This window comes from Flavobacterium ammonificans, from assembly GCF_020885975.1.
In the GTDB taxonomy this organism is placed as follows: domain Bacteria; phylum Bacteroidota; class Bacteroidia; order Flavobacteriales; family Flavobacteriaceae; genus Flavobacterium; species Flavobacterium ammonificans.
Genome location: NZ_AP025183.1, coordinates 1,499,457 through 1,730,142, shown reverse-complemented (window position 1 = coordinate 1,730,142; position 230,686 = coordinate 1,499,457). Strand labels below are relative to the sequence as shown.

At 33.5% G+C, this 230,686-nt stretch carries 213 protein-coding genes, 2 tRNA genes, 1 other RNA gene and 1 riboswitch (2 of these 217 only partly in view); of the genes, 126 read left to right on the top strand and 90 right to left on the bottom strand.

Translation table 11 applies throughout. The features are described from left to right. Positions 1–1,355, bottom strand: partial view of a 2-succinyl-5-enolpyruvyl-6-hydroxy-3-cyclohexene-1-carboxylic-acid synthase gene (menD, locus tag LPC23_RS07825; protein WP_229329352.1) — the 5' portion only. It extends 301 nt beyond the left edge of the window; 1,355 of the gene's 1,656 nt are visible here — the first part of the coding sequence; its start codon is at positions 1,353–1,355; its stop codon lies beyond the left edge, outside the window. A 135-nt stretch (positions 1,356–1,490) separates the two neighbouring features. On the opposite strand from menD, the gene LPC23_RS07820 reads away from it, so the two are divergent. From LPC23_RS07820 to LPC23_RS07810, 3 genes are read left to right on the top strand one after another with little or no spacing between them, the layout of a single operon-like run. Then, the gene (locus LPC23_RS07820; protein ID WP_229329351.1) at positions 1,491–2,717 is read left to right on the top strand and encodes a thioredoxin family protein; all 1,227 of its coding nucleotides are present in this window, start codon (positions 1,491–1,493) and stop codon (positions 2,715–2,717) included. Then, entirely contained in the window at positions 2,717–3,214 is a 498-nt protein-coding gene (locus LPC23_RS07815; RefSeq protein ID WP_229329350.1) for a GNAT family N-acetyltransferase, read from the top strand. Before LPC23_RS07820 ends, LPC23_RS07815 begins: the two co-directional genes overlap by 1 nt. A 33-nt stretch (positions 3,215–3,247) precedes the next feature. Beyond that, complete coding sequence (locus tag LPC23_RS07810) at positions 3,248–4,192, top strand: tRNA dihydrouridine synthase (RefSeq protein ID WP_229329349.1); 945 nt, start codon at positions 3,248–3,250, stop codon at positions 4,190–4,192. A 59-nt stretch (positions 4,193–4,251) separates the two neighbouring features. Here LPC23_RS07810 and LPC23_RS07805 read toward each other — a convergent pair whose 3' ends face one another. The 4 genes from LPC23_RS07805 to LPC23_RS07790 all read right to left on the bottom strand — a co-directional run bounded on the left by LPC23_RS07805 (position 4,252) and on the right by LPC23_RS07790 (position 8,318). Next, the gene (locus LPC23_RS07805; RefSeq protein ID WP_420842305.1) at positions 4,252–4,836 is read right to left on the bottom strand and encodes a glutathione peroxidase; all 585 of its coding nucleotides are present in this window, start codon (positions 4,834–4,836) and stop codon (positions 4,252–4,254) included. Positions 4,837–4,914: 78 nt separating this feature from the next. Next, complete coding sequence (locus LPC23_RS07800) at positions 4,915–7,218, bottom strand: hypothetical protein (RefSeq protein ID WP_229329348.1); 2,304 nt, start codon at positions 7,216–7,218, stop codon at positions 4,915–4,917. Positions 7,219–7,224: 6 nt separating this feature from the next. Beyond that, positions 7,225–7,842, bottom strand: a complete 618-nt coding sequence (locus LPC23_RS07795) for an outer membrane beta-barrel protein (protein ID WP_229329347.1) — start codon at positions 7,840–7,842, stop codon at positions 7,225–7,227. Continuing rightward, positions 7,839–8,318: a T9SS type A sorting domain-containing protein gene (locus tag LPC23_RS07790; protein WP_229329346.1), complete on the bottom strand. Its 480-nt coding sequence runs from the start codon at positions 8,316–8,318 to the stop codon at positions 7,839–7,841. Before LPC23_RS07790 ends, LPC23_RS07795 begins: the two co-directional genes overlap by 4 nt. A 298-nt stretch (positions 8,319–8,616) precedes the next feature. Here LPC23_RS07790 and LPC23_RS07785 point away from each other — a divergent pair, with 298 nt between their 5' ends. Then, entirely contained in the window at positions 8,617–9,792 is a 1,176-nt protein-coding gene (locus LPC23_RS07785; RefSeq protein ID WP_229329344.1) for a helix-turn-helix domain-containing protein, read from the top strand. A 45-nt stretch (positions 9,793–9,837) separates the two neighbouring features. On the opposite strand, the gene LPC23_RS07780 is transcribed toward LPC23_RS07785, so the two are convergent. Then, positions 9,838–13,035 carry a cytochrome c biogenesis protein CcsA gene (locus LPC23_RS07780; RefSeq protein ID WP_229329343.1) on the bottom strand — a complete coding sequence of 1,066 codons (3,198 nt, stop codon included), beginning with the start codon at positions 13,033–13,035 and terminating at the stop codon, positions 9,838–9,840. A gap of 156 nt (positions 13,036–13,191) precedes the next feature. Here LPC23_RS07780 and LPC23_RS07775 point away from each other — a divergent pair, with 156 nt between their 5' ends. From LPC23_RS07775 to LPC23_RS07755, 5 genes are all read left to right on the top strand, one after another. Then, on the top strand, positions 13,192–13,953 hold the full coding sequence (locus LPC23_RS07775; RefSeq protein WP_229329342.1) for a Rossmann-like and DUF2520 domain-containing protein: 762 nt from the start codon (positions 13,192–13,194) through the stop codon (positions 13,951–13,953). Beyond that, the gene (locus LPC23_RS07770; RefSeq protein WP_229329341.1) at positions 13,937–14,464 is read left to right on the top strand and encodes a KdsC family phosphatase; all 528 of its coding nucleotides are present in this window, start codon (positions 13,937–13,939) and stop codon (positions 14,462–14,464) included. The genes LPC23_RS07775 and LPC23_RS07770 overlap by 17 nt, the downstream gene beginning before the upstream one ends. Positions 14,465–14,473: 9 nt before the next feature. After that, a complete protein-coding gene (locus tag LPC23_RS07765) occupies positions 14,474–15,061 on the top strand; it encodes a Maf-like protein (protein WP_229329340.1) in 588 nt (195 codons plus the stop codon). Position 15,062: 1 nt separating this feature from the next. Beyond that, entirely contained in the window at positions 15,063–15,602 is a 540-nt protein-coding gene (locus tag LPC23_RS07760; protein WP_229329339.1) for a mechanosensitive ion channel domain-containing protein, read from the top strand. A 132-nt stretch (positions 15,603–15,734) separates the two neighbouring features. Continuing rightward, positions 15,735–17,459 (top strand): sodium:solute symporter family protein, encoded by a 1,725-nt coding sequence (locus LPC23_RS07755; protein ID WP_229329338.1) that lies wholly within the window; start codon positions 15,735–15,737, stop codon positions 17,457–17,459. Positions 17,460–17,510: 51 nt separating this feature from the next. On the opposite strand, the gene LPC23_RS07750 is transcribed toward LPC23_RS07755, so the two are convergent. From LPC23_RS07750 to LPC23_RS07730, 5 genes are read right to left on the bottom strand one after another with little or no spacing between them, the layout of a single operon-like run. Beyond that, the gene (locus LPC23_RS07750) at positions 17,511–18,356 is read right to left on the bottom strand and encodes a DUF2911 domain-containing protein (protein WP_229329336.1); all 846 of its coding nucleotides are present in this window, start codon (positions 18,354–18,356) and stop codon (positions 17,511–17,513) included. Positions 18,357–18,414: 58 nt separating this feature from the next. Next, positions 18,415–19,071, bottom strand: a complete 657-nt coding sequence (locus tag LPC23_RS07745) for an HAD family hydrolase (RefSeq protein WP_229329334.1) — start codon at positions 19,069–19,071, stop codon at positions 18,415–18,417. 21 nt (positions 19,072–19,092) lie between these two features. Further along, positions 19,093–19,812, bottom strand: coding sequence for a tRNA threonylcarbamoyladenosine dehydratase (locus LPC23_RS07740; RefSeq protein WP_229329332.1), 720 nt, complete (start codon positions 19,810–19,812; stop codon positions 19,093–19,095). Positions 19,813–19,832: 20 nt separating this feature from the next. After that, positions 19,833–20,507 (bottom strand): TatD family hydrolase, encoded by a 675-nt coding sequence (locus LPC23_RS07735; protein ID WP_229329330.1) that lies wholly within the window; start codon positions 20,505–20,507, stop codon positions 19,833–19,835. After that, positions 20,507–21,109 carry a DUF1684 domain-containing protein gene (locus tag LPC23_RS07730; protein ID WP_229329328.1) on the bottom strand — a complete coding sequence of 201 codons (603 nt, stop codon included), beginning with the start codon at positions 21,107–21,109 and terminating at the stop codon, positions 20,507–20,509. Before LPC23_RS07730 ends, LPC23_RS07735 begins: the two co-directional genes overlap by 1 nt. Before the next feature lie 141 nt (positions 21,110–21,250). Between LPC23_RS07730 and LPC23_RS07725 the strand changes: the two genes are divergently transcribed. From LPC23_RS07725 to LPC23_RS07690, 8 genes are all read left to right on the top strand, one after another. Next, complete coding sequence (locus tag LPC23_RS07725) at positions 21,251–22,465, top strand: MDR family MFS transporter (RefSeq protein ID WP_229329326.1); 1,215 nt, start codon at positions 21,251–21,253, stop codon at positions 22,463–22,465. Between the two features lie 95 nt (positions 22,466–22,560). Beyond that, on the top strand, positions 22,561–22,920 hold the full coding sequence (locus LPC23_RS07720) for a BlaI/MecI/CopY family transcriptional regulator (protein ID WP_229329324.1): 360 nt from the start codon (positions 22,561–22,563) through the stop codon (positions 22,918–22,920). A 1-nt stretch (position 22,921) separates the two neighbouring features. After that, positions 22,922–24,964 carry a M56 family metallopeptidase gene (locus LPC23_RS07715; RefSeq protein ID WP_229329322.1) on the top strand — a complete coding sequence of 681 codons (2,043 nt, stop codon included), beginning with the start codon at positions 22,922–22,924 and terminating at the stop codon, positions 24,962–24,964. 17 nt (positions 24,965–24,981) lie between these two features. Continuing rightward, positions 24,982–25,707: a GLPGLI family protein gene (locus LPC23_RS07710; RefSeq protein ID WP_229329320.1), complete on the top strand. Its 726-nt coding sequence runs from the start codon at positions 24,982–24,984 to the stop codon at positions 25,705–25,707. A gap of 2 nt (positions 25,708–25,709) precedes the next feature. Further along, positions 25,710–28,319, top strand: a complete 2,610-nt coding sequence (locus tag LPC23_RS07705) for a carboxypeptidase-like regulatory domain-containing protein (protein WP_229329318.1) — start codon at positions 25,710–25,712, stop codon at positions 28,317–28,319. 358 nt (positions 28,320–28,677) lie between these two features. Beyond that, positions 28,678–29,580: a hypothetical protein gene (locus LPC23_RS07700; protein WP_229329316.1), complete on the top strand. Its 903-nt coding sequence runs from the start codon at positions 28,678–28,680 to the stop codon at positions 29,578–29,580. A gap of 55 nt (positions 29,581–29,635) precedes the next feature. Beyond that, positions 29,636–29,779: an SsrA-binding protein gene (locus LPC23_RS07695; protein ID WP_229329314.1), complete on the top strand. Its 144-nt coding sequence runs from the start codon at positions 29,636–29,638 to the stop codon at positions 29,777–29,779. A gap of 95 nt (positions 29,780–29,874) precedes the next feature. Further along, positions 29,875–29,948: transfer RNA gene (locus tag LPC23_RS07690), tRNA-Arg, on the top strand. On the opposite strand, the gene LPC23_RS07685 is transcribed toward LPC23_RS07690, so the two are convergent. Further along, positions 29,914–30,222: a hypothetical protein gene (locus LPC23_RS07685; protein ID WP_229329312.1), complete on the bottom strand. Its 309-nt coding sequence runs from the start codon at positions 30,220–30,222 to the stop codon at positions 29,914–29,916. The two genes, LPC23_RS07690 and LPC23_RS07685, sit on opposite strands and share 35 nt — an antisense overlap. A gap of 3 nt (positions 30,223–30,225) precedes the next feature. On the opposite strand from LPC23_RS07685, the gene LPC23_RS07680 reads away from it, so the two are divergent. Then, entirely contained in the window at positions 30,226–30,795 is a 570-nt protein-coding gene (locus LPC23_RS07680) for a pentapeptide repeat-containing protein (RefSeq protein ID WP_229329310.1), read from the top strand. Positions 30,796–30,861: 66 nt separating this feature from the next. On the opposite strand, the gene LPC23_RS07675 is transcribed toward LPC23_RS07680, so the two are convergent. Together LPC23_RS07675 and glyA are read right to left on the bottom strand one after the other, a co-directional pair. Continuing rightward, the gene (locus tag LPC23_RS07675) at positions 30,862–31,449 is read right to left on the bottom strand and encodes a MiaE family protein (protein WP_272490533.1); all 588 of its coding nucleotides are present in this window, start codon (positions 31,447–31,449) and stop codon (positions 30,862–30,864) included. 118 nt (positions 31,450–31,567) lie between these two features. Then, positions 31,568–32,842 (bottom strand): serine hydroxymethyltransferase, encoded by a 1,275-nt coding sequence (gene glyA / locus LPC23_RS07670; RefSeq protein ID WP_229329308.1) that lies wholly within the window; start codon positions 32,840–32,842, stop codon positions 31,568–31,570. Positions 32,843–33,015: 173 nt separating this feature from the next. On the opposite strand from glyA, the gene LPC23_RS07665 reads away from it, so the two are divergent. From LPC23_RS07665 to argH, 9 genes are all read left to right on the top strand, one after another. Next, entirely contained in the window at positions 33,016–34,200 is a 1,185-nt protein-coding gene (locus LPC23_RS07665; protein ID WP_229329307.1) for a hypothetical protein, read from the top strand. Between the two features lie 398 nt (positions 34,201–34,598). Then, the gene (locus LPC23_RS07660; RefSeq protein WP_229329305.1) at positions 34,599–35,216 is read left to right on the top strand and encodes a GNAT family N-acetyltransferase; all 618 of its coding nucleotides are present in this window, start codon (positions 34,599–34,601) and stop codon (positions 35,214–35,216) included. Positions 35,217–35,220: 4 nt separating this feature from the next. Continuing rightward, on the top strand, positions 35,221–36,414 hold the full coding sequence (locus LPC23_RS07655; protein ID WP_229329303.1) for an argininosuccinate synthase: 1,194 nt from the start codon (positions 35,221–35,223) through the stop codon (positions 36,412–36,414). Continuing rightward, complete coding sequence (gene argC, locus LPC23_RS07650; RefSeq protein ID WP_229329301.1) at positions 36,407–37,384, top strand: N-acetyl-gamma-glutamyl-phosphate reductase; 978 nt, start codon at positions 36,407–36,409, stop codon at positions 37,382–37,384. The genes LPC23_RS07655 and argC overlap by 8 nt, the downstream gene beginning before the upstream one ends. A gap of 86 nt (positions 37,385–37,470) precedes the next feature. Further along, positions 37,471–38,604 (top strand): aspartate aminotransferase family protein, encoded by a 1,134-nt coding sequence (locus LPC23_RS07645; RefSeq protein WP_229329299.1) that lies wholly within the window; start codon positions 37,471–37,473, stop codon positions 38,602–38,604. A gap of 32 nt (positions 38,605–38,636) precedes the next feature. Beyond that, the gene (locus LPC23_RS07640) at positions 38,637–39,587 is read left to right on the top strand and encodes an N-acetylornithine carbamoyltransferase (protein WP_229329297.1); all 951 of its coding nucleotides are present in this window, start codon (positions 38,637–38,639) and stop codon (positions 39,585–39,587) included. Between the two features lie 282 nt (positions 39,588–39,869). Beyond that, the gene (argB, locus tag LPC23_RS07635; RefSeq protein WP_229329294.1) at positions 39,870–40,667 is read left to right on the top strand and encodes an acetylglutamate kinase; all 798 of its coding nucleotides are present in this window, start codon (positions 39,870–39,872) and stop codon (positions 40,665–40,667) included. Next, positions 40,664–41,734, top strand: coding sequence for a M20 family metallo-hydrolase (locus LPC23_RS07630; protein ID WP_229329293.1), 1,071 nt, complete (start codon positions 40,664–40,666; stop codon positions 41,732–41,734). The genes argB and LPC23_RS07630 overlap by 4 nt, the downstream gene beginning before the upstream one ends. Positions 41,735–41,745: 11 nt before the next feature. Next, positions 41,746–43,026 carry an argininosuccinate lyase gene (gene argH, locus LPC23_RS07625; RefSeq protein ID WP_229329292.1) on the top strand — a complete coding sequence of 427 codons (1,281 nt, stop codon included), beginning with the start codon at positions 41,746–41,748 and terminating at the stop codon, positions 43,024–43,026. 63 nt (positions 43,027–43,089) lie between these two features. Here argH and LPC23_RS07620 read toward each other — a convergent pair whose 3' ends face one another. The 4 genes from LPC23_RS07620 to LPC23_RS07605 form a co-directional block, all read right to left on the bottom strand. Continuing rightward, positions 43,090–43,791 carry a response regulator transcription factor gene (locus tag LPC23_RS07620; RefSeq protein WP_229329291.1) on the bottom strand — a complete coding sequence of 234 codons (702 nt, stop codon included), beginning with the start codon at positions 43,789–43,791 and terminating at the stop codon, positions 43,090–43,092. A gap of 3 nt (positions 43,792–43,794) precedes the next feature. After that, positions 43,795–45,378, bottom strand: coding sequence for a sensor histidine kinase (locus LPC23_RS07615; RefSeq protein WP_229329290.1), 1,584 nt, complete (start codon positions 45,376–45,378; stop codon positions 43,795–43,797). A gap of 74 nt (positions 45,379–45,452) precedes the next feature. Beyond that, a complete protein-coding gene (gene coaE / locus LPC23_RS07610) occupies positions 45,453–46,034 on the bottom strand; it encodes a dephospho-CoA kinase (RefSeq protein ID WP_229329289.1) in 582 nt (193 codons plus the stop codon). A gap of 2 nt (positions 46,035–46,036) precedes the next feature. Beyond that, on the bottom strand, positions 46,037–47,035 hold the full coding sequence (locus LPC23_RS07605; protein ID WP_229329288.1) for a glycosyltransferase family 2 protein: 999 nt from the start codon (positions 47,033–47,035) through the stop codon (positions 46,037–46,039). A gap of 260 nt (positions 47,036–47,295) precedes the next feature. Between LPC23_RS07605 and LPC23_RS07600 the strand changes: the two genes are divergently transcribed. The 7 genes from LPC23_RS07600 to LPC23_RS07570 all read left to right on the top strand — a co-directional run bounded on the left by LPC23_RS07600 (position 47,296) and on the right by LPC23_RS07570 (position 53,608). Continuing rightward, entirely contained in the window at positions 47,296–48,066 is a 771-nt protein-coding gene (locus LPC23_RS07600) for a DUF2490 domain-containing protein (RefSeq protein ID WP_229329287.1), read from the top strand. Positions 48,067–48,627: 561 nt separating this feature from the next. Then, positions 48,628–49,089, top strand: a complete 462-nt coding sequence (gene tnpA / locus LPC23_RS07595) for an IS200/IS605 family transposase (RefSeq protein WP_229329286.1) — start codon at positions 48,628–48,630, stop codon at positions 49,087–49,089. Positions 49,090–49,129: 40 nt separating this feature from the next. Then, a complete protein-coding gene (locus LPC23_RS07590; protein WP_229329284.1) occupies positions 49,130–49,390 on the top strand; it encodes a hypothetical protein in 261 nt (86 codons plus the stop codon). Between the two features lie 102 nt (positions 49,391–49,492). Continuing rightward, the gene (locus tag LPC23_RS07585) at positions 49,493–49,906 is read left to right on the top strand and encodes a hypothetical protein (RefSeq protein WP_229329282.1); all 414 of its coding nucleotides are present in this window, start codon (positions 49,493–49,495) and stop codon (positions 49,904–49,906) included. A gap of 63 nt (positions 49,907–49,969) precedes the next feature. Next, positions 49,970–50,395 carry a hypothetical protein gene (locus LPC23_RS07580; RefSeq protein WP_229329280.1) on the top strand — a complete coding sequence of 142 codons (426 nt, stop codon included), beginning with the start codon at positions 49,970–49,972 and terminating at the stop codon, positions 50,393–50,395. A 55-nt stretch (positions 50,396–50,450) separates the two neighbouring features. After that, complete coding sequence (locus LPC23_RS07575; protein WP_229329278.1) at positions 50,451–52,970, top strand: hypothetical protein; 2,520 nt, start codon at positions 50,451–50,453, stop codon at positions 52,968–52,970. Positions 52,971–53,314: 344 nt separating this feature from the next. Then, positions 53,315–53,608, top strand: coding sequence for a GIY-YIG nuclease family protein (locus LPC23_RS07570; RefSeq protein WP_229329276.1), 294 nt, complete (start codon positions 53,315–53,317; stop codon positions 53,606–53,608). A gap of 186 nt (positions 53,609–53,794) precedes the next feature. On the opposite strand, the gene fabV is transcribed toward LPC23_RS07570, so the two are convergent. The 8 genes from fabV to LPC23_RS07530 form a co-directional block, all read right to left on the bottom strand. Next, positions 53,795–54,985 carry an enoyl-ACP reductase FabV gene (gene fabV / locus LPC23_RS07565; protein ID WP_229329274.1) on the bottom strand — a complete coding sequence of 397 codons (1,191 nt, stop codon included), beginning with the start codon at positions 54,983–54,985 and terminating at the stop codon, positions 53,795–53,797. A gap of 56 nt (positions 54,986–55,041) precedes the next feature. Next, positions 55,042–56,694, bottom strand: a complete 1,653-nt coding sequence (gene recN / locus LPC23_RS07560) for a DNA repair protein RecN (protein ID WP_229329272.1) — start codon at positions 56,692–56,694, stop codon at positions 55,042–55,044. Positions 56,695–56,720: 26 nt separating this feature from the next. Then, a complete protein-coding gene (porD, locus tag LPC23_RS07555) occupies positions 56,721–57,605 on the bottom strand; it encodes a type IX secretion system protein PorD (protein WP_229329270.1) in 885 nt (294 codons plus the stop codon). Continuing rightward, the gene (coaBC, locus tag LPC23_RS07550; RefSeq protein ID WP_229329268.1) at positions 57,598–58,839 is read right to left on the bottom strand and encodes a bifunctional phosphopantothenoylcysteine decarboxylase/phosphopantothenate--cysteine ligase CoaBC; all 1,242 of its coding nucleotides are present in this window, start codon (positions 58,837–58,839) and stop codon (positions 57,598–57,600) included. Before coaBC ends, porD begins: the two co-directional genes overlap by 8 nt. A gap of 10 nt (positions 58,840–58,849) precedes the next feature. Beyond that, entirely contained in the window at positions 58,850–59,167 is a 318-nt protein-coding gene (locus tag LPC23_RS07545; protein WP_229324260.1) for a DNA-directed RNA polymerase subunit omega, read from the bottom strand. A 4-nt stretch (positions 59,168–59,171) separates the two neighbouring features. After that, positions 59,172–59,969 carry an outer membrane protein assembly factor BamD gene (locus LPC23_RS07540; protein ID WP_229329266.1) on the bottom strand — a complete coding sequence of 266 codons (798 nt, stop codon included), beginning with the start codon at positions 59,967–59,969 and terminating at the stop codon, positions 59,172–59,174. A gap of 138 nt (positions 59,970–60,107) precedes the next feature. Beyond that, positions 60,108–60,989: a 4-hydroxy-tetrahydrodipicolinate synthase gene (dapA, locus tag LPC23_RS07535; protein WP_229329264.1), complete on the bottom strand. Its 882-nt coding sequence runs from the start codon at positions 60,987–60,989 to the stop codon at positions 60,108–60,110. A gap of 4 nt (positions 60,990–60,993) precedes the next feature. Continuing rightward, positions 60,994–61,515: a DUF6913 domain-containing protein gene (locus LPC23_RS07530; RefSeq protein WP_229329262.1), complete on the bottom strand. Its 522-nt coding sequence runs from the start codon at positions 61,513–61,515 to the stop codon at positions 60,994–60,996. Between the two features lie 47 nt (positions 61,516–61,562). On the opposite strand from LPC23_RS07530, the gene LPC23_RS07525 reads away from it, so the two are divergent. Further along, a complete protein-coding gene (locus LPC23_RS07525; protein ID WP_229329259.1) occupies positions 61,563–62,342 on the top strand; it encodes a 5'-nucleotidase C-terminal domain-containing protein in 780 nt (259 codons plus the stop codon). An 18-nt stretch (positions 62,343–62,360) separates the two neighbouring features. Further along, on the top strand, positions 62,361–63,275 hold the full coding sequence (locus tag LPC23_RS07520) for a bifunctional metallophosphatase/5'-nucleotidase (protein ID WP_229324250.1): 915 nt from the start codon (positions 62,361–62,363) through the stop codon (positions 63,273–63,275). Between the two features lie 3 nt (positions 63,276–63,278). Here the strand turns inward: LPC23_RS07520 and ligA are convergent, their stop codons facing one another. The 6 genes from ligA to rpsF form a co-directional block, all read right to left on the bottom strand. After that, positions 63,279–65,276: an NAD-dependent DNA ligase LigA gene (gene ligA, locus LPC23_RS07515; protein ID WP_229329257.1), complete on the bottom strand. Its 1,998-nt coding sequence runs from the start codon at positions 65,274–65,276 to the stop codon at positions 63,279–63,281. A gap of 71 nt (positions 65,277–65,347) precedes the next feature. Next, positions 65,348–65,824 carry a DUF6495 family protein gene (locus LPC23_RS07510; protein ID WP_229324247.1) on the bottom strand — a complete coding sequence of 159 codons (477 nt, stop codon included), beginning with the start codon at positions 65,822–65,824 and terminating at the stop codon, positions 65,348–65,350. Positions 65,825–65,905: 81 nt separating this feature from the next. Then, the gene (locus tag LPC23_RS07505; protein WP_229329255.1) at positions 65,906–69,061 is read right to left on the bottom strand and encodes a TonB-dependent receptor; all 3,156 of its coding nucleotides are present in this window, start codon (positions 69,059–69,061) and stop codon (positions 65,906–65,908) included. 110 nt (positions 69,062–69,171) lie between these two features. Next, positions 69,172–69,615 (bottom strand): 50S ribosomal protein L9, encoded by a 444-nt coding sequence (gene rplI / locus LPC23_RS07500; protein WP_229324243.1) that lies wholly within the window; start codon positions 69,613–69,615, stop codon positions 69,172–69,174. 62 nt (positions 69,616–69,677) lie between these two features. After that, positions 69,678–69,974, bottom strand: coding sequence for a 30S ribosomal protein S18 (gene rpsR, locus LPC23_RS07495; RefSeq protein ID WP_007138295.1), 297 nt, complete (start codon positions 69,972–69,974; stop codon positions 69,678–69,680). Between the two features lie 5 nt (positions 69,975–69,979). After that, positions 69,980–70,321 (bottom strand): 30S ribosomal protein S6, encoded by a 342-nt coding sequence (gene rpsF / locus LPC23_RS07490; RefSeq protein ID WP_229324241.1) that lies wholly within the window; start codon positions 70,319–70,321, stop codon positions 69,980–69,982. Between the two features lie 164 nt (positions 70,322–70,485). On the opposite strand from rpsF, the gene LPC23_RS07485 reads away from it, so the two are divergent. Further along, on the top strand, positions 70,486–71,181 hold the full coding sequence (locus tag LPC23_RS07485; protein WP_229329254.1) for a LytR/AlgR family response regulator transcription factor: 696 nt from the start codon (positions 70,486–70,488) through the stop codon (positions 71,179–71,181). On the opposite strand, the gene priA is transcribed toward LPC23_RS07485, so the two are convergent. Genes priA through nadC form a run of 4 tightly spaced genes read right to left on the bottom strand, consistent with a single transcriptional unit; the run spans position 71,182 to position 75,862 of the window. Next, entirely contained in the window at positions 71,182–73,632 is a 2,451-nt protein-coding gene (gene priA / locus LPC23_RS07480; RefSeq protein ID WP_229329251.1) for a replication restart helicase PriA, read from the bottom strand. A gap of 13 nt (positions 73,633–73,645) precedes the next feature. Next, positions 73,646–74,071, bottom strand: coding sequence for a DUF2147 domain-containing protein (locus LPC23_RS07475; protein WP_229329249.1), 426 nt, complete (start codon positions 74,069–74,071; stop codon positions 73,646–73,648). Continuing rightward, positions 74,068–75,003 carry a YihY/virulence factor BrkB family protein gene (locus tag LPC23_RS07470; protein WP_229329247.1) on the bottom strand — a complete coding sequence of 312 codons (936 nt, stop codon included), beginning with the start codon at positions 75,001–75,003 and terminating at the stop codon, positions 74,068–74,070. Before LPC23_RS07470 ends, LPC23_RS07475 begins: the two co-directional genes overlap by 4 nt. 1 nt (position 75,004) lies before the next feature. Further along, positions 75,005–75,862, bottom strand: coding sequence for a carboxylating nicotinate-nucleotide diphosphorylase (gene nadC / locus LPC23_RS07465; RefSeq protein ID WP_229329245.1), 858 nt, complete (start codon positions 75,860–75,862; stop codon positions 75,005–75,007). 160 nt (positions 75,863–76,022) lie between these two features. Here nadC and LPC23_RS07460 point away from each other — a divergent pair, with 160 nt between their 5' ends. Next, the gene (locus LPC23_RS07460) at positions 76,023–76,490 is read left to right on the top strand and encodes a hypothetical protein (protein WP_229329243.1); all 468 of its coding nucleotides are present in this window, start codon (positions 76,023–76,025) and stop codon (positions 76,488–76,490) included. Between the two features lie 36 nt (positions 76,491–76,526). Next, positions 76,527–77,000, top strand: coding sequence for a 23S rRNA (pseudouridine(1915)-N(3))-methyltransferase RlmH (gene rlmH, locus LPC23_RS07455; protein WP_229329242.1), 474 nt, complete (start codon positions 76,527–76,529; stop codon positions 76,998–77,000). Between the two features lie 123 nt (positions 77,001–77,123). Here rlmH and LPC23_RS07450 read toward each other — a convergent pair whose 3' ends face one another. Then, positions 77,124–77,693 carry a hypothetical protein gene (locus LPC23_RS07450; RefSeq protein WP_229329241.1) on the bottom strand — a complete coding sequence of 190 codons (570 nt, stop codon included), beginning with the start codon at positions 77,691–77,693 and terminating at the stop codon, positions 77,124–77,126. Further along, the gene (folP, locus tag LPC23_RS07445; RefSeq protein WP_229329240.1) at positions 77,690–78,514 is read right to left on the bottom strand and encodes a dihydropteroate synthase; all 825 of its coding nucleotides are present in this window, start codon (positions 78,512–78,514) and stop codon (positions 77,690–77,692) included. Before folP ends, LPC23_RS07450 begins: the two co-directional genes overlap by 4 nt. A gap of 89 nt (positions 78,515–78,603) precedes the next feature. On the opposite strand from folP, the gene LPC23_RS07440 reads away from it, so the two are divergent. The 8 genes from LPC23_RS07440 (at position 78,604) to LPC23_RS07405 (ending at position 84,951) form a co-directional block, all read left to right on the top strand. Then, complete coding sequence (locus tag LPC23_RS07440; RefSeq protein WP_229324219.1) at positions 78,604–79,137, top strand: DUF1599 domain-containing protein; 534 nt, start codon at positions 78,604–78,606, stop codon at positions 79,135–79,137. A 27-nt stretch (positions 79,138–79,164) separates the two neighbouring features. Beyond that, positions 79,165–80,274: a BT_3928 family protein gene (locus tag LPC23_RS07435; RefSeq protein ID WP_229329239.1), complete on the top strand. Its 1,110-nt coding sequence runs from the start codon at positions 79,165–79,167 to the stop codon at positions 80,272–80,274. A gap of 120 nt (positions 80,275–80,394) precedes the next feature. After that, complete coding sequence (locus tag LPC23_RS07430) at positions 80,395–80,892, top strand: TlpA family protein disulfide reductase (protein ID WP_229329238.1); 498 nt, start codon at positions 80,395–80,397, stop codon at positions 80,890–80,892. 29 nt (positions 80,893–80,921) lie between these two features. After that, positions 80,922–81,674: a triose-phosphate isomerase gene (tpiA, locus tag LPC23_RS07425; protein ID WP_229329237.1), complete on the top strand. Its 753-nt coding sequence runs from the start codon at positions 80,922–80,924 to the stop codon at positions 81,672–81,674. 111 nt (positions 81,675–81,785) lie between these two features. Then, positions 81,786–82,619, top strand: coding sequence for a 50S ribosomal protein L11 methyltransferase (gene prmA, locus LPC23_RS07420; RefSeq protein ID WP_229329236.1), 834 nt, complete (start codon positions 81,786–81,788; stop codon positions 82,617–82,619). A gap of 36 nt (positions 82,620–82,655) precedes the next feature. Next, positions 82,656–82,931: an ATP-dependent Clp protease adaptor ClpS gene (locus tag LPC23_RS07415; protein WP_229329234.1), complete on the top strand. Its 276-nt coding sequence runs from the start codon at positions 82,656–82,658 to the stop codon at positions 82,929–82,931. A 71-nt stretch (positions 82,932–83,002) separates the two neighbouring features. Further along, positions 83,003–84,268 (top strand): sterol desaturase family protein, encoded by a 1,266-nt coding sequence (locus LPC23_RS07410; protein ID WP_229329232.1) that lies wholly within the window; start codon positions 83,003–83,005, stop codon positions 84,266–84,268. Positions 84,269–84,279: 11 nt separating this feature from the next. Continuing rightward, positions 84,280–84,951, top strand: a complete 672-nt coding sequence (locus tag LPC23_RS07405; protein ID WP_229329230.1) for a lysoplasmalogenase — start codon at positions 84,280–84,282, stop codon at positions 84,949–84,951. Between the two features lie 48 nt (positions 84,952–84,999). Here LPC23_RS07405 and LPC23_RS07400 read toward each other — a convergent pair whose 3' ends face one another. Continuing rightward, a complete protein-coding gene (locus tag LPC23_RS07400) occupies positions 85,000–85,413 on the bottom strand; it encodes a DUF6691 family protein (protein WP_229329228.1) in 414 nt (137 codons plus the stop codon). A gap of 2 nt (positions 85,414–85,415) precedes the next feature. Then, complete coding sequence (locus LPC23_RS07395; RefSeq protein WP_229329226.1) at positions 85,416–85,973, bottom strand: YeeE/YedE family protein; 558 nt, start codon at positions 85,971–85,973, stop codon at positions 85,416–85,418. A 157-nt stretch (positions 85,974–86,130) separates the two neighbouring features. On the opposite strand from LPC23_RS07395, the gene LPC23_RS07390 reads away from it, so the two are divergent. Then, a complete protein-coding gene (locus tag LPC23_RS07390) occupies positions 86,131–86,580 on the top strand; it encodes a 2-dehydro-3-deoxyphosphooctonate aldolase (protein ID WP_229329224.1) in 450 nt (149 codons plus the stop codon). Positions 86,581–86,701: 121 nt separating this feature from the next. On the opposite strand, the gene LPC23_RS07385 is transcribed toward LPC23_RS07390, so the two are convergent. Beyond that, positions 86,702–89,152, bottom strand: a complete 2,451-nt coding sequence (locus tag LPC23_RS07385) for a M14 family zinc carboxypeptidase (protein ID WP_229329222.1) — start codon at positions 89,150–89,152, stop codon at positions 86,702–86,704. A 177-nt stretch (positions 89,153–89,329) separates the two neighbouring features. Between LPC23_RS07385 and LPC23_RS07380 the strand changes: the two genes are divergently transcribed. Beyond that, the gene (locus LPC23_RS07380) at positions 89,330–90,757 is read left to right on the top strand and encodes an L-serine ammonia-lyase (protein ID WP_229329220.1); all 1,428 of its coding nucleotides are present in this window, start codon (positions 89,330–89,332) and stop codon (positions 90,755–90,757) included. Here the strand turns inward: LPC23_RS07380 and LPC23_RS07375 are convergent. The 5 genes from LPC23_RS07375 to LPC23_RS07355 form a co-directional block, all read right to left on the bottom strand. Then, complete coding sequence (locus LPC23_RS07375; RefSeq protein ID WP_229329218.1) at positions 90,754–91,812, bottom strand: outer membrane beta-barrel protein; 1,059 nt, start codon at positions 91,810–91,812, stop codon at positions 90,754–90,756. The two genes, LPC23_RS07380 and LPC23_RS07375, sit on opposite strands and share 4 nt — an antisense overlap. 7 nt (positions 91,813–91,819) lie before the next feature. Then, entirely contained in the window at positions 91,820–93,754 is a 1,935-nt protein-coding gene (locus LPC23_RS07370; RefSeq protein ID WP_229329216.1) for a KUP/HAK/KT family potassium transporter, read from the bottom strand. Between the two features lie 104 nt (positions 93,755–93,858). Beyond that, positions 93,859–94,545: a response regulator gene (locus tag LPC23_RS07365; protein ID WP_229329214.1), complete on the bottom strand. Its 687-nt coding sequence runs from the start codon at positions 94,543–94,545 to the stop codon at positions 93,859–93,861. Further along, complete coding sequence (locus LPC23_RS07360) at positions 94,538–95,641, bottom strand: sensor histidine kinase (protein WP_229329212.1); 1,104 nt, start codon at positions 95,639–95,641, stop codon at positions 94,538–94,540. Before LPC23_RS07360 ends, LPC23_RS07365 begins: the two co-directional genes overlap by 8 nt. Positions 95,642–95,717: 76 nt before the next feature. Beyond that, positions 95,718–96,152 carry a nuclear transport factor 2 family protein gene (locus tag LPC23_RS07355; RefSeq protein ID WP_229329211.1) on the bottom strand — a complete coding sequence of 145 codons (435 nt, stop codon included), beginning with the start codon at positions 96,150–96,152 and terminating at the stop codon, positions 95,718–95,720. Positions 96,153–96,254: 102 nt separating this feature from the next. On the opposite strand from LPC23_RS07355, the gene panB reads away from it, so the two are divergent. From panB to LPC23_RS07330, 5 genes are all read left to right on the top strand, one after another. Beyond that, the gene (panB, locus tag LPC23_RS07350; protein WP_229324186.1) at positions 96,255–97,073 is read left to right on the top strand and encodes a 3-methyl-2-oxobutanoate hydroxymethyltransferase; all 819 of its coding nucleotides are present in this window, start codon (positions 96,255–96,257) and stop codon (positions 97,071–97,073) included. A gap of 66 nt (positions 97,074–97,139) precedes the next feature. Beyond that, the gene (locus LPC23_RS07345) at positions 97,140–97,493 is read left to right on the top strand and encodes a four helix bundle protein (protein WP_229329210.1); all 354 of its coding nucleotides are present in this window, start codon (positions 97,140–97,142) and stop codon (positions 97,491–97,493) included. Positions 97,494–97,518: 25 nt separating this feature from the next. Next, entirely contained in the window at positions 97,519–98,208 is a 690-nt protein-coding gene (locus LPC23_RS07340) for an RluA family pseudouridine synthase (protein WP_229329209.1), read from the top strand. 73 nt (positions 98,209–98,281) lie between these two features. After that, entirely contained in the window at positions 98,282–99,610 is a 1,329-nt protein-coding gene (locus LPC23_RS07335) for an aldehyde dehydrogenase (RefSeq protein WP_229329208.1), read from the top strand. A 36-nt stretch (positions 99,611–99,646) separates the two neighbouring features. After that, positions 99,647–100,426: a hypothetical protein gene (locus tag LPC23_RS07330; protein ID WP_229329207.1), complete on the top strand. Its 780-nt coding sequence runs from the start codon at positions 99,647–99,649 to the stop codon at positions 100,424–100,426. Here the strand turns inward: LPC23_RS07330 and LPC23_RS07325 are convergent. Continuing rightward, a complete protein-coding gene (locus LPC23_RS07325) occupies positions 100,423–101,958 on the bottom strand; it encodes a YifB family Mg chelatase-like AAA ATPase (RefSeq protein WP_229329206.1) in 1,536 nt (511 codons plus the stop codon). The two genes, LPC23_RS07330 and LPC23_RS07325, sit on opposite strands and share 4 nt — an antisense overlap. A 195-nt stretch (positions 101,959–102,153) precedes the next feature. Here LPC23_RS07325 and LPC23_RS07320 point away from each other — a divergent pair, with 195 nt between their 5' ends. The 3 genes from LPC23_RS07320 (at position 102,154) to LPC23_RS07310 (ending at position 108,061) form a co-directional block, all read left to right on the top strand. Beyond that, complete coding sequence (locus LPC23_RS07320) at positions 102,154–105,141, top strand: amidohydrolase family protein (protein WP_229329205.1); 2,988 nt, start codon at positions 102,154–102,156, stop codon at positions 105,139–105,141. A gap of 35 nt (positions 105,142–105,176) precedes the next feature. Next, a complete protein-coding gene (locus tag LPC23_RS07315) occupies positions 105,177–106,478 on the top strand; it encodes an amidohydrolase family protein (RefSeq protein ID WP_229329204.1) in 1,302 nt (433 codons plus the stop codon). A 257-nt stretch (positions 106,479–106,735) separates the two neighbouring features. Continuing rightward, entirely contained in the window at positions 106,736–108,061 is a 1,326-nt protein-coding gene (locus LPC23_RS07310) for an ammonium transporter (protein WP_229329202.1), read from the top strand. 69 nt (positions 108,062–108,130) lie between these two features. Here the strand turns inward: LPC23_RS07310 and LPC23_RS07305 are convergent, their stop codons facing one another. The 3 genes from LPC23_RS07305 to LPC23_RS07295 are packed head-to-tail and all read right to left on the bottom strand — an operon-like array spanning position 108,131 to position 112,764. Further along, positions 108,131–110,140 (bottom strand): protein-disulfide reductase DsbD family protein, encoded by a 2,010-nt coding sequence (locus LPC23_RS07305; protein WP_229329200.1) that lies wholly within the window; start codon positions 110,138–110,140, stop codon positions 108,131–108,133. Then, positions 110,137–111,450 carry a tRNA lysidine(34) synthetase TilS gene (gene tilS, locus LPC23_RS07300; protein ID WP_229329198.1) on the bottom strand — a complete coding sequence of 438 codons (1,314 nt, stop codon included), beginning with the start codon at positions 111,448–111,450 and terminating at the stop codon, positions 110,137–110,139. The genes LPC23_RS07305 and tilS overlap by 4 nt, the downstream gene beginning before the upstream one ends. Positions 111,451–111,477: 27 nt before the next feature. Next, the gene (locus LPC23_RS07295; protein WP_229329196.1) at positions 111,478–112,764 is read right to left on the bottom strand and encodes an anthranilate synthase component I family protein; all 1,287 of its coding nucleotides are present in this window, start codon (positions 112,762–112,764) and stop codon (positions 111,478–111,480) included. Between the two features lie 158 nt (positions 112,765–112,922). Between LPC23_RS07295 and LPC23_RS07290 the strand changes: the two genes are divergently transcribed. Beyond that, positions 112,923–113,297 carry a DoxX family protein gene (locus LPC23_RS07290; RefSeq protein WP_229329194.1) on the top strand — a complete coding sequence of 125 codons (375 nt, stop codon included), beginning with the start codon at positions 112,923–112,925 and terminating at the stop codon, positions 113,295–113,297. 62 nt (positions 113,298–113,359) lie between these two features. Here the strand turns inward: LPC23_RS07290 and lpdA are convergent, their stop codons facing one another. Together lpdA and LPC23_RS07280 are read right to left on the bottom strand one after the other, a co-directional pair. Then, a complete protein-coding gene (gene lpdA / locus LPC23_RS07285; protein WP_229329192.1) occupies positions 113,360–114,763 on the bottom strand; it encodes a dihydrolipoyl dehydrogenase in 1,404 nt (467 codons plus the stop codon). A 101-nt stretch (positions 114,764–114,864) separates the two neighbouring features. Further along, a complete protein-coding gene (locus LPC23_RS07280) occupies positions 114,865–115,317 on the bottom strand; it encodes an Lrp/AsnC family transcriptional regulator (RefSeq protein WP_229329190.1) in 453 nt (150 codons plus the stop codon). Positions 115,318–115,506: 189 nt separating this feature from the next. Here LPC23_RS07280 and LPC23_RS07275 point away from each other — a divergent pair, with 189 nt between their 5' ends. Further along, entirely contained in the window at positions 115,507–116,709 is a 1,203-nt protein-coding gene (locus tag LPC23_RS07275) for an aminotransferase class I/II-fold pyridoxal phosphate-dependent enzyme (RefSeq protein WP_229329188.1), read from the top strand. 71 nt (positions 116,710–116,780) lie between these two features. On the opposite strand, the gene LPC23_RS07270 is transcribed toward LPC23_RS07275, so the two are convergent. From LPC23_RS07270 to nagB, 3 genes are all read right to left on the bottom strand, one after another. After that, complete coding sequence (locus LPC23_RS07270; RefSeq protein ID WP_229329186.1) at positions 116,781–118,706, bottom strand: amino acid permease; 1,926 nt, start codon at positions 118,704–118,706, stop codon at positions 116,781–116,783. A gap of 76 nt (positions 118,707–118,782) precedes the next feature. After that, positions 118,783–121,695, bottom strand: coding sequence for an FAD-binding and (Fe-S)-binding domain-containing protein (locus tag LPC23_RS07265; protein WP_229329184.1), 2,913 nt, complete (start codon positions 121,693–121,695; stop codon positions 118,783–118,785). A 147-nt stretch (positions 121,696–121,842) separates the two neighbouring features. After that, positions 121,843–123,759, bottom strand: coding sequence for a glucosamine-6-phosphate deaminase (nagB, locus tag LPC23_RS07260; RefSeq protein ID WP_229329182.1), 1,917 nt, complete (start codon positions 123,757–123,759; stop codon positions 121,843–121,845). A gap of 114 nt (positions 123,760–123,873) precedes the next feature. Here nagB and LPC23_RS07255 point away from each other — a divergent pair, with 114 nt between their 5' ends. The 20 genes from LPC23_RS07255 (at position 123,874) to LPC23_RS07160 (ending at position 142,940) form a co-directional block, all read left to right on the top strand. After that, positions 123,874–125,382 carry a sodium:solute symporter gene (locus LPC23_RS07255; protein WP_229329180.1) on the top strand — a complete coding sequence of 503 codons (1,509 nt, stop codon included), beginning with the start codon at positions 123,874–123,876 and terminating at the stop codon, positions 125,380–125,382. Between the two features lie 9 nt (positions 125,383–125,391). Further along, the gene (locus LPC23_RS07250) at positions 125,392–126,600 is read left to right on the top strand and encodes an anhydro-N-acetylmuramic acid kinase (RefSeq protein ID WP_229329178.1); all 1,209 of its coding nucleotides are present in this window, start codon (positions 125,392–125,394) and stop codon (positions 126,598–126,600) included. A gap of 77 nt (positions 126,601–126,677) precedes the next feature. Further along, positions 126,678–128,225 carry a glycoside hydrolase family 10-like protein gene (locus LPC23_RS07245; RefSeq protein ID WP_229329176.1) on the top strand — a complete coding sequence of 516 codons (1,548 nt, stop codon included), beginning with the start codon at positions 126,678–126,680 and terminating at the stop codon, positions 128,223–128,225. A 10-nt stretch (positions 128,226–128,235) separates the two neighbouring features. Further along, on the top strand, positions 128,236–129,504 hold the full coding sequence (locus tag LPC23_RS07240; RefSeq protein WP_229329174.1) for an MFS transporter: 1,269 nt from the start codon (positions 128,236–128,238) through the stop codon (positions 129,502–129,504). Positions 129,505–129,509: 5 nt separating this feature from the next. Continuing rightward, the gene (locus LPC23_RS07235; protein ID WP_229329172.1) at positions 129,510–131,102 is read left to right on the top strand and encodes a glycoside hydrolase family 3 protein; all 1,593 of its coding nucleotides are present in this window, start codon (positions 129,510–129,512) and stop codon (positions 131,100–131,102) included. 140 nt (positions 131,103–131,242) lie between these two features. Then, on the top strand, positions 131,243–131,881 hold the full coding sequence (locus LPC23_RS07230; protein WP_229324127.1) for a peroxiredoxin: 639 nt from the start codon (positions 131,243–131,245) through the stop codon (positions 131,879–131,881). Between the two features lie 71 nt (positions 131,882–131,952). Then, positions 131,953–132,261, top strand: coding sequence for a thioredoxin family protein (locus LPC23_RS07225; protein ID WP_229324125.1), 309 nt, complete (start codon positions 131,953–131,955; stop codon positions 132,259–132,261). A 25-nt stretch (positions 132,262–132,286) separates the two neighbouring features. Beyond that, on the top strand, positions 132,287–132,544 hold the full coding sequence (locus tag LPC23_RS07220) for a DUF6952 family protein (RefSeq protein ID WP_229324123.1): 258 nt from the start codon (positions 132,287–132,289) through the stop codon (positions 132,542–132,544). Between the two features lie 167 nt (positions 132,545–132,711). Further along, positions 132,712–133,209: a thiol peroxidase gene (gene tpx / locus LPC23_RS07215; protein ID WP_229329170.1), complete on the top strand. Its 498-nt coding sequence runs from the start codon at positions 132,712–132,714 to the stop codon at positions 133,207–133,209. 10 nt (positions 133,210–133,219) lie between these two features. Next, entirely contained in the window at positions 133,220–133,591 is a 372-nt protein-coding gene (locus LPC23_RS07210; RefSeq protein WP_229329168.1) for a diacylglycerol kinase, read from the top strand. Between the two features lie 21 nt (positions 133,592–133,612). Continuing rightward, on the top strand, positions 133,613–136,069 hold the full coding sequence (locus LPC23_RS07205; protein WP_229329167.1) for a DNA translocase FtsK: 2,457 nt from the start codon (positions 133,613–133,615) through the stop codon (positions 136,067–136,069). A gap of 7 nt (positions 136,070–136,076) precedes the next feature. Beyond that, positions 136,077–136,745 (top strand): outer membrane lipoprotein periplasmic chaperone LolA1, encoded by a 669-nt coding sequence (gene lolA1 / locus LPC23_RS07200; RefSeq protein WP_229329166.1) that lies wholly within the window; start codon positions 136,077–136,079, stop codon positions 136,743–136,745. Between the two features lie 7 nt (positions 136,746–136,752). Next, entirely contained in the window at positions 136,753–138,189 is a 1,437-nt protein-coding gene (locus LPC23_RS07195; RefSeq protein WP_229329165.1) for an LptF/LptG family permease, read from the top strand. Between the two features lie 5 nt (positions 138,190–138,194). After that, positions 138,195–139,328, top strand: a complete 1,134-nt coding sequence (gene ribB, locus LPC23_RS07190; RefSeq protein WP_229329164.1) for a 3,4-dihydroxy-2-butanone-4-phosphate synthase — start codon at positions 138,195–138,197, stop codon at positions 139,326–139,328. A gap of 165 nt (positions 139,329–139,493) precedes the next feature. Further along, positions 139,494–139,578 (top strand) — tRNA-Ser (locus LPC23_RS07185). A 258-nt stretch (positions 139,579–139,836) separates the two neighbouring features. Next, positions 139,837–141,060 (top strand): site-specific integrase, encoded by a 1,224-nt coding sequence (locus LPC23_RS07180; RefSeq protein ID WP_229329163.1) that lies wholly within the window; start codon positions 139,837–139,839, stop codon positions 141,058–141,060. Between the two features lie 27 nt (positions 141,061–141,087). Next, on the top strand, positions 141,088–141,999 hold the full coding sequence (locus LPC23_RS07175) for a hypothetical protein (RefSeq protein WP_229329162.1): 912 nt from the start codon (positions 141,088–141,090) through the stop codon (positions 141,997–141,999). Between the two features lie 92 nt (positions 142,000–142,091). Beyond that, positions 142,092–142,385 carry a helix-turn-helix domain-containing protein gene (locus tag LPC23_RS07170; RefSeq protein WP_229329161.1) on the top strand — a complete coding sequence of 98 codons (294 nt, stop codon included), beginning with the start codon at positions 142,092–142,094 and terminating at the stop codon, positions 142,383–142,385. 1 nt (position 142,386) lies between these two features. After that, complete coding sequence (locus LPC23_RS07165; RefSeq protein ID WP_229329160.1) at positions 142,387–142,746, top strand: hypothetical protein; 360 nt, start codon at positions 142,387–142,389, stop codon at positions 142,744–142,746. Continuing rightward, positions 142,743–142,940, top strand: a complete 198-nt coding sequence (locus LPC23_RS07160; RefSeq protein WP_229329159.1) for a hypothetical protein — start codon at positions 142,743–142,745, stop codon at positions 142,938–142,940. The genes LPC23_RS07165 and LPC23_RS07160 overlap by 4 nt, the downstream gene beginning before the upstream one ends. A gap of 34 nt (positions 142,941–142,974) precedes the next feature. Here LPC23_RS07160 and LPC23_RS07155 read toward each other — a convergent pair whose 3' ends face one another. Genes LPC23_RS07155 through LPC23_RS07145 form a run of 3 tightly spaced genes read right to left on the bottom strand, consistent with a single transcriptional unit; the run spans position 142,975 to position 144,476 of the window. Further along, on the bottom strand, positions 142,975–143,544 hold the full coding sequence (locus tag LPC23_RS07155; RefSeq protein ID WP_229329158.1) for a hypothetical protein: 570 nt from the start codon (positions 143,542–143,544) through the stop codon (positions 142,975–142,977). 17 nt (positions 143,545–143,561) lie between these two features. Next, on the bottom strand, positions 143,562–144,032 hold the full coding sequence (locus LPC23_RS07150) for a hypothetical protein (RefSeq protein WP_229329157.1): 471 nt from the start codon (positions 144,030–144,032) through the stop codon (positions 143,562–143,564). 12 nt (positions 144,033–144,044) lie between these two features. Beyond that, positions 144,045–144,476 (bottom strand): hypothetical protein, encoded by a 432-nt coding sequence (locus LPC23_RS07145; RefSeq protein ID WP_229329156.1) that lies wholly within the window; start codon positions 144,474–144,476, stop codon positions 144,045–144,047. A gap of 1,099 nt (positions 144,477–145,575) precedes the next feature. Between LPC23_RS07145 and LPC23_RS07140 the strand changes: the two genes are divergently transcribed. The 9 genes from LPC23_RS07140 to LPC23_RS07100 all read left to right on the top strand — a co-directional run bounded on the left by LPC23_RS07140 (position 145,576) and on the right by LPC23_RS07100 (position 154,834). Further along, on the top strand, positions 145,576–146,820 hold the full coding sequence (locus tag LPC23_RS07140) for a DUF4407 domain-containing protein (protein WP_229329155.1): 1,245 nt from the start codon (positions 145,576–145,578) through the stop codon (positions 146,818–146,820). Then, on the top strand, positions 146,813–147,703 hold the full coding sequence (locus tag LPC23_RS07135) for a DUF4407 domain-containing protein (RefSeq protein ID WP_229329154.1): 891 nt from the start codon (positions 146,813–146,815) through the stop codon (positions 147,701–147,703). Before LPC23_RS07140 ends, LPC23_RS07135 begins: the two co-directional genes overlap by 8 nt. Positions 147,704–147,714: 11 nt before the next feature. Beyond that, positions 147,715–149,439 (top strand): TMEM120 family protein, encoded by a 1,725-nt coding sequence (locus LPC23_RS07130; RefSeq protein ID WP_229329153.1) that lies wholly within the window; start codon positions 147,715–147,717, stop codon positions 149,437–149,439. Between the two features lies 1 nt (position 149,440). After that, positions 149,441–149,950: a hypothetical protein gene (locus tag LPC23_RS07125; protein ID WP_229329151.1), complete on the top strand. Its 510-nt coding sequence runs from the start codon at positions 149,441–149,443 to the stop codon at positions 149,948–149,950. Between the two features lie 12 nt (positions 149,951–149,962). Beyond that, positions 149,963–150,925, top strand: a complete 963-nt coding sequence (locus tag LPC23_RS07120; protein ID WP_229329150.1) for a ligand-gated ion channel — start codon at positions 149,963–149,965, stop codon at positions 150,923–150,925. 10 nt (positions 150,926–150,935) lie between these two features. Then, the gene (locus tag LPC23_RS07115; protein WP_229329147.1) at positions 150,936–151,217 is read left to right on the top strand and encodes a DUF6804 family protein; all 282 of its coding nucleotides are present in this window, start codon (positions 150,936–150,938) and stop codon (positions 151,215–151,217) included. Between the two features lie 165 nt (positions 151,218–151,382). After that, positions 151,383–152,972 carry a type I restriction-modification system subunit M gene (locus tag LPC23_RS07110; RefSeq protein ID WP_229329145.1) on the top strand — a complete coding sequence of 530 codons (1,590 nt, stop codon included), beginning with the start codon at positions 151,383–151,385 and terminating at the stop codon, positions 152,970–152,972. Positions 152,973–152,975: 3 nt separating this feature from the next. Next, entirely contained in the window at positions 152,976–153,566 is a 591-nt protein-coding gene (locus tag LPC23_RS07105; protein WP_229329143.1) for a hypothetical protein, read from the top strand. A gap of 5 nt (positions 153,567–153,571) precedes the next feature. Further along, complete coding sequence (locus LPC23_RS07100; protein WP_229329140.1) at positions 153,572–154,834, top strand: restriction endonuclease subunit S; 1,263 nt, start codon at positions 153,572–153,574, stop codon at positions 154,832–154,834. A gap of 90 nt (positions 154,835–154,924) precedes the next feature. Here LPC23_RS07100 and LPC23_RS07095 read toward each other — a convergent pair whose 3' ends face one another. Together LPC23_RS07095 and LPC23_RS07090 are read right to left on the bottom strand one after the other, a co-directional pair. Continuing rightward, on the bottom strand, positions 154,925–155,809 hold the full coding sequence (locus LPC23_RS07095) for a hypothetical protein (protein ID WP_229329138.1): 885 nt from the start codon (positions 155,807–155,809) through the stop codon (positions 154,925–154,927). 1 nt (position 155,810) lies between these two features. Next, the gene (locus LPC23_RS07090) at positions 155,811–156,653 is read right to left on the bottom strand and encodes a HipA family kinase (RefSeq protein WP_229329136.1); all 843 of its coding nucleotides are present in this window, start codon (positions 156,651–156,653) and stop codon (positions 155,811–155,813) included. Between the two features lie 75 nt (positions 156,654–156,728). On the opposite strand from LPC23_RS07090, the gene LPC23_RS07085 reads away from it, so the two are divergent. Genes LPC23_RS07085 through LPC23_RS07075 form a run of 3 tightly spaced genes read left to right on the top strand, consistent with a single transcriptional unit; the run spans position 156,729 to position 163,676 of the window. Then, positions 156,729–159,728 (top strand): type I restriction endonuclease subunit R, encoded by a 3,000-nt coding sequence (locus LPC23_RS07085; RefSeq protein WP_229329134.1) that lies wholly within the window; start codon positions 156,729–156,731, stop codon positions 159,726–159,728. A gap of 14 nt (positions 159,729–159,742) precedes the next feature. Further along, positions 159,743–162,418, top strand: coding sequence for an AAA family ATPase (locus tag LPC23_RS07080; RefSeq protein WP_229329132.1), 2,676 nt, complete (start codon positions 159,743–159,745; stop codon positions 162,416–162,418). Between the two features lies 1 nt (position 162,419). Continuing rightward, positions 162,420–163,676, top strand: coding sequence for an McrC family protein (locus LPC23_RS07075; RefSeq protein WP_229329130.1), 1,257 nt, complete (start codon positions 162,420–162,422; stop codon positions 163,674–163,676). Between the two features lie 24 nt (positions 163,677–163,700). Here LPC23_RS07075 and LPC23_RS07070 read toward each other — a convergent pair whose 3' ends face one another. From LPC23_RS07070 to LPC23_RS07030, 9 genes are all read right to left on the bottom strand, one after another. Next, complete coding sequence (locus tag LPC23_RS07070) at positions 163,701–164,657, bottom strand: HEAT repeat domain-containing protein (RefSeq protein ID WP_229329128.1); 957 nt, start codon at positions 164,655–164,657, stop codon at positions 163,701–163,703. Between the two features lie 141 nt (positions 164,658–164,798). Next, the gene (locus LPC23_RS07065) at positions 164,799–165,371 is read right to left on the bottom strand and encodes a hypothetical protein (RefSeq protein WP_229329126.1); all 573 of its coding nucleotides are present in this window, start codon (positions 165,369–165,371) and stop codon (positions 164,799–164,801) included. A 58-nt stretch (positions 165,372–165,429) separates the two neighbouring features. Beyond that, positions 165,430–165,942, bottom strand: coding sequence for a tellurite resistance TerB family protein (locus LPC23_RS07060; RefSeq protein ID WP_229329124.1), 513 nt, complete (start codon positions 165,940–165,942; stop codon positions 165,430–165,432). 20 nt (positions 165,943–165,962) lie between these two features. Further along, positions 165,963–167,765 carry a protein kinase domain-containing protein gene (locus LPC23_RS07055; protein WP_229329121.1) on the bottom strand — a complete coding sequence of 601 codons (1,803 nt, stop codon included), beginning with the start codon at positions 167,763–167,765 and terminating at the stop codon, positions 165,963–165,965. A gap of 15 nt (positions 167,766–167,780) precedes the next feature. Then, positions 167,781–170,312 carry an Hsp70 family protein gene (locus LPC23_RS07050; RefSeq protein ID WP_229329120.1) on the bottom strand — a complete coding sequence of 844 codons (2,532 nt, stop codon included), beginning with the start codon at positions 170,310–170,312 and terminating at the stop codon, positions 167,781–167,783. Between the two features lie 21 nt (positions 170,313–170,333). After that, complete coding sequence (locus tag LPC23_RS07045; RefSeq protein WP_229329118.1) at positions 170,334–171,239, bottom strand: hypothetical protein; 906 nt, start codon at positions 171,237–171,239, stop codon at positions 170,334–170,336. Continuing rightward, positions 171,239–172,951 carry a CFI-box-CTERM domain-containing protein gene (locus LPC23_RS07040; protein WP_229329116.1) on the bottom strand — a complete coding sequence of 571 codons (1,713 nt, stop codon included), beginning with the start codon at positions 172,949–172,951 and terminating at the stop codon, positions 171,239–171,241. Before LPC23_RS07040 ends, LPC23_RS07045 begins: the two co-directional genes overlap by 1 nt. Before the next feature lie 2 nt (positions 172,952–172,953). After that, the gene (locus tag LPC23_RS07035; protein ID WP_229329114.1) at positions 172,954–173,346 is read right to left on the bottom strand and encodes a hypothetical protein; all 393 of its coding nucleotides are present in this window, start codon (positions 173,344–173,346) and stop codon (positions 172,954–172,956) included. Next, positions 173,346–173,888, bottom strand: coding sequence for an SH3 domain-containing protein (locus LPC23_RS07030; RefSeq protein WP_229329112.1), 543 nt, complete (start codon positions 173,886–173,888; stop codon positions 173,346–173,348). Before LPC23_RS07030 ends, LPC23_RS07035 begins: the two co-directional genes overlap by 1 nt. 228 nt (positions 173,889–174,116) lie before the next feature. Continuing rightward, a riboswitch (SAM-I-IV-variant riboswitch) is annotated at positions 174,117–174,210 on the top strand. Positions 174,211–174,269: 59 nt separating this feature from the next. On the opposite strand from LPC23_RS07030, the gene LPC23_RS07025 reads away from it, so the two are divergent. The 5 genes from LPC23_RS07025 to LPC23_RS07005 all read left to right on the top strand — a co-directional run bounded on the left by LPC23_RS07025 (position 174,270) and on the right by LPC23_RS07005 (position 179,734). Further along, positions 174,270–175,010, top strand: coding sequence for an N-formylglutamate amidohydrolase (locus LPC23_RS07025; protein WP_229329110.1), 741 nt, complete (start codon positions 174,270–174,272; stop codon positions 175,008–175,010). A gap of 63 nt (positions 175,011–175,073) precedes the next feature. Next, positions 175,074–176,705 (top strand): tetratricopeptide repeat protein, encoded by a 1,632-nt coding sequence (locus LPC23_RS07020; RefSeq protein WP_229329108.1) that lies wholly within the window; start codon positions 175,074–175,076, stop codon positions 176,703–176,705. Between the two features lie 481 nt (positions 176,706–177,186). Continuing rightward, positions 177,187–177,531 carry a helix-turn-helix domain-containing protein gene (locus tag LPC23_RS07015; protein ID WP_229329106.1) on the top strand — a complete coding sequence of 115 codons (345 nt, stop codon included), beginning with the start codon at positions 177,187–177,189 and terminating at the stop codon, positions 177,529–177,531. Further along, complete coding sequence (locus tag LPC23_RS07010) at positions 177,531–178,823, top strand: type II toxin-antitoxin system HipA family toxin (protein WP_229316476.1); 1,293 nt, start codon at positions 177,531–177,533, stop codon at positions 178,821–178,823. Before LPC23_RS07015 ends, LPC23_RS07010 begins: the two co-directional genes overlap by 1 nt. A 425-nt stretch (positions 178,824–179,248) precedes the next feature. Further along, complete coding sequence (locus tag LPC23_RS07005) at positions 179,249–179,734, top strand: DUF2147 domain-containing protein (RefSeq protein ID WP_229323980.1); 486 nt, start codon at positions 179,249–179,251, stop codon at positions 179,732–179,734. Here LPC23_RS07005 and LPC23_RS07000 read toward each other — a convergent pair. Continuing rightward, positions 179,731–180,747, bottom strand: coding sequence for a DUF6268 family outer membrane beta-barrel protein (locus LPC23_RS07000; protein WP_229329104.1), 1,017 nt, complete (start codon positions 180,745–180,747; stop codon positions 179,731–179,733). The genes LPC23_RS07005 and LPC23_RS07000 overlap by 4 nt on opposite strands. Positions 180,748–180,944: 197 nt before the next feature. Between LPC23_RS07000 and LPC23_RS06995 the strand changes: the two genes are divergently transcribed. Further along, a complete protein-coding gene (locus LPC23_RS06995; RefSeq protein WP_229329102.1) occupies positions 180,945–181,394 on the top strand; it encodes a LexA family protein in 450 nt (149 codons plus the stop codon). Continuing rightward, positions 181,394–182,653 carry a Y-family DNA polymerase gene (locus tag LPC23_RS06990; RefSeq protein WP_229329100.1) on the top strand — a complete coding sequence of 420 codons (1,260 nt, stop codon included), beginning with the start codon at positions 181,394–181,396 and terminating at the stop codon, positions 182,651–182,653. Before LPC23_RS06995 ends, LPC23_RS06990 begins: the two co-directional genes overlap by 1 nt. A 19-nt stretch (positions 182,654–182,672) precedes the next feature. Here LPC23_RS06990 and LPC23_RS06985 read toward each other — a convergent pair whose 3' ends face one another. Next, entirely contained in the window at positions 182,673–183,011 is a 339-nt protein-coding gene (locus tag LPC23_RS06985; RefSeq protein WP_229323972.1) for a 7(1) septoil knot domain-containing protein, read from the bottom strand. A 127-nt stretch (positions 183,012–183,138) separates the two neighbouring features. Here LPC23_RS06985 and gcvT point away from each other — a divergent pair, with 127 nt between their 5' ends. Continuing rightward, positions 183,139–184,221: a glycine cleavage system aminomethyltransferase GcvT gene (gene gcvT, locus LPC23_RS06980; RefSeq protein ID WP_229329098.1), complete on the top strand. Its 1,083-nt coding sequence runs from the start codon at positions 183,139–183,141 to the stop codon at positions 184,219–184,221. 57 nt (positions 184,222–184,278) lie between these two features. Further along, on the top strand, positions 184,279–184,989 hold the full coding sequence (locus tag LPC23_RS06975; protein ID WP_229323968.1) for a YebC/PmpR family DNA-binding transcriptional regulator: 711 nt from the start codon (positions 184,279–184,281) through the stop codon (positions 184,987–184,989). 135 nt (positions 184,990–185,124) lie between these two features. Here LPC23_RS06975 and capA read toward each other — a convergent pair whose 3' ends face one another. Together capA and LPC23_RS06965 are read right to left on the bottom strand one after the other, a co-directional pair. Then, positions 185,125–186,165, bottom strand: a complete 1,041-nt coding sequence (capA, locus tag LPC23_RS06970) for a cysteate synthase (RefSeq protein WP_229323966.1) — start codon at positions 186,163–186,165, stop codon at positions 185,125–185,127. A gap of 72 nt (positions 186,166–186,237) precedes the next feature. Beyond that, entirely contained in the window at positions 186,238–188,373 is a 2,136-nt protein-coding gene (locus LPC23_RS06965; protein WP_229329097.1) for a S9 family peptidase, read from the bottom strand. Positions 188,374–188,444: 71 nt separating this feature from the next. Between LPC23_RS06965 and LPC23_RS06960 the strand changes: the two genes are divergently transcribed. Next, a complete protein-coding gene (locus LPC23_RS06960) occupies positions 188,445–188,765 on the top strand; it encodes a YbaB/EbfC family nucleoid-associated protein (RefSeq protein ID WP_229323962.1) in 321 nt (106 codons plus the stop codon). A gap of 1 nt (position 188,766) precedes the next feature. Here the strand turns inward: LPC23_RS06960 and LPC23_RS06955 are convergent, their stop codons facing one another. Next, positions 188,767–189,447: a VOC family protein gene (locus LPC23_RS06955; protein WP_229329096.1), complete on the bottom strand. Its 681-nt coding sequence runs from the start codon at positions 189,445–189,447 to the stop codon at positions 188,767–188,769. 2 nt (positions 189,448–189,449) lie between these two features. After that, on the bottom strand, positions 189,450–190,475 hold the full coding sequence (locus LPC23_RS06950) for a threonine aldolase family protein (RefSeq protein WP_229329095.1): 1,026 nt from the start codon (positions 190,473–190,475) through the stop codon (positions 189,450–189,452). A gap of 89 nt (positions 190,476–190,564) precedes the next feature. Between LPC23_RS06950 and prfB the strand changes: the two genes are divergently transcribed. The 3 genes from prfB to LPC23_RS06935 all read left to right on the top strand — a co-directional run bounded on the left by prfB (position 190,565) and on the right by LPC23_RS06935 (position 194,529). Continuing rightward, a protein-coding gene (gene prfB / locus LPC23_RS06945) for a peptide chain release factor 2 (RefSeq protein WP_229323956.1) occupies positions 190,565–191,663 on the top strand; the annotation gives its coding sequence in 2 pieces (ribosomal slippage) (positions 190,565–190,627 and positions 190,629–191,663; 1,098 coding nt in all). A 142-nt stretch (positions 191,664–191,805) separates the two neighbouring features. Continuing rightward, positions 191,806–192,804, top strand: coding sequence for a UDP-3-O-(3-hydroxymyristoyl)glucosamine N-acyltransferase (gene lpxD, locus LPC23_RS06940; RefSeq protein ID WP_229323954.1), 999 nt, complete (start codon positions 191,806–191,808; stop codon positions 192,802–192,804). Between the two features lie 96 nt (positions 192,805–192,900). Further along, the gene (locus LPC23_RS06935; protein ID WP_229329094.1) at positions 192,901–194,529 is read left to right on the top strand and encodes an acyl-CoA carboxylase subunit beta; all 1,629 of its coding nucleotides are present in this window, start codon (positions 192,901–192,903) and stop codon (positions 194,527–194,529) included. Positions 194,530–194,576: 47 nt separating this feature from the next. Here the strand turns inward: LPC23_RS06935 and LPC23_RS06930 are convergent, their stop codons facing one another. Together LPC23_RS06930 and LPC23_RS06925 are read right to left on the bottom strand one after the other, a co-directional pair. Continuing rightward, positions 194,577–195,617, bottom strand: coding sequence for an AMP-binding protein (locus LPC23_RS06930; protein WP_229329093.1), 1,041 nt, complete (start codon positions 195,615–195,617; stop codon positions 194,577–194,579). Positions 195,618–195,638: 21 nt separating this feature from the next. Then, positions 195,639–196,550, bottom strand: a complete 912-nt coding sequence (locus LPC23_RS06925; protein WP_229329092.1) for a CPBP family intramembrane glutamic endopeptidase — start codon at positions 196,548–196,550, stop codon at positions 195,639–195,641. Positions 196,551–196,626: 76 nt separating this feature from the next. Here LPC23_RS06925 and arsC point away from each other — a divergent pair, with 76 nt between their 5' ends. Together arsC and LPC23_RS06915 are read left to right on the top strand one after the other, a co-directional pair. After that, positions 196,627–196,971 (top strand): arsenate reductase (glutaredoxin), encoded by a 345-nt coding sequence (gene arsC, locus LPC23_RS06920; protein WP_229329090.1) that lies wholly within the window; start codon positions 196,627–196,629, stop codon positions 196,969–196,971. 89 nt (positions 196,972–197,060) lie between these two features. Then, positions 197,061–199,520, top strand: coding sequence for a TonB-dependent receptor (locus LPC23_RS06915; protein ID WP_229329089.1), 2,460 nt, complete (start codon positions 197,061–197,063; stop codon positions 199,518–199,520). Positions 199,521–199,589: 69 nt separating this feature from the next. Here LPC23_RS06915 and LPC23_RS06910 read toward each other — a convergent pair whose 3' ends face one another. Together LPC23_RS06910 and LPC23_RS06905 are read right to left on the bottom strand one after the other, a co-directional pair. Beyond that, the gene (locus tag LPC23_RS06910; protein ID WP_229329087.1) at positions 199,590–199,760 is read right to left on the bottom strand and encodes a hypothetical protein; all 171 of its coding nucleotides are present in this window, start codon (positions 199,758–199,760) and stop codon (positions 199,590–199,592) included. A 111-nt stretch (positions 199,761–199,871) separates the two neighbouring features. Next, positions 199,872–201,089 (bottom strand): NAD(P)-dependent oxidoreductase, encoded by a 1,218-nt coding sequence (locus LPC23_RS06905; protein ID WP_229329086.1) that lies wholly within the window; start codon positions 201,087–201,089, stop codon positions 199,872–199,874. 224 nt (positions 201,090–201,313) lie between these two features. Here LPC23_RS06905 and LPC23_RS06900 point away from each other — a divergent pair, with 224 nt between their 5' ends. Together LPC23_RS06900 and ssrA are read left to right on the top strand one after the other, a co-directional pair. Then, a complete protein-coding gene (locus tag LPC23_RS06900) occupies positions 201,314–202,513 on the top strand; it encodes a serine hydrolase domain-containing protein (RefSeq protein ID WP_229329085.1) in 1,200 nt (399 codons plus the stop codon). Positions 202,514–202,709: 196 nt separating this feature from the next. Then, positions 202,710–203,106: a transfer-messenger RNA gene (gene ssrA / locus LPC23_RS06895) on the top strand. A 68-nt stretch (positions 203,107–203,174) separates the two neighbouring features. Here ssrA and LPC23_RS06890 read toward each other — a convergent pair. From LPC23_RS06890 to LPC23_RS06855, 8 genes are all read right to left on the bottom strand, one after another. After that, on the bottom strand, positions 203,175–206,600 hold the full coding sequence (locus LPC23_RS06890) for a methylmalonyl-CoA mutase family protein (RefSeq protein WP_229329084.1): 3,426 nt from the start codon (positions 206,598–206,600) through the stop codon (positions 203,175–203,177). A 112-nt stretch (positions 206,601–206,712) separates the two neighbouring features. Then, positions 206,713–207,768 (bottom strand): o-succinylbenzoate synthase, encoded by a 1,056-nt coding sequence (locus LPC23_RS06885; RefSeq protein ID WP_229329083.1) that lies wholly within the window; start codon positions 207,766–207,768, stop codon positions 206,713–206,715. Positions 207,769–207,774: 6 nt separating this feature from the next. Then, positions 207,775–208,974: a tetratricopeptide repeat protein gene (locus LPC23_RS06880; RefSeq protein ID WP_229329082.1), complete on the bottom strand. Its 1,200-nt coding sequence runs from the start codon at positions 208,972–208,974 to the stop codon at positions 207,775–207,777. A 64-nt stretch (positions 208,975–209,038) separates the two neighbouring features. Further along, positions 209,039–209,989 carry a 1,4-dihydroxy-2-naphthoate octaprenyltransferase gene (menA, locus tag LPC23_RS06875; protein WP_229329081.1) on the bottom strand — a complete coding sequence of 317 codons (951 nt, stop codon included), beginning with the start codon at positions 209,987–209,989 and terminating at the stop codon, positions 209,039–209,041. Positions 209,990–210,058: 69 nt separating this feature from the next. Then, positions 210,059–210,898 carry a 1,4-dihydroxy-2-naphthoyl-CoA synthase gene (locus LPC23_RS06870; protein ID WP_229329080.1) on the bottom strand — a complete coding sequence of 280 codons (840 nt, stop codon included), beginning with the start codon at positions 210,896–210,898 and terminating at the stop codon, positions 210,059–210,061. A 137-nt stretch (positions 210,899–211,035) separates the two neighbouring features. Continuing rightward, the gene (locus LPC23_RS06865; protein ID WP_229327142.1) at positions 211,036–211,890 is read right to left on the bottom strand and encodes a CvfB family protein; all 855 of its coding nucleotides are present in this window, start codon (positions 211,888–211,890) and stop codon (positions 211,036–211,038) included. Between the two features lie 81 nt (positions 211,891–211,971). Then, positions 211,972–212,316, bottom strand: a complete 345-nt coding sequence (locus LPC23_RS06860; RefSeq protein ID WP_229329079.1) for a HepT-like ribonuclease domain-containing protein — start codon at positions 212,314–212,316, stop codon at positions 211,972–211,974. Continuing rightward, positions 212,306–212,593 (bottom strand): nucleotidyltransferase family protein, encoded by a 288-nt coding sequence (locus tag LPC23_RS06855; protein WP_229329077.1) that lies wholly within the window; start codon positions 212,591–212,593, stop codon positions 212,306–212,308. Before LPC23_RS06855 ends, LPC23_RS06860 begins: the two co-directional genes overlap by 11 nt. Before the next feature lie 134 nt (positions 212,594–212,727). On the opposite strand from LPC23_RS06855, the gene LPC23_RS06850 reads away from it, so the two are divergent. After that, positions 212,728–213,615: a carbon-nitrogen hydrolase gene (locus LPC23_RS06850; protein WP_229329075.1), complete on the top strand. Its 888-nt coding sequence runs from the start codon at positions 212,728–212,730 to the stop codon at positions 213,613–213,615. A 2-nt stretch (positions 213,616–213,617) separates the two neighbouring features. After that, positions 213,618–214,658, top strand: a complete 1,041-nt coding sequence (locus LPC23_RS06845; protein WP_229329073.1) for an agmatine deiminase family protein — start codon at positions 213,618–213,620, stop codon at positions 214,656–214,658. A 69-nt stretch (positions 214,659–214,727) separates the two neighbouring features. Here the strand turns inward: LPC23_RS06845 and LPC23_RS06840 are convergent, their stop codons facing one another. After that, complete coding sequence (locus LPC23_RS06840; protein ID WP_229329071.1) at positions 214,728–216,983, bottom strand: M1 family metallopeptidase; 2,256 nt, start codon at positions 216,981–216,983, stop codon at positions 214,728–214,730. 138 nt (positions 216,984–217,121) lie between these two features. On the opposite strand from LPC23_RS06840, the gene LPC23_RS06835 reads away from it, so the two are divergent. Both LPC23_RS06835 and LPC23_RS06830 read left to right on the top strand, forming a co-directional pair. Then, positions 217,122–217,976, top strand: coding sequence for an aldose 1-epimerase family protein (locus LPC23_RS06835; protein WP_229329069.1), 855 nt, complete (start codon positions 217,122–217,124; stop codon positions 217,974–217,976). Between the two features lie 8 nt (positions 217,977–217,984). After that, a complete protein-coding gene (locus LPC23_RS06830; protein ID WP_229329067.1) occupies positions 217,985–218,548 on the top strand; it encodes a GNAT family N-acetyltransferase in 564 nt (187 codons plus the stop codon). Here the strand turns inward: LPC23_RS06830 and LPC23_RS06825 are convergent. Beyond that, positions 218,523–218,768 carry a VF530 family protein gene (locus tag LPC23_RS06825; protein WP_229329065.1) on the bottom strand — a complete coding sequence of 82 codons (246 nt, stop codon included), beginning with the start codon at positions 218,766–218,768 and terminating at the stop codon, positions 218,523–218,525. The genes LPC23_RS06830 and LPC23_RS06825 overlap by 26 nt on opposite strands. A gap of 46 nt (positions 218,769–218,814) precedes the next feature. Between LPC23_RS06825 and LPC23_RS06820 the strand changes: the two genes are divergently transcribed. The 3 genes from LPC23_RS06820 (at position 218,815) to LPC23_RS06810 (ending at position 220,923) form a co-directional block, all read left to right on the top strand. Continuing rightward, positions 218,815–219,300, top strand: coding sequence for a phosphoglycerate mutase family protein (locus tag LPC23_RS06820; RefSeq protein WP_229329064.1), 486 nt, complete (start codon positions 218,815–218,817; stop codon positions 219,298–219,300). Positions 219,301–219,353: 53 nt separating this feature from the next. Further along, positions 219,354–219,806 (top strand): SsrA-binding protein SmpB, encoded by a 453-nt coding sequence (gene smpB, locus LPC23_RS06815; RefSeq protein WP_229323916.1) that lies wholly within the window; start codon positions 219,354–219,356, stop codon positions 219,804–219,806. Positions 219,807–219,873: 67 nt separating this feature from the next. Further along, complete coding sequence (locus LPC23_RS06810) at positions 219,874–220,923, top strand: Fic family protein (RefSeq protein WP_229329063.1); 1,050 nt, start codon at positions 219,874–219,876, stop codon at positions 220,921–220,923. Between the two features lie 27 nt (positions 220,924–220,950). Here the strand turns inward: LPC23_RS06810 and LPC23_RS06805 are convergent, their stop codons facing one another. Further along, positions 220,951–221,592 carry a protein-L-isoaspartate(D-aspartate) O-methyltransferase gene (locus LPC23_RS06805; RefSeq protein ID WP_229323912.1) on the bottom strand — a complete coding sequence of 214 codons (642 nt, stop codon included), beginning with the start codon at positions 221,590–221,592 and terminating at the stop codon, positions 220,951–220,953. A gap of 143 nt (positions 221,593–221,735) precedes the next feature. On the opposite strand from LPC23_RS06805, the gene LPC23_RS06800 reads away from it, so the two are divergent. The 11 genes from LPC23_RS06800 to LPC23_RS06750 form a co-directional block, all read left to right on the top strand. After that, on the top strand, positions 221,736–222,701 hold the full coding sequence (locus LPC23_RS06800) for a Gfo/Idh/MocA family protein (RefSeq protein ID WP_229323910.1): 966 nt from the start codon (positions 221,736–221,738) through the stop codon (positions 222,699–222,701). 11 nt (positions 222,702–222,712) lie between these two features. Continuing rightward, entirely contained in the window at positions 222,713–223,600 is an 888-nt protein-coding gene (locus LPC23_RS06795; RefSeq protein WP_229329062.1) for a 3-hydroxyacyl-CoA dehydrogenase family protein, read from the top strand. Between the two features lie 14 nt (positions 223,601–223,614). Then, on the top strand, positions 223,615–224,280 hold the full coding sequence (locus LPC23_RS06790; RefSeq protein ID WP_229329061.1) for a YggS family pyridoxal phosphate-dependent enzyme: 666 nt from the start codon (positions 223,615–223,617) through the stop codon (positions 224,278–224,280). A gap of 65 nt (positions 224,281–224,345) precedes the next feature. After that, positions 224,346–225,707 carry an exonuclease domain-containing protein gene (locus tag LPC23_RS06785; RefSeq protein ID WP_229329060.1) on the top strand — a complete coding sequence of 454 codons (1,362 nt, stop codon included), beginning with the start codon at positions 224,346–224,348 and terminating at the stop codon, positions 225,705–225,707. Positions 225,708–225,752: 45 nt separating this feature from the next. Further along, complete coding sequence (gene miaA, locus LPC23_RS06780; RefSeq protein WP_229329059.1) at positions 225,753–226,682, top strand: tRNA (adenosine(37)-N6)-dimethylallyltransferase MiaA; 930 nt, start codon at positions 225,753–225,755, stop codon at positions 226,680–226,682. A gap of 8 nt (positions 226,683–226,690) precedes the next feature. After that, the gene (locus LPC23_RS06775; RefSeq protein WP_229329058.1) at positions 226,691–227,431 is read left to right on the top strand and encodes an acyl-[acyl-carrier-protein] thioesterase; all 741 of its coding nucleotides are present in this window, start codon (positions 226,691–226,693) and stop codon (positions 227,429–227,431) included. A 100-nt stretch (positions 227,432–227,531) separates the two neighbouring features. After that, positions 227,532–227,984: a MarR family winged helix-turn-helix transcriptional regulator gene (locus LPC23_RS06770; protein ID WP_229329057.1), complete on the top strand. Its 453-nt coding sequence runs from the start codon at positions 227,532–227,534 to the stop codon at positions 227,982–227,984. Positions 227,985–227,997: 13 nt separating this feature from the next. Next, positions 227,998–228,630, top strand: a complete 633-nt coding sequence (locus tag LPC23_RS06765; RefSeq protein ID WP_229329055.1) for an NAD(P)H-dependent oxidoreductase — start codon at positions 227,998–228,000, stop codon at positions 228,628–228,630. Positions 228,631–228,658: 28 nt separating this feature from the next. After that, the gene (locus tag LPC23_RS06760) at positions 228,659–229,225 is read left to right on the top strand and encodes a YceI family protein (RefSeq protein ID WP_229329053.1); all 567 of its coding nucleotides are present in this window, start codon (positions 228,659–228,661) and stop codon (positions 229,223–229,225) included. Between the two features lie 134 nt (positions 229,226–229,359). After that, the gene (gene kdsA, locus LPC23_RS06755) at positions 229,360–230,178 is read left to right on the top strand and encodes a 3-deoxy-8-phosphooctulonate synthase (RefSeq protein ID WP_229329052.1); all 819 of its coding nucleotides are present in this window, start codon (positions 229,360–229,362) and stop codon (positions 230,176–230,178) included. A 13-nt stretch (positions 230,179–230,191) separates the two neighbouring features. Further along, a protein-coding gene (locus LPC23_RS06750; protein WP_229329050.1) for a hypothetical protein crosses the window boundary here: on the top strand, positions 230,192–230,686 show its 5' portion. Its footprint extends 345 nt past the window's final position; 495 of the gene's 840 nt are visible here — the first part of the coding sequence; it begins with the start codon at positions 230,192–230,194; its stop codon lies beyond the right edge, outside the window.

Genomic DNA, 230,686 nt, shown 5'->3' with positions numbered 1-230,686 from the left:
ATGTAATCGTTCCACAGCGCGTTAGTATCGTATAAAAAACCAATATCTCCTGTAATTAGAATCGTTGGTTTATTATTGGCTACAGCAGCACCAATAGCTGTTGACGTACAACCGTCAATTCCACTCGTACCTCTGTTGCAATACACTTCTATGGAAGGATCAATAGGAATCAATTGCGCGTAGCGAATGGCAGAACTATTTCCAATTTGTAATTGACTATTGTTAGGTAGTCTTGGAATAATTGATTCAAATACTGTAAAATCAGAAAAGGGAATGGAAGCCAAATACGCTTCGTGTTTGGATTTTCTAACAGATTGAATTGCAGCCAAACTTCTGGAATAATCACTTTCGACACCCTTTGTTAATGGAATAAACTGATTAAAAAATACTTGTGGATCGACTTCAAAATGCTGTGATAACGCCCCAAATGTATCATAAGCTCTATGGCAATCAATATGCCAATGGTGTTTCGGTTTGTACTTTCGCAAAAAAGCTTTGATGCGTTTGGATACCACCATTCCGCCAAAAGTGATGAGTATTTCAGGCTGGAAATTTTCGTAATCTTCAGTTGTAAAAGGCGTAATTATAGTATCAATGTTAGTGATAAAACTAGTATGATGCAGATTCGAAGTAGTTTCTGTCCAAACCGTTACCGACTCGTCATTAGCTAAAAAATCAATTGTAGCAGCATCAATAGCATGGGGATCATTCACCCCTACAAGAATCATTTTTTTACTGGATTGGTTCCAAATATCAGCAAATGGAGTTAAGTCCAGTGTTTTTGCAGCATCAACTTTTAAAGTGGAAATATACGATTGTACCTCAAGTTGCGAGACAGTTTCGTACAAGGGTTCTTCAAAAGGTGCGTTGATATGGACTGGCCCTTTTTGGGCGAAAGCCGTATCCAAGGCTTCATTAATTTTTAGATCGTTTTCTCTACTTACTGCTTCATTTAAATTAGCATTGTACAAGGAATGATTGGCAAACACATTTTCCTGACGAATCGTTTGTCCGTCACCAATATCAATTTTGCTTTGTGGACGATCGGCAGAGAGAACGATTAACGGAATTTGGCTATAAAAGGCTTCCGCAAAAGCAGGATAGTAATTCAATAAAGCAGATCCAGATGTACAAACTAGAGCCACCGGTTTTTTTGTTTGTTGGGCAATTCCAAGTGCAAAAAAAGCAGCAGAACGCTCATCAGCAATACTGTAACATTGGAAAGCAGGATTAGAAGCAAAACCGATAGTCAAAGGCGCATTTCTTGAACCTGGAGAAATAATTATGTTAGTAATTCCTTTGGCTAAAAAAATCTCAAGGATACTTTGTGCTAAAGGTATTTTGGGGTAGATCATAACGAATGGTAATTCAATTAGAATAAGTAACAAATTTACGATTGTAATTCTAATCTGTTAGTAAATTCTGGTATATTTTTCTAGATGGTTTTAAAAAAGAAAATATATTTGTTATCTAATAAAAAATTATTCTAAATGAAGCCCCACTCAAAGTATTTATTTATTTGTATTCTTTTTTTTAGTGTATTCATATCACAAGCTCAAGACTCCATTCGTTTTGATGAAACTGGATTAGAGTCAGTAATTCAGCGTTCCAAAGTTGAAAAAAAACCTGTTTTTTATATGATATACGCCAATTGGTGCGTGTATTGTAACAACATCAAGAAAAATGTATTGAAGGATCCTGAGGTAATTAATTATATGAATGCAAATTATATTTTTGCTGGATTGGATTTTGAAAAACCAGGTTCGGAAGATTTTAAAACAAAATACAAAGTTAAAACCTTTCCAACTTTTATTGTGTTAGATGAAAATGGAATTGAATTAGCTCGTTTAACGGGAGAATTAAAGAAAGAAAAATTTCTTTCGGAAGCAAAACTAGCTTTAAATCCAAAGCAACAATTGCCTTTTCTAAAAGCTGAGTATGAAAAAGACAAAACCAACGGAATCGCTTTGATGCGTTATTTAATAGCTTTGAAGAAAGGAAACGAACGTAAAGAATTGAATCCAATTGCTCATGATTACTTTGAAAAAGTTGCTGACGATAAAATGGTGAATGAAGTCAATTGGAAAATCTTTACCAATGGTGTTACTGATATCGAATCGAGAGAATATAAATTTGTTATTACCAATCAACAAGCCTTTGCGGCTATTACTTCCCAAAAAAGAGTGAATGATAAATTTGTCAATAGCGTTGTTGAACTGCTAAAACCAATTGTAAAAACGAACGATACTGCCAATTATACTAAGCAACGTGCAATTGCAAAAATGATTACAGCGCCAGTAATTGATTCGTTAGTTTTTCAATATGATTTAAATCATTATGAAACTAATAAAGATTGGACAAAGTACAAAAAAGTAGCATCCCAAAACATCAAAAAACATGCTTGGAATACTCCTAAAGTAATCAAAGAGATAGTGTTGAATGTAATGCGTAATTCATCTGATGCACCGAGTTTGAATCAATCGTTAAGTTGGATTAAACATTCTAATGAATTGGAAGAGTCGTATGATGGACTATTGCTTGAAGCTCGTGTGCAACGAAAACTAAATAATATTCCCGTTGCCATTACAATGACCAAAAAAGCAAAAGCATATAGTGATTCAATGGGATGGGACGGTAAAGAAGCCGACAAATTACTAGCTGATCTTATGATTCGAAAAAAAGCCGCTGCTAAACCTATTGCTAAACCAAAAGAATAATGGGAATTACCCTTAGGAAATACCAAAAATCAGATGCTTTAGCTATACTTGATATTATTAATTATAATATTTTGAATGCTACAGCTTTATACGATTATACTATTCGAACTTTAGAGCAACAAGAAGCTATTTTAGAAGCCAAATTACAAAGCGGTTTTCCCGTTATTGTTGCCGAAACTAATGGTGAAGTTGTGGGTTTCGGAATGTATGCTGAATTTCGCTTTAGAGAAGCGTATAAATTTACGGTAGAGCATTCGATTTATGTAAGCCATAACCATCAAGGATTAGGCATTGGAAAACTATTGTTAACCGAATTAATTCAGTTGGCAAAACAACAAGGATTACATACCATGATTGGCGTGATTGATGCCGAGAACCAAAATAGTATTGATTTTCATCATCAATTTGGATTTAAAACCGTGGGTATAATTAAGGAATCTGGATTCAAATTCAATCGCTGGTTGGATTCCGTTTTTGTTCAACTGATTTTAGACTAAAAACAATCGTATCTTTGTAGTCTAACTACAATTATGGATTTTACCCTACTCTCTTCTCCGCTACAAGGATTTACTGATTTTCGCTTTAGAAATGCTATTAATACCTATTTTGGAGGCATTGATACCTATTACTCTCCTTATATTCGATTGAATGGTAAAATGATTATCAAATCGTCTTACGAACGGGATTTATTACCCGAAAATAATTCAGGCTTAGAAGTGATTCCACAAGTTATCACCAATGATGCCGATGAATTCTTATTTGTTGCCAAATATGTTAGAGAATTAGGGTATAAAGAACTGAATTGGAATTTGGGTTGTCCTTATCCTATGGTAACTAAATCCGGGATGGGATCCGGTTTAATTAGTAATACCGAAAAAATTAATACGATTTTAGAAAGAGCGCATGCTGAATCGGATATTCTGGTTTCTATGAAAATGCGTTTGGGATACGAAACAACTCAAGAAATTTTAGATGTTTTTCCTATTTTAGATAAGTTTCCCCTAAAAAACATTGCTATTCATGCTCGTCTTGGTAAGCAATTGTACAAAGGAGGTGTGCATTTAGATGCTTTTCAGGAATGCATTAATTCAACCAAGCACAAGTTGTATTATAATGGAGATATCACATCTGTAAACAAATTTAGAGAAATGCAAGAGCGTTTTCCAAGTATAGATCATTGGATGATTGGTAGAGGGTTAATAGCTGACCCATTCTTACCTAATATGATAAAAAATGACACAACAGAGTACCCAACAAATAAAATGGCTTTATTCAGTGACTTCCATGAAACTTTATACCAAGGGTATAGCGAAACGCTTTCGGGACCATCGCATATTTTATTGAAGATGCACCATTTATGGGACTACTTTTCGGTAATCTTCTCCAATCCACATAAGGTGTTGAAGAAAATCAACAAGACTAAAAACATTCGAAATTACGAATTGGCTGTGAAAGAAATTATAGCTGCCGAATAAAAAAAAGAGATTTTCAGTTAATGAAAATCTCTTTTTTTACAATGTTATAATTGAAAAACTTATCCTTTTACCCAATTGACAATTTCTTCGTCTAGCGGTTTAGTTCTTGGCGAAATCACTTTCTCTAACTCCCCGTTTTCATTCAATAAATATTTTTGGAAATTCCATTCTACATCAGAATCTTCCACTCCATTTTTAGCTTGTTGCGTCAAAAACTGATATACCTCACACATGTCTTTTCCTTTTACAGAAACCTTTGCCATCATCGGAAAAGTAACTCCATAATTCAATTGGCAAAACTGTGCGATTTCTTCATTGGTTCCAGGTTCTTGAGAAAAAAAGTTGTTTGCAGGAAAACCTACAATTACAAGTCCTTTGTCTTTGTAAGTAGTATACAAAGTCTCTAAATCTTTATACTGAGGTGTCAAACCACATTTAGAAGCGGTGTTTACCACTAGTATTTTTTTACCTTTAAGGGTAGCAAAATCAAAAGTGTTTCCTGATAAATCAGTCACTTTAAATTGGTGAATAGATTTTTTAGTCATTGGTACAGAAGAATTAGTAGTGGTTGACATAGCAGTTTGTGCCTTGTTTTGGCAACTAAACAACAATGCAATACAACAGGTTAATGCAGCTAGTTTCATTAGTATTCGTTTTAAATGAATTGTAAATGTAAAATTTATAAATGAAACCCAACGTTAAACAATTGATAAATAGTAGTATTAAAAATACATAACTGCTCTTACGCTTAGTAAACTCCCTCTAAAACTTCTAGAATTATTTGCATTGCTAGAATTTACATCTGTAGCTCTATCTTGAAAGACATCGCCTGATGATGTCCAATACCAATTACTTTTACTAGAAGCGTTAGTTGAATCATAAAAAAGTCCGCCGATCAAATTTTTATTTTGATACAACTTTAACATTTCATCTTTACTTGGTAAAAACCAATCATTATAAGTTACTCCATTTGACACTACACTATAGTTAGAGCATATTAATGCTGCGTAATCAGTCGGTGAACTTTCAGTATTCGAAGCAATAATTAGACTAGTATTTGATCTTCCTGCTCCTATTGCACATGGTAATGCAAATCCAGAAGCACTATGTCTATTTACACAATCATATGTTGTTGACAAACCATCATTACCTTGGCCCCATCTTATTCCATTACTTAAATCTGAATTTGAAGCTATAATTCCATGAAATTCACCTGCTACATATCCAGGGTCTCCTGATTGAAAGATATATGCGATTTTACCCCCTTTGTAACTAGATCCAACAACCAAAGGTTCTGATGTTGCACCTCCAATAAAATTAGTCCAATTAGTACCGTTATATACTTGCAATTCTCCATTTTCTCCACAGTTTTTACACCAAACAATTAGGCCAGCTAATGGATTATTTATTCCATTTCTTTGATCTTTATTCATTCTAGGAGGCAAAAAACCTTGCGTTGTAGAAGCTACATTTAATACCGCAGAAGACTCTGGAGAATTAGTTCCAATTGATAATTGGCCTGTCATATTTCCACCACTTAAAGGTAAGTAATTTGATAAAGTTGAACTTGACACAGATCCATCAGCCATTAAATATTGTGTAGAAGTACCTGTAGGAGTTTTAAATCCAAAAGCTAATACAGATCCACTAGTCTTTACAGATGTAATCGAAGAATTACCTAATTGAATTGTATTGTTTTCGGTAACAACTGCACCATATCCCAAAGCAGTTGCATTAGTAATAGTAGCGCCTGCACTAGTAGTTCTTGCTTGTGTTCCAATAAAAGTGTTATTAGTTCCAGTAGTCAGTCCATCTCCAGATCGAGCACCAACCCCTACGTTATTATCTCCAGCTGCATTAATCAAAGATTGATTTCCTATACCTGTATTATTCGAGGCGGTACCTACATTAAACATAGTTTCTGCACCAATAGAGGTATTTCCATAACCCGTTGTTAAACCTATCATATTGAAATAACCCACACCAGTATTATTATCGAATGTAGTTCCTGCATATTGAGTTAGTGCTAAATACCCAATAGCAGTATTTCTTGTTCCGTTGGCATTACTCGAATTTAAAGCACCTGCACCAAAGACAGTATTGTAATTATTTTGACCTTTTCCTTTACCAATAATTAAGCCGTTTGCAATTATATCAGAGTTAAAAGTTTTATTCCCTCCAATAGTTTGATTGGTATTCAAATCCACAAAACTTCCACCAACTGAATTATTCAAAGCATTTGCAACAAAAGCTGTAGTTGCAAGTTGGGTAGAATTAGTTCCAAACGTAGCTGTAGGAGCCGTTGGAATTCCCGATAATGACGGAGATAAAAGTGGAGCAAATAAGCTTAAATCTTGAGCACCTCCAAGAGAAGCCAACTTAGTTTTCTCAGCTGTAGTAAAATCTTCTGTTGATAAATTTTTACCTACGACTTTATCTACTTTAGAATCTAAAGCAAGTTGAGTCAATGTAGAAATGGGTTTATTTAAATCAGCTGTATTATCTACATTTTGCAATTGCAAGTTGGTTTTTGCGCCTAAAACTGTTGAAGCATTAGTACCACCATTAGCGATCCCTACAATCCCGGAAACAGAAGTTGCACTATTAGCTGCCAGAGCAAAAGGGACATAACTTAAAACCTGATTGCTAATTTCATCAAATGAATTACAGTTTCCTGATTGATCTAAACTTACTTTTAGATATTTCTTTGCTGAATTCCAAACGATGGATTCAAAAGAATTAGCATAACCACCAGTTTGAATTCCGGTGCCAATAATTAAATTCACCATACCATAATCGTCAGTGGTTACTATGACTTTCTCTTGGTATTCAGTTTGTGAAAAATCATCAACAATACTAAATTGTAAACAAATTTTTCTGTTGGCAAGAGGAGCATTCGCATTATTAATCCCCGGAACTGATTCACCATTAGCGCTATAGATAACAGCTTGATAGGTAATTCCATTAGTTTGAGCAAAGCTAAAAGTCGAAAGTATAAAAGCTAAAAAGAGTAGTGTTTTTTTCATAGCAGATTATTTTGTTAAGTTAAATTGTAAACCAAAAACAATTTGGTTGGTTACTATAGTCAAATGTTCTTTATAAGATAAATTGGGTTTAAAAGTGGTCGAATGATTGTAGCTTAATGAAGCATAACCCAATTCATTAATTTTATATTTAACTTTCAATCCCAAGTAGGGAATCAATTTGATTCCTGTAAACTCTTTATTGGACTTAATGTCATATACAACACCATTGGTTTCTTGTTTACCATATATAATTGTAGAGAAATTAATCCCAAACAAGGGTACAATTTGCAGTTTGTTTATGTCTAAAAAATCATATTCAAATCCTGTTCGGAGCCCTAAATACTTGGTGTTCCAACGGTACGAATTAGCAGAAGTCCCCGCTAATGCATTGAACTCATTTATTCCTAAACCGAAAATATAGTTCAGTTTTTCTTTTTTGGAAGGTAACAAGTATCCAATTTCGATAAAGGAACCAGTACCTGTTTGAACATCAGTATTGGTATAACTTTCAGGATTTTTTAAATTAAACTGAGAAAAGTTAGTCCCAATATTAAATGATAATTCTTGTGAACTAATTGTGTTTGCTACAAACAAACTGATAATTAATAGTAATTTTAATTTCATTTGGTTTTGATTATTTGTGTACTGTATTTATAATTTTGAGAAACTAATGTTATGATGTATTGGTTTTGAGCAAAGCCAAGGTTTTCAAGTAGTAACTGATTATTACTAGTTTCTTTTTTAACAGAGTAGACTAACCGTCCTAACATATCAAAAATGGAAACTGAGATGAAACCAGAAACAGGTTGAGAGAATTCAAATTGAATTTGATCCACAAATGGATTGGGATACACTTTAGTTAGTACATTGTTAGTTTCAAAACTCTTTTTTGAATTCATAACCAAACTTTGTATGAACCCCTGACCAAGAAAAGCTTTAGGAGTGGAGTAGTTTCCAAAAACCGACTGCTGTCCAATGGATTGATGTATTATTACACCTTTATGGAATAAATTGGAGCCTCCTTGTGCAGCTATCATTTGGTGATGAAGTTGCTGTCCATGTCCGCAAAAAGATAGTAGTAAAAGATAAAAATATTTCATTCATTTGAGTTTAATTGAAACAATAGTACAACTCGAGTTGGTGGTATACAATAGACAACAGTGGTAGTCAGATTAATTTCAATAAATAAGTAAAAGCTTTTCGGTTTTTAGTAACTCCTATTTTTAATAAGAAAGGACAATTTGAACAAATTCTTTTAATTTAGCTTTACAAATTAAACGTGAGCATTTAATAGTTTATAAGTATCACCAATACCTGAACTCGAAATGATTTAATCGTATATTTGTATGTATCTCAAAAGTTTCTTCCCCCACATTACCTCATAACAAATAGCACTTAATGATTGAAAATTTAATTGTTGCTTTTTCGGGATTAATGGGTTTTTTAACCATATTTATTATTCTTGTTCGCTACCAAACCAATCGAATTACCAACATTTATTTGGTGATTATCTATAGTATTGTTTCCACTCGAATGTTATTGATTGGTGCTTTTAATTTAGAAAACAATGACTTTATCACTTCATTATTAGACAAATACAACAATCTTTTAATTGTAGTAATACCTTGTAGTTATTTGTATTTTCTAAATCTAGTTAAGGATCGTAAAATGATGGATTTAGATAATGTAAAACATTTTATTATTCCTTTACTTTTTAATGGAATTGATTTCGTTTTAGATAAAAAGTATATTGATATTATGCGATCTGATTTTTACTATTATACATTTTTTACGCTGTATACCATAACCTATCTGGCACTTAATTTTAATTTATTGAATAAAAATATTTGGAATAGAAAAGGAGATATTGGAATAGTTGTGAAGCAAAATCAACTCATAAAAAAATGGAGTATTTTCTTGTTTTCAATGTTTGTAATCAATGCAATTCGAATTATCATTGTTTTATATTGGGAAATTAATAATGACAACTATTCTTTTGGAGCTAGTTTCTTGTGGATATCTGGATTATTCTGGTTGGTATTGTACTTTAAAATAATTATTTCTCCTGAAATACTCTATGGATTTACTTATTTGAATACTGCAATAAGTGAAAAGAAAAAAGGGGACAAAACAACAATCTCCTTTTGGAATACTAATTCGAACATTGTTATTGCTAACATTCAAGACAAACAATTAAAAGCAAAAATTAAAGACAGTATTTCTAATTATATGGAGCTAGTTGATCAATTTTCGTTTCACAACAATTTTTACAGAAGTATGGGATTCTCCATAACCGATTTGTCCAATAAACTTAATATTCCCAAAAGTCATCTTCATTATATATTTAAATACCATTCTAAAATTTCTTTTTCAGAATACAAGAAAATCGTTCGTATTCATGATAGTTTAGCGCTAATTAGTGAAGGTTACTTAGCAACAAATACCTTTGATTCCTTAGCCAAAGAAGTGGGTTTTAAATCCTATAATACTTTTTTTGTCAGCTTCAAGGATTTTACTGGGGTCACCCCTCATGAATATTTAATTAATTTATTAAAAAATAAAGGGGCAAATTAAACAGCATAAAAAAAGGTTCCACTAGGAACCTTTTTTTATGCAATATTATTTCTTGTAGTATTTACGATACTTAGGATAAGTAATAGCAGCCAGCAATACAATTGCTCCAATGGATTGCCAAATCCAACTTAACGATTTAGCCTCTCCACTAGCATACGAGTGTAAGCCAACCAAATGGAAATTCACTCCATAATAAGTAAACAAAATAGATATGAAAGCGAGCATGCTCAACACATTAAATACCCATTTACCTCTTAAAACAGGAACAAATCGCGCATGAATTACAAAAGCATAAACAAAAATACTGATTAAAGCCCAAGTCTCTTTTGGGTCCCAGCCCCAGTAACGTCCCCAACTTTCGTTAGCCCATTGTCCACCAAGGAAATTTCCAATGGTTAACATAATCAAACCTACTGTTAATGCTAGTTCATTGATATATGTCAACTCCTGAACATTCAATTCCATTCTTGCTTTGTTCTTCTCATTAGTAAAGAAAATCAACACCAATGAAACTAATCCTAATATCATTCCTAAAGCAAATGGTCCATAACTCGCCACAATTACTGCCACGTGAATCATCAACCAATACGAATTCAAAACGGGCATTAAATTCGCAATTTCTGGATCAATCCAATTCATATAAGCTGCCATCAAAATCATCGCCGTAACAAAAGCCGAAGAAGCTACTGTTAACTTTGATTTTCTGTCAAAGGCTAATCCAAAGAACATGGTTGCCCAAGCTACATAAATGATAGATTCGTAGGCATTACTCCATGGCGCATGACCTGAAATTAACCAACGTGCAACTAATCCTAAAGTGTGTAGCAAAAATAATAGCCCAATACTAATGTGCATTACATTAATTGCAATACGTAGTGATTTTCTAGATTTAAAAATGTCAACTATACACAACAACAACATTATTATTGATGCTGTGATAAACCAATACGGAAGTTTCTTGAAAACATCATATTTATTATAAGCAATCTCTAAATCAATTTTATCGTCAGTTGGCATGACACTACTTCCAAATTTCTTTTGAAAACCATTCAAACTAGCCAATAACTCGTTGGCTGATTTATAGTCATTTGTAGTAACTGCATTACTCAGTGTGCCAAAATAAAGTGGTAAAATACTTTTAGTGTAGGTAGCATCCATCCCTTTCATTCCCGATTCATTCAATTCTAAATAGGAAATCCATTTATTATTTGGATCATTTGGAATAGGAAATATTTTTAAGATTCGGCCACTCAAGGCAGATTCCAAAAGATTTACTTTCTTATCCGTCTCGATAAAATCTTTCTCAAATTGGTTCGGATTAGCAGTTTTAAATGCTTCTTCTAAATAAGGAGTTAATTTGTAATTGCCTTTGGCATCAAAAAAGGAAACAAAAGGAGCAAACTCTGCTTTAGAATCGATACCAATTATTTTACGAATACTATCATTACTAGCTTTTATATAGATTATTGGAATTTGAATCCAAGCACTAGCATATTGCGTCATTGATAAAAAGGCTTGATCCGAATTCATTCCTTTAAAAGTCTCAGAATGACTAACTTTTCGTAACAATTCAGATGAAAACGTATTGATAGGTTTCATTCGACCGCCTGCATCCTGAATAATCAAACGTCCAAATTTTGCAGCATGTTCTTTGTCAACAGTAAATTTTGATATTAATTTTTCTGTTTCTTGTAATGACATCATTTTGTTAGAATGAGCCGGTGCTTTTTCCTCTTTGGAAGCATGTTGATGCCCTTCGTGGTCATGATCGTGATCGTGCTCTTGCGCGAATACTGTCCCAGAAAAAAGGAAAAAGAGAATTGTAAGTAATTTAGCTTTCTTCAACTTTACAACTTCTAACTTACGTTTGATATCAGCAAATCGAGAATGTTTGGTAAATAAAATCGCCATCATAGCTATGTATAAAAGGAAATAGCCCAAGTAAGTAATATTGGTTCCCCAAAAATCATGGTTCACAGACAATATTGTTCCTTTCTCATCCGGATCAAATCCAGATTGAAAGAAACGATAGCCATCATAATCTAAAACATGATTCATATAAATTTGAGCATCAAAGGTTTCAACCGAATCTTTAACGGTTACTTGGCTTTCAAAAGCAGAATAACTTTTTTCGGTTCCGGGATATTTGGTAGCAATAAAATCATTCAACTTAATTGTAAAGGGAAGTTCGTAGGTTTTACTTCCAAAAAAGAACGAGTAGTCTTTATCTCCGATTTTAACCGTTTGTGGTTCGCCTGTTTTTCCTTTTGAACCCAAAAGCGTTACTTCTTTTTCTTGACCTGCTGCTTGAATCTTCAATACTAATGCATCGTCATGATTTTTTGCTTTAAAATCATTATTGGATTCGTAAGCAATTACACCTTTAATAGGCATGTCAGGAAAAACAAAGCGCTTTTCGCCAATAGAATATAACGATCGCATCATCAAAGGCTGAACGATATCTTTTGCAACTGTCCCCTGTAATTTATCTGCCATTCGCATAAAATTCCCCTCAAAAGGAGTCTGAATGGTTGGCGTAGCTCCCGTAGTATTGATATTAATTGCACCTTCCGTAGGTTTATTTAATGCAAATAATACATTATGAATGTTTTGCACTTCTCCTTCTTTTAAGAAATGTTCCTCTCTTCCACCCTCGCCTGCTTCAACTAATTTTAGGTACAATTCACCCTTGTTATCTGGATTGATTTTTTGTTTGGCACCCATAATATAATTGACATAACTCACTTTAAAAGGACTGTCGGCAAATTCACCCGAAAGTGTAAAATCATTATCAGTAACCGGTGAAAGCAGTAATGGTTTTTCAAAAACTCTACGTCTTGGTTCTCCTTTGTATTCTCCATCCACAAATACAGTCAAAAAAGTTTTATCTGAGTATATTTTATTCTCAGTAGCTCCTTCACGAATAGGCATTACTCCTTCATAACTAATGTATCGTGTAATAAAAGCACCCAAAAGAATCAAGATAAATGATAAATGCACTAATAAAGTAGCCCATTTTTCTTTCTTTAACAATTGGTATCGTTTAATGTTGCCAAAGAAATTAATCATAAAAAAGACCATAATCACTTCAAACCACCAAGCGTTATAAATCCATATACGAGCCGTATCGGTATTGTATTTACTTTCTATAAATGTTCCTGCACCCATTGCTACAGCAAAAACTATAAATAAAACCGCCATTAAGCGGGTAGAAAACAAAATTGAGCTTACTTTTTTATCCATTTCTAAGGAGTTGTATTTTAGTATATGTGGCACAAAAGTACTTAAAAATGTTGACTTCCATAATCCTACAGTTGTTAATTAAATCCAAAATTAAATCCATTTACGAATTCCCGATATAGCAGTTGCACTCTCCATTTTTTTGTTAAATTTGTGGCTATGACTAAAGTTAGTATAATCGGTTCTGGAAATGTAGCACAACATTTAATTCAGGCTTTTCAATTGGATAATTCAATTGAAATAGTTCAGGTATTTGCGCGAACTAAAAAGAATTTGGCACACCTACTCCATACAGATCGTATTATTTCCGACTATTCGCAATTACAAGCTGCGGATGTTTACATCATAGCCGTTTCAGATGATGCCATTGCTGAGGTTTCTTCGGCTTTACCTTTTAATAACCAATTGGTAGTTCATACCTCAGGAACAGTTGCTTTAACATCGATTGCAATTACAAATCGCCGTGGTGTTTTTTATCCTTTACAAACATTTTCTAAAGACAAAGCAGTGAATTTTAAAACAATTCCTATTTGCTTGGAAGCCGAGAATGAAAAGGATTTCGAAACTCTAAGCTCAATAGCCTCTACTATTTCTGATGCTGTGTACAAAATTAATTCTGAACAGCGAAAAGCCTTGCATATAGCAGCCGTATTTGTAAACAATTTTGTGAATCATTTGTACCAAATGGGCAACGAAATTTGTGAAAACAACCAAGTCCCTTTTGAAATTTTGAAACCATTAATTCAAGAAACAGCACATAAAATTATAACGCTTTCGCCAAAAGATGCGCAAACAGGTCCAGCAAAGCGAAACGACTTAAAAACAATTGAAGCACATCAACAATTTTTAACTGACGAAAATCAAGCTAATGTGTATAAAATATTAACTCAATCCATACTAAATAATGGCAAAAAGCTATAAAGAAATAATGAACGACATCACGACTTTTGTTTTTGATGTGGACGGTGTTCTTACTGACGGTTCCGTTTTTGTTTCAAACGAAGGAGAAATGTTACGAACTATGAACATTCGAGATGGATATGCTTTAAAATCAGCCATAGATTGCGGATATAATGTATGTATCATTTCGGGCGGAAGCAACGAGGGAGTTCGTGTTCGTTTACGCAATTTAGGAATTACGGATATTCATTTAGGAACCCCTGATAAAGTTGCAACTTTTGATGAATACACCGATATTTATAACATTAAACCGGAACAAGTGCTCTATATGGGCGATGATATCCCTGATTATCACGTAATGAAATTAGTAGGTTTACCAACTTGCCCTCAGGATGCTTGTCCAGAAATAAAATCCATTTCAAAATACATTTCACATAAAAAAGGCGGAAAAGGAGCTGTTCGAGATGTAATTGAACAAGTGATGAAAGTGCAAGGAAAATGGATGGAAAATTTTGACGGAAAACACGATTAAAACCAACAAATGCTTAAACACAAATTAGCCAACTATTCCATAATTTTAGCTTCGGGTTCACCGAGACGCCAACAGTTTTTCAAAGATTTGGATTTGGATTTTGAAATTCGTCTTAAAGAAATTGAAGAAATCTATCCACCGGAATTGAAGGCAGGTGAAATTACCAATTATTTAGCCGAGCTAAAAGCCAATGCTTTTGAAGGGGAATTAAACGATAACGAAATCCTAATCACAAGTGATACTATTGTTTGGCACAACGATAAAGCTTTGGGTAAACCCAGAGATAATGAGGATGCTTTTGCAATATTAAAATCACTTTCAAATGCAACGCACGAAGTGATTACTTCGGTTTGTTTTAAAACAAAAACCAACACAGAACTGATTTCTGAAATTACAAAAGTGACATTTAACCCACTAACCGATGCGGTGATTGACTACTATTTGGAGCATTATAAACCTTTTGATAAAGCGGGTGCTTACGGTATTCAGGAATGGATTGGTTTTATTGGCGTTGCTAAAGTAGAAGGTTCCTATACCAATGTAATGGGAATGCCTACGGATAAAGTTTTTGAGTATTTAAACAATTTAGATAAATAATATGATGACTACTACATTATTTGATGATTATGCCCGAGAAGCCATAGCTACTGGAATTGTGTTGATTTTATTGGTCGTTTTACGTGTCATTACAACAAAATTAGTTCGCCGATACGCTCGTTTAAGCCAAACTGTCGAACGTAGAACTAATTTAGTTATCAAATACCTCCATTTGCTAATTAATATATTTCTAATTATTGCTCTTACCATAATTTGGGGAGTTGATGCAAAAGATATTATTATTGCAGTTTCCTCATTGGCAACAGTTGTGGGTGTCGCTATGGTTGCCCAATGGTCTATCTTGAGTAACATTACCTCAGGAATAATATTGTTTTTTTCGTATCCTTTCAAAATTGGAGATACAATTCAAATTCACGATAAAGATTTTTCAATTATAGCTGAAATTGATGATATTGGTGCTTTTTATATAAGTATGATTACAAAGGAAGGTGAGTTAGTAATATACCCCAACTCTTTAGTATTACAAAAAGGAATTTCTATTGTTAAAACCGAATTTCTATCCTCTGAATTCACAGACTAAAGAGAACACTCAAACGCATAGAGTATGAATTTAAAAAATACCGTTTGGAAAAAAAGATATACTTGGGTACTCCTAATTAATGCGGTGTATATTCTATTTTTTTATTTCATAATGCAATTATACGCTTAAGCAATGCAATTATTTGACTGGATAATATTAATTGTTACCTTACTATTTATAGTAATATATGGCGTTTGGAAAACCAATGGAAGTAAAAATGTCCAAGATTATATTTTAGGTAGTAATGAAACACCTTGGCATATCATAGGTCTATCCGTTATGGCGACTCAAGCAAGTGCTATCACATTTTTATCTACTCCAGGTCAAGCCTATCATGACGGAATGGGTTTTGTACAGTTTTATTTTGGTTTACCCATAGCCATGGTGATTGTTTCCTTAACATTTATTCCAATTTATCATAAATACAAAGTCTATACCGCTTACGAATATTTAGGAAAACGTTTCGATACTCGAACACGTTCATTAGCGGCCTTTCTATTTTTGTTCCAAAGAGGATTAGGTACTGGATTAACTATTTACGCTCCAGCAATTATTTTATCTGGTTTATTAGGTTGGAATATTAACTACCTTAATATCATTATCGGCCTATTGGTAATTGTTTACACTGTAACTGGCGGAACTAAATCGGTGAACGTAACCCAAAAGCAACAAATGTTTATCATCTTGTTAGGAATGCTTATCACCTTTTTTTGGATACTGTATTACTTGCCAAATGATATGAGTTTTAGTAATGCCATGCATATTGCTGGCGCCAATGATAAAATGAATATTGTCAATTTTTCTTTTGATCCAGAAGAAAAATATACTTTTTGGAGTGGAATTACAGGAGGTTTTTTCTTGGCTTTGGCTTATTTTGGTACAGATCAATCTCAAGTAGGACGTTATTTATCTGGGAAAACGGTAAAAGAAAGTCAGATGGGTTTAATAATGAACGGCATACTCAAAGTTCCTATGCAATTCTTTATTTTGTTAACAGGTGTACTTGTTTTTGTCTTTTTCCAATTTAACCCAGTACCTTTAAATTTTAATCCGAATAACAAAATTAGTGTTGAAAATTCACCCTATAAAAGTGAATACAATCTACTCGAAAAAAAATTAGAGCTAATATCGGAAGACAAGAAAGTAATCAACCTCTTGTACATGGAACAGTTGAATCAGGATTATGACAATCCTATTCTGCGTAAAGAAATGATATCTTTATCAGATAAAGAAAAAGATTTACGCGATCGTGCTAAAGAATTGATCTCTAAAGCCAATAAAAACAATGAAACGAATGATAAAGATTATGTCTTTTTTCATTTTATCTTAAATTACTTACCCAAAGGACTCATTGGATTGTTATTAGCTGTAATCATTTCAGCAGCCATGTCATCCACAGCTTCCGGTTTGAATGCATTGGCTTCGACCACAACCATTGATATTTATAAACGTAATTTAGTAGAAGAAAAATCAGACCAACATTATCTTAGAGCCAGTAAAATTTTCACACTTTTTTGGGGAATTGTGGCGATTCTATTTGCTTGTATTGGCACTTTATTCGAAAACTTAATCCAATTGGTTAACATTATTGGCTCCATTTTTTACGGAACTGTTTTGGGAATATTCTTAGTAGGTGTTTACTCTAAACGAATTCAATCGGATGCCATTTTTTACAGTGCTGTTTTTAGCCAAATTACTATATTCATCATCTATTACTTTGCTATTTATATTTATCCAAGTGGCGAAGAAAAACTAGGCTATTTATGGCTTAATTTCATAGGTGCACTATTAACAATGATCTTGTCTTGGTTATTAGAACGATTGGTATTCAAAAATCAGAAAGCTTTTATAGACTAAAAAAAATCCCGTTTCAATTGAAACGGGATTTTTAATGAAATGAATTTCTAATTATTTTTTGCTCCATTCAGCAATACTATCTTTATTCATCTTAACGTAATCTTGATTCTTAGCTTCTTCAGCAGCTTCAAGCGATAGTTTAGCAGTTTCAATTGCTCCTGATTTATCTCCCATTTTAGCTTGAATTACAGATTTAAGGCGTAAATACCAAAATGGTTTAACTTTACTCATCTCCAACGATTTATTAACGTAATCTAAGGATTTACCCATATCAGAATTAGACTGGAACAAATAATTGGCAGCCGAATAATAATCATTAGCGGTTGGTCCAGCTAAAACTTTATCTATACTAGCCATAGCCGTTTTTTGAGTTGGAACCTCAAATTTCAAACTTACAAAAGAGTTCTCCCAAGAGATTTCTAATTTAGCCGAATTATTGTCCAGATTAGAAATGGCAATAGTTAAGTTCTCAACTGGTTTTGATAAAGCTTCTTCCTTAACAGTAGTTTTCAAGGCAACATTGGCTTCATTGAATTCTTGAGGTAACCCCCAATTGTCAGTTGTTGTATAAAAAATAACATCCCAACTTTCAATTCTTGGCACTGTATACAAGGCATATTTTCCTTTTTTTAAGGTTTTGCCATCAATAACTACATCATCACTGAATGAGATTGTTGTATTTTCATTGGCACCCGTTCTCCAAAGTTTACCAAAAGGAACCAAATTTCCAAAAACAGGTCTTCCTTTTGCTCCTGGACGCGAATAATTTAAATCAACTTCTGTTAATCCAACCATTTGACTAACTATAGCTCTAGGGCTAGACTGTGGTGTTTTGATTTGTGCTTGTGCAACAAATTGAGAAATTAATACGGCTAATGCAAAAATTATTTTTTTCATAGTTTTATTTTTAATTGATTCCAAATTTACAAATTCAAATGAATGCGAAGTGTTAATTTTAATTTAATATCTTGACAGCTTGAGCATTTAGCTCATTAAAATGATTAATGATACAATCTGCTGCATCAAGATTTTGATCTTTTGAATGTGCACTTACATATCCCACACAAAAAATTCCGGCGGCTTTGGCTGCTTTTACGCCATTCGTACTATCTTCAATCACAATACAATTTTCTTTTGGCGCAATTGATAAAGAAGCCGCATGTTCAAAAATTGCTGGATGTGGTTTGGATTTTGGAAAATCTTCTCCACTGACAATATGAGTAAAATAGTCATGTAAGCCAAAACGAGTAAAAACGCGATCAATCGTCACTTTCGAAGCCGAAGAAGCTAAAATCAATTGAATTCCGTTTTGATGTAAATCTTCTATTAAAGCTCTTACACCTTCAAGCAATTCCAAATCTTCTTTGGTATCAAAAGCATCATTAAAGATACTTCTCTTTCGCTGAATCAAGTCTTCTACCTCCTGCTCTAATTGAAATTGTTCTTTTAAAGTTTGAAACGTATTTCGAGTCGAAAATCCAGTAAACGAAGTATACATTGCCTCGGTTACTTCAATATTCAGTTCCTCAAATTGTTTGAAATAGGCATAGCGATGAACCGGTTCGGTATCCACAATTACTCCATCCATGTCAAAAATCACCGTCTGTATCATAGTTGATTTATCTAAAACTAATTAGTCTCTGTTTAATAAATAGCGAATCACGGTTTCTGCTGCATACAAGCCAAACAATCCAGGCATATAACTGTTAGTGCCGTAAAATGATTTCTTGAAATTCTTTCCGTCAGTTGTTTTTAAACTTGTTTCGTCCTGAATTTCTGAAGAGAAAACTACTTTCACTCCTTTGTCAATTTTTACTTCTTTCAAACGGCGTTTGATGGTTCGCGCTAAAAAGCAATTTTCTGTTTTACTAATATCAGAAACTTTTACTTTAGCCGCTTCCATTTTACCTCCAGCGCCCATACTGCTGATTACTTTTACCCCTTTTCTTTTGGCAGCGATAATTAAATTCAATTTGGGTGTAACGCTATCGATACAATCCAAAACATAATCAAATTCTGTTGAAACCAATTCAAACGCACGCTCTGGCGATAAAAATTCTTGGATTCGAGTCAATTGTAATTCGGGATTAATGTCCATTAAACGATCACCCACAATGGAAATTTTAGGTTGACCAACGGTAGAATGTAAAGCAGGTAATTGTCTGTTAATATTGGTAATATCCACTACATCTCCATCAACGATAGTCATAGTGCCAACTCCTGCTCTTGCTAAAAATTCAGCCGCAAAAGAACCCACACCTCCTAAGCCAACGACTAATACTTTAGCGTTTTGTAATTTTTCTAATCCTTCTTTTTTAAATAATAATTCGGCTCTTTCTGTCCACTCTGCCATACTATTGATTGTTTATTAGTTTATAAGTTTATTTGGTTATTTGTTAAATGGGTAGCAAAAATGGTATTAAAATTAGTATTCACTATTTCTTGCATTTGAGCAACTGAAAGCCCTTTATATTGTGCAGCTAAATCATACACTTCTTGAATCGTTTGTTCGTCTGTATCGGTTTCCAAAAAAAATCGGTCGTTAGGCATGGCACAAAAAACAGATTCTAATTGGGGCATTCGCAATAAATATTTTCCAAATGAAATACAACAACCATTTGCTACTAATTCCTTGGCTACGGATTCATTTTTAGAAAATCCATGTATGAGAAAAGGAACCGAAATTTTCAATCGCTTTTTAATCGCAATCAACTCCTGAAAAGCCGCTACACAATGAATTACAACTGGTTTTTGGTATTGTTCTGCCAAAAGCAATTGACGTTCAAAAACGGCTTGCTGTAATTGAACCGGAATTTCAATTCGCTTGTCCAAACCGCACTCGCCTACTGCCAAACAATTTTTTTCTTTTAATTTACTTTCAATAATAGCCAAATCACTTTCGATACGATCTTCCACAATAAACCAAGGGTGAATTCCAATAGAATAATTCGGAATTTCATCATTAAATTCTTGAGGATATTGATTGACTAATTCAATCACATCTGATTGATTGCTATACGAATGCGTATGTAAATTAAAGTACTGCATTAATCATGAAACTTTTTTACCCCCGCTCGAATTTCAATTTTTAAATCGTTTTCCAAAGGCACTTTCGGACATGAATATTTAGGATTATAAGCACAATACGGATTGTATGATCTATTGAAATCAATCACAATAGTATCAGCTTGAGGGATTTCCAAATCAAGGTATCTTCCCCCAATATAACTTTCGTTCCCACAAGTCAAATCCGAAAAAGGCAAAAACAAATAGTCTTTGTATTGCTCTTTTTTAGACAATTCTATATTTCTGTAGATATTCAACTTAAAATCTTGACCGTAAATACTAAAATGCGCTTCTCCGTATTTTACATAAACGGGTTTTCTAGCCGTAGTAGTCTTCATTTCAAAAGGTTGCTCGTTCTCAGTGCGAATGAATTTAGCCACTACAAAAAATTGGGCATTAGCAGGATAAAAATCCAAGCTTTGGAAATCTTTTAAATCTTCGGGTAAAAGCGGACTCGTTTTAGCATCGGCATATTCGGCATTCAATTCCTTTTGGAATTTTTCTACACTAGCCAAATCAAATTGGGCTTGGGCAAAGCCAAAACCAAATTGCATCATCATTAATAAAGCAACTACCTTCTTCATCTGAAAATTATTTCAGCAAAAATACTACAATCCAATAGAAAACAAAGCAATTTAAAAGCAAATGAAATTAATTTAAAACATCCTAAATTCAAGACTAAATCCTTAGCTAAAAGTTGGTACCTTTGCCACACAATTTTTACTATGATTCAGTCAGGACTGCAACGATACATCAATAATTTTAGAGGCTTTCGAAGAGAGGTTTGGATTTTGGCGTTGATTACTTTTATCAATCGCGCCGGAACAATGGTCTTGCCATTTCTATCCAAATACCTCAAAGAAGACTTGCATCTTTCCTATTCTCAAGTAGGATGGATTATGGTGTGTTTTGGTTTTGGCTCGATGCTTGGCTCCTGGTTAGGCGGAAAATTATCTGACAAAATTGGGTTTTACAAAATCATGATTTTCAGTTTATTTACTAGTGGTGTGATGTTCTTTTTCTTGCAATACATTACATCTTTTTGGGCCTTATGCGTCAGTATGTTTACCATTATGGTGATTGCCGATATGTTTCGTCCCGCCATGTTTGTGTCATTAGGCACCTATGCCAAACCCGAAAATCGTACGCGCGCTTTGACCTTAGTTCGTTTAGCTGTCAATCTAGGTTTTGCAGCTGGACCCGCCTTAGGTGGTTTGATTATATTAAGCCAAGGCTACCAAGCTTTATTTTGGGTAGATGGAAGTTCTTGTATTATAGCGATTGTTCTTTTTGCAGTATTGGTAAAAGAAAAGAAAGTCCCTGAAGATTTAATTGCCAAAAAAGAAGCTGAAGCCAAAAGAGAATCCGTTTTTAAAGACAAAATATTTTGGATTTTCTTATTCGTTTGTTTCATAACAGCGGTTTTATTCTTTCAATTATTTACTACGCTACCGCTCTATCACAGCGAACATTTTGGCTTAACCGAGTTTCAAAGCGGACTGATTTTGTCTTTCAACGGAATTCTTATTTTCTTTCTAGAAATGCCCATCGTTAGCTATTGCCAACGCAAAGAGATTAGTAAACTCAAGATTATTTTGTGGGGAAGCATACTAATGTCAATTAGTTTTTATGTATTGCTATTGAATGCCTGGGCAGGGATCTTAATTGTGAGTTTACTCTTCATTACTTTTGGCGAAATGTTTATTTTCCCCTTCTCCAATTCTTTTGCATTGAGTCGTGCTCCCAAAGGCCACGAAGGCCGTTATATGGCTTTATTTACCATGAGTTTCAGTTTGGCGCACATTGCCAGTTCCAAAATGGGGTTAGAAATTATTAGCCACTTCAACTACCAAGCTAACTGGTTTGTAATGGGAACATTGGGAGTTATTGCTGTATTGTGTTGTATTTGGTTGCAACGTTTACTTAAACAAGCCCAATAAATTAGCTTAAAAACTAAAAAATTAGTTAAATAACTATAAAAATAGTTGTATAACTAAAATAATAGTTTTACGTTTGGTCTATAAAATTTATAGCCATGCAAAAACTGACCAACAAAGAAGAAGAAATAATGCACATTTTATGGAAGCTGAAAAGAGCTTTTGTAAAAGACATTATGGAAGAAATTGTAGAGGATAAACCACACTACAATACACTCTCAACTATTGTTCGAAATTTAGAAGAGAAAGGATATGTAGGTTACAATGCCTACGGTAAAACCCACCAGTACTTCCCTATTGTTCCAATTGAGGAGTATCGAAAAGTATTTATGAATACCGCTATTACTAATTACTTTAATAGTTCGTACAAAAATCTAGTTTCCTGTTTTGCTGAAGAAGAAAAAATTTCAGCTGAAGAGCTACGTGAAATTTTAGCTTTAATCGAAAAAAAGGACTAGTATGGAAAACTTCCTACTCTATTTTGCTAAAGTAAATGGACTCATCATAGCGTTCTATTTATTGTATTGGGTATTCCTACGTAAAGAAACTTTTTACGTTGGCAATCGTTGGTATTTGTTAGCAGGACTCGTAACGTCAATTATTTTACCTTTAATTACTTTTACTAAATTCGTCTGGGTTGACCCAGAACCGATTTCTAAATACATCGAAGTGGTTCCACTAGTTGACGATACAACAATTAGAACTGTTTCAGAAGAACCTATAGATTGGTCGCTAATTTTGAGCTCAGCTTATGTGTTGGTTTCCCTAATTATTATACTAAAAGTAGGAATCGAAATTGCTTCTTTTTTTAATAAGATTATCAAATTGAACAAACAGAAAGACACCAATTTCACTTTGATTTATTCTAACTCGACAGAAAATCCATTTTCTTTCTTTAAGTACATAGTTATTAATCCTACTCTTTTTTCTAAAGAGGAATACGAACACATTATAACGCACGAACGTATTCACGTCAAACAGTTCCATTCCATTGATGTATTAATCTCAAAAGTTTTCTGCGCATTGTTTTGGATTAATCCGATCATTTGGTTGTACCGAAAAGCGATGTTGCAAAATTTAGAATTCATTGCCGACAATCACTCTTTGGAACAAATTGAAAGTAAATACGAATATCAAAAAACACTTCTAAAGGTAGTCGCTAATCAACAATCATTAAGTATTACCAATCCCTTTTATCAATCATTAATAAAAAAAAGAATTATTATGCTACACACAAATCAATCTCACAAAAGAAATGCTTGGAAGTACGCCACCATTATTCCAGTATTAGTTGGCTTTATGTTATTATTTCAAATTGAAACTATTGCTCAAGTAAAAGATAATTCAAAAATTGTTAGTTACTCTGTCGAGGTTGAATTAGATAATTTAATCACTTCTAAAACAACAGATGATAAAATTAAAGCAATTCAGAAAAGTTTTGATACAGAGGATTACAATTTAAAAATAAATAATATTAAACGTAATAAAGTCGGAGAAATCATAGCCATACGTTTAGAGTTTTCTTCAAAAAAGAATTCCAAAAGAAAAATTATCAAAGAAGTTAGAGGAGACAAACCTATTAAGACTATAGAAATTTTAATTAGTGAAAATGAAGACAATTCTTTTTATTGCAGATTTGTAGAGAATAGCAATGGTGCAGTTGTTGATAGTTTTGAAATTAAAAAAGATAACAATAATCCAACTGAAAATTATTGGAGTTTGGATAATATGGTAAAAAATGGAAAAGAGGTTGTATTAATAATAAATGGAAAAATAAAAGGTTCTACACAAAAGTTCAAAATGTCATTGGATCAGGATTTAGGTGATATGGTAGAGATTACACCTCAGGAGTTTGAAAAAAAATACAATCAAAAAGCAGATAAAAATAAATATTACCTCGAGGTTGAAACTGTCAAGTCAAATGAGAAAAGTAATATTGCTATTGCAAAATACTTAGATTCTAAAGATGATGAAAAAAATGATATAAAAATTACCGCTATTAAAAGTAATTCACCGTCTACAATTAATCCTGAAACAATAATTTACCTTAATGATAAGGAGATTTCTAAAATCGAAATGGATAAAATTAATCCTAAAACAATAAAATCGGTTGATGTCAAGAAAGAAAAATCAAATGGAGAAATTAGGATAGTAACTAGTTATAATGATCTAAATAAAGATACTGAAATCCTACTCGATGACAAAGTAATTTCTTACGAAGAGTTAAAGAAATTAGATAAAAATGAAATTGAATCTATTCAAATCAAAAATAATAATGGTAAAAAATCCATTGAAATACTGAATAAAAACGCTAAAGCGATTAATGATAATTCCTTAAAAGAAGTAAGATATGTTTCAGGAACAGAAGAAGCAAAAATCGAATTAATCAAAGCAAAAATCGAATTAGAAAAAGCAAAAACTGAAATTGAAAAGGCCAAAATAGAATTGGAAAAAGCCAAACTTGAAATAGCTAAATCAAAATCTAAAAACAAAAAGAAATAAATCAATAAACAGTAACTATGAAGAACCTTTTCAACCTACTCAGCATTATGATGATTTCTAATTTCACCATTGCACAATCGTATAAAATAGAATATGAAGAACGTGCCAACATCAACAACCAACTCAAGAATGTAACCGATCCTGAAACTAGAAAAAGAGTAAGCGCCTATCTATCTAAAGCCACAACTTTCTATTTATACTACAAAAATGGGGAATCATTATACATTGAAGAGAAAGAAAAAATTGCTCAAAATGAAGACTTAAATATTCAAAATCAAAGTTCAAAAAAAATTGAAATTGGTAAAAATGGTGGTGGGATTTATAAAAACTTCAAAACTAAAGAATACCTTCATGAAGCAGATGTTTTAGGCAAAGAATTACTGGTAGTCGATAAGTTAAATAAAATACAATGGAAGCTGCTTGGCGAGGAAAAAACAATTGGAAACTACAAATGCAAGAATGCAGTAGCGACAATTAACAATGAAGAAATTACAGCTTGGTTCACAGATGAAGTAGCATTACAAGACGGTCCTAAAGACTTTTATGGCTTACCAGGTCTTATTATGGAATTAATTGCCGAAAAAAAGACATACCATGCAATCAAAATTACCGAAACAAACTCTAATCTTGATATTAAAAAACCAACAGAGGGAACCAAAGTATCCAAATCAGAATATCTAAAAATTGTAGAAGAAAAAATCAATGAATTAAAAAGAGGTGTAGGCAATTCATTGCGTAATTAAACATGAAGATCCTTATCTCCTTCCTTTTCATTGCTAACTTTTGTTTCTGTCAAAAAACAATCATCGGTAAAGTAGTCAATACTACTGGAGGCGAAGTTCCTTTTGCAACTGTCCAAATGATTCTAAAGGATAAAGTTATCGAATACACTGCTACCGATGAAAATGGATATTTTGAAATAAACTACAACCCAACTACTAGTGCAAATGGTCTTTTGAAAGTAACTCACATGAGTTTTGTATCCAAAAATTGGGAACTGAATTCTTTAGATCTAAAAGATAAAATAGTACTTAGTCTAGTAGAAAAAACAGAAACCCTCAATGAGGTTACGGTTCAAAACAAACTGAGTTACGCCAAAGTAAAAGGAGACACCCTAAGCTATAACCTCAAGGCACTTACTACCGGTAATGAAGAAAAATTAGTTGATGTTCTAAAAAAACTTCCTGGTATTGATATTAATCCGGACGGTAAGATAATTTCACAAGGTAAAGTAATCAATGACTTATTGGTGAACGGTAAAAAAATGTTTGGTGACAATCATAAAATAGCAACCGAAAATATTAATGCTGAGATGCTAAAAGGGATTGATTTACTAAGTAATTTCGAAAGTTTTGCTGCCATTAAAGACGTGGAAGGCAGTAATAAAACAGCTTTAAACATCAATATCAAAGAAGAATATTTAGGCAAAATTACCGGAAACCTAGAAGTATTTGGAGCCCATGATAAGCGCTATCAAGCCAATAGTAATTTATTCAAATTCAATCAAAAGCTTAATCTATCAGCTATACTAAATGTTAATAATACAGGATACCAGCCGATTTCAATGAAGGAATATTTTTCAATGAATAGAAGTGTCAGACAAGAACTTAGAAATAATGATGGACAATCCAATTCTTTGGATACCAATGAAATACCAAAATTTTTATTATCCGACAATAATGTAAATAGTAAATCGAATGAGTTCTTAGCCCTAGATTTTGCATTCCAGTCCTCTAACAAACTGTCAATGAATGGCTTTTCGATAGTCTCAAGGCTGAAAACCAATGAAATTTCAAGAACCTTCAAGACTTTCTTTGATAGTAATTCTACAAACAATGTTGTAGAATTTTTTTCAAGCAACAACGATTTATTGTATAACCAAACTAAACTGAATATTGATTACAAAAGTAACGACAACTCCCTTGTCAATTACACCCTGCTTTTTGACCCAAATACCATCAATACCTATACTAATTTAGAAAACAATATAAGTAATAATCAAAATAGTATAAACGAATACTTTGATAAAGTAAATTTCAAATTTGGACACCAACTCAGTTGGATAAATAAAATTGCTAAAAATAAATTACTGTCATTTAATCTATTTCAAGAATTCAATAAAAATCAAAATGACATAAGACTCGATGCTAATTATGATCTGTTCAACACCGGAAACAAGATCTCCCAAGACATAATAGAAAAAAATAATGATTATGGATTCTACACAAAACTAACAGTAAAGCATCATAATCATATTTTCAAATGGAACATAGGGTATATTGTTGAAAATTCAACTTTCAATACTAGGAATACTATAAGTTCAAATCAAATCAATTTTGATTCAAATTATGCTACCTCTGATGTAGTTATCCAAAAAAATCAAGGAAAATTAAATTACAAGGTCAAATCAGAATGGCGTAACTACTTCCTTAAATTCAAGACAGAAGCTGAAAATACTTCCTTCATTTTGCCAACGCTGCAGTTGAAATACAATTTCAGTGAAATCCACCATATAATGGCTAATTTTTCAAAAACAATCGACTTTTACTCATCGAGTAATTTAAATGAGAATCCATTTTTTGAAAACTTCAGAAATTATTATACTCGATCTACTATTAATTTTTCAAAACCAGTGGTTCAAAACATTTATGCTGTAAATTATTTCAAATTTGATTTATACAATGGAGTTGTAATTATGGCCAATTCATCGTACACCCAATTTGGCAATCGTCTATCAAACAATACTACAAACGCTGGAAACTATATTCAAATACAACAAATCAATACTGAAAATCAGTATTCTTGGAATAATGTATTCTCTTTCGAAACCCGTATTTCAAAGATTAAAAACAAATTCAAATTGACACTAAATCATATCAATTCAAATTTTAATAATCAAATAAACTCCCAATTTAATATTCAAAAAACAGAATTCACAAGTCTAAGAACATCATTGATAAGTATCTTTAAAAATGAATTGTTCAATTATGAATTCGGTTTGAACTACAGCCAACAAAACAACAATTTGACCTTGTTTAACAATCATGATAAAATCGTTCAAGTAAATCCATTTCTATCATTCAACGGGAATCTAAAAAATAAATTCAATTATTTTATAGATCATTCGTTTGAAAAATTTATCTCAAAAATTGAAACTACCAATTTTTATAATCTAAGTTTTAAATTGAATTATAAAACCAATAAAATGAAATTTTGGATTGAAGGAAACAATATTCTCAACATCAATAATGCTCAGGTACTAAAATTCACTTCTAAAAACAACTTCACTTCAACAGAAGTAATAAATAGGTTAGCTGGTTATATTGGACTTGGGGTTGGCTTTAATATAAAATAACCCTTTGGGTGTAATTGTTAATAACGTCTCCCTACGCATAGAGACGAGAGTTTTTTTTGTTTAATAAATGGAACAAAAAATATATCGAGAGCCAATATTAATGAAATTTAACTTGTTCTATCATCCTGTACAAAGAAGAAGGACATTTTTTTTTGAAAATCACACGAACTGACGTGAAATTATCATAAAAAATTTATTATACCCAACGAGTTTAATTAAAGGTTCTAAATTTAGAATGTTTTCTTATCAAAAAGTTAATTACGTTAAATTTTTGTAAAGGTGTTTTTGAGTGTAGAAATCAATTAATAGGTTTGCTTGTTTAATAACATAAATCACAACTTTTAATTTATTTTTTACTATGAATTTCCAAAAACAGTACTTAACATTAGCTATATCTTTTAGCTTAATCATTGGTGGTTCTATTTCTATTTTGGCACAAAATCAGAAAAAAAGAGAACTCATCGAAATCAACAATGAAAATAACGATGTGGTGATGACTTGGAACAAAACCACGCCTGAATCAGAAATGAATGACGATGTAAAAGCGCTTAAAGAATATGGCGTTACCATAAACTATTCGGATGTAAAACGCAATGATAAAAACGAAATTACGAGTTTAAAAGTAAGTTACGAAGATAAAAAGGGAAACAAAGGCGAATTGAAACTCAACCAACAATCTCCTATTTCGACCATCAACTTTTACAAATCAGGTAATGAAATTGGTTTTGGGACACCTACCAATTCTAATGGAATGAATAATTTTTTCTTTAATGGGGTGCCAAATGGAAAAGTATTGAAACAATTTGGATTCCATGATGAAGAAGGAAATCCATCAAACGAGAACTTCCGATTTAATTTCTCAGACAAAAACGATTCGCCAAAATCTATTAAAAAGTCCAAAATAGTTATTAAAAAACCCAACAAAAAAGATTTGATTATCGAAGATGGAATTGTTATCTCTGGTGCTGAAGATTATTCTGAAGAAGAAATAAAAAATTTTAAAAAAGATGCTCCAAAAAATCCCAATATATTTGATAATTCCGACCTGAGTGAATTAGGGGAATTTGATTTACGAAACGAAAATGGAGTTAAAGAGTTCAAAAAGAAAATCAAAAAAATGATTAATTCTGAAGATTCCGATGCTGACGAAAAATCAGAATTAGCTAAAGCCAAAGACGAAATGATCAAAGCAAAAGAAGAATTGGAAAAAGCCCGTATCGCTTTAGAGAAAGCTACCCAATCGAAATCAAAAAAGAAATAAATTAAAAAAGACCATTATATTGATGGTCTTTTTTATTTTTACCAAAAAAAAAGCAATGTTCAAAGTCTTAGCTAAAATTAATAAAGTGCTGTTACCAAGTTTAACCAAACAACGCTTGGATGTGACCAAAGCAAAGAAGTGGCAGATGGCATTGTTAGGATACCGTTATTATGTAACTTGTAGAGCCTTAGATAAATAAATACCAAAAAGCAGTAGTAGTCCAAAAAAAGCCGTTATTTTTTAATTTTCGATTTGGATATCTATCAATTTTAGCTATATTTGCACCCGCAACAAGGCCTCGTGGCGCAACTGAATAGCGCATCTGATTACGGCTCAGAAGGTTACTGGTTTGAATCCAGTCGAGGTCACGAATAAAAACAAAACAATCCAAAAATAATCAAGCTTGCTTGAAATTGTTTTTGGATTTTTTGTTTTTTCAAAGCGGAGCTTTGCTGGATATGTAATCCAGAAACAGCTTGAGCGTTTTTTTATTTTAATTGTATTTTCAAAGCGGAGCTTTGCTGAAAATATAATCCAGTCTATAAAATAATCAAGCTTGCTTGAAATTGTTTTTGGATTTTTTGTTTTTTCAAAGCGGAGCTTTGCTGGAAATATAATCCAGTAAAATATAAATCCCTTCATATTATGACAGCCTATTTCTTTGATATCACTTACCAAGACACCACTTATGGTGAGGAAGAAATGCATCTCAAAGAATTTGAATCCTGTCAGTTTATCAATTGTGATTTTACCGCTTGTAATTTCATTGGGGTTACCTTTATTGACTGCACGTTTACCAATTGCAATTTTAATAGCACCAAACTCAATCATACTGCTTTACGAACCGTACAGTTCAATAACTGCAAAATGCAAGACATTAATTTTGCCATGTGCGACAAATTGATTTTTGAAATAGCGTTTAGCCGTTGCAACTTGGATTTCTCTAAATTTTATACACTAAAACTAAAAGAAACACTGTTTAAAAACTGTAGTTTGATTGCCGTTGATTTTATGGCAACCGATTTATGTGAAGTAGTATTTGATAACTGTGATTTGTATCGCGCAGAGTTTGACAAAGCGAACGCCACAAAAGCCGATTTTAGAACCAGCTACAATTACACCATTGACCCAGAAAAGACCAAAATAAAAAAAGCCACTTTCGCTTTAGAAGGTTTAAAAGGATTGCTGTATAAACACAATATCATTGTGGAGTAATTGTGTTTTTAAATTTGAAATTGAAATTGATTTTTGATATTGAAGAACTTTGATATTGATATTGATTTATCCGTGAATAGTCTCGTTTTTACCATAGTTGGAAATAATAGAGGCTTCAAAATCCAACCATTCTCTCCAGCGTTTTTCTACATCGATTCCTTCTCCGTATTTTCGAGCATAACCAATAAAAGTAGTGTAATGACCCGCTTCACTTTCCATCAAATTTCTATAAAAAGTAGCTAATTCTTCGTCTTCAATATTTTCAGAAAGTACTTTAAAACGCTCACAACTTCTCGCCTCTATCATAGCAGAGAACAACAAACGTTCTACCAATCCCGAAACCCTACTCCCAGTATTGCTGCGTTTCATGTACAAATACAACTCATTCACATAATCGTCTTTGCGTTCGCGACCTAATTTAAGTCCGCGTTTGATAATGATATTGTGTACTTGTTCAAAATGGTCGATTTCTTCTTTGGCCAAAGCCAATAAATCCTGAACTAAATCTTGATGCTCCGAATTGTGTGTAATTATTGTAATCGCATTGGTAGCTGCTTTCTGTTCGCACCAAGCGTGATCTGTCAGAATTTCTTCAATATTTGTTTCTACAATATTTACCCATCTTGGGTCGGTTGGCAATTTCAATCTCAGTATGGACATAAAAAATTTTGTTTCAAGTTTAGGGTTTCAAGTTCAGTTTAGGAGTAAAAAAATAAGGTTTTGCAATTACTTTCCGTAAAAACAAAACCTTATCATTTAACTTAAAAAAAATTTAGAAAACGAAAATAGGTCTTTCGATCATCATTTCATTTACTTCAGCAGCAACTTCTTCGATTACATCTTCGTCAGTATGATTCATCAAGACTTTATCAATAAGTGCTACAATAGTTTCCATATCTTCTTCTACTAAACCACGAGTAGTGATAGCAGCAGTTCCAACACGAATTCCTGAAGTAACAAATGGCGATTTGTCATCAAATGGAACCATATTTTTATTTACAGTAATTTCGGCTTTTACCAACGCATTTTCAGCGTCTTTACCTGAAATATTTTTGTTTCTTAAGTCAATCAACATCATGTGATTATCTGTACCACCAGAAATGATTTCGTATCCTCTTTTCACAAAAGCGTCAGCCATTGCTTTCGCATTTTTTTGCAATTGCATCGCATATGTAAAAAACTCATCTTGTAATGCTTCACCAAAAGCAACTGCTTTAGCAGCAATGATGTGCATTAATGGTCCACCTTGATTTCCTGGAAAAACAGCCAAGTCTAATAAATTAGACATCATTCTGATTTCTCCTTTTGGAGTAGTTAGTCCAAATGGATTTTCAAAATCTTTACCCATCAAGATCAAACCGCCACGTGGCCCACGTAATGTTTTGTGAGTTGTAGTTGTAACAATATGACAGTGAGGCAATGGATCGTTCATCAATCCTTTAGCAATCAAACCTGCAGGATGCGAAATATCAGCTAATAAAATAGCGCCAACGCTATCTGCAATTTGTCTGAAACGAGCAAAATCCATATCACGAGAATAAGCCGAAGCTCCAGCGATAATTAATTTTGGTTGTGATTGAGTCGCGATTTCTTGAATTTTATCGTAATCCAATCGTCCTGTTTCCTTGTCAACACCGTAAAAAACAGGGTTATACAAACGTCCAGAAAAATTTACTGGCGAACCGTGAGTCAAGTGACCACCGTGTGCCAAATCAAATCCTAAAATAGTATCGCCTGGTTTAATACAAGCGTGATATACTGCTGTATTGGCTTGAGATCCAGAGTGAGGTTGCACGTTAGCATATTCAGCTCCAAATAATTCTTTAGCTCTGTCAATAGCAATTTGTTCTACAACATCCACTACTTCACAACCGCCGTAGTATCTTTTTCCAGGGTATCCTTCAGCATATTTATTGGTTAAAACAGAACCAGCAGCTTCCATTACTTCGTCACTTACAAAGTTTTCTGATGCAATTAGTTCTATTCCGTGAATTTGTCTTTCTTGTTCTTCTAAAATAAGGTCAAAAATTTGTTCGTCGCGTTGCATGTGTGTAGTTTTTGTTATTGAACTGCAAAATTACAAAAAAAGCTTGTCTAAATAATGTGGTAAGTCTATATTTGGCAGAGTACTTTTTAACAAACTAATTAACAACAGACATCTTGCCATTCGCTAGTATCGTTTTCGAAAAAATAAAGTATCCCAAATTTAAACCAAGCCCAATGAAAAAAATTATTACCATACTCATCATCAGTTTACTAGTTAGTAATTGCGCTGTCAAACACACCCAAAAATTAGTCTATTCTGGCGACTATGATAATGCCATCACAATAGCCGTTTCAAGTTTAGCATCAAATAAAGATAAGAAGAGTAAGCAAGAATACGTTTTGCTTTTAGAAGAAGCTTTCGCAAAAGCGAAAGAAAGAGATTTAAATTCCATTTCACTACTCGAAAAAGAAGCTAACCCAACACAAATAGAACGCTTATATGAAATCTATGTTGGGTTAAACAATCGCCAAGAAAAGATAAAACCTTTGCTTCCACTTCAAATAATCAACCAAAACCGAGAGGCAGTATTCCAATTTGACGATTACAATGAAAAATTAGTAGGTACTAAAAATGCACTTTCAAATTATTTGTTAGATAATGCGAAAGCGTTACTTAAGAAAAATAACAAAAAGGATTATCGCAAAGCATTTGATGACTTATACTATTTAAATCGAATCAATCCTAATTTTAAAGAGGTCAACGAACTCCTTAATGAAGCTAAATTCAAAGGCTCAGATTATGTTGTAGTTAGCACTAAAAATGAAACCAATATGATTATTCCTGCCCGATTGCAAAGCGATCTATTGGATTTCAACACCTATGGGTTAAACGATAAATGGACTGTATACCACAATTTGGAACAAAATGGCATTACTTATGATTATGGAATTTCTATTCGTTTTAGAGATGTGTTCATTTCGCCAGAACAAATCAAAGAAAGAGAATTTATCAAAGAACGTAGAATCAAAGACGGTCAAAAGAAATTGATTGACGCGAATGGAAAAGAGGTTATAGACGAAAAAGGAAAAGTAGTTTTTGTAGATAATTTAAAAGACATTACGGTACGAATTAATGAATTTAGACAATTCAAATCCTGTCAGATTGAGGCGAAAGTAGAATATTCGAATTGGAAAACGAATGAATTGTTGCAAAGTTTTCCGTTGCGTAGCGAATTTATTTTTGAACATGTTTATGCCAATTATAAAGGAGATCGAAGAGCTGCAGAAGATAATTACTACTCCGTTTTTGATAAAAGAAGCATTCCATTCCCTACAAATGAACAAATGATTTATGATACAGGAGAAGATTTAAAACAAAAACTTAAATCCATTTTATCTCGAAATAATTTTGATAAATAATTTCAAGAGATCTATTTAAATCATAACAAAGGCTTATAAATATGTTAGATATTTAAAAGTGTTACGTTTAATCGTAAAAAAGTAGTACTATTGCATTTCAAATGAATAACAAGAGTCTACATACTACTTCATTGTCACGGACAATTTTATTTTCTGCCTCTCCCGAGGTACGGACACTATAATCATAGTTTCCTCAGAAATAAATTATTTATTCATACAATCCTTTTTTTATTTTGAAAATTTTACCAATTCATTTGGAGTTAGTTATTACTAATTCTAAATCACTAAGAATTATCTTTTTGCAACAATTGTTTCCCTTTTGGGTAGTCTATTTTATTGATCAGTTGCATTCAAAACAAATAATTATCAATCATTAAATTTAAATTCAAACGCTTAAAATGGATATCAAAATAGTTGTAACCCAAGAAGAGCATTATCAATACGCTGAAACAATTTGCAATACAATTGAAATTTCTGCGAAATTAAGAGGTACTGGAATAGCCAAAAGAACACCCGACTATATTTTACAAAAAATGCAAGCCAAAGATGCTATCATTGCTTTGGTCAATAACGAATTTGCAGGTTTTTGTTATATCGAAAGTTGGGAGCACGCCAAGTTTGTGGCACATTCAGGTTTAATTGTTCATCCTAAATACAGAAATTTAGGCCTTGCTAAAAAAATCAAATCCAAAGTTTTTGATTACTCACTTAGAAAATACCCTAATGCCAAAGTCTTTGGAATCACTACTGGTTTACCCGTAATGAAAATTAATTCAGATTTAGGATACAAACCTGTTCCATTTTCAGAGTTAACAACTGATCCAAGCTTTTGGAAAGGATGTAAAACCTGTACTAATTATGAAATATTAAAGAGTAAAGACAATAAAATGTGCCTGTGCACTGGAATGTTGTACGATCCAAAAGAGAAACAAAAAATTCCACCTAAACATCCATTTAACCTAAAAGTTCTCAATAGATTAAAGAAAATAAAAGAAGCCTTATTCTTAAAAAAATAAAACTATGAAAAAAGTTGTATTAGCCTATAGCGGAGGATTAGATACCTCATATTGCCTGAAATATTTAAAAAATGAAAAAGGATATGAAGTGCATACTGTATTAATCAATACAGGTGGTTTTGACGAAGCGGAATTGAAAGCTATCGAAGAGAGAGCTTACGAATTAGGAAGTGCGCAACACGCAAACCTTACTATTCTGGACAAATACTACGATAAAGCCATTAAATATTTGATTTATGGCAACGTATTGAAAAACAACACCTACCCACTTTCTGTAAGTGCAGAACGTGTTTTTCAAGCTATTGAAGCGATTAAATATGCAACGTCAGTTGGCGCAAGCGCTATTGCTCACGGAAGTACGGGTGCTGGAAACGACCAAATTCGTTTTGATTTGATTTTCCAAACCATCGCTCCTGAAATTGAGATTATCACTCCTATTCGTGATTTAAAATTATCACGTCAGGAAGAAGTCGATTATTTGGCTAAAAACGGCGTACACTATTCTTGGGAAAAAGCACAATATTCGATCAACAAAGGACTATGGGGAACAAGTGTAGGTGGAAAAGAGACCTTAACATCACACCAAGCTTTACCAAGTGAAGCCTACCCTTCTCAATTGCAAAAACAAGGAGAGGAAATAGTAACTTTAGAATTTCACGAAGGACAATTGGTTGCTGTGAATGGTAAAAAAAACACGCCTCCAAACAACATTGTGATTTTAGAAAAATTGGCAAATGCCTATGCTATTGGTCGAGACATTCATGTGGGTGATACTATTATCGGAATCAAAGGAAGAGTTGGTTTTGAAGCCGCTGCACCATTAATTATCATCAAAGCACACCATTTACTGGAGAAACATACTTTAGGAAAATGGCAACAATATTGGAAAGAACAATTAGGTAACTGGTACGGCATGTTATTCCACGAAGGACAATTTCTAGATCCAGTCATGCGTAATATCGAAACCTTCTTAGAAGACACTCAAAAAACTGTCAACGGAACCGTAACGGTAACTTTAAAACCTTATCATTTCTCATTGGACGGAATCGAATCTAAAAACGATTTAATGAATACAGGATTTGGACAATATGGCGAAATGAACAATGCTTGGACATCCGATGATGCCAAAGGATTCATTAAGATTTTAGGAAATGCACAAAATATATTTTCATCTGTAAACCAATTGAGTCATGATTAAAGTTGGAATAATTGGAGGTTCTGGATACACAGCTGGCGAACTCATTAGGATTTTGATGTTTCATCCCAATGCGACTCTAGATTTTGTTTACAGCACGACTAATGCTGGCAAACCCTTATCTATAGCACATCACGATTTGATGGGCGATATTGAAATGAATTTCACCGACCAAGTAAATCCTAATGTCAATGTGGTTTTCTTGTGTTTGGGTCACGGAAAATCAAAAGCGTTTTTAGAACAAAACCAATTTTCAAATCACACTAAAATCATTGACTTAGGAAACGATTTTAGATTGACAAAAGACGCTGAATTCGACGGAAAGCAATTTGTGTATGGTTTACCAGAATTGAACAAAACAGCAATCCAATCCGCTAATTATATTGCCAATCCGGGTTGTTTTGCTACGGCAATTCAATTGGCTTTATTGCCATTGGCAAAAAGTGGATTGTTAAACGAAGATGTGCATATTAACGCTACCACTGGGAGTACAGGAGCTGGAGTGAGTCCTTCAGAAACGTCACATTTCAGTTGGAGGAACAATAATATGTCGCATTACAAAGCCTTTGAACACCAACATTTGGGAGAAATCAATCAAAGCATTCAGCAATTACAAGCGGGATATCCAAACGAATTGATTTTTGTTCCTAATAGAGGGGATTTCGCAAGAGGAATTTTTGCCACTTTATACACTAAAGTTGAAGAAAGTTTAGAAGATATCGTAGCAAAATATGAAGCCTATTATGCTGACCAACCCTTTGTAACGGTGACTACTACGAATATCAATATGAAGCAGGTAGTGCAAACCAACAAATGCATCATCAGTTTAATGAAAAAAGGAAACCGGCTTTTGATTACGTCAGTAATTGACAATTTAACCAAGGGCGCCTCAGGACAAGCCGTTCAAAATATGAACTTGTTATTTGGCTTAGAAGAAACCACAGGATTGCATTTAAAGCCTTGTGGATTCTAAATAAAATTGTTTCAAGTTTAAGGTTTAAAGTTCACTCGAAACCTGAAACCTGAAACCTGAAACTTCAAACTTTAAACTTTAAAAAAATGAACTTATTTGACGTTTATCCTTTATACAATATCACCCCTGTAAAAGCGGTGGATTGCACAATTACAGACAATAAGGGTGTGGAATACCTAGATTTATATAGTGGTCACGGTGTAATTTCGATTGGTCACACTCACCCCTATTATGTGTCAAAATTGAAAGAACAACTGGATGCCATTGGGTTTTATTCCAATGCTATTCAGAATCCATTGCAAGTAGAATTAGCCGAAAAGCTTGGAAAATTATCTGGTTATGAGGATTATAGTTTGTTTTTGTGCAGTTCTGGGGCTGAAGCCAATGAGAACGCACTAAAACTAGCTTCGTTCCACAACAACAAATCGCGTGTAATTGCTTTTGACAATTCGTTCCACGGAAGAACATCGGCAGCAGTAGCGGTAACTGATAACAAAAAAATTGTAGCGCCATTAAATGCACAACAAGTAGTTACCTTTTTGCCTTTGAACCAAATTGAATTGGTCGAAGCTGAACTTCAAAAAGGTGATGTTTGTACTGTTATCATTGAAGGAATTCAAGGCGTGGGCGGTTTGGACGAAGGAACTACCGAATTCTTCCAAGCCTTAGAAAAAATATGCGCACAATACGAAGTAGTCCTAATTTTAGACGAGGTACAATCTGGTTACGGAAGAACTGGAAAATTCTTTGCACACCAACACCACAATATCAAAGCCGACATTATTTGTTTAGCAAAAGGAATGGGGAATGGTTTCCCTATTGGCGGTATTTTAATCTCACCAAAATTCAAAGCGACTTATGGTTTATTAGGAACTACTTTTGGCGGAAGTCATTTGGCTTGTGCCGCAGGAATTGCTGTTTTGGATGTCATTAAAGAGGAAAAGTTAATGGACAATGCAAATGAGATATATGCTTATTTCTTAGAAGTCATTCAACAAATTCCAGAAGTAAAAAAAGTAAAAGGAAAAGGTTTAATGCTTGGTGTTGAATTTGATTTTGAAATCAATGAGCTGCGTAAAAAAATGATTATTGACAAGCATATCTTCACTGGAAATGCCAATAACAAAAATCTATTACGAATACTTCCTCCATTGACAATCAATAAGAAAGGTATCGATACTTTAATTATTGCTTTAAAAGAAAGCTTAAAAGAAATATAGCCAATTCGTTGCCGCATTAATCAACAAATAAAATGAATTATACTACTATACAAGAAATAGATTCGCTTCAAGAATGGGTAAATGAAGCCATTGCAATCAAAAAAAATCCATTGCAAAACAAAGCCTTAGGCGAAAATAAAACCTTAGGAATGTTGTTTTTCAATCCTAGTTTACGAACGCGTTTGAGTACGCAAAAGGCGGCTTTGAATTTAGGAATGAATGTGATGGTGATGAACTTTACCAATGAAGGTTGGACACTCGAATTTGAAGATGGATCCATCATGGATCAAGGAGCGTCTGAACACATCAAAGAAGCAGCTCAAGTAGTATCTCAATATTGTGATATCATTGCCATTAGAGCTTTTGCTGAGCTGAAAGACAAAGAAAAAGACAATGCCGAAACTGTTCTTTCTGGCTTTCTAAAATACGCTACTGTCCCCATTGTGAATATGGAAAGTGCTACGGGACACCCCTTACAAGCGTTGGCAGATGCTATCACGATGGAAGAACACAAAACAGTTCACCGTCCAAAAGTAGTTTTATCTTGGGCGCCTCATCCAAAAGCACTGCCACAGGCTGTTGCCAATTCATTTGTGCAAATGATGCAATTACAAGACGCTGATTTTGTTATCACGCATCCGGAAGGATATGAATTAAATCCTGAGATTACAAAGGATTCTAAAATTGAGTACGACCAAAACAAAGCGTTTGAGAATGCCGATTTCATTTATACCAAGAACTGGAGTAGTTATAAGGAATACGGAAAAGTAACCAATACAGACCCGAACTGGACGGTTACAGCCGAAAAAATGCAACTCACTAATACTGCTAAATTTATGCACTGTTTGCCCGTTAGACGTAATGTAATTGTAGCAGACGAAGTGATTGACAATGCAAATTCAATTGTGATTGAACAAGCTAATAACAGAACCTATGCAGCACAACTGGTTTTGCAAAAAATTTTGGAAGAAATTAGAAGTTAGTGGGTTATTAGTTTATCTGTTTAAACGTTTATAAGTCATTTTATTCAAAAAAAAATGCTCAAAACATAGCCAACGGTTTTTACCGTGGGATTAAAATAGAATTAATAGTTTATAAATTAACAAAGTCATTAATTCAAAAAGAAAGTTGCTCATAACATAGCCCACGGTTTCAACCGTGGGATTAAATTGAATTAAAAGTTTATAAGTGATTAAAAAAAAATGCTAAAAACATAGCCCACAGTTTCAACAGTATGTACAATAACAAGTTAGAAATTATAAAAAATGGTAGAAAATAATATAGACAAAGAATTCGTAACTATCATCAAAATCGGAGGAAATATCATTGATAATCCTGCGGAATTAGCTTCTTTTTTAGCTGATTTTGCAGCTTTGGAAGGCAAAACGATTCTAGTTCATGGTGGTGGAAAATCAGCAACTAAATTAGCGCAAAGTATGGGATTAGCTCCTCAAATGATTGAAGGTCGTCGAATCACCGATGCACCAATGCTAGAAGTTGTGGTAGGAGTTTATGCTGGGCAAATCAACAAAGAAATAGTGGCAAGATTACAAGCTAATGGATTGAATGCAATGGGATTTTCAGGTGCAGATGGAAATTTAATTCTGTCCGATAAACGAAATCATGCTACTATCGATTATGGTTTTGTAGGCGATGTAAAAAAAGTAAATACCAACTTATTAGCTAGTTTACTTGATAATGGCATTACACCCGTTTTTTGTGCTATTACGCACGATGGAAAAGGACAACTATTAAACACGAATGCCGATACCATTGCAAGCGAATTAGCCATTGCTTTGTCGGCAATATATGATGTAACACTAATTTATTGCTTTGAAAAACCAGGTGTTTTGTTTGATGCTGAAGACGATAATTCGGTTATTGAAGCAATCCATCCCGATTTGTATTCCAAATTAAAAGCGGAACAAGCGATTCATTCCGGTATGATTCCGAAATTAGACAACTGTTTCAACAGCTTATCTAAAGGAGTACAACAAATCCGAATTGGACACCATCGCATGTTACAAAACAAAAGGGCGACTTATACGACAATTACTTTATGAAGACTATAGAAATACTTACACTAGAAGCTATTGACTTGTTAAAAGCGCTAATTGAAACGCCTTCCTTTTCTAGTGAAGAAAATCAAACCGCTTTATTAATAGAGAATTGGTTTACTCAAAATGGAGTTCCTTTTCAAAGAGAGAATAACAATATTTGGGCTTTCAACCAACATTTTGACGAAAGCAAACCAACACTTTTATTGAATTCGCATCACGATACAGTAAAGCCCAATCAAGGTTATACGAACGATCCTTTTGAAGCCATTGTAAAAGACGGTAAGTTATTTGGTCTAGGAAGTAATGATGCAGGAGGTTGTTTGGTTTCGCTTCTAGCAACATTTGTTCATTTTTATGGACAAGAAAATTTACCTTATAATATAGTTATTGTAGCATCGGCAGAAGAAGAAAGCAGCGGCAAAAATGGCTTAAACAGTGTTTTACAACATTTACCTGAATTGGATTGTGCCATTGTCGGCGAGCCTACTTTAATGCAATTGGCTATAGCCGAAAAAGGTTTATTAGTATTGGATGTTATCGTCAAAGGAACAGCCAGTCATGCGGCGCACCAAAACAATGACAACCCAATTTACAAAGCAATGCCTATAATTGATTGGTTCAATTCTTATCAATTTGAAAAAATTTCTGAGGTTTTAGGACCTGTAAAAATGACTGTAACCCAAGTGAATGCTGGAAAACAACACAATGTGGTTCCTGCCGAATGTCATTTGGTTATCGATATTCGAGTGAATGATTGCTATAGCAATGTTGAAATTTTAGAAACAGTAAAAACTCATGTTCAAGCAGAAGTTAATCCGCGTTCAATGAATTTAAACGCTTCTTCTATTCCGTTGGAACACGGTTTAGTTCAAGCTGGAATTGCATTAGGAAGAACTACTTATGGTTCGCCAACCCTTTCAGATCAGTCAGTATTGAGTTGTCAATCCTTAAAATTGGGTCCAGGAGAAACGCTTCGCTCCCACTCGGCTGACGAATTTATATTTATTAACGAAATAGAAGAAGGAATTCAATTGTATATCAAAATACTAACTGACTTTTTCAAGCAATAAAAAATACGCCTATGAAACTCTGGGAAAAAGGAATTGCCACCGACAAACAAATCGAACATTTCACTGTTGGAAACGACAGAGAATTAGATTTAGTTTTAGCCAAATACGATGCACTAGGTTCTATTGCCCATGCGAAGATGTTAGGTCAAATTGGTTTATTAAGTGAATCAGAGACTACTTCATTAGTATTAGCATTGGAAGAGATTATTTCTGATGTTGAAGCTGGAAATTTTGAAATTGAAGATAGTTTTGAAGACGTTCATTCCAAAATCGAATACCTATTAACTGTCAAATTAGGTGATGCTGGCAAGAAAATCCACACAGCACGTTCTCGAAATGACCAAGTTTTAGTTGACGTCCATTTGTATTTAAAAGACGTAGTCAAAGAACTAAAAGAACAAGTAAGGGTGCTTTTTGATGTATTGATGGAATCGGCGGAGAAACATCAAAACGTTTTATTACCTGGATATACGCATTTACAAATTGCAATGCCATCATCTTTTGGAATGTGGTTTTCGGCTTATGCTGAAAGTTTGATTGACGACATTACAATGTTGAATGCCGCTCTAAAAGTAGTAGATCAAAACCCATTGGGTTCTGCTGCAGGTTATGGAAGCTCCTTCCCTATTAACCGTTCATTTACTACTAAGGAATTGCAATTTGAAACCTTAAAATTCAATGCGGTAGCTGCTCAAATGAGTCGCGGAAAAGCGGAGAAAACAGTCGCTTTTGCAATGAGTAGCGTAGCAGCCACTTTGTCCAAATTTTCTATGGATGTATGTTTGTATATGAGTCAGAATTTTGATTTCATCAGTTTGCCGTCTCATCTTACGACGGGTTCTAGCATTATGCCTCACAAGAAAAATCCAGATGTATTTGAGTTGATTCGTGGAAAATGCAACAAAATCCAAGCCCTACCTTATGAAATCACTTTGATTACCAACAATTTGCCAAGCGGTTATCATAGAGACTTACAATTATTGAAAGAAGGGTTATTTCCTGCGATTCAAAATTTAAAAGCCTGTTTGGATATTGCAATTTTCGCTATCAAAGACATTACAGTAAAAGAACATATTTTAGACGATAAAAAATACGACTATTTATTTACGGTGGATTCCTTAAACGAAATGGTAGTGGCAGGAATTCCGTTCAGAGATGCTTATAAAGCCGTGGCAGAGCAATTAGAAAACGGAAGTTTTCAATCGCCTAAAGCTACCAAACACACTCATGAAGGAAGTATCAACAACTTATGTTTGGATGCTATAAAAGATAAAATGATGCAATCCTTTTAATTCAAATAGTTGCATAAAAAAAAGCTCCAATTTCTTGGAGCTTTTTTTATGTTTTTATACATCTTATTTTTTTACAACCAGTCGGAAACCTTCTCCGTGAATGTTCAAAATTTCAACATTCTCATCTGATTTTAAATACTTTCTTAGTTTGGCAATATACACATCCATACTACGAGAAGTAAAATAATTATCGTCTCTCCAAATTTTAGTTAAAGCCAATTCTCTTGGCATTAAATCATTTTCATGAAGAATTAACATTCTTAGTAATTCATTCTCCTTAGGTGATAATTTAATAGGCGCATCATTTTCAAAGGTCAAGAAACGCAACTTAGAATTTAGGTGAAATTTACCAATGTTAAACTCAAACTGTACTTGCTCAGTTTTCACATCAGATGATTTTCTCTGAATAATTGCTTTGATTTTCATTAACAAAACCTCTGAATCAAATGGTTTGTTCAAATAATCATCTGCACCCGCTTTGTATCCTTTCAATACATCCTCCTTCATGGATTTAGCAGTCAAAAAGATAATAGGCACTTCGGCATTTTTCTCTCTAATTTCTTTAGCTAATGTATATCCATCTTTATAAGGCATCATGACATCTAAAATGCATAAGTCATAACTTTCCTTCTTAAATTTCTCAAAGCCTTCCATACCATTTTTGGCCAAAACAACATCAAAGTCATTTAGTATTAAATAATCTTTTAATACTGCTCCAAAGTTAAGATCATCTTCAACCAGTAGGATTTTCTTATTATTTTCCATAATTTAATTGATTAATGGTAATTTTATGGTAAAGGTACTTCCTTTTCCTTTTTCACTTTCTACGTAAACTTGACCGTTATGGTCGTCAACTATTTTCTTAACATAGGCCAGACCTAAGCCATGTCCTTTTACATTATGAATATCACCTGTATGTTCTCTGTAAAACTTCTCAAAAATTCGTTTTTGAGCAATCTTACTCATTCCCAATCCTTTATCTTGAACTTTAATCAATACCATATCTTTAATATTTTCTGTGTAAACATCAATCTCTGGCGGATTAGGAGAATACTTTACAGCGTTCTCTAAAATATTCACGATAACATTTGTAAAATGATTATCGTTCACTAAAACAGAAGTTCGGGTAGCATTAAAATGCGTTTTAATGGTACCATTACGATCCTCTAAAATTAGACTAACATGCTCAATTGCATCGTTAATAACATCTTCAATTGGTATCGATTCCTTTTCTATCTCTAATTCTTTTTTCTCTAATTTAGAAATTCGCAAAACATTTTCCACTTGAGCATGCATGCGCTTATTTTCGTCGCGAATCATAGCTAAATAACGCAATACCTTCTCTTTGTCATCAATTATTTTTGGATTCCGAATAGCGTCCAAAGCTAAATTAATTGTTGCTATTGGTGTTTTAAACTCGTGCGTCATATTATTAATAAAATCCGTCTTGATTTCAGAAATTTGACGTTGTCGAATTAATTGACTTAAAGCACTTGAATAAGCAATGATAATAATGAGTGTAAAAATAATCGACAAAATAGTAATACTTACCAACTCAGACAATAAGAATCGCTTCTTTTGAGGAAAACTGACCATCAACTTATATTGTTCATGTTCCTCATTATCTGTTAAAATTGGAATGGAATAACTGTTCTTTGGATTGTATTTAAAATTAGCAGAGGCTACTTTAGTAGCAGCACCACTATTGTATACACCAAACTCAAAATTTATTTTTACTCCGTATTCTTCTAACTCTCTCTTAATTAAACTTTGAATATTTTCTATACTAACACGCTCTTCTAAAGGCATAGCTGAAGCAATATCTTTATAAAAGATTTCAAATTGTGCATTGTCTAAAACATCCAAACTTCCTGATTTCTCAATGCGTTCATCTGGAATCAAACTTTGATCCAACATTGAATTATCCAGCGGCTTATTGTTATAAATTTCAGTAATTCTCTTCGAACTAAAATTTTTAAACTTTGAACTATCCGTTTTCTTGTCAAAGAGCGAAGAACTAATATTAAAATCCTCAGCAATAATACTATTGGAGTACACAATAGTTTTATTGGTTTTTAAATTCTTTTGTACATAAGTAAATTCAAGTAAATCATCTTTCTGTGGGATTTTACCCGTACTATCTTTTAACTTATTGTATCTATCGTAAAAACTGTAAGCTTCTTGCTTTTGCAATTTTTCGGCAACATTACCTAAAACCTGCTTCACATGAAACTTAAATTGTTCTTCATTATTTTCAAACGAAGTATTAAACCAATAGACTTGCACGAGAATAATCCCTATTAGGGACAGACTCATTAACAAAACTAATAATCTAAAAAACAGCTTACTCATCAAAACAAAATTAGTATTTTAACAATATAGTTAATGATACATTAACCAAAGATTAACATCTTTAATGTATATTGCTAATTGTATAAAATTTTAAGAATATGATCTATTTGTTGTTTCGCAGTTTCAGTATCTGCATTTTCAACAACAAAATCACTTTTAGCGATACGCTCTTCATCAGTCCATTGTGCACTGATGCGTTGCAAAACCTGTTCACGGGTACAATTATCTCGAAGTATCACACGGTTTATTCTATCCACTAAAGGGGCAGTAATAGTAATCGTATAATCACAAATAGTGTAACTACCGCTTTCAAATAAGATTGCTGCCTCATAAATCACAAAAGGTGCTGATTGGTATTGGTCAAGCCAAAGTTGAAACTGGGATCGCACCGCAGGATGAATAATACGGTTTAATTGATCTAACTTTTCTGCATCTGTAAAAACGATCGCCGCCAGTTTTTGCCTATTCAATTGCTTGTTTTCAAAAACAATATCGCCAAAAACAGATTTGATCTGATCCAAAACTTCTGGCAACTGTGTCACCTTTTTTGCTTCATCATCAGCAATAAATACAGGAATTCCTAAGGATTCAAAATACCGAACTAGGGTAGTTTTACCGCTTCCTATTCCGCCAGTGACTCCAATGATTTTTGCCATTACTATTTTTTAAAAAACAATTTAGGGAAAGCAACTTCAGGTTGTTGTTTCAAAATAATCACTTTAACATATGAATCTAAAAAACCTAAACCATAGCCATAAAATTGTTTCCAAACAGCAATTAAAGATAAATAGCCAATTTTAACGCTTCGATTTTGAATAGTAGAAGTTACAAACAAGATGAAAAAATACAACATATACAATTGTAATAAAAGATCAAATGTCAATAACAACAAAGCTACCGAAAGAAAGAATCCTAAAATAAAAACCGTTGGAAAGAAAAAAGTCAACTTGTTGTGTTCTGGATACCAACTGTTCAAAATAGGTCGGGCTTTACCAAACTTACTTACTTGAATAGAGAATTTATCCCAATCAATTCGGCGTTTATGGTACACAAACGCTTTTGAAAACAAACGAGTTTCAAAACCTAAATTCCACAAACGAATAGATAAATCTGGATCTTCACCTGGGTGAATATTACCAAAACCTTTGGAAGCTTCAAACGCTTTTCGAGACAATCCCATATTGAAACTTCGTGGTTGGAACTTTCCTATTTTCTCTGAACCACCTCGAATTCCACCTGTAGTTAAGAAAGATGTCATAGCAAAATTGATTGCTTTTTGAATATCTGAAAAACTATCTAAAGCTTTGTCTGGTCCTCCAAAACAATCCACATAATCCTGCTTCAATGCCTTATCTACTTCATTCAAATACTGTTCAGGAATAATACAATCCGAATCAAAAATGATGAAATAATCCCCACTCGCCTTTGTCATTCCGTAATTACGAGAATCTCCAGGCCCTGAATTTTCTTTATAAAAATAGGAAATGTTTAACTGCGCTAGGTATTTCTGAATCACTTCACCACAAGGAATTGTCGATCCATCTTCTACTATAACAATCTCAAAATCATTTTGATAAGTTGTTTTTGACAAGCTTTCCAATAACTCATCTACTTCGTCAGGACGGTTATATACCGGTATAATAAGAGAAAAATGCATATTCAAAGTTAAAAGTTGATTCCATAAAGGATTGTAGCACAAATATAGTGTTTAAAGGCAATTGGCAGCAAAAAATAGTTGGGTCGATACAATAAGTAGTAAACCAATTAAAAAAAATCATTTCAAAATGGATTAAACTCAATAATTCGACTATTTTTGAACTCTTATTTTTATTGGGAATTCATGACATTATTTCTGCACTAATCCCAACAAATTTATATCCAATTATAGAAATAAATCTACTGAAGCTAAAGAATCCCATGAATAAAAAATTAATTTTTACACTACTAGTTGTTTTTATTACCAACCTAAGTTTCTCTCAAAATTCAAGATTACATCATAACAACACCATTGGATGGTATAACTATTTCGGAACTTTTAAACTGTCTGAAAAATGGGGTATTCATACGGAATATCAATTTCGTAGAGAAGAATTGATTACCAATTGGCAACAAGGACTTTTGCGTGTAGGACTAAACTACTCAGTCAATCCAAGGGTTTTAGTTCGTGTAGGATATGCAATGGCAGAAACCTATCCTTATGGTGATGTTCCTTTGAACGGTATGGGTAAAGATTTTACAGAACATCGTGCTTATGAAATGCTACAACTTTCGCACAAAGAAGGTAGTATAGATATTTCTCATCGTTTTATGCTTGAACAAAGATTTATTGGTCGTTATAGTAATGCTAATTTAACTTCAGAAGACGAATTCCCTTTTTCCAACCGAGCGAGGTACATGATTCGGGTTCAAATGCCTTTGAAAGGAAAAGAGATGAAAGATAAAACGCCCTATATAGCTGTTTATGACGAAATCATTATTGGTTTTGGAGAAAATGTAAATGCGAATATTTTTGATCAAAACCGATTAGGTGTAGCTTTAGGATATCGCTTTAATAAAGGCTTCCGACTTGAAGCAGGTTATCTAAACCAAGTAATTCAATTTGGGCGCTTAATTAATGGCAAAAACATCATTCAAAACAATAATGGTCTGGTGTTGAGTGCCAACTTTAATTTTGACTTGACTAAGTAGTGTTCAAAAAATAGCATAAAAAACTTACGCTACATAGCTTTTATTTAAAATAATTGAATTACTTTTGATTACGTTTTTATTATAAATGCAGTTGTACTCCCCACAATACACAACTGCACTACAGTGACTTTTCTGTCATTGTATTTTCACAAAAGAGGTAAAATAGATTAGTCTAGCAATGGAATGGCTTTGCCGTTTTTTTTTTGTTAGAATCGATTAGGACTGGACTGAAGTCCAGCCGTACAAAACAAACCGAGCCTACGGCTCTATAAAATAAACCGAGCCTACGGCTCTCACATGTGATGTGATAGTCCCATCGGGACGACCCATATCGTAACAACGGATTTTAATCCGTTGGGTATAATGAACATGCTAATATCGACTGGACTGAAGTCCAGCCGTACAAAATAAACCGAGCCTACGGCTCTATAAAATAAACCGAGCCTACGGCTCTCGCTCGTGATGTGATAGTCCCATCGGTACGACCCATATCATAACAACGGATTTTAATCCGTTGGGTATAATGAACACGGAGCTATCGATACCTAATAAAAATATAAAATGGCAAATACCTATCATCAAGTATACATACAAGCTGTGTTTGCAGTGAAATATAGAGCTGCGGTTTTGGATAAAGAATGGAGAGCTAGTGTGTTTAGTGTTATTGGAAATCTAATCAATGAAACGGGTTGTAAAACCATCATTGTTAACGGCGTAGAAGATCATGTACATTGCTTATTTGGTTTAAAACCCACTGTTTCTATTTCAGAATTAATGAAAATAGTAAAAGCGAAATCTTCAAAATACATCAATGATAACCGATTTCTATTGAATCGCTTCGAATGGCAAGAAGGCTATGGTGTGTTTTCATATAGTCATAAACAATTGGATGTTGTCTATAATTATATCAAAAATCAAGAAAACCATCATAGAGATAGAACATTTCAAGAAGAATATTTGTCCACATTAAAGAAATTCAATATTCAATATAACGAGAGTTATGTTTTTGAAAAATTACAATAAATAGAGAAATTAATAAAACGAACCCAAAAACCAAAACAATATGAAAAGTGAATGGATCGCCAATTACGAAGGAAATGAAATAAAAATAACAAACAGCTGGTTTCATGGCGAACGACTGTATGTAAACAATGAATTGCAAGACGAACAAATAAATTTTATGACACCACCCAATCTGACTGGAAGTCTTGTCGATGCAAATGGAAATACTCTGAACATAAAAGCTAATTTATCTGGATTCACTAGGGTGAGTTGTAGATTATTTATCAACCACAAGAAAATAGCATTAAAACAAACAAAATAAACTGCTGAGAGAATATGTTGCTAGAACTATACTAAGCACATCAATTCTAAAAGCGAATTTTTACTAGCAATCTATGAATGTGTAACCAAAACTATCCCATTTATGAAACTGAAATTCAAGAAAAAAAGATTCATTTATAATTTACTATTAGGATTATTTTGGACAGGCATAGCTTTGGACAGTATTCTAGCATTAGAAAAAATTCGTTGGACAAAATATATCGTTTTAGGTCTAGGAATATCCTATTTAGCCAAATTTCTCTACGAAATGAAATACCAGTACATCATCATTAAAGATGGGACGCTACAACGAAGCGGCCTTTTTCATTTTCACAGAAAAATCAATTTAAAAGAAGTCTATGCTATAAAAGAGATACAAGGCACCTATTATCTTAAAACAGATAAAACAGTATTTAAAATCGATACCGATTTAATTGACACCAGCTCCCTCCTACACCTACATAGCTTATTAAAAGAGCTTGATTTACCTGCTGACAAAACACCTTTTTATAACTAATCCATTTGCAAGTTGAACCAATCGCCCCCAATAATAAAAATCAAATTCCAGAAAAAAAGAATAGTGTACAATCTAATATTTAGCACTATATATGTTGCAGTTGGACTTTACCGAATAGTCTCAAACGAACATATCAACTGGATTAAATCTGGTTTTTTTGTCATAGGAATACTGTATTTAATTAATGCTCTTTTTGAAATCATCACGCACTATATAGTTATTAAAAACGGTACTCTCAGAAAATATAGCTTTTGGGCATTTCATAAAGATATTGAACTTCAAAATATCATTGAAATCAAAAGCGTTGCGAATGATTACATTGTTTTTTCCGAAACCACAAAACTCAAAATTCAAGTCGAACTCATAGCTGACGATTCGCTTGAAGAACTAAAACGCATTTTATCTGAACTCGATTTGCCCGCTGATAAAACACCTTTTCAACAAACCGACAACAGACAACAGACAACCAATAACCTAATAACGCAATAAACAAATAACCAAATCTCTAAAAGACCCCACCTTTTAGTACAATAACGCCCCCAAAATGAAATACAAAAACATTCGTGAAGAAGAGTTAAAGAACAAAGTAGGCGCCGACTGGTTTGCCGCTTTTGATACTACAGAAATTCTAGGTAATATTGACTTTACCGTCTTTCCAAAACAAGACAATATATTTGGCAGAACTCCTTTGCTTTGGGCAGAAGCCAAAACGGGCAACTTCGATATTCCTACTATGTTTGTCCAATTGATTTTGACCATTGGGAAAGCGCGAACCTTTGACAAAACGATGCCACCGGCGTTTTTAGGCGCGTTCGATTTTAAGAAAATTGCCTTTGTGCCCTACATTAATATTTCGGATATTTTTTATATGAACGATTTCAATTGGAACGTAACGCCAAGCAATCACGAAACCAAAGAATTCCTGTTGATTAAAGAGCGAATTGAGTCCATTCTTAACAAAAACACCTATGTGTACGACTACGAAAAGGACGAAAAAGAACTACAAACCTTCATTAAAAATAATGTTGCCAAAGCTACAACTGCCAACAAATTAAAGATTGATAAAAACAATTTTATTCCTATTTATTTGAGATGGCTCGAAGTGGTGAAACCCATTATCGATGTCAACTGGGACGACTTGAAACAGGCGAATATTATGGACAGTGATTTTTACCTTGCCGACTTATTTGTAGACGACAAAGACACGCAGGCACTGGAAGATGATTCGAGCATTCGCGATAATTTGTTTGTGGTGTTTCAAAACCAAGGCTATAAAATTGCCAAGGAAAACATCAAACAAATGTTTGACGCCACCATTAACCTAAAAAACAAAGAAGCCTATTTGCAGTTTTGGAAACGCTACAAACGACCGCCTTTAAAAGAGTTTCAAGATTACATTATTGAGCGACGTGATTTGTTGGTGCCGCAAGACATTCGCGAACGAAAAGGGGCGTTTTTTACCCCAAGAAAATGGGTAGAATTATCCCAAAAATACCTCACCGATTATTTGGGACAAAACTGGCAAGACGACTATTATATTTGGGATTGCGCCGCAGGAACTGGTAATTTATTGGTGGGTTTAACCAACAAATACCACATCTATGCTAGCACACTTGACCAAGCCGACATTAGCGTAATGCACGAACGTATTGATGGTGGTGCCAACCTGATCAAAAAAAACGTATTTCAGTTTGATTTTTTAAACGACGATTTTAGCAAACTACCCCAAAGCCTACAAGACATTATTAACGACGAAGAAAAACGCAAGAAGTTAGTGGTGTATATCAATCCTCCGTACGCGGAGGCACCAGATAGAAACTTTAATAAAGATGGAAAAGCTGGTGTAGAACAATCTTATGTAAATAAAAAATATGCATCAATTTTAGGTCAAGGTAATAGAGAACTTTTTGCTCAATTTCTAATTAGAATTAATAAAGAAATTCCAGGATGTATACTTGCTGAGTTCTCAACTTTAAAAATACTACAAGGAAAACACTTTTCAGATTTCAGACTTAATTTTAAAGCAAAAATTGAAACTGTTTTTATTGTCCCTGCAGATACTTTTGATAATGTGAAAGGGAAATTTCCGATTGGATTTATGATATGGAATACTGATTACAGAAATTCTTTCAAAGAAGTTGAAGCTGATGTTTATAATAAAGATGGTCAATACATTTTACAAAAAAAAATCATAGCTTATGATAATAGTAATTTCATCAATGAATGGATAAAGCCATATAGAGCAAGTAAAACTTCGAATAGAATAATTGGAAAATTTCCATTTATGGGTAATGATTTCCAACAACAAAATATAATTCAAATAAATCATCCTGATATGATTTATAATAAAGCTGCAGGACAGTTTTTAATAAATGAATACAATTTAATTATTGCAAGTACGTATTTTACAGTACGAAAATGTTTACAAGCAACTTGGCTTAACGACAGAGACCAATTTTTATACCCAGATGATGGCTGGCTTAGTGATACTGAATTTCAATCTAATTGTTTAACCTATACTTTATTTAATAATAATATCCAAAGTCAATTCGGCACCAACCACTGGATTCCGTTTACGGAGTATGAAGTCAATGCCCAAGACAAGTTTGCCAGCAACTTTATGACAGATTTTATGAAGAGCCCCCCAACCCCCAAAGGGGTAGCAGTTACAAATGATTTATTTAGTAACGCTTGTCAACCTGAACTTGTTTCAGGTTCCCCAGAGATGCTGAAACAAGTTCAGCATGACAAGAATAAACAAGTTCGGAATGACAAAGCGTTGGTTTTCTCACCAGAAGCCACCGCCGTTTTCAATGCTGGTCGTGAATTGTGGAAATATTACCACAAGATGGCTTCGCAAACTCGCAATGACGTTTACAACGCCAACGCAAGTTTGTACGACATCCGCGAGTACTTCCAAGGTAGAAACGAAAAAGGCAGAATGAATTCCAAAAGCGATGATGCTACGTATATGGAATTAATCGGCAACTTGCGTTCACAACTCGCCATCCTCGCGGATGACATTAAACCGAAAGTGTATGAGTATGGGTTTTTGAAGGAGTAGCTTCGAGAGCCTCAGCTACCCTCGAGAGTTGATGATGGCTTCGAGAGCCTCAGCCATCATCGAGAGCCTCAGCCATCATCGAGAGCAAGTTATTGTTGCCTGAGGTTCTCGAAGGCAACAAGTAAGAAATACTCGAAGGCAACAATATAAATATATTAGAAAAGCAGATGATGGCTTCGAGAGCTCAGCCATCATCGAGAGCAAGTTATTGTTGCCTGAGGTTCTCGAAGGCAACAAGTAAGAAATACTCGAAGGCAACAATATAAACGAACTACAAGACAACAATTATTATGTTAACGTTGTTACCTGAGGTTCTCGAAGGCAACGCTATTAATATCTAAGTTATGAAAGGATATATGTACATTTTACTTTGTGCTAACGGAAGTTATTATACTGGAAGTACAATAGATTTAGAACGCAGATTGAAACAACATCAAAATGGTGAAGGTGCAAATCATACTAAAAAGAATTTACCTGTTACTTTAGTTTATTATGAAGAATACCCAAGAATAGACACTGCTTTTTATCGTGAAAAACAAGTACAAGGTTGGAGTAGAAAAAAGAAAGAGGCTCTAATTGAAGGTAAAATGGATTCATTACCCGAATTAGCAAAAGCGTACAGAGATTTAGGGAAGTAAGATGGTGGCTTCGAGAGCCTCAGCCACCATCGAGTGCCTCAGCTCAGTCAACGTGTTATTGTTGCCTGAGGTTCTCGAAGGCAACAATTAATAAACACTCGAAGGCAACAATATAAACTGAACTCGAAGGCAACAATAAAAAATGCACCCCAATCGGGTGCATTTATATAATTATGTAACTATAAATTACGAAATACTTGGTACTTGTACCATCTCGTTAGCATCAGCAAGATAATCTACTCCTTCAAAACCAAAACCAAATAAGTTCAAGAAATCTTGTTTGTATCCAGCTAAATCACCAATTTCTGGTAACGATTCTGTAGTAGATTCTTTCCACAATGCAGCTACACGAGCTTGAACATCTTCACGCATTTCCCAATCGTCAATACGAATTCTTCCTTGATCGTCTGTTGGAACGGCTTGTCCTGAGTACAAACGTTGTTGGTACAAACGTTGGATTTGTTCGATACACCCTTCGTGAATGCCTTCGGCTTTCATGATTTTGTATAATAATGAAATATACAATGGAATCACTGGAATAGCTGAACTCGCTTGGGTAACCAACGCTTTGTTAACAGAAACATACGCTTTACCATTCAAAGAAGCTAAGTCTTTTGTAATTTCAAAAGCAGTTGCCTCCAAATGATCTTTGGCACGACCAATAGTTCCTTTTCTGTAAACCGCTTCAGTAACTTCAGGTCCAATATACGAATAGGCAACTGTTGTAGCGCCTTCCGCCAAAACATTAGCCCCTTTCAAAGCGTCCATCCACATCGCCCAATCTTCACCACCCATAACCACAACCGTGTTATCGATATCTTCTTGAACCGCTGGTTCGATAGAAACTTGTGTTACATTTCCGGTATGGAAATCAACCGTTTTGTTCGTAAACGTCCCTCCGATTGGTTTCAAACTAGAACGGTGCAATACTCCTGTTGATGGGTGCATACGGACTGGCGAAGCCAAACTATAGATCACTAAATCTATCTGACCCATATCCGCTTTGATTACATCAATCGCTTGTTGTTTTACTTCGTTAGAAAAAGCATCTCCATTGATACTTTTAGCATACAAACCTGCTTTGGTTGCTTCTTTTTCAAAAGCAGCAGAATTGTACCAACCTGGTGAAGCTGTTTTCCCTTCTGAAGGTGCTTTTTCAAAGAAAACACCTAATGTTGCTGCATTAGAACCAAACGCACTTGTAATTCTTGATGCTAATCCAAATCCTGTAGAAGCACCAATAACCAATACGCGTCTTGGACCATCAATAGCGCCTTTAGATTGTACGTAAGCAATTTGATTTTTTACATTTTGCTCGCATCCAGCTGGGTGCGCTGTCAAGCAAATAAATCCTCTCATTCTAGGTTCTATAATCATATCTTTAATTCTAATTAATATTCTTGTTTAGTAGTGTGCAAATATAAACCAAATCTTTAGTTCAACAAGGATTTGGCGTGATTTAGAGCCGAATCAGAAACAACTGCACCGGATAACATTTGGGCAATTTCTAAAACTCTTTCATCCTCATTTAATAACTTCAATTCCGATAGTGTAGCGTCTCCAATTGTCGATTTAAACACTTTGAAATGTGCATTTCCTTTAGCCGCAATTTGTGGCAAATGCGTAATGGCAAAAATTTGCATCGTCTGACTCATTTCTTTCATAATCTCACCCATTCTAATGGCGATTTCTCCAGAAACTCCGGTATCTATTTCGTCAAAAATTAATGTAGGTAATTTGGAATACTGCGCCAAAATCGCCTTAACAGCCAACATAATACGTGACATCTCGCCTCCTGAAGCTACCTTTTTAAGCAAACCAAAATCAGTTCCTTTATTCGCCGAAAACAATAACTGAATTTCGTCTTTACCGTTTTGGAAATAGGTTTCAGTAGCTTTAATTTCAATATTAAAACGAACGTTTGGCATTCCCAAAGTAGCTAAAATGGTAATCAATTTGTCTGATAAAACCGGAACGGCTTTGGTTCTTTTTTGATGAATAGCCAAAGCTAAAGTATCCAATTGAATCGTTTTTTCTTGAATTGTTTGGGTTAAAGAAGCAATGTCACTTTCTAGATTTCCTAGTTCAAAAAGAGTCGTTTCTAAAGTCTTTTGTATCTCCAATAATTCGTCTACAGTGGTGACTTGATGTTTCTTTTGCAGATTGAATAGCAATTGTAGTTTCTCACTAATCAAGTCCAATTGAATTGGATCATTAATTAGTTTTTCGGAACAATTGGTCAATTCATCTGAAATATCGTCTAATTCAATAGCTAAACTACTGATACGTTCTAACAGCAAAGCATATTCTGGCGCAAAAGAGGCAATTTTTTGCAAGGCAATTTTAATCTCTTTCAAAGTAGACAAGGCTCCTATTTGCTCTTCATTGGCTAGAGCCAGCGATTTATCTACCGCTTCTTTAATGGTTTCTACATTATTCAGCTTTTCAAAATCAGCTTCTAATTGTTCTTGTTCACCGGATTTTAATTGAGCAGCAACTAATTCGTTCAATAAAAAGGTGTTGTATTCTTGTTCCTTAATGGATTCTGCTTGCTTTTTTAAGAGCAAATTCAAATTGGACTTATCTTCTTTGTAGCTTTTTAAAAGTGTTTGATAACTACTAATTTCAACTTGATTATCAGCTAGAGCGTCAACAATTTTGAATTGCACCGTTTCATCGGATAATTCTTGGGTTTGCTGTTGCGAATGAATATCAATTAAAAACAAACTCAAATCCTGCAACTCTTGTAAATTCACCGGACTATCATTAATAAAAGCTCTTGATTTTCCTGAAGGAAGTATTTCTCGACGAATAATTGTCTCGTCTTCGTAATCCAAGTCATTTGCTTCAAAAAACGCTTTTAAATTGTATTTCGAAACATCAAAATAGGCTTCAATAACACACTTTTCTTCTTTATTTTTAAGCGACGTTAAATCGGCTCGTTTTCCTAAAACCAATCCCATCGCCCCCAAAATTATCGATTTACCTGCACCTGTTTCTCCAGTAATAATAGAGAATCCTTTTGAGAAATCGATAGCCAATTTCTCAATCAATGCATAGTTTTTTATCGAAAGTGATGTAATCATAGTAGCAATTGAACTTAGGGTTAATTTTAGTACTTAATACTACTCCATTTACTAGAGTTCATAGGAGAAACTCGGTTCAAAGTAGTCACCAAATCGGTGATAGATATACTAGGTCCGCCAGAAAAAATTGAAACAATTTCATCTGATTTGGCATCAAAAAATACTCTAGTTAAAAAAGCATTGGGACGAACCGAATGCACTTTACTCAATCCCATAAGAGCCGATTTCACATTTTCCTTTGCTGATTTCAAATCCTTACTCATTCCGTCTAAGGCAGTAGCATAGTTGTAATTTGCAATACGAATATCATTAAATGTGGGCGAAACCAAATCATTGATTAAAAAATACCTATTTTGATTGCCATCTCCTTGCGTCCAACCTTTATAACCACTTAGCTGACCCAAGTTAGCAATGTTTAATGCGGCATCGTAGTAGGATGTACCTCCTAGTTCTTGAAAAGAATCCGCATCCAATCCTAAAATCAGATTGCAGTAAAATGCGATTACGCCAACTAAATTGGAATCAAAAGAATTGGGGTTGTACACTAAATTTTCAAATTCAGTATAGGAAAAATTAAAATCCTTATCGTTAAAATTGAAAATCGGACTAGAATAAGAGGAGTCAAAAATCGGTCGGGATGATAGAACTTGAATTGTTCCTGAAAATTGATTAGTAGTTCCACTTTGAAGCGTAATAAACATAGAACAATTAATGCGTTCATTTTGATTCAAAAGTTGACCATTCCAATCGGTTTTATTCACTAAATCAGTTAATGCGGTTTGAAGATTAGTGAAAATTTGAGGATTGATATTTGCCAATTTTTGAGCATTCACAGTAACCGTACAATTCAGCTGTTGTGAATGCACGAATACGCTACAAACTAAAGAAAGAAAAACTAGTAGTTTACGCATTAAAATGGCTTATTATTTTGTTTACAATATCGGTTGCAACTGCCTCTTTTGACTTTAATTCCATTGGTTCAACACTGAAATTTTTATCAATAAAAGTAACTTTATTGGTTGCTTTTTTGAACCCCGCTCCCTCATCTTGAAGCGAATTCAAAACAATCAAATCTAAGTTTTTTTTCTGAATTTTCAACTTGGCATTTTCAATTTCATTTTCAGTTTCTAAAGCAAAGCCAATTAAGAATTGATTCTTTTTGGCTGCACCTAATGAAGCCAAAACATCTTGCGTTTTTTCTAACTCAATAGAAAACTCAGCCTCTGATTTTTTTATTTTTTGAGAAGCAATTGTTTTAGGCTTATAATCAGCAACAGCTGCAGCTGCAATTGCAACATCAACTTTAGCATAATGTAAATGACAAGCGTCAAACATTTCTTGAGCAGAAACAACAGGAATTAGTTCGATAGCAGAATGTGTTACTTTGCAATGTGAAGGTCCGGAAACCAATACAACAGAAGCTCCTTGTTCTGCCGCAGACTGCGCAATATCATAGCCCATTTTACCCGAAGAATGATTCCCAATAAATCGAACTGGATCAATTGCTTCGTAAGTAGGGCCTGCAGTAATCAATATTTTTTTACCTTTAAGTGGCAGTTTACTTTCTAAATCGGCCTCAATAAAAGCCAGGATATTTTCTGGTTCTGCCATTCTGCCTTCGCCAGACAAACCACTTGCTAATTCACCGCTTTCAGCAGGAATTATAGTATTTCCAAAACTGTGTAATGCTTTAAAATTAGTCAAGGTAGTTGGGTGTTTGTACATATCTAGATCCATTGCTGGCGCAAAATAGACAGGACATTTTGCCGACAAATAAGTGGCTAAAAGTAGGTTATCACAAGTTCCAGATGCCATTTTAGAAAGAGTATTGGCAGTAGCAGGAGCAATTACCATAAAATCAGCCCATAGCGCTAATTCAACATGATTGTTCCAAACGCCTTCCCCTTTCACTTCCGTTAATTTGGAAGATACATCGTCAGGTGTCTCGTAAAAAGTAGAATAAACAGGATTTTTGGATAAGGTTGCCAAGGTAAGTGGCGTAACAAAAACCTTAGAAGCAGGTGTCATGATCACTTGGACATGTGCACCTGCTTTTATAAAGAGTCGGACCAATGAGGCAGTTTTATAACCTGCAATTCCGCCAGAAACTCCTAGCAAAATTTTCTTACCGTTTAAAACTGACATGGAACGGATTTTATTTATTAGATTCTCTGTGGTAGATTTTATCGTCTAACCACTCTTGAACTGCTAAAGCATGTGGCTTAGGCAATTTTTCATAGAATTTTGATACCTCGATTTGTTCTTTGTTTTCAAAAACCTCTTCAAGACTATCATTGTAAGTAGCAAATTCTTCTAACTTTTCTGTCAATTCTTTTTTGATTTCAGAGTTGATTTGATTGGCTCTTTTAGCCATAATAGTAATCGCTTCATACACGTTACCAGTAGGTTGTTCAATAACAGTTTTGTTGTAAGTTATTGTGTTTACTGGAGCATTCGTCTTTTTTAAATCCATGACTTTATTTATTTAGTAAATTTTGTAAATCTTTTTCAATGCGAACCAACATCTCGTCCGCTTTTTGTTTGTATTGAGTATCTGGTTTGAACTTGATCAAATTAGCATAAGCAACTTTTGCCACATTCAACCGTTCTTCCATTTTAGATGGAATACTGTTAACTCCTAATTTGTATGCCGAATCTAATCGGTAATACAACGCCTCTTCTTTGTAGGAAGTTCCAGGAAAATCAGCAATAAAATTATCTAAAGCAATTAAAGCTGATTTATAATCGGATATTGTGTTGTATCCTTTGGCATTTTCAAAAACTTTCTTTTCTAGCTTTCCGTTAAGGGTTTTCGTAATTGTATTAGCTTCTGCAATAAATTCTGAATTAGGATAATTATCGATGAACAACTGTAATTTTTCAATTGCTTTTGTTGTATCCGTTTGATCTAGAGAATAAACTGGAGATAACATAGAATAACTTTTAGCCCCTAAAAAAGCAGCTTCAATCACTTTATCACTCTTTGGATAAGCCGACACAAAACTTTCAAATTGATAGCCAGCTAAATAATATTGTCTTGTTTTATAATACGATTGAGCATACATATAAAACAACTGCTCAGCATCAGGTCTACCTCTATACACACCAGCAATTTGCTCTATTAATCGCAATGATTGATTGAACTTACCTAATTCATACATCTTAGTAGCCATATCCAATTTTACCGTTGGATCTTCATTCTTAAGCGCCTTTTGATACTCGCTGCACGAACTAAATAAAACAATAACAATAAGAAAATAGAGTAAATTTTTCATTTATAAATTTTAATTACATCCCTTATAAAAGCCAACTTGCTACACAAGTAAAGGCAAAATAAGAGCACAAATTTAGGTATTAATTTAGCGAATACAAAATATATTTTTGGAGCACTAAAAATACCAATAAAAGACGACTTATTTTTTGCTCATTTGAACAAAAGAATGAATTCGACTAGCTAAATTTTGATCCACATGTACCAATGGTAATCGAACCGTATTTTCAGCAATACCCATGGATTCAAATACTTGCTTAATTCCGGCAGGATTGCCTTGCTCAAAAATCATATCTATAATTGGTGCTAACTCATATTGAATAGAAAAAGCCTGATCTACTTTTCTATTCAATCCCAAACGAATCATTTCAGAAAAAGTAGTCGGGAATCCTTGACCAATTACAGAAATAACTCCTGAACCACCAGCAAGAACTAAAGATAAAGCGGTCATATCATCCCCTGAAATTACTAGAAAATCTTTGGGTTTGTTTTTGATAATTTCAAAACATTGCACTAAATCACCGGTTGCTTCTTTAATGGCAACAATATTTTTAAATTCAGTCGCCAAACGAACCACTGTTGAAGGCAACATATTGCTAGAAGTTCTACCCGGAACGTTGTACAAAATTATTGGCAAAGGAGAAGCCTCTGCAATAGCTTTAAAATGTTGATAAATGCCTTCCTGTGTTGGTTTAACATAATAAGGAGAAACCGAAAGAATAGCAGTAAAATGAGACAAATCTCTGGTCTTTAATTCAGATACCACTTCCATAGTATTGTTACCACCTACTCCTAAAACTAAAGGCAATCGACCTTTGTTAGCTTCTACCACAGTGGCAATTACTACTTCTTTTTCTGTAGCAGATAATGTTGCATTCTCAGCTGTTGTTCCTAAAACAACAAGATACTCAATTCCACCATCAATTGAAAAATTAACTATTCTAGCTAAGGCTTCTTTATCAACAGTACAATCCTTTTTAAAAGGAGTTACCAGAGCAACACCTGTTCCTATTAATGATTCCATACTACTACTTGATTTTATTTAATATTTTTAAATATTTGATTAACTCATTAACAAACACCCTATACTCTTCAATTGCAGTAGTAATCATAAAATGATTAAAACGTTTATTAACTGATGAAAAACCTACTTTAAATTTTGCTTTAGAACTTTCGGTTACAAGCAATAAAGCTGACTTTTCCTGTTTGTAATAACTAATCAACATATCAAACTCTTGATTAACAAATTGAGTGACCACTGGGTCTTTAAAATTTCCGTTCCAATCAATGCTTTCCAATGAATACGAAGCAAAAGGATAGGGTATTTTAGGATTAATTGTTTCTCTATGAACTAAGATACTAATTGCATTTGCCTGAAAACCTTTAGCCATTAAATCTTCAATTAAAGCTGCCTTCTCTTTGAATGCTACTTCGTCTATTAGTATTCCAATAGACGTAATGGTTAAGCCACTAGAGAATGGAACAACTTCTCGCCATTTATTTTTTAGTGTATATTTTAGAAAATAATTCTTTAAATAATTTAAAAACATAGTACTTTTACCTTGTTACAAAACTAATTAATAAAGTGGCTTTAGAAATGGTAAAACTAAAAAAGTATAATCAATTTTTCAAACTTTTTGTTATAATTATAACAACATTAACAATTTACTCTTGCGGAAGTTCTCGCTTCCAATTGACCACAATTGAAGGAAAAAAAATACCAATTACCGCTTCTGCGGGTACTAATGAAACTATTGAAAAATTTGTACAACCTTACAGAGAAACTATCGATACAGATCTAAGTGCAGTATTGGCTTACAATCCAGTAACATTGGATAAAAACAATGGAAAATGGCAATCACCTCTTGGTAATTTAATGGCCGATGTAACGCTTAAAGCGGGAGATAAAATTTTTAAATCAAGAGAAAATAAATCTATCGCCATCTGTATTTTAAATAGTGGCGGGATTCGTTCTACACTTGCCAAAGGTAATGTAACTGCTCGAACTGCTTATGGAATTATGCCTTTTGAAAATAGTCTAGTGGTAATTGCTTTGAAAGGAGAACAGATTCAAGAATTGGTAGATTATTTTATCGCAACAAAAAAATCACACCCATTGTCTGGATTGACATTTACAATTGCTAAGGATAAATCAGCTAAAAACATCCTAGTACAAGGACAAGCTTTAGATAAAAATGCGATTTATTATGTGGCGACTAACGATTATTTAGCCAATGGAGGTGATAATATGAACTTTTTCAAAAAAGGAATTCAGCAATACGATTTAGATTATAAATTACGTAATATACTTATTGACTACTTTAAAGAAGTGGACACCATTCCGGTGATTAATGACATCCGAATTACAGAAGAATAAATTCCAAAAAACAGAAAAATGAAAAGAAGAGATTTTATAGAAAAGACAGCAGCAGGTTCTGCTTTTGTAGGTTTGGGATTGTCATTAAGCAGTTTTAAATCCGATGCCATTAAGAAGATTACTGTTTTGCATACAAACGATGTACACAGTCATATTGATTCATTCCCTTTGGACGATCCAAGGAATGCTGGAATGGGTGGAGTGAGCCGAAGAGCTGCATTAATTGAAAGCATCCGACAAGAAAATCCAAATGTCTTACTTTTAGATGCTGGTGATATTTTTCAAGGAACGCCTTACTTTAATTATTATGGCGGTGAATTGGAATTCAAATTAATGAGTATGATGAAATACGATGCATCAGCTATTGGAAATCACGATTTTGACAATGGTATTGAAGGCTTGCACGCACAAATGCCTCACGCTACTTTTGAATTCATTTCAGCCAATTACGATTTCAAAAACACAGTAATGGATGGTTTGGTTAAACCGTATAAAATTTTCATCAAAGACGGAATTAAAATTGGTGTGTTTGGATTAGGGATTGAATTTGAAGGTTTGGTAGATAAAAAGCTTTACAAAGAAACTGTTTACAATGACCCTGTCGAAATTAGCCAAGATATGGTTCGCATCTTGAAAAAAGAACAACAATGTGATTTGGTGATTTGTTTGTCACACCTGGGTTACAAATACAGTAAAGAAGACGCTGATAAAATCAGCGATTTGAAACTGGCTGCTTTAACCGAAGACATAGATTTAATTATTGGTGGTCACACCCATACTTTCTTGGACAAACCAACTATAGTCAAAAACAAAGCAGGAAAGGAGGTCTTAGTCAACCAAGTCGGTTGTTATGGAATAAACCTTGGTAGAATTGATTTTTACTTTGATAACAACAAACAGAACATCGCAAAAGGCAAATCGATTGTTGTATAAAAATTAGTTTACTAATTGTTGAAAATCTTCCTCTGAGATAATTGGAATATTAAGTTTGTTGGCTTTATCTAGTTTGGCTGGTCCCATATTGTCGCCTGCTACAACATAATCAGTTTTAGCTGAGATAGAACTTCCTACCTTTCCTCCATTATCTTCAATGGCTTGTTTCAATTCATCCCTTGAATACAGTGAAAAAACTCCCGAAACTACAAAGGTTTTACCTTCTAATTTATCGGTAGCATTTGGGTTTATTTTTTCTACGATTTCAAGCTGAATACCGTAGTTTTTTAATCTTTCAATGATAATCTGATTCTCTTGATTGTCAAAAAAGTCAATGACACTTTGAGCAATACGCTCTCCAATTTCGTCAACCAAAATTAAATCCATCAAACTAGCTTGACGTAAAGCGTCTATATTCTTATAATGTTTGGCTAATTTCTTCGCTACGGTTTCTCCCACATACCGAATGCCTAAAGCAAACAATACACGCTCAAAAGGAATAGTTTTAGAAAGTGCTACACCATTAACTAAATTCTCCGCTGATTTCTGTGCCATTCGTTCCAATGGCAAGATTTGTTCCACTTTAAGTTCGTATAAATCAGCATAATTATGAACCAGACCATTATTGAATAACAAAGCCACTGTTTCTCCACCAAGACCTTCAATATCCATTGCTTTTCTGGAAATAAAATGCTGAATTCGGCCAATAATTTGTGGAGGACAGCCATAAAAATTAGGACAATAATGATTGGCTTCACCCTCAATACGCACCAATTCAGCTTGACATTCTGGGCAATGTGTTATATACTGCGTTGGATCTGTAAACAATGGGCGTTGCGCTAAATCTACAGCGATAATTTTTGGAATTATCTCTCCGCCTTTTTCAACAAAAACGGTATCTCCCACTCGAATATCTAATTTTTCAATTTGGTCCGCATTGTGTAACGAAGCACGCTTCACAATAGTTCCTGCCAATTGCACAGGTTCCAAATTAGCGACAGGTGTTATTGCTCCTGTACGTCCTACTTGATAAGATATTGAATTCAAACGAGTAGCAACTTGCTCCGACTTAAATTTATAAGCTATAGCCCAACGAGGCGATTTCGCAGTATAGCCTAATTCTTCTTGGTGCTGAAATGAATTTACCTTTACCACTACGCCATCCGTTTCATAAGGTAAATTATGACGGTGCGTATCCCAATAGGCTATAAATTCAAACACTTCTTCTAAATTACTAGCCAACCTTGCTTCTTTAGGCGCTTTAAACCCCCAAGCTCTTGCCGACTCTAAACTTTCAAATTGAGAATTGAAAGGCAATTGATTGCCAATTAAATAATACAACAAGCAATCCAATGGACGCTTTGCCACTTCTTTGCTATCTTGTAATTTTAAACTTCCAGAAGCGGTATTTCTTGGATTGGAATAGGGTGTTTCACCTATTTCAATCAACTCTTGATTCATTTTTTCAAAACCGGCAAATGGCAAAATAATTTCACCGCGTATGTCAAACTTTGGAGGATAGTTCCCTTTTAGTTGTAACGGAACTGATTTAATGGTTTTGATATTATTCGTCACATCATCTCCCTGAAAACCATCTCCACGAGTGACAGCCCGATCTAGTTTTCCGTTTACATAGGTAATACTAATCGAAGCTCCGTCGTACTTCAACTCACACGTATATTCCAAAGGTACTTCTCCCAGTACTTTTTGAATTCGTTTTTCCCATTCGATTAGATCTCCTTTGGAATACGAATTATCCAAAGAATACATTCGATGTTCGTGAACAACCGTTTCGAAATTCTTAGTAATTGCTCCTCCAACACGTTGTGTAGGCGAACTTTCGTCGTAAAATTCAGGGTGTAGCGTTTCTAATTCTTGTAATTGGGCCAATTTCAAATCAAACTCATAATCCGAAATAGTTGGATTGTCCAACACATAGTAATTATGATTGTGTTGGTGTAATTCCTCTCGTAAGTTTTGAATTGTAATATGAATGTCCATAGAAAAAAGAATTGGCTATTTTAGTTTTGAAATAGTGTACTAAAATAGCCAATTTAATAGAAATACCAATACTATTGCGATTCAATAATAGAATTTATTTGTTGGTACAATTGTCCGTCGCTTAAAATAGCTCCTTGCTGAATTAAAGCAAAAATAGAAGTATTTCGTTCTTCGGTAAAGACTTTTTTACCGATTTTCATTTCGATAGTTTCGGTAAACATATTATCACTCAACCATTGCAAACCCTCTTTGGTTAAAAAATCTACTTCTGGAACCAATGATTTTAAAACAATTGAATTCACATAAGTGTCAAAACACTGAAAAAGAAAAATGTGATTTTTAGAAAAATGTTCTAAAAATTCAGCTCTAGTTAAAACCCCTTCCCAAATCAAATCAGAAAACACGTCCAGTTCTTGTTCAGCTACTTCAGGTTTGTTTTCTTTAATAGAATCCCATTCCGCTTTATCAATTGATTGGCTTGCCAAAAAATTAATAAATTCTGGATGCAATTCTTCAAACTGTTCTTTAGTTAATCTTGTGTATTTCATTTATAATAAAAATTAATTGCTTTTTTCTGAAATAAAAAAGCCCTCTAAAAGAGGGCTAATTTACTATATATTTTATTTATATTAGAAAATATATCGAATACCAAATTGTGCTTGCCATCTTGAAGCTAAACTAGAATCATAGTTAAATGTTCTTGTCTGTTGTCCATTGAAAGTATAAGTTGGAACTTTTGTAACAGCATCTACAGCAACACCAATTGGCTGAACGCTAGTTGGTAATTGAACTAATCCCCAATTTGAATTAATCATATTACCAAAGTTTAAGATGTCGATACTAAATTGAATAGTATTTGTTTTAGCAGAAGATGAAACTTTAAAATTATAATCTTGAATCAATTTCATATCCCATTTACCTCTCCAAGGAGATAATGCTCCATATCGTTCTGCATATTGACCTCTTCTAGAGTTCAAGTAATCATCTTGTTTGATAAAGTTATCATACGCTGCACCTTGTCCTGGTCCAGAAAAAGTCATAGAACTAATTTCAGTAGTTGTTGGAACATAAATTAAATCATTTCCAAAAGCACCATCATTATTAATATCTCCTCCATAAGTATAAGAGAAACGACCCCCTTGAGCATATTCAAAAAATGTAGAAACAGTAGTCGACCATTTATCATTTGTACCATAAGTCCATTTTTTAGAACCTACTCCAATAAATCGATGTGTATCACCATATTTAGAGTTAGACAAAACAGCATCATTAACATTTCCTAATGCAGGATTAAATACGAAAGCATCTCCAGTAATTTCTGCTTCAATTGAGTTAACATCTCTAGCTACTAAATAGTTATAAGCTAAGCTTGTATAAAAACCATTGTCAAATGTTTTTTGCACTTTTACAGAAGAATTAAAAGCACTTCCTTTATTGGTGTTAGTCATAACATAAGCATGAGAATCTGCTGGAAAACCAAAATCAGTCCAAACACCTTTATCAGATGCCCCATAAATTGCTCTTTGATCTACACCAGCTAATCTGCTTGTTGGAGTTTTCAATCCCCAATCTTGAACATGTACTCCATTTATGTCTTTGTTGTAAGACATGTCAACAGTTAAGATATAGTTATTTTCAAATTTGTGATCAAGACCTAAACTAGTTCTAAATACTTGAGGGAATTTAAAGTCATTGTCAACTACTTGGTAAAAGAAAGGATCAATTCCACTTACTTGGTTACCAATCCAAACGAAAGGTAGTCTACCAGTAAAAATACCAGAACCTCCTCTAATTTGAGTAGTTTTCAAACCTTTCACATCCCAGTTGAAGCCAATACGTGGTGACCACAAAATAGCATTTCCTGGTAATTTAGTTGAATCAAAATTTACAGTATTACCATTTTTTGGATCATAATAATTGATACCAGGTAAATAACCTTCTGAATTATCTGTATCGATAAATTTCTGAATCAAATCAGATGTATTAAAATACATCGGTTTATCAGCTCTTAATCCATATGTTAATTTAAAATTGTCATTAACACTCCATTCGTCTTGAACATAAAAAGCCAATTGACCTACAGTAGTTTCTGATAAATTCCAACCACCATCGGTTCCAGCAGCATTTTGGTTTCTTAAGTTAAAAGTGGATTGAGCATCTGCAAAAGCTTTTGCATAATAACCGTTGGTTAAGTTAGCTCTGAAACCATTCATATCAACACTTCCAAAAACATCAAATCCATATCCTTTTAAGTTGAAAGAATTTTGAAATTGAAACTTTTCAAATGAAAATCCAAGAGTGAATGTATGATCACCTTTAATAATGTTTAAATTATTAGTTAATTGAAACACTTTTTGATCTAATTTATTGTTGATTGAAAATGGCTCATGACCAGCAATAATATAAGGTGAACCGTCTTTAGTAATACTAATTACTGGCGCAGGAGATGAAAATGGATTTCTAAAATCATCAAAGTGAGAATATCCTGCTTGTAATTTATTAGTTACAGTTTCAGAAAACTTAGAATTCAATTCGATTAAAACAGAATTCAATTCATTGTTTATTTGATATCCAGAATTAGCAAACTGCATTGTATTAAAATCAGGACCTCTTCTTCTAATTGCAGTTGGGTGAGCTGGTTTATCTTTAGATGCATCTAGAAAATTATAAATGAAAGCAAATTTATGATTGTCATTAATATTCCAATCCAATTTGATAATTCCTTTATTCGATTTTGAATAATGGGTAAAACCTTGATAAGCTCCAGTATTATATCCTAATTTTCCAAGTTCAGATGATACGAAATTTAAATCTGAAGCTAAAACTCTTGATTCATTTACACCTGCAATTCCATCACCGTCATTTGCAACTACATTTGAACCAGCATCATTTCTATCATCAACCTCAAAATTGGCGAAGAAAAATAATTTGTCTTTTACTAATGGACCTCCAATACTAAAACCTGCTTGAGTTTGTTCTAAGTTTGGAACTACAATTTTTTCTCCATTAACTTTATTTCCAGTCATAGCATCGTTTCTGAAGAAACCATATGTAGTACCGTGAAATTCATTTGTACCTGATTTTGTAACAGCATTAACAGAAGCACCTGTAAATCCAGACAAGGTAACATCAAAAGGTGCTGTTGCAACCTGAATTTGGTCAATTGCATCCAAAGAAATTGGCTGTGCTCCAGTTTGTCCACCAGGTGTAGCAGCATCTAATCCAAATGGGTTATTGAAAATAGAACCGTTTAATGAATAATTATTAAACTTATTGTTTCTACCTCCAAAAGAACCCCCGCTTGCAGATGGCTCTAAACGAGTAAAATCATCAGCTGAACGTGAAATTGTTGGCAAAGTAATTAACTCTCTTCTACCAATAGTGGTTTCAGCTCCAGTACGGTTACTTGAAAAAACTTTGTTTTTAGCTACAACTTTCACTTCATTTAATTGCTGACTTTCGTCTTCTAAAACAAAATCTAAATTAGAAGCTTTACCTAGTTCCAAATAAACATCGCTTATTTTTTGACTTTGGCTACCAACAAAACTAACTGTAACTACATAAGGTCCACCGACTCTCATGTTTAATAAATTAAATCTACCGTCTCCATTGGAAATAGCGGTATATTTAGTTCCTGAAGGAGTGTGAATTGCTAAAACAGAAGCTGCAGGAAGCGCCTCCAATTTTCCATTTTTCACAACACCTTTAATGCTTGAAGTCGTAGTTTGACCAACAATTTGTTGCAAGCCAAGTACGAAAAACAATAAAATAATGATTTTTTTCATTTGAAATGGTTTAGGGTTTTTTAAAAGGTTGCGCAAAATTAGACAAAAAAAAATCACCCCAAAGGGTGATTTTAAAAAATTATTAACAAAAAATATTAAATAAACGAAAATTATGCTTTTTCAGCAACAATTTCGTAATCTAATTCTACGATAACATCTCTGTGTAAACGAACAGAAGCAGTATATTTTCCTGTACGTTTAACAATTCCGCTAGTAACGAATTTTCTATCAATTACTTGACCAGCTTTAGCTAACGCTTCAACAATGTCAATGTTAGTAATAGATCCGAATAATTTTTCGCCACCTGCTTTTGCAGTAATTTTAATTTCGATAGCTTTTAAAGTTTCAGCTAATGCTTTTGCATCTGCTACTACTTTAGCTTCTTTGTGCGCTCTTTGTTTCAAGTTTTCAGCTAATACTTTCTTTGCAGAAGGTGTAGCTAATTGTGCGAAACCTTGTGGGATTAAATAATTACGACCGTAACCGTTTTTTACAGTAACTACGTCATCTTTAAAACCTAAATTTTGAACGTCTTGTTTTAGAATCAATTCCATGTTGTTGTCCTTGTTATAGAAGTTAGGTTCTCTTGGAGGAGAAACCAACAACTGAGTTTAAATTATTTTAATAAATCGGCCACGTATGGCATTAAAGCTAAGTGACGTGCTCTTTTCACAGCAACAGATACTTTTCTTTGGTATTTCAATGAAGTTCCTGTTAAACGACGAGGAAGAATTTTTCCTTGTTCATTTACAAATTTCAATAAGAAATCAGCATCTTTATAATCAATATATTTGATACCTGATTTTTTGAAACGACAGTACTTTTTAGTTTTGTTAGTTTCTATGTTTAAAGGAGTAAGATATCTGATATCTCCGTCTTTTTTTCCTGAAGCAGATTGTTGTAATGTAGCCATGATAATTACGCTTTTTGAGATTTAAGTTTAGTTCTTCTTCTTTCAGCCCAAGAAATAGCGTGTTTGTCCATACTTACAGTAAGAAAACGCATTACTCTCTCGTCACGTCTAAATTCAGTTTCAAAAGCTATTAGTACTTCACCAGCAACTTTGAATTCGAATAAATGGTAAAAACCACTTTTCTTGTTTTGAATTTCGTAAGCCATTTTTTTAAGACCCCAGTCTTCTTTCGATACCATTTCAGCTCCACGACTAGTAAGAAATTCTTCAAATTTGCTTACTGTTTCCTTTACCTGAACATCAGATAAAACGGGATTTAAAATGAAAACAGTTTCATAATGATTCATAAATAATGTATTTATTTGTTAAATTGGGTGCAAAAATAGTCATTATTTTCAAATATCCAAACACTTATTAACAAGACTCGTTATTTTTAAGCAGCTCATTCCCTATTATAGCTATTTTTGTAGTTATTTATCACTATATTTATGATAAATCAACACTTAATCAGATGAAGTTAAATTGTTTAGTAATCGAAGATAGCGCTGTTCAACGAATGATTGTGGTAAAATTAGTCAACAATAACCCACAATTGCTCTTAGTAGGAGATTTTTCAAATGCGATTGAAGCTCGGAATTGTTTGAACATTCATAGTATTGATTTGATATTCTTGGATATTGAAATGCCGGTCATTAATGGTTTTTCCTTTTTAGAAGGTTTGAAAACTAAACCTCAGATTATATTTGTTACCGCCAAAGCAGAACACGCCTTGCGTGCTTTTGATTATGCACCAACAGATTATATCAAAAAACCTGTGACTTTAAACCGATTTGAAATAGCCGTTCATCGTGCACTGCATTTGCATCAATTGGAACACGAAACAAAAGAAGAAACAGGCGAACACATTTACATTAAAAGTAATCTCAAAAAAATCAAAATATTCACTTCCAAAATAAAATGGATTGAAGCCTTTGGTGATTATGTAAAAGTAGTCACTGACGAAAGTAGTAATCTTGTTTTATCCACAATGAAATCCTTTGAAACCAATTTAAATCCAACCCAATTTGTTCGTGTTCACAAATCCTTCATTATCAATACTGACAAAATTGAGCGCTACAATAGTAAGTTTGCAGAAATTGGAACTTCAAAAATTCCATTGAGTCGCAACAAAAAAGATGCTTTGGTAAAAGTATTAGCTAAAGCCTAATTAATAATAATCAACGTTAACAGCTACTTTAATAGATCGGTATTGAGGAACCGCTTCAAAACTCATTAACATTTTTTGAATTGTTTTTTTGGTGCTTCCAATAGGCACGGTTTGCGGAATCTTTATCAATATCGTTCGAATGTACTCGTTTCGGATTCGGCTAATTGGCGGTTCTTCTGGACCTAAGACTGGCATAGTCAAATTCTGACTCATTACTTGATACAACCACATAGAACCCTCTTTGACTTTGTCAAAATCACGATGCTTTAACGTTAGCCTTATTATTCTAAAATAAGGTGGGTATTTATAAATTTGTCGGTCATACAATTGTTCTTTGTACATCCCAACATAATCATTTCGAGTCACTTGTTGAATCGTATTTTGCTCTGGATTATAAGTCTGAATAACTACTTTTCCTTGCTTTTCTGAACGACCTGCTCTACCAGCCACTTGAGTCATCATTTGGAAACTTCTTTCAAAAGCCCTAAAGTCTGGATGATACAACATAGTATCGGCATTCATAATTCCAACTAAACTCACATTATTAAAATCCAATCCTTTAGCTAACATTTGGGTACCAACCAAAATCTGAATTTCTTGATTCTTAAAACTATCAATGATTTTTTCAAAACCAAACTTTCCACGAGTGGTATCTTGATCCATTCGCCCAGTTTTAGCATCGGGAAAAATGGCTTGTAATTCTTGTTCAATTTGTTCCGTACCAAAACCTTTTGTAGCCAAATCAATACTCGAACAACTATGACATTGCGTAGGCTTTGCCATAGCATAACCACAATAATGACAACGCAACTGGTTTTTATGTTGGTGATAGGTCAAACTCACATCACATTGCTGGCATTGCGGAACATTTCCACAAGTTAAACACTCAATTATTGGCGAATAGCCTCTCCTATTTTGAAACAAAATAACTTGTTCTCCTAAAGACAAAGCCGCAGTTATTGCTTCGATCAAAGTAGTGCTAAAATGCCCCGTCATTTTCTTGCGGAAATAACTATCTTTCAAATCAACCAATTCAATTTCAGGCAACTGCACATTACCATAACGCTCTGTTATTTCGACTAAACCGTACTTATTGGATTGAGCATTAAAATAGGATTCAATACTTGGTGTCGCCGAACCTAGAAGTACTTTGGCTTTATGGTAGTTTGCTAAAACAATAGCTGCATCACGAGCGTGATATCGTGGGGCAGGATCTACTTGTTTGAATGTTTGTTCGTGTTCTTCGTCAACAACAATTAAACTTAAATTAGAAAAAGGTAAAAACAAAGCTGACCTTGCTCCTATTACTATTTGCGCTTTTGGAGATTGTTCCAAAACTTGTTTCCACAATTCAACACGTTCATTAGTACTATATTTGGAATGATACACGCCAACTTTGTCACCAAAGTAAGTTCGCAAACGTCCTACCAATTGAGTTGTTAGAGCAATTTCTGGCAACAAATACAACACCTGTTTTCCAGATGCTAATTGTTCTTCAATAAGCTTGATATAAATTTCTGTCTTTCCGCTTGAAGTAAGTCCGTGCAATAAACATACTTCTTGAGTTGTAAAACTAGTTTGGATTTGATGAAATGCTTCTTGTTGAGCAACACTTAACTCCAAAGTGTTTTCTTGAGGATTTCCAATAAAATTAACTCGGTCTTCTTGAATAAAATAGTCTTCGAAAATTTGCTTTTCGATCAATGCTTTCAGAATGGCAGAACTTGAATTAGCGGTTTCAACTAATTGTTTGACTGATATGGGTTGTTTATCCTTGGCGCTTAATTGAAAATACGCTAGGACAATTTCTCTTTGTTTAGTAGCGCTTTTCAAGCTTTCCAATAAATCACCTAAACCTGAATTCAAGTCATATTTTGAATGCAATCGGACGTAACGCACCAATTTTGGCTTATACAATTCTTGAACTTCTTCGTGTAGAACCAAAACTTGTTTATTAATCAATTTCTGGATTACTGGAAATACATTTTTTTTATTTAGTATGGCGATAATATCTTGAATTCGAAGTGAACTTTGATGTTGTAAAGCCTGATATACCAAAAATTCATCATCTGTAAGCTCAGCCTCTTCAATAGTTACCGATTGTTTTTGAGAAATTATTGTTTCGCTTTCTAACAACAATGCACTGGGCATAGCACCGCGATAGACATCTCCAATAGCGCACATATAGTAGCTTGCAATCCATTGCCAATGCGTAATTTGAAATTGAGTTACAATTGGTTTTTCGTCTAGAATTTGATCAATTTCTTTGGCTTCATATAGAGTTGGCTCATTTTGATGCTTATCAATAATCAATGCCGTGTACATTTTACTTTTGCCAAAAGGCACTACTACCCTCATTCCATTTTTCACAAAATGAAATTCGGCTTCTGTAACCCTATACGTAAAGGTTTTAGCCAATGAAAGCGGTAAAATTACTTCGACAAAAAACATCTAATGATTGGAATTAATTAACTCGATGCCAATATTGCGTTCTTCCTAATAAAGAAAAACCAATATAACCGCGAATCTTTAGTTTGTCTTTGGATTCCAAAGAAAGTGCACATTTGTATAGTTTACCGTTTTTTGGATCTAGAATTTCGCCTGAATTGTATTCGGAGCCGTCTTTAGATAATCCTTTGATAATGGTAAGACCAAGGATAGATTTGTTTTTATCTTCACCTGAACATTTTTTGCATACACTATTTTTATGTTCTAGATCTAAAATCTCGACCACTTTAGCATAAATTTTTCCTGATTTTGAATACACTTCTACGATAGATTTTGCTTCACCAGTCTCATCATCAATCGTTTTCCATTTTCCAATAACCGATTGAGAATGCATTGATACAGTTGCTAAAACACAAATAAGTAATGTAATAAATTGTTTCATTTTAATTCATTTAAAGAATTTTGTTTTTTAAGTTTTAGTATCGTGGCATTCAATTCAAAGCCTAACAATAAAATCATACAGTTAATCCAAATATAAAACATCAAAATTAACAAGGTTCCAATAGAACCGTACAATTCATTGTATTGTGAAAAAGAAACCACCCATATTCCGAAAAAAAAGGAAGAAATAATAATTAAAATCGTTGTAAATACAGAACCTATACTTATAAATTTAGGTTTATGAAATTGTTTGGTTCCAAAGCGCAACAAAATAGAACTTGTAATTAAAATCATCAGTATTACAAATGCATAACGTCCTAATTCAATTAATGGAATTCGGTCGGTTAGAACATCTTGTATAATAGTTTGCTGAATGATTACCTCAAAAATTACTACTGCAGCAACGGTTACTAAAAGTAAAACCGATAAAAGCATTGAAATCCCTAAAGCTACAAGATATTGATTGAGAAAACCTCTTTTGATATGCACATGTTTTGAAGATTCAAATCCTCCCAAAATACCTAAGATACCGTTAGCCATCAAAAAAATAGAAAGTAAAAAACCGTAGGACAATAAACTAGATTGACTATTATTCAAAATATCACTAATTATTTTATAAATAGCGTCATAGGTATTGGGTGGAACACCATCTTTGACAAATTCTAAAAAATCAGCTTGAAACCCTTCAATTGGAATATAAGGAATCAAATTCAGTATAAATAAAGCAAAAGGAAACAAAGCCATAAAAAAACTAAACGCTACTGCACTGGCATGATAAGTAAGACCACCTTCGACAATACCTGAAATATACAATTCTATTAAATCGTACAAAGACAAACCTTCTAACCAAGGTAATTTTATGCGTTGTAAAACTTGCACTACAGTGCGAAGAACAGGAATTTTTAAAAGCTTGTTTTCTATTGCTGATGCCATATTACAATGCTTTTAAACTCAAATCCATATTGAAAACTGAATGTGTTAAGGCTCCCGATGAAATATAGTTAACACCACACTCAGCATACTGACGAATGGTCGTCTCGTTAATATTACCTGACGATTCTGTCTGGCATTGGTTACCAATTAAAGTAACTGCTTTGCGAGTATCTTCGAAATTAAAATTATCTATTAAGATACGATGAACTCCATCACTCTTCAAAATTTCTTTGATTTCTTCCAGATCACGCGCTTCCACAATAATCTTTAAATCCAGATTATTTGCTTTCAAAAAATCTTTTGTTTTGGCAATAGCCAAAGTAATTCCGCCCGCAAAATCAATATGATTGTCTTTCAACATAATCATATCGTACAAAGCAAAACGATGATTCTCGCCACCGCCAATTTTTACAGCCCATTTCTCTGGAGCACGAAAGCCTGGAGTAGTTTTTCTAGTGTCTAGAATCTTTGTTGAAGTGCCATCCAACAATTGAACATACTGATTCGTTTTAGTTGCTATAGCCGACATCCGTTGCATTGAATTCAATACTACACGTTCTGCTTTCAATATGGATTGCGAACTTCCCGAAACATGAAAAACGACATCTCCTTTCTTTACTTTAGCACCATCTTCAATAAAAGTGTCTATTTGCAAATCGGCATCAACATAATCAAAAATCATTTTAGCAAAAGCCACTCCGGCAATAATGCCATCTTCTTTCACCAATAGTTGTGCTTTTCCTGAAGCAGAATCAGGAATACAAGCTAACGAACTATAATCGCCAGGGCCTACATCTTCACGTATAGCATTGGCAATTACTATTTCTAATTCTTTTTTGAATTGGGATTCGCTTATCATTTCCAAATAATTTTAAGAATGGCTAAAGTAGCATATATTTTGTGTAAAAAAAAGGAGAAAAAGTATTTATCAAAGCAGCCAAAGACTAAAATAGTAAACAATAGAGAATCACTATAAAAATAAAATCTTATTTTTGAAATTCATACCAATCAGAATACAAATGAAAAATTATATTGGACTACTACTACTTGCAGGATTGGCATTAAACTCCTGTAAAAACGAGCAAGAGACAAAAGAAAGCACCCCAACTGCTGTAATTCCTTTTACTGAAGTTGGCAATCAAATGCGTAATGAAGCAGCTGCAAAAGGGGCTTCACCATCTAACACCACTGCAACTAATGCACCAATCGTAGCAACAGCTAAAGGAATGAATCCGCCGCATGGACAAGCTGGACATCGTTGTGATATTCCTGTTGGAGCGCCTTTAAATTCCCCAGCTGCTCCTGCACAACCCAATTCAAAAGTCACAACAACACCGCAGATGAAAGTTACACCAACTACTACATCGACTACAGCAACTGCTACACCAACTCCTGCTACACCCACTCCAGAAGGTATGAATCCGCCCCATGGACAAGAAGGTCATCGATGCGATATTGCTGTAGGTGCTGCTTTACCAAAAGAATAATCTAATGAGTTTATTTACTTTTCAACTTATCTAAAAATGAATATCAAACTCATTGCCATTGGAAAAACTGACAACAAAGCATTACAAACACTTATAGACGATTACACCAAACGCTTGTCATTCTATATCAAGTTTGAGGTGGATATTATTCCCGATATCAAAAATGTAAAAAACTTGTCCGAAAACCAGCAAAAAGAAAAAGAAGGCGAATTAATTTTGGCTAAAATTACACCTACCGACCAACTGATTTTATTAGATGAAAATGGCAAGAATTTTTCAAGCGTTGGTTTCTCAGAAGAATTACAAAAGAAAATGAATTCCGGAATAAAAACTCTAGTATTTGTAATTGGTGGACCTTACGGATTTTCGGATGCGGTTTATGCCAAATCGCAAGGGAAAGTATCGCTTTCACTTATGACATTTTCACATCAAATGGTGCGCTTATTTTTTATCGAACAATTGTATCGCGGATTTACGATTTTGAAAAACGAACCCTATCATCATCAATAATATTCGATTTACGACGTGTGATATACGATTTACAATATACGTTTTTCAAAAATTACACATTCCCCTCTTGAGAGGGGCTGGGGGTGTGTTTTTGATTTACGAAGTGGGATTTAGGACCACGCATTAATAAACGAATTCTTCTTTTGAAACGTTGGATAAATTTAATTTTTGAATTACTATTTTATACTGAAGATACTTTTCAAAACTTAAATTTTTATCAAATTTCAAACTAGTATTAGCTTTTGTTTTCTTCAATGTTTCAAGCGAAAAACCATTCTTTGAAATAAATACAAGCTCTCCTCCCTTTGGACTTGTCAATTGGTAATTGACTTTAGTAAAAGGCAAAAAAGCTAAATTCTTGCGAATACTATCTGAATACGAAAAATAATTTTCAGAGGTTTCGGATTTATGTGCACTTCCCTCCTTTTTGGCTTGTAACTTGATTATTTCAGGAATAACCAAACGTAATGGCAAACGTTTATCAATATGAAAAATCCAATTGGTTGAACTAATAGCATTTTTCCTATTCACTTCTACTAAAGTATCTTTCCCATTGGTTTTAAAAAACAAATAAACAGGAGAATAATCTTGAACGTCTTTAACACTAGTTATATTTGACTGGGGCAACGAAACCGATTCTTTTTTTCCACAAGAAAACAGAACCAACAACAAAAATACACATACATTTTTCATGAGTTCATCGCATTAAATAAAGTGACACATTCTACGGCTTCTTTTACATCATGCACTCGGAGAATTGAAGCTCCTTTAACCAATGAAATAGTATTTAAAGCGGTGGTTCCGTTAAGGGATTCAGATGCATTTGTGTTCAAGACTTTATATATCATTGATTTTCTAGAAACTCCAGCTAAAATTGGCAATTCTAATTGTTGCAATAACTCCATTTTTTGAAGTACTTCATAATTCTGTTCTAGCGTTTTGGCAAAGCCAAATCCAGGATCTACAATCAAATCATGAATACCTAAACTTCGAGCAGCGGCGATTCGTTCGGAGAAATACAATAGCATTTCTTTAATTAAATCTTCATATTCGGTTAGGGTTTGCATAGTTTGAGGAGTACCACGCATGTGCATCATAATGTAGGGCACTTTATATTTTGCAACAACGCCTAACATAAGATCGTCTAATTTTCCTGCTGAAATATCATTGATTAATGCCGCACCTTTTAGAATACAAGCCTCGGCAACTTCAGATCGGAAAGTATCAATTGATATCAAAATGTTCGGAAATTGTTGAACGAGCAATTCAACAATAGGAACTATTCTGGCGATTTCTTCTTCTACTGATACAAATTCAGCATTCGGTTTGCTAGAATAGGCGCCAATATCAATAAAAGTAGCCCCTTCAGACAGCATTTTTTGAACCTGTGCTACTATTTCGTCAGCATATTTATACTTCCCACCATCAAAAAAAGAATTCGGAGTTACATTCAAAATTCCCATTACTTTAGGCTTTGATAAATCGATGAGCAGTCCTTTGCAATTAATCGTCATTTCATTCTGGTTTTAAAGAGCTTGTTTTTCTTCTTTCAGAAAAATTATTCTTATTTTTGAAAAATTTTGAATACAAATATACATCAATAATGAAGAATACTTCACAAGAATATGATGCCGTTATTGCGGTATGTCGCTCTTTATTCAACAATAAAATGAAAGATTACGGAAGTGCTTGGCGCATATTACGTTTGCCATCACTAACCGACCAAATATTTATTAAAGCACAACGCATCCGAAGTTTACAAGAAAACGAGGTTCGTAAAGTAAACGAAGATGAATCAGGCGAATTTATTGGCATCATCAACTACTCGATTATGGCTTTAATTCAATTGGAATTAGGAATTGCTGATCAGCCCGATTTGGATGTTGCTAGAGCTACTGAATTATACGACGCCAAAATCAAGGAAACCAAAGAATTAATGGAAAATAAAAACCATGATTATGGCGAGGCTTGGCGCGATATGCGAGTAAGTTCTTTGACGGATTTAATTCTGCAAAAATTACTTCGCGTAAAGCAAATTGAAGACAACAAAGGAAAAACATTAGTTTCTGAAGGCATAGATGCCAATTACCAAGACATGATTAATTATGCTGTTTTTGCATTGATTTTAATGAAATAAATTAAATTATATCTCAAATACTAAACTATGATCAATCTTAAAAATATCCTTACCCAGTTTTCAAGAATTTTTGTTGGGATTCTATTTATTATTTCAGGTTTAATCAAACTGAACGACCCTGTAGGTTTTTCTTATAAGTTAGCCGAATATTTTGGTGAGCCTGTATTTAACCTACCTTTTCTTGTTCCATTCTCACTAGCATTAGCGCTATTTATAGTCATCCTTGAAGTGGTTTTAGGAGTTATGCTTTTGTTAGGATACCAATCGAAACTAACGGTTTGGTTATTATTATTGCTAATCATCAAGTTTACTTTCTTGACATTTTACTCTGCTTATTTTAATGTGGTCAAAGATTGTGGTTGTTTTGGAGATGCTTTGCATTTAACCCCATGGGAATCCTTTACAAAAGATGTTGTTTTGTTGTTCTTTATTTTGATTTTGTTTGTCAATGTAAAATTGGTTCAGCCTTTATTTACGGCTAAAATCCAACATTCATTGGTAGGAATCAGTTTGGTTTTATGTGGAATCATGGGATATTGGGTTTTAAATCATCTACCAATTATTGATTTTAGACCTTTCAAAGTGGGTAATAATATCCAAAAAGGAATGGAAATTCCAGAGGGAGCGCCGCAATCAGTAGTTGAAATGGTATTTATTTATAAAGTAAATGGAGTGGATACTGAATTTACCGAAAAGGATTTGATGAATATTCCAGCCGGAGCAACTTTTGTGGATCGAAAAGACAAAATACTAGTAGAAGGTTACGTACCTCCTATCCATGATTTTACAATGGAAAAAGATGGTTTTGATCAAAAAGAAAGATTATTGCACCATTATAAATTACTCGTTTTTGTTGCTTACGATTTGGCAATTGCAAATAAAGATGGAATGCTCCTTTTGAAAAACGTACAAAAAGAAGCCGAAGCTAAAGGATATAAAGTTATTGGGATGACAGGTTCAACTCAAGAACAAATTGAAAAAACAAAAAAAGAGTTCGGATTTACATTTGACTTCTATTTTTGCGATGCGATTGCTTTAAAAACAATTGAAAGAGCCAATCCAAGTATTGTCATTTTAGAAAAAGGTACTGTAAAGCAAAAAGTACATTATAATGACATTGAGGATTTAAAATTATAACTGGTTAATAGTTGACAAGTAGAGAAGTTATTAACTATAACGATGGTAAATCAGCTTAACGTTTGAATTCTACCATTTTTAATTTGACTTTACCTTAAATTTGATAAATATTTACGCATTATGAAAAAATTATTCGCTTTAGTAATTGCTTTCGCTACATTCTCTTGTACTAGCAATGCACAGAAAACATCATTTTCAGAAACCGCTTTATCTGAAACGCTTATGACTACCAATGGAGGTCAAATAGCATTTAAAGACATACTTAAAAATCACAAAGGGAAAACAACCGTTATTGAGGTATGGGCTTCTTGGTGTGGCGATTGTGTAAAAGCAATGCCTAAAGTAAAAGAATTACAGGCCAATCATCCAGAAGTAGCTTTTACTTTTATTTCAATGGACAAAACAGCGGATAAATGGCTGGTAGGAATAGAAAAACACGAATTGAAAGGTGACCATTACATGGCCAACGATCAAATGAAAGGTGTTTTTGGACAAGCCATTGATTTAGATTGGATTCCAAGATACATTATCATTGACAAAACGGGAAAAATAGTATTGTACAGAGCTATTGAAAAAGATTTTGATCTTATCAATGAAACGCTAAACAAGTTAAAATAAAAAAACACAATAAAATTAATAACACTATAATGAGAAAAAAGATTGTTGCAGGAAACTGGAAAATGCATAAAAATGCTGAGCAAACAGAAGATTTATTGAATGATTTAATTGCAAAAGTACCAACTGATTGTGATGCACAAGTTATCGTTGCTCCTACTTTTGTAAACTTAGCATCTGCTGTTGATCATTTAGAATTCACTAATATTGATGTTGCTGCACAAAACGTTCACCAAGCAGAAAGCGGTGCTTTCACTGGAGAAATCTCAGCTGATATGTTGAAAAGCGTTGGTGTAAACACAGTAATCCTTGGACACTCTGAGCGTAGAGCAATTTTCAATGAAACAGATGCTTTGATAGCTAGTAAAGTAGATACAGCATTAGCTCACGAAATGACCGTAATTTTCTGTTTTGGTGAAGAATTAAAAGACCGTCAATCCAACAATCATTTCAATGTGGTAGAAAATCAATTGAAAGATGGTTTGTTCCATATTAAAGCAGCTAGTTGGGAAAATGTAGTATTAGCTTACGAACCCGTTTGGGCTATTGGTACAGGAGAAACTGCTTCTCCAGAACAAGCACAAGAAATGCACGAATTCATTAGAGAAACAGTACGTAAATCTTTTGGTAGTGATGTAGCTGAAGACGTTTCAATTCTTTATGGAGGAAGTGTAAAGCCTGAAAATGCAAAAGAAATTTTCTCTAAACCAGATGTCGACGGAGGTCTTATTGGTGGAGCTGCTTTAAAAGCAGATGATTTCGTAGCTATTATCAACGCGATCTAAATTTTAGAATTCGAAAATACAGAAAGAGGTTTGTTCAATCAAACCTCTTTTTTTTGTTTTGATAGGTCACAATAAATAAAGAGAAACTGTACCTTTGCAAAAAAATAAAACATGTCAAATAGTTATATCGGATACCATTTTACTATTGAACCAAAAGAACTAGGTTCAGAAATTCTAATTGCCGAATTAGGAGAAAAAGCATTTGAAAGTTTCACTGAAACTGAAACAGGCATTGATGCTTTTGTGCAAAAAGACTTATGGGACGAAACTATTCTTGATGATGTTTACATTCTTCAATCAGAGGAGTTCAAAATCGACTATACCTTTGAGGAAATTGAACAAGTCAATTGGAATGAAGAGTGGGAGAAAAATTTTGAACCTATTGAAGTGGATGGAAAATGCCATGTTCGCGCTCCTTTCCACCCAAAAACAGACGCTGAGTTTGATATTGTTATTGAACCAAAAATGAGTTTTGGAACAGGACATCACGAAACTACTCACATGATGATTCAGCATTTGCTAGAAATGGATATGAAAGGCTTAAAAACCTTAGACATGGGATGTGGAACTGCAATCTTAGCTATTTTAGCTGAAATGAAAGGCGCTCAACCGATTGATGCTATTGACATTGACAATTGGTGTTATTTAAATTCAATTGAAAATGCCGAACGTAACCATTGCCAACACATTAGTGTTTATGAAGGTGACGCTGCTTTACTAAAAGACAAAAAATACGACTTGATCATAGCTAATATCAACCGTAATATCTTATTAAACGATATGCAATCGTATGTCGATTGTTTGAATCCTGGGGGAACTATTTTGTTTAGTGGTTTCTACGAAGAAGACATTCCGTTTATTGATGATTCATGTACCGAAAAAGGCTTAACTTTTGTCAAAAAATTCCAAAGAAACAATTGGGTTTCGTTAAAATATGTAAATTAGTATTGTAATTACCAAAGTACAAAAACCTACCCTCAAATGAGTACTAAAGAAAAAGTAAGAGAACGAGTTCGTACCCAAGAAACGACACCTGCCAATAATGAAATTGTAGTGTACAATGACGATGTCAATACTTTTGATCACGTAATTGAAACCTTGGTACGCGTATGTGATCATACTCCAGAACAAGCCGAACAATGTTCGCTAATTATTCATTACAACGGTAAATGTACAGTCAAGACAGATATCTATGATAAACTAAAGCCACAATGCATTCAATTATTGGCAGCAGGGCTTAGTGCCGAAATCATCTAAGCTTATATTTTTTTTCCTTTATTAAAAAAACAAGCGGTTTTATTTTATATTTGATAAAATAATTGACTTGTATGAAAGAATATGCTGCTATTTTAGTTTACGCAATGCCGATATTTTTGGTATTGATTATCATTGAAAAATTGTATGGATATTACAAAGGAGAAGATACAGCTCCCTTAATGGATTCCGTATCAAGCATTAGTTCCGGTATGGTAAATTCATTAAAAGATGTATTGGGATTAAGCATTACTTTACTATCTTATGAATGGATGTCAATTCATTTAGCATTATTCCAACAAGAGGTTTCAATTGTTTCTATATTAATTGCGTTTATTGTAATTGATTTTTATGGCTATTGGTCGCACCGTTTATCGCATCAAATCAATTTCTTATGGAACAAACACGCTATTCACCACAGCAGTGAAGAGTTTAATCTATCTTGTGCTTTACGCCAAAGCATTTCAAGTTTTGTCAATCTTTTTACTTTCCTTTTATTACCAGCAGCTATCGTAGGAGTTCCTGCCAAAGTGATTGCTATTACTTTGCCTATTCATTTGTTTTTACAGTTTTGGTACCATACCAAACACATTAAGAAAATGGGGATTTTAGAAAAAATAATTGTGACACCATCACACCATCGTGTTCATCATGCCATAAATCCAGAATACATGGATAAAAATCACGGACAGATTTTCATTTTTTGGGATAAACTATTCGGAACATTCCAAGAAGAGTTAGACGATGTACCAGCTGTTTTTGGAATCACAAGACCCGCTCAAACTTGGAACCCATTCCGTATTAACTTTCAACATCTTTGGTTATTAATTTCGGATGCTTGGCGCGCTGAGAATTGGAAAGACAAACTGACTATTTGGTTTCAACCAACTGGTTGGCGTCCGGCTAATTTTGAAGAAAAATATCCGGTAATTAAAATCACTAATGTATATCAATTTACAAAATACGGTTCGCAACATTCAAAGCTATTAATGTATTGGTCTTTATTTCAACTATTTCTAACCTTAGGATTAGTGAGTATTCTATATCTTTCAATTGCTAATCTAAGCTTAGAAAATATTTTTATCTATGCTTTTTTCATCTTTATCAGTGTGTATAGTTATACCGAATTAATGGATACAAATAAATATGCCATGCTATGGGAAACCATTCGTTTTACTTATGGTATAGGTGTAGTTGTTGCGTTAGGAGATTGGTTTCAAATTGATCAACTCATTCCATACGGAACCTATTTAGTAATGGCATTCATTAGTCTTTCCTTTTTTGGAACTTTGTATTTTGTAAGTACCGATTTCAAGTCAGAAAAATTAGCGATAGCATAACTATTTGAAACATGAAAAATAAAACTGTACTATTTATTTATTTAGGATTTAGTTTCCTCTATTTGGCTATAACTGCACTAGAGCAAGAAGAAATGGCACGTTTAATGAAACCCTTTTTACTTCCCTTTTTACTAATTGCGGTATATGTATCAGAAAAGTTCAAAACTAAGTCTACTCTTTTAATTGCGTTGACTTTTTCATGGATTGGTGATATTGTTTTATTATTTGCTAATCAAGGCGAACTCTATTTTATAATTGGTTTAGTAGCATTCTTGATTTCTCATGTATTTTATATCGTGCTTTTTAACCAACAAGCGGTAACTACATCCATTTCTAACAAAATTAGTTTTGGAGCCGGAATAGGACTTATTTTACTTTATTTCTTTGGAATGATAACTACATTAGGTCCGAAGTTAGGACCGCTTACTTTGCCTGTTATAGTGTATGCTGTTGTAATTAGCAGTATGTTGTATTTTGCATTAAAAGGAAGTTATCAATGGGCTAAAATACCCTATCAATCCGTATTAATTGGTGCAATTCTATTTATTGCTTCTGATAGTATTTTAGCATTTAACAAATTTTACCAAGCCATTCCATTTGCTTCCTTTTTAATTATGGTTACTTATTTGGCTGCTCAATATGGTATTGTTTGGGGAATTTTAAATTTAAACCAAAAAAAATAGCATTTTCTAATTCAAGAAAATGCTACTCAATAGTAAATGGATTGTTATTTAGTGCGGTAATTTTTTCTTCAAAATTCCATACAAAGTAGTTCCAATCAAAGCACCTATAAATACTACAATTACAGGTAGAAATCCAGCTCCTAATAAAATAAAGATCGGTCCTGGACAAGAACCTACTAATCCCCAACCTAATCCAAAAAAGATACCACCAAAAATATATCGAGCGGTGCTGTTGTCTTTATCCTTAATTACAATGGCAGAACCATCTAATGCTTTTATATTATTCCTTTTAATAAGTTGAATGCCAATAATTCCTGTTGCAATGGCAACTGAAATAATTCCATACATATGAAATGATTGAAATTGGAACATTTCATAAATACGGTACCATGATACCGCCTCTGATTTGGTTAAAACAATTCCGAAAACAAAACCTACAAGTAAAAATTTAAAGTATTTCATAATCAAAAAATTAAAGGTAAAATGAAATGCGCCATAATCAATCCGCCAATAAAAAACCCAATCACGGCTTTCAATGAAGGAAGTTGTAAATTACTCAATCCTGAAATAGCATGTCCAGAAGTACAGCCTCCAGCATAGCGCGTTCCGAAACCAATTAAAATTCCACCAATTAATAAAATGAAAATACTTTTAGGTGATTCAAATATTTGATTTCCAAAAAGAGCATCGGGTGCTAACTTTCCATCAGGAGCATCAATTCCAAGTGTAGACAATTGATAAACCGTAGCTGGATTTATCGTAACATTAGTTGGATCACTCATAAAGTTAACGGCAACAAATCCGCCAAGCATAGCGCCTAAAACTACCATCAAATTCCATTTATTGGTTTTCCAATCAAAATTGAAATAAGAAACTTTTTTACCTAATCCTGACATGGAACAAAGTGTTTCTAGATTGGATGACATACCGAATTGTTTTCCGAAAAAAATCAAACTTAACATAATCAAACCAATTAGAAAACCTGAAACATACCAAGGCCAAGTTTGAAAAAATACATTCATAATTATTTAATTAATTTCTGTAAAAATAAGAATTCTTATTGGCAATAAAAACAATTAATTTGGGCATAATTATTGTTATTTTTAACAAGCCTACAAAGTTCTATTTATATTTGTTGGAGTTTTGTAAACAGTTTTGGCATTTAAAACTTTATCAATTATGAAAAAAATTATATCTATTTTAAGTATTTCAATTCTACTAAGTTCCTGCATAAGCACTCGATCTACCTTAAAAAATGTCGATGATTCAGCTCCTGACCTAGTAGTAAATAAAGACAATACATTTGAAATACGAGAATTCAGTACGGATAAAAAATACGGATACGACAAAGATTACCCTATCAATATTTTTTATAAAACTAGCGCTACCGATGCCAACCAAGAGCGTTTTTTAAATGCTTTGGCGGGGCCAAGAGGAGAAAAAATAACCTACACTAAACTGGAAAGTTGCTGTCCCTTCCCTACCAAAAGAAGTGATATGGGTGCTGGTTTCTTAGATGTTTACGAACTAAAATGGGAAGGGCAAACGAAACCAATTGTATTGTATATTAACATTTACGAAAAAGGAATTGTAAAGGTACCCCTAGGACTAAGGCTTAGAAATAAATAATGGAATTATATCAAAACAAAAAGAGCACCAATTTGGTGCTCTTTTTTATTCATTACAAATGCTTTACTGTACTTGAAACAAAGCATTACTAAAAAGTAGGATTCCATTTTCCCAAAATCCTCTAAACATAAGGATTGTCTATCATATAAATCAAAGTTCCTTTGTTCTTTTTCTCTACTGCAAACGTAACCGTTTCAGCTAATTGCTTCTTCAATTCATGTCCAATAAAACCATAACTTCTGTAATTTTTAGGAACATAAATCACATTAGAGGCATTCGTCAATAAGGAATATTTTCTTGCATCCGTTTTTAAACTAAAATAATTGGAACCTAATCCAAATGCCAATGGATGAGAAGCATCTATGGAATTTTCGATAATTGCACCTGGAATAGAAGATGATATTAATCTTCTTTCATGATTGTGGTAATCTAGCAAACGACTCTTAAGTTCTTTTTCTTTAGCAGCATTTTCAGATTTTGTTTTCTCTTCATCCGAAGCAAACTCACGTAAAGCATAACTTTCTGTTTTCTCAAATTGGCTCAATGCCTCATTCATTGCAATTACCTTTCCTCCTTTTGCAATCCAATTTTCTAATTGCTTGCTAAAATCTTCAGAGAAGTTATAATTCCCATCCGCCAGAATTAACGTATTGTATTCTGACCAATCTATTCTTCCTAAATTACTTACATCTACAATACTCGTTGGATATTGAATAACTTCATCTAAATAATGCCAAACCGCTCCAAACTCTGTTGGATTTACTCCTTTTCCTGATAACAAAAGAATTTTTGGCATCTTAATTAAAGAGAAGTTTTCTCCACCTAAATCACGTGCATTCACTGAAAAACCTGAAGTTAAGTAATTATAATCCGCTTTTGATTGAATTAAATCACCAACAGTTTTTTCAAAGTTAGTTATGGTTGGATTGTCCCCTTTACTAACAATCAATCCGCCAGACTCAACAATAACATCTCCGAAAACGGCTTTCTGTGCTGCTGTTCTCACTTTTATTCCGTTTTGAAGCAATTGAGAAACTATCTTTGCGGAAGTTCTATTATTCCAAGGAATATGAAAGGCGTATACTTTTTCTGGTGCATTTAATTGCTTTTTCTCAATCGCAGCTTTGGTGCTTAAAGCCACACTATTTTTTAACGCATATCCTTCTAATCCATAAGCCAATGGCAAATCCCAAGCCGTGATATCATAAGACAAACTATCATTCAATTTTTGGTTGGGTTCAAATAAAACTTGGGTCATTACACCTCTTGGTTGATCTGCCTTGATGATTAAATCATTTGGCTCGATAGAAAATGTATTGTCTTTTTTGGTTTTATAATTGTATCCAATGGTTTTTTGACTAGCATTGGCGTACGAATATTCAATTCCATTTTTCTTTAATAATTCAACTAATTGTTCCGACTTCGGATTGTTCTTCATCACATAAGTGGCATATACTCCTTTGGCTTTTTTTCTGGAATTAGTCATAAAACCTCTAAAACCTTTTAACAATTGATCCGACTGATTCGATGCTGTTTCAATTATGGTCAAAACTGCTTTTGCATGATGAGTTAATCGGTCTTTAGTAGTTAAATGAGTTCCGTTAGCCAATTTAATTTCGCGACCAGCTCCAATCCCACCTTGCTCCAAAGTCATACCAACCGCTCCATTATAGGTTGGATATGTATCTCCATAACTTGGATAAAACAAATCAAAACGTTCACGCGTGTTGTATAGCCAATTTTCTTTATCAAACTTAGCTGCGATATTTTTTCCAAGAGAAAAATGAAAGTCTTTTTGGTATTGGTCAATAAATTCATGCAACGGCTCCGCAGATGGTGGAAAAAAATACGGAGATTCATACCCCATTTCGTGAATATCTGCGTGAACTTGTGGCATCCATTGGTTGTATAACGCAATACGCTTTTGAGATTCAACTTGTGTTTGCCATGCCCAGTCTCTATTCAAATCAAATACATAATGATTGTATCTTCCGCCTGGCCAAACTTCCATATGTTCTCTATCAGACAAACCTGGATGGGTTTTCTTTCCTGAAATTTCACGTAACCAATTAGCATAACGAGATTGACCATCAGGATTTTCACAAGGATCTAAAATTACAATTGTATTTTTTAACCATTCTTTGGTTTCTTTATTTGAAGGATTTAATAATTCATAAGCCACAGTCATAGCACTTTCCATTCCAGCATATTCATTTCCATGCACACTAAAACTAATCCAAACAATCAGCTTATCGCCAATTTTCTGATTTTGTTGATTAGAAAGGCCAATAGCGCTCAAATTGTTATTCCTAATTTGATCCAAATTAGCCAAGTTTTCAGGAGTGGAAACAAAATAAACATTCAGGTTTCGCTCTTCATTGGTTTGACCATAGACCTGGTGTTTAATCAACGATGACTCTTTAACTAAATGACTAAAGTAGGCTTCAGCTTGATGGTGAAATGTAATTTGTTTGCCATAATTAGGCAAAAATTCAGAAGGAGATTTAATTTGAGCTTGTGTGTATAAACCATACAAAAACAAAAAAGAAATCAAAAAAATAGATTTTTTCATAGGAATAGTAAAACTAATTTATAGAATATCAAATGTAGATATATTTAGAATATATACACACAAAAGTTAAAATTTGAAACACAATAATTACGATTAATTAAAAATATCATTGTTAAATCAAATTAATTATCAAAATATTTCTAATTATTTTTATAATTTTGAGAAAAGTTTAATTTTATGGAAGAATGTATTTCTGTTTTCGATATGTTGAAAATCGGTGTTGGACCATCGAGCTCCCACACTTTAGGTCCGTGGAGAGCTGCTGAACGTTTTTTAGCAGAACTTCGAAAAGAAAATAGACTAATTCAAGTTACATCCATACGAGTAGATTTATACGGTTCGCTTTCGCTTACAGGCAAAGGACACGCAACTGATTTAGCAGTAATGCTAGGACTTAGTAATCAAAATCCAGAAACAATTCCAGTTGAAGACATCAAAGGAATTACAGATCAAATTATAAAAGAGAAAACAATTAATTTAGGTGGAGAAAATACAATTGAATTTGATCCAAAAACTGCAATTGTTTTCAACAAAAACTTTCTTCCTTTTCATTCTAACGGTATTAAATTTTCCGCTTTTTTCAACGAAAATGATCATTATGAAACCACCTACTATTCTATTGGAGGAGGTTTTGTTGTCGTTGAAGAACGAGTGAATGCGAAAAAGAAACAAGCCATCAAATGTGCTTTTCCTTATATTATAAATAATGCAGCCGACTTACTACAGTTTGCTACATCAGAAGAAAAATCAATTTCAGAAATCGTTTATGAAAATGAAAAATCAATGCGTTCTGAAAATGAAATTCATGATGAACTGCTACGTATATGGAACACAATGCTAGAATGCATGTATTTAGGTTGTCATTCTGAAGGCGTTTTACCAGGCGGACTCAATGTTCGAAGAAGAGCTTTTGATATGCACCAAGATTTGATTGGACTATCGAACTATGATTCGCCACAAACTTGGTTAGAACAAATCAGAAAAACAGAAGTGAAATTCCGCCAAATCTTAAAATGGGTGAGCTGTTTTGCATTAGCTGTAAACGAAGTAAACGCTTCATTGGGCCGAGTGGTAACTGCACCAACAAATGGAAGTGCAGGTGTTATTCCTGCTGTTCTGATGTATTATATGGTGATTGAAAACCACCATGCAGGAGAAAAAGAAGTCAAACAATTTTTATTAGTTGCTGGAGAAATTGGCAGTATTTTTAAACAAGGTGCCACTATATCAGCTGCTATGGGTGGTTGTCAAGCAGAAATTGGCGTGTCATCCGCTATGGCTGCGGCAGCTTTGTGCGAACTCATGGGCGGAACCCCGAGCCAGGTTTTAATCGCAGCTGAAATTGCGATGGAACACCATTTGGGATTAACTTGTGATCCAATAGAAGGCTTGGTACAAATTCCGTGTATTGAGAGAAATACAATGGGTGCAATTAAAGCGATTAATGCTGCCGAATTAGCATTGGCTACTGATCCAAAGAATGTAAAAGTTCCTCTAGATAAAGTAGTAGATACCATGTGGCAAACTGCCAAGGACATGAATTCTAAATACAAAGAGACTTCCCAAGGAGGATTAGCAGTAGCTGTAAATATGTCGGATTGTTAGAATTCGAAACACAAGCTGGAGGTAAAAAATAAATTGGATGTAGTGTTCATTGTACTGGTAGTAAACAAATTGTTTTCACTACTAAAATGACGTAATTCGGTTCTAAATTTAGTTTTGTCATTCAATAGATAATCCAAGTTCATTGAAAAACCAACAGTTTTAAATTCATCTAAAGTGGCGATGAGTACATTGTGTTTGTCTTGATAATACTCTGCTCTTATTGCGGTTTGCCATTTCGGGCTAATGGTATATTGAGAAATTACAACTGGGCTATACCACATCTGTGTTGAATTACCGGGTTGACTTTTATTTTGCAAACCAAAATCAAACCCTACAATAGTTCGCCATCGCGAATCCCATTTTTTATCCCAATACAAATTACTAAAATAGCGAGCGGAAAAATCAATCCCATTAAATTCTTCTCCTACAAATGTACTCCAATTGAACAAAGAGTTATTTGTTGTAGTATATACCAATTGAGTACCTATTGAAGGAGTCTGTTTACTATCAGCACGACTAATTCTTTGCCATCCGTTAGTTATAAAAATTGAAAATTTTAATCGCTCACTAAGCGTATTATTGTACTTTATACCAGTCATAAAATAAGGAGAATTTTCGGCTAAAATAGATCGTGTAAGTGTCAAGTTGGTGGCAGAAGCTGCAGACTCAAATCCAATATAACTTGGCATTATTCCTACCTCAATTGATTGTTTTTTAAGATTATCTAAATACAAGCCTACGAAGGCTTCGTTGATGTATTTCATTTTTTCATTAGCATAATTATCATCTACATAGGTTCCAGAATGAAAAGCAATACTGGCATAAGTATTATCGTAATCTACTTTAGCACGAAGCAATCCAAGATTCAGATTAACTTCGTTATGCCTATTGTAATTGTACATAAACGGCAATTTTGATTCAGGACCACTAGAATTAAAATCATAAGCATAGTAGGTTTCTACAAACCCTGATAAAGTAATTGTTAATTTCTTATTGTCTTGAGAAAATAAATTTATAAAAGACAATGTCAAACAAATAGTAAATACTTTTTTCATCTAAAATTTATTTTCTGTTTAATTCAATTTTGATTGCTGGAGAATAGACCATTGGATATTCTTCAATTTTAATGTCGCTTTTATCCAACCCAAATGCTTTTTCATCGGATAAAGATAATTTTTTTAACCAAAAATAGGAAGTAAGCATCCAACCTTCCTTAAATGCGAACTCATTTTCAACTGAAATGAATTTTTCAATTATAACAAACTTAAAATCAGGTTCATTATTATATTTAGTTGATCCATCAGGTCGAATATGAAGATTCAATTCCTTTCTTTCCACCAATTCTTGGACTATCTTTTTGAAATATAATTCTACTTTCGGCTGAATTCTAAATCCAACATTCAATATAACTTTGATTACTTTATCATCTAATAATTCTTCAACTTCATAATTCAGAGTAAAGGGTTCATTTACTCTATTTATGTGTAAAAACCAATAAACATCAGCTCTCTTAGGTTTCTTAGCAAAGATTGATTTAATGATTTTTTCTTCAATTTCATAGGTTTTATCGGCTTTAGATAAATATATTAAATGGGTTGCATATTTTGGAATATCATCGTCTTGACTCAATTCATTCAATAAAATGGTTTGTTCTTTTAAATTGGTAAACTTCAAAAACTTATTATTAATTTTTCTGGAATAATACCATACATACATCACCATAAATATGAATAATTCGAAAAATAAAAACATCCAACGTTCTTTGATTTTAACCACGTTAGCAATAAAAAAAGAGATTTCTATAATTGAAAAAATTACAAGTACTATTGCAACCCATGTCATTTTAACTTTCTTTATAAAAACTAAATAATAGGATAACAAAACTGTTGTCATTAACATTGCAACAGTAATCGAAAAACCATATGCTGCTTCCATATTTGATGAGCTTTTAAAATATAAAATCATCAATACACAACCTATCCATAAAATTGTATTTACTGAAGGTATATATATTTGACCTTTCAAATTTGTTGGGTTTTTCAAGGCAACTCTTGGCCAAAAATTAAGCGAAATAGCTTCATTTATTAGGGTAAACGAACCACTAATCAAGGCTTGAGAAGCAATTATAGTTGCTAAAGTTGCTATAATAATACCAATAATTAAAAACCATTGTGGCATAATTGCATAAAATGGATTCTGACCATTTAAATATTCATTTCCTTGACTCATCAACCACGCACCCTGTCCTAAATAGTTAATAACCAAGGCTATTTTTACAAAAACCCAAGTGATTCTTATGTTTGTTTTTCCACAATGACCTAAATCAGAATATAAGGCTTCTGCTCCTGTTGTACACAAAAAAACGGCTCCCAAAAGCCAAAAACCATTTGGATATTGAGTTAGTAATTCATAACCATAAATAGGATTTAATGCTTTTACTATTTCAACATGCTGAACAATTTGAGAAAAACCCAAAACTAATAACATGGTAAACCAAATTATCATTATTGGTCCAAAAACGCTTCCCACTTTTTGAGTACCAAAGCGCTGAAAGATAAAAATTCCTGATAAAATGGTAATTACAATTGGAATCGTAGGCAAATTGGGTACTATTGCTTCTAAACCTTCAACAGCTGATGCCACAGAAATAGGTGGCGTTATTATTCCGTCAGCAAGTAAACATGTTGCGCCCAGAATAGTTGGAATTACTAATTTTCCTTTTCCAAAACGTTTTACTAAAGCATAGAGCGAGAAAACACCACCTTCGCCATGGTTATCGGCTGAAAGTGTGAGTAAAATATACTTAAAAGTAGTTTGAAAAGTTAATGTCCAGAACACACACGAAATCGCGCCATAAACTAACAACTCGTTAATTGGTCTATCACCAATTATGGCTTTCATTACATACAAAGGCGATGTTCCAATATCACCATAAATTATTCCTAATGCTACCAATAATGTAGCGGCTGTCACTTTTTGTTTTACTGATATATTCATTTTTTTTAAGTTTAAAAGGTATTTAAAATAAGACGTACGAATCCCGAATTGCTATGTTTCTACTTGCAACTTTCAATTCTTAACTTTAAATTCTTGGAGTATAATTAACTAGTATTAAATCTATAACCAACACCTGATTCGGTAATGATATATTTTGGTCGGTTTGGATCTTCTTCTATTTTTTTCCGCAATTGAGCCACAAATACTCGTAAATATTGAGTTTGATCAGAATAACTTTGTCCCCAAATTTCTTTAAGAATGTATTGATGGGTTAAAACTCTACCATCATTTTTAAATAACAAAATGAGTAGGGCAAATTCCGTTGCTGTTAGTTTTACTATTTCATTTTTAACTTTAACTATCCTTGAAAATAAATCGATAGAAACATTCCCAAATGAAGTGATTGGTTCAATATTTTGAACACTATTTTTGCGCAAAGCAGTACGCATTCTAGCTAATAATTCTTGTGTTCTAAAAGGTTTAGTTAAATAATCATTGGCGCCATTATCTAAAGCATTTACAATTTCTTCTTCGGCACTTTTTACTGACAAAATGATTATCGGATTTTGAAACCATTCGCGTAATTTGACCAAAATATCTTGTCCGTTTTCATCAGGCAAACCTAAATCTAAAAGGATCAAATCAGGTTGATGACTTGCCGCCATTGTAATACCTTCTTTCCCGTTGACCGCAAAATTTACTTTATAAGCATTAGCTTCTAATGAAATTTCTAATAATTTTCTTATTTGGATTTCATCATCAATAACTAATATGGAATATTTGTTATTCATTTTTTAAAGAATTAATTGGCAAACAATCTACATTAAAACTCAACTTAAAAGTTGCTCCTCCATTTTCATTGTTTGTCAAATTTATTGTTCCGTTTTGAGCCTCTACAAATCCTTTAACGATAGATAAGCCTAAACCTGTCCCACCTGTTTTTGAGTTTTTAAATCTATAGAACTTATCAAAAGCTCTGTCAATTTCATCTACAGGAAAGCCATAACCATCATCTGAAATTGTGATGAGACATTTTTTAATTAAATAAATATGTGAATCTATATCAACATCATATTTAACTTGAATTTCTATTGTTGCTCCTTTAGGTGTATGCTGCGAACAATTATAAACCAAATTATAAATAACTTGTTCAAACAAACCATAATCTAGTTTGAAAAGAGGTAAGTTATCCTCAATAAAAAACTTAATTCTATGTTCGCTTGTTTCTTCTGAAAGTCGATGACAAACATTGTGAATAATTTCTGTGATGTCACACCAGTCGAATTTTGGTTGCATATATCCAGATTCCAAACGTGACATGTTTAAGAGATTCTCAACTTGATAATTTAATTTCATCGTTGCCTTTTCTATTTCACTATGCAATTTAAATTGAGTTTCTGTTGATAAATTCACCTCTTTTTGTTGTAATATATCAATAGAACCAAGTATAGCAGCTATGGGTGTTCTTAACTCATGAGACAATGAATCAAGTAAAGTATTATATAATTTCAATGTTTTAGCTCGAGTTTCTTCCTCCTGAATTTTTCTTTGCATTATTCTTAACTTGTTAGTTAAAACAGCATTGATTAATGCTATAATAAAAAACATTACAAGCAAAAAAGCATCTTCTGCATTATCTATATGTAGTGTATAATATGGATTAATAAATAAAAAATCTAACGCCAATGAACTTAAAACTGCTGCTAATAATACCGGCTTTATTTTAAAAAAAATAGCAAGTATAGATACTAAAACCAAAAGAATATAACCAACAATTCTATAATCAATAGAATTTCTTATAAAAAGACATAATATTGAAACTATCGATACCGATAAGAAGCTAACTAAATAAGGACTAAACAATTTTTTTTTGAATAACTTATCCATTGTTATTTTTTTACAAATTTACAGAGACAGTTATAAGTAAAAAATAGTATTTATTAATTAAAATATAAAGATTTTATTAAAATTTTCGCCTGGTATCTATTAAATACACAATCTTCCATAGTCCATTATCCTTGAATAAAGTAAATGCATTTACTCCTTTGTGGCTCAACTTATTGTTCACATAAAATTCGTAAGGTGTCCAGACGTGAGCCATGGCACCATCTACTTGGATAGAACATTCCAATACTCTTTCTTCAAAAAGCATCGTGCTAGGAATTGTAGCAATCGAACGATAAAAGTCTTGAGGAATTAGATTTTTTATTTGAGACCCTTTAGAAGATTCAGCAATAGATTGTAAAATCATATTCTCAGCACAAACCGATTTGATGATTGTAGAGTCTTTGGCATGAAAGCCTTTAAAAAAAGTAACGATTACGTCTTTCAATTCCTCGTTTTGAGAATATAAAGAACTCGAAAATACAAGTAATAAAACAAATACAATTCTTTGCATAGCACTAAATAATTAAATAAATATCAAATTAAACAATAATTCTACAATGTAGAGCTAAAAAAAATTGATTTTATTACCTTTACCGCAATTAAACACATTACTATGTCTGTCGCAAAAAAAGATTACAAAAGAATTACTACAAAGTCATTAATTGAAATGAAAGCCAATGGCGAAAAAATTTCAATGCTTACTGCCTATGATTTTACTATGGCGAAAATAGTAGATTCGGCCGGAGTTGATGTAATTCTCGTGGGAGACTCTGCTTCCAATGTTATGGCGGGACACGAAACTACCTTACCAATTACTTTGGACCAAATGATTTATCATGCTTCATCTGTAGTTCGTGCCATTGAACGTTCATTAGTAGTGGTTGATTTGCCTTTTGGAAGCTACCAATCAGACTCGAAAGAAGCACTTCGTTCTGCTATTCGAATTATGAAAGAAAGTGGCGGACACGCAGTGAAATTAGAAGGTGGAAGCGAAATTAAAGATTCTATCAAAAAAATATTAAACGCCGGAATTCCGGTGATGGGTCATCTAGGTTTGACTCCTCAATCCATTTATAAATTTGGAACCTACACTGTTCGTGCCAAAGAAGATGCTGAAGCTGAACAATTAATGGAAGACGCTAAAATGTTAGAAAACCTAGGTTGTTTTGCAATAGTAGTAGAAAAAATTCCTGCCCATTTAGCTGAAAAAGTAGCCAAAAGCATTTCTATTCCTGTCATCGGAATTGGTGCTGGTGGTGGCGTTGACGGACAAGTATTAGTTATCCATGATATGTTAGGGATGAATAACGAATTCAGTCCGCGTTTCTTGAGACGCTATATGAATTTATACGAAGGAATGACTTCGGCTATAAGTCAATATGTAGACGATGTTAAATCATCTGATTTTCCAAATGCTAATGAGCAATATTAGTTTAGATTGTTAGATTCTTAGATTATAAGAAAATTGATTTTTTAATTTATAGGTAATTAGGGTTTTATGCATCGATTTAAAGATCTAGAGATTTGGAAAAGAAGTAGAATTTTTTGTTCCAAAATATATGCTGAAACCGCCAAATTTCCAGAGAATGAAAAATTTGGAATAACTAATCAATTGCGAAGAGCCTTTGTTTCAATACCATCCAATATTGCAGAAGGTTCATCAAGAGCATCAAACAAAGAATTGTCTAGATTTCTCGAAATTGCAATTGGTTCGGCCTATGAAATTGAAACTCAATTATTAATTTCGAATGATTTAAAATTTTTAGAATTTGAATCATTGGAATCACTATTAAATGAGTTAGAGGAAATTATCAAAATGATTTCGAAATTTAGGTCTACTCTAAAAATCTAATCCTCTAAAAATCTAAATTATCTCAATGAAAATCGTTTCTAATAAATCTAACCTACAAGTGCTTCACGAAGACAATCATCTTATCGTAGTGAATAAACGCGTGGGAGATATTGTGCAAGGCGATAAAACCGGAGATAAACCGTTAAGCGAAATTGTCAAAGAATACATCAAAGAAAAATACAACAAACCCGGTGAAGTTTTTTTAGGAGTAGTACATCGTTTGGACAGGCCTACAACTGGTATCGTAGTTTTTGCACGAACAAGCAAAGCGCTATCACGAATGAACGAACTTTTCAGCAACAGAGAAACTCAAAAAACCTATTGGGCAGTTGTCAAAAACAAACCTGAGAAATCTAAAGATAAGTTAGTTCATTATCTTAAAAGGAACGAAAAAAACAATACTTCTAAAGCACATCTTAAAGAAGTTCCTGATAGTAAATTGGCTAGTTTAGAGTATCAAATTATCAAAGAGCTCAACAATTATACCGCTTTAGAAATTGAACTGCATACGGGAAGACATCACCAAATTAGAGCTCAATTATCAGCTATTGGTGCGCCAATTAAAGGAGACTTAAAATACGGATTTGACCGAAGTAATCCCGATGGAGGCATTCATTTACATGCAAGAAAGCTTTCTTTTATTCACCCTGTTTCCAAAGATTCAATAACTATAGTAGCTCCTACTCCAGATGATGTGATTTGGAATGCTATCTAATTTTATTTAGAGAATTAGTTTATAATTCAATTTTATAAATTAAATTGCATATTAATTTTAAGTAGCTTTAATTATGAATTACAAATCGGATATTGGTTACCGCAAACAAATTTTAACTCGCATATTGAACACAATAATCGTTCACGAAAACGAAATTGTTAGTGCTTTAAAAGCTGATTTCAATAAACCTGAATTTGAAACCGTCGTAACTGAAACTAGTTATGTTATATCTGATTTAAAAAACACTATTAAAAATATCTCTACTTGGGCTAAACCTAAAAGTGTTTTTCCTTTCGTATTAAATATTCCTTCCTCAGATACCATTTATAAAGAACCTTATGGTAAAGTACTTGTGATTTCACCTTGGAATTATCCATTTCAATTAGCACTTTGTCCGGTAATTGCAGCTGTTGCAGCGGGGAATCAAGTGGTTTTAAAACCCTCTGAATTGACTCCCAATACGGCAGCTATTATTCATAAGATAATTAGTGAAGTTTTTCCTGAAGATCATGTGTCAGTGATCCAAGGTAATGCCGAAGTAGCAACCCAATTGCTTGAACAACGTTGGGATTACATTTTTTTCACTGGAAGTGTGGCAGTTGGTAAAATTGTAGCCCAAGCTGCAGCAAAAAACTTAACTCCAGTTACTTTAGAATTAGGCGGCAAAAACCCATGTATCGTTGATGAAACTGCCAATTTACAATTGGCTGCCAAACGAATTGTTTGGGGAAAGTTCGTCAATTGCGGGCAAACTTGTATTGCACCTGATTATATTTTGGTTCATCAAAAAAGTAAATCACAATTCATTAATTATTTGAAAGCAGAGATTACAAACGCATATGGAGAAAACCCTGAAATTTCTCCTGACTTTGCTCGAATCATTAATACTAAAAACTGGACTCGATTAGTAAAGATGATTGAACCTGATAAAGTAATTTTTGGCGGACAATACAATAACGAAACGAACTACCTTGCTCCTACACTAATTGAAGAGAATAATCTTGATAGTTTGATTATGCAGGATGAAATTTTTGGACCAATACTTCCAATAGTTACCTATACTGAAGAATCAGAAATTGATAGTATTATTGCTCGATACGAAAAGCCTTTAGGATTGTATATTTTTAGTGAGAGAAAGAAATTCTGTGATACAATAATTGCTAAACATTCTTTTGGAGGTGGTTGTATTAATGACACCATGATTCATTTTTCGAATAAAAAATTACCTTTTGGAGGCGTAGGACACAGTGGAATTGGAGCTTATCATGGTAAATTAAGTTTTGATATCTTTTCGCATCATAAAGGAGTAGTGAAAAAAGCAACTTGGATTGATTTACCTTTACGCTATGCGCCTTACAAAGGAAAATTAGCTACTGTAAAGAAAATATTAAATTGGCTATAATACTAACTAATCATTTAATCCCAAACTAACCTAAAAATGAAAACAATTTCTGAAAAAATAACAGACCTAAAGAAAAACGGATACGAATTACAATTTGAAACGGTATTCAACAAAGCATTCGAAAACTATAAAAAAATTGCCATCTATGCAGGACTTGCTATTCTTGTATTTGGATTTCTTATAATTCTTATTGCTGGAGTGGGTATCGTTGGTTTTATAGGTGCCGAAAATATCAATCCCAATGCGATGAAACAATTGGAAGCTAAAATACTCCAACCAGAATATATAGGGTATCAATTAATTGGCGCATTACTTTTCAGTACACTATTTAGCCCAATAAGTGCAGGGTTTTTAAAAATGTGTCAAGCGGGAGATAATGATACCGAATTCAAAATGCGTCATTTCTTCTCCTTTTATAATTGGTCTTTTTTTAAAGAATTAATTATAGCTACTTTCATCATCACATTAGTAAGTACAGGGATTAATAGCCTATTCACCTATTATAAAATACCATTTATAGGGAATCTTTTATCCTTTGTTATTGGACTCTATACTACACTTGCCATTCCATTAATCATTTTTGGTAAACAAAAAGCAATAGAAGCAATACAAGCTAGTATTAGTATATCTAGCAAACAGTTTTTCACAATCTTCCTTCTTTTGTTAGTTGCCTTTTTTGGTTCTTTAGTGGGTTTAATTGGGTTCTGTATCGGAGTTTTATTTACCGTTCCGTTCAATATATCCATGCAATACGCCATTTATGATGTGATTATTGGTACAGAAGCAATAGATGTTATAGAATCAAAAGAAAACTAACCTAACCAACCGTCACGATCTAAACTTCGGTATTGAATTGCTTCAGCAATATGATGAGATACGACTCTTTCGGCAGCTTCTAAATCGGCAATAGTTCGAGCTACTTTTAAAATTCGGTCATAGGCCCTTGCTGAAAGATTCAATCGCTCCATAGCGTTTTTTAATAATTCTTTTGAGGTTTCGTCCAAAGCACAAAATTCCCGAATGTGTTTGGTACTCATTTGGGCATTATAATGTATTGTTGGCATCAATTCAAAACGAGCCGATTGAATTTCTCTAGCGTTTGTAACTCTTTTACGGATTTCGACACTACTTTCTGCTTTTCTATCGTCGGATAATTTTTCAAAGGGAACAGGAGTTACTTCTATATGAATATCAATTCGGTCTAATAATGGTCCCGAGATTTTATTCATATAGCGTTGCATTTCGTGAGGAGAAGAAGTTTGTGGCGCATCAGGATCGTTAAAAAAACCACTCGGACTCGGATTCATACTCGCTACCAACATGAATGATGACGGATAGGTAACTGTAAATTTCGCTCTTGAAATAGTCACTTCTCTGTCCTCTAAAGGTTGGCGCATCACTTCAAGAACGTCTCGCTTGAACTCTGGCAATTCATCCAAGAACAAAACCCCATTGTGTGCCATCGAAATTTCACCAGGTTGCGGATAACTTCCACCTCCAACAAGCGCCACGTTGGAAATCGTGTGGTGCGGACTTCTAAACGGACGTTGGTTCATTAACCCTACTTCTTTCAATTTACCTGCAACACTATGAATCTTAGTCGTCTCCAAAGCTTCACGCAAAGTCATGGGAGGCAAAATACTTGGTAATCGTTTGGCTAACATGGTCTTTCCTGCTCCAGGTGGACCTATCAAAATAATATTATGACCTCCTGCAGCGGCTATTTCCATACACCTTTTAATACTCTCTTGCCCTTTGACATCAGAAAAGTCAAATTCAGGAAAATCTAAGGTTTTGTAAAACTCCAATCTTGTATCAATAGTTGTAGGTTCTATAGTTCCCTTGCCTTCAAAAAAGTCAATTACCTCTTGCAAATTTTCTACACCATACACCTCTAAATCTGAAACAATGGCAGCTTCTTTCACATTTTGTTTTGGTAAAAAGAATCCTTTAAATCCTTCTTCTTTTGCTTTAATTGCAATTGGTAAGGCACCACGAATGGGCTGTAAACTGCCATCCAAAGACAATTCACCCATAATTATATAACGATCTATTTCATCTCCTTTAATTTGGGACGAAGCAATTAGAATTCCAATAGCCAAAGTCAAATCGTAGGCAGAACCTTCTTTTCGTAAATCAGCCGGTGCCATATTGATGGTGATTTTTTTACCTGGCAAAGTGTAGCCGTTATTCTTTAAAGCAGCAGCAATTCGATAACTACTTTCTTTAATAGCGTTGTCTGGCAAACCCACTAAATGATAACCAATTCCTTTATCGATATTCACTTCAACAGTTATTGTTGTAGCTTCTACACCAAAAACTGCGCTACCAAAAATTTTTGTCAACATAATTCACTAAGTTTTAACCAAAATTAAACCTTAAATATAGTTTATTTTAAATAAAATAAACATATAAATTAAAATTTTACTGATAATTTAAATTAAAAACATAAAATATACTTATGCAACAAATGTTAAATTTTTATAATAAGTGTAATGAATTTTAAATAGTATTATATTTATAAAATATTTAAACTAGTAATTATGAAAAAAATTATTCTATTTCTTCTTTTGGTTACTTCTGTAACACCATCAATCTCACAAAATTATTTCCCAAATAATGAGAGTGTGCAGAACAAAAACCAAAATTTTACTGCATTAATTAATGCTAAAATTTATGTTACACCTAGACAAGTTATTGAAAAGGGAACCTTACTTATTCAAAATGGAAAAGTAATTAGTACAGGAAAAGACATTGTAATTCCAAAAAATTCGATTATCGTCAATCTAGAGGGTAAGACAATTTATCCCTCTTTTATAGACATGTACACGAATTTTGGGGTTGAAAAACCAAGAAGTTCTGGACCTATGGCAAGAGGTGCGCTTTATGACACTAAAAAATCGGGCTACTATTGGAACGAACATTTAAGAGCTGAAGTAAATGCATTTGACAGTTTCAAATACGACGAGACAAAAGCCGAAGAGTTTTTAAAAGCAGGATTTGGAGTTGTTGTTACTCACGTACCAGATGGAATTGCTAGAGGAACTGGAACTCTAATTGCTTTGAATAACTTTGCTAAAGGAGGTCGTTTAATTGCTCCAAAAATCACCAATCATTTTGGATTCACACGAAGTGCAATTTCTGGTCAATCATATCCAAGTTCATTGATGGGTATGATGGCGCTATTGCGTCAAATGTACCATGATATGGATTGGTATAAAAAAGGAAACTCAGATACTAAAGATGTTTCTTTAGAAGCAATGATAGAAAATCAAAAACTAGTTCAATTATTTTCTACAGAAGACAAGTTGAATAGCTTGAGAGCGAGTAAAATTGCTAAAGAATTTGGTATTACATACGTAATGAAAGGAAGCGGAAATGAATTTGAGCGTATTGAAGAAATTAAAAATACCAATTCAAAGTTTATTATTCCAATTAATTTCCCTGAAGCCTATGATGTTTCAGATCCAAATCAAGCCAATCAAATGGAGTTGAAAGATTTCCGTTTTTGGAATCAGGCACCTTCAAATTTAAAAGTATTGGCAGATAATGGAATTACATTTGCATTAACTACTGAAAATATCAAGAAAATGGATCAGTTCAAAACCAACTTATTGAAAGCTATTCAATATGGTTTTGACACTACAAAAGCATTGGAAGCATTAACTACTGTTCCTGCGTCAATTTTAGGAAAGAGTAATGAAATCGGTTCATTAAATAATGGAAGCCAAGCTAATTTTATCATTACCTCTGGTGATTATTTTGATAAAAAGACCGTTTTGCATGAAAACTGGGTACAAGGAAATCGATACGTAGTTAACGATATGAATTCACAAGATATCCGTGGAAACTATGACTTAGTTATTGATAATGAAACCTATAAATGGAAAATTTCAGGAGAAATTGGAAGTCCTAAATCAGACTTAACTAAAGCTGATGCTAAAAAAATGAATTCAAAAATTACGATTGCTAACGAATGGATGTCGGCTGTAATTAAGCCAGCTGATTCGTTAAGTACTAATTTTATTCGTTTGAGTTCTTATTTAAACAAGACTACTAATTTAAATGGTAAAGCTATTTTTAGCGACGGAAAAGAAGTAAGCTGGAAAGCTACTAAAACTGCTGATTTTAAAGCTGAAGCCGACAGTAAAAAAGAAACTAAAATAAACCCAGTTCAGCCAGTAACTTATCCAAACGTTGCTTTTGGAAATCTACAAAAACCAACTGTTCAAAATATGTTGTTCAAAAATGCTACTGTTTGGACGAATGAAAAAGAAGGGATTTTACAAAGTGCAGATGTTTTAATCAAAAATGGTAAAATTGCTGCAGTAGGAAAAAATTTATCTGATCCAACTGCAACAGTAATTAATGCTGAAGGAAAACATTTAACAGCTGGAATTATTGATGAGCATTCTCATATAGCAATTTCAAAAGGAGTAAATGAAGGTGGTCACAATTCAAGTGCTGAAGTTACTATTCAAGATGTAGTAAACTCAGAAGATCCTAACATTTATAGAGATTTAGCGGGAGGTGTTACTGTTTCACAATTACTTCACGGATCTGCAAATCCTATCGGAGGTCGATCTGCCATTGTTAAATGGAAATGGGGTATGTCTCCTGACGAAATGTTATACAAAAACCAACCTAAATTCATCAAATTTGCTTTGGGTGAAAATGTAAAACAATCCAATTGGGGTAATGTAAATCCAACTCGTTTTCCACAAACCAGAATGGGTGTAGAACAAGTTTTTACAGATTATTTCCAACGTGCAAAAGAATACGACCTAGCCTGGAAAAGTTACAACAGCTCTAAAAAAGGTAAGGCTCCAAGAGTAGATCTTGATTTACAAACCATAGCAGAAATTTTAAACAAGGATCGATTCATTTCTTGTCACTCTTATGTACAATCTGAAATATTGATGTTAATGAATGTTGCCGAAAAATTCAATTTTAGAGTAAATACTTATACTCATATTCTTGAAGGTTACAAAGTCGCTGATAAAATGAAAGATCATGGTGTTGGAGCATCTACTTTTTCTGATTGGTGGGCGTATAAATTTGAAGTAAATGATGCCATTCCTTTTAACGGGCCAATTATGCACAATAAAGGAATTGTAGTGGCTTACAATTCAGATGATGCAGAAATGTCAAGAAGATTGAATCAAGAAGCGGCAAAAGCAGTAAAATATGGTAATGTATCAGAAGAAGATGCATGGAAGTTTGTAACACTAAACCCTGCTAAATTATTACATATCGATGATAAAGTAGGTAGTATCAAAGTGGGTAAAGATGCAGATGTAGTTTTGTGGAATACTAATCCACTTTCGATTTATGCTAAAGCTGAGAAAACTATTATAGAAGGAGTTGTTTATTTTGACATCCAAAAAGATGAAGAACAAAGAAAAGCAATTGTTAAAGAACGTACTACATTAATAGGACAACTTCTTGAAGAAAAAAACAAAGGAATGATTACGCAAGAACCTAAAAAAGCAGAGCGTACCGAGTACCACTGTGATTCTATGGAATATTAGTATTAGATCCTTTTAATTTAAAAAATATTTTAGTTATGATACATAAAAAAATAGCGCTACTAGCATTTGCATTCACCATTACATTTAATTGTGTTGCACAACAAACACCCGCAGCTAAACAACAAAAATCAATTTTGATTATTAATTCTACCACCCATGTTGGAGACGGAACTATATTATCAAATTGTGCTGTTGGATTTAAGAACGGAAAAATTGATCTGGTTTCTAATGCAACAACTGTCAATAAATCAAACTATGAAATAGTGATTGATGCAAAAGGTAAAGACTTGTATCCTGGATTTATAGCTCCTAACTCTACATTAGGTTTAGTTGAGATTGATGCGGTCAAATCCTCTGATGACGAGTCTGAAATTGGAACTTATAATCCTCATGTACGAAGCTTAATTGCTTATACTGCAGATTCAAAAGTAGTAGAAACTGTTAGACCGAATGGGATTTTAATGGCACAAATAACACCTAGAGGAGGTCTTATATCTGGGACTTCATCTATTGTACAATTAGATGCTTGGCATTGGAGTGATGCCGTTGTAAAAGAAAATGACGGAATTCACATGGATTTTCCTTCTAGCTTTAGAAGAAGTGGATCTTGGTTTGAGCCAGGCACTATCGAAGCAAATAAGGACTATAGTAATCAAATTAAAGATTTAAATTCTTTTTTGGCTAATGCCAAAGTGTATAATGCTACAACTTCTAAAGAGAGAAATATCGTTTTAGAGGCAACTAAAGGTCTTTTTACTGGTGAACAAACACTTTTCATTCATGCTAATGAAGAAAAGCAAATGATTGATGCTATTGAACTTGCAAAAAGTAATGGAATTAACAAGATTGCTATTGTTGGTGGTTATGAAGCTTATAAAATTGGTGCCTACTTAAAAGAAAACAAAGTAGGTGTTTTGTTAAGAAGAGTTCATGACATGCCAGAAAACGATGATGACGATATTGATTTACCTTATAAATTGGCTTATTTACTTACTGAACAAGGAGTAGTAGTTGGGTTGGAAAATAGTGGTTCTCATGAAAGAATGGCAACTCGTAATTTACCATTTCTAGCAGGTACTTGTGTAGCTTATGGTTTAGACAAAGAGAAAGCTTTGCAATTAATCACTTCTAATACTGCTAAAATTTTAGGAATAGACTCTTTTTGCGGAACTATAACTGTAGGTAAAGATGCTACTTTATTTTTATCTGAAGGCGATGCTTTGGATATGCGAACAAATAAATTAACCGAAGCCTACATACAAGGGAGATCAATAAGTTTAGAAACACACCAAACTAGATTAAATGATCGTTATAAAGCAAAATTCAATCAGAAGTAATTAGTTTTATTTTAAACCATTACCAAAGGGTCAATTTTTATTAATTGACCCTTTTTTTATTCTCTAATATCCTCAAAACTAGAATTATTTCAATAATTAAAATTGCCAAATCCAAAAAATATAGTATTATATTAGTTAAACCCTAAAAATTTATGGGTATAAATTTATTATTTAATAAAAATTTAAAATATACCCCTACAAAAAATAGAGTGTAATAATAAAATACATACTTTTATTGAAATTTAAAAATAAAAGTTATGCGTAAAATTGTTTTAAGTGTGATTCTAATCACTGTTTTGGGACTTACTTTTTTCTCAAATTATTTTGTTGTGGAATCAACACAACTAGGAGCTCATATTGTTGAGTTAAAATTAGACACTGGAGATACAGCTTGGATGATTGTTGCCTCTGCATTAGTATTAATTATGACACCTGGTCTTGGATTCTTCTATGGCGGAATGGTTGGAAAGAAAAATGTAATTAGTACTATGCTACAAAGTTTTATGGCAATGGTGATTGTTACTGTATTATGGGTAGTCATTGGCTTCGGTTTGTGTTTTGGTCCATCTATCGGAGGAATCATCGGAGATCCATCTTATAATTTATTATTCAATGGAGTAAGCGCTAATACTGCTTGGGAATTAGCTCCAACCATTCCATTACTTTTATTCGCATTCTTTCAAGCTAAATTTGCCATCATTACACCTGCATTAATTACTGGTGCTTTTGCAGAGCGTGTTCGTTTCTGGGCGTATTTGCTATTTATGGTACTATTCATATTAATTATATACGCACCACTTTGCCATATGACATGGCACCCTGATGGATTATTCTTTAAAATGGGCGTTCTTGACTTTGCTGGTGGTACTGTTGTTCACATGAGTGCTGGTTGGGCTGCTCTAGCAGGTGCTATTTTCTTAGGAAAAAGAAAAGTTCAAAAAGTAAATCCTGCTCGTATTACTTATGTATTATTAGGTACTGGTTTACTTTGGTTTGGATGGTTCGGATTTAATGCAGGTTCTGCTGTAGGATCTAGTGGTCTTGCTGCACAAGCATTAGGAACAACCACTGTTGCTGCCGCTGCTGCTGCGATGGCCTGGGTATTCCTAGACAAAATTATGGGACATAAATTATCTGCAATGGGTGCTTGTATTGGAGCCGTTGTTGGTTTAGTTGCCATTACTCCTGCTGCTGGTTTTGTAAGTATTCCGCATGCTATTACAATAGGGATTATTGCAAGTATCATTAGTAACTTCATGGTAATGAAATTTCCTAAAGGAAAAATTGATGATGCTTTAGATGTATTTGCTTGCCACGGTGTGGGTGGTATGACAGGAATGCTACTAACTGGTATTTTTGCATCTAACACTGTTAATCCAATTGTAGGTGACAACCAAGGTTTAATCTTTGGTGATACAACTTTGTTTTTAATACAATTAAAAGCATTAGTATTAGTGTCTATTTTTGCTTTTTCAGCATCTTATGCTTTGTTCTTCATCGTAAACAAAATCACACCATTACGTGTGAGCGAAGACAAAGAAGAATTAGGATTAGATATTACGCAACACGGAGAGTTCTTATAACCTAATCTCATTTTAATAAATAAAAAACCGCAACTATTGTTGCGGTTTTTTTTATGAGGAAAATTGCTATTATTTTTTGAAGTTCGAGATTCCTATTTTTAACCAAGCTTCATATTCTTCTATTCCAACAAAACTAATAGTAGGTTGTTTTGAATTCAAACTAGTACCTTCTAAATCTGTTAAAACATACAAAGGCTGTGTATTCGTTTTGTATTTCGAAATCATAAAGTCAGTCCATTTATCACCAATAGTTTCAATACTAGATCCCGAAGTTGAAGAAACAGTTTGTTCATTTTTAGGCAACTCTCTTTTATCATCTACATACAAAGAAATTAAAACCACTTCATTTTTCAATAGGGTTAGTATTCGTTCATCTGACCAAACTGTATTTTCCATTTTTCTGCAATTAACACAAGCATGCCCCGTGAAGTCTAATAAGATGGGTTTATTTACCGTTTTGGCGTAAGCTAATCCTGTTTCATAATCGTCAAAAACTACAATTTGATGCGGACCTAATTTGGCACCTTCCGGCAAAACTGTTTCAGAAGTACTTGAGACAGAATTAGTACCAATACCTAATGGACTTTCGCTAAACTCCATTGGTGGTGGAAAAGCACTGATTAATTGCAACGGAGCTCCCCATAATCCGGGTATCATATAAATGGTAAAGGATAGTACAACTAATCCAAAAGATAATCTTCCCACCGAAATATGTGACATCGGGCTATCGTGAGGCAAGCTGATTTTTCCAAATAAATACAACGCCAAAGTTCCAAAAATAGCAATCCATATAGCTAAGAATACTTCTCTCTCCAATAGATGCAATTGCAAAACTAAATCGGCATTAGATAAAAATTTAAATGCCAAAGCCAATTCCAAAAATCCCAATACTACTTTTACAGTATTCAACCAACCACCTGATTTTGGCAATGAATTCAACCAACCTGGAAACATCGCAAAAAGCATAAATGGAAGGGCTAAAGCCAATGAGAATCCAAACATTCCAACAATTGGCGCTATTCCGCCCTTAGAAGCTGCTTGTACCAATAACGTTCCTACAATTGGTCCAGTACATGAAAAAGACACAATTGCTAGGGCCAATGCCATGAACAAAATTCCGATTACTCCTCCTCTATCCGCTTGACTATCTACTTTATTTGCCCAAGAATTAGGCAACATAATTTCAAAAGCTCCCAAAAACGAAACTGCAAAAACTACCAATAAAGCAAAGAAAAATAAGTTAAACCAAACATTAGTCGAAAGCGCATTCAAGGCATCAGCACCAAAAATCCAAGTCACTAAAACACCTAATAGTACATAAATTACAATAATTGAAATTCCGTAAAACAATGCATTTCGAACTCCAGCACTTTTAGACTTACTCTGTTTTGTAAAAAAGCTAACCGTCATTGGTATCATTGGAAACACACATGGAGTTAACAAAGCTGCAAATCCCGAAAAGAAAGCAATAATAAATATTGACCATAACCCCATTTCTTCTTCAGTCGATTCCGTTGCTGATGTTGTCTCAACAGTTGTAGCGGCATCGGTTTGATTCACAACTGCGGCGGTGTCTACAACAGTATTTGTTGTATCTGAAATGGGTTCCGCTGCAACTAAATCCGCTTCTGGAGATGGGATATTAAATGTAAAACTCTTCTCTAAATTGATACAAGCCTCTTTACAAACTTGATAATTCAGAGCCACCTCTACTTTAGCAAGCTTTGAATTTGTCAATTTGATTTCTTGTATCAACTGCGCTTTCTTCTCGAAAAAAGTTTCGTTAACCTCAAATATATCATTGTAAGCCGTTTTTGTTTTGCTCTCTTTGGTTTTACCAATCAATTCAAAATTACCTTTTTGATTTTTAAAAAGGATTTCCAAAGGCAACGAACCTCCTTCAGCTGTAAATTGCGAATACAAATGCCAATCCTTCTCTATCACTCCATTAAAAGTGAGCAGATAATTGCCATTCGCTTTTTTCTCAATTTGTGTAGTCCATTTAACAGGATCTAAAATTTGAGCATTTCCTTTGGCGAAAGCCAATACTATCAATATTAATACGACTAATTTTTTCATTCTATACATTCAATTTTTAATAGGTTTTTTGAATTAGGATCTATTTTAAAACGTTCGTCTTGTCGGATTCCAACCACCCAAACTACTTGATTATTGGAACACAAAAGCCAAACTTTTTCTTTAGCTATCAACGATAATTTCTCATCTTTGAATAACTTACTTACTTTTTTTGATTTGCCTTCCATACCAAAAGGCTGAAAAACATCTCCCTCATTCCAATGACGCAAAGTCAATGGAAATACTAATTTGTCTTGATCTACAAATATAGTTGAATTGGAAGCGACTCCTATCTTCGAAACAGTCGAAAAAACAAGATTTAAGGGAAATTTAACTTTGGATTCGACCGATTCAATTTCGAATTCTTGTTGATTCTCTTGAGATGGTAACGGACTTAAAATCAAACAATCTCGATCTTTTATCAATCTAAAATACGGAGCTACCACTTGTTTACCTGACTGACTAGTAACTAATTCATAAATATCATCCCATGCTGTAAAACCAAATTCCTTAAGCCATTGGTACAAATACGAACTGTAGTTTGGCAATTGCAATAAGCGAACCAAATCAAAATAAATATCCTCCCCTTCTTCCCGCGCAACTTGTTGATACACCATAATGGCAGCATCGTCAACTAATTCTTGAGCTTCAGATAGAAATGATTGCGTTTTTTCAAATGAACTAATGAAATTAGGATTTAACTCTTTCAACAATGGAACCAAGTGATGACGAATTTTATTTCGCAAGTACTTATCAGAGGCATTACTACTATCTTCCCGCCATTTCAATTTATTCACAGAAGCATATTCTTCCATTTGTTGTCGAGAAAAAGACAATAACGGTCGGATTACTTTTTCGTTTTGAGCGGGTATTCCTGTTAAGCCTTCTAAACCAGTCCCTCTTGAAAGATTAATCAAAAAAGTTTCTAGATTATCATCAGCATGATGAGCAGTCAAAATAAAATCTCCTTTTTGAATCGCTAATTGCTCGTAAAACCAACTATAGCGTAACTCACGTGCGGCGACTTGGATAGAAACCTTACAATCAGCAGCGAATGCCTCAGTATCAAATTGAGTAAACACAAACGGAATAGCATTCGTATTTGAATACTCTTGTATGAATTGTTGGTCTTCAAAACTTTCTAAACCACGCAATTGAAAGTTACAATGCAACACTACAATTTCATAGTTCAATTGTTGGAAAAGATGTACTAAAACCATACTATCCAATCCCCCGCTAACAGCCAGCAAGAGTTTTTTCCCTTGTAAAAAAGGAAAATGATTAGATATATGATTTTCGAATTGCCCCAACATATTCAAATGTAATTAATTCATAGCAATTTAGCGCAATACTTCGTGCATCGCCTTTGCCTTTAGCAAACATTCCTCGTATTCTTTTTCGGAATCAGAAAGTGCCGTAATAGCACTTCCAACCGAAAAAGAAAGGTATTTTTTTTCTTGATTGTACAAGATACTTCGAATCACCACATTAAAATCAAAATCGCCATTGGGACTAAAATAACCAATAGCACCACTGTACAAACCTCTTTTGGTTTCCTCCAATTCTTCAATGATTTTCATTGCCGAAATTTTAGGAGCACCAGTCATACTTCCCATAGGAAAAGTTAACTTCAACACATCAATTAATGAATGTTTAGTGTCTAATTTTGAGGTGATTGTGGAAATCATTTGATGTACTTGTTGAAATGAATAAATCCCACACAACTCCTTAACTTCAACTGTTCCTTTTTGTGCTGTACGCGATAAATCGTTCCGAACTAAATCGGTGATCATTATATTTTCAGATCGTTCTTTTGGATCAGAAGCCAAATTTATTTTTGCTAGTTCGTCTTCTTTTGGGTCTGAAAATCGTTTTGCAGTTCCTTTAATAGGTTGCGAGATTAATGTCTCTCCTTCCTTTCTCAAATACCGTTCAGGTGTAGCAGAAAGCAAAAAATGATGGTTATTTTTATAGTAAACGGCAAAAGGAGTTTGAGAAATTGCGTTCAATTTATTGAACTTCTCCAATGGATTAATCGTAGCATTCTCAGCATAAAATTCCATACAAAAATTAGCTTCATAGATATCTCCTCGGTGTATGTGTTCTAAAAATGTAGTTGCCTTTTGAATGTATTCGTTTTTGGAAAAACGAGCCTTAACCTCAGTACTTTGACTCTTTTCGAATTCAATAGTGGCTAATTCTGTGATTTCATTATAGTCAATTTCCACCTCATCATCACACAAATTCAAATACTGAATAGTGAGTTGATTTCCTTTCAAAAAAAACAATTTCTTAGGTTGGAAGAAAAACAAATCGGGAAACGCCAATCCGTCAAAATTATCGGATTCTAAATCCTCGCTATCATTCTTTAAATCATAAGACAAATACCCAAACAGCCAATCTTTAGTCGTTTGCTGGTATTGCTGTAAATCCTCAAACGCATTGTGATAATCGGTCTGAATTAATGTAAAAGCATCTACTGCTAGAACGGCATCATAGCTTGAAAAATCTTGTGGATAATCATTACTATCCATAAAAACAACCTCCCTAAACTGCTGCGACCAATCCAATAATTGCTTTTTAAAAGCTAATGGGTTGGTTATCGATTTATGAATTTCTGTTCGCAATGTGTTTCCTTTTTGAATGCCAAAAATACAACAAAATTCATTGGTAGAAACGGAAAAATAAAGCTGAATAATAGCTCATTGAAATAAATATATTAGACAAGAATTTTGTATTTATAAAATAAGTATTTTTGAAATACTAACCTTAAAACCAAAAAATAATGAAAATTGCAACATTGATTATTCGAATTTTACTAGGAGCATTTATGGTATTTGCTTCTGTAGCCTATTTCTTTGAATTGTTTGAAGCAGAAGCGCCTACAGGAAACTTATTGACTTTCATGAACGGTATCATGGCTTCAAAATACCTATTACCGTTAGCAAAAGCCGTTGAATTAATTGTTGGTCTAAGTTTGTTAAGCGGTAAATTTATGAAGGTGACTTTATTAGCCTTATTGCCAATTTCAATTAATATCTTTTTAATTCACACTGTAACCCAAGTATCAGAAGTACCTGTTGCTATTTTTGTACTGGGTGCCAATTTATTTTTAATATACGCACATTGGGATTCCTATAAAGGATTATTCAAAGATTAAATATTCTTCCATAAAAAAGCCCGTTCAAATGAACGGGCTTTTTTTATTTAAATAGTACAGTCTTAAACGTGTAACGCTCTATTATCAGTGGCAGCTAAAGCGGCTTCTTTGATTGCTTCTGCAAATGTTGGATGTGCATGCGACATTCTTGAAATATCTTCAGCAGAAGCTCTGAATTCCATAGCAGTAACCGCTTCTGCAATTAAATCAGCTGTTCTAGCTCCAATCATGTGAACTCCAAGAACCTCATCAGTTTTAGCATCTGCTAAGATTTTTACAAATCCATCTAAATCACCACTTGCTCTAGCTCTACCTAATGCTTTAAATGGAAAACTTCCTGATTTGAATTCTACTCCAGATGCTTTTAATTGCTCTTCTGTTTGCCCAACTGCCGCCACTTCTGGCCAAGTGTATACCACGCCAGGAATCAAATTATAATTAATATGTGGTTTTTGACCCGCAATAATTTCGGCAACCATAGTTCCTTCTTCTTCCGCTTTGTGAGCCAACATAGCTCCACGAACCACATCACCAATAGCATAAATATTAGAAGCCGAAGTTTGTAAATGATCATTAACTTCTACTTGCCCTCTATCTGTAATTTTTACACCTGCCTTGTCAGCATTCAATCCGTCAGTGTATGGACGACGTCCTACAGAAACTAATGAATAATCCCCTTCTAATGTGATGATTTCTCCTTTTGCATTTTCTGCTTTTACAGTCACAACATCTCCAGCTCTTTCTACTGATTGCACTTTGTGAGACGTATAAAATTTCATTCCTTGTTTCTTCAATACTTTTGTCAATTCTTTAGATAATGAACTGTCCATTCCTGGAATGATTCGGTCCATGAATTCTACTACAGAAACTTGCGCTCCTAAACGAAGATATACTTGTCCTAATTCAATTCCGATAACTCCACCACCGATAATAACTAGGTGTTTTGGCACTTCTTTCAAAGCCAAAGCCTCAGTTGAAGTGATAATTCTTTCTTTGTCAATTTTGATAAATGGTAAAGAAGATGGTTTTGAACCTGTAGCAATAATGATATTTTTTCCTTCAATAGTTTCTGAAGTCCCATCCGCTTTCGCAATAGCGACATGAGTTGCATCTACGAAAGATCCTAAACCATTAAAAACAGTTATTTTATTTTTTTCCATCAAGTAGTTGATTCCTCCAGATGTTTGATCAACAATAGCTTGTTTGCGCGCTACCATTTTTTCTAAATTCACTTTTACATCACCCAATAGTTCAATACCATGTTCAGCAAAATGAGCAATTTCAGAAAAATGATGTGAAGAAGATAGCATAGCCTTAGATGGAATACAACCTACATTCAAACAAGTTCCACCTAAAGTGTTGTATTTTTCAATAATAGCCGTTTTAAAACCTAGTTGTGCACAACGAATGGCCGAAACATATCCGCCTGGGCCAGAACCTATAACAATTACATCAAATTGACTCATGTTTATATAAATAATTTATAGTTTAACTTCAATTAAGACACAAAAGTAAGGCTTTTTGAATTAATTATTTGAAGATAAATTGGTAATTTACTATAGCTCGATTACAAACTAAATGCAGTGGTGTTTTTAACTTCTCCAATCATAAAGGAGCTATGTGTACTTCCAATATGTTGGAGACTCGTCAACTTTGTTACCATAAAAGCCCTGTACTCATCCATGTCTTTCACATTCACTTTCAAAATATAGTCATAATCTCCACTTACATGAAAACATTCTGAAACTTCCGAAAGTTGTACCACTTCACTCTCAAAAGTATGAATAACATCTTTAGTATGTTGAATTAGCTTGATATGACAAAACACCACAAAAGCCTTCTCTATTTTGTTACGATCTAATAGTGCAACATATTTATGAATTATTTTTTCTCGTTCGAGTTTTTTAATTCGCTCATATACTGCTGTTACAGAAAGATTCAAAACCAACGACAGTTCTTTAGTTGTCTTTTTAGTGTCTTTTTGTAAAAACATCAATAACTTTTTATCGATTGCATCCATGTTTTATATTTTTTGATGACGATTGGTGAATAGCTGAACTAAAAAAGGCTATTATTTGAAACAAATTTAGATTAAAAATCTACAAATAAATTGAAATACCAATTTAAAATCTATATTTTGACTAATGTATTGAAAAATAAATTAAATATAATGAATTTTGATTACATAATTAACTAAAACTATATTGCTATGGAATCTTTTAATCCTGCAGATTGCATTCAAGACTTACAATTTTTTGGCGAATATGGAGATGTTAACCCTTCCATTTCGGACAGCTCAACCTATACTTTTCTTTCAGCAAAAAAAATGTTTGATACATTTGAAAGTAATGTAGAAGGTTGCTATTTGTATTCAAGACATACCTCTCCTAGTAATTTATATTTAGATAGCGCTTTAGCAGCTATGGAGGGTACCGAGTCAGCAAGCGTTACAGCTTCTGGAATGGGAGCCATTACTTCTACTCTATTACAACTTTGTGGTAATGGCGATCATATTGTATCCAGTAGAACTGTGTATGGAGGAACCTATGCTTTTTTGAAAAATTTTGCCCCTCGAATGGGAATCAAAACTAGTTTTGTAGATATAACAAAATTAGATTTAGTAGAGGCAGCCATCAATTCGGATACCAAAATTTTATATTGCGAAACGGTAAGTAACCCGCTTTTAGAAGTAGCCGATATTGCTTCTCTATCAAAAATTGCAAAAAAACACAATCTTAAACTTGTTGTAGATAATACCTTCTCTCCTTTATCTGTTGCTCCAGCACGATTAGGAGCGGATATTGTGTTGCATTCACTAACTAAATACATCAATGGAACTAGCGATACGATAGGAGGAGTTGTTTGTTCGTCTGTTGAATTCATCAATAGTCTAAAAAATGTGAATGATGGAGCTACCATGTTATTGGGTCCAACAATGGATAGTTTACGTTCTGCAAGTATATTAAAGAACTTAAGAACGCTACACATCCGAATGAAACAACACAGTCACAATGCAATGTACTTGTCGGCTAAATTGGAAGCAGACGGAATTAAAACCGTATATCCCGGTTTACCAAGCCATCCAAGTCATGAATTATACAGAACAATGATTCATCCGGATTATGGTTATGGTGGGATGATGACTATTGATGTAGGTAGTTTTGATAAAGCCAACGCATTGATGGAATTAATGCAAGAGAGAAATGTAGGATATCTAGCCGTTAGTTTAGGATTTTATAAAACTTTGTTTACTGCTCCTGGAAATTCAACCTCATCTGAAATTCCTTTAGACGAGCAAGAAGCTATGGGCTTAACAAATAGCTTGGTTCGCTTTTCAATAGGCCTTGATAATGATATAGAAAGAACGTATCAAATGATAAAAAAGTGCATGCAAGAATTGCATATCCTTTAAACTGAGTTAAAAAAAACACCCTCAAAAAAGTAAAATCTTTTGAGGGTGTTCAATTTATAAAAGCTTGCTACTTACTTCAATTCTATTTGATTCATTTTACTGTTTTTTCGGCTGTAACCAAAATAAATCAATAATCCTAGAAGCAACCAAATGGAGAAATAAATCCAATTCCAAACACTCAATTCAGCCATCATATACAAGCAAGAAACCAAACCTAATAACGGAATTAAAGATAAATTTTCTTTATACGCCCAAAAAGCAAGTCCAATTAAAGAAATTAAAAATATCCACATTGGGATTTTGTGTTTGAACAAATCAAATCCACTTTCGTATTTAACAGCATCCGCAATTGGTAATTGAGCCACAATGGCAGCGTATTTAACCTCGTCGTCTTGGTACTGACTTAATAGCTCTTCAACATCATTAGTTGTTGGTTTTGATTCTAAGGAAACTAAATAATGATATACTTTATCTGTATCTGATTTATCTATAGAGGTAATTATAACTTCTGGAGAATTTACTTGAGTCTCATTATTTAGAAAACCCATAGTAGCATCATTGTTATACAAAAAAGCATAGGCTAAACCAACAACTAAAGCGATTGGAAAAATGAATTTCGAATTCACATAAGGCGTTTTGAATTTTCCTCTCGGAATATCTTTCTTATTCTGTAATACCAAAACTCCAGCACAAACCAACACAAAGGCAAATAAAGTACCAATACTACATAAGTCGGTTACCATAGTTAAATTCATAAACAAAGCTGGAATCCCAACTACAAAACCTGTAACTATTGTAGCGTAAGAAGGTGTTTTAAACTTTGGGTGTACTCTTGAGAATTTTTTGGGTAACAAACCATCTCTACTCATACTCATCCAAATACGAGGTTGACCCATTTGGAAAACCAATAAAACACTTGCCATAGCAATTACTGCACTTACAGCAATAATTCCCGACATCCATTTTAAATCTAACTTTTCAAATACAAAAGCCAATGGATCTCCTACATTCAATTCATTGTAACTAACCATTCCTGTTAACACCAAAGCAATGACAATATACAAAACAGTACAAATGATAATTGCCCACATCATTCCGCGTGGTAAATCACGTTGTGGATCTTTGCATTCTTCAGCAGTGGTAGAAATAGCATCAAACCCAATATAAGCAAAAAATACTGCTGAAACACCTTTCAAAACACCGCTAACTCCATTAGGTGCAAACGGATCCCAATTTGTTGTATCTACATAAAAAGCACCAACAGCAATAACTAGTAAAATGATGAATAATTTAACAATTACCATCAAATTACTTGCATTACGGGATTCTTTCATTCCTCTATACACCAATGCAGTTATCACTATAATGATCAACATAGCCGGAATATCGGCCACAAAATGAAAACCTCCAATAACAGGACTTGTAGTCCAAGCCGTATAGGCATCTTGCAAATTAGAACTTAAATTATCAAATGATTTCCCTCCTTGCATTAAAGCCGTTGCATCTTTGAATCCATTAGAAGCCGATAAATAATCCATTTGAATCCATTGGGGCAGTTCTAGCCCTCCTGTACGAAGTAATCCCGTAAAATAATCACTCCACGAAATTGCTACAGTAATATTACCTACGGCGTATTCCATAATCAAAGCCCAACCAATAATCCAAGCAATAATTTCGCCAAAAGCAACATAAGAATAGGTATAAGCAGATCCAGAAACAGGAACCATAGAAGCAAACTCTGCATAGGCAAAAGCAGCAAAACTACAAGCTAAAGCGGTAAATAAAAAAAGAAAAATTACTGCAGGACCACCATCAGCACTTGCTTTACCAATAGTACTAAAAATCCCTGCACCTACAATAGCTGCAATTCCAAAAGCCGTTAAATCTCTTGCGGTCAGATGTTTTCCTAAGGCATTATGTCCATCACTTTCATTTTGCTTGACCTGTTTCAAAATATCTTGAACCGTCTTTTTTCTAAACAAACCTTTAATTGCCATAGTGTTGTATTATTCAGATAATTTAATCAGTGACAAACTTAAAACATCATTTTAATCTTTCAGAATTAAATTTCAATTATTTTAAACAAGTTTTTAAAATTGTAACCGGATGTTGTGCTTCTCTCGATGTTCCGTCAAATATTTGATGACGACAACTCGTTCCAGCTGCAGCAATAGCAACAGCAGCATCCGTAGCTCTAATTTTTGGAAACAAGGTATCTTCCCCCATTTGCATACTTATCTCATAATGCTCTTCTTCATATCCAAAAGAACCGGCCATTCCGCAACAGCCCGAGTTATAAATAGTAACTGTGGTATTTTTTGGAATATTAAGCATTGCAAAAGTTGCCTGTACTGAACTCAATGATTTTTGATGACAATGTCCGTGGATTTTTATTTCTTTTGATTCCTCTGAAAATTGATTCGAATGAATTGCTCCTTTCTCTATTTCATTTTTGAAAAATTCTTCAATAGTATAAACGTTCTTAGCCAATTGCTCTGCTCCAAGCTTATCTTCTGCCAAACGAATGTATTCATCTCTAAATGTCAATATCGCTGAAGGTTCAATTCCAACTAAAGGAATTTCATCAGTAACCAATTCTTTGAAAATATCCACATTAATTGTAGCAATAGCTTTGGCTTGTTCCAAAAATCCTTTAGAAATAAACGCACGTCCGCTTTCTTGATGATCTACAACAATAACTTGGTAGCCTAAGTTTGTTAAAAGTTCATAAGTATCAATTCCTACTGAAACATCATAAAAATTAGTAAATTCATCACAGAACAAAATAACTTTCCCATTAGGAAAACTTCCTTCTTCAAGTTCTTTATGATGTTTATCCAACCATTTACGGAAAGTCTTTGGTGCCAAATGCGGCACTACACGTTTAGGCGCAATTCCCATTTTCTTTTTCACAAAGGAAAGATTGGCAAACCAATTGGTTAATTTGGGTGTTAAACTGCCTAGATTGTTCAATTTGGCATTGTAAGCAAAAGTTTTGTTTCGTTTAGAAAATCCGTTCGCTTTTTGGTATTGGTATAAAAATTCCGACTTCAAAGCTGCAACATCAACATTGCTTGGACATTCACTCGCACAAGCTTTACAACTCACACACAAATCAAAAACTTGGTACAATTCTTCTTGATCAAACTTATTCTGTTTAGTGGAATCCGTCAAATACTGTCTCAAAGCGTTGGCTCTAGCACGAGTCGTATCTTTTTCATTGCGAGTAGCTCTGTAGCTTGGACATAACGTACCTCCTGCCGAAGGTAATTTCCTGCAGTCGCCAGAACCGTTGCATTTCTCAGCTAAACGCAAAATACCTAAACTGTCTGAAAAATCTTGAATTGTTTGGATCTCAGGTTCTTCTCGACCCGCTTCCATTCGTAAATTTTCATCCATTTTTGGCGTATCCGTAATACGTCCTTTATTGAAAATCGCATTCGGATCAAACGCTTTTTTGATTCGTTTAAGCAATTCATAATTAGATTCACCAATCATGAATGGTAAAAATTCACCGCGAACGATTCCGTCACCATGTTCGCCACTTAAAGAGCCTCTATATTTTTTTACTAAAACGGCTACTTCAGTAGCAATCGTTCTAAATAATTGTACATCTTCTTTCTTCTTTAAATTCAATACGGGACGCAAATGCAATTCACCAGCACCTGCATGGGCATAATAGATTGCTTCTTGTCCATATTTTTTCATCATAGCAGCAAATTCTGCAATGTAATTAGGCAAGTCGCTGAGTTCAACAGCGGTATCTTCAATAGAATCGGCCGCTTTATCATCGCCCACAATACTTCCTAAAAGCCCTAAACCTGCTTTTCTAAGTTCGTTTATCTTGTCAATATCTTGTCCGTACAACTTTGGTAAAGCATAGCCAAAATTGTTTTGTTCTAAATCAGCAATCAAAGCATTCGCTTGGCGTTCAGCATCCTCTAAAGAATCAGAAGCTACTTCCAACATAATTACTGCCTTGGGTTCGCCTTGAATAAAGAAACGATTTTTAGCTTGTTCCCTGTTGGTTTTCGTACAATTCAAAATGGTATCGTCCATCATTTCGCAAGTATACAAATGATGTTTCATCGCAATCATAACCGCTTCCAAACTTTCTTGAATAGTATGGAAATGGGCTGCCACCATAATATTATGCGTAGGAGGCAAATCATCTACTTTCAGCGTAACTTCAGTTGTAAAAGCTAATGTTCCTTCGCTACCACAAAGCAGTTTCCCAAGATTTATAGTCGGCTCGTTTCCTGAAAACAAATCTGATTTCAACAACAAATCGACCGCATAACCCGTATTTCGTCTATGAATTTCAGGTTTTGGAAACTCTTTTATAATTTCATTTTGTGTTTCAGCATTCGAAAGTTCCTCATAAACCGTTTTGTAAATCTGATTTTCTAAAGTATTTCCTTTCGTTTTTTCGACAAACTCAGCCGAACTAAGTGAGGTAAATACTGTTTCCGAACCATCACTCAAAATGGCTTTTAATTCAACTATTTTATCTCGTGTCACTCCATACCGAATAGAAGTCGTTCCTGAGGAATTATTTCCAACCATTCCTCCAATCATACATCGGTTAGATGTTGAAGTATTGGGACCAAAAAATAATCCGTAGGGTTTTAAAAACAAATTCAATTCATCTCGGATAACTCCTGGCTGAACTGTTACAGTTTTATTTTCTTGATCTAAAGCAACTATTTTTGTGAAATATTTGGACACATCCACTATAATTCCGCTACCTACTGTTTGTCCTGCTAAGGAAGTTCCTGCTGTCCTTGGAGTTAATGGAATTTGATGTTCATTTGCAAAATGAACAAGCGTTTGTATATCTGTAACCGACTTTGGTCTTGCAATAGCAATGGGTTTAATTTGGTAAACGGAGGCATCCGTAGAATAAATTACCTTATGCAATTCGTCATAAAATAAATCGCCTTCTAAAGAGGACGCTAATTGTTGTAAAGGTAAAATATGCGACATGGTATTACTTTATGAGTACTATAAATTCAGTAGTGAATGACAAATATAAAAATTCTAGCGCTCTAAACTGAAATAAATCAATTTATAAAGCGCTAGAGGGTGGTAAACAAACCTTTACCAAAATTCTCTCAATTAACTGTTGTATATTTAAAAATGATAGCGTTTAAATGCTTCCATAGCAGCATAACTAGCCAAGCCAAGGTCTTTGAATTTCTCTGCAGTATCTTTATTGCGTTCTTCCACTCGTACCCAAAATTCTCTAGAATCATCTCCCTGAAACATAACACCATCTTTTTGAGATTGGTGATAAAAGATAGCGGTTCGTTTTCGCAATACTTGATTAGGACTCATTGGGACAGCCATTTCAATTTCGTGAATATCCCATTCGTGCCAAGCGCCTCTGTACAACCATACCCAACAATCATCCATAAATGGTTTGTGCTTGATTTCTTCTAATGCCATAAATAATGAATCGAGACATACTTTATGCGTTCCGTGAGGATCAGCTAAATCTCCTGCAGCATAAATTTGATGCGGCTGTATGGATTCAATAATAGCAATCATTAAATCGATATCTTTTTTTGATAACGGACTCTTTTTAATGGTGCCTGTTTCATAAAAAGGAAGATTTAAAAAATGCACTTGGTGATCAGGTAAGCCTAAAAAACGAGTGGCACCTAAGGATTCTTTTTGACGAATTTGCGCTTTTAAATTGCGTAATGGTATGCTATCTGAAATCGAACTGTTTTTTTGATTGATAAATTCGACAATATCAGAATAGGTTTTATTTTGGGGATCAAACACCAATCCGATTTCAGCAAATTTCAATGCTTCATCATTGGAAACCGCAATATTTCCTGAGGTTTGATATACAACATGAACTTCGTGTCCTTGAGTAATCAAGCGATCAAATGTACCTCCCATAGAGATTACATCATCATCTGGGTGTGGACTAAAAATAATCACTCTCTTCTTTTCTGGAGTTGAGCGTTCGGGACGTTGCTGATGATCCGAATTGGGTTTTCCGCCAGGCCAACCCGTAATAGCATGTTGTAGCTGATTGAACATCTTTATGTTTAAATCATAAGCGGTTCCTTCGATAGCCAATAAACTTTCCATACCGTGTTCAAAGTAGTCTTTATCGGTAAGATGCAATATCGACTTCCCTGTCTTTTTACAAAGCCAAACTATAGCTTTACGTATTAAGTCGGAGTTCCATTCACAGCCATCTACGACCCATGGGGTATTGATTCGAGTAAGTAATGAAGCCGCTTCTACATCTAAGACAAAAGTTACATTCGGATGATTTTGCAAATAGGTTGCAGGTTTTTTCGAAGTTACCTTTCCTTCAATCGTTTCATAAATCACCTCCGCTTTATTTTGACCCCATGCCAACAATACAATCCTTCGCGCCTCTAAAACTGTCGCTACTCCCATCGTAATCGCTTTTTTAGGAACATTGTCCATCCCTAAGAAAGACGATGCTGCATCTGAACGCGTAAGATGATCAAGCGTAACCATTCGAGTGGTTGAATTTTGATGCGAACCAGGTTCATTAAAACCAATATGTGCAGTTCGACCAATCCCTAATAACTGAAAATCTAAGCCGCCATAATTACGGATTTTCTCTTCGTATTGTGAACATAAAAGGAGACTTTCTTCAACTGTACAATCCCCATTTGGAATGTTGATGTTTTCAGGTGCTATATCGATATGCTTGAATAAATACTCTTGCATGAAAAAGTAATAACTTTGAATATTATCCGTTTTCATTGGAAAATATTCATCCAAATTAAATGTGATAACATTTTTAAAACTCAGCCCCTCCTCTCGGTGAAGACGAATTAACTCTTCATACACTTTTATTGGAGAAGATCCTGTAGCTAAACCAAGTACACAATAGGAATTTGTCTCTTGTTTTGCCTTAATTAATTCAGCAATTTCATGAGCTACAGCAATAGAACCCGAAACAGAATTATCAAAAATTACATTGTGGATTTTTTCAAAACGGGACGATTCGTATTTTCCGGGTTTTTCGAATGATATAGAGGTTGTTGTATTCATAAATAATTTGATTTGGAGGTTGTTGTGATCATAAATGTATCAAAGAAAATTTTATTCCTAAATTAATTTAGCATATTTGTCAATTATTTAACTAAACCTGTTAACGAATACAAAATGACTCCAAGTATTATTTTACTTTTAATTGTGACCTACTTCGGTATGTTATTTTACATATCCCATACTGTGAGTAAAAAAGATAGTGGCAATACTGTATTTTTTACCGCAAACAAAAACTCCAAATGGTACTTAGTTGCTTTCGGAATGATTGGTACGGCACTTTCTGGTGTCACTTTCATATCCGTACCAGGAGAAGTAGGTTCACCTAACGGCGAACAATTCAAATATTTCCAGTTCATCATTGGAAATGCCATAGGATTCATTATTGTAGCCAAGTTACTTCTACCCTTGTATTATAGAATGAATTTAACTTCCATATATAGTTATATTGAACAACGTATGGGTTTTTATAGTTACAGATCTGCTGCTTCTATATTTTTAATAAGTAGAACTATTTCATCGGCTTTTAGATTGTATTTGGTGGTAATCGTATTACAACGTTATGTGTTTGATTACTATACTATACCATTTGCAGTTACCGTATTAATTTCACTTTTACTCATTTTTCTATATACCTACAAAGGGGGGTTGAAAACAATTATTATTACCGATACACTGCAAACTTTCTTCTTAGTTAGTTCGGTATTTTTGACCATTTATTTCATTTGCAGTAGCCTTGATCTAGGCGTAATTGGCGCTTTTGAAGAAGTTAAAAACAGCAACTATTCTCAAATCTTTTTCTTCGATGATTTCATTGGAAGTAAATTCCATTTTATTAAACAAATCCTGGGTGGAATATTTGTTACTATTGCTATGGTAGGGCTAGATCAAGATTTAATGCAGAAAAACCTGAGTTGTAAGAACATTGGCGAAGCCCAAAAAAACATGTTCAGTTTCACCGCAATTTTTGTAATCATCAATTTATTTTTCTTAAGCGTTGGAGCTTTATTGTATATTTTTGCTGCCAAAAATAATATTGCCGTACCCTTAGATTTGATTACAAATAAACCAAGAACTGATTTGCTTTTTCCTGAAATCGCATTAAATCATTTAACATTATTACCTGGTATTGTATTCCTTTTAGGGTTAATTGCAGCCACTTTTGCTACCACTGATTCAGCTTTGACTGCTTTAACTACTTCTTTTTGTGTTGACTTTTTAGGAATGGATAAAGCCGAAAATCAACATAAAGCGAATCTTGTTAGAACCAGACATATGGTACATTTTGCTTTTTCAGCTTGTATGTTTTTAGTAATACTAGTTTTTAATACTATCAATGATAGTTCGGTTGTTGGAATGATTTTCAGGGTAGCGTCTTATACTTATGGACCGCTATTAGGATTGTACGCTTTTGGCTTGTTTATGAAATCTAAAAAGGTAACAGATAGATTGGTACCGTTCATCTGTATACTATCTCCTGCTCTAACTTTTTTAATTAATGATTACTCAAAAGTCCTTTTGGGCGGTTATGTTTTTGACAACGAATTGATTATTGTGAACACCTTAATTACATTTATTGGATTATGGCTTACTAGCAAAACTGTAACTGAAAAATACCATTTTTAAATCCATACAATGAATACGAATATCGAATCTTTACATCAGTTAGCGATAAAACCAACACGAACGATTATTGGATTAATGTCGGGTACTTCTTTAGATGGTTTAGATGTGGCGCTTTGTGCCATTTCTGGTTCGGGAACAAATACGGTAGTCCAACTGAAAGAATTTGAAACCATAGGTTATTCAGAAGAAGTTAAAACAGAAATACGAAAGGTATTTGCAAAAAAAACAATCGACTTCCAACACCTTGCTTTATTAAACGAATGGATTGGAAATTTACATGCTGATTTAGTTTTAGATTGTTTGAAAAAATGGAATATTAAGGCTAAAGAGGTAGATCTGATTGCCTCACACGGACAAACAGTAATGCACGCTCCAAAAATAAAACACCAACAATCACGATTCACAAATGCTACTTTGCAAATCGGTGACGGGGATCATATTGCGGTAAGAACCGGAATTACGACTATTTCCGATTTTAGACAAAAACACCTGGCTGCGGGTGGCGAAGGCGCTCCTTTAGCAGTATATGGCGATTATTTTCTTTTTGGAAGTGATCAAGAAAACAGAATCATGTTGAATATCGGTGGTATTGGTAACTTTACTTTTCTACCTCAAAATCAAAATCCAGAAGAGGTTTTCGTTACTGATACAGGTGCCGGAAACACATTAATTGATGCTTATACAAAATTTCATTTTCCTGAATTGAGTTATGATAAAGATGCACAAATTGCTATGAAAGGAATAGTCAATCAAGACTTATTAAAAGAACTTAAAAATGATCCTTTTTTTGAGGGTACTTTTCCAAAAACAACAGGACCAGAACTCTTTAATTTAGATTATGTTCAAAAAGCAATCAACAAAAGTAATAGTCAACTCATTTCTGTAGAAGATGTTTTAGCAACACTAACTCGTTTTAGTGCCGAAACGATAGCTGAGGCGATACTATATATAATATATCAATCTGAAACTACTCAAGATGAGCTATCACTTTATGTTTCGGGTGGAGGTTTGCACAATCCATTATTGATGACTTATTTACAAGAACTCCTTGCTTTTCCTTTCAAAAACACTAGCGAATTAGGCATTTTAGGAGACGCAAAGGAAGCGGTTCTTTTTGCAGTATTGGCTAATGAAACTGTAGCAGGTGGAAAGACTGTTTTTGGAACAAAAAAAGGCGTTCCCTCTGTAACAATGGGTAAAATTTCGTTTCCTGATTAGAATTATTTTTATACCTATTTAATCACAACAACTGCACTAAAAAGTCTATTTTTGTATTGTTTAAAATAATCATCAAAATGACACATAGTAAATCCTTTATTCTGACTCTTCTATTTTCGCTATTTTTCATGGCTAATAGTAGTGCTCAGGCTAAAATCATGTACCCCAAGAACGAATTTAGAGCCGTTTGGATTGCTACTGTGGCCAACATCGATTGGCCTAAAAATAGTACTGACCCAGTAGAGAAGCAAAAAAGTGATTTCATTGAAATTTTAGATGCTTACAAAAAGTTACGCTATAATGCTGTAATTGTGCAAATACGAAGTAATGGTGATGCATTTTATCCTACTGATTTAGCACCTTGGTCACGAAATCTAACCGGGAAAGAAGGAAAAGCCCCTTCGCCTTATTACGATACATTGGAGTGGATGATTCATGAAGCTCACCAACGCGGATTTGAATTTCATGCTTGGCTAAATCCTTATCGAGCCACTTCAAGTGCCAATTTAGAAATCGTAAGCAAAAAACACGACCTGATTCAACATCCTGAATGGATGATTAAATATGCCGGTAAGTACTATTACAATCCTGGTTTGCCAGAAGTTCAAAACCATTTGACTAGAGTGGTTGAAGAAGTAGTCAAAAAATACGATATCGATGCCATACACTTTGATGATTATTTTTACCCATATACCGTTGATGGAGAAAAATTCAATGATACTGATTCGTTTAATAAATACTCTAATGGATTAGAATTAGCCGATTGGAGACGTAATAATGTGAATGTTTTTGTTCAACAAATTGCAACCAGTATCAAAAAAATTAAGCCGTGGGTGCAATTTGGCATAAGCCCTTTTGGAGTCTGGAGAAATCAATCTGTTGATCTAAGAGGTTCAGATACACAAGCGGGTCAAACTAATTATGACGATCTATTTGCAGATCCATTACATTGGATGGAAAATAATTGGATTGACTATATCCTACCTCAGTTATATTGGAGTTTGGACCACCCAAAAGCTTCTTATACTAAATTGCTGAAATGGTGGTCGGAAAACTCAAAAAATGCAGCAATATATGTTGGAAATGGTTCTTATAAAATTAAATCCGATGCCGATAAAAAATGGGATTCCCCATTTGAAATTCCCAATCAAATCGATTATTCTCGTAGTTTTAATAATGTACAAGGCAATGCTTTTTTTAGCGCCAAATGGTTCCTCAATAAAAATCAGGAAGTAACGCAGTTACTAGCCGAAAATCAATACAAATACCACGCTATACCTGCAGCTGTTCCCAATTTTAAAAAATTAGTTTTTGATGTTCCTAGAGTAACTAGTGTCATAAAAGATAAAAATGAATTGGTCATTTCTTTACAACCTACTCGAAATCCTATGCGCTATGTTGTGTTTTATGGAACCGATACTAATGGTGATATAAATAGTGATGACCCAAGTCAGATAGTCGATAAGTTCTTGGTACAGAAAAACAACAATCGATTAGCTATTCGTGTACCTATTTCCGTACTAGAAAACAAGTCTAAATTTGCTTTATCATTCATTGACTTGTATGGTAACGAAAGTAAAGAAATCCTAACACAACTGCCACAAACAGTCGTGAAAACTAATTAATACACTACGAATGAAAGCAGAGAAAAACCCTTGGTATTGGATTCCTATTTTAAACTTTGCATCTGGTTTCCCCTATGCGATCATTATTTCGGTGTCTGTAATCATGTATAAGAATTTAGGTATTAGCAATGAAGATATTGGGATTTATACCAGTTTACTTTATTTACCTTGGGTAATTAAACCATTATGGAGTCCGTTTATTGACTTGCACAGTACCAAAAGAAAGTGGTTTTTAAGCATGCAATTGCTCATCTCTATCGCTTTTTTAATAGTTGGATTTACCATTCCGATGAACCATTTCTTTTTTCTGAGTTTGGCTATTTTTTGGGTGGCGGCATTTGCTTCTGCTTCCAATGACGTGGCTACAGATGGTTTTTATTTATTGTCGCTTTCCAAAGACCAACAATCCTTTTTCCTCGGAATTAGGAGTACTTTTTATCGCCTTTCTATGCTCACCGGTAACGGATTGATTGTCATTATTGGGGGCTATTTAGAGACTGAATTTGGAGATAAAACTAAAGCGTGGTCGTATACCATGATTATTGTCGGTTTGCTTATGGCAACAATTACTGTTTACAATCTATTGACCACACCAGTATCAGAAAATGAAACATCGGAGGATGCAGTAGCACAGCAAAAAGACTTTATTACCGTTTTTGCCAGTTTTTTCAAAAAGAAACAAATTGGAATTGTATTGGCTTTTATCCTTTTATTTCGTTTAGGTGAATCGCAATTAATGAAAATGTTAACTCCTTTTTTAATTGATCTTAAAGACGCTGGAGGAATGGGACTCACTACCGAAGATGTTGGGATTATATACGGAACTTTTGGGGTGATTGCCTTGCTTGTGGGAGGAACATTAGGAGGAATAGCAATCTCTAAGCATGGATTAGGCAAATGGATGTTGCCCATGATTTTAATTATGCACTTACCTATTGTCGGGTTTATTTTACTCTCTCATTTTCATCCAGAAAATACTATTTATATCTATTTAGTGGTCATTGTAGAGCAATTTGGTTATGGTTTTGGATTCGCTGCCTTTTTAATGTTCTTAATTTTTGTAGCAGAAGGCGAATCAAAAACTTCTCACTATTCTTTAGCAACTGGTTTTATGGCTTTGGGAATGATGTTGCCTGGGATGATCAGCGGTTATATTCAAGAATATTTAGGGTATGGCAATTTCTTTATTTGGGTACTAATAGCAACTGTACCAGGTGTACTTATTTCTCGATTTTTAGTGTTTCCAGCTGATTTTGGAAAAAAAACAACTCCAAATTGAATATCATGACTTTAGAGCAAAAAATAGGACAGTTTTTCTTTCCTGCCGTTTTTATTAACGATACCGAAGAAAACATTCAAGCGACCGAAGCTTTAATTCGGGATCACAACATCGGCGGACTTACTTTTTTTCATAGTAGAGCGAGTGCGGCGACCAATTATGAAAGCAAACAAAAAGTGGTTTCGTATGATGATAGTTATGCCAAGTTAAAACAACTGATAACACGTTATCAAAAATGTGCCACTACCCCACTATTAATGAGTATTGATGCAGAATGGGGTTTGGCTATGCGAATTGAAAAAACACCGCAATATCCGTATGCAATTACCTTAGGCGCTTTGCCAGAATCGCAAATTGATTTGGTTTACGAGGTGGGCAAACAAATTGGATTGGATTTGAAAGCAGCTGGCATTCAGTACAACTTAGCGCCTTTGGCTGACATCAATAACAATCCAAACAATCCTGTCATTGGCTACCGCTCCTTTGGTGAAAACAAGGAAAAAGTGGCTCTATTTGCCAATGCTTATCTAAAAGGGATGACGAATGCTGGTATTTTAGGCTGTTTAAAACATTTTCCAGGTCACGGAAATACCAATGTAGATTCGCATTTAGGCTTGCCTATTTTAGAAGAAAATCTAGAACAATTACTTAATAATGAATTGTATCCTTTTATCAAAGGAATTGAAAATAAGGTCGATTCGATTATGATTGGTCACTTAGCCGTTCCTGCTTTAAACGATGGCAAAAATACTTCGGCTACTTTGTCGAAGAACATCATTGAAAATCTACTTCGCAAGCAACTTGGATTTGAAGGATTGGTTATATCCGATGCCTTGAATATGAAAAGTGTTTCCGATTTGTTTGAACAAAAAGGGCAATTAGAATGGGAAGCATTCCAAGCAGGCAATGATATTTTATGTTTTACAGATGAAGTAGCTGCTGGAATTGAAGCCATTCTAAAAAATGCTACTGAAGAACGTATTAATGAAAGTTACAACAGAATTCTGCTCTACAAAAAAAAAGCGGGTCTATTTGAAAACGGTTCCATTTATCCTGATATAAGTCAGTCCAAAATTGATTTTTCAATAAGCGAAAATTTAAATCGTAGGATCGCTGAGCAGATTTTGACTAAAGTAAAAACAGATACCAATACCAACCGAATTCAAGAGGCTATTGCTAACAACTCTCTGGCTCAAGTAAGCATTTACAAGGATGGTTTTGCTACTAAGGTAACGCAAAATAGTACTACTCCTATTTTTTCTTTAACTGTTGAAAATCCAATGCTCAACCAGGAAGATCTAGCGCAGTACGATACCATTGTGATTTCATTATTTGTTCCCAAAGCGAAACCTTTAAATCAATTTGATATACAACCGCAAGTGATAGAAAGTATTAGTACACTTCTACACAATAAAAATTGCATCCTGTATGTTTTTGGAAATCCATACGCACTTCAAGTGATTCCTAATTTGGCTTTAGCCAAAGAAATTATAATGGTATACCAAGATTTTGAAGTTTTTCAAGAAGTCGCAGTCCAACAATTTTTCAATAAATTAGCCTGTCCTGGACTGCTTCCCGTTTCGATTAATAATATCTAAATCAATTGAATAGATGTAATTTAGTCTGCTTTAATAGTAAATACTTATTACTTAATAAATATTTATAATTAAAACTTATTTAACTATCTTTACATCTAACGTATATTTGCACCATACAATTTAACTTAAAAACAAAAAATATGTCATTAGTAGGAAAAAAATTCCCAAACATCACTGTAGACGCTATCTCTGAAATGGGAGATAACTTAAGAATCAACATTTTTGAAGAAGCTACAAAAAACAACAAAAAAGTACTTTTGTTTTGGTATCCAAAAGATTTCACATTTGTTTGCCCAACTGAATTGCACGCTTTTCAAGCTGCTTTGCCAGAATTTGCAAAAAGAAACACTATCGTAATTGGAGCTTCTTGTGACACTAACGAAGTTCACTTTGCTTGGTTGAACACTCCAAAAAATAACGGTGGTATTGAAGGGGTAACTTACCCACTTTTAGCAGATACAACTAGAAACTTATCTAACATCTTAGGAATTCTTGATGTAGAAAGTGCTGAGTACAACGAAGAATTAGATACTGTATTAGTAGAAGGTTCTAACGTAACCTACAGAGCTACTTACTTAATCGATGAAACTGGAAAAATTTTCCACGAAAGTGTTAACGATATGCCATTAGGTCGTAACGTAAACGAATACTTACGTTTGGTTGACGCTTACACTCACGTGCAAGAAAAAGGAGAAGTTTGTCCTGCTAACTGGGAAGCTGGTAAAGATGCAATGACTGCTGACAGAAACAGTACAGCTGCTTACTTAGGATCTCACTAATAACAAAAATCAATAACAATGGCACTATCAATTTAAGATTGCCATTGTTATTGTAATTAAAAAATAAAGCTATGTTAATTGAATTAAACGAAGACACATTACAGGATTTAGTTTCCAAAAACGAAAAAGTAGTAGTTCAATTTTCTGCCTCTTGGTGTGGAAATTGTCGTATTATGAAACCAAAATTCAAAAAATTGGCTTCAGAAAATGAATCACTTACTTTTGTTTTAGTAGATGCCGAAAACAATCCTGAATCAAGAAAATTAGCTAACGTAAGCAACTTGCCTACTTTTGCTACTTTCGTTAACGGAAAATTAGTGAACGAAACACAAACTAATAAACAAGAAGTATTGACTGATTTAGTAAACGAAATCGCTTAATAATTCAACAACAAACACCTGAAATATGAAATTACCTGTTATCAAACATTTGACCCAATTCATCGAAGAAAATGATCAAGATTATATCATTGAAACTATTGAAGTATTAGAAGCAATGACGGAAATATCTTCTCTAAAAGATGAAGAATTGGATGTAATTGGCGAATTAATTTCAAATATGTATGGTGCTTTAGAAGTACAAAAATTAGTTAAAGACGGAGTTGACAAGAAAGAAGCCTTGAACACCTTTATGAAACGCGTTTTAGGGGCTATCGATAAATAACACTTCGCTTACTAAGTAAATAAATCAAGACGTACTCGGATAGGGTACGTTTTTTTTATGCCTTATAGCGAAATAGTATTCAAAGGAAAACCAACTAAAAAAAGCGGCTTCAAACTAAAATCTGAATTAATTTTCATACTTTTGAAGCTCACTAAAAAACGCATATTATGTCAACGATAACTTTAGGCGGTAATCCCGTTCATACTTCAGGCGAATTGCCAAAAATAGGTTCACAACTAGCTGATTTTAAATTAGTAAAGACAGATCTTTCTATCGCTACTCTGGCAGATTATGCTGGTAAAAAAGTAGTTTTCAATATTTTTCCAAGTATCGATACAGGAACTTGTGCAGCTTCGGTTAGAAAATTCAATGAAACTGCTGCTGGATTAAACAATACTGTTGTGATTTGCGTTTCAAGAGATTTACCATTTGCACAAAAACGTTTTTGCGGTGCTGAAGGAATTGAGAACGTAGAAAATCTATCGGATTTTAAAGACGGAAGTTTTGGAAAAGCCAATGGTTTAGAAATTACGGATAGTGTTTTAGCAGGTTTACACTCAAGAGTGGTACTTGTTATTGACGAAAAAGGAACTATTGTTCACGCCGAACAAGTAGCTGAAATTGCAGATGAACCGAATTACGATGCTGCCTTAGCAGTACTTTAATACCTATTGAATGGAATTTCAAAAAGACAATCGATTTGTTTCAGGACGATTAAAAAGTGTCACCTTTGCTTATAAAGGGGCTTACAAATTAATTACAACTGAACACAGCGTAATGACTCAATTTTTTATTGGGATCATAATGACTATCGCTGGGTTTTATTTTAACATTACTACTACTGAATGGATTTTCCAAATCTTTGCTATCGGATTAGTAATGAGTGTTGAAGGATTGAATACTGCTGTTGAAAAAGTGGCCGATTTTATTCATCCAGAATACCACGAGAGAATTGGGTTTATCAAAGATATTGCTGCTGGAGCTGTGTTTTTCTCGGCATTAACCGCAGTGGCAGTGGGTTTACTGATTTACCTCCCTAAATTCTAAATTTACTAGTTTACAAAGAGAATGGCAAAGAAAATAAAAAGCGAGTCCGATTTTAGCGGAAAAAGATCTTGGAAATTATCAAAAGAATATAAAATTGTAATTGGTAGCCTATTGGTGCTATTTTCAGTTGCTTTGTTAGTTGCATTTGTTTCGTTTTACTTGCACGGTCAAGCCGATCAAAGCGCTGTAGATCAATTAGCCAATAGAAATACTGAAGTAGCGAATTGGTTAGGCAAAATTGGCGCTTACATTGCGGATTTGATGGTGTACCAAGGATTTGGTATAGCTGCCTTCCTATTTGTACGCTTGTTTTTCTTAACAGGTTTGTATTTGTTCTTGGGTTTACCACTTGCCAAACTACGATCGACTTGGTTTTGGGATTTATTTGCTATGATTGTCGTTTCGATCATCTTTGGTTTCTTTGCAACAAATGCACCTGAATTAGGCGGTGTCATTGGTTACGAACTCAACTTACTTTCACAAGACTATTTAGGTAAGACAGGTACTTTATTACTTTTAGTATTCGGTTTAATAATTTACCTAATTTTCAAAATCAATTTATCGCCTGATTCTATTTTAAATTTCATTGAAGGTTCCAAAAAAGAAATGGAAGCAAAGATGAACTCCATTGTTGAAAAAGCAGCTGATAAAGGCTACAATCTTGAAGAATATGCAGTTCCTACTGCAGATCAAGAAGCAGATGAAGAAGTAGAAGGCATTCATTTGAAATCAACTACTTCTCAGTTTGAAATCAACAAAGAAGCCTTAAAACCAACTATTAGCTCGTCTTCTGAAATCAATTTAGATACATTGCCTAAACCAGTGGTACCGCCTACCTATACCCCTGCTCCACCAGCACCAAAAGAGCCAACCATCATTACTACAAACGATGAAGCTTTTGTAATTGAAAAGGCTGAGGAAGAAGATATCGTAGAAGAAAACTTAGCGTCTCGATTAGTGGCTGATTTCGGTTTGTTTGACCCCACTTTGGAATTATCCAACTACAAATTCCCAACCATTGATTTATTAAAAGAATACTCAAGCGGCGGAATTACGATTAACCAAGAAGAATTAGAAGAAAACAAAAACAAGATTGTAGATACCCTTCGTAACTACAAAATTGAAATTGCTCAAATTAAAGCCACCGTTGGTCCATCGGTAACCTTATATGAAATCGTTCCTGAAGCAGGAATTCGTATTTCAAAAATCAAAAGTTTAGAAGACGATATTGCTTTGTCTCTTTCGGCACTTGGAATTCGTATTATTGCGCCAATTCCTGGAAAAGGAACTATTGGTATTGAAGTACCTAACAAGAATCCAACTATGGTTTCTATGAAAAGTGCTATTGGCTCAGCCAAATTTCAAGAAGCTGAAATGGAATTGCCGATCGCATTGGGTAAAACCATCTCTAATGAAACCTTTGTAGTCGATTTAGCTAAAATGCCTCACTTGTTGATGGCGGGAGCTACTGGTCAAGGAAAATCGGTAGGATTGAATGCGGTATTAACTTCGCTTTTATACAAAAAACATCCTGCTGAAGTTAAATTTGTTTTGGTTGACCCAAAGAAAGTAGAATTAACGCTTTTTAATAAAATTGAAAGACATTATTTAGCCAAATTACCCGATTGTGACGATGCTATTATTACTGATAATGCGAAAGTAGTCAATACCTTGAATTCCCTTTGTGTGGAAATGGACAACCGTTATTCTTTATTGAAAGACGCTATGGTGCGTAACATTAAAGAATACAACGACAAATTCAAGTCAAGAAAATTAAATCCTGAAAACGGTCACCGCTTTTTGCCATACATCGTTTTGGTAGTGGATGAGTTTGCTGATTTGATTATGACCGCTGGTAAAGAAGTCGAAGTACCTATTGCGCGTTTGGCTCAATTAGCGCGTGCGATTGGAATCCACTTGATTATTGCTACCCAACGTCCGTCGGTAAATGTAATCACCGGTTTAATCAAAGCCAACTTCCCGGCTCGAATTGCCTTTAGAGTAACGTCTAAAATTGATTCGAGAACTATTTTAGATACCCAAGGGGCTGATCAATTAATTGGTCGTGGTGATTTATTGTACTCTAACGGCAATGATGTGGTGCGTGTACAATGTGCTTTTATCGATACGCCTGAAGTAGAAAAAATAACCGAATTTATTGGTTCGCAAAAAGCTTATGCTACTGCTTACCTCCTACCTGAATTTGTGGGAGAAGAATCAGGTATCAATTTAGACATTGATATTTCAGAACGCGATTCCTTATTTAGAGAAGCCGCCGAAATTATTGTCAATGCACAACAAGGTTCGGCATCGTTATTGCAACGTAAATTAAAATTGGGCTACAACAGAGCCGGTCGTTTAATTGATCAATTAGAAGCCGCTGGAATTGTAGGTCCTTTTGAAGGAAGTAAAGCGCGTAACGTAAACATCTCGGATATGGTGGCGCTTGATGAATTTTTCAATAACGAACAAAATTAATACCGCAATGCAATTCACACTTCAAAACAAAACTAGATTCAGCAGATTATTGTTGATCGCAGCTTTTATCCTAAGCAGTTCGCTACAAGCGCAAGATAAAAAAGCAAAAGCACTTTTGGATCAAGTTTCAGCTAAAGTAAAAAGTTATAGTTCTATCATCATCGATTTTAAGTATTCGCTTTCTAACGCCAAAGAGAATATCAATCAAGACAGTAAAGGGAATGTGGTTTTAAAAGGCAACCAATATGTGTTGAATTTTATGGGGGTAACTAAACTGTACGACGGTAAAAAAACCTACACCATTGTTCCAGAAGACGAAGAAATTACGATTTCTAAACTAGACGAAAACGACAATACAGCAGTAACGCCATCTAAAATGTTGACCTTTTTCAATTCGGGTTATAAATACACTTTAGATGCAACTACTACCATCAAAGGGAGAAAAATACAGTATGTAAAATTGGTACCTATGAGTTCCAAAGACCAACGCAAAGAAATTTTGTTGGGCATTGATACCCAAACCAAAAACATCTATAATTTGATTGAAATTGGTAAAAAAGGAACGAAAACTACGCTAACTGTTAATTCTTTTAAAACCAACCAACCTTTATCAAAAAATCAATTTACCTTTGTCAAAAGTAAATATCCCAATTACTACATCAATTCATTAGACTAAATCCTAGGTGAAAATAATTGACAAATACATTTTAAAAACCTTCTTGATTACATTTACTGTGGTATTTGTAATCCTTTTTTTTATATTCATTTTGCAATCCGTTTGGTTGCTTATTGGGGAGTTGGCAGGTAAAGATTTAGATGCCATAATGATATTGAAATTTTTATTATTCTCAATGCCCCGCCTCGTACCACTTGTTTTGCCTCTGTCCATACTCTTGGCTTCGATTATGTCTTTTGGCGATTTATCTGAAAACTATGAGTTGGCGGCAATGAAATCGGCAGGAATTTCGTTACGACGTACTTTACAGCCCTTGTTCTATTTGATCACTATTTTTAGTATAGCAGCTTTTATTTTTGCCAATAGTGTCATTCCGTATGCCGAATACAAATTCATCAATTTTAGAAAAAATATTGCGCAATCTAAACCTGCATTGGCAATTGCTGAAGGCCAATTTAGCGATGTAGGAATTTACAATATTAAGGTGGATAAAAAATCAGGCGAAAACGGTGAAAATCTCACTGGCATTACTATTCATAAGAAATCAGATGTGGGCGATGGCAGCCGCATTATTATCAAAGCCAAAAAAGGAAAGTTAGTCAGTAGCGAAGGTTCGAACACCCTCCAAATGATATTGAACGACGGTAATTATTATGAAGATATTTTACCAAAAAACTACGAGGACCGTCCTAAAATGCCTTTTGTAAAATCGGCCTTTAAAAAGAACATCATTACCATTGATATTTCGGAGTTCAATAAAATTGATGTGGACAATGAAAATATTACCAACACCAATTCTATGTTGACCACAAGTGAATTGCAGTACACTATAGATTCCTTACAAAAGAATTATAAAGTAGATGTTACAGCTTTTACAGAAAATATGAATCAGCGTGTTGGAATTCAAAAATCGACACAAGCTGCGGTAAAAATCAAAAAAAACAAGAAAAAATTCAATCCTAACTTGTTGGATTATTTCAATACCAAACAGCAATTGGATATTTTAAATTTATCCCATAGCAATTTAGAAAGTGTGAAATATTCGATAGAAAGCTCTGCCACAGAATTCAAATTAAAAGAAGTCAATATCAACGGGCATTTAAGTTCGCTTAACGATAAGTTTGTCATTGCCTTTGCTTGCTTTCTGATGTTTTTCATTGGAGCACCCTTAGGCGCCATCATTCGAAAAGGCGGATTGGGATTACCGGTGGTTTTTGCTATGCTTATTTTCATTTCGTTCCATTTTGCCAATACCTTTGGTAAAAAACTAGCTGAAGAAGGCGGATTAACCCCATTTTTAGGCGCTTGGATGTCCTCATTAGTATTAACACCACTAGCCATTTTATTAACCTATCGTGCGACCAATGATATCGGTTTAATTAATATGGATGTCATCTTGGCTCCCCTTCAACAATTTATTAAAAAAATAGTTCCCCAAAAATAATCGTCATGAGCACTACCAAAATACAACTCAACACTATCGAAGAAGCCATCGAAGACATTCGTCAAGGCAAAGTAATTATCGTTGTAGATGATGAAAACCGCGAAAACGAAGGCGATTTCTTGGCTGCAGCCGAAAAAGTAACACCCGAAATGATCAATTTTATGGCAACACACGGTCGTGGATTGATTTGTGCGCCTTTGACCGAAAGCCGATGCAAAGAATTAGGATTGCACGTGATGGTGAATAACAATACCGATCCAATGGAGACTGCCTTTACCGTTTCGGTAGATTTAAGAGGCAACGGAGTCACCACAGGAATTTCAGCAGCGGATAGAGCCAAAACGATTTTGTCTTTAGTCAATCCAGATACCAAACCACACGATTTAGCACGTCCAGGACATATTTTTCCTTTAATTGCGAAGCAAGGTGGTGTTTTACGAAGAACAGGTCATACAGAAGCTGCCATTGACTTTGCAAGATTAGCCGGTTTTAAATCAGCGGGAGTGATTGTAGAAATCATGAACGAAGATGGTAGCATGGCGCGCCTACCCCAACTGGTAAAAGTGGCTAAAAAATTCAACTTGAAACTCGTTTCTATTGAAGATTTAGTGGCCTACCGTGTACAACACGACAGTTTGATTGTGAAAAAAGACGACTTTGATATCGAAACCCGTTTTGGTACTTTTAGATTGCGTGCTTACGAACAAACGACTAACAAACAAGTCCATATTGCTTTAACCAAAGGCACATGGAACTTGGGCGATGCCGTTTTAACGCGTATCAACTCTTCGCAAGTCAATAATGACTTATTGGGCACTTTAACCCACAATGCCGATCATCAATTGGATAAAATGTTCCAAACGATTAATGACCATGGCAAAGGCGCTGTGATTTTTATCAACCAAGACATGCAGTCTGTGAATTTATTGAGTCGTATTGCCGAATTGAAACAATTGCAAACCGAAGGCGAAATGAAAGCCCCACGTATTATAATTGATACCAAAGATTTTGGTATTGGCGCACAAATTCTACACGACTTGGATATTTCTAAAATCAGATTAGTGACTAATACCAGCTTAAGCAAGCGTGTAGGTATGATTGGCTACGGTTTAGAAATTGTAGGACACGTGAATTATTAATCGCGCAGTTAAAAAATAACTGTTTTTTTATTTTCTAAATCAAAGAAAATGAAACAATTAAAAAAGCCCGTTCAAAATTGCAGTGTTTTTTATACAAATAGATTTGCATAACCAAAAAAAGCACTTATATTTGCACTCGCAACCAGAAAATGGTAGCAGCTTACTGGAGAAATGGCAGAGCGGTCGAATGCGGCAGTCTTGAAAACTGTTGACTGTAACAGGTCCGGGGGTTCGAATCCCTCTTTCTCCGCGAAAGACATGTTTCAAAAGAAACATAAAACTTCAAAAACCCTTTAAACATAAGTGTTTAGAGGGTTTTTTCATTTTCTGACAATCGTCAAAAATCACATTAAAACGCATGTTTTAGTTACCCTATAGGTTACCCTATGACTTTTTGCCCTCCAATAGGGTAACTAAATTGCAAATATCTCCTGGAGATCTCCAGTAACAACAAGGGTTTACAAAGTTTTTAAGTCAATTTGTACTGTTAATTTTAATACTAAAAGTAATGGTAAAAACAATTATTTACATCAAAAAAGACAAGGCAAAACAAAACGGAGATTGCCCTTTGTACCTAAAGGTTACTTACAACCGAAAATCCATCACCATAGCCACTGGTAAATACATATCAGAAGAAAGATGGAAACAAACCGATAATTTAAGACGGATACTCCGTCAGGACAAAGAAAAAGTACTCAAAGACTACTTAGACTTATTGGAACTCAAAATTGAAAAAATAGCCAATCATTTAGAGCGCCATCAAGAGGAATTAACTATCGAAGAATTCAAACTCAAAATCTTAGGTAAAGAAATCGAAGAGGTAAAACCTAGTATTCTAGACATCATCCAAATCCACAATACTCATTTTGCCAAATTGGTCAATATTGGCGAGCGAAGTAGTGCGTCGCTTCAGAAATACGAGCGCGTAAAAGAATTGGTTCGGCTATTCAACCTAAAAACTTTTGGAACCGAGAATGTACTTCTTGATAAAGTCAATAATGCGTATATCTACAATTTAGAATCGTATCTGAAATTTGAAAGTGAATATAAGGGTAAATTAGGGATTAAAAACAATTCGCTAGTTAAGTACTTCAAAAATCTAAAAACCATCTGCAATTATGCCGTAAAGATGGAAATCATTGAAAAGAATCCTTTTAATAGCTATTCAGGTAAAATAAAAGTAACTGATGCCACTTTCTTGACTCAAGAAGAATTGGAACGAATTGAAAATAAAACTTTTTCTGTAGATCGATTAGAACTCGTAAAAGACATTTTCCTATTTAGTTGCTACACTGGATATGCACCTGTAGATGCATTACAACTCACCAGAAAAAACATCATCCAAGATGGCGATAAAAATCTCTGGATAAAAACCAATCGTCAAAAAACAGGTACAAAAGCCAATGTACCTATCCTCCCTCCTGTTTTAAAAATATTAAGTAAATACCAATTTGAAGGAGAAGCTTTACTACCTAAAATATCCAACCAAAAAATGAACGCCTATTTAAAAGAGATAGCCGATATCATTGGGCTTGATAAGAACTTAACTTGGTATGTTGCAAGACATACCTTTGCTACAACGGTAACACTTGGAAACGGAATCAAAATTGAAAATGTATCAGCTATGTTGGGTCATACTACCATCAGACAAACCCAACACTATGCCAAAGTGTTAGATTCTAGTGTTTCAGATGACATGCATAAATTAATGGAGAAATTCAAAGACAAGTAGATTTTTTTATAAATTTGATATAACTAAATGACAAACAATATGCTACTCCCATTAGAATACTTAAAGGAATTCGCTGATTTTTCAAATGAAAAGATAGATTTTCATACTCATTACAAAAAATATCGCATCAACAATATGTGGTTAGATGAAATCAATGAAAATTTTTTTCATGAAAGAATAAACGAATTCATTGAAGGACTAAAGGTAATTTTAATTAGCAACAACAATAACCTTTTAATTGTAGATCAATTACTTAAAAATATACAAAGTAAACTTTATCGCTATAGAAATGATAAAATTCAATATTTTGAATCTTTTTTAAGTCATATTAGTAATATTGAACAAGTGAATTTTGCGATTGAATATGATGTGCCTGAAACTTACACTATTCAAAAAGTATTAGATTATAATTTTGATGGAAATGTTGAAGAAGACAATATTATTTATTGTTTATTCGCGCACAAAGATCAAAACAATAATTACGTAGAAAACGATGATTTTGAAAAGGTTAAATTATATTTTTTTATAAACCAATTCTATAAATCCCTATTCTACTTTGAAGAAAAAATTAATTACCTGAAAAATGCTATTCAGGTATACGGAGTTACAGATTTAAGTCATTTTTATTCAGAGAATAAAACCCCTGAGAATAAGTGTAACATAAAATTAGATAAAATTTCCTCAGCTGCATTGTTTAAAATTCTAATCAAAGCTAAATTAATTTATATGGATAGTGATGAATTAAAAAGTGAAAGTAAAATTAAAAAGTTTGTGGAAACCCATTTTAACTATACAGACACAAAACTAGGAATTAAACCATTAACTGATTTTAGTAAAGAATATTCTAAAGTAAAAGATAAGGCAAGAAGTAACAAGCAATTAGATGTTTTAAATCTACTTTCTAAATATATTAGAACTGAAACTGCTAAATTGAATTAATTTTTTTATTATCGCTTGGAGATCTCCATAAATACATGAACAATTTATAATACTACCCTTTCTTTGTGGTTTAATATATAAACCGCTAATAAATGGAAAAATTTGAAATTAACATTCCTTCGGTTCGCAACATACAAATGTTGCTCGAACCAATTTATGAAAGATTGTCTAACATTGAGGCAAGTCTTAAGCAACAAAAAGACAAAGGTAAAACAAAAGGATATTACCGAAATGAAGACCTAAAAGAACTTTTCGGTTTGTCTCCTAACACTATTGCTAAGTACAGAGATAAAGGCATCCTCCCATTTACTAAATTAGGAGGGGTCCATCTGTATGAGGTAAGTCTTATCGAAGCCATTTTACGTAACAATTCAATTTTTGACTAAGATGGAACAGCTAATTAAAATAGACCCACTAACGGATGAAAAATTTATTGCAAAAAGGGCAAACCAACGATTTGCCACCGCAGAAAATAAAATCAGGTATCACAACAGAAAGAATGCTGAAATCAATAAAGAACGTGCATTTATTGATAGGCCTTGTAAACAAAGTCATCTTATTTTAAAAGCGCTTTATAATCCTAAATCAGACAACATTTATAATAGGTATTTTCTTGAGGGTAAAGGACTTCGATTTGATGCTTTTAATCGAATTGTAGATACTAAATATGGTAAACTTCATGCCTATTATGAGTATGCAATTAGAATGATACCTAATTCCGATAACGTTCAAATAATTAAGTTATGATTAGTATGTATGACTACAAAATGGTAGATCTGGATTTCAATTTGGAAAACACTATCAATGAAAATGAAGTACTTAAAAAAAACAATCGTGCATTAGGAATCATTTTGGTAGTAGCAGTTGTTGCTTTATTTGGCGTTGTAGTTGCTAATAGTGTAGTCAAAAGACTAGAAGAAGAAACAAAACAACGAGTGTAGCTCGTTGTTTTGTTCAATTTATATTAAATATTTATCAATACGCTCTCCTCCAATTAAACTTTCTATCACTTTTTGCAACCTGCTTTGTTGCTAAATTCACAATTAATTGTTGACCTGGAATGGAAATATTATCATCACTAGGAACATACCAAGTTACTAAAATAGCATAACGATTTTTATCGATATACATAACACGTGTAGTACTATTTTCTTTGCTCACATGAAATTTCTTTTGAATCGCTACTACCTCTTGACTCTTGTAGACTAAATCAATAACTGAATATCGATTGAGTATCTCTTCTTCTACCGACATTTGAAAAACTTGCTGCCAATATTTTCCATGGCGTTTTTTTAAAATTTTGGCTACTTTTTTATTATTCTTCACACCTTCAATAGAACCCGAACAACCATCTAAAAAAATATTTATCCCCCATCGATTATAAATAATTCTCGAATTACTTAAATAAAACCAATTGGGTAAGCCTGCAATATGCCAAACTATAGGTTTTGGAGTTGGCTTCACTAATTTAGGTTTTTTGTTTTGGGTACAACCGAAGGTAAAAACTAGTAGGAATCCAAGTATGATTTTTGGTACATTTTTCATAATTCGATTTTAGATAATTAAGGCATCAAAATGCTGTATTTAATCGTAGTCAAATAAACCAATCTAGGTTGATCGAAAGTCAAAGGTGTATTACAAATTTTTAGTGAAACGAAGTTATTTCCTTTAGTAATTGCATACGAATTATGTGGAACTAATGATAATTCTTTACCAACAGCTTTGTTTACCTTTTTTAAGGTTGAGTTTGCAATTCTATGCTCGTCAGTATTAAGTTTTAGATTGTAAATCGTGGTTACCACTACCCCATTTTTAAGACAAATAAGAATTTCACCTACTCTTCTATCAAACAAATACTTTTCTTTAATTTTATCTACATACAGGTAAGTATGAACTTTCATGGAAGGCGAATAATCCAACAACTTAAATTGTTTGGATTTAGGATTCACTCGATCACCAATTTGAAATTGTTGCCCAATTGAATACGTTGAAAATAAAAGAAAAAGGATAAAGTATAAAATGTTATTTTTCATGATAATAAAAAACTAAAATGGACATTCATGATTAGTAGTATTTAATCCTTCCTCATTGAAAAATATTTGTTCCTTTTTATTCGGCAGCGCAATTTCGTTTATCAAATTCACACATTCTGTATAATCAATAGTACCCTCCTCGTTTACTTCAATTACGAAATCAACATAAAATCCACTCACCTCATCCAGAAAAGTATAACCTGAACATCCCTTTTTACATCCTGAACAGACACCAGCAATTGATTTCAAATAATGAATGTCATTTCTTTTGAAACTTTCAAATTGCTTTTCAAAAAGAGCTATCCAATCACCTTTAGTAATCTCAACATATAAAATATCATCTTTTAATAAAGAGGCCAAACCTATACTGTTTAAATTTGAAAAATAATGAGCAAAATCGGATTTTACAGTACTATTTTGAGAGGTATTAGATAATTTATTCATCCTTTATTTTTGTAAGACATCACATATGTTACTAATAACCGAAGAAAATAAAAATTATTATATATAAATAAATTATTCTAAATAATATTTTTTAAAAAAACACCATTCTAAAACACCTAAATTTCTAAACCAACTTTATAACCATCAAAAAATGAACCGGTTAAAAACGTATAAATCCGAATTGAATTCGGATTTATACGCATAGTAAACAAATGTAATTCGTTTTAATTTACTAATGTTATTTAGTGTTTTGACTAATAAAACTATAAAATGAATTACTTAATGTTATAGTTTGCCATAAAATACTATGTCATTTTATAATTAAATTGCTCAAAATACAATAATATTAGAATGCTATTTATATCCTAAATTTATCTGGAAATCTAAAAAGTTTATTTAAAAAATATCAATTACAAAATCACTAAATTTTGGTATTGTTAAATTGCAAAAAAAAATAGAAATTGTAGAACTTTTAAATTGTTCAAAAATTAAGCCCCCCCCAGGAGACAAATTTGCAAAACAATAAATAAAAGGTTTATTAGTTATTAAGATAAGAATCAAAAAAAAACAAATCGATTTTGTTTTCAAATTACCCAACATATTTAATTAATCAATTACATTTTTTAAAAATTGTAACTACTCGATTTTTGAAAATCGTTTTTAAATCCAATAGAGCTATTAAGTTAGTTTATCTAAACCACAATGCAGACCTATTATTTGAATCTTCTTTTCTAGTTATAAAGTACAATTTTCAAAATGCTTTGTTTTACAAAATTAATAATCAAACTACTCCTTCAGAAACCCCCAAAGTTTTCAATCTGAGTGTAATTACAAATCCGATTGAATTTGTTGTTTATGGATTTTTCGAAAAGCAAACCTATTATATTCAATTTGAACCTGCATTAACATTGAATAGCAAATCCTTCAATACTTCTATTTCAAATTTGAATATTGAACAAAATAATCCAAGTAAATTAAATCTAAGTATAAAAACTATTCAAAATAAGATAAATACTCCAAAAATTAAAAATCAAACAATTATACTTAATAATCAAAAAATTAAAATACTAACCCAACCTTTTAATCAAAAAGAATTTATATGAAAAGAGATTACTACGAATTACCTGAATCAAGTAAAATAATGCGTTTTCTATGGAAAGCAGCGGGTGGAGATCGGTACATTTTAGAAAGAGCAACTTACAGTGACCAAATCAAATATATGTGTTTGGGAGGTATTGTATTTGCCACGGGCGCAATGGCAGGTCTAGCTGGAGGATATGCTTTTTATACTATTTTTTCTCCAAAAGGATCTGCACTTGAAAATGAATTAGATTATACTACTATGATTTCTTCTATAGTTTTTGGAATAATTTGGGGGTTAATCATCTTTAATATTGACCGATTTATTGTTACAAGTACAGGTAAAGGAGATGGGACTGAAAAAATTACTTGGGACGAATTTAAAAGCGCTATACCTAGAATAATAATGGGTGCGATTATAGCTATTACAATTTCTAAACCGATTGAAATAAGAATGTTTCAAACGGAGATTAACAATAAACTCTATGAAAAACAATTAATCCTACAAAAAGAGTTTGAAAAAAGAACAACGGCAAATTTTGAAGAAAGATTAAAAGTTGTTGAAAATGAACTGGGCGATGTTGGAAAACAAAAACAAGATTTAATTGAAAGAATAAAAGTTGCAGAACAAGCATATACGGATAATTTAATGGGGAAAGCAAATGGCATTGTGGCAGGTGACGGACCTTTATCAAAAGCATTAAAATCTCAAATAGATAATTTGAATAAGGAATTAGACAGATTTAATGAAATGAATAAAACCAAAATTGAGACAGCAGATAAAAAAAGAAAAGAAATTTTAGAAGAAAAAGAAAAAGCTTTAGCAACAAATGTTCAAGTAGCTAAAGGTTTGGACGGTTTACTCGAGCGTATAAAATTAGCTCATGAAGTAGCTGGATTTTGGATTACTCTTTTTATTACTTTGCTTTTTATGGCTATAGAACTCACACCAATTTTTTTCAAACTAATGCTTAATAAAACCCCGTATGATTATTTAAGTGAAAATAGGGATGACTTAATTCGAGCAGAGAACGGAATTGAAGTACGTTATGATTATTATAAAGATAAAAAGGGTATAGAACGTCATTTGATTATAAACCATGAAGCAGAAAAAATAATTTTTGAAAAAATGAAAGTAACTGAAATTCAGAAGGAATTAACTGAATATGCTATTGCTAAATATAAAGAAAAGGAAAAAGAAAAGATTGATGCTAATTTAGATGAATATATCAAAAAGATAAATCCTGATGAATTTAATGCCTGAAAATATTAAAAAAAGCTTATTTAAATTATCTGGTGAAGATTATTCTATAATTTCTGTTGGAAGTAAAAAAATACAATTTTACTTTTCTACAATAGGATTATTAGTATTGCTTATTTTGTTATTCAGTTTTGTAAGTGCATTGTATTTTACCGAACATTTATTCCATAATTTTTTTGCAGATATAGGCGTAGGATTGGTATGGGGGTATGTTGTTACTAATATGTATGTTTTATTACTTTATACAATAACACCAGAAATACTTCCAATACGTATTCGAAAGAAAGACAAATACATAGCAAAATCAATCACATTTAATATCTCAATGGTTTATAGAATTTTTGTTGTAATTCTTTTGGCTTTAATCATTGCTCAACCATTAAATGTTTTAATTCTTAAGCCAGGCTCTAAAGCCTTGGCATATGATATTAAATATTTGTTAGCAACAAATCCAATTGCTTCAATTAATTCATTTATTGTAATTGCTATTTTTCTCTTGCCTATATATTTCAAATATTCAATAAGAAATTTAGGCGAGTTTTATGAAAAGAAAGCAGTAATTGAAAAAAGAATTATTGAAGATGACTACAAAGATTTTAAAATAAAATACTCCATTCAATTAGAAAACAATATTTTAAAATTTAATAATCATGTTTGGGAAAATTTAACACCTTTTTTGGAGAAATTGGAAAAAAGAAATCCATCAGTTTATAAAAAATATTTTGACGAAATTAAAGAGGAATTGATAAATGAAAAAACTGAGAAGTATGAATATTGGGCAGATCCACCGTTTAGAACAATAAAAAGGGTGAATTCAACTGTAAATAATAATGAAGCTGATTTACTTGAACTTATATATCAAGATAATACCTTAGTTGAAAAATAGGCCGTCTCAACATGGATAAAAAAAGTAAAATAGTTAATCAAGAATCCTTCGTTGGTGAAGATGGCAAAGAGTATGTGAAAATTACTAAGGAAATTTCGCACCCAAGAAAAACCTATATCAAAGGTACAATTTCAGGTAAATACCGTGGAGATAAAATCGAAATCGAGGAATTTAATAATTCTGCTTTTTTTGATTTTGAAATTTACGATGCAGAAGTTCAATGCAATTCATTAAAGGATTTCAGAAAAGACGAACCTTTTTTATTCCCTCGCGATTTCGAAATCGACGCAACAGATATTGAATCTATTTCTAAATTCCCAAAAGATAAACTACCTTCTACTTTACCGGTTACTATAAAAGCAAATGAAAAATCGTTCGGAATTAATCTTTTAGAACCGCAGATTTACGACTTTAAATCGGTTCGAAAATATCATCAAAGAGAAGGAGATACCGTTTATGGTACTTTTAATGCTTATGTTTCTGGTTATGTATTTGATTACGTAAAGGAAACTATTCAAGAAATAAAAGAGATTAAATCAACAAACGACGACGACGATGATGATGATGGTGATGGTCGTCGACTTCCTTGTTTTAATAGTGGGATTGAAACTGGTAAAACAGAAACACAGGGTGATTATTATAGAAAAGAATATATCTGTAAAAATCATGATGATACCGTATGGGGAAATTGGATTTACAAAGAGAAAAAAGGTTTGGGTTGCTTGGGATGTTTAAGCCAACTATTTACAATAATTGTATTTATTATAGGAATCTTTTTCTTAATCCATTTATTGCCATTTCTTTTAATTTTTGTTGGATACTATTTACTTTTATTCCTAATTGGATACTTTCCTAGATTTTTTGCTTGGGTATTCAGAATTCTTGGTATCCTATTTTTAATTTCATTTATAGGTGTGCTTTTTAGAACGTGCTCCAATACAGATTCTAATTATATTCCAAATCCAACTGTTGTGGATAGCCCTAGAGAGACTAACCCTCCTATTTATGATCCAGAAGCAAATGATAATACAATTCCTGAAAAAGACAGTTTAATTACGCGATTTAGAATTTGGAAAGATTATTCTGGAAATAAATACGAAGGTAAATATCAGATTAGATTGAGTGATTACAGAAACGCACATTCGTTTAAAAATAGTTTAAATTCGGGACAAAATACTATTCAAGATTATGATAAAATTGTGCACAGTTTGAAAGAAAATGATAAAACTAAAATCAATAGTGTTTATCGTCTTTTCGACAGTATTAGAAAGGCAAATAAACTAAATCGAGTGAGATTTGCCGAAATGATAGTTACATTTGTTCAAGATATGCCATATGCCATTGTATTGGATAATGGTTGTGATGCTAGTCTATACACAGACCGATTTACTCGAAGCTATTTACTTAAAAATCCGAATCAGTGTGATGGTTATGAACGTTTTGGGATCAACACTCCTGTTGAGTTTTTAGTAAGCTTGAAAGGAGATTGCGATTCAAGAACATTATTATTATATACTATTTTTTCTCATTATGACTATGATGTGGCATTATTAAGTAGTGAATTTTATGGTCATTCTATTTTAGGAATTAATCTTCCTATTAGTGGAACTGCATATAATTATAAAAACCAACGGTACGTAATGTGGGAAACTACCGCGCCAAATTGTAAACCTGGTGTAATACCAAATGAAATTTCAAATACTAACAACTGGAGAATATCCTTAAAATCAAAGTAACATGGACGAGCAAAGTTTATTTTTTACCTCAATCGTAGCAATATCAGCTACTGGATTAATGCTTTTAGCCTTGCAATTTTTGGCGAAAAAGCAAAATATTCAATTACAAAATGAAAATAAAATCAATTTATCCTTCTCGATCTGGGCTTCTTCTATTATGGTAGCCTTTTTTATATTTTTAAAGATTGCACTTGGCCAAATTGAAAATTCCATTGAAATAATTATCTATTCAAAAACTATCGACAATACTTTTTGGGCAGTAATGCAAAAAATAATTATTTTCCTTGGCTTCACTTTTATTTTTACTTTCTTAAGCTATTTTGTCATAGATAATTTATTAAATTTTTTAATTGGCAAACGTTCATCTAAAATTGAAAATGACAATGAAAATATTGGTTATTTCTTTCTAAAAGGAATCGTCTTGCTTTTCTTAGTATATTCAGTTAGTACACTATTTGAACATTTCTTAGGGTGGTTTATGCCAGTAGTAGAAACACCTTTTTATCATTAATTTTTAAAGAGAATGAATAAAAAATTCCTTTTATTACTGCTTTTAATAATGAGTAATTCGGTTTACTCCAATTATTCAAATATAAAAGACACATTAAAAGTTGGAGTTTATGTTGACAATATCTATGAAATCAATTATTTGAATTCCAACTTTAAAACTACTTTTTATGTTTGGTTTATTTCAAATAAGGAGTTGAAAACTGAGAATTTAAACAATGATATTACCAATTTTCTGGATATAGATAGAATAGTAGACTATAAATCATTATTAGTTGAATCATACAAACAAAACCATAATAATAAAACAAAGTACTATTATATAAACAAGGTAAACGCAACTATATTAAACAATATGGATGTGTCAAAATTTCCATTTGATATACAAAAACTAAAGATTTATCTTGAATTAAACACACATTATAAGGGAGAATATGTTGTAATTCTAGATAGAAAAAATTCAAAATTAAAACCTAATTTTATTGACAAATGGCATGTAGGAAATGTTGATTTTAAACTAGACTCTAAAAATTGGGACTCGAATTTTGGAGATTTAAAAAACGACACTTACCAATTGGATGCAATAAACATAAATATCCCACTGATTAGAGCTTCTTGGACAATATACTGGAAACTATTTGTAGTACTTTATATATCCTTCTTTTTAACCTCCTTAAGTGTATTTCTGCCGAATAAACAAAGTGAAGAAAAATTAGCATTAATTGTTGGTTCACTATTTACGGCTATTGGTAATAAATATATTACAGAGTCATATTTACCTATTTCAGATACATTCAATCTATCTGATAAATTGCATGTAATTACATTTATGTTCATAGCATTTTTTACTATCTATGCTATATTTGAACAAAGAGCAAAACTAAAGGATAATCTTAAAAAGGATTATATTGTTTTCTTTTTCTCCATACTAATTTATGTAATTATTATATCCGCTATCACATTGTCTTATATATACTAAATTAATTAAAATGATACGAATAATTAAAATTGTACTGGCCTCTCTTCTATTATTATGTTTATTAGATATGCCTTACAGCTTCTTTCAATTAGTCCGATTTGTGAGTATGGCAGGATTTGTATTTTTAGCCTATACTGCAAATGAAAACAATTCTAAAAACGAAATGCTATTATATGTATTGCTGGCAATATTATTTCAACCTTTTGAAAAGATTGCTTTAGGTCGAGAATTATGGAATATAGTTGATGTGATAGTTGCTTTATTTTTACTGATAACCCTTAAAAGGAAATAACATTTAAATTGCAAGTAAACTCAGATTTGCAAATTAATGATTACAAAAATTCTTTCAATAATATATTCCTTATCCAAGAAGATTTAATGAAAGAAATAAACCATAAACTATCTATTTTTTCAATATATTAGCAAAACAATATTAACTCAAATCTAAAATCCTATAATGTCGAAGACCCCAATTAAGGCTGACATCAATTTCGAACAGGAATTATGGAAAGTCGCCAACGAATTACGTGGTGCTGTAGCTGAAAATCAATACAAAGACTTTGTATTATCAATGATTTTCTTAAAACACATGTCTGAGCGCTATGAAATGCGCAAAGAAGAATTATCAGCTCTATTACACGATAAGAACTCCAATTATTTTACCGCAGACGAAGCAGAAATCAACTATGTATTAGAAGATGCGGATGAATATTTATCTAAGAATGTATATATTATTCCTAAGGAAGCCACTTGGGAATACTTAAAATCAAATGCCGAACAAGACAACATCAAAGTAATTGTAGATGATGCTTTTGATGTTTTGGATGCTACTTTGTCGAAGTTTAGACCCGATTTAAAAGGGATTTTACCACGTATTTTTGTAAAAAGCCAATTAACGGCACGTCAAGTGGGTGGACTAATTAATTTACTTTCTAATCCTAAGTTATCGCAAAAGGAAAACCCTGAAAGCGATATTTTAGGACGTGTATATGAATACTACATTGGTAAGTTTGCTTTGGCAGAAGGTTCTGGTGCAGGGCAGTTTTTTACACCTGGTAGTATCGTGCGTTTGATGGTAGAAATGATTGAACCCTATGAAGGTAAAATCTTTGATGCAGCTTGTGGAAGTGGCGGTATGTTTGTGCAATCGTTGAAGTTTTTAGAAAGCCACGGAGGCGACAAACGTAACATTGCTATTTACGGACAAGAACGTTACGATGGCACGCTGCGTTTGTGCAAAATGAACTTGGCGTTACGTGATTTATCGTTTGATGTACGCTTAGGCGACTCTTTATTAAACGACCAATTTCCTGATTTAAAAGCCGATTACATTATTGTAAATCCTCCGTTTAATGTGAGCCAATGGCATCCAGAAGATTTACCTGAAAACGACCCTCGCTTGTTTGGGCCGAAAGAAGAATTTGCTACTGATGGTAATGCTAACTTTATGTGGATGCAAACCTTTTGGAGCCATTTAAGTAACAAAGGTACCGCAAGTGTAGTAATGGCAAACGGCGCCATGACCTCCAATAACAAAGGGGAGAAAAACGTGCGTGAGTTTATGGTAAACAACAGTATGATTGATTGTATTGTACGTTTACCTGATAAATTGTTTTTAACTACAGGAATACCCGCATGTATTTTTATATTAAGTAAAAACCGAGACGGAAAAGACGGCAAACACCGCGAACGTAAAAACGAAATTCTTTTCATAGATACCAGTAAAATGGGAACTATGGAGAGCCGAAAACTACGTGTGTTTACGGATGCCGATATTGATAAAGTCGCTCAAACATACCACGCATGGCGCAACATTGGTGGTACTTATGAGAATACAGATGGTTACAGTTACAACGCCACATTAGAAGAAGTACAAAAACAAGACTACAAACTAACTCCAGGTATTTATGTAGGTACCGAAGAAGTAGAAAATGATGGTATTTTGTTCGAAGATAAAATGGCCAATTTACAAGCTACTTTGCAAGAGCAGTTTGCTAAAGGGAATGAGTTGCAACAAAAGATTTTGGAGAATTTTGAGAAAATCTAAAATATGAACATCGTAGAGAAAGAAGCAATTCGTTTTAGTACTTATTTTTTTGAAGGTCAATCATTTTGTGATATTGATTATTTAAAAAGTACTTTATCGTCTAAATTATATAATTTCAATAGAGATAAAGACAAGTTATATTTTCTTAATGTTCTTAGAAAAGAAGTTGAATTAGAAAAATTAGAGCACGAAAAAAAATGTACTACAATAGATTGTGATATATCTACAGAAAAAAAAACAGGATTTTTTGTGATTGACCAAGAAATTGATAATGTTAATAGAAATTATGAATTTGAACCATATATAGAAGATAAATTTAAAATTGAAGAGCAAGTTGATTTGCATAATAAGTTGAATCAAATTGAAGAACAATTAAAGAATTTAGGATATGGTCAAGAAGTCATCTATAATGAAATTGATGAATTAAAAGAAAATTTTAATTTGGGAAAGAAAAACTGGTTTCAACTTGCCAAAGGAAAATTTTTGGACTTAACAGTGTCAAAATTAGTAGAGGAAACGGTAATAAAAGAAATATATTCTGAACTATCTAAAGGATTTAAACACTTGCCAAAATTGATTGATAACTTACAATAAACCAAATGCCAAACAACTGGAAAACATATAAACTTTCTGAAGTAACTGAATATATTGGAAGGGGTATATCACCAAAGTACACAGATAATTTAAATATTAGAGTGGTAAATCAAAGGTGTATTAGAGATAATAAAATTATTTACGAAACTTGTAGATATCACGAAATCGAGAAGAAAAGTATTTCTGATGTAAAATATTTAATAAAACATGATGTGTTAGTTAATTCAACTGGAGTTGGAACTTTGGGTAGAGTTGCGCAATTTAAATCTGATTTTAAAGATATTACTGTTGATTCACATGTTTCAATTGTTAGACCGGTTGAAGATTATGCTGATGAATTTTTTGGTTATGCAATTATAGAAAAACAAGCCCTTATTGAATCTTTAGGTGAGGGATCTACTGGGCAGACAGAACTTTCAAGAACAAGGCTTGGTGAAGATGTTAATATATGTTTGCCTGAATCAAAAAAAGAAAGAGAAGAAATTGCCTCAATCCTATCAGCCATAGACGACAAAATCGAAAACAACTTAGCCATCAACAAAACCTTAGAAGAAATAGCTATGGCGTTATACAAACACTGGTTTGTAGATTTTGGTCCGTTTCAAGATGGTGAATTTGTAGATAGCGAGTTAGGAAGGATTCCTAAGGGTTGGGAGGTGAAAAACTTGGGTAGTATAGTTTCTGTTTTAGGTGGTTATGCTTTTAAATCAGCTTGTTTTCAAGATTCTGGCGTTAAAGTTTTAAAAATTAAAAATATCAATAATAACATTGTAGATATTAATAATTGTACTTGTATTTCAGAAGAAATATCTAAAACTATAAACCCAAAATTTAGAGTTACTAAAGGAGATTTCTTAATTGCTATGACTGGTGCAGAAGTCGGAAAAGTAGGAGCTGTACCTGATTATAATCAAGAATTGTGGTTAAACCAACGTGTGGGGAAATTAGTTGATAAAGAATTAAAAAATGCTTCCATATTAATTGGTAAACTATTACAGACTAATGATTTTTACAAAGTAATGCAAGGTTTAGCTTATGGAAGTGCACAGCCTAATATTAGTACATCTGATATAGAAAGTATTAAAATAGCTTTACCAATTGATAAATCTATTTTAAATGAAATTATTGATGAGTTTGTTAATTATCATGAGATAATAATTCAAAATCTTACAGAAAACCAAACCTTAACCCAATTGCGCGATACCTTATTGCCTAAGTTAATTAGCGGTGAGATGCGGTTGAAAGAGTTTGTTTCTAGTGATAAGTAGTTAGTGAAAATTATCATGTAATTTAGCTGGGCTGAACTACAGTTTTTCCAGCGTAGGTATGACTCATATAAAAAGGGCTAGAAGCCCTTTTTATATTTCTAAAGTTTGTAAATAATCTGAGAATTTGATATTATTAGAATTAGCAATTTTTTCAGTTTCCTTTTCTAATACATCAGGGGTTATAAAATTAAAATTATCTTTTAAATTTTTATAGGTAATATCAAAAAGCACATGATTTTCAGAGTCTTTTAAAGGTTCTTCAAAAACTATTTGAATTGGTTTTACTTTAGTTCCTGTATCTTTTGCAAAATGTTGTAAAGCAACTTGTATAGATTGTGTTTCAAAAACATTATTGACAATAGTTTGTTCCGTTAAATTAAAATCAATTGTTTGAATGGCGCTAATATCACCATTTTTTGTGATTAACGATATATCGGTTTCTTTAAAAATACCATGAAAATGTAATGGATCAAAATAAAATTTTAAGTCGGCTTTTTCCACTAATCCTTTTTTATCAAAAGCAGGTTTTATTTTTTGTGCAAACGATAGTGTTTTCTTTTCAACAAGTTCTGTTGGTTCTCCAATAAAATTAAGATAGTAACTTTCAAACTTTTCGGTTGTAAAATCAAAAGGTATCAAAGCAGGTTCAGAGAAATTCAAAATACCATTGTTGTATTTATTCAAATAGGAAAAGTATTCTTTAGAAAAAATAGACTTTTCAAATACTATAGTCGTTTGGGTTTTCTGTAAAGTCTTGTTAGTTTCGTTTACCGTATTTTTTATTAGTTGCAAACTCTTTTTAGCTAAACCGCCAATCCCAATTTTAGAAGGTGCTAATTTATCTAGTAAATTCAGTTTGTTTTTAGAATAATGAAAAAAAACATGGCTTTCAGTAACTGCCAATAGCGCCACCACCACTTTCTCTAAGGAGACTGGATTAGTTTGAATACTGATGGTACTAAAGAATGTTTTCATTTTAAAAATAATTATGGTTTGCCATAACGGCTTCTTTAACTTGATTTATTCGAGTTTCATCGTGCAAGTAATCCTGAATACGTTGAGATAAATTGTGACTAAGATTCCATATATCAGTCAATTGACCAATAACCGATTCTATAACAACTTGATGTGAAACTTGCAACAAAGGTATAAAATTATCTACAATTTTTACAAAATCATCATAGTTCATATACTGAATACAACTTTTATAAAATTCAGATTGAAGCAATTTATCTTGACGTTCTACACCCATTAATGGATTAAAAACACCTATTTGATTGACACCTCCAAAGATAAAAGCATGGTCAAAAGCCATAATTTCTCTTCCTTTTATATGTGAAACAGATAGTAAATTATAATTAAAACCAGGATTTATAAATTTACCTCTATCTACATTATTAATCCATAAATCAAATAAAGCTATTTTTACAATATCCTCTGGATTAACTATGGATTTATAATCTCTTTTAGTAGTACAAACTTCAAATTCAGAAATCTCCGTAGATGGTTCAACACTTTTTGAGCCAAAACAAATAAATCCTTCTTCTAACCTACGATTTGCTTTTATTTTAGACTTATCCAAAGTTCCTTTTGAAATTTCAACCAAAGCAATACTCGGTGTTGGAATATTTAATTGGTTCAATAAATAATGTGCGATAATTTCGTATGCTAAACAATTAATTTCTAAAGGGCTGTAATCAACTAGATATTTACAATAATAAGTACTACCATCATCACAAATAAATTTAAGCGGAGAATGACCAGTCGTTTTTATTTCTTCAATTAATAACTCAGTATTGACTTTGGGAATCACAATCATAATATTAAAATTCTATTTGTAGTAAATATAATATTTAAATCAAAAAAACACTATTTTAGACATTATTTTTATGTCATGACAACAGAAGCCAAAATAGAACAAGCTACCATTGATTGGTTAACCGATTTAGGGTATAGCCACATACACGGCACTACGTTTACGTTTCCAGAAAACGAAGTGGTAAATAAAGCTACGTTATTAGCGTTTATACAACAACAGCACCCTGATTTACCAGCGGAGTTATATCCGTTAATTGTGGCGGAGTTTGTAAACAATAAAGGCGCTGATTTGTTGTACCGCAATCGAGATTTTCATTTAAAACTCACCAAAGGGTTAGACTACGAATACCAAGATGCGAATGGTAATGAAAAAGCCGTTCACGTCTATCCTATAGATTTTCAAAATCCTGAAAACAATACGTTTTGGGTAGTGAATCAATTGAGCATTAAAGGCAAAAACAAACGCCGTCCCGATGTGATTGTGTATGTAAATGGTTTTCCGTTAATCGTTTTTGAATTGAAAAACTGGTTTGATGAAAACACCAATTTACAAGAAGCATTCAATCAAATTCAACATTACACCAAAGATATTCCGCTATTGTTTGAATACAACGTAGCCACCATAGTAAGTGACGGTAACGAAGCCCAACACGGTATGTTCAACGCTTCTAACGAATGGTATGCCACTTGGAAAAGTAATGATGGTATTACTACCATAGATGATGATTTTCAAATGCATACCTTGTTATTCGGTTTATTTCCAAAAGAACGCTTACTGAATTACATTAAGAACTTTGTATTCTTTGAAGATCATAACGGTACATTGATTAAGAAAGGTGCGAAATACCACCAATTCTTTGGGGTAAACTTTGCAGTAGAAGCCGCTAAAAAAGCCATTCGTCCTTATGGTGATGGGCGTATTGGTGTCATTTGGCACACGCAAGGAAGCGGAAAAAGTATTTCGATGGCGATTTATGCAGGTATCTTACGCAGCTTACCCGAATTAAAAAATCCTACCATCGTAGTACAAGTCGATAGAAGTGATTTGGATTTTCAATTGTATGAAAATTTTGTATTAGCTAAAGACTTAGTGGGCGATGTTCAACATGCCGATTCTACCGATGATTTAAGACGTTTACTTTCTACAGGAAGTGGTGGAGTAGTTTTTACCACGATAGAAAAATTCCGTTTGAAATCAGGAAATGAAGATTCTTTAGGAGAATTAGAACATCCTATTTTATCGGAAAGAGAAAACATTATTGTCATGGCTGACGAAGCCCATCGAACGCAATATGGTTTGTTAGATGGTTTTGCCTCTAATTTGCGTAAAGCCTTGCCTAATGCTTCGTTTATAGGATTCACAGGAACGCCAGTAGATAGCAAAGATGCCGATACTCAAGAAGTGTTTGGAGAAACCATTCACGTATACGACATAAAACAAGCGGTAGATGATAAAGCAACAGTTCCTATTTATTATGAACCCCGTTTAGCCAAGTTGCATTTAGCCAATGAAAATTTAGATTCGGATGTAGATTCGCTAACTTGGGAACAAGAAGATAGTGGCAACTTAAAATGGGCAGCTTTAGAAGATGCCGCAGGTTCACAAGAGCGTGTAGATAAGATTGCCAAAGACATTTTAAATCATTTTACCAATCGCACCGAAACTTTACCAGGAAAGGCAATGATTGTGTGTATGAGCCGAAGAAATAGCGTTAAAATGTATGAAGCTTTAACGCAATTAAAAGATTGCCCTGAAATTGCGGTTGTGATGACAGGAAATATTTCTAAAGACCCAATAACATGGAATCCGCACATTAGAACACAAGAAGCTACCGAAGCATTAAAAAAACGTTTTAGAAATCCGAAAGACCCGTTGCAAATTGTTATTGTTCGCGATATGTGGTTAACTGGATTTGATGCACCTTGTGTACATACGATGTATGTAGATAAGATTATGAGAGGACATAATCTTATGCAAGCCATTACCAGAACCAACCGAGTATTTAAAGACAAACCTTCGGGAGTTATAGTAGATTATATAGGTATTGGCGACCAATTGAGAAAAGCAACCGATAAATATACTGGTGGTGGAGGAAATGGACAACCAACTATTGATATGGAACAGGCTATAAATATGTTCTTCAATCAAGTTGACATTTGCAAAGCCATGCTACCAGAAACGATTGATTATAGCCAGTGGAAAGCCTTACGCGAAAGTGATAAAATGTTATTAGTAAAACAGGCTTTAAACGCATTAATTAAATACGATGAAGTTGCAGACCAATTTATGATGGAAGAAAAGAAACTGACAGGTTTGTTATCCATTGTAAAATCACAACCAGAAATTCAGGAATTTGCTATTGATATCTTGTTTTCGCAACACGTTTCAAAAGCGATACGAAATGCTAAAACAGTAAAAGGAAATGGTAGAGCCACTCAAAATGAAATTAAAGAGTTGATAAGTAGAAGTATCGAATCGGATGATATTATTGATGTATTTGCGATGGCAGGTATTGAAAAAGCCGATATTTCCATTTTAGATGAGCAGTTCTTATTAGGCGTTAAAAAAGATAAAGACAGTATTGCTATCAAGATTGAGCTTTTAAAGAATATTTTAAAAGATGAAATCAGAATGCGTTTGCCTCAGAATATTAAAAAATACACATCGCTAAAAGAAGAATTAGAAAAAGTAATTGACCGTTACCACGCCAACGCTATTGATTCGTATACTACAATTGCAGAATTAGTAGAACGTGCCAAAGAAATGCAAGACGAAGACAAACGTAAATCGGAATTAGGTTTGTCGGATGAAGAGTTAGCATTTTATGATATTCTAGCGGCTAAAAAAGACATCATCAACGAAGCGGGTCCTATTCAAGACGTGGTTCACAACGTAGTTAAAGCTGTAAAAAGCAACCTCCAAATCGACTGGACAAATAAAGAAGATGCGAAAGCAGCTATTCGTTTAGCAGTCAAAAAAGAGTTGCGTGGGAAAGTAAGCATTTTAGAACTAAATGCTATTCTTCAAGAAATTATGGAACAGGCAGAAGGACAGTATAAAGAATGGAGGGCTTAATATTATAAATTAACATGAACGAAAACTTACATCAATTAAAAGCATCTTTTATACAAGAATGGCCTTTAGGTCGTATCCAAAATATGACATTAGAGGAGTATACCAATTTAGAGAAAACTTCATTTTGCTATTGGGTAGAGGCTTTAACAACCGACGTAGGGAGTATATGGGGTGGTTCTGCTTATAAATTCGGAATATTTAAAAGACGAAATTTAGAATCTACAACTTTAAAGGAAAATCTACTCACAGATGGTGAATATGGTTGGGCAAAAAAATATGGAACTACTAAAGAAATTGCCTTTCAGAATATAAAAAACATTCTACTAGCTATTATCGAAAATACGCAAAATAATACAATTGAAAACATTGATGAAATTGATTTAGGAGATGCGTATAAATGGAAAATAGCCTTTTTATATGGTGATTTTAATATTATAAATATTTTTAAGAACGAATCACTAGTAGAAGCGGCACAGTCATTAGGTTACACTGGCACTTCTAAAAAGTTTACTGACTTATACCGATTTATGCTGCCATTAAAGCAACCAGAACAAGATTTTTTTGATTTCACCCAAGAATTATGGCAACAAACTACATTAGCAAATCCTCAACGATATTGGTTATATGCTCCTGGAGAAAATGCCAGTAAATGGGAAGAGTTTTACAGCGAGGGCATAATGGCTTTGGGTTGGGGTGAAGTAGGCGATTTAAAACAATATAAATCACGAAATGAGATAAAAAATGCTTTAGTAGCTGCTTATGGTGGTGAAGGAGACAAAAAGAATGATGTTTCTGCAAATGATGATTTTTTAAACCGTATTAATATTGGTGATATCATTATTGTTAAAAAAGGACGTAGTCAAATACTTGGTTATGGACAGGTAACTTCTGATTATTATTTTGAAGAAAATAATTCGGACTATAATAGCCGGAGAAATGTTGATTGGAAATTAAAAGGCATTTGGAAAGTTGATCATAGCTTGGTACTAAAAACGCTTACAGACATAACTAAGTATGCAGCAGAAGATCCAAATTATTCTAAATATTATGAGAAGTTATTAGCTATTATGGAAGGTGAAACTAATAAAGTAAATTATAAACTAGACTATTCAAATTATTTAAGCTCTATTTACAGTGAAAATAGCGGTACAAAAACTTCCTATATAAAAGCAATTGAAATACTTTCGAATTTACTTGACTACACTGTTTTTGAAGTAAATGATGTCTTACAATTGAAGCAGTTATATACCGAATTAATCAAGGAACAAAGAAATAAAGAAGGAAAATATTTCCATCCTGAAGCACCTTCATATGGTCAAAACGGATTTTATTCAGCTTCAATTAAAACCTATATCGATTTTCATATAAAACAAAAAGGTAATTTTATGAATAATTCAACTTTTAAAGCCCCGCTAAATCAAATTTTATATGGTCCTCCAGGTACAGGGAAAACGTACAATTCTATAAATAAAGCTATAGAAATAGTAAATCCTGCTTTTGATTTATCTCAAGATAGAATCTTAATAAAAAAAGAGTATGATAGGTTAGTCGCTGAGAATCAAATTCTATTTACAACTTTCCATCAAAGTATGAGCTATGAAGATTTTATTGAAGGAATAAAACCCGAAACTAAGGACAAGAACGTAATATATGATGTGGTTCCTGGATTATTTTTAGAAATTTGTACCACTGCCGAAAATAACTGGGAAGATGCCAAAGAGGGCAATAGTAAAAAGCTATCTTTTGAACAAGCATTTTTGTTATTAAAAGAAGAATGGTTTGAAAATGAAGAAATCAAATTTCCTTTGAAAAGAGAAGGAAATGATTTTACCATTATTGGTTTTACAAAAAAGTCAATACAATTTAAAAAAGCTAGTGGAGGAACTGGACATACACTTAGTATTGGTACGTTAAAGGATTATTATTATAATAAAAAAGAGATTAAACCTACTGGTGTTGGAATATATTATCCGTCAATTCTTGAAAAATTAAACAAATATCAACCAAAAATAATTTCTGAAAAAGCAGTAAAAAATTATGTAATTATCATAGACGAAATCAATCGTGGTAACGTTTCTCAAATATTTGGAGAATTAATAACATTAATTGAAGACAGTAAACGATTAGGAAATGATGAAGCGCTGGAAGTGATTTTGCCATACAGTAAAGAAAAATTTGGAGTACCTCCTAATCTATATATCATAGGTACCATGAACACTGCTGACCGAAGTGTGGAAGCATTAGATACCGCATTAAGAAGACGTTTCAGTTTTGAAGAAATGCCGCCACGATATGATTTAAAGGAATTAGAAAATGAAGTCTTCGGATATCAATTAAAAGACATTCTAAAAACTATCAACAAGCGAATTGTATGTTTATTAAATAATGACCATGCCATAGGTCACTCCTATTTTTTAAACAAGAATGAAGAAACTTTAATGGAATCCTTTTACAAAAATATAATTCCATTATTACAAGAATATTTCTTTGGCGATTATGGCAAAATGAGGTTAGTTCTTGGTGACGGTTTTATTCAATTCGATGAATGGAATGAGGATGATAATTTCTTTGCGTCAGTTGCTGATTCAAAAACAGATTATGATATAAAAGATTTATATTCAATTATTGAGTATAAACAAGATAATAAAGTTGGTTTTTCTGAGGCGCTATCAAAATTAATGAATCGTTAAATTGATTAAATCAAAAGAAAATATTGTCGTTTTTGAACATGAAATTATTCGTTTTGATAGAGGTGATAACAAAATCACCAAAGATCAATTCGAGGCGTTAGTTCATTATCATGGGAATGGTATACCCTACTTTAAATTAGTATACAATGGCATTCAGTTTAATGAACATGTAGGTGTTATTCAAGTAGGAAATATTCTGATTGAAGTACTCCCAAAAGCAGATAAAAATCCAAGTTCCAACGAGGAATACAGTAAGTGGAGAAATTTATTAATTGAGATGTTGCAAACAGTTGGTAGTTTTGACATCAAATCTACCAGTTCCAGTAATTTAAAAGTCAAACCTAATTCAATTTTAGATTTATATTTTGAAATGTATGTCAAAGAAGTAGAATACCTGCTTCATACTGGACTAATTAAAAAATACAGCAAAAAAGAGGGCAATGTTACTGCTTTAAAAGGTCAATTAAAATTTAGTAAACATATTCAACACAATCTTACCCATAAAGAACGATTTTATGTAAATCACACCGCCTATAATGTAGATCATCAATTACATTATATCCTTTATAAGGCCTTGCTTTTGTTGAAACAAATCAATACAAATAAGTCATTAATTGGGCGAATTGGAGCACTCCTTTTAAATTTCCCAGAAATGCCTAACATAAAGGTAAACGAGGCAACTTTTGATAAACTAATTTATAATAGAAAAAATCAACATTATCAAAAAGGAATTGAAATTGCCAAATTACTTTTATTACAATATCATCCAGATCTTAGCCAAGGAAACAATCACGTTTTGGCTTTAATGTTTGATATGAATTTACTTTGGGAACAATTTATTTATGTAAGTTTAAAGAAAAATAAAAATGATTTTTCAAAAGTAAAACCCCAAACTTCTAAATACTTCTGGAAGCCTACGAATGGCAGAAGAACATCGATGAAACCAGATATCTATATTGAAACCCATGATGCAAGAAAGATTGTATTAGATACAAAATGGAAAAATTTAAATGGATATAACCCAAGTCCTGATGATTTAAGGCAAATGTATGTCTATCATGAATTTTATGAAGCAGAAAAGGTTGCTCTAGTTTATCCAGGTGATAATGCAAAAAGTAAAAAAGGGAACTATTTTGATAGAAATGGTATTCACGATGAAACCAAACAATGTAGTATTGTTTTACTCGATGTAAAAAATAATATCAAAGAATGGCAAAGAGAAATCAATACTCAAATATGTGAGTTTGTTACGACATAATTAAACTCTCATATTTAATTTAAACTACTCTATTTCTTCTTCACCATTACCACTACCCCATATTGGGCCTGAATTAATTCCAACATTTGAAGTTACATGATAACCATTATCTTTAGCAATCGCAATGGTTCCCTTTTCGATGTATGCATTTCCGCAATTTAAAAAGTCAACACCCATTGTAAGGTTGAAATTATCTCTCAAGGTCATCAACAATATATCTTCAGAACCTTTGGCACCTAACCTAATGTAAAATGGATAATTTTCAGCAATCATACTCAAATCTTCGTCTTTCAATGCATTAGTTAAACTTTCAACTGCTTCGGGATGGAGCTTTATCATTTTGATTAAAACTTCAGCAGCGGCGTAACGTGTTTCAGAGCTAGAATTTTGCATCATTATTTTTAAATCATCTACCACAGATTCACCATAATGAGCCACTAAATCTCTAGCCTTTTCTTCAGAAACTATAAATTGAAGAAAATAATTCGAAGAATAATCTTCAAAATACAAAATTGAATTCAAGATAATTTCACTTTCAATACTACTTATAGTTTCAAATTCACTAACATCATTCGACCACTTTTCAAATAATTTATCCAACACACTATGATCCGAATTACCATTTTCAAAATCAATAATAATTTTATTCAATTCTTTATTAAAATAAATTGATTTAGAATTTTCTAAACCAGATAAATAAATATTTACTATAGCCTCATTCGTTAGAATTGATTTTCTATCATTTCCAAGCATTTTATTAATAAAATTGAAAGCTAAAACTCGATTATTATCATCAAATTTATCAAAATTACTCGCATAATAATTCAAAATATTAGAATAGGTTTCTTCAATTAATGGTGTAAAATTAGCATACTTACTTTCTATTAAATCAACAGCATTTATATCATAGGTAGCAGCGATTTCGTCTGCTATTTTTTTACTTTCTTCAATACTATCAGAATTTTTTAATTCTGAAACCAATTCTTATGTAGTTTTAGGTTGACAAGAAAATAGAAAAAATGAAATAGTTAATAAAAAAAACAATTTTGAAGTTTTAATTTTTGAAAAATATTGATTTGACATAGTGATGTTTAATTTAAATTTAAATCTGTGTTTAATTATTTATTTCATTAATTCCATTAATAATTTTCCGTCCTTTATAGCAGGGATAGTATCTCTATGAAAAAATCCATTTGGAACTTTGTCGGATGTTTTAAGTGAATAGCAGTTAATATAAATCTTCGCCAACTTTTCGCCGCCCATTGAATAAATAGAATAGACATCTATAAGTCCCTCAATGTTTGTTGCAGTTGTAGAAGAAGCAAATGGTTCCTCTGAAGGCTTTTGAGAACCTATTGGACTATTGTCATTCTCCGTTGTTCTAAGAAAAGTAACTGGGTTGTATGTTTTGGTTCCAGAACCAGACTTAGATGTATATTCATATCTAAGTTTATCCATATAAGCAGGAATATTATCTATACCATAAACAGGAATTGGATTTGTTTTATCAAATCCAAACTCCCCTATTCCATTAGGATTTTCATCCTGCTTTGAATAATCATGTTCACCTTCAAGTATCATATCATGCATTAAACTCCTCTGCTCTTTGATAGAAGTAAGTAATCTAATTTTGTTTAATTTTTCGTCTCTTTTTTGTTCAGGTGTTTTACCTCTTAAAAAGTCAAATAGTCCCATATTATATGTTCAAAATATATTTAAATTATTTTATATTGAAATTTAAAAATCAAATTAGTTATTCAATCGAATTAGCATCTATATCAATTAAATTAAAAGGTGGAAGTTCAATTTCTTCCAAATACTGTTTAGTTAACTTATCAAAATAAGAATCCGTAATAATATCTTCCTCTAAAAATAGTTCAATGTCATTATAATTTTCTAAAATTATTTCATTACTAACTTTCAGTCTTCGCCTTATATTTTTAAAAAATTTGATTTCTGAATACTCAATTTGCTCGTCCGCTTTAATTGTTTGAATTGCAAAATCAATCAAAATCAATTCCTCTTCCTCTGTTAATGAAGAATTTTCTAATTCATCAAAGTAAAAAGAAATAAATTCTTTACTTCTAGTAATCAAATCCTTGACAAGGAGATTGATTTCTTCTTTAAAATTAAAATTTTTGAAAAACAATGATTTTTTACACATAGAATTAACTAAGGTAATTTCTCTTTTGTCAATATTACCATCTGAAGCCATACAACAGAAGGCCGTTTTAAGTAAAAGTTTGTCGAATGAAATTATTTCCATTTTATAATTAAATTTAGAGATTAAAAACCGATTCTATTACGTTCATTACTTTGCTGCGTATTTTCTGAATTCATTTTTTTTCTTAAAAGTTCAAATTTTTGTAGTTCTTGAAGTGGAACAGAAGGTTTAGTTTTTTTGATAATAATTTCCAAAATCTGCATTGAAATTCTTGTTTTTTCTTTTAAAGCTTGACGGGATGCTTCATTTATCAAAAATTCAATATCAGATGAAACATAGTTTTCTGTCAATTTTGAAAGTTTGTCATAATCTATTCCAAAGTCAAGAGGTCGATTTTTTAAATACATTTCAAACATTGCTTTTCTTGCTTCAAAATCAGGCGGAGACAGATAAAACTTCTTATCTAAACGACCAGCTCTTAACATTGCAGGATCAATTAAATCTGGGTAATTCGTAGCTCCAATTATGAATATCCCTTTTTCACCCGTTCTATCCATTTGTGCTAACATTTCATTTACAGCACTTTTTGACATTTCATGAGAATCACTACTTCGGTTAGGCAATAACTCATTTATTTCATCAATAAAAATAATAGTTGGTGCATTTTTTTCAGCTTCTTCGAACATTTTCGCAATGTTTTCTTGAGTAGCATTTACATACCTACTTTTTAATGAAGATGGGGTTGCTAATATAAAATTGAATCCTACTTCTTCGGCAAAATGTTTAGCAAAAAATGTTTTTCCACAACCTGGAGGCCCATACAAAAGCATTCCATTAGGGAGTGTAATGCCATATTTTGCATATTCTTCTGGTTTGTGTAAGGCGTCAATTACATCTAGTTGCAATTGTGATTTTAATTCGCTCATACCGGCGATTGCATCAAAACCTTTGCCTTTGACTTTCTGTATTTTAATTTTATTATCATTCTTATCATCCGACTTTACTTTCTGAATGTTGTCTAGATCTACAATTTCTATTTCACCATTTATAGCTTGAATAAATTCGTTTGCAGATTGAAAACGGTTTTCAGGGTCAAGTTGTAGGGATTTTTTAAGAACTTTTAAAATAGTTTCATCAAAATCAACTACATCTTCAGAAACTTTCGGGAAAGAAATAGGTTTTTTACGTTCCTCAATCAATACATCTTCAAGCTTTATTCTATCTTGTTTAAATTTTGAAATATCCTTGAACCAAGGCGGAATACCAAAAAGCATATGATACATAATAGCACCAACTGAAAATAAATCTGATTGGGGAGAATAAAAACTATTGAAACATTCAGATGCAACAAAATTTAGATTCAAACCTTCTTTGTTATACAATTTTGATGATTGATGAAATTTACGTGCATATCCAAAATCGATGATTTTTGCTTGTGGAATATTTCCCGATAGATCAAGCATAATGTTTTGGGGGGTAATTTCATTATGAATAATAGGGTCAGTCAAACTGTGCAAGTAATTCAAACCATTTAAAACGGCCGAAGCAATATGTTTCAAATCATAAACAGATTCAATTTTTTCACGGCTTATTTTTTCAGCCAAGGTTTCGCCTGCTATGAAGTCGAGAACCAAATAACCAAACTTTCTTCCTTCATGAATCAATTCTCCACTATCTTTATAGGAAACAATATTGGGATGTTTAATTGATTTTAAAAATTCTATTTCCAGCAAATTATTTTCACTGTCAAATGCAGAACGGTGAAGCTTTGCATAATTGAATAATTTAAGAAAATACAGTTTACCTTCCTTTCCTTTTACTCTATATGTTTCCGCATTACTCCCTTGCTTAATAAAAAGCATGACAGAATACTTTTCGTCTACTGAAAAATTTTTGGGTAATATGCCTTTGTATTGTATCTCCATTTTAAGTTATAAATGTTAACCTAATGTATCTCTATCTCCATCATCGTCAATTCTTAAATCCCATATTTGATGAAGCAATGGGCGTAATTGACTAGTTTTTCCTTCCTGAATTAATTTTAAACCCTGATTAATAAGTTGACGTGCTTTATTTTTATCTTTCCATTGCAAAGTACTAAACTCTTGGTCATGATATTCTAATCGACCTTTATCAATTAACCCTCCTGATAGTGAATTTCTCAATTCTCTGTCGAGTCCTTCAATTTCTTCAATCAACTCTTTTGCTGCTTTAGAATCTTTGTTCTTAATAATATGTTCAATACCCACTTTATATTCTTTAATATGGGCTTCAACTTTATTCATATTCAAATCTTCATCATCGCTATTTTCTTTTATCTTTCGAATCAATTCTTCAAACTCAAAGTATGCATCTTTTAGATCCTTTTCAACCTTTGGCCATTCAGCAACTTTTTCAGCATTATCTAACTTCAAAAGTTCTTTACGCAAGCCGTCAAGTATTTTCATTTTTCCGTCGGCACTACCTTTTTCATTCTCTAACTGTACTTCAAGTTCTTCTAATTTTTCAGAAACATCATTAGCATTAACATTGATAGCTGTATGTTTGGCTTTAGAAATCTCATTAGTCAATAAATCTTCAGTTGGAGGTTCTGTCTGTTTTATCTCAATTTCTAATTCTTCTGTATGATTCAATAAAGGGAAATAAGCTGAAAACTTCATTAATTGAGACCTATCAACTTTAATTGTTATGTCTACATCACTTCCCTCAGGAAGTAATGCCGGTAAACTTTCACCAGTAATTATCACTTCATTAATAAAGTTGTTTAATACTGGATTTGTTCCTTCCGCATTATAATCCCCTTGATAAATTGGGATACGGATTATATCATTTATCATACCAGGTCTTATAGCACTTCTTGTCTTTAAACCATTAATAACACCTGTTGCAGGAACTTTTTTACTCTTTTCTAAACCTTTAACAGGAAGGAATAAGTCTTTACTCTCAGTATTAAAAAACTTTGCAATACCAATGTGATACGGTAATACCTGCATACCATCTAGTCCGCCAATACCTTGTAAAATGCTAAATTGATGTGGTTGGCATTCTAATTTATTTCCTTCTTCATCATAGACATTTATTTCAAATGAATTAGAACGACCCTCAACTAATAGAACGTCTAGAATTGTCGCTTTTTCACCGATTAGTTTTTTACCACTTGACCAAGCGCCATCGAAACGAACCACATCTGCATAAATTTTTTCAGGAAATGTTCCCGTAGTTTTTTCCTTTAAAACTTTAAAGTTTACCATTTCATCTAATTCAACTGTAGTAGCTTCATATTTAATATCGAGTTGAAGTTTAGTTTTATCTCTAGTAGTTTCTTTTACTTCATCTGATACTGAAATGGTTGAAGCAAACAATGCCGCACCTTTAGCAACCACAGTCATTGGGTCAACAGAAGTATCAACTTTATCTGTAATTTGCTCTTTAAGCATTCTTCGTAAAATTGGGGAATAAGTCGGACCACCAACCAAAATCAATGCACCAAGGTCAGCACCTTTTAAATTGTTACGTTTCAATAACTCTTTGGTAATGTCAATTGCCTTTTGAAAAATTGGTGATACTGCATTTTCCATATCTTTTTGAGTTACTAATACGTCAACTTCTAATTCGTTACCATTTTCATCCTCAAATGGTAAATCACCTAATTGTGACAATATATTATGAGAATCTTTAAATGAGAGTTGAATTTTTGTTTCCTCTGCATAAAACTTTACTGCATTTCTTAAAATTTCCTTTTGCTCTGAATCTTCTAGAACGCTTTCGATAGCAAAGTTTTCAGCAAGATTTGGAATGATAATTTGGTCAACAATGGCTTCGTCTAAATTTTTACCCCCAAGCCAGTTGTCCCCATCCGTGTCTTTTACAGCTAAAATTCCTTCATCTGCTTTAATCAAAGCGGCATCAAAAGTTCCACCTCCAAAGTCGAACACCAACCAAAAGCCGTCTTTACTATTTGAACCTAGACCATAAGCAGTGGCAGCAGCCACTGGTTCTTGTAATAGTTCAATATGTTTGAAGCCTGCAAGTTTTGCGGCTTGCATTGTGGCCTCGTTTTGTGGATTCAAAAATTTTGCAGGAACTGTGATTACAATTGAAGAAATATTTTCATCCTGAACAAATGACTTTAATTTTTTTAGAATTTCAGAAGATAATTCTTCTGATGAAAAGCTCTTACTCATATTTGAACATTCATAGGAATGGGTTGTTCCCATTGTTCGCTTGAACTCTATAAATGTATTGGTTTTCCCTTTTTCTAAGGTTTTTAATGCCCTTGCATTATCATTCTTCATTACATTAAAAGCCGTATCACCTACAAGAATATCTTGTCTTTTATTGAAGTGGATACAAGAAGGCACTGTATCTTTTAACGTGTCCGATTTTTTAATAGTTGGAACTCCATTTTCTATTCTTGCAATTGCTGAATTAGTGGTTCCTAAGTCAATGCCGTAATCAATTTTATTTCTCATTTTCTAAATAAATTGTTATTTTTAATAGCCTTTTGATGTCTCAATTTGGGCCGTTTGAATCATTTTGTCGTTATAGTTAACCTGTGGGATAAGGACTTTGGAAATTATCTCAGAGTCTTTTTCAAGATTTTCGTCCGGAATTGAACTAGTTACAATTACTTTCATTCCTTGATGGAACTGTTTGCCTAACAGTTCAGGCATTTCGTATCCGTTAGCTGAAAGGTTGTCTTTTAGTTTTCCAACCGATGCTTGTAACTGCTTCAAGCCTTTTGTTTTTGAATCCATCAAATTGATGTTTCTTTCAATTAGATTGATTTCACTTGCAACTTTCAAAGCTAAAGAATGGTCTGGTTCTGCGTTTGGAGTTACTTGTAAAGTTGTTTTCTGTTGTTCAATTAACTGCAATTGTGAATCCATCAATTCAGTTTGTTTTCCAAACTCTTTTACCAAACTTTCTTCAATGGAAGATTTGGTTTTGCTCAACTGATCAATAAAATCTGTTTTGTCGGTTTGTTGCCTTTTGCTCAATAACCAATACAAAAGTCCTGAGAGCAATATTGTTGAAAGCACTCCAATAATTCCGAAAAGAGAATTTTTGCTAAGTGATTCAGAAACTTCAGAGATTTTAACTTCGTTTATGTCTCCTGTTTCTTTAATTTTTACACCAAGTTCATTTGCTGTTTGAGAAATTACATTACTGTTATGCTGCGTTTGGTTTCTCAAACTATCAATGATCTTGTTTGCAGATGAAAATTTTGAATTTAAAGTTCCTATCTCCAATTTTAGTTGAATGTTTTCTGATTGGAGCAAATTAACCTTTTGTGTCAAAGGCTTAATCTCTTTATCAAAATCTTCTTTGGTTATACCTTGAGAAAATACTCCAAATGAAGAAAATAGAATTATTGCGAATGTTATTTGTTTTTTCATTATTTAATGAGTTTAATAAATTGGTTTAGTGTTTTCCGAATTATTATGTTTATTGTCCTTTGATTTTTTAGTCTTTCGACAAGTTTAGGAGAATAGTGATAGTATGTTTTTATAAACCATTTACCGTATGCTGATTTGTTCAATACATCATCTCTGAATTGTCTTAGAATCATTACTTGTGGATGATCATAATCTCCATAAGCCATAGTTGCTATATAACATCCACTACTTCCACCTCCTGTATTAACTTGATTTAATTGCCTTTTCAAATCAATAAGAGTAGATCTGTTTCTCTCATAACGAATTCTAAAATCTTGCTTTAAATGCATTGAGCCAATAGTTGCACTTACATCCAAAGATTCATTAATTTTATCTTTTAGTAATCTAATTAATGCAACTTTAGTTGAGCTATCAAATGCAGAAGAAAATTTATCTTGTAAATTGTTTATTTCCGAGACACACATTCCTTGGGCCTCTGATGCAATTCTTGTAGACAAACCAATAAACAAATCATCTCTTTCACCTAAAACATCTTTAACATTTGATAAGTAAATTAAAGCAGATGCTAATAATTGTTTTCCATTTAAGACAGTCTCTTTGTATCCTTCATACTCGTCAATTAAATCTGTAATACTTTTAAAATCGTCAAATATTTTTGCTTGCTTATCTCTTTCCGGTTTATTGTCAATCCATTCTTGCAAGTTTTCAGTATTCTCTTCACATCTTTGTATAGCAATATCTCCTATAGCTAATAATTTTGCTTTGTGAAACAAATCCATTGAAGCTCTACCAGGGTCTGTGCTTGAATCTTTATAAAATTTAAAATAGTCAATTCCACATTGGAGTATTTCATCAGAAAGCTTGTCAGATATTGATGAGAATTTTAAATTCGAAATTCCTAAAATTGATTTAAGTAGTTTTAAATTTTCTGATGTCTTTTTAAAAAGCTCTTTCCCAACGACTAACGAATTCGAATTATCAGCTTTTCTTTTTATTCTCGCTTCTTCAATATTTTTTTCAATTTCTTCAATTGGCTTCTGCACAAATCCTTTCAAAAAATCTTCTTTTGCAGAAAACTCTTGTTGTGTAATAATATCAAGAAAGTTGGTTGAACTTATAAATTCACTTTTTTCAATTTCAGATTGTAATTGATTAAGGAAAATTAATTGGAGTTCTTTTTTTGTTGTCTTGTAAGTTTCGTCTGTAGCTAATGATTTAAATTCTTTAATATATTCACTTTCTAGAAATTTAAGTTTTAAAGAAATACCATTTTCCAAAAGAGCCTCATTTGAATTAGTTCCTTCCAAAACTCCACTTAAATAAAGCGTTCCTAAATTACTGAAGGCCGAAGCATTACGCTTAGATATTTCTCCATTTAATGTTAGTTTTTTCCAAATAACTAATACTTGATTTAAATCAGAGTCATTAATTGCATCAAATGCAGGTTCATCAGTAATTGGGTTACCTTTATAAAACCAAAAAAGGGCTGCAACTATTTTATCTTTATCAAGATTAAGTTTTGAAGCTGCAACATCTACTTTTTCTATATTTCTTTGAACGTTTCCTAGAGATGGGAAACTAAAATCTTCTTCTGGGGCTATATCTGCGGCAATAAATTGCTTTAATCTTTTTATTTGTCGGTCTTGTTCTCTTGCAGATGCTCCAACAAGTAAGCCAACTATTCGATAGGGATTATTTAATACTAAATTCATTTTTATTTATTTCTCATATTCAAAAATTCATTATAATTTTCTGATTTTATAATTTTCTTCTTAAGTTTTCTGTAATAATTTGATTTATCCGAAATATAACCTAAATAGGAAAACATTGATGGTACAAAACTAAATAATGAACCAAAAGCTAAAAATGCTGGAATACCTCCTACCCAATTTAACCAATCTGCCAAATCTAATGAAGCTATATAAAATCCTATTAATCCAATTCCTAGAAATATTAACTCTACTTTAAAAGTTTCTATAAAACTTGATGAAGGGTTTATGCTATAATTAGGATTTTCTGTAAGGATATCTTTTAATATTTTAAAATCACTATCCGATATAAGCGGGGGAGTATTAAAATTGTAGGTTGTATATTGTACTGTTGCCATTATCTTCGTCTAGTTGATATATAAAATTGCCAAGAATATCTTCTATTTCCATCTAAATACTCAGTACCTATATTAGGTATTACTCCTGGAGCTGAAGCTCGAAAATCACACTCACCAGGTTCCAAAGAAATCTTTTTGGTTTCTTTTGGACTAAAATAATACGTTTCTGAATTTAATTTCAAAGTCAGTGTTTTACTGGTATTATTAAACACACTTATTTCAGGTTTATATACTTCAGAATCTCCTTCCGGATTAAACATACCTCCAGAACTTCTAGAAACTATTTTACCTACTTTTACATATGATTTATGAACATAACCCTCTAAATCAGAATCTATATCAACAATGTTATAAAAATCATCATCTGTATCTAAAGAAGATATAAAAATCTGCGCGCCTGGTTTTAAAGACTTTATTATACCATAATCACTACCTGGTCCTTGTCTAAAATTAACTTGTTTAGTAATATTACCAAGATACGATTGTGAAAATCCTGAAATACTTAGTAAAAAGAAAAAAAATAAAATAAAAATTTTTTTCATATCATAGATTGGGTTAGTAAGTGAAATTAAATTGTTAATTGTAAATATAACTTAATTTTTAGTAGGTTATTATCTACAATAGAGAAAAAATAATTATTAAGTAAAAAATCAATTATTGTTGAGATTGAATATTTAACAAATTAAAAATTTAATACTATTATTTCATATACCGGGATTTAGTGATATTTTAATCTTTATTTATTCTAACAAAATATAAATAGTAAATTTGCAAAGTATTCCGAACCCTTTAATGGGTACCAACCGAGTGATGTCACCGCGGTGGTAAATCAATGCGGACATTATGTCAAAATAAACGTACTTATTAGCTACTTTTATTGCACGGAATACAAATAAGAATTATAAACATAAACACTTATTTGTATGAAACAATTAATCTTACACATTCCCCATTCATCAACTATAATTCCATTTCAAGACGGATACGTATCATCTCATGACAATATCCAACAAGAAATTATCAAACTAACTGACTGGTATACAGATGATTTATTTGACTCTGATTTGGACGTTAAAATTGTCACACCTTTTTCAAGAGTTTTTTGTGATGTAGAAAGGTTTGCTGATGATGAACTAGAGATTATGTCAAAAGTAGGTATGGGTGTTCTGTATGAAAAATTAGATTCCGATGAATTACTTCGAAAAGTCAAACCAGAATTAAGAGAAAAAATACTTACTGACTATTATTGGAAACATCATGATAGTTTAACAATAGTAGTTGAAGAACAATTAATAAGAAATGGTGAATGTCTTATAATTGACTGTCACTCCTTCCCTTCTACCCCATTACAAAAAGCAATCAACCAAAATTCAAATACACCTGATTTCAATATTGGTACAGACCCATTTCATACACCTAAGAAATACATTGAAGCAAGTATAACCTATTTTGAAAACTTAGGTTACTCTTTGGGGGTTGATTGGCCTTATAGTGGTTCAATCGTCCCAATGAAATATTATCAAAAAGAAAAAAGAGTTAGCTCAATTATGCTAGAAATTAATAGAAAGTTATACTTAAACGAGCCGACTAATGAAAAATCAACTGAATACAATAAAACTAAAGAAGTAGTCCAGGGTTATTTAAACTTATTAAAAAGAATTTAATTATCAATGTAATAAAATTCTCATCTATGAGTTAGTATAGAAAACGATTAATTTACCCCACCAATGACTCCTACTCTATTTCAAAAAAGTGTTCTCACATTCCTCTTAATTTTAATCACCAATTTAAGTTGTGCTCAAAGCGAAAATTATAAAATAGCTTACAAAGCCTATAGTGGCGGCGATAGTGAAACTGCCTTAGAATACTTTGAAAAAGATATTGCCGAAAACCCGAAGTCGGCTTATAGCTATTTCTATCTCGCTGTTTTGTATATCATTCAAGATAAACTAGAGGTTGCAGAGAATCATATTGACAAAGCACTATTATACTTTCAAGAGTCAAGTAGTACAATGCGTTCCAAAGCTTATGTAGTCAAGGGCGATATCGCGTACAAACTTAAAAACATTGATAATACTTTTAAATACTATGCCTTAGCCATTCAACTCAGACCCAAGGAAATCAATTTGTATCTCGATAGAGGACAATACTATTTTGAACTCGGGCAACTCGATAAAGCCGAGGCCGATTTTAAACATATTCTAACTATTGATGCTGCTAACATTTATGCTTATGGAGGATTAGGAAGAAATTATTTAAAAGAGAAACGCTATGACTTGGCTGAGAAAAATTTAACCAAAGCCATACAACTTAACGATTTGTATTTTCTGGCATTTCAATTGAGAGCGCAAACTTATTTCGAACAAAAAAAATACAAAGAAGCTATTTTGGATATGCTAGAAGTCATATCAATCGAACCAGATGATTCCGATAGTCGAGACCAATTTTTAACCTATTCATTAAATGATTATGAATTGGCTTTGACCGAACTAAACGAAAAATCAAAAAACGCTCCTTTCAATGAATTTTGGAATACGACAAGAGCACGATTATATGCTAAGCATGGAAAATTCAAACTAGCTATCAAAGAATTCGATCAACTCATTAAGTATGTTGGAGCTGAAAATAATATGGATTATTTAATCTATGAAAGAGCCACAACTTATGAGAATGCAGGATTATATGATAAAGCAATTGAAGATTATAATTATTTAATTGCAAATGACCCTACTGATGCCGTTGTATTTAGTCAAAGAGCCAATGCCTATCGCCATGCTGGCGAGTACCAAAAAGCCATTCAAGATTTAAATACATCTATGGAACTTGACCCAAAAGACTATTGGAATTACTATATGAGAGGCTGGATTTACGTTGAAATGCTAAAAGAAAATGACAAAGCCCTTGAGGATTTTAACATTGCAGTAAAACTTAATCCTGAAGATACCTATACTCGTTTAATGAGAGGAAGATTATTATTGGAAAAACGAAATGAAAAAGAAAAAGCAATAGAAGATTTTAACGTCATCACATCATTAGAAAAAGAAATTAAAGAAGAGGGGAATTGTAAACAATATGCCTTATTTCATCTAGATAAAAAGTCAGAAGCACTTCAATGGATGAAAGATATCCTAGAAAAATATCCTTCTGAAGGTAACTATTACGAAGCAGCCTGTCTCTTCGCATTAATGAATAAAAAAGAAGAAGCACTAAATGCATTGAAAACTTCTTTTGAAAAAGGCAATAACAATTTTAAACACATCAGTATTGATGACGATTTAGACAATATCAAACAAACACCAGAATACATTTCATTGTATAATAAATGGTTTGAAAAATTTAAGGTTGAGAATAATTTATAGAATCATGGATGGGAAATAAGGCTATTTCAATTATTGTAAGTTAATATATTATTTATATGCTTTTACATATAAAATATATCATTTACAGTAATTTATATGCTTTTGCATATAAAATCTACTTATAAAATGATAATTAACCTACTTTAAATCTTCAAAAACAATTAACTTAGTGTTTATACAGAGTTACTCGAGCATTTTTGCCAGAAATTTTGAATCTAAATCAGTACATTTTTTACTGACGATTTACACTTATTAAAATTCCAGATGAAAATAATAATGAAAACGAAGATTTAGATTTTTTAGTTTTATAACGGCTAAAATAATTCTTTAATACTAGCAAAAACCAACACTAAATACAATTTACTACACTAACGATGGTATTTACCAACCAAATATATTTGTTACAATTATGTTTTAACTATTAATTTTTAATATATTTGTTTGTAAATACCAACACTAAGTACAATTTAAAGCAATAAAAATGGTAAATACCAACATAAACTGGACAGCAATGAGCGATACAGCTATCGTAAGTAAAATTGGAGAGTTCATTAAAAACGAGCGATTAAAAATCAATAAAACGCAAGCGCAATTGGCGGATGAAGCAGGTATAAACCGATGGACACTTAGCCAAATTGAAAATGGTGAAGCTATAACGATGATTTCGCTAATTCAAATCATGAGGGCTTTAGAAATTTTACAGCTATTAGATGTCTTTTCCGTAAAACAAGAAATTAGCCCTATAAAACTAGCAAAGCAGGAGCAACAAAAAAGACAACGCGCTAGAAAAAATGATAATGATAACGCTAAACAATCTGATTGGTAATGATAACAACAGCATTTTTAAAAATATGGGGAGAAAGAGTCGGTGCCGTAGCATGGAACAAGGAAACAGGTGTGGCTAGTTTTGAATACGAACCGAAATTTATTGCAACTAAATCGGATTTGGCTCCATTAAAAATGCCAATTGCAAATAGCAATAAACGTATTTTTTCATTCCCGGAACTACGGGATGTAAAAACATTCAAAGGATTACCCGGTTTATTAGCCGATGTATTACCCGATGATTATGGAAACCAATTAATAAACAATTGGTTAGCACAAAATGGTCGGCCAGAAAACAGCATGAATCCAGTTGAACTACTATGTTTTATTGGAACACGAGGTATGGGCGCATTAGAGTTCGAACCTTCTCAATTCAAAAGCACCAAAAAAGCATTTGATATTGAAGTGGATAGTTTGGTCAATATTACTCAAAAAATGCTTACCAAAAGAGAAGGGTTTCAAACCAACCTAAACGAAGACGAGCAACAAGCCATGTTAGACATTCTTAAAATAGGAACCTCAGCAGGTGGAGCGCGTCCCAAAGCAATTATTGCCTATAATGAAAAAACAGGTCAAGTAAAATCCGGACAAACTAATGCTCCTAGAGATTTTGAACATTGGTTAATTAAATTAGATACAGTGAGTGATATCCAATTTGGTGAAAGTACTGGCTATGGTAGAATTGAAATGGCGTATTACCTAATGGCAAAAGCTTGTGAAATAGAAATGATGGAATGTCGATTAATGGAAGAAAATGGTAGAGCCCATTTCATGACCAAACGTTTTGATCGTGAAGGGGCTGAACAAAAACACCACATCCAAACATTATGTGCCATGCAGCATTATGATTTCAACCAAATTACAAGTTTTAGCTACGAACAAGTATTCCAAACCATGCGATTACTTAAACTACCTTATAAACAAGCCGAACAGTTGTTTAGAAGAATGGCTTTTAATGTAATAGCCAGAAATTGTGATGACCACACCAAAAACTTTGCATTTCGATTAAAAAAAGAGGGAAATTGGGAATTAGCCCCAGCTTATGATATTTGTTTTGCTTATCGCCCTGATAGTAATTGGGTTAGCCAACACAATCTAAGCATCAATGGAAAAAGAACCAATATTACTAAAGAAGATTTATTGACAGTAGCAAAATCAATGAATATAAAAAAAGCAAATACAATCATTCAGCAAATTAGTGAAACGGTTACTAAATGGTATGAATTTGCTGAAATAGCCAAAGTAGAAAAGAATTTTAAAGAAACAATTGGCAACTCACATTTAATTTTATAAAAATATTTACGAATAAAGTAATACAAACAATAACTAAAAGCGAAAAAAAATAAAACACTCTGAGACTAAATAATTATGTTAAAGTTGAACCAAAACTTCATCATTTAAATTATTTTTTGTTCATTTACGTCAGTACTATTGATACATGTAAAAAATCAGTTACCCTATGAGTTACCCCGTGTGATTTCGAAAATGGTAAGCCTTGATTTCACTGATACTATTTAAAGGGTTCGAATACCTCTTTCTCCTAAAAAAGCACCTCATTGAGGTGCTTTTTTTATTTAAATCTAACGTCCCAAACAATTATTTAATTCTTAGATCAAAAACTACAATCCATTTAAATAAAAATAAATTTTACACTTTAAAATAAATTTTATTTATATTTGAATTTAGAATTTTAACCCATCAACTTAATTTTTTATTCTATGAAATCTACGTTTATCGCTTTTAAAAAATCGGCCTTTACTTTACTTACGACTTTAACCGTTCTTTTTGGAACCACAGCAATGGGGTTGCCTGTTGAAGAGCCTAATGCTATCGTAGGAATCTGGAAAACAGGAGATGGAAATGCAGTGGTGCGCATTTATAAAAACGGAGATAAATTCCAAGGAAAAATTGTATGGCTTAAAGAACCTAATGATCCCGAAACAGGAAAAGCTAAATTAGACAAAAACAACCCAACTCAATCATCACAAAACAGACCCATACTAGGTCTAATCAATATTTGGGGATTTAGCCAAACATCGAAAAACCTTTGGGAAGAGGGAAATATTTATGACCCAAAAAGTGGGAATACCTATTCTTGTACCATAAAAATGATCAATGCCAACTCTCTAGAAGTAAGAGGTTATATTGGGGTGTCATTAATTGGTCGCACCGATGTTTGGACCCGTCAAGTCGCTAAAAATTAAGGCGAAACAAAATTCAAACTTAAATTGAAATAAAACGGATTGCCAAGTGGGCTAGTAAAATACTGCTGGTTCACTTCTTTGGCATCGTGTTGAGTTACCACGTCAAAACGCCAGTTGTAGCGCAATCCTGCTTGTGCACTTAACCAAACAAATCCGCTCAATTTTTTATCCCACATAACTCTTGGTTTGAATTCGCCTCGCTGGATAAAAACTTTTCCAGTTGGACTATCCGGTAAATTCATGAAAAATTGATTTCCCTCTAATTCAAAACCTACTTGAAGAATATTGGAGGTAGAGAAATTGTATTTCAGATGGCCACGAGCTGGCAATAAAAGTTCCATACCCCAGCGGTCATTAAATGCTTTGTTCCAAAAAAGCACAGGGATGTGTAACAGTTGCCCTGCACGGTAGGTACGCGAGATACCTGCTCCAATCATATTTTTATCTGAGGTTTTCCATCCATAAATCAAAGCACCACTAAAGGTAAATGCGTCACTAGTTAGATCGCTTAAACGCTGATAAAAACCATTCATATCACCGCTAGCTTGGAAAATCATAAAATTCTTTTCGTTCAAGGGCTTGAAAATAGTGGTAGTAATTCCCGTTGTAGTCATCGCTCTTGCATCAAGTCGTTGAGCAAATGAATTCCTGCCTGGATTATCAATTGAAAATTGACTTGACCAGTAGTTGGCTCCTAATTGCCAAATGATCTTGGTATTTGAAATTACAGGAATATTGGCCTGCGCTTTTATAGCTGACACTTGATTAACGCGTATATCTTGATTCATTAAAGACATTCCATCTCTAACTCCAGGCATCATAAAACTACCTTGTTGTTCGAATCCCAAACTCAAGATTCGTTGGGGAACTTGATTGAGTACTTTTTGATTACAATATCTTTTTACCCCTTCAGCATCACCAAAATTGCTATAATCTAAAACCTCTGTGCTATCTACTTGAGCAATTGCATTTGTAGAAAAAAATACCAAACAAACTAATACTATTTTGTACATAAACTTATTTTTACGGATTATTTTACCTACAAATATAAGTTACCAAATGCTTGAATTACAATATTTTTTTGAAAAAATTAAGTACAATTTGAATGCTATACCAATACCTATTCGACCAATCCTAGAAAAAATTAGTTGATAACTTTAATCGGTGAATTACTTTTTAATTAGCTCCTTCTGAGTTAATTTTGGGAAGAATGAAACTGAAAAAATTACATACCACAACAACCTTAGAATTCTACACTCCTGTTTATGCAACAGCGATGGAACTACCTTATGTTGATGCGGGTATTAGAGCGGGATTCCCCTCGCCTGCTGATGATTTTATCGAGTTATCTATTGACCTAAACACCCATTTAATCAAGCACAAAGACACCACTTTCTTTGCAACAGTAAGAGGGCATTCGATGAAAAATGCGGGTATTTATGACGGTGATTTACTCATTATTGATAAAAGTTTAGAACCGCAAAATGATAAAATTGCGATCTGTCAAATTGATGGTGAGTTTACAGTAAAACGAATCAAGATTGAAAAAAATATCGTTTGGCTCATCGCCGAAAATGAGGACTTCGAACCAATTAAAGTGACTCCTGAAAATGAATTAATTATTTGGGGTATTGTAACCGCATCCATAAAAAAATTCTAATGTTTGCACTAGTTGATTGTAATAATTTTTATGCCTCTTGTCAAAGAGTATTCGAACCGCATTTAATAGGAAAACCTGTTGTTATCCTATCTAACAATGACGGTTGCGTTATTGCACGATCCAACGAAGCAAAAGCATTAGGTGTGCCAATGGGAGCGCCAGCATTTCAATTTAAAAGTATCTTTAAAGAGCATAATGTCCATGTTTTTTCATCCAACTATGCCTTGTATGGAGACATGAGCAATAGAGTCATGAACTTACTCGCTACTTTTACTCCCGAAATAGAAGTGTATAGTATTGACGAAGCTTTTTTAAAATTCCAAGGATTTGAGCAATTTAATCTGGAAGAATACGGTCTTACTATTCAGCGTACAGTTACTAAAGGTACCGGAATTCCAATCAGTGTGGGATTTGCTCCAACTAAAGCTTTGGCCAAAGTAGCCAATAAAATAGCAAAAAAATTTCCTGATCGAACTAAAAGTGTCTATGTAATCGATACCGAAGAGAAACGAATAAAAGCATTAAAGTGGACTAAAATTGACGATGTTTGGGGTATTGGACACCAACATGCAAAACGATTGAAAGCGCTTCAAATAAAGAATGCCTATCAATTCACCAAACTGCACGATGACTGGGTTAGAAAAGAAATGTCAGTGGTAGGATTACGACTAAAGCACGAACTAGAAGGGAAACCCCGATTGGATTTAGAAACTCCAACCAGTAAAAAAGCCATTGCAACTACTCGGTCATTCGAAAAACCATATCAAACTATTGAAGAAGTAGCCGAAAGAGTAGCAACATTTACAGCCCATTGCGCAGAAAAACTCAGAAAGCAAAAAAGTCAATGCAATATGGTAATGGTATTTGTTAAAACCAATCGGTTCAGTCAGGATGCCCCTCAATATTCTAGAAGTATTGTAATAAAAACAGACTACCCTACTGATTCGACTATTGACTTAAATAAGTATGCACAAATAGGATTAAAAGCGATTTTTAAAGAAGGATACCAATACAAAAAAGCGGGTGTAATCGTGATGGGCTTAACGCCAAATAACGAAACGCAACTGTCCTTATTCAACTTTTCAAATCCAAAACACCAACCTGTAATGCGTGTCGTTGATAAACTAAACGCAGCCATGGGGAAAACTACCGTTCGATTTGCCTCACAATCTATTGGTAGACAATGGAAGATGAAACAAGAAAGATTATCGCCTTGCTATACCACTCGAATTAAGGAAATTGTGACAATTAAAGTGTAATACAAGTAGGCTATCCAAATCAATACAACAAATGACGCTTAGAAGAGTTGCGCCAGCCGGCTTGATTTTGATACGAAACAAAAAATATCTTTAAATCGGCTTGATTTTCATAATCTACAAAATAAACCTTCTTTTTAGCTTGATTCTGATAGTCTGTAAAAAACCATTTGCCATCATTATCTCCCGCTTGATTGGGATAATTGACTTTAAATACTTTTAAATCAGCTTGATTTTCATATTTGACTACAAATACTTTAACATCAGCCTGATTAGGATAGTTGACCGAAAAAACTTTTTGAGCAGTCGCCGATAGACCAAAAGTCAAGCTAAGAATAACAGCATAACAAAACGATTTCATAATCCAATACTTTATAATTGAAATTTAAAAGTACTGAAAAATAGCTTTCAAAATCCGTTTCGCATATTTTTTGCCACTCCATAAAAAAGCGATAAATTAGCGCCATCAAAAAAATTACTTCAATCAAATGAAAAATACAGCTTTAACCCACATTCACGAAAGTTTAGGAGCTAAAATGCTTCCGTTTGCAGGATACAATATGCCCATTCTTTACGAAGGGGTCAATGCTGAACACGAAATTGTTCGAACAGGCGTGGGCGTTTTTGACGTTTCGCATATGGGAGAATTTCTACTATCAGGTCCGAATGCCTTAGCTTTAATACAAAAAGTAACCTCAAATGACGCGGCTACCTTAACTATTGGAAGAGCACAATATTCTTGTTTGCCTAATGCAGAAGGTGGAATTGTAGACGATTTATTGGTTTACAAAATGAAAGAAGACGAATACCTATTAGTGGTAAATGCTTCTAATATTGAGAAAGACTGGAACTGGATTAGCAGTCATAATGATTTGGGTGTAGTAATGCAAAATCTTTCTGATGACTACTCTTTATTAGCTATTCAAGGGCCAAAAGCGGTGGATGCGATGCAAAGTTTGTCTTCATTGGATTTAGCACAAATAGCATACTATCATTTTGAAGTAGGTGATTTTGCTGGAATCAATGACGTAATCATCTCAGCAACGGGTTATACAGGATCAGGAGGATTTGAAATTTATTGTAAAAATGCCGATGTAGAGCACATTTGGAATGCCGTTTTTGAAGCTGGAAAAGCATTCAAAATCCAACCTATCGGATTAGCTGCTCGTGATACTTTACGTTTAGAAATGGGATTCTGTTTGTACGGAAACGATATTAACGATACTACTTCGCCATTAGAAGCAGGATTGGGTTGGATTACCAAATTCAATAAAGAATTCACTAATTCAGCTGCGCTTAAAAAGCAAAAAGAAAATGGTGTAACCAAAAAATTGGTTGGGTTTGAAATGCAAGAGCGTGCCGTGCCAAGACACGATTACGAAATTGTAGATGCTGCTGGAAACGCCATCGGAATTGTAACTTCTGGAACCATGTCGCCTTCCATGAATAAAGGCATTGGCTTAGGCTATGTGAATGCAGAATTTAGTGGTACTGGTAGCGATATCTACATCCGAATTCGCAAAAATGATGTTCCTGCCAAAGTGGTTCAATTACCTTTTTATAAAAAATAACAGCAATTGTAAAACTGCAAAATAATAGTATTTTTGCATCGTTAAAAAATATCAGAAATGGGAAGAGCGTTTGAATTTAGAAAAGGAAGAAAAATGAAACGTTGGTCAGCAATGGCCAAAGCCTTTACTAGAATTGGTAAAGATATTGTAATGGCAGTAAAAGAGGGAGGTCCAAATCCGGATGCCAACTCTCGATTAAGAGCTGTAATACAAAATGCAAAGGCAGCTAATATGCCTAAAGATAATGTGGAGCGTGCCATTAAAAAAGCAACCGACAAAGATACGGCGAACTACAAAGAAGTATTGTTTGAAGGTTATGCGCCTCACGGAATTGCACTTTTGATTGAAACGGCTACCGATAATAATAATAGAACTGTAGCTAACATTCGTTCTTATTTCAACAAATGTAATGGTACTATGGGAACACAAGGATCAGTTGAATTTATGTTTGACCATACTTGTAATTTCCGTGTTCCAAAAGAAGGCTTAGATCCTGAAGAATTGGAATTAGAATTCATTGATTTTGGTGCTGAAGAAGTTTTTGAAGATGAAGACGGTATTTTAATCTACGCGCCTTTTGGAAGTTTTGGTACTATTCAAAAAGAATTAGAAAACAGAGGTTTAGAAATTTTATCTTCTGGATTTGAAAGAATTCCTCAAATTACTAAAAAACTTACTGAAGAACAGGTTGCAGACGTAGAAAAGCTAATTGAGAAAATTGAAGAAGATGATGATGTGATGAACGTCTATCATACTATGGAAGAATAATTTCCCTTTTATTGGTTAAGCCCCAATTAATTCAGATACAAACTCTCGATTCGTCGGGAGTTTTTTCGTTTATAAGGGTAGAAATAAAAAAACTCCAGATTGCTCTGGAGTTTTATTTAGTATTTGCAAAGCAAACTATTTTATGAATTCTATTTTTTGAGCTTCTTCTTCGTTAATACTATCAAAAAATCCTTGTTCGTTCATCCAATCATCGCTAAAGACTTTACTCATGTATCGGGAACCATGATCTGGAAATATCGCAATTACATTACTATCTGGAGTGAACTCCCCTTCCTCAGCATATTGCTTAATTGCCTGAAGTACGGCACCTGAAGTATAGCCTACGAACAAACCTTCTGTTTTAGCTAAATCACGTGTAGCGTGGGCACTTTCTTCATCCGTTACCTTCATGAATTTATCAATAATATCAAAATCAGTAACCGATGGGATTAAGTTTTTACCCAAACCTTCGATTCGGTACGGATAAATTTCCTCTTTATCAAATTCTCTAGTCTCGTGGTATTTTTTTAATACCGAACCAAAAGCATCTACACCTAAAATTTTAATATTTGGATTTTGCTCTTTCAAATACTTAGCAGTACCCGATAAAGTTCCTCCAGTTCCACTACAAGCTACAAGGTGCGTGATTTTTCCGTTGGTTTGTTTCCAAATCTCAGGCCCTGTACTCAGATAGTGAGCATCAAAATTCAATTGATTAAAATATTGATTGATATAAATAGATCCTTTAGTTTCTTCATGCAAACGTTTCGCTACACTGTAATACGAACGTTCGTCATCAGCTGATACGTGTGCAGGGCAAACATATACTTTGGCACCCATAGCACGAAGCATATCGATTTTATCTTTGGATGATTTTGAACTTACCGCTAGAATACAATTGTATCCTTTAATGATACTGACCATCGCCAAACTAAAACCGGTATTACCAGAAGTAGTCTCCACAATGGTATCCCCTGGAGAAAGAATCCCCTGCTTCTCAGCTTGTTCAATAATATAAAGTGCTATTCTGTCTTTGGAGGAGTGACCTGGGTTAAATGCCTCTACCTTAGCATAGAAATTACCTTCTATTCCTTCGGTTACTTTTTTTAGCTTGATAAGTGGTGTATTACCTATCAAATCTAAAACCGAATTATGAGCATTTATTTCTTCTTTCATAAAAAAAAATAGTTTATTCAGGTCTTATTAAAGCAACCCTAATAAGTGACAAATTTAAGAATAAATTTCTAATTATTTTTTAATTTCTTCTAAATCCAATAAAAATGCAAACTCTTTGGCCAACTCTTTAAGGGCTTCAAATCGACCTGACGCCCCGCCATGACCTGCATCCATATTAGTATGAAGGTATAAATTAGTATTTCCTTTTTTATGAGTACGCAATTTAGCAACCCATTTAGCTGGTTCCCAATACTGTACCTGAGAATCGTGTAAACCTGTAGATACAAATAGATTTGGATAAACTTGTTCTTTCACATTATCATAAGGAGAATAGGATAACATATAGTCGTAATATTTTTTATTATTTGGATTGCCCCATTCGTCATATTCTCCTGTTGTCAACGGAATACTATCATCTAACATAGTTGTAATCACATCTACAAATGGAACCTGCGCAATGACACCATGGTATAACTCGGGTGCCATATTAACCACTGCTCCCATTAACAATCCGCCTGCCGAACCCCCTTCAGCATATAAATGTGCTGGTGACGTATATTTTTCTTGTATTAAAAATTGAGAACAATCGATGAAATCTGTAAATGTATTTTTCTTTTTCAATAATTTTCCGTCTTCATACCATTGTCTTCCTAAATCTTCACCACCACGAATGTGCGCAATAGCATAAATAAAACCACGATCTAATAATGATAAACGGGTAGTTGAAAAGTAGGGCTCCATAGTTACACCATAAGACCCATAAGCGTATTGTAATAAAGGATTCGTTCCGTCTTTTTTCAAATCCTTGCGATACACTAATGAAATAGGTACTTTAACTCCGTCTTTGGCGGTAGCCCAAACGCGCTCTTCTACGTAATTATTTTTGTCAAATTGACCCCCTAAAACGGCTTGCTCTTTTTTGATTTCTTTCTCTTTGGTCTTCATATTGAAATCAATCACCGAAGATGGTGTTGCCAATGATTGGTAACTGTAACGCAAAATATCAGTATCAAAATCAACATTAGTTGTGGTGTAGGCATTGTACGTTTCGCTTCCAAAAGGCAGGTAATACTCCCCTTCTCCACTCCAAGGCATAATGCGAATGTGGTTCAAACCATTGGAACGTTCTTCGACTACCAAATAGTTGCTGAAGATTTCAATGTCTTCAATTAAAACGTCTTCTCGATGCGCAAGGACTTCTTTCCAATGTTTCTTTTCAGTCGCATTTTCAGGAGTTTTCATCAATTTAAAATTGGTCGCTTTGTCTTTATTGGTTAAAATATAAAACGAATCGCCAAAATGAGAAATACTGTATTCTAGTCCGCGAACTCTTGGCTGAAACACTTTGAATTCCGCGTCTGGTGTATCCGAATTCAAAATACGATATTCTGTTGTCAAGGTACTTTCAGCACCAATGACAATGTATTTTTTGGATTTTTCTTTGCCAACCGAAACATTGAAGGTATCGTCTTTTTCTTCATAAACCAATACATCTTTATCGGCTGTAGTTCCCAATTTGTGTTTGAAAATCTGATTGGCACGCAAGGTTACTTTGTCTTGTCGTGTGTAAAAAAGGGTGTGGTTATCATTGGCCCAAACCGAACCTCCTGTTGCATTTTCAATAACATCTGATAGTATTTCATTGGTCTCCAAATTCTTAATTTGAATGGTATAAATACGTCTGCCAACAGTATCAACTCCAAAGGAAGCAAATCGATTGTCTGGACTTACACTCAATCCGCCCAATTGAAAAAAAGTATGTCCTTTAGCCAATTCGTTGCAATCAAATAAAATTTCTTCTTTGGCATCCAGACTTCCTTTTTTACGAGAGTAAATTGGATAATCTTGTCCTTTTTCATATCGTGTGATATAAAAATAGCCATTGTATAAATACGGAACTGATTGATCGTCTTCTTTGATACGCCCTTTCATTTCTTCAAAAAGCGCCTTTTGAAAATCTTTGGTATGCGCCGTCATGGCATCATAATAGGCATTTTCTTGATTCAAATAATCAATCACTTCAGGATTCTCCCTATCATTTAACCAAAAATAATTATCAGTTCGAACCTGATTGTGTTTCTTTAATTGCTTTGGAAGTATTTTAGCTACAGGAGCTGCAATAGTATGTGACATAGACTGTGCTTTAATCGTTGTAAATGAAGACGCAAAAATAACACAAACAAAGTGGAACACTAGTGTATTTTTCATGATTATTTAATTTAAAATAAACATCTAATGTACTAATTTTACACCAAATACTAATCAACAAATAAAGCAATATGGATTTAATGGGAATGATGGGTAAATTAAGAGAAACCCAACAAAAAATAGAAGACACTAAAAAACGTTTGGATTCGGTACTAATTGATGAGCAAAGTAGCGACGGAACACTTAAAGTTACTTTAACTGCCAATAGAACTATCAAATCAATTGCAATTGATGATGCCTTATTAGAAGACAAAGAGCAACTGGAAGATTATTTGATCTTGGTACTCAATAAAGCCATCGAAAAAGCGACTAAAGTAAATGAAGCGGAATTAGATGCGGTAGCCAAAATGGACATGCCCATGATTCCAGGAATGGATAATTTGTTTAAATAATTTAAACTATTCGTTTGGCAGGATATCCTGAGACAAAATCAACCACATTCTGTTTCAGGAAATCTTGTAAATGATTGGATTGCAAATGCAATTGAAAATCAGATTCCGAATAAAATCCCTCCCAAACAATAATTTGTTTCGCATCAGTTGTATTCGAATGTAGTTCAAATAAAAAATTCCCTACTTCTAACTTAGTTTCTGCTTGTAATTTTTTCAATGCTTCGATTGCAGTATCAAAATCAACCTCGGGTTTAATAGCTAAGATTGCAGTAGAAAAATAATGCGAATTGTTTTTTGCAATAGGTTCAATCAAATCCCATAAATTTCCATACAAGTCCTCAAAAACTAACACCTTTCCGTAATTTTCTTGCTTGGATTCGCGAACAATATTGACTTTTTTGTCTATTAAATTTTGACGTTCTCTTTCTAAATTATCCGTATTTAAAAATAAGAAAACACGTCCTCCCGTTTGATTTCCTATAGATTTTAATTGTTCTTCATTGGCCGCTTTCGCTAATAACAATCGGCATTGCGAATTCTTTGGAGCAACAACCACCCAACGTTTAGTTTCACTTAAGACGGTATCTTCAATTAAATCAAAATGTAATTTCTGCGTATAAAAAGCAATTGCTTCGTCGTAGTCTTTAACTACTAAAGTAGTTTGGTTGATGTGATTCTCCATTATTAAAGAGTTAACTTTTCTAAAGTTTCTAAAACATAGGTATGCATCACTTCGCGGTAGTCCAAATGCGTTACAATTCGCAATTTGCCTTGACCCATCGAACTAATTAAAATGTTCTTCTGTTTTAGGATTTCCATGAACTGACTTTCATTGACTTGTGGCGCCAACGAAAATATTAATATATTAGTTTCTACAGGCTCAACCGAAGCTACCCAATCTTTACGCTCTAAAACGGCTGCCAATTCTTTGGCACGACGATGATCATCCGCTAAACGTTCTATATTATGATCCAAGGCATAGATTCCAGCAGCAGCCAAATAGCCTACTTGACGCATTCCGCCACCAAAAATTTTACGAACACGCAAGGCACGATGAATCGTTTTCTTGTCCGCCAATAAAACAGAACCTATTGGTGCGCCTAGTCCTTTGGATAAACAAACCGAAATCGTATCAAATAGTTTTCCGAATTCTTTTGGATCTTGGTTTTTGGTTACCAAAGCATTCCAAATTCGGGCACCATCCAAATGAAATTTTAAATTGTAATCCACACAAACTTGTTTGATTTGGCGCAAATCCTCTAATTCATAACAAGCTCCTCCTCCTTTGTTAGTGGTGTTTTCTACACAAACCAAACTCGTCAACGGACTGTGGTAAAATTCCGGATCGTTAATTGCTGATTTCACTTGAGCAGCCGTAATCATTCCGCGATTGCCATTCAACAAACAACAGGAAACACCGCTATTGAAAGAAACGCCACCACCTTCGTAGTTGTAAACGTGCGCATATTTATCTGCAATTAATTGTTCGCCCGGTTGGGTATGCAATTTGATTGCCGTTTGATTTGCCATCGTTCCTGAAGGGAAAAACAATCCCGCTTCCATTCCGAATAGTGCTGCTACTTTAGCCTCTAATTCAATTACTGTTGGGTCTTGTTTGTACACATCGTCGCCTACAACTGCATTGAACATGTATTGTAACATTTCGTGTGTAGGCTTTGTAATCGTATCGCTAACTAGGTTTATTTCCATTTTTATGTTGTTATAGTGAAGGACAAACAATAGTCGAATTGTCTTTCCTTAAAAAAGTCTTATTTTTGCCTCACAAAATTACATAATTTATGACAACTACCGAACAAATAAAAGGTATTGTAGAACGCCTTGGTGCGTTGAGGAGGTATCTTTGACGTTGATGCCAAATTAATTGAAATTACAAACGAGGAAGAAAAGACCTTTGCACCTGACTTTTGGAACAATGCCAAAGAAGCTGAAATCGTTGTCAAAAACCTTCGAAACAAGAAAAAGTGGATTGAAGATTACAACAAAGCTGTTGAGCTGAGTGATGAATTGCAGTTAGCGTATGAATTTTACAAAGAAGGCGAACTTTCGGTAGAAGAATTAGACGAACAATATCGTGCCACCGAGTTGCATATAGAAAGCATTGAATTCAAAAATATGCTTTCGGAAGAAGGAGATACTTTGAGCGCCGTGCTACAAATTACGGCTGGTGCCGGAGGTACAGAAAGTTGTGATTGGGCCTCTATGTTGATGCGAATGTACTTGATGTGGGCTGAAAAACAAGGCTACAAAGTCAAAGAATTGAACTTCCAGGAAGGTGATGTAGCGGGAATCAAAACTGTGACTTTGGAAATTGAAGGCGATTATGCTTTTGGTTATTTGAAAGGAGAAAATGGTGTGCATCGATTAGTACGAATTTCGCCTTTTGATAGCAATGCCAAAAGACATACGTCGTTTGTTTCTGTTTATGTGTATCCGTTAGTAGATGATACCATCGAAATAGACATTAATCCAGCAGATATCGAAATTACTACTGCTCGTTCCAGTGGTGCTGGTGGACAAAATGTAAATAAGGTAGAGACTAAAGTACAATTGGTACACAAACCAACAGGCATTCAGATTCAATGTTCGGAAACGCGTTCGCAACACGATAATAGAAACCGTGCGATGCAAATGCTTCGTTCGCAATTGTACGAAATTGAGTTGAAAAAACAACTTGCCCAACGTGCCGATATTGAAGCAGGTAAGATGAAAATTGAATGGGGATCGCAAATTAGAAATTACGTAATGCACCCCTACAAATTAGTCAAAGACGTTCGTAGCGGATTCGAATCAACCGATGTAGATGGCGTGATGAATGGAGAAATTGACCATTTCTTGAAAGCTTATCTGATGATGATGGGACAAAAAGAAGAAGAATAAACTTCATTTTAAACTCAAAATACAACTCCTCAGCTTTCTAATTAAGAATAGTTTGAGGAGCTTTTTATTTTCAAAAAAGTTGTGATTTCATCTTTAATTGATTTTATTTGAATTAAATACTGTTATTAACCAACCTAAAACTATGAAATCGTATTCTATTCAAGAGATCAACGAAGTACTCAAAGGTACTATTGTTGGATCAATTAACCCCACAATTACCGCTCCTGAACAACTAGACGAAGCATCTGCAACTGAAATTACTTTTATTGGTCACCGAAAATATGAAAAAAATTGGGCTACTTCAAAAGCCTGTGCTGCTGTAGTCAACGAAGATATTAGCATCGAACCTGGAGACAATCGGATATTTATCAAAGTAAAAAATGCCGATTTAGCGATGTCACAGGTATTGGAACTTTTTGCACCGCCAAGTCCCGTATTTCATGTCGAAATTCATCCAACTGCCGTAATTGATGCTTCAGCTACAATTGGAAAAGGGAGTAAAATTGGAGCCAATGTGTATGTTGGTCCCAAAACAACCATCGGAGAAAATACCATCCTCTACCCTAACGTAACCGTTTTGGACGAATGTTCCATTGGAAATAATACTGTAATTTGGTCAGGAACTGTAGTTCGTGAACGTTGTCATATTGGTCATCATTGTATCATCCATCCTAATGCGACTATTGGCGCTGATGGTTTTGGTTTCAGACCTGATCCTGAAAAAGGCTTGGTGAAGATTCCGCAAATTGGGAATGTCGTGATTGGAAATGGCGTTGAAATTGGGGCTAACTCTTGCGTAGACCGAGGGAAATTTAGTTCTACCGTTTTAGGCGACGGCTGTAAAATTGACAATTTAGTTCAAATTGGTCACAACAGTAAACTAGGTCGTTTTTGTATTATGGCTGGAAACTCTGGATTGGCAGGTTCTGTTACTTTAGGAACAGGTGTTATCATTGGCGGAAGCGCTTCTATTAAAGACCACACAACTCTTGGCGACGGCGCTATTGTAGGTGCGGGTTCAGGAGTTGTAAGTAATGTAGAGGCGGGAAAAACCGTTTTAGGTTACCCAGCCGTTGATGCTAGAGATGCATTAAAACAATGGGCGATTTTAAAACGTCTTGTAGAAGATTCTAAAAAATAGTCCTACAATTTTATCAAAAATATAACATCTACAACCATACAAAATGGTTGTATGATTTCGTATTTTCGCTTTCTAATTTGACAAAAAAGCATTTCAATGGATTTGAATTTCAATAAAAACGAAGATCACAACAAATTATTACTTTCGGAACTCCGCAGAAAGTTGGGAGAAGTAAAACTGGGAGGCGGAGAAAAACGCATTCAAAAATTACATGCTGAAGGAAAAATGACAGCACGTGAACGTATTGATTATTTACTTGATGCTAACGAAAAAAGTATTGAAATTGGAGCCTTTGTGGGCGAAGGAATGTACAAAGAACACGGCGGCTGTCCATCGGGCGGGGTCGTAGTTAAACTAGGATACATCAAAGGAAAACAATGTATTGTCGTTGCCAATGATGCGACTGTAAAAGCGGGTGCTTGGTTTCCAATAACCGCTAAGAAAAACCTTCGTGCGCAAGAAATTGCCATGGAAAATCGCATTCCTATTATCTATTTAGTGGATAGTGCTGGGGTGTATTTGCCTTTACAAGATGAAATTTTTCCTGACAAAGAACACTTTGGTCGCATATTCAGAAACAATGCCTTAATGAGCAGTATGGGAATTACTCAAATTTCGGCAGTGATGGGAAGTTGTGTGGCTGGCGGGGCGTACTTACCCATTATGAGTGACGAAGCTTTAATTGTAGACAAAACCGGAAGTATCTTTTTAGCCGGAAGTTATTTAGTGAAAGCCGCTATTGGCGAAAGCATTGACAACGAGACATTAGGTGGTGCAACAACGCATTGCGAAATCTCAGGAGTGACTGATTATAAAGCCAAAGACGACAAAGACGCTTTGGACAAAATAAAAAATATCGTTGATAAAATTGGCGATTATAACAAAGCCGGTTTCAACCGAATCAAATCAGAAAAACCTGCTCAAGACGAAAACGAATTGTATGGCGTGTTACCAAAAGCACGCACCGATCAATACGATATGATGGAAATCATCAAGCGAATGGTGGATAATTCCGAATTTGAAGCCTACAAAGAAGGCTACGGTCAAACTATTATCACGGGTTATGCTCGAATTGACGGTTGGGCTGTGGGAATTGTAGCCAATCAACGAAAAGTAGTCAAAACTAAAAACGGCGAAATGCAATTTGGTGGGGTGATTTACACCGATTCAGCAGACAAAGCAACACGATTTATAGCCAATTGCAACCAAAAGAAAATTCCGTTAGTGTTTTTACAAGATGTAACTGGATTTATGGTAGGTAGTAAATCGGAGCATGGCGGTATTATAAAAGACGGAGCTAAAATGGTGAATGCAGTTTCCAATTCGGTAGTGCCAAAATTCACTGTCATTGTTGGCAACTCTTATGGAGCAGGAAACTATGCCATGTGTGGCAAAGCCTACGATCCCCGTTTGATTGTGGCTTGGCCGAGTGCTGAGTTAGCTGTAATGGGTGGTACACAAGCTGCCAAAGTATTGGCGCAAATTGAAGCCAATTCACTTAAAGCAAAAGGAGAACAAGTTGATGAAGCCAAAGAAGCTGAATTGTTTGCCAAAATAAAAGCGCGTTATGACGAACAAGTGTCGCCTTACTATTCCGCATCTCGATTATGGACTGATGCCATTATTGATCCTATAGAAACGCGAACATGGATTTCGATGGGAATTGAAGCGGCCAACCACGCTCCTATTGAGAAACCATTTAATTTAGGGGTGATTCAAACATAAAATAAAAAGAGAGGTAATTACCTCTCTTTTTTTATTCTCTAAATTAATTAACCAATACTTTGGTCTCGTATTACTTTACCGGTAGCAGTTCGCTTAAATTCTGAAATAAATACAATCTCTTTTGGTTTTTCGTATTTGTCTAAAACTTCAAAAATAGATTCGTCAATTGGCATTAATTCCCCTTCCACATACAAGACTAATTTTTCTCCTAAAAGTTCATCTGCTTGTCCGTACACAAAAAAGCAGTTTGAAATTGAGGATGCTAGTTTTTCTTCTATTTGCTCCGGAATTAATTTGATCCCGCCGCTATTAATCACGTTATCAATACGGCCTTTCCAAACAAACTGAGTATCTGAAATTAATTCGGCCAAATCATTAGTCTTGATAGTTTCAGTACTAATTTTATGCGCATCAATCACTAAACACTGTCTGTCATCAATTGTGATTTTTACATTAGGCAAGACCGAAAAAGCACTCTCTCCTATTCGCTTTGCTGCAATATGCGTAATCGTTTCGGTCATTCCGTAAGTTTCATAAATCTGAGACGGAACCTTAACTAACTCTTGTTCTAAAGTTTTATTTACTTTGGCACCTCCAATAATTAACGTTTTAATTCGGCCTAAGTCTTTCATAGAATTTTTAGCTTGTAAAGGCACCATTCCACAAAAATCAAAAGATCCTTTTACTCCTTCTAATGGATGCGAACTTGGTGCTACAAATTCCATGTCTAAACCTAAAATAAAGGCTCTTACAAACATCATTTTACCCGCAACATAATCCGTTGGCAAACAATGTAATACTTTTTGCCCTGGTTGTAAATCAAAAAAATCACCTGTTGCTAAAGCCGAATTGACCATCGCTTGTTTGTCTACACGAATATTTTTTGGTACTCCTGTAGAACCCGAGGTATTCATTTCCAAATAGGGTTTTGCATCAAACCAATCCAGAATAAATATTCCCAGTGGTTTCTCATAATTTTCGCCTTCTTTAATAAACGAATAGGCAACACGAAGTAAATCGTCTTTGGTAAAACTAAAGCCATTTAATTTGAACTTGTTGTGAACGTTTTGATAAGTTACTGTACTCATTAGTATTTATTTAAGTAATATTTAAAATCTTCCTGTTAATTTTTCACCCCAATTAGACCAATGGTATTTTTTTGCAAAAACCAAAATTAGCATTGGAAAAATAATACTCACCGGTAAAATGATATCAAAGAAAACACTTGGATCTGAGGTACTTTTTAAAATGGAATGGGTTTGAAATGCAGTCCAATCCGAAGTGACCAATAAAGCTGCGATAAAATTATTGGCAAAATGAAAACCCAAGGCTAATTCTATTCCGTCATCCATCAAAGTGATAATTCCTAGAAATAAACCTGTACCGATATAATAGATTAAAACAGAATATCCCATTTTATCTACTTCGGGATTATAAATATGAAGCAATCCAAAAATAACTGACGTCATCAATAATGGAAACCATTTGTTTTTTGCCAAATTTCCAAAACCTTGCATCAAGTATCCTCTAAATATTAATTCTTCACAACCTATTTGGAAAGGAAAAAGTAATAATCCAATACCAAATAAAATCAAAAATGGAATCCAATTCAACTGAACTATGAAATCCTCTGGATACAAAATGTAAACAACAACTGTGGAAACGCTTGAGATTCCAGCCCAAATAGAAAATGAAAATAAGACGCGTTGCCAATCTATCTTAGTTCGAGATGTAATGATTTGTATAAATGATTGTTTGTGAAAAAACCGAACTAAAGCATATAATTGAAAGAACACAAAAAGAAATGAGACTAACATCAAAAACAAGCTCAGATTGGAATCAAAAAAATTCATAGTTGCTTCATACGAACTTGGATAAGGAGTCTTTTCAATATAAGACTTGAGAAGTACTCCCAAGGTAAAAGGCAATTGCCCAACTATAGAAGCACAAAACAAAATAAAAGAACCCACTAAATATTTCCAAAATACTGATTCTTTTGTGCTAACTTGTTCTAAAAACATAGTTTGATTTGTAAAATTATGTCTCTAAAATACAGTTTTAATTTCAATTTTCATTACTTCGCAAAAAATTAATACTATGATTGAAATATACCACAACCCGCGTTGCGGAAAATCAAGAAACTGTTTGGCATTAGTTTCTGAAAAAGAAGAAGCAATTACTATTATCAAATACCTGGAAAATCCTTTGTCAACTCAAAATCTTAAAGAGTTACTTCAAAAACTCAACTTTAAACCAATTCAATTGGTTCGAGTAAAAGAAAAAATTTGGATTGAAAATTTTAAAAACAAACAACTTACCGACGAAGCGATTATTCAAGCAATGGTTGATCACCCTATTCTAATTGAAAGACCAATTGTGGTAAAAGGAAACAAAGCTATTATAGGAAGAGTAATCGATGAGTTGAATCAATTTATTTTGTAAATAACGTATTTAACTTTTATTTATGAACTGACTAATGTAACCTTTTCCAGTTTATAGAGTCTAAACACCGTAATTAAAAATCATAATTGATGAAAAAATTAAATGCAATTGCATTAATCCTACTGTTTTTAAGCAGTATTATAAGCTTTGGTCAACAAGCACCAATTAAAGCAAAATTAAAAGTAACAGGTAAAGTTGTTGAAAAAACAACCAACCAACCTCTTGAATATGCAACAATAACATTACGCCTACCAGACAATCCTAAAGCAGTTGCGGGTGGAATTACCAACAACAAAGGGGAATTTGCTGTAGAAGTCAACCCAGGCACTTATGCAATTTCTATAGAATTTATTTCATTTAAACCTACCGAAATAAAATCGAAATCAATACAGAGCAATACGAATTTAGGAACAATTGCACTCTTAGAAGATGCAGCGCAATTAAACGAAGTTGTTGTCCGCGCTGAAAAAACAACAGTTGAGATAAAATTAGATAAAAAAGTTTTTAATGTAGGTACCGATTTAATGGTAAAAGGAGGTACAGTAAGTGATGTGCTTTCGAATATTCCATCTGTGTCAGTTGACGTAGAGGGAAATGTTAGTTTGCGTGGTAATGAAAATGTCAGAATCTTAATTGATGGGAGACCATCGAATGCAATCAATATAGTCGAAGCACTGCGAATTATTCCTGCTGATGCCATTGACAAAGTGGAAGTAATTACCAATCCATCTGCAAGATATGACGCAGAAGGCGGTGGCGGAATCTTGAATATTATCTTGAAAAAGGGAAAGAATCAAGGGTTTAATGGAACATTCATCGCTAGTGGTGGGATTCCAGAAAATACTGGTTTGACAGGAACTGTAAACTACAAAACTAAAAATGTTAGTTTGTTTACTACACAAGGCTATAGTTTAAGAAGTAGCCCTGGAAATATGATTAATGAAACTGCCTATCTTAATCCAGATAATTCAGTTAAAAATTATATTATTGAACCTAGAACCAATGATCGATATGGTAAAGGGTATAATGCCAACTTGGGGATGGATTTAAATATCAATAAATCTACCACTTGGACCAATACTGTAAATTACAGAAATAATAAAGGGATCAATAACGATTTGGTTTTTCAAAATTACCGAACTGCTTTAAATGAATTTGACAATACAAGAACTCGTTTGAATAGAGAGGACAGTGACAGTGAAAATTTTGAATACACTTCTAATTTTGTAAAAAACTTTAAAAAACCAGGTCATAAATTTAGCATTGATGGTTCGATTTCGTCAAATAATGATGACAATACAGCATTTATTACCGAAACTGCTACGAACACGACCGCAATCAAAATAGACAATACAATCAATAATCAGAAACAAGACAGAATTTTAATTCAAAGTGATTATGTGCTGCCATTGAAGAATGGAAGTCAATTTGAAGCGGGTTATAGAGGTGATTTTTCTGAACTGTTTACTGATTATGAAGTAATGATTAACGGTGTCATTAATCCGAATTTTACCAATATCCTTCAATATAAAGAAAAGGTAAATGCTTTGTATTCTCAGTACGGTTTCAAAAAAAATAAAGCCTCATTCCTTTTAGGTCTGCGCTATGAGGATTCTAATATTGAAATCAATCAGTTGGCTACATCAGATTTTAACACCAAGAAGTACGGTAATTTCTTCCCATCTGCATTTTTTACATACGAGTTATCAGATAAGGCAAGTACATCTATAAGCTATAGCCGAAGAATTCAGAGACCTCGCGGAAGATTATTAAACCCATTCAGCAATTTATCTAGTAATATTAACATCTTTGTTGGTAATCCTGATTTAGATCCATCCATGACAGATGCAATAGATTTTGGTTATATAAAACGTTGGTCTAAATTGACATTAAGCACTTCTTTGTATGTAAACAAAACGATTGACGCATTTCAATTTGCTAGAAGAGAATCGGGTAGTTTTGTAAACGGAACTCCAATAATTATTAGTTCACCGATCAATTTAGCAACAGAATATCGTTCAGGATTTGAATTTACCTTAAATTATTCTCCATACAAATGGTGGAAGTTGAATTCTAACTTCAACTTTTTTAGAAGTGAAACTGATGGCGATTTTACTTATACTAATTTTAATAACGTAAAGATTGTTCAAAATTTTGACAATGTAGCGACATCTTGGTTTAGCCGATTGACATCAAAAATTACACTTCCAAACAAAATTGATTGGCAAACCAATTTAATGTATATGGGTGGTCAAACTAATGCGCAAGGTAGAGTGATTGGTAATTTTAGTGCTAATCTTGCCTTCAGTAAAGATGTGATGAAAGATAAAGGAACATTTACTCTAAATGTAAGTGATGTTTTTAATGGTCGAAAAAGAATTATGGAGACTTTCTTACCTGGTGTAATTAGTTCAAGATCTGAAATGCAATGGCGAGTAAGACAAGTCACTCTTTCCTTCACGTACCGCTTTAATAAAGCTAAAAACGAAAGAGAAAGACAACCAAAGAGATTAAACGATGGTGGTGGTGATATGGAATTTCAAGGTTAAAAGTATAGGTTAGGTTAATTCATAAAAAAAGCTCCATAAATGGAGCTTTTTTTTTGTAAAACAAACTATTTAATTAGATTGCTCTTCTTTCTTTTTTGCTTTCTTTTCTTTGTAAGCTTCCCAAGAAGCTCCACCTACCCAATACGACACGAATCCAACTAAAAAAAACATTAGCCAAAAACCCATTGTCAAAATAGTTAAGAAAAGTAAAAAGCCTAAGTACTGTGAAAAAGTAAACATATTTTCCGGAATTAAGTGTATACAAGTACAAATGTAAGTTTAATATTTTGTCCCGACAACAAAAAAATAAAAAACAAATCGTTAAAATTTCAAGATAGACCTTACTAGTGCCTATCCTAAATCTACATAATCTTGCAAGTATTTAAATCTATCGGTTAATCTACCGCTATCTGTAATTTTAGCTCGATGCAAAAGTCCGTCTACATCGCCGCTCATTAGTGCTGGAAACACATGCTTAATGAACTGTTCTCCAAAGCCATCACTAGCGTCTTTAGGCAACTCACAAGGTAAATTATCAACAGCCATTACAACAATTGCTGCTGGATGAAAAACATCTACTTCGGTTCCCTCAGAAGGTAAATAACCGTAAAAAGGTTCAGCGATTGTAGAAGCGCGAACTGTACACGCAATTGGACCATCTACATCACAGGAAATATCAGCTATAACTTTGATCTTGCAATCTTGTGATTTTAGCATCTCACGAGAAAGAATTTGAGGCGCTCCATTGCCATAAAAATGTCCAAAAATTGCAATATCTGCTACATTAGCAAATCTGGCAAAATCAGATTCATACTCTTCTGGATGGTGATAAAAATCATTGTTATCGGTTGATCCTCCATCTTTTCTTTTGTTATACTCCAATACATCTATTTGTACATAAACCGCTTGAGTATATTTTTTCGATAAAAAATCAGCCACACCAACACGCTTAATTTTCATTGCATCCAACATTTCGATACAACCAGAACCTACTTTTCCTGTACCTGTTACTACAATTTTTAAGGGAGGTAAGACCTGACGTTTCAAATATGAAATTAACATGGCTTGATCCGATAAGGTTTCAGCTTTGGGTAACTTAAACAATTCAAATTTTACTCCAAAAGCCCTGAACGCATTATACGTTCCTACTATTCCTGCATATTTACCGAAACCGATAAGTCGCTTTTCATCGGCATCAACTATGGTTTCATGATCGTATAATGTAATATTGTTTTCCAAAATTTCCCTCAAAAGCGCTTGATTATGAGGCTGCTTTTTAATTGTATGAGAAAAAAAGAAATAGGATTTATTTGGAATTAAATTAACTAAAGGCACTTCCTTAACTCCAATTAAAACATCACAATCAGCAACATTATCAGTCACTTCTATCCCTAAAGATTGATAGTCTTCGTCTTTATATACACGATTTTCTGAACTTTCTACTACAAATTGAGCAGTAGGATACAGCTGTTGTAGCTGAACTATAGCAGTTGGCGACAAAACCACTCTTCGATCAGGGGGATTTTTACGTTCTCGAATAATTCCAAATCTAAGAGCGCTTTTACTCATAATTTACTAATTTTATTAGGTATGTAACCTCACAAATTTAATAATTAAAAAATCAACTTAAAACTATTTTAAGAATTCAATAGCAATCTATTTTTAAAAAAGATTGAAATACAATAAATTAGAAATTTAATAACAAAATATGTGAATAAAAAGTGATTGATAATTTAAAAAAAGTATTCTAAAATAGATGTATTCAATATATTTGTGCATCAAGTGCCACAAAAATGAAATATATTAATACATCCTATTCTCTGTCAATTGTACTATTACTTTTTCTAGTAAGTTCATGTAAAAAAGTAGAATTCGAAAACACTATAAAAGATTCTGAACTTCCTAAAAATGTTTTGCCAAAAATGAAGCCTTTGGTAGAAGAACCTTCATTAGATGGCAACTTTATTTCAAATACTCGTAAAAAAATTGCTCATTTTTACAATAAGAATTGGCCTAAAAAAAGAGCTAATGGTGCTTTTTTAGTTGCAAAAAACGGTCAAATTGTTTTTGAAAAATACGATGGATTAGCCAACTTCAATAAAAAAGATACAATTACCGCATCTACTCCATTACACATAGCCTCAGTAAGTAAAGTAATTACAGCGGCTGCAGTTTTAAAACTTGCGAATGCCAAACGTTTGAGTTTAGATCAAAAAGTGAAATCCATTTTAAAAGAATTTCCTTTTGAAGATATAACAGTAAGAATGTTACTCAACCACCGAAGTGGACTGCGTAATTACGCCTATTTTACAGATAGAAATGACGGCGTTTGGGACAGACGTAACAGATTGAAAAATCAAGACATATTAAACATTTTAGCTACCAAAAATATAGGTGTAGAATCCAAAGCCAATACCCGATTTGCTTATTGCAATACTAATTATGCATTGTTAGCATTAATCATAGAAAAAATAACAGGCACTAGTTATAAAGACGCTATGGCTGAAATGATTTTCAAACCTCTAGGAATGACTAATACATTCGTATTCGACTATGAGAAAGATAAAAATCGGATTGTTCCTTCCTACAAAGCCAATGGAATAGAAATCGGTAAAGATTATCTCGATGAGGTTTATGGAGACAAAAATATATTTTCAACCGCTAGAGATTTGTTAAAATTCGACCGAGCTAGAAATAGAAAAGATTTTTTAGAGCCAGAATTAGCTAAACAAGTCTATGTTGGCTACAGCAAAGAAAAGGAAGGTGAGAAAAATTATGGTCTAGGCATACGAATGATTAATTGGAAAACAGGTCAGAATTTTTATTTTCATAACGGTTGGTGGCACGGAAATACTTCATCTTACATAACACTTCCAAAAGAACAAGTAACTATTATTGCTTTGTCCAATAAGATGAATAAAAGTACTTATAATGTAAAAAAAGTAGCTCCTTTATTTGGCGATTACCCATTTGAAATGGATACTGAAGAATAATTCGATATATGATATTCGATATACAATCCCGACGCTTCGGGACGATATACGATATTCGATCCCGACGCTTCGGGACTATTATATGATTTATGATTTGGAATTTGAATTACCAAAATCAATTCGTTTTTATCATTAAAAAAGATTTACCTTTGCAACTCCATTTTCGGAACAGTTTTTGACTATTCCAGGTCATTATGGGGTCGACTGGTTTTGACAGCAAGTCGAATTGAAAAGTAAGCAGGTCGAGAACTGAAGTAATTCTCGTTAATAAAAGGCTTCACACTTTTTACACGGCGAAGGAAACTACGCTCTTGCTGCATAATCTGAATCATAGTAAGATTAGCCTCGTCCTACCAGGTAGGAAAGCAGGATTCTCCTCAAAGGCTTTGGTTTATAGCATTTGATCTAGGGGAATCGTAAATATAAACCTAGAGTATCGTAAGTTTTGGGCGGTACTTGAAAATAAAAAAACTAAGTGTTTTGTGGCTGTTTCTGGCCTAGCAAAACATCGAAAATTCAATCAGGAAACAAGCCTGTAGAAAGCTCTTTAGTTGCTTGTTTGGACCCGGGTTCGATTCCCGGCGACTCCACAAAAAAACCTGATAATCAATTGATTATCAGGTTTTTTTTTTAAAAAACTATAATTTCATTTATAAGTCAATTACATATTTCGTCTGTATTGTCCACCCACTTCAAACAACGCATTGGTAATTTGTCCTAACGAACATACTTTGGTAGCCTCCATTAACTTTTCAAAAATATTTTGATTATTAATCGCTGCGTCTTGAATACTGTTCAATTGTTCAGTTACTTTTTCGGCGCCCGAATGATGTAGATTATGCAACATATCAATTTGATATTGTTTTTCTTCTTCCGTTGCACGGATAACCTCTGCAGGAATAACAGTTGGTGAACCTTTTGAACTTAAGAAGGTATTTACACCAATAATCGGAAATTCACCTGTATGTTTCAAGGTTTCGTAATACAAACTTTCTTCCTGAATTTTGGAACGTTGGTACATGGTTTCCATTGCACCCAATACTCCGCCACGTTCTGTAATTCGGTCGAATTCTTGTAAAACAGCCTCTTCGACTAAATCGGTTAATTCTTCAATAATAAACGAACCTTGAATTGGATTTTCGTTTTTCGCCAAACCTAATTCTTTATTAATAATCAACTGAATTGCCATAGCTCTACGAACTGATTCTTCTGTTGGAGTAGTAATGGCTTCGTCATACGCATTCGTATGTAAGGAATTACAATTGTCGTAAATCGCATACAAAGCTTGTAGTGTAGTACGAATATCATTAAAATCAATTTCTTGCGCATGTAACGAACGCCCAGAAGTTTGAATGTGGTATTTCAACATTTGCGCTCTTTCGTTGGCTCCGTATTTGTTTTTCATGGCTTTCGCCCAAATTTTACGAGCTACACGACCAATAACCGCATATTCTGGATCCACTCCGTTAGAGAAAAAGAATGATAAATTCGGACCGAAATCGTTGATGTTCATTCCGCGACTCAAATAGTATTCTACATAAGTGAAACCATTGGCTAAAGTGAATGCCAATTGCGTAATTGGGTTCGCTCCTGCTTCAGCAATGTGATAACCTGAAATAGAAACCGAATAAAAATTACGAACGTTTTGTTTGATGAAATACTCCTGTACATCACCCATTAATCGTAAAGCAAATTCAGTAGAGAAAATACAAGTATTTTGTGCTTGATCTTCTTTTAAAATATCCGCTTGAACCGTACCACGTACTTGTGCTAAAGTTTTGATTTTTATATCTTGATACACCTCAAAAGGTAAAACTTGATCTCCCGTTACGCCTAAAAGCATCAACCCTAATCCATTATTCCCTTCTGGTAAATCGCCTTGATACGAAGGACGTGTTACCCCTTTTTGCTTATAAATTTCGTTGATTTTAGCTTCAACTTCAGCCTGCAAACCATTTTCAATAATGTATTTTTCACAGTTTTGATCGATGGCCGCATTCATAAAGAAGCCCAACAACATTGGTGCTGGTCCATTAATTGTCATGGAAACAGAAGTCATTGGATGACTCAAATCGAAACCAGAATACAATTTTTTTGCATCGTCTAAACAACAAATTGAAACTCCAGCATTACCAATTTTTCCATAAATATCAGGACGAATGTGAGGGTCATTTCCGTACAAAGTCACCGAATCAAAAGCCGTTGATAATCGTTTTGCTGGCAATCCTGCAGAAACATAGTGAAAACGCTTGTTAGTTCGTTCTGGTCCTCCTTCACCTGCAAACATTCTACTTGGATCTTCGCCTTCTCTTTTAAATGGATACAATCCAGAAGCAAAAGGGAATTCTCCAGGAACATTTTCTTGTAAATTCCATTTTAAAATATCGCCCCAAGCTTGGTATTTTGGCAAAGCTACCTTTGGAATTTGCAAATGCGAAAGCGATTCGGTATGTGTTGCAATTTTAATTTCTTTATCTCGAACTTTAAAACTATACACTGGATTTTTATATTTATTCACTTTTTCGTCCCAAGTTAAAATGATTTCCCAGTTGTAAGGGTCAAGGTTCATTTTTACTCGGTCGAATTCTTTAGTCAATAACGAAACGAAATCTTTGTTATCGGCATTGATTTTTAAAGAATCTTCAACTATTCCTGCTTTATCTAATTGTGGTAAATTACCGTTAACCGATTCCACAGTTTTAAAAATTCCGTATAATTTTTGAGCTACTTCTACTTGAGAAAGTACCGTTTCATCGTATTTTCTATTGTTTTCTGCAATTTCAGATAAATAACGGGTTCTATGAGGTGGAATTACGAAAATCTTCTCGCTCATTTCACGCGTAATTTCAAAAGTCGATTGTAAATCAGCTCCTGTTTTTTCTACAATCTTATCCATTATGGATTTGTACAGCGTATTCATTCCTGGATCGTTGAATTGTGAAGCGATAGTTCCAAAAATTGGCATCTTATCTGTATCTACATCCCATAAATTATGATTGCGTTGGTATTGTTTTTTTACATCACGAATGGCATCTAAAGCACCACGTTTGTCGAATTTATTCAGCGCCACTAAATCGGCAAAATCCAACATATCGATTTTTTCTAACTGTGTTGCAGCTCCAAACTCGGGAGTCATTACGTATAACGAAACATCTGAATGTTCTAAAATTTCGGTATCCGATTGTCCAATTCCAGACGTTTCTAAAATTATGATATCGTATTTAGCCGCTTTCAGAACTTCAATTGCTTCAGCTACATATTTTGATAAGGCCAAATTGGATTGACGAGTAGCCAACGAACGCATATAAACTCTTGAATTGTTAATCGCATTCATACGAATTCTATCGCCCAATAAAGCGCCACCAGTCTTACGTTTTGAGGGGTCAACCGAAATCAATCCGATTGTTTTTTCTGGGAAATCGATTAAAAAACGACGAACCAATTCATCTACTAAAGATGATTTTCCTGCGCCACCTGTACCGGTAATGCCCAAAACAGGAATTTTAGAGGTTTCATTCTTTTGGTGAATTTCGTCAAAAACCGATTTAGCAATTTCTGGAAAATTCTCAGCAGCCGAAATTAATCGTGCAATAGCTGTTGGATTTTTTTCTTCTATGTGCGATAATTCACCCGTTAATTTATCTCCAATTGGATAATCGGAACGTTTGACCAAATCATTAATCATACCTTGTAATCCCATAGCACGGCCATCATCTGGAGAATAAATTCTTTCGATGCCGTACTCGTGTAATTCTGAAATTTCTGAAGGTAAGATAACGCCTCCGCCTCCGCCAAATATTTTGATATGACCAGCTCCTTTTTCCTTAAGTAAATCGTACATGTATTTGAAATACTCGTTGTGACCTCCTTGATAAGACGTCATTGCAATTGCATTCGCATCTTCTTGAATGGCAGTATTTACAACTTCTTCAACGCTTCTGTCATGTCCAAGATGAATTACCTCTACACCAGTGGCTTGTATGATTCTTCGCATGATGTTAATGGCTGCATCGTGTCCGTCAAAAAGCGACGCTGCGGTTACAATTCTTACTTTATTGATAGGAATATAAGGAGTTTGTGAATCCATTTAACAATACAATTTAAATTAAATTACGAATTTATAAATTATCGAATAAAAAATGCTTCAAAAATATTTAAAATTTAAAAAAACATTATAAAAATTGAGAATACAACTAATTTTATTGTGATTCCAATTCATTTAGGTTTAAATTCGACCAAGGAGAACTCTTCCTGTACCATAATTGTCCTTGATCAACAGTCAAAGGACAATCAAAATTATTAGTATATAAGGCTCCAGTTCCTAATCCTTGAGGCATTTGATTGTTCTGTAAAAAAGTCCATTGAGCTATAGCATTCAATCCAATATTACTTTCTAAAGCCGAAGTAATCCACCAACCTATTTGGTGCTTTTCAGCTAATGAAATCCACTCTTGCGTGCCTCTAAATCCACCTACGAAACTAGGCTTCAAAATAATATATTGAGGTTTGATTTTTCGCAATAAGGCCTCTTTTTCTTCCAGTCCAAAAACACCAATCAACTCCTCGTCTAAAGCAATTGGAAATGGCGTGGTTTTACATAGCTCTGACATACTGTCAGTATTGTTTTTTTCAATAGGTTGTTCAATACTATGTAAATCAAATCCAGATAATTGAATTAATTTATCTAAAGCTTTATTTTTATCAAAAGCACCGTTAGCATCTACTCGTATTTCAACTTCTTCAGCAGTAAAATTAGCTCGGATAAATCGCAATAATTGCAATTCTTTTTCAAAATCAATTGCGCCTATTTTCAATTTTACACATCGAAATCCATCTGCTAATTTTTCTTCAATTTGTTCCTTCATAAACGCTTCCTCTCCCATCCAAATCAGCCCGTTAATTGGAATCGATTTTTGACCTTCAGTAAAGTCAGAAGGAAAGAGTAAAAAAGGTGTTTCGCTCTCCAAAGATTGGAATGCCATCTCTACTCCAAATTGAATCGAAGGAAATTCCATCAAGGTTTCCCAAAGCAAGTCTTTACCCAAATGAATATTAGCACAAGTCCAGGCCAATTTTTCTTCGTAATCCGGACGATCATCACAACTAAGCCCACGAAGTATTCCACACTCGCCTATTCCCTTTTTGCCGTCTTGTTCCAAAACGATAAACCAGGTTTCCTTATCCGTCATAACTCCTCTGGAAGTTCCCGAAGGACGTTTAAAATGCAGTAAATACTTGTGATAGGTTGCTTTCAAAAGGAATTATTCTAAAATTTTTAAAACAGCATTGAAGTTTTCATCTTGAATTCCTACTTTTTGAAAAGCATCGAAATCCAATTTTGTTTTTTGCGTCCAACTTAAACTATCCGTAACATTTTGATTGGAATAGGTTTTATGAATTGCTTTAGCTGACTTATAATTCCCATTCAGCAAATAAGCATGCGCTAAATTCAATTGAATCAACAGCTCTGTAGTATCTAATTTTTCGCCTTCTTGAAGTATTTTAAGCGCTTTACTGTATTGCTTTGTAATCAAATAGTAATAACCAAGTGTATTGTAGTCGGTTACTTTAGCCTTACCGTTGTTGATTATAGTGTTCATTTTAGCAATTGCAGCGCCATAACTGCCCTTTTTTGCCAAAACTGCGGCTTGTGTGCGTAAATCTGAATTGAATGCGTCAGAAGCGCCCGTTTCGTTAAAACAAATTGTCCCAAAATCTTTAAAAGCTTTATTGCGTTCTTCAATTAATAATTTTTGAAACTCTTTGAACGAGTATTTTGATTGGATTTTATCTGAAACACAAACACAAAAATCACCTGAATTGGTCATTTTTTGAGCTAAATTAGAGGTTTTACATTGATCAATAATCGCTTTGCGATTTTCTTTGGTCCAACCACGACTCAATTTGTAATCTACCCAAGGCACTACTTCAAGAACAATCTTTTGATTCATGATCCAGTTTTTACTTTCGAAACCAAACCACAATAGATTATTTGATTTTAAACAAGTAGATTTATCCATAGACAGGCGTTTTGCGTCTTTACTGACAGGTTCATCTTGAATAAAACAAGCTTCTTCTGTATTTCCAGTAGTCACATAATTATTTGCCGCATCATCCTTAGAAAAAATAGCATATTTGCATTTGTCGTCTCCCGATATTTTCGAAACCAAAAATACAGCTCCAGCAGAACCCTGACTGATTCCTGTCGGGTCTGGAATCGCTTTTAAAACCGAAACCAGGCTATTCGCCATTTGTTGGTTTTTGTCCAAAAGCGTAATACGGTAAATTACTTCAGTAGTCCCTGTTGGTAAATCGTCAATCTTAATTAATATGCGATCGCGAGCTGAAACCACCACTTCTTTTGTAGTTGAACGTTCTTTGTCCCAATACCCTTCTTTCTGCGCAAACAGCATTGGAATAGTAATAAAAAAGAAAATGAACGAACTTATAATTTTTAACATAGCTGATTAATCTCTGTATTGTATTTTACTCCTAGTTGATTTGAAAATTGATATTGATATTGTGTTACGAATTGTTTACAATTAAGTCCGAAAAGAAAAAAATCATACACAACGCTAACAATACCGAAAGCGCAAATGTGCTCAATGCTACTTTTTTTAATTCGGGATCTAATAACTTGTTATTTTGATTTTTACGAACAGTTATTAGATGTTTTACTAAAGGTAAATAAGCAATTAAAAACAAATACTGATCAAAGTGAAAATCATTCAAAACAGCAAAAATCAAAACCAAAAACATGGCTCCTATAATCAAGAAGTAATGGTATTTTTTAGCATTTTCAATTCCCATTTTTACGACCAACGTATTCTTTCCTGATTTTCTATCCGAGGCCTCATCACGCATATTGTTCAAATTCAGCACCGCTACGCTTAAGAAACCAATCGCTGTTGCTGGCAAAATCAAAATCGCATCCAATTGTTTGGAATACAAAAAATTAACTCCGAGCGTACTTACTAATCCGAAAAAAACAAATACAAATACATCTCCAAAACCACGGTAACCGTAGGCTGAATTACCCACTGTATAACGAATAGCTGAAGCGATGGCTGCAATACCTAAAATCAAGTAAAATAACGAATAGCCTAAATTTTGCGCTCCAAAAGCCAGATAAATTAAATAAATAGCCGAAAATAAAGTCAATCCTGAAGTCAGGATAATAGCGCTTTTCATAGCCTTAGGAGTAATTACCCCTGACTGAATAGTTCGCTTTGGACCCACTCTGTCTTCGTTATCCGTACCTTTAATTCCGTCGCCATAATCATTGGCAAAATTCGAAAGGATTTGCAATCCTAAAGTAGTTAGAATAGCAAAAGCAAAAAGTTTCCAGTTGAAAACTTCGGTTGGAGTAAGCACATCATCCGTTGGATTGGCCAAGGCATACATACTTCCCACTATAATTCCAGAAACTGATAAGGGCAAGGTTCTCAATCGAGCGGCTTCTATCCAGTGTTTCATTTTTTAGGTTATGAGTTTAATTAATAGGTTTATAAAGTTTAAATATTTAACGCTTTACTTAAAACCCAATTATGGCAACCATTTTTTCTCGAAATTCGGCTTTCTTTTTTCCAAAAAGGCATTTCTACCTTCTGTAGCTTCTTCTGTCATATAGGCCAAACGAGTGGCTTCGCCTGCAAAAACTTGTTGTCCTACCATACCATCATCGGTTAGATTCATAGCGAATTTCAACATTTTGATAGATGTTGGCGATTTAGCTAAAATTTCTTGCGCCCATTCATAAGCGGTATCTTCTAATTCGTCATGCGGAATAACAGCATTCACCATCCCCATTTCATAGGCTTCTTGAGCCGAATAATTACGACCTAAGAAAAAGATTTCACGTGCTTTTTTCTGGCCGACCATTTTGGCTAAATATGCCGAACCATAGCCTCCATCAAAACTAGTGACATCTGCATCTGTTTGTTTAAAAATAGCGTGTTCTTTACTCGCTAAAGTCAAATCACACACTACGTGTAAACTATGACCTCCACCTACAGCCCAACCTGGAACTACACAGATTACTGCTTTTGGCATAAAACGAATCAATCGTTGTACATCTAAAATATTCAATCTATGATAACCGTCTTCACCCACGTATCCTTGGTGACCGCGTGCTTTTTGATCTCCACCACTGCAAAAAGACCAAATTCCGTCTTTGGACGAAGGTCCTTCCGCCGATAATAAGACCACTCCTATCGAAGTATCTTCTTGTGCATCATGAAAGGCTTGTAATAATTCAGAAGTTGTTTTAGGACGAAACGCATTACGCACATCAGGGCGATTAAAGGCGATTCGTGCTACTCCATTGCATTTTTTATAGGTGATATCTTCAAATTCTCGGACTGTTTTCCAATCTATCTTGCTCATAATTCTTTGATTTGAGTGTAAAAATAAGTCATTTTTTAGATTCTCTGCTAAAAAGAAAACTTAAAGTTAGCGGTGCAACATAAAAAAAGGCAACTCAATAAAATGAATTGCCTTTTGCTTCTGTTATAAATTTCAAATTACTCTTTAATCAAGTAAATTCCGTCGTCTTTTATTTCAATTAATTTCTCTTTATACAAAGCGCCGATTGCTTTCTTAAAGGTCTTTTTACTCATTTTTAAGACTGTTTTAATATCTTCTGGATGCGAATTATCATTTAAACGTAAAAACCCACGATTCGCACGCAATTCATCCAAAATTTTCTCCGCATTAGGTTCGATACTTTGATATCCCTGAACTTGCAGCGCCACATCAATTTTATTGTCAGGACGAATGTTTTTAATGTAACCTCTCATTCTGTCACCGGTTCGAATAGCATCGTCGTAGACCTCATCTTTGTACAACAACCCTTTGTGTTGTTCATTGATTATGACATTAATACCTATTTCCGTGATATGCGAAACAATCAAATCTACTTCTTCTCCTTTTTCAACCGTCAAATGATCGTTACTCAAAAATTGATTGGTTTTGCTTGAAGCCACCAAACGATTGGTTTTTTCGTCCATATACAAATACACCAAATAGCGTTTCCCTTTTTCCATTGGTCGCGCTTGCTCTTTGAACGGGACTAAAATATCTTTTTCCATTCCCCAATCCATAAACGCACCAATCTGGTTGATGTAATTCACACGCAAAAGCGCAAATTCATTCAACAAAATATAAGGCGCTAAGGTGGTGGCTACCGGACGTTCTTCGTGATCTAAATACACAAAAACTATTAACTCTTCCCCTATTTCAAATTCGTTTGGAACGTATTTGTTGGGTAAGAGCACATCGTGAATTCCTTCAGGATCTTTTTCTGGGTTTCCCAAAAATAAGCCTACTTTAGTATCCCGTAATATGGTGAGCGTATTGTATTTTCCTATTGCTAACATTTCTTCAATTCTAGAGTGCAAAGGTACAGCACAATGTTTGCAATTCCTAAATAATTATTGAAGCGTTTAGGAAATAAAAAACTAAGAAAGTGTATTCAAAATGGATTTAATTTGAATTTTAAAAGTGGGTATTGTTTCAAATATTGTTTCCCAAACAAAACTATTATCTACCGAAAAGTACTCATGAACAATAAAATTACGCATTGATTTTGCACCTCGCCAATCTACTTCAGGGAAATTTTGTTTAATTTCTTCATCTATTTGAGAAATAGCTTCTCCAATTACAATAAAATTTTTCAAGACAGCATCTTGCTTTAACCAATCCGCCAGAAATTCTTCCTTAGTAGTTGTGTCAGCAATTAATTCTAACTTTTCAATTGCTTCAATAATATGAAAAAAGTAAATTTTATAGTGCTCAGTTTTCATAAATATAGCGCACTTCGTTTAGTACCTTTTCTTTAATGAATTTATTCAATCCACCTTCTGAAACTAAATCTACTTTTTTATGTAATTTTTCTTCTAATTCAAAATGAATTTTAGACAAGGTAAACAATCCAATAGGTTCATATAATGAGAATAAAATATCAATATCACTATTGCTGTTTTCCTCATTTCGAGCAACAGATCCAAACAAACCAATACTTTTTGGGTGATATGGTTTTAATGTTTCTATAATGATATGTAATTGACTTTGAGATAACATAGTACAAATGTAAATAAAAATTAGTTAGTTTAGTTAATAGTTCAGTAAAGAAAAGAAACTCTTTAATTTTTCTGAATTCCTTTTCGTGTACTCTTTATAAAAATAACTATTTTTGCGGTCTAATTTTTTTAGCTATGCCAAATAAAAAATACAAAATCGCAGTTATTCAATTGAATCTGAATGATATTGCCGAAAACAACTTAAAGAAATGTTTGAGTTGGGTTCGTGATGCAGCTAGTCAGGGTGCCGAAGTAATTTCGCTACCCGAATTGTACAGCAGTCATTATTTTTGTCAAAGTGAAGATGTCGATAATTTTGCGTTAGCAGAACCATTGTATAGTACTTCTTTTATTGCTTTTAGTGCATTAGCCAAAGAATTAGGCGTTGTGATTATTGTTCCTTTCTTCGAAAAAAGAATGGCAGGAATTTACCACAACAGTGCTTACATCATTGACACGGATGGTTCAGAAGCTGGTTTGTACCGCAAAATGCACATTCCAGACGACCCCCATTTCTATGAAAAATTCTATTTCACACCAGGTGATATAGGCTTTAAAGCATTCCCTACCAATAAAGGAAAAATTGGAACGCTGATTTGTTGGGACCAATGGTATCCTGAAGGAGCGCGTTTGACGGCTTTGCAAGGTGCTGAGGTTTTATTTTACCCAACTGCTATAGGTTGGCATCCTTTAGAAAAAGAAGAATACGGAGTCAATCAACACGGCGCTTGGATGAATGTAATGAAAGGTCACGCGGTTGCGAACGGCGTTTATGTTGCCGCTGCTAACCGTATTGGTTTAGAAAAATATTTACCAAATACCTCTGGAATTGAGTTTTGGGGTTCGTCTTTCATTGCTGGACCACAAGGCGAAATTTTGGCGCAAGCCTCCCACGACAAAGAAGAAATCTTGATTGCAGAAGTCGATTTAGATTTGCAAGAAAATGTACGTCAAAACTGGCCGTTCTTTAGAGATCGCCGTATTGATGCTTTTGGAGATATCACAAAAAGAGCAATAGACTAATAATGAGTACTCCAAACAGACGTTTCCCTGCCGAATGGGAAAAACAAGAAGGTATTTTACTATGTTTTCCGCATAATGGAAACGATTGGCCTGGCAAATACGAAGCCGTTCAATGGGCTTTTGTCGAATTCATTAAAAAAGTAGCTGCTGTTGAAAAAGTATTCTTGGTAGTGGCTGATGAAAAATTGAAAACTAAAGTAGCTGAAATGCTAGAGAGAGCTCACGTTCAGCTTACTAATATTTCCTATATCATTCATAAAACGAATCGTTCTTGGATGCGCGATTCGGGTCCTATCATTGTGAAAAATGGTTCTCAAAGAGAAGCCTTGAATTTCAACTTTAATGGTTGGGCAAAATATTCCAATTTCCAATTAGACAAACACGTTCCGAACAAAGTAGCTGATTTCTTGAAGTTGCCTTTAACTCAGGTAACTTTCAACGGAAAACCTGTTATTGTTGAAGGTGGCGCTATCGATGTGAATGGAAAAGGAACTTTATTAACTTCAGAAGAATGTTTGATGCATCCGTCGATTCAAGTGCGCAATGCTCATTTTACCAAGGCGGATTACGAAGCGGTTTTTAAAGAATATTTAGGTGTTACTAATGTGATTTGGGTGGGTGATGGAATCGAAGGAGACGATACCCATGGGCATATCGATGATTTATGTCGTTTTGTTAACGAAGACACCATTGTAACTATTGTTGAGGAAGATAAAACCGATGCGAATTACCAACCGCTTCAAGACAATCTAAAGCGTTTGCAAAATGCTAAATTGGAAAACGGACAATCTCCAAAAATTGTTTGCTTGCCGATGCCAAAACGTTTGGATTTTGAAGATTTGCGTTTGCCTGCTAGTTATGCTAATTTCTTAATTTTAAATCATTGTGTTTTAGTTCCCACTTTCAATGATAGTAAAGATCGAATTGCATTAAATATCTTAGCAGATTGTTTTCCTGATAGAGAAATAATTGGAATCAGTGCTACTGACTTTATATGGGGATTTGGAACGTTACATTGTTTGAGCCAACAAATTCCAGCATAAAAACCAAACTTTATAACATAAAAAAAACGACTGATTACTCAGTCGTTTTTTTTATAGAACTAAATCTATTTATTGTTTTGTAAATGGTATTTTTCTACCATCGGCCAAAATCATTTCAAAACCAGATTTGGCATCATTGAATTGTAATTCCATTCCGGCACGTTTAGATTCAAATTTATTTTTACCGGTTGGTGTTAAATTAAACTTTGGATAACCCGTAATCTCTACATTTAACGCACCATTTTTTTCAGCAAGTGTAAATTTAATTGGTGCTTGCGGATTGGTATAAACTCCAAGGTAACCATCTAAAATTAGATCTTCCTCTACTTTTCCTTTTTCAGCAGTCCAAACATTATTAGCTTCATTTACATCTGGAAATACATGATCTGGATCTAGAGTGATACTTTCGATTGGTTCGGTAGAATTATGTTTGAATGACCATTCTATATTTCTTTGCCAAATTTCAACAGGTAATTTAACACGCGTTACTTTACCACTCTTAGTTTTTACATCTAAAACGATTGGCATTGCCATTTTTTCAAAATTCTCAATATTAATTATAATTCCTTTAGCGGGATCATTTTTAATGTATTTAATAGAATTAATTCCTTGGTCTAAACGCCAATTGTATTGGAACCAACCTCTCCAGAACCAACTCAAATCCTCACCAGCTACGTTTTCAATAGTTCTAAAGAAATCATCAGGTGTTGGGTGTTTATATGCCCAGCGCTCAACATAGGTGCGTAAGGCTAAATCAAATCGCTCTGGTCCTAGTACTTGCTCTCTTAATATTACTAAACCAACACTTGGTTTAGAATAACACAAAGTACCAATATTAGCCTCTTTCATATTATCAGGAGAACTCATGATTGTTTCTAATGCTACATTCGTATATAACTCTGCATCTTGGTGTAAATCAGCTTTTTCTTCTTTGTACTCTCCATAGTTGAAATCAACTGAACTTAATGAATTAATAAAAGTATTAAAACCTTCATCCATCCATGCAAATAATCGTTCGTTAGACCCAACAATCATAGGAAACCAAATGTGTCCAAATTCATGGTCCGTTACTCCCCACAAACCTGCTCCTTTAGACTCCCAACTACAAAATACAATTCCAGGATATTCCATTCCGCCTTCGTTACCTGCAACATTAACTGCAACAGGATAAGGATATTCCATCCAACGTTTTGAATAATTTTCAATTGAAGTTTTAGTATATTCTGTTGATCTTCCCCAAGCTTCATTTCCATCACTTTCCACTGGATAAACAGATAATGCTAGCGCTTTTTTCCCACTAGGCAAATTGATTTTAGCACCATCTAAAATAAAGGCTGCTGAAGAAGCCCAAGACACGTCTCTAGCATTCTTAATTTTAAAATGCCAAGTTTTGGTTGAAGTAGTTGTTTTGGGTAAATTATTTACCTCTGCGGCGGTTCTGATCAAAACTGTTTTATCGCTCAATTTAGCTTGGGCCAAACGTTTTTGTTCCTCTGAAGAGTACACTTCAGTAGGATTTAACAATTCTCCTGAACACACAACAACATGATTCGATGGCGTTGTAATTTTTACGTCAAAATCTCCGTATTCCAAATAAAACTCTGACGCTCCCAAATACGGATTGGTGTTCCAACCTCTTACATCATCATACACACACATTCTTGGATACCATTGTGCCATGGTGAAAATTTTACCGTTTTTGGTTTCCAATACTCCCATTCGATCTGATCCTTCAAATGGAGCAATAAAAGAAAAATCAATTTTGATTTTTACTACTCCTCCTTTTGGATTCAATCCTTGCGGAAGAAACACTTGCATTCTAGTATCTGAAATCACGTACTTCGCATCTACTTCAGTTGTCTTTCCTTTTAAAGTAGAAACTATTTTAACTGACTTTATTTTATGACCTCCGTCAAAAACTTGTCCTTGAGCTCCGTTACGACTCCCAGAGATAGGCACAACAGCATTTCCACGAGAATCAGCTTGAAATAAATTTTGATCTATATTCATCCAAACAAAATTCATTTTATCTGGACTATTATTCGTGTAGGTTATGATATCTGTTCCAGTAACCTCATTCTTTATTTCATCTAGTCGAGCTGTAATTTGGTAATCAGCTCTATTTTGCCAATATTCATGACCAGGCATTCCGCTAGCTGAACGCGTATTTGTTCCATTTTTAGAATAGAAAAAAGGAGCAAAAGCATCATGATAATTGTAATTTGATTTTTGTTTTACTTCGGGTGCTTGCTCTTGAGACCAAATAGTCGAAATACTAAATAATAAAGTCAATCCTAAAATGACTTTGGTACGTATGTTTTTCATGTTTTTAAATTTTATATCACAAATAAATGAAAAAAAAGCAGATTTTAAACCAAACTAATTTATTTATGTTTGAAAAATAAAAATAGAACTCTTGAATTTTAATTTATCATTCTATATTTACCAATAAAAATTAATTTAATGTCCGTTATAACCTTATCAAACTCGCAAATAAGTGTCGCAATCAAAACCTTAGGAGCTGAATTATGTTCTATCAAGAATAAATTAAATAGAGAATTCATGTGGGAAGGAAATCCTGATTTTTGGGGTAAACACTCTCCTGTTTTATTTCCAATTGTTGGCACATTGAAAAACAATACGTTTTATCATAACGATACAAAATATACACTTACAAGACATGGATTTGCAAGAGATATGGAATTTGAATTAATCGAAAAAACAGAGGACAGCGCCACTTTTTCGATCCAATCCAATTCAGCAACCTTGCTAAATTATCCATTCGAGTTTGAATTGCAAATTCAATATAAGCTAATCAATACTACTGTAGAGATTGATTACAAAGTTGTTAATAAGGATAATTCTGAGATTCCATTTTCAATTGGAGCACATCCTGCATTTGCATTACCAAGCAATTTTGAAGATTACAGCCTTGATTTTGAAAAAGTAGAACCTTTAGAATATACTTTACTTGAAAATGATTTGGTTTCACAACAAACCGAAAAAATACATACCAACACTAATAGAGTTCCTTTAACCTATGAATTGTTTAAAAGAGATGCTTTAATTTTTAAAAAATTACAATCTAATTCACTCACTATTATTGAAGAGGATAAACCTATTTTAAAAGTTCATTTTCAAGACTTCCCTAGCTTAGGTATTTGGACAAAAGTAGGGGCGCCATTTATTTGCATAGAACCTTGGTTTGGTTACTCTGATACCACCAAAAGCAATGGCAATCTTTTTGAAAAAGAAGGCGTTATTGTTTTAGAAGCAAACGCAAATTTTCAAGCAAAATTTAGTATAGAAATCCTTTAACCACTACTATGTTGGAATTCAACTTTACACCATTTCCAAACCTCGAAACTCATCGTTTGAATTTAAGACGTCTTACTTCTACCGATGTTAATGAAGTACTTGCGTTGCGTTCGAATCCGGAAATCATGAAGTTCATTCCGAGACCTTTAATTACTAACCAAGAGGAAGCACTTGAATTCATAATAACAATGGATACAACTATTGATTCAAATACAGTAATCAATTGGGCAATTACAACCAAAGAAAACGATAAAGTAATTGGAATGATCGGTTATTACCGAATGAAACCAGAAAACTATAGAGCAGAAGTTGGTTATCTTTTAGCAACGGAACATCATGGAAAAGGCATCATTTCAGAAGCTTTGCAACGAGTTGTGAAATTTGGGTTTGAAGAAATGGGACTAAACTCAATCGAAGCAGTGATTGATCCAGAGAATATTGCTTCAGAAAAGGTATTATTAAAGACCAATTTTGAAAAAGAAGCCTATTTTAAAGAGTATCAATTTTTTGATGGAATTTTTTTTGACAGCGTTTTTTACTCACTACTTAAGAAAAATTTTGAGAAATATTAATTTTTGGAAGTGTTTTGATATATAGCTCTTCTACTTTTTTTCGAGCCCAGTCCGTTTTTCGTAAAAAAGTTAAACTTGATTTCACACTTGGATTTTCATTAAAACACTTAATTTTGATTAATTCGCCTAGAGTATCAAATCCATAGTATTGAACTAATTGTTCTACTATATGTTGAAGTGTTATTCCGTGAAGCGGATCTTTTGAAGATTTGTTTTCCATTTGGCAAAGATATATATTCGAAGATTAATTTATAAAATAGTTTATAATGAAAAAGCTACTTGTATTCTTATTCCTTTTTGGTTTCCAAATTCATTTTGGCCAAAATAAAACAACCCAATATTACTTCATTAGACATGCTGAAAAAGCGGATAGTTCTAAAAATCCAGATTTATCTGAAAAAGGTTTAGAAAGAGCGCAAGAATGGAAAGCATTATTTTCAGAAATTAATTTTGATGCTGTCTATTCGACTGATTTTAAAAGAACAATGCAAACAATTAATCCAATTGTATCAGAAAATGGTAAACTACTTAAAATATACAATCCCCAATTAGTAGACATAGAAACATTTAAAAAGGAGACTATGGGTAAAACAATTTTAATTGTTGGTCACAGTAATACTATACCTAAAATGGTAAACCAAATAATTAAAGAAAACAAGTACGGCGATATAGCGGAAAATCAATTTGGCAACTTATACATTGTTACTTTAATTGAAAATCAAATACTATCACAACTCTTACATTTAAAATAATAAAGTTCTTTTGCCTTTACATTTTTTCTTTTTTGTACTACTTTTGCCTTGCTATGCAAAAAACAGTTAACATACTTAATAAGAGAGCTCGTTTTGATTATGAAATAATCGAAACCTACACTGCTGGAATTGTATTAGCCGGTACCGAAATCAAATCCATTCGTTTAGGAAAAGCAAATATCACCGAGAGCTTTTGTGAATTTAGCAATAACGAACTTTTTGCCATCAATACTTATATTGAAGAATACGCTTTTGGTAATCAATTCAATCACAAATCTAGAAGCGAGCGTAAACTATTGTTAAACAAGAGGGAATTGAAAGGATTAGCAAGAAGTGTGCAAGCAAAAGGACTTACAATTGTTCCCTTAAAAATGTTTACCAATGAAAAAGGAATGGCAAAACTTGAAATTGGTCTTTGCCGTGGAAAAAAAACATATGATAAACGAGAATCCTTGAAAGAACAAGATACGAAAAGAGATTTGGACAGAATTAAGAAAGCTTTTTGATAGAAAAGTTTTTTTTACAAAAAATTATGACTAAATTTGTCTTGACAAATAAAAACATTTAAATAAGATGAAATCACTAATCAAAAACGCTAGAGAAAAAAAAGGGCTCAAAACAAGAGAACTAGCACATTTATTGGGAATTGACCAAGCTTTGATTAGTAAGTTCGAATCAGGTACAAGAAAACCAACAAAAGATCAAGTAGTTAAACTTGCTTCCCTATTGGAGATTGACTACGAAACACTAATGGTGGCGTGGTTAAAAGAAAAAATATTATACGAAATTGGTCAAGATGAATTCGCTCTAAAAGCTTTACAGGTTGCCGAAGAAGAAATACGATATGTTGCAAAAAACAACACTAATACACTTTCAAAATCTTTAACAACACTTTTAACTCAAATTGATGTTTTAAAAGCAAAATTAGACAGTTTTCGTCAATTTGATAGTTATAGAATTTCACAGACTTTAGAATTGGAATACACCTTTGAAAGCAATAGAATTGAAGGCAACACCATGACCCTTCGTGAAACTGATTTAGTTATTAATGAAGGTTTGACAATTTCAGGAAAAAGTATGCGAGAGCATTTAGAGGCTATCAACCATCAGGAAGCAATAGCTTTTATAAAAGAGTTAATGAAGAAAAACACTTCTTTGATTGAAAGAGAAGTTTTATCTATTCATAATCTTATTTTGAGAGGGATTCATCCTGAAGATGCAGGAAGATATAGAAAAGTACAAGTAATGATTAAAGGAAGTGGACATACGCCTCCTCAACCTTTTTTAGTAGCGAAGGAAATGGAAGATTATTTTATTTGGTATGAAACCAATAAAAATAAATTACATCCTGTAGTTCTTGCTGCTGAAATGCATGAGCGTTTGGTTACTATACATCCCTTCATTGATGGAAATGGCAGAACATCTCGTTTAGTAATGAACTTGATTTTATTGCAACATGGCTATGTAATTGCTAATATAAAAGGAGATTATGACAGTAGAATGAGCTATTATAAAGCCTTAGAAACTGCTCAAACTCAAAATAACAAAGAAGATTTTATCTTGTTTGTAGCTCAAATAGAAAAAGAGAGTTTGGAGCGCTATTTAGCGATTATCGGTCAATAAAAAACCCGCAAATAGCGGGTTTTTTATTTAGTTAGTATCTTCTAACAAAGGAACGAATCGAAATTCTCCAAATTCATGTTTTTCAAATTGAGTCTCATTTTTACGAATGAGCATGGTCATAATTTGTACCTCTTCTCCCAATGGAATAACTAAACGCCCACCTATTTTTAATTGAGCCATCAAAGGTTTAGGAATTATTGGAGCGCCAGCAGTAACAATTATGCTGTCAAAGGGTGCGTGAATTTCCAATCCTTTGTATCCATCACCAGACGAAAAGTATTTGGGACGAATTCCTAATTTTGGTAGTAAAACTGATGTCTTTTTAAACAATTCAATTTGGCGTTCTATAGTGTACACTTTAGCTCCCATAGTACATAAAACAGCCGTTTGATATCCTGATCCTGTACCAATTTCTAATATTTTTTGTCCTTTTTGGACTTCTAATAATTGGGATTGAAATGCAACTGTATAAGGTTGAGAGATCGTCTGACCAGCACCAATTGGAAAAGCTTTATCTTGATAGGCATAGTCTTCAAAACTAGAGTTTAGAAATAGATGTCTAGGCACTTTTTTAATTGCCTCAAGCACATTTTTATCTGTAATCTCTTTTTGTTCTAAAATGCTTACTAATTGATTACGAAGTCCTTGATGTTTGGCAGTATCTTTCAAAATTTGGGTTTTTATTTTGGTAAAAGTAACAAAGAATTTTGAATTTTAAATGCCATTTTTCAAATAGAAATCATTCAAATAATTGTCTTTATGTCCTCACTATTTAAGCAATTTATTCCTATTTTTGTGCAAACTACATAATTATGCTGAAAATTGGAGTATTAGGTGCAGGTCACTTAGGTAAAATACATTTACGTTTATTACAACAGTCTGAGAAATACGAGTTAGTTGGATTCTACGATGAAAATCAAGAAAACGGAGCTAAAATTGCTGCAGAATTTGGTTACAAACAATTTGACACTATTGCTAAATTAATTCATGCTGTGGATGTTATTGATATTGTAACTCCTACACTTTCTCATTATAAATGTGCCAAAGTTTCTATCAAATCTGGAAAGCATGTATTTATTGAAAAACCAATTGCAACCACTGTTGAAGAGGCAGAAGAAATTATAGCTTTAGCTAACGAATACAAAGTCAAAGGTCAAGTAGGTCATGTAGAACGATTCAATCCCGCTTTTATTGCTACTAAAAACATGATCGAAAATCCGATGTTTATTGAAACTCATCGTTTGGCCGAATTCAATCCAAGAGGTACTGACGTTCCTGTAGTTTTAGATTTAATGATTCACGATATTGACGCTATCTTGAGTGTAGTCAATTCAAAAGTTAAAAATATTAATGCTAGCGGTGTTTCAGTTATTAGCGAAACACCGGATATTGCCAACGCCCGTATTGAATTTGAAAATGGTTGCGTAGCCAATTTGACCTCAAGCCGAATTTCGATGAAGAATATGCGTAAAACACGTTTCTTCCAAAAGGATGCGTATATCTCTGTAGATTTCCTTGAAAAAAAATGTGAAGTCGTTAAAATGAAAGATGCTCCTGAAGTTCCAGGTGACTTTGATATGATTTTACAAAATGCAGAAGGAATAAAAAAACAAATCTATTTTTCTAATCCTGATGTTCAACAAAACAACGCCATCCTTGACGAATTAGAATCTTTTGCTGATGCTATTATAAATGATACAACTCCTGTTGTGACTTTGGAGCAAGCTACCAATGCCTTACGTGTAGCGTATCAGATTATTGAATCAATGGAAAAATAATACAATACAAAATGAAAACAATCGCTGTAATTGGAGCCGGAACAATGGGTAACGGAATTGCTCATACATTTGCTCAAAAAGGTTTTACTGTAAAATTAATTGATGTTTCTGAAAAGGCATTAGACAAAGGTATGGCTACCATTTCTAATAATTTGGATAGAATGTTAGCTAAAGGAACTATCAACCAAGAAGATGTAGCTAAAACTATCACGAATATCATTACCTATACCGACATAAAAGATGGTGTGGTTGGCGTTGATTTAGTTATCGAAGCTGCTACCGAAAATGTGGATTTAAAACTAGCTATTTTCAAGCAATTGAATGAGGCTTGTACCCATAATACAATATTGGCAACCAATACCTCGTCTATTTCAATTACTCAAATTGGAGCTGTTGTAGCGCATCCGGAACGTGTTATTGGAATGCACTTTATGAATCCTGTGCCGATTATGCAATTAGTCGAAGTTATTAGAGGTTACAATACCAGTGACGAAGTGACTCAAATTATCATGCAGCTTTCGGAAAAACTAGGAAAAACGCCCGTTGAAGTAAATGATTATCCAGGATTTGTAGCCAATCGAATTTTGATGCCTATGATAAATGAGGCCATAGAAACTTTGTACAATAAAGTTGCAGGTGTTTATGAGATTGACACCGTAATGAAATTAGGGATGGCACACCCGATGGGGCCGCTACAATTAGCTGATTTTATTGGACTAGACGTTTGTCTATCTATTCTAAATGTGATGTATGACGGTTTTAAAAATCCAAAATATGCACCATGCCCATTATTGGTCAATATGGTTCGCGCAGGAAAATTAGGAGTAAAATCGGGAGAAGGTTTTTACAATTACGCAGAAAGCAAAAAAGCAGAAAAAGTAGCTGCTCAATTTATTTAAACTAAAGGCTCCCCATGTCAATTCAAAATAATTTACGTTCTATTCAAGCTTCAATTCCTAAGAATGTAACTCTTGTAGCGGTTTCTAAAACCAAACCTGTTTCCGATTTAATGGAAGCGTATGAGGCGGGTCAACGTATTTTTGGTGAAAACAAAATCCAAGAAATGACCGATAAATGGGAGGCGATGCCTAAAGACATTCAATGGCATATGATTGGACACGTTCAAACTAACAAAGTCAAGTATATGGCACCTTATGTGAGTTTGATTCATGGAGTGGACAGTTTGAAATTACTACAAGAAATCAACAAACAGGCACAAAAAAACAACCGAGTTATTGATTGTTTATTACAAGTGTATATAGCTGAAGAAGAATCCAAATTTGGCTTAGACGAAGAGGAATTAAGTGAGGTACTGAAACAAGTTCAGCATGACAAAAATGAATTAAACCACATTCGAATCGTCGGTTTAATGGGAATGGCAACCTTTACCAATAATCAAATTCAAGTGAAAAAAGAGTTCAGCCGTTTGAAAACGATTTTTGATCACTATTCAACTCTAAATTCTAAAAACTGTCAACTAAACATACTATCAATGGGAATGTCAGGCGATTACACTCTTGCTATTGAATATGGGAGTACGATGGTTCGAATTGGAAGTAGTATCTTTGGAGGACGATAAATACTAATTTTAGAGGAGATTGCTTTGTACCTCGCAATGACAAAATACTAAATCTAAACACCAATTTGTACGCAATTCTCGACATAGAAACCACTGGAGGTCAATTCAACGAAGAAGGAATTACCGAAATCGCCATTTACAAATTTGATGGTCACGAAGTGGTAGATCAGTTTATCAGTTTAGTCAATCCCGAAATTCCTATTCAACCCTTTGTGGTTAAATTGACAGGGATTAATAATGCTATGTTGCGCTCAGCACCCAAGTTTTTTGAAGTCGCCAAACGCATAATCGAAATCACTTCGGATTGTGTAATTGTAGCGCACAATGCGTCATTTGACTACCGAATACTACGAACAGAATTTAAGCGTTTAGGCTATGATTTTGAATCCAAAACCTTGTGTACAGTAGAATTGTCTAAAAAATTAATTCCTGAACAACCGTCATATAGTTTAGGAAAATTAGTTCGCGCTTTAGGAATTCCGATGTCTGACCGACACCGAGCTAGTGGCGATGCTATCGCGACTACCAAATTATTCAAAATGCTTTTAGAAAAAGATATAGAAAAGCAAATTTTGAATGACCATATCAAGCAAGAAATCCAAAAAGGGATTTCGCCGAAATTATTAGATATTATTAATGATTTACCCAATAAAACTGGAGTATATTACATTCATAACGAAAAAGGGGATTTGATTTATATTGGCAAAAGCCGAAACATAAAAAAACGAATTAATCAACATTTTACAGGTACTTCAACCAAATCCAAAAAGATTCAAAAAGAGGTATTTACGGTTACTTATGAAGAAACAGGTAGCGAATTGATTGCCCTTTTGAAAGAAAGTGAGGAAATTAAAATCAACAAGCCTATTTTCAATCGAGCGCAACGCAAAAGTATCTTTGAATGGGCTTTGTATGCAGAAAAAGATACAAACAGTTATTTGAATTTACGACTTCAAAAAGCTGATGGTCGCAAAAAAGAAATCACTTCTTTTACAACACTCCAAGAAGGCAAAAATGCGCTTTTCCGCATTACAGAAAAGTATCGATTGTGTCAAAAACTAACTGGTTTATATCAAACCAATTCAGACTGCTTTCAATATAAAATTAAAGAATGCGACGGCGCTTGTATTGGAAAAGTTACCCTGGAAGAATACAACAACCGAGTACAAAAATTCATCGCCGAAAATAGTTTTGAAAATCAAAATAAAATTTTGATAGATCGTGGTCGCAATGTTAATGAGCGCTCAGCAGTTTTGATAGAAAACGGAATTTACAAAGGCTATGCTTTTTATGATTTGAATTACCAAGTGACCCATATCGACATACTTAAAAATATATTGATTCCGATGCAACACAACCGCGATGCAAAAACAATTATCCAAGGACAAATTAGAAGAAGTAAAACACTAAAAACAATTTCGTTTTAATTTTAAGTCTTCAAGCCTTAAAACTATGTTTAGAATTCACAATATATGAAATACCTCATAACAATCATTGGTCCAACAGCAATAGGAAAAACTTCCTTAAGCATTGCTTTGGCTCAACATTTTCAATGTGAGATTATTTCGTGTGACAGTCGACAATTTTTCAAAGAAATGCGCATTGGAACTGCCGTTCCAAGTCAAGAGGAATTGGCTGGAGCTCCACATCACTTCATTCAAAATAAATCCATTTTTGAGAACTATACCGTTGGCGATTTTGAAAAAAAAGCCATTGCAAAACTTAACGAATTGTACCAAACCAATGAATATGTCATTTTAGTAGGAGGTTCTGGCTTGTATGTAAACGCTGTTTTAAAAGGTTTTGATTCCTTTCCAGATATTGAAGCTTCAGTTCGTGAAAAAGTAAATGCAGATTATGAGCAACATGGAATTTCGTATTTACAAGATCAATTAGCGCTTTTGGATTTAACCTATTATCAAAAAATAAGTATGGAAAATCCGCAAACACTTCAAAACCCGCAACGTATGATGCGATTTGTAGAAGTTTGTATTGGAACAGGACAACCCTACTCTTCTTTTTTAAATCAGAATAAAAACAATCGTGATTTTACTCCTGTCATCATTGGTTTGGAAGCTGAACGCAGCGTGATGTACGACCGCATCAATCTGCGAGTGGACATCATGCTCAACGAAGGTCTTTTGGCGGAAGCCAAAGAATTATATCCGCACAAAGAATTAAACGCATTACAAACCGTGGGCTATCGCGAATTATTCCGTTATTTTGATGGTGACGATAGTTTAGAATTCGCCATTGAAGAAATCAAAAAGAACACTCGCCGTTTTTCTAAACGACAAATAACTTGGTTTAAAAGAACCGAAAATACGAAGTGGTTTGATTATTTATGTGATAGAAAAGAAATTATAGACTACATCAATCAATTTACAACACATCAACCTTAATTATTTATATGCCAATTTCTCCTAATTTCACTTCTATTTTAAGCAAAGAATGGGAAATCAATTTTACCCAATGTGCACCCAATGGCTATTTAAAATACACCGAATTGTGTAATATATTGCAAATGACCGCTGCGGCACATTCTGAAGTAGGTGGCATTAGTTTTACTGATATGCAGGAGTACAACCAAGCTTGGGTATTGAGCCGAATGCGTGTGGAAGTTAGTAAATTACCTCAATGGCGTGATGTAGTTACTGTTAAAACTTGGATTAATTCATTAGAAAATTCCCGTTCCGTTCGTGCTTTAGAAATGTATGTTAATGGGAAAAAGATTGTAGGTTCTGAAACATTCTGGGCGGTTTTTAATACGGAAATTCGTCGTCCCGAAGCCTTGGCTTTGCCTTACGAACATTTTGAATTGTTTCCTAACAACAAAGCCACAAAAGAAACTTTTTCTAAAATCAGCCTCAACCACGATAAAGAAATGGTGTTTGAAAAGACGGTTCGCTTATCCGATTTGGATATTGTCAATCACGCCAATAATGTCAAGTATTTAGAATGGTGTTTGGATCTAGTCGATGAAACCAAAATTCTGAACCAAGAAATTGAAAGTTTTGAAATGAATTTTATGAAGGAACTATCGTTAAAAGACGAAGTGGTTATTCACGAAAATAGCGAACAAAACACTACTGTTTTTAGTATTTCCAAAGAAGATAAAAGCTGTTTTGCCCTGCAATTGAATTGGAAATAATAATTGTTCATTTTTTATTTTAACAAAAAAATAACATAAATTTGTATATACAAATAAAAAATACACTACATTTGTACCTACAAATTACGTAGAGACAAATATGAAAATCGAAGAGATCTTAAAATCAACTGTACCTATGGATAATTCTAAAAAAATTATCATGAACATTATGTATACCCAAAACATAATTGCAGAAAATTTTAATGAAATTTTAAAACCCTTTGATATTTCTTCTGAACAATTCAATGTATTGCGTATTTTAAGAGGGCAAAAAGGAAATCCTACTAATATGTTTGTGATTCAAGAGCGTATGTTAGCTAAAACGAGTAATACCACTCGTTTAGTAGATAAACTCTTGTTGAAAGAATTAGTAACTCGTGAAGTTTGTCCTGATAATCGTAGAAAAATTGAAGTTACTATTACTGAAAAAGGTTTGGCTATTCTAGCTGAGTTAGAACCTAAAGTTAAAATGCATGAAGACTCTTATTCTCAAAAATTAACTGAAGAAGAGCGCATTCAATTGAATGAATTATTAGAAAAATTTAGAAATTAATTAAACACTTATAATGAGTACATTTTTAGAAAACCAGAATTGGAGATATGCTACAAAGAAATTTGATGCTACAAAAAAAATTACAGATGCTGATTTAGCATTTCTGAAAGAAGCAATTCGCTTGAGTACATCATCGTATGGTTTACAACCTTACAAAGTTTTCATCATAGAAAATCCTGAACTAAGAGCTAAATTAGTAGCTGCATCTTATGGTCAAGCGCAAGTTGCTGATGCTTCTCACCTCTTGGTTTTTGCCAATGAATTGAATTTTGGCGAAGCAGGAATTAATCAATTAGCAGCAACAATCTGCAAAACAAGAGAATTACCATTAGAAGCTATACAAGGATATGTCGATTTTATGAAAGGTAGTATCACAGGATTACCAGAAGAAACAAGAAACATCTGGACAGCAAAACAAACCTATTTAGCTTTAGGAAATTTATTGAATGCTGCTGCTGAACTTCATATTGATGTTACCCCAATGGAAGGTTTTGTTCCTGCTCAAGTCAATGAAATCTTAGGTTTAGATAAACTTGGATTGAATGCAAGTCTATTAGCTCCAATTGGTTACAGACACGCTGAAGATGACACACAACATTACAAAAAAGTAAGAAAATCAAACGACGAATTATTTATCACTCTTTAATTATTAATAAACCTTAAATTTAAAACAAATGAAAAATTTAAAATTAATTGCATTCGCATTAGTTGTAGCATTCGCTACAGTATCGGTATCTGCTCAAACCAAAAAAATTGACGCTGCAAAAAGTTCTATTAACTGGTTAGGAAAAAAAGTTACAGGACAACACAACGGAACAGTAAACTTTAAAGATGGTGCTTTAGTTTTCAACGGGAAAAAAGTAGCTGGTGGAAACTTCACAGTAGACATGACATCTTTAACTGCTACTGATTTACAAGGTGAATACCAAGGTAAATTAAATGGTCACTTGAAAGCAGATGATTTCTTTGGAACTGAAAAATTCCCAACAGCTAAACTAGTTTTCAAAAAAGTAGTTGCAAAATCAGCAAATGTATTTTCGGTAACTGGAGATTTGACTATCAAAGGAATTACTAAACCAATTACATTTGATTTAACTACAACAGCTAACTCAGCTACTACTAAATTTATGGTAGACAGAACAAAATATGACATCAAATATGGTTCAGGAACTTTCTTTACTTCAATTGGAGACAAAGCGATTGCTGACGAATTTGAATTAGATGTAACCTTGAAATTCTAATATTTCAACTTCAAATTATAAAAAGCTCTAACAAATGTTAGGGCTTTTTTTGTTCCAAAACGAAAATAGTTACAAAATAGAATTCCTAATTCCCAATTCCTAACTACCTTTGCACTTTCAATAAATTCATTATTATGAACCTACAACAAATTCCACAAATTAAACATACTGATAGTGACAACTTCTTTTTATTGGCAGGTCCTTGCGCTATTGAAGGCGAAGAAATGGCTTTGCGAATTGCCGAAAAGTTAGTTGGTATAACTGACAAATTAGAAATTCCTTTTGTTTTTAAAGGATCGTTTAAAAAAGCCAATCGTTCTAGAATTGATAGCTTCTCTGGAATTGGAGACGAAAAAGCATTAAAAATTCTTCGCAAAGTATCCGAAACTTTTGGTGTTCCTACCGTTACTGATATTCACACGAATGAGGATGCAGATAAAGCAGCCCAATATGTTGATGTATTGCAAATTCCTGCGTTTTTAGTTCGCCAAACCGATTTAGTGGTGGCTGCGGCCAATACTGGAAAAACAGTCAACTTGAAAAAAGGACAATTTATGAGTCCAGAAAGTATGAAACATGCCGTTCAAAAAGTATTGGATTGCAACAACCAAAACGTAATGGTTACTGATAGAGGAACTATGTTTGGTTACCAAGATATGATTGTGGACTACCGAGGAATTCCTACGATGCAACAATATGCTACGACTGTTCTTGATGTAACCCATTCATTACAACAACCCAACCAAACTGTTGGTGTTACAGGAGGAAGACCTGATATGATTGAAACAGTTGCTAAAGCTGGAATTGCAGTTGGTGTAGATGGAATTTTCATCGAAACCCATTTTGATCCTGCTAATGCGAAAAGTGATGGTGCTAATATGTTGCATTTGGATTATTTTGAAGACTTAATGACCAAATTAGTTGCCATTAGAAAAACCATAAATCAATTTTAAATTACACAAATCGTTGAAAAATATAATTTTTACTACTTCTTTATTTTTAATTACACTTTCTTTATTTTCTCAAGAAACTATTCAAAATCAAGACAAATACACCGCCCATAAAAAAGGTAAAATCTTTATATCATGGGGAGGAAATCGTGAAACCTATTCAAAATCGGATATTCAATTTAAAGGAACTGATTATGATTTCACTATTTTTGATGTATCCGCGCATGACAAACCAAAAGGATGGCATATAGACTATATTAATCCGGGACGTATGACGATTCCCCAAACTAATTTAAGAGTTGGATATTTTGTTAATGATCATTATAGTGTCGCACTTGGAGTTGATCATATGAAGTATGTAATGAATCAGGGGATTACCGTAAATTACACTGGTAACTATCCTAACAGAAACTCTTATGGCGAGGCAGTTGGAAACAACCAAGTGTTACTGACAGAGGATTTTTTAACTTTTGAACATACAGATGGTTTGAACTATGTCAATACAGAAGTC

Bases quoted from the DNA above. Each gene is read 5' to 3' on its own strand.
- LPC23_RS07720 (WP_229329324.1), top strand. From the start codon at position 22,561: ATGCAAAAACTGACCAACAAAGAAGAAGAAATAATGCACATTTTATGG.
- LPC23_RS06770 (WP_229329057.1), top strand. From the start codon at position 227,532: ATGAAAATCGAAGAGATCTTAAAATCAACTGTACCTATGGATAATTCT.
- LPC23_RS07600 (WP_229329287.1), top strand. From the start codon at position 47,296: ATGAATAAAAAATTAATTTTTACACTACTAGTTGTTTTTATTACCAAC.
- LPC23_RS07140 (WP_229329155.1), top strand. From the start codon at position 145,576: ATGAAAAGAGATTACTACGAATTACCTGAATCAAGTAAAATAATGCGT.
- LPC23_RS07630 (WP_229329293.1), top strand. From the start codon at position 40,664: ATGAAGACTATAGAAATACTTACACTAGAAGCTATTGACTTGTTAAAA.
- LPC23_RS06910 (WP_229329087.1), bottom strand. From the start codon at position 199,760: ATGTTTACTTTTTCACAGTACTTAGGCTTTTTACTTTTCTTAACTATT.
- LPC23_RS07035 (WP_229329114.1), bottom strand. From the start codon at position 173,346: ATGGCAACAGTACAATATACAACCTACAATTTTAATACTCCCCCGCTT.
- LPC23_RS07280 (WP_229329190.1), bottom strand. From the start codon at position 115,317: ATGGATGCAATCGATAAAAAGTTATTGATGTTTTTACAAAAAGACACT.
- LPC23_RS07790 (WP_229329346.1), bottom strand. From the start codon at position 8,318: ATGAAATATTTTTATCTTTTACTACTATCTTTTTGCGGACATGGACAG.
- LPC23_RS07460 (WP_229329243.1), top strand. From the start codon at position 76,023: ATGAAAAATTATATTGGACTACTACTACTTGCAGGATTGGCATTAAAC.
- gcvT (WP_229329098.1), top strand. From the start codon at position 183,139: ATGAAAAATACAGCTTTAACCCACATTCACGAAAGTTTAGGAGCTAAA.
- LPC23_RS06935 (WP_229329094.1), top strand. From the start codon at position 192,901: ATGGATTTGAATTTCAATAAAAACGAAGATCACAACAAATTATTACTT.
- LPC23_RS07585 (WP_229329282.1), top strand. From the start codon at position 49,493: ATGAAACTGAAATTCAAGAAAAAAAGATTCATTTATAATTTACTATTA.
- LPC23_RS07370 (WP_229329216.1), bottom strand. From the start codon at position 93,754: ATGAATATATCAGTAAAACAAAAAGTGACAGCCGCTACATTATTGGTA.
- recN (WP_229329272.1), bottom strand. From the start codon at position 56,694: ATGATTACATCACTTTCGATAAAAAACTATGCATTGATTGAGAAATTG.
- LPC23_RS07355 (WP_229329211.1), bottom strand. From the start codon at position 96,152: ATGCAAAGAATTGTATTTGTTTTATTACTTGTATTTTCGAGTTCTTTA.
- coaBC (WP_229329268.1), bottom strand. From the start codon at position 58,839: ATGTCAGTTTTAAACGGTAAGAAAATTTTGCTAGGAGTTTCTGGCGGA.
- LPC23_RS06975 (WP_229323968.1), top strand. From the start codon at position 184,279: ATGGGAAGAGCGTTTGAATTTAGAAAAGGAAGAAAAATGAAACGTTGG.
- argH (WP_229329292.1), top strand. From the start codon at position 41,746: ATGAAACTCTGGGAAAAAGGAATTGCCACCGACAAACAAATCGAACAT.
- priA (WP_229329251.1), bottom strand. From the start codon at position 73,632: ATGTTTTTTGTCGAAGTAATTTTACCGCTTTCATTGGCTAAAACCTTT.
- LPC23_RS07040 (WP_229329116.1), bottom strand. From the start codon at position 172,951: ATGAATTTAGTATTAAATAATCCCTATCGAATAGTTGGCTTACTTGTT.
- panB (WP_229324186.1), top strand. From the start codon at position 96,255: ATGTCTGTCGCAAAAAAAGATTACAAAAGAATTACTACAAAGTCATTA.
- LPC23_RS07270 (WP_229329186.1), bottom strand. From the start codon at position 118,706: ATGGCAATTAAAGGTTTGTTTAGAAAAAAGACGGTTCAAGATATTTTG.
- LPC23_RS06790 (WP_229329061.1), top strand. From the start codon at position 223,615: ATGTCAATTCAAAATAATTTACGTTCTATTCAAGCTTCAATTCCTAAG.
- LPC23_RS07745 (WP_229329334.1), bottom strand. From the start codon at position 19,071: ATGATACAGACGGTGATTTTTGACATGGATGGAGTAATTGTGGATACC.
- LPC23_RS07160 (WP_229329159.1), top strand. From the start codon at position 142,743: ATGATTAGTATGTATGACTACAAAATGGTAGATCTGGATTTCAATTTG.
- LPC23_RS07180 (WP_229329163.1), top strand. From the start codon at position 139,837: ATGGTAAAAACAATTATTTACATCAAAAAAGACAAGGCAAAACAAAAC.
- LPC23_RS07170 (WP_229329161.1), top strand. From the start codon at position 142,092: ATGGAAAAATTTGAAATTAACATTCCTTCGGTTCGCAACATACAAATG.
- LPC23_RS07115 (WP_229329147.1), top strand. From the start codon at position 150,936: ATGATACGAATAATTAAAATTGTACTGGCCTCTCTTCTATTATTATGT.
- LPC23_RS07365 (WP_229329214.1), bottom strand. From the start codon at position 94,545: ATGAATAACAAATATTCCATATTAGTTATTGATGATGAAATCCAAATA.
- LPC23_RS07315 (WP_229329204.1), top strand. From the start codon at position 105,177: ATGATACATAAAAAAATAGCGCTACTAGCATTTGCATTCACCATTACA.
- LPC23_RS07065 (WP_229329126.1), bottom strand. From the start codon at position 165,371: ATGGGACTATTTGACTTTTTAAGAGGTAAAACACCTGAACAAAAAAGA.
- LPC23_RS07800 (WP_229329348.1), bottom strand. From the start codon at position 7,218: ATGAAAAAAACACTACTCTTTTTAGCTTTTATACTTTCGACTTTTAGC.
- LPC23_RS07775 (WP_229329342.1), top strand. From the start codon at position 13,192: ATGACTAAAGTTAGTATAATCGGTTCTGGAAATGTAGCACAACATTTA.
- tpx (WP_229329170.1), top strand. From the start codon at position 132,712: ATGTCAACGATAACTTTAGGCGGTAATCCCGTTCATACTTCAGGCGAA.
- LPC23_RS07700 (WP_229329316.1), top strand. From the start codon at position 28,678: ATGAATTTCCAAAAACAGTACTTAACATTAGCTATATCTTTTAGCTTA.
- menA (WP_229329081.1), bottom strand. From the start codon at position 209,989: ATGAAACACTGGATAGAAGCCGCTCGATTGAGAACCTTGCCCTTATCA.
- LPC23_RS07665 (WP_229329307.1), top strand. From the start codon at position 33,016: ATGAAAAAAATTATTACCATACTCATCATCAGTTTACTAGTTAGTAAT.
- LPC23_RS07770 (WP_229329341.1), top strand. From the start codon at position 13,937: ATGGCAAAAAGCTATAAAGAAATAATGAACGACATCACGACTTTTGTT.
- LPC23_RS06850 (WP_229329075.1), top strand. From the start codon at position 212,728: ATGCCAAATAAAAAATACAAAATCGCAGTTATTCAATTGAATCTGAAT.
- LPC23_RS07055 (WP_229329121.1), bottom strand. From the start codon at position 167,765: ATGGAGATACAATACAAAGGCATATTACCCAAAAATTTTTCAGTAGAC.
- lpxD (WP_229323954.1), top strand. From the start codon at position 191,806: ATGAAATCGTATTCTATTCAAGAGATCAACGAAGTACTCAAAGGTACT.
- LPC23_RS07520 (WP_229324250.1), top strand. From the start codon at position 62,361: ATGAAAAGAAGAGATTTTATAGAAAAGACAGCAGCAGGTTCTGCTTTT.
- LPC23_RS06820 (WP_229329064.1), top strand. From the start codon at position 218,815: ATGAAAAAGCTACTTGTATTCTTATTCCTTTTTGGTTTCCAAATTCAT.
- rpsF (WP_229324241.1), bottom strand. From the start codon at position 70,321: ATGAATCATTATGAAACTGTTTTCATTTTAAATCCCGTTTTATCTGAT.
- LPC23_RS06830 (WP_229329067.1), top strand. From the start codon at position 217,985: ATGTTGGAATTCAACTTTACACCATTTCCAAACCTCGAAACTCATCGT.
- LPC23_RS07045 (WP_229329118.1), bottom strand. From the start codon at position 171,239: ATGAAAAAACAAATAACATTCGCAATAATTCTATTTTCTTCATTTGGA.
- LPC23_RS07120 (WP_229329150.1), top strand. From the start codon at position 149,963: ATGAATAAAAAATTCCTTTTATTACTGCTTTTAATAATGAGTAATTCG.
- LPC23_RS06860 (WP_229329079.1), bottom strand. From the start codon at position 212,316: ATGAAAACTGAGCACTATAAAATTTACTTTTTTCATATTATTGAAGCA.
- LPC23_RS07235 (WP_229329172.1), top strand. From the start codon at position 129,510: ATGACTTTAGAGCAAAAAATAGGACAGTTTTTCTTTCCTGCCGTTTTT.
- LPC23_RS07060 (WP_229329124.1), bottom strand. From the start codon at position 165,942: ATGGAAATAATTTCATTCGACAAACTTTTACTTAAAACGGCCTTCTGT.
- LPC23_RS07225 (WP_229324125.1), top strand. From the start codon at position 131,953: ATGTTAATTGAATTAAACGAAGACACATTACAGGATTTAGTTTCCAAA.
- LPC23_RS07380 (WP_229329220.1), top strand. From the start codon at position 89,330: ATGGAAGAATGTATTTCTGTTTTCGATATGTTGAAAATCGGTGTTGGA.
- LPC23_RS07765 (WP_229329340.1), top strand. From the start codon at position 14,474: ATGCTTAAACACAAATTAGCCAACTATTCCATAATTTTAGCTTCGGGT.
- LPC23_RS06900 (WP_229329085.1), top strand. From the start codon at position 201,314: ATGAAATATATTAATACATCCTATTCTCTGTCAATTGTACTATTACTT.
- LPC23_RS06855 (WP_229329077.1), bottom strand. From the start codon at position 212,593: ATGTTATCTCAAAGTCAATTACATATCATTATAGAAACATTAAAACCA.
- kdsA (WP_229329052.1), top strand. From the start codon at position 229,360: ATGAACCTACAACAAATTCCACAAATTAAACATACTGATAGTGACAAC.
- LPC23_RS06960 (WP_229323962.1), top strand. From the start codon at position 188,445: ATGGATTTAATGGGAATGATGGGTAAATTAAGAGAAACCCAACAAAAA.
- LPC23_RS06870 (WP_229329080.1), bottom strand. From the start codon at position 210,898: ATGAGCAAGATAGATTGGAAAACAGTCCGAGAATTTGAAGATATCACC.
- glyA (WP_229329308.1), bottom strand. From the start codon at position 32,842: ATGCAACGCGACGAACAAATTTTTGACCTTATTTTAGAAGAACAAGAA.
- LPC23_RS07645 (WP_229329299.1), top strand. From the start codon at position 37,471: ATGAACTTATTTGACGTTTATCCTTTATACAATATCACCCCTGTAAAA.
- argB (WP_229329294.1), top strand. From the start codon at position 39,870: ATGGTAGAAAATAATATAGACAAAGAATTCGTAACTATCATCAAAATC.
- LPC23_RS06840 (WP_229329071.1), bottom strand. From the start codon at position 216,983: ATGAAAAACATACGTACCAAAGTCATTTTAGGATTGACTTTATTATTT.
- LPC23_RS07005 (WP_229323980.1), top strand. From the start codon at position 179,249: ATGAAATCTACGTTTATCGCTTTTAAAAAATCGGCCTTTACTTTACTT.
- smpB (WP_229323916.1), top strand. From the start codon at position 219,354: ATGCAAAAAACAGTTAACATACTTAATAAGAGAGCTCGTTTTGATTAT.
- LPC23_RS06825 (WP_229329065.1), bottom strand. From the start codon at position 218,768: ATGGAAAACAAATCTTCAAAAGATCCGCTTCACGGAATAACACTTCAA.
- LPC23_RS07130 (WP_229329153.1), top strand. From the start codon at position 147,715: ATGGATAAAAAAAGTAAAATAGTTAATCAAGAATCCTTCGTTGGTGAA.
- LPC23_RS07605 (WP_229329288.1), bottom strand. From the start codon at position 47,035: ATGCATTTTTCTCTTATTATACCGGTATATAACCGTCCTGACGAAGTA.
- LPC23_RS07760 (WP_229329339.1), top strand. From the start codon at position 15,063: ATGATGACTACTACATTATTTGATGATTATGCCCGAGAAGCCATAGCT.
- coaE (WP_229329289.1), bottom strand. From the start codon at position 46,034: ATGGCAAAAATCATTGGAGTCACTGGCGGAATAGGAAGCGGTAAAACT.
- LPC23_RS07415 (WP_229329234.1), top strand. From the start codon at position 82,656: ATGAGTACTAAAGAAAAAGTAAGAGAACGAGTTCGTACCCAAGAAACG.
- LPC23_RS07755 (WP_229329338.1), top strand. From the start codon at position 15,735: ATGCAATTATTTGACTGGATAATATTAATTGTTACCTTACTATTTATA.
- LPC23_RS07385 (WP_229329222.1), bottom strand. From the start codon at position 89,152: ATGAAAAAATCTATTTTTTTGATTTCTTTTTTGTTTTTGTATGGTTTA.
- LPC23_RS07345 (WP_229329210.1), top strand. From the start codon at position 97,140: ATGCATCGATTTAAAGATCTAGAGATTTGGAAAAGAAGTAGAATTTTT.
- LPC23_RS07205 (WP_229329167.1), top strand. From the start codon at position 133,613: ATGGCAAAGAAAATAAAAAGCGAGTCCGATTTTAGCGGAAAAAGATCT.
- LPC23_RS07810 (WP_229329349.1), top strand. From the start codon at position 3,248: ATGGATTTTACCCTACTCTCTTCTCCGCTACAAGGATTTACTGATTTT.
- LPC23_RS07025 (WP_229329110.1), top strand. From the start codon at position 174,270: ATGAAACAATTAATCTTACACATTCCCCATTCATCAACTATAATTCCA.
- argC (WP_229329301.1), top strand. From the start codon at position 36,407: ATGATTAAAGTTGGAATAATTGGAGGTTCTGGATACACAGCTGGCGAA.
- LPC23_RS07395 (WP_229329226.1), bottom strand. From the start codon at position 85,973: ATGAATGTATTTTTTCAAACTTGGCCTTGGTATGTTTCAGGTTTTCTA.
- LPC23_RS07525 (WP_229329259.1), top strand. From the start codon at position 61,563: ATGGTAAAACTAAAAAAGTATAATCAATTTTTCAAACTTTTTGTTATA.
- LPC23_RS07590 (WP_229329284.1), top strand. From the start codon at position 49,130: ATGAAAAGTGAATGGATCGCCAATTACGAAGGAAATGAAATAAAAATA.
- LPC23_RS07530 (WP_229329262.1), bottom strand. From the start codon at position 61,515: ATGTTTTTAAATTATTTAAAGAATTATTTTCTAAAATATACACTAAAA.
- LPC23_RS06810 (WP_229329063.1), top strand. From the start codon at position 219,874: ATGAAATCACTAATCAAAAACGCTAGAGAAAAAAAAGGGCTCAAAACA.
- LPC23_RS06890 (WP_229329084.1), bottom strand. From the start codon at position 206,600: ATGGATTCACAAACTCCTTATATTCCTATCAATAAAGTAAGAATTGTA.
- rpsR (WP_007138295.1), bottom strand. From the start codon at position 69,974: ATGGCTACATTACAACAATCTGCTTCAGGAAAAAAAGACGGAGATATC.
- LPC23_RS07250 (WP_229329178.1), top strand. From the start codon at position 125,392: ATGAATACGAATATCGAATCTTTACATCAGTTAGCGATAAAACCAACA.
- dapA (WP_229329264.1), bottom strand. From the start codon at position 60,989: ATGGAATCATTAATAGGAACAGGTGTTGCTCTGGTAACTCCTTTTAAA.
- LPC23_RS07705 (WP_229329318.1), top strand. From the start codon at position 25,710: ATGAAGATCCTTATCTCCTTCCTTTTCATTGCTAACTTTTGTTTCTGT.
- LPC23_RS07400 (WP_229329228.1), bottom strand. From the start codon at position 85,413: ATGAAATACTTTAAATTTTTACTTGTAGGTTTTGTTTTCGGAATTGTT.
- LPC23_RS07640 (WP_229329297.1), top strand. From the start codon at position 38,637: ATGAATTATACTACTATACAAGAAATAGATTCGCTTCAAGAATGGGTA.
- LPC23_RS07730 (WP_229329328.1), bottom strand. From the start codon at position 21,109: ATGAAGAAGGTAGTTGCTTTATTAATGATGATGCAATTTGGTTTTGGC.
- LPC23_RS07785 (WP_229329344.1), top strand. From the start codon at position 8,617: ATGATTGAAAATTTAATTGTTGCTTTTTCGGGATTAATGGGTTTTTTA.
- LPC23_RS07100 (WP_229329140.1), top strand. From the start codon at position 153,572: ATGCCAAACAACTGGAAAACATATAAACTTTCTGAAGTAACTGAATAT.
- LPC23_RS07240 (WP_229329174.1), top strand. From the start codon at position 128,236: ATGAAAGCAGAGAAAAACCCTTGGTATTGGATTCCTATTTTAAACTTT.
- LPC23_RS07450 (WP_229329241.1), bottom strand. From the start codon at position 77,693: ATGAAAAATGTATGTGTATTTTTGTTGTTGGTTCTGTTTTCTTGTGGA.
- tpiA (WP_229329237.1), top strand. From the start codon at position 80,922: ATGAGAAAAAAGATTGTTGCAGGAAACTGGAAAATGCATAAAAATGCT.
- LPC23_RS07310 (WP_229329202.1), top strand. From the start codon at position 106,736: ATGCGTAAAATTGTTTTAAGTGTGATTCTAATCACTGTTTTGGGACTT.
- arsC (WP_229329090.1), top strand. From the start codon at position 196,627: ATGATTGAAATATACCACAACCCGCGTTGCGGAAAATCAAGAAACTGT.
- LPC23_RS06835 (WP_229329069.1), top strand. From the start codon at position 217,122: ATGTCCGTTATAACCTTATCAAACTCGCAAATAAGTGTCGCAATCAAA.
- LPC23_RS07265 (WP_229329184.1), bottom strand. From the start codon at position 121,695: ATGTCGCATATTTTACCTTTACAACAATTAGCGTCCTCTTTAGAAGGC.
- LPC23_RS06880 (WP_229329082.1), bottom strand. From the start codon at position 208,974: ATGTTAAAAATTATAAGTTCGTTCATTTTCTTTTTTATTACTATTCCA.
- LPC23_RS06795 (WP_229329062.1), top strand. From the start codon at position 222,713: ATGAAAACAATCGCTGTAATTGGAGCCGGAACAATGGGTAACGGAATT.
- LPC23_RS07010 (WP_229316476.1), top strand. From the start codon at position 177,531: ATGATAACAACAGCATTTTTAAAAATATGGGGAGAAAGAGTCGGTGCC.
- LPC23_RS07275 (WP_229329188.1), top strand. From the start codon at position 115,507: ATGGAATCTTTTAATCCTGCAGATTGCATTCAAGACTTACAATTTTTT.
- LPC23_RS07715 (WP_229329322.1), top strand. From the start codon at position 22,922: ATGGAAAACTTCCTACTCTATTTTGCTAAAGTAAATGGACTCATCATA.
- LPC23_RS06925 (WP_229329092.1), bottom strand. From the start codon at position 196,550: ATGTTTTTAGAACAAGTTAGCACAAAAGAATCAGTATTTTGGAAATAT.
- LPC23_RS07050 (WP_229329120.1), bottom strand. From the start codon at position 170,312: ATGAGAAATAAAATTGATTACGGCATTGACTTAGGAACCACTAATTCA.
- LPC23_RS07685 (WP_229329312.1), bottom strand. From the start codon at position 30,222: ATGAAGGGATTTATATTTTACTGGATTATATTTCCAGCAAAGCTCCGC.
- LPC23_RS07475 (WP_229329249.1), bottom strand. From the start codon at position 74,071: ATGAAACAATTTATTACATTACTTATTTGTGTTTTAGCAACTGTATCA.
- LPC23_RS06955 (WP_229329096.1), bottom strand. From the start codon at position 189,447: ATGGAGAATCACATCAACCAAACTACTTTAGTAGTTAAAGACTACGAC.
- fabV (WP_229329274.1), bottom strand. From the start codon at position 54,985: ATGATTATAGAACCTAGAATGAGAGGATTTATTTGCTTGACAGCGCAC.
- LPC23_RS07375 (WP_229329218.1), bottom strand. From the start codon at position 91,812: ATGAAAAAAGTATTTACTATTTGTTTGACATTGTCTTTTATAAATTTA.
- LPC23_RS07680 (WP_229329310.1), top strand. From the start codon at position 30,226: ATGACAGCCTATTTCTTTGATATCACTTACCAAGACACCACTTATGGT.
- LPC23_RS06950 (WP_229329095.1), bottom strand. From the start codon at position 190,475: ATGGAAATAAACCTAGTTAGCGATACGATTACAAAGCCTACACACGAA.
- LPC23_RS07405 (WP_229329230.1), top strand. From the start codon at position 84,280: ATGAAAAATAAAACTGTACTATTTATTTATTTAGGATTTAGTTTCCTC.
- LPC23_RS07510 (WP_229324247.1), bottom strand. From the start codon at position 65,824: ATGAAATACACAAGATTAACTAAAGAACAGTTTGAAGAATTGCATCCA.
- LPC23_RS06765 (WP_229329055.1), top strand. From the start codon at position 227,998: ATGAGTACATTTTTAGAAAACCAGAATTGGAGATATGCTACAAAGAAA.
- LPC23_RS07695 (WP_229329314.1), top strand. From the start codon at position 29,636: ATGTTCAAAGTCTTAGCTAAAATTAATAAAGTGCTGTTACCAAGTTTA.
- LPC23_RS07430 (WP_229329238.1), top strand. From the start codon at position 80,395: ATGAAAAAATTATTCGCTTTAGTAATTGCTTTCGCTACATTCTCTTGT.
- rlmH (WP_229329242.1), top strand. From the start codon at position 76,527: ATGAATATCAAACTCATTGCCATTGGAAAAACTGACAACAAAGCATTA.
- LPC23_RS07080 (WP_229329132.1), top strand. From the start codon at position 159,743: ATGAACGAAAACTTACATCAATTAAAAGCATCTTTTATACAAGAATGG.
- LPC23_RS07615 (WP_229329290.1), bottom strand. From the start codon at position 45,378: ATGAGTAAGCTGTTTTTTAGATTATTAGTTTTGTTAATGAGTCTGTCC.
- LPC23_RS07750 (WP_229329336.1), bottom strand. From the start codon at position 18,356: ATGAAAAAAATAATTTTTGCATTAGCCGTATTAATTTCTCAATTTGTT.
- LPC23_RS07320 (WP_229329205.1), top strand. From the start codon at position 102,154: ATGAAAAAAATTATTCTATTTCTTCTTTTGGTTACTTCTGTAACACCA.
- LPC23_RS07805 (WP_420842305.1), bottom strand. From the start codon at position 4,836: ATGAAACTAGCTGCATTAACCTGTTGTATTGCATTGTTGTTTAGTTGC.
- LPC23_RS07105 (WP_229329143.1), top strand. From the start codon at position 152,976: ATGAACATCGTAGAGAAAGAAGCAATTCGTTTTAGTACTTATTTTTTT.
- LPC23_RS07575 (WP_229329278.1), top strand. From the start codon at position 50,451: ATGAAATACAAAAACATTCGTGAAGAAGAGTTAAAGAACAAAGTAGGC.
- ribB (WP_229329164.1), top strand. From the start codon at position 138,195: ATGAGCACTACCAAAATACAACTCAACACTATCGAAGAAGCCATCGAA.
- LPC23_RS07085 (WP_229329134.1), top strand. From the start codon at position 156,729: ATGACAACAGAAGCCAAAATAGAACAAGCTACCATTGATTGGTTAACC.
- LPC23_RS07135 (WP_229329154.1), top strand. From the start codon at position 146,813: ATGCCTGAAAATATTAAAAAAAGCTTATTTAAATTATCTGGTGAAGAT.
- porD (WP_229329270.1), bottom strand. From the start codon at position 57,605: ATGCGTAAACTACTAGTTTTTCTTTCTTTAGTTTGTAGCGTATTCGTG.
- LPC23_RS07660 (WP_229329305.1), top strand. From the start codon at position 34,599: ATGGATATCAAAATAGTTGTAACCCAAGAAGAGCATTATCAATACGCT.
- LPC23_RS07710 (WP_229329320.1), top strand. From the start codon at position 24,982: ATGAAGAACCTTTTCAACCTACTCAGCATTATGATGATTTCTAATTTC.
- LPC23_RS07245 (WP_229329176.1), top strand. From the start codon at position 126,678: ATGACACATAGTAAATCCTTTATTCTGACTCTTCTATTTTCGCTATTT.
- nagB (WP_229329182.1), bottom strand. From the start codon at position 123,759: ATGAATACAACAACCTCTATATCATTCGAAAAACCCGGAAAATACGAA.
- LPC23_RS06915 (WP_229329089.1), top strand. From the start codon at position 197,061: ATGAAAAAATTAAATGCAATTGCATTAATCCTACTGTTTTTAAGCAGT.
- LPC23_RS07125 (WP_229329151.1), top strand. From the start codon at position 149,441: ATGGACGAGCAAAGTTTATTTTTTACCTCAATCGTAGCAATATCAGCT.
- LPC23_RS07210 (WP_229329168.1), top strand. From the start codon at position 133,220: ATGGAATTTCAAAAAGACAATCGATTTGTTTCAGGACGATTAAAAAGT.
- LPC23_RS06905 (WP_229329086.1), bottom strand. From the start codon at position 201,089: ATGAGTAAAAGCGCTCTTAGATTTGGAATTATTCGAGAACGTAAAAAT.
- LPC23_RS06995 (WP_229329102.1), top strand. From the start codon at position 180,945: ATGAAACTGAAAAAATTACATACCACAACAACCTTAGAATTCTACACT.
- LPC23_RS07015 (WP_229329106.1), top strand. From the start codon at position 177,187: ATGGTAAATACCAACATAAACTGGACAGCAATGAGCGATACAGCTATC.
- LPC23_RS07095 (WP_229329138.1), bottom strand. From the start codon at position 155,809: ATGAAAACATTCTTTAGTACCATCAGTATTCAAACTAATCCAGTCTCC.
- LPC23_RS07000 (WP_229329104.1), bottom strand. From the start codon at position 180,747: ATGTACAAAATAGTATTAGTTTGTTTGGTATTTTTTTCTACAAATGCA.
- folP (WP_229329240.1), bottom strand. From the start codon at position 78,514: ATGACGATTAATTGCAAAGGACTGCTCATCGATTTATCAAAGCCTAAA.
- LPC23_RS07725 (WP_229329326.1), top strand. From the start codon at position 21,251: ATGATTCAGTCAGGACTGCAACGATACATCAATAATTTTAGAGGCTTT.
- LPC23_RS07390 (WP_229329224.1), top strand. From the start codon at position 86,131: ATGAAAAAAATTATATCTATTTTAAGTATTTCAATTCTACTAAGTTCC.
- LPC23_RS07740 (WP_229329332.1), bottom strand. From the start codon at position 19,812: ATGGCAGAGTGGACAGAAAGAGCCGAATTATTATTTAAAAAAGAAGGA.
- LPC23_RS07335 (WP_229329208.1), top strand. From the start codon at position 98,282: ATGAATTACAAATCGGATATTGGTTACCGCAAACAAATTTTAACTCGC.
- LPC23_RS07030 (WP_229329112.1), bottom strand. From the start codon at position 173,888: ATGAAAAAAATTTTTATTTTATTTTTTTTCTTTTTACTAAGTATTTCA.
- LPC23_RS07305 (WP_229329200.1), bottom strand. From the start codon at position 110,140: ATGAAAAAATTAGTCGTATTAATATTGATAGTATTGGCTTTCGCCAAA.
- lpdA (WP_229329192.1), bottom strand. From the start codon at position 114,763: ATGAGTCAATTTGATGTAATTGTTATAGGTTCTGGCCCAGGCGGATAT.
- capA (WP_229323966.1), bottom strand. From the start codon at position 186,165: ATGAAAGAAGAAATAAATGCTCATAATTCGGTTTTAGATTTGATAGGT.
- LPC23_RS06845 (WP_229329073.1), top strand. From the start codon at position 213,618: ATGAGTACTCCAAACAGACGTTTCCCTGCCGAATGGGAAAAACAAGAA.
- prmA (WP_229329236.1), top strand. From the start codon at position 81,786: ATGTCAAATAGTTATATCGGATACCATTTTACTATTGAACCAAAAGAA.
- LPC23_RS07440 (WP_229324219.1), top strand. From the start codon at position 78,604: ATGAAGAATACTTCACAAGAATATGATGCCGTTATTGCGGTATGTCGC.
- LPC23_RS07780 (WP_229329343.1), bottom strand. From the start codon at position 13,035: ATGGATAAAAAAGTAAGCTCAATTTTGTTTTCTACCCGCTTAATGGCG.
- LPC23_RS07570 (WP_229329276.1), top strand. From the start codon at position 53,315: ATGAAAGGATATATGTACATTTTACTTTGTGCTAACGGAAGTTATTAT.
- LPC23_RS06865 (WP_229327142.1), bottom strand. From the start codon at position 211,890: ATGTTAGCAATAGGAAAATACAATACGCTCACCATATTACGGGATACT.
- LPC23_RS07505 (WP_229329255.1), bottom strand. From the start codon at position 69,061: ATGAAAAAAATCATTATTTTATTGTTTTTCGTACTTGGCTTGCAACAA.
- LPC23_RS07620 (WP_229329291.1), bottom strand. From the start codon at position 43,791: ATGGAAAATAATAAGAAAATCCTACTGGTTGAAGATGATCTTAACTTT.
- LPC23_RS07110 (WP_229329145.1), top strand. From the start codon at position 151,383: ATGTCGAAGACCCCAATTAAGGCTGACATCAATTTCGAACAGGAATTA.
- LPC23_RS07150 (WP_229329157.1), bottom strand. From the start codon at position 144,032: ATGAAAAATAACATTTTATACTTTATCCTTTTTCTTTTATTTTCAACG.
- LPC23_RS07340 (WP_229329209.1), top strand. From the start codon at position 97,519: ATGAAAATCGTTTCTAATAAATCTAACCTACAAGTGCTTCACGAAGAC.
- LPC23_RS07470 (WP_229329247.1), bottom strand. From the start codon at position 75,003: ATGGCATCAGCAATAGAAAACAAGCTTTTAAAAATTCCTGTTCTTCGC.
- LPC23_RS07485 (WP_229329254.1), top strand. From the start codon at position 70,486: ATGAAGTTAAATTGTTTAGTAATCGAAGATAGCGCTGTTCAACGAATG.
- LPC23_RS07145 (WP_229329156.1), bottom strand. From the start codon at position 144,476: ATGAATAAATTATCTAATACCTCTCAAAATAGTACTGTAAAATCCGAT.
- LPC23_RS06800 (WP_229323910.1), top strand. From the start codon at position 221,736: ATGCTGAAAATTGGAGTATTAGGTGCAGGTCACTTAGGTAAAATACAT.
- tilS (WP_229329198.1), bottom strand. From the start codon at position 111,450: ATGTTGGGGCAATTCGAAAATCATATATCTAATCATTTTCCTTTTTTA.
- LPC23_RS07325 (WP_229329206.1), bottom strand. From the start codon at position 101,958: ATGTTGACAAAAATTTTTGGTAGCGCAGTTTTTGGTGTAGAAGCTACA.
- ligA (WP_229329257.1), bottom strand. From the start codon at position 65,276: ATGGACATTCATATTACAATTCAAAACTTACGAGAGGAATTACACCAA.
- tnpA (WP_229329286.1), top strand. From the start codon at position 48,628: ATGGCAAATACCTATCATCAAGTATACATACAAGCTGTGTTTGCAGTG.
- LPC23_RS07330 (WP_229329207.1), top strand. From the start codon at position 99,647: ATGAAAACAATTTCTGAAAAAATAACAGACCTAAAGAAAAACGGATAC.
- LPC23_RS06990 (WP_229329100.1), top strand. From the start codon at position 181,394: ATGTTTGCACTAGTTGATTGTAATAATTTTTATGCCTCTTGTCAAAGA.
- LPC23_RS07020 (WP_229329108.1), top strand. From the start codon at position 175,074: ATGACTCCTACTCTATTTCAAAAAAGTGTTCTCACATTCCTCTTAATT.
- LPC23_RS06760 (WP_229329053.1), top strand. From the start codon at position 228,659: ATGAAAAATTTAAAATTAATTGCATTCGCATTAGTTGTAGCATTCGCT.
- LPC23_RS06930 (WP_229329093.1), bottom strand. From the start codon at position 195,617: ATGAGTACAGTAACTTATCAAAACGTTCACAACAAGTTCAAATTAAAT.
- LPC23_RS07820 (WP_229329351.1), top strand. From the start codon at position 1,491: ATGAAGCCCCACTCAAAGTATTTATTTATTTGTATTCTTTTTTTTAGT.
- LPC23_RS06965 (WP_229329097.1), bottom strand. From the start codon at position 188,373: ATGAAAAATACACTAGTGTTCCACTTTGTTTGTGTTATTTTTGCGTCT.
- LPC23_RS07540 (WP_229329266.1), bottom strand. From the start codon at position 59,969: ATGAAAAATTTACTCTATTTTCTTATTGTTATTGTTTTATTTAGTTCG.
- LPC23_RS07090 (WP_229329136.1), bottom strand. From the start codon at position 156,653: ATGATTGTGATTCCCAAAGTCAATACTGAGTTATTAATTGAAGAAATA.
- miaA (WP_229329059.1), top strand. From the start codon at position 225,753: ATGAAATACCTCATAACAATCATTGGTCCAACAGCAATAGGAAAAACT.
- LPC23_RS07435 (WP_229329239.1), top strand. From the start codon at position 79,165: ATGATCAATCTTAAAAATATCCTTACCCAGTTTTCAAGAATTTTTGTT.
- rplI (WP_229324243.1), bottom strand. From the start codon at position 69,615: ATGGAATTGATTCTAAAACAAGACGTTCAAAATTTAGGTTTTAAAGAT.
- LPC23_RS07175 (WP_229329162.1), top strand. From the start codon at position 141,088: ATGACAAACAATATGCTACTCCCATTAGAATACTTAAAGGAATTCGCT.
- LPC23_RS07735 (WP_229329330.1), bottom strand. From the start codon at position 20,507: ATGCAGTACTTTAATTTACATACGCATTCGTATAGCAATCAATCAGAT.
- LPC23_RS07655 (WP_229329303.1), top strand. From the start codon at position 35,221: ATGAAAAAAGTTGTATTAGCCTATAGCGGAGGATTAGATACCTCATAT.
- LPC23_RS07255 (WP_229329180.1), top strand. From the start codon at position 123,874: ATGACTCCAAGTATTATTTTACTTTTAATTGTGACCTACTTCGGTATG.
- LPC23_RS07815 (WP_229329350.1), top strand. From the start codon at position 2,717: ATGGGAATTACCCTTAGGAAATACCAAAAATCAGATGCTTTAGCTATA.
- LPC23_RS07795 (WP_229329347.1), bottom strand. From the start codon at position 7,842: ATGAAATTAAAATTACTATTAATTATCAGTTTGTTTGTAGCAAACACA.
- LPC23_RS07410 (WP_229329232.1), top strand. From the start codon at position 83,003: ATGAAAGAATATGCTGCTATTTTAGTTTACGCAATGCCGATATTTTTG.
- LPC23_RS07220 (WP_229324123.1), top strand. From the start codon at position 132,287: ATGAAATTACCTGTTATCAAACATTTGACCCAATTCATCGAAGAAAAT.
- LPC23_RS07545 (WP_229324260.1), bottom strand. From the start codon at position 59,167: ATGGATTTAAAAAAGACGAATGCTCCAGTAAACACAATAACTTACAAC.
- LPC23_RS07290 (WP_229329194.1), top strand. From the start codon at position 112,923: ATGAAAATTGCAACATTGATTATTCGAATTTTACTAGGAGCATTTATG.
- LPC23_RS07165 (WP_229329160.1), top strand. From the start codon at position 142,387: ATGGAACAGCTAATTAAAATAGACCCACTAACGGATGAAAAATTTATT.
- LPC23_RS07360 (WP_229329212.1), bottom strand. From the start codon at position 95,641: ATGGATAAGTTATTCAAAAAAAAATTGTTTAGTCCTTATTTAGTTAGC.
- LPC23_RS07230 (WP_229324127.1), top strand. From the start codon at position 131,243: ATGTCATTAGTAGGAAAAAAATTCCCAAACATCACTGTAGACGCTATC.
- nadC (WP_229329245.1), bottom strand. From the start codon at position 75,862: ATGATAAGCGAATCCCAATTCAAAAAAGAATTAGAAATAGTAATTGCC.
- LPC23_RS06985 (WP_229323972.1), bottom strand. From the start codon at position 183,011: ATGAAATCGTTTTGTTATGCTGTTATTCTTAGCTTGACTTTTGGTCTA.
- LPC23_RS06775 (WP_229329058.1), top strand. From the start codon at position 226,691: ATGCCAATTTCTCCTAATTTCACTTCTATTTTAAGCAAAGAATGGGAA.
- lolA1 (WP_229329166.1), top strand. From the start codon at position 136,077: ATGCAATTCACACTTCAAAACAAAACTAGATTCAGCAGATTATTGTTG.
- LPC23_RS07155 (WP_229329158.1), bottom strand. From the start codon at position 143,544: ATGAAAAATGTACCAAAAATCATACTTGGATTCCTACTAGTTTTTACC.